Below are 164353 nucleotides of genomic sequence, written 5' to 3' on the forward strand. Positions count from 1 at the left end.
CTCCCGCGTTGCTGAGCCGGTGCAGTGTGCGCAATATTCATCGCGCAGACCATCTGCTCCGCCGCCGCAAGTTCTGCAGGAGACCGATTACGGGCGGCCATCCCCGGTCTGCTCCTTCCGCCCGTGTCCTCATCACTTTCCAAAATGCGAGACCTTGCGATGGCATGCGAGGAGATGCGATTATCGTCATTGAGACTTCACCTCCCCGATCGCGGCACGAACAGGCCACTCGCATGGGGCAAAAGTTCAGTCGCGTGGGAATTCAGCGCGTCTTTCGATGAAGGCGTTTCGTGCAGAGCGGATGCCGAGCTCCGTTCGCGCGACCAGCGATAAAATCGCGGAACGAACAGCTTGGCTTGCTTCCAATTTGTGCCGTGACCAGGGACCGAAGTATCGCGCCAGCGCTGTATCATGCCGGTCAATGGCTCGAGTTTGTTCAGGTAGGCCAGGGTTTCTTCAGGCAGCGCGCGCCCCGTCGTCAGATGCTTCGCGTAGCGCTGGGGGCCTGCGTTGTAGGCAGCGAGAAATCCGTCCGAGCCGAACCGGTCCAGCATCTCTCGCAGGTAGGCGGCCCCCGCGAAAATGTTGTCATGGGGGTCGAAGGGGTCGATGCCTAGATTGTAGCGGGCGCTCAGGTCGACCCACGTCCCTGGCATGATTTGCATCAAGCCCAGGGCACCTCGAGATGACACGGCGTGCGCTTTGCCACTGCTTTCGACCTGGATCACGGCACAAACCAATTGCACGGGAACTGCAAACCGGCGGGACGCCTCGGCAATGAAGGCCGCATATGGGACGAATTTGCCAAGGCACGTTGAGGGCGGAGCAGGCGCCTGCAATTCGGATTGGGCTCGACAGCTCCACGGCAATTCGACAGCTGCCAAAGCTGCCAGGAATGCCACGATGATACGGAAGGACGGACGGCATGCCCGCATCGCCTCGAGCGCAGCCTGGGAGAAGTCAACGTGCGGCCTTTGCAGCTGATCATCATCGGCGCGCCCGCATCTGCTGACGAGCTTGGCCGGGAAGGAGCAAGGGGATTGCGGTCCGCGGAAGCATGATGAAGCTGCAAGTCGATGAAGCAAGGCAAGCATGGTCATTCGTCCTTTGTCCACACTGGCAAGGCCTGGCCGATGACGGCGGAGGCCGCGATCGGCCCGAAATAGCGGCCGTCAAAAGAATCGGCCGATTCCCAGTTCATCAGAAAGATCTGGTCGGCCGTCAGGACGTGGCATCCTTGCCATGCGGGCAAAGGCCGCCCACGGCCATCGCGCTCGCGGGCCTCGCCCATCTCGATGCCGTCGACGAGGATAGTGAGTTCTCGTCTGCAGACGGTGTGCCCAGGGAGCGCCAACACCCGCTTGAGCATGGGAATGCCGAGCGGCAGATAGCCGTTCAAATCAAGGAACGACGCAAGCGGCTCAGGCGGGCGAACGGCTACGAGCGAGGTGACACGGAGACGCTCTACCGGCTGCAAGCGGTAAAGACCGATCGGCACGCTATGCGAAGCGTTCCAAATATACCATGGCGCTGTGCACCGGTCGGCGGAGAGCGCAAGAGCCGTGCCACCGCACATGGCAAGAAGTGTTATGAGCCGGCCCATCAGAGTGTCGCCCTTTGGCGCCGGAGCCACGCCTGGTGACGCGCACGGGTGTAGCTTCGCGGAGTTTCATTCACGGAAAGGCGATTGTGCGCGTGGTGCCAGTAGTCGGGCGCCGCCTCGGCAGGATCGATGCCCAGTGCTTCCACCGCGCCGATCAGCTGCAGGACACGTTCGACCTTCGGCCAACCTGACAATCTCAGCAGGCTCTCGCCGCCCGGACTGATCCAAGGCACGGTCGAGTAGCGTTGCCCCGGCGCGCACGCGCGCAGAATATCGATGCGTGACAGTACAGTTCCGAAGTCATTGGAGCTCCAGCGTACGAACGCAAAAATGCTGCCAGGCGCAAATGAAAGAACACGCCGGTGATGGTCGATGATCGTTTCCGATGTAGACCGGCCGAACCGAATGCGGTTTTCGATGCGTTTCTCGAGCCACAGGAGCTCAACGGTCGTGAGATCATTCATATTGAAATTCCATATCGCAAGACGGCAGGCGCGGTGCTGAGACGATGGCGATCTGAAGTCCAGGACGAGGAGGCGTGATAGGCAAACGACAGGCGGGGCGAAGCACGACTGCTCCGCGCTCACGGCCGCGTCAGAACGCCAAGCGCGCCTTGGGAGGAGATAACGCTCCTGCAGGTCCAGGACTGCGAAGATCCATTTCCAGGAAGCAAGACGCAGCTCAGCCGCTGTCGTGCGGAGGTTGGCGCAGGCGGTAGGCTGACCGGACAGCCACGAACTCTGCCGCGACGTGGACTGGGGGTCCGTTAGAAGGAATCCGAAGGATTCCTGGTTAGGAAAGTTAGAGGAAGCGGAAGCTCGTCTGTGGCAAGGGCTTTTCCGCGATAGCGGTCCCTGATGGCACGCGTTTTCGGTCCCCGATGGCACGGTGGCGCTGGTCCCTGATAGCACGGCGGGATTCACAGGTTTTCCCCCGAGCCGGAGATAAGCCCGCGCTTGCGCAGCCGGTGGGTAAGCGGGTCGACCGGAGTGGGAGCGAAGTTCAGCCGTTCCGTCCCATTTGGGTCGTGCGAGATGACCAGTTCATATCCTGGCAATCTCTGCTGTCGAACGATCTGGCGCAGGTCGTATGCGAAGTGCTTGAGTGGCGATAGGCAGCCCGATTTGGCGTGGAGGTGCACAAGATCAAAGCTCCAGCCGCCCTTTTGGCGACCGCCGTGCTTGCGCACGAGGCGATAAAGCCAGCGCTCCAGTCCGCCAGTCAGATCGAAATATGCGCGGTCGATCGTCAGCACGAGCGCTTCGTTCAGAACACCCGTGTAGAACCAGTCTGGCAGGATCAGCTCGAGCCCGCGGGCGCGGCCGTGCATATCCGCCGTCTCTTTCCATTCGTTGATCCACGAGAACCGATGCTGCCGGCGCTCAGTCGGCTGGCGAATGGATGTCATCACAGTGGTCGATTGCAACCGGTCGAGCGCAGCCTTGAGGCGATCGTAGTCGCGCACGCTTGTGCCGCGTCCCACGAAGGTCAGGATCTCGTAAGGGGTGGCAGCCATCAACCGCGACGTCTTCAAACCCGCATCACGCGCCTGGATAATTTGCGAGGCGGCCCAGATCAGCACGTCCGCATCCCAGATGGTCGCCATGCCATGTTCCGGCACAGCTTCGACACGGATCTTGATTGTCCCGACCCCAAAATCGATGGGAACGGTCCGTTTCGACTTCGCCAGCGAAAAGAACGGATAAGCCATTAAGTCTTGCGCGTCGCGCGGCGCGAGATCACCGGGAAGAGCGCGAAACAGATCGAGCTGATCCCGTTCTGAGTTGCGCCGCGAGCGCGCAAAGGAGTTGCTGTCCGGCATGGGTCAGCGCCGCTCCTTGCCAGCGTAAGGGATGGGCGGGTGCCGCTTGGCGGGCAAGACCGTGCCAACCCCGGGATCGCTGGTCGACGTTTTGGCGCCGCGGTCCACCCATGCTTTCAGGTCTTCGAGCGCGTAGACGACGCGGCCGCCCAGCTTGCGGTAGGTCGGACCTGTGCCATAGGTGCGATGCTTTTCGAGGGTGCGGCCGGAGAGGCCAAGAAAGCGTGCCGCTTCTGGTGTGCGAAGATAGCGCTGCGGCGTGCCGGCGTTCGGGTCGGGCATCGGATCGCTCCCGTGATGTCATGGAGCGCGACGGAGTTTGATCGCGCGTCAAGGGACACCATGGAGGAGCGAACGCACGTGAGGGGATGCCGAACATTGTTAGGGCGATTTCGGCACCCCTCCTTTGCTTTCGCGCTGCGATCGGCAAAAGAGGAATGCAGGCTTGGTAGTCCAGCAATCGGCCGACGATTCTGCTGCGCAGCCAGGGACGTCTCAGTTGTTAGGCGTGGTGCGGGGGAGCTCGAAGCGCTCCGATGCGACGCAGGCGATCGGCGCGCATGAGGCGTAAGATCCAATCGCGGGCCGCCCGCCGGTGCAGTCAGCGGGAGGGCTAGAGGCGCCAAACCTGACCTGATTGCATCAGTTGTACGCTATGCAGATCTATCTCTGGCGGGATCTCGACCGAAACAATGAACGGTAGCCAGCGCGCACGATGAAGCGACCGGCTTTGACCAGGCGAATGGTACGGCTGCGCACGTCGTGGGTCTTCCAGCCGCGCTCGATGAGTCGCTTTTTGCCGAACATCACCTCCGCGATCGTTCGATAGGATGCGCCATCCTCATGCCCATCCCGCGCTCGCAGAGCCAGGCCGAGCCTTTTCCGCTGCTGGGCCGAAAGCCGGTGAAAGGCAGGTCCCGGCGGGCGGCCGTTCAACGTTCGCCATAAGCGATGCGCGGCGTGGGCGCGCGCGACGAATTCTCGTCAAGCGGCAATTCGGTGGCATATCCGGTGCCGAGGTGCGGGGCCTCACTGAGCCATAATCGATGCTGCGTGCCCTGGACCAGCAAGAGGGCATGCCAGCCGTCCGGTGCTTGCCTCATGGTGGCCGACGTGAGGTCAGCAAGCGGAAGTACTACGTCCGAACCTTGACGGCCGGACGCGCTCCGAACGACCGGCACCACCGTTGGCATCGCCTCGGGCGCCCAGAAGATGGTCTGCTCGTAGAAAGACCCTTGCGGGTCATGGGTGAAAGCAGCGCCAAATACGCGAATGCTTCCTATCCTGCGGATGGACATCCGCAAGCTTTTTGGAGCAAACACGCGTCGATTTCGGTTAGACCTGCGCCTGACCCAAGAGGCGGTGGCAGAGCGCATGGGTGTCGACCGCGCGTTCATCAATGGAGAGAGGGTTGCAAAACGTGACCCTGCTTACGATCTGGCAAGTCTCGCAGGCTCTGGAAGTTCGACCCGCCCAACTGGTCGAGGAGAAGGCGAGCAAAATTCGTGCGTGATTGTGCGCTCGACCGCATCTACTCCGGGCTGAACTCTCCAAGCGCGATTGACTCGATAGCCGGTCAATAAGGGCTGTGGGAGTGCCAAGTTGCCGTGGAAGCGATCACCAAGTGATGCTCAAGAAGATCCATGATGGTCGGAGAGAATTGACTTCTCAACTCGGATGGCCAAATCCTGCTATCTACCTGCGCCACCGCGCAACCAGATGACGGTAGCCGTGATCTGCCAGCCATCTAGCGCGCCTCAAATAGCTCTCGAATGCAGTTTGCGCCCGCATCGATTCTCGGTCCGGATCAAATGTGCAGCGCGATTCGGGCCACTTCCTTCCAGTCGGCGCCATCTGCCGCGGCGTCGAGAAGGCGCCAGTACGTCACCAGATGCTCCTCATCATAGGATGTGAGCGCTGGATCTGTGGGGGCGCAGGCGGCGACATGCGGCTCAAGGGGCGGTGTTTGCATGATAAATCTCGCAAGAATGACAATAGACGTGCGCAGGCACGGTTCCTCAGTTCAATGTGAAGAAGCAACTTGCGCCGATGGATATGCGCAAGTTGGTGGGTCGGAATTTTTTAAAACTGCGGAAGCAGAAAGGCTTCACGCAGGAGAAATTCTCAGAGGCGTCCGACTTCACGCAACAATATATCAGCGGATTGGAACAAGGTCGGCGCAATCCCACCGTGGTGACGCTGTTCGAACTCGCAACCACACTGGGTGTTAGCCACGTGAATCTTGTCTTGCCGGACCAGGAGTTCTCCAAGAGCTTCCTAAAGCACCGAAGAGGAAAAAAGATTGACCAGTAGAGCATCGTACCGCGGCGAGACGTTCCCCTGCGCCTGCAAGAAGCCTCGCACGAGCGGTTCGACGAGGTTTTTGTTCGAGCTCTGCTTGCCGGTTTTATGCGGTCGGACCTAAGGAGGGTGTAGCCTCCTGCCCTTACAATCCATCCGGCAATGCTCAAGCGTGAGTGAAGGGCTTCAAGATGATGGTCAAAACGGGACCGCGTAGACGCCGGACTTGCCATTCCGATTGTGCCTCCGCCCGATTAGACGCCCGATGCAAGGTCAGCAAAGCGTTAGCGCCGCAGCGGTGACTTATGAGGTTGAGGCGCTCGGTCCCCGGGCTCCGCAAAGCCCCTCGCTACCCCAAGAGCAAGCTGTCTACGATACCGGCATTGACCAGACCAAAATAGATATCGGTACCCACGAGAGGTGATGTGAGAACCGCTCCAATGGAACAGCAGCGTGATCATCTTGCCGCCTTAGGCTGGAAAAGAAGCCCCGCCCGATCAACTCAGGCGGGGCTTTGGACCGAGCCTCACTCCCCGTTCTTGCGCGGGCGCGACCAGAGGAGCGTGTAGCCCTCTCCGCCTTCGTCATCGAACAGGTTCGCGTAGATCGGCGCGTTGAACGACGGGTCGTCAAGCTTGAGCGAGAGGTAATCGCGGCCCTCCTCGGAGCGCTTGGACCAGGCTGCCCCGATCTCCGCCCGGCCCACATAGATGCGGTGGCTGGGAGCGTTATCGTTGGAGCGGTTGGTCTCGGCGACGATGCGGACGCCCCTGGCCTGCAAACTCAGGGTGACGATCTCGCCCTGGAAATCGTTGCCGACTTTCTTGAAAGAACCGATGTTAGCCATGTCACTTCTCCTGTTGTGTTTCGAGCCCGCGACCACCGCGGCCTCGATGGCGATCTAAAGGCCGAAGACGATCGGCGACGCACCCGCTAGCAGGCCGGAGCGCAGCGGAGGACGCCGTTGGAGCGACTTTCTTGTCTCGCGAGGAATGGGCGCAAGCCCAGGGGAAGAAAGTCGCATCAACGGCGTTGCGGCTCAGACGATCGAGGCGCAGCCGCTCTTGGGCCAGATCGAGCCATCAAGGAGGCCACGTGCGTCCGCGCGCTGAACCGCAATCCTAAGGAGATGAGTGGCAAATTTCGGTTGTTCTGAGCAAGAGGTCGGGACGGGCCGGCGCAGAAGGAGAAACAATCTGCCGCAAAGGGCGGTATCGTCTCCCGCAGGAATGATCGAGCGCGGCGCGCCCCACCCAGCTATGCGAGCCAGACAGAGATTGGTGGGCCTTGCATAAAGGCTTCGAAGGGAGACGCGGTTGCCTTTCGCTCGAGCTCGACGCCGTCTCGTTCAACCTGGTCTCTGTGCGAGCTTGCTCGACCTGATGACGACGAAGCCTCATCGCTCGAGCGTGGCGGCTGGAAGAATTGGTCGAGGTGTATTCTCCACCACCCCGGCCGAGTGAGACGGTGGGGGGCCTCGCGAAGCGGTCAAACGCGCCCATGCCGTGCCGCCGATGCAAAGCGCACCTACGCAAGCGAAGGCCTCCCGCCAGCTCGGCGAACGCACCCCGATCTGGGACAGGGCAAACACCACATGGTAGCCGGCGATTGCCGCGGGACCGCGAAGACGGTTGCGACCGGGACGCGCAAGGTCAACGACCGATTAGCCGCGAGAGTGAGCTGACCAGCGGCAAGCGTCAGCGCGCCAGAAGCAATTCCGATAAGCAGTGCGCCGAAGAGGCCCGCGCCATCGCGAAAATGCCGATATTCCGACACTGAGCGCGACGAAAAACGGCAAGGCATAGACCGCCAGCGCAAGGATCAGCCAGCAGAACAAACCGATGCCGAGCGTGTTGAGGGCAAGCCCAAGGGCGAGCATGGTGGTGGCTCCAATGCACAGAGGTATTGGTCGCGCCTCCACCACCACCGCGGCGCGGCTTCGGACCGAAAATCGGAAGTAGGCGGAGTTGCGGCGCGCAACTCCGTCTTCGTCGTCTTCCAGGCGAGTAGACGGCGCTCATGAGCCGCCGAACTTCCAAACGGGAATACCGAGCCGCTTCGCCTTGTCAGCGATATTGTCCTGAATTCCCGTGCCCGGAAAATGCATGACGCCGATCGGCAGGAGTTCGAGCATCGCGTCGTTGCGCTTGAATGGCGCCGCCTTGGCGTGTTTCGTCCAGTCCGGCTTGAAAGCGATCTGTGGGACCTTGCGATTGGTCGCCCATTTGGAGGCGATCAGTTCGGCGCCCTTGGGAGAGCCGCCATGCAGGAGGACCATGTCCGGGTGCTTGGCATGAACCTTGTCGAGGCGATCCCAGATGAGGTTGTGGTCATTGAAGTCGAGCCCGCCGGTGAGTGCGATTTTCGGCCCGGGTGGCAACAAGACCTCGGTTTCGGCGCGGCGTTTGGCGGCAATGAAGTCGCGGGAGTCGATCATCGCTGCGGTGAACGTGCGGTGGTTGACCAATGATCCCGATCGCGGGCGCCAGGATGCGCCGGTGTTGACCTCAAATTGTTCGATGGCCTGGTCACGGAAGAGTTCCAGGCAGTTGCGGCGTTCGATCAGCGTGACGCCTTCGGCGGTCAGGCGCTCGAGTTCGACCGATCGCACCTCGGACCCGTTCTGCTCGCGTTGGCTCTTGTGCTGCGCTTGTTCGTTGTTATCGAGCTGCCTTTCGACGCGCTCGACGGCACGATGGAACAGGTTGACGGTCGACCAGAGCAGATCGTCAAGGTCCGGCTCAAGCCGGGTGTCGCTCAAGGTCGCGACCAGGGCGTCGAAGATATCGGCGACGGCGCCGCCAACCATCTTGCCCTCTGGGAGCGGTCTTGGATCGGGCTGGTCGTCGAAGGGGTGATAGCCGAAGAGCTGGAGTTCGGTGATGACTTGGTCGGTCGGAGAAGAGTTGTGCAGCGGTTCGACGTCGTCATGGTCGGTCATGGGAAGAGGTCCTTTGCCGGATCGGCCGCGACTATCGCCGCCTTCGTGGCGATCCTCTGACGGCGGCCGAAGCGTGCCAGAACCCGAAAGGGCCGAAGCGGCAGCGGAGGATGGCGGAGGCCGGCTATTTTGCTTCGCGATGCAAAGCGCGCGGCGAACCCAATGATGTGTCTTCACATCACTGGCGCGCGGCGGAAAATAGCCGGCCGTAGCCATTGCCGGCGCGCTCCGCCTGCCGTCCGATCGCTCTCTAGAAGGCCGAGGTCGCGTCCTCTTCCGGTATTGGCCTCGCCTATGACTGGCCGATCGACGTCGATCAAGGACCGGAAGCTATTCCGCGGGTACAGTCGAGGGATGCAGGAAGCGAACGACGTCCTCTGGCACGAGCTGGAGCTGCAACGCTGCTTGGAGAGCATGGACACCGAAGACATGCAGATCTTCGTTGAAGTCGCCCAGCCGGGGCGACAGCGTGACCGCTTCAATGCCGGCGTCCGCTGCGCGCTGGCTGAGGGTCGCCTGCACCGCATCGCCAGCGGCATCGACATCGCGGGCGATGTAGAGCCGGCGCAGCCCGGTCGGAAGAACCATGGCGGAGAGATGATTGGCCGAGAGCGCAGCCAGCATTGGCATTATCGGCAACACGTAACGTAGCGACAGCATGGTTTCGATTCCCTCGCCGGCAGCGAGCACGTCGTCCAGCACGCCGAAGCGAACCGCGTTCCCCAGGAGATCGCCCATCGCGCGTCGCGGCGTATCGATCGGAGCTTTGCCCAGCCGAATGCGATCAAAGCCGTCAGGGTCGAGCCAGGTGCGATGCACGCCAGTGATCCTGCCTTCGAGATCCGTGACGCAGGCGATCATCGCCGGCCAGGTCTCGGCTGGCAGGTGTTCGTCGGGCCGATAATAGCAGCGCGGATGGAAACGCAGGCTGCCACCATGGTGCAGGTGGGCGATCCCGCGACGCTGCAAATATGTCTCGGCCAGCGTCCCCTCGATCGGTTGCGATCTCATAAAGAGCCGTCTTGCCGCGTCTTGCGATCCGGCCGGTCCTAACGGACGAACGGGTTTCGGGACGAGTTCCGGTTCAGTACGAGCCAGCCTCAGAAAGCGCCTCGCCTCCTCTGCGACCTCCCGGAAATCGCGCAAGCCGCAGGTTTCACGGATGACGTCGAGGAGATCGCCATGTTCCCCGGTTGCGGCGTCAGTCCATTTTCCGGCGGAGCCTTTCCGTGAGTCCTGGAGCCGCACGAACAGTGAGCGCCCTGGGGCGTTGTGGACATCGCCGACCAGCCAGTACCGCCCCTCCCTCTTTCCATTGGAGAGATAGTGTCGGCACACCGCCTCGGCCTCGCGCGCGAGGCGGCGTGCTAATTCGCAAGGCTTGCTGAACATCAGGCGGCCTCCCGCTCACTGATGCGCGTGATCGGATAGGGGTCGAGCACTTTCGACAGGACCTCCACACCGCTCGCAACCGTACGCACGAACAACCGCCCGCACGTTGAGACTCTGCAGGAGCGTACGCTGCGCGATACTTTCGGCGAGTTGCTCGATGGAAATGCCCGCCGTCACATGCCGGACGTTGGACTGGCTCAGCACCAGCTTGTTGAACGGAATATTACGCGAGGGCGACAAGGTGATCTTTTGGACAGCCTTCGTCATGCCGATTCTCCACGACGGGCGGCCGAGAGCCTCTCTCTCGACCTCCAACCCATCGCGGAAAACGACCCGCCCTCTCACTCTCGTTCCCGCGGTGACCGGGCGGAGCCTCACGCCGCTTCCTGGTCCGCTTTTTCCGCCTTCATGTCGGCAGCGGGTGCTGGCAAGAATCCAAGGAGATAGTCCGCGACCTTGCTGGCCTGTGAAGCGGCCCGCACAATTGCACGATTGTCCTCGCGCAACACATCGAGCCACGAGCCGATATAATCGGCGTGCCGCACCGTCGGTACGATACCGAGGGACGCGCAACCGAACGCAGAGGCAATTTCCGCGACCAACTCCTCAAAGGCATACTTCCTGGTACCAAAGCTGCCCGACAAGTCGCGGTTGAGACGTGACGGATGGCCGCTGGCATGCGCCAGCTCATGCAAGGCCGTTCGATGCCAGTTGATCGGCTCGAAATAGGCTTGCGGTGGCGGCACCTGCACATAATCTTCTGTCGGCGCATAAAAGGCGCGGTTGCCGCCGATGCGGAAGTCGATGCCAGTCGCCTTGATGAGCTTTTCGACCTTCGGCTCGATCAGGTCTGGCGGCGGAGGCGGCGCTGTTGTTGCGATGTCCGGAGGCAAGCCCTCGCATTGATCGATGTTGAAAAGTGTGAAGCGCTTGAGGAACGGAATGGTCTGCGCTTCCTCACCGTTCTCGCTCGCGCGGCGCTGTTCGTCGACCGGCACAAAGCGGTCGGCATAGACGACGGTCGTGCCGCGCTCGCCCTTGCGAACGTGACCACCGAGCGATAGCGCCTGGCGGAATGTGAGCCAGCTCTGACCTGTGAATGCGTGTTCAGTGGCAGCCCCCCAGAGAATTAGTATGTTAACGCCGCTGTATTGGCGGCCGGTCGCGGCGCTTTTCGGCATGGCCAAAGGCGCCGTCGCCGCCGCGGTGCCCCAGGGCTGCACCCACGGCACACGGCCGGCCTCCAGTTCGGCGATGATCTTGTTGGTGATGTCGTCATAAAGGCTCGTCCGGTCCTCACCGGTGCGCGCCCGATAATGATGTCTGGACATCGCGGATCTCCGCGACGGGCGCCGCGAGCCTCTCTCGCAGCCTGTAACCCGTCACGGCAAAACCGCGCGACACTCTTACTCTCAGCCTCTCATTCAGAATGCGACATTTGCGACCCGGTCCGCCTTCCGTCCCAAGTTTTCAGAACTAGATACTGAGATGCCTGGGGCCGCAGGCCCGACCGGGCGTGCGCCAAGAGCGCATCGCCTCGACGGGAAATGGCACCCGGAGAGCGTGAGCATAGCGACCCGAAGGGGCACGCGGGTCCGAGTGCAGCGACGAGACCGGTTCAATAGTGGCACCCGGGAACGGGGCAGTGATAGCGATCGCCGCAGGCGAGCCCCTTTCCCGAGTGCCCCCGGCGAGGAGCTCCGCGGCTCTTGCGCGAGGGATCGAAGCCGGACGGCCGAGACGCAACGCGGCTCGGTTCAACGAGAGCCCGATGCGGCGGAAGCCGCACGCGCACAAGCGGAAGAATTCCACCAGGGCTTAAGTCGGAGGACCTAGATTTCCTCGCGGCATTGGTTTGCGCCTCATAGATCCTGATCTGAAGCATGGGAAAACGCTTCTTTAGTTCTTCCACCTGCCCTGGCGCCGTCTGTGGTTGCAAATTCGGCGTTGAGCCGGCCGTCCACTTCAAGCGCGTAACCAGAGGCCGGCAATTCACCTGTCGCTGCAACCATTTCATTCCCATTTGCAGTGAGGTGATTGGGAATGATGGGTAGCGTGAGCCGCCTAAACGGCCCCAGAGCCACCTGCCCAAGTGCGGTGATCGGCCAACCCACGTTGTGGATTGGCGCCTTGCGAGGATCGCATCAAGGATGGGCATCGTCCGAACAGGCGGACGGCTTTCCACTTGCGCGGATGCATGCACGATAGAGCCACGGCTCGACGTAGCTGCCCTTCCAAAGTCCTCGGCCCGCGCGCTCAGCCTCGCGCTGAGCTTCGTGATACCTGCCCTTCGAGTATTGGGGCCAATCCAGCGCAAGACCGTTGCGTACAAGCCAACCACCGAGATCCTTGCCTGCGACCGAGCAGGTCGCGACGGTGCGGCCATACGGGTCGAGGCTGACTGGAACACAATTGACGGCACTGCGGCCAATGAAGGCGTCAAGGTCGTTCGCCGCCTGAGCACCACACCGATATTGTAAGCTGTCGTCGCCACGGCACAGCTGGCCGCTCTCCGGTGCATCGATGCCCCAGAGCCGGATGCGCACTCCATGTATTTCCAATGTGTCGCCGTCGATAACACTGGCCTGGCCGACAAAATCGTCGGCCAACGCTACGCTCGACAGAATGGCGATAATCAATGCGACAGAGGTTCGACGCATTCCAATGACCTTCTAGCTACCGCAAATCTCGCGGCTTGAATTGTGGCCAGTTCGCGAGTGGCTTCAGCGCTGGCAGGTTCGCAGGCCGCTCGGGATAGTGAAACTCCGCAAGGAGGCCGAGGACAAACCTGACCATCAGGCTGAGTGGAACTACATGTCTCCAGTTCCGCGCGAACAAGAACCGAAGCCGGTTGCACCTGCGGCTCCTGCGAGGCGATCTATTTTCGATGGCGTTGACCGCTAATCAGGCCGGGCTCATCGGTGCCGGCAAGAGGACCTCACCACCGATGTTCAAAACTTTTGGCTAAGCGAGCGATAGTAGCGGTACTGACCCGAGCCGGCTGGGTGCTCGAACTGAAAGCAGCTTGCGAAACTCTCAATCGCCTGCATCACCCCTTTCAAGGAAGGGGCAGTGAAGGCGTGGGTCTGACCAGTGGACCAGTGGGACAGGTAGTTGCTCACGATGGTCGCTACAGCGGTGCCGAGACCGGTGATCTGGGCAGGCTCCAACACCAGGCGGCGAGCAGCATCGTGGAGATCGACAGCTGCCTTGATGGCGTCGATCAAGTTCTTTGCCATATGTTTGTCGTCGTTAAAAGCAATGGCAATCGGTACGGGTACGCCGACCTTTGAGATGACTTCCTCGAGTTTGAACTCCAGATACTGCCTGATCCGCGGAGCAGCATCGTCCGTATTACCGGTGTCGAGAAAGGCGTGGGTTGCATCGCGGACTTTGTGGATCGCACCCGACTGCGGCAGGACGGCCGTCCGCGCGGTGCCCTGGATGCATTGATGCCACCACTCTCCCTCATTCGCGTTAGTGTTGAACAGCTTTTCGAGAACGGTGTCATGGCTCAGCAGAACTACCTGTGGACCGCTGGGGACGCCGGGGCGGGCAAATTGTCCTTTGATCACGTTCATCAAATGAAACTGGTGCCCGGAATCGAGGCTCGATGTTACATCATCGAGAATGAGAAACTTGGCCCCCGCCCCGTAGAGCGACGCTGCCGCCAAGTAGACGCTGATCGCAAATGCGTTGCGATAGCTCTCAGAGAGAACGGCTTGAGCTGAAATGTCTGGCAGGGTCCAGAATTGTGCGAGGGAGATAGAGAGATCCTCGCTACCGACACGCTTCTTCAGTGCTGGCACGACATCGGTGAACATGATCGCCGCGAAGATGGTCCGCGTGACCGGTTCTATGGCGATGAGCCGACGCGCGCTTGTAGCGGATTCAGAGCTGGCGAACGATGAGCTCGCGGCGTCGAGAAAGGTCTTTACCCGGGCGATACGCGCAAGCTCCGCGCCGACGGCGGAATACACCTTCATGGCGGCGCGCAAGTCCGACAGATTCGTCTGAAGACGACGTGCGGCTTCAGCCTTTTCGACAACGGCCGTGAGTTTGTCGGGCAAGCTCTTCTCCAGAGCCATCTTGCTATCCGTGAGCTCTGCGACCTTCGCGTCGGCACGATCGGTCAGCGTCTTCAGCCATTCAGTAACGGCACGTGCACGCGTGCCGTCGAGGGTTCCCTTGACGCCGATGTCCTTTGCCTCGGCAAGGTGGGCCACCTCTTCAGGTCGGCGACCTAACCGCTCCAGGTCTTCGAGTTGATTCCAGCCCCTTTCTGTCCACTCTTGAACCAGATTAGCCGAAGCCGCCTCAACCGCCTCGAAGTCGGCGAGTTTACGACGAACATGATTGAGAACCGAATTGGTGTCCAATCGGTCGCACGCCGGGCAGACGCACTTATCCGCCCAGGAGTCATCGGCAAGGATGGTTTCGCTGAGGCCGTAGAGCTGATGGAACAGATCCCCTTGGGTGACCTGCAGCGCAGTGTCGCGGGCGTCCGCTAGCTCGATCAGACGCCCAGCATCCTCTTCGCTTGGCGCGGTTTTCGCCGCGTCAATCCAACTCGTTTGATCGCGGAGGAATTTCGCGAGCTGTTCTCTTGCCTCACCACCCTCGGCGGTCTTTGCGGCATCGACGCAAGCCGACGGGTCGATCTCCTCGAACGTGCGACCCTCGCAAATCGGCCTAAGCAGCTCGACGCCATGAAGGGCGGAATGAGCCTTCGCGAGCATCGTCCTTTCGGCTTCCGCCGGATCATACTCGTCTGCGACCAGCGCCGTGTAGGCCTCCTTGATGTTGGCCCGGGCGCGCTGTGCGGTAACGGTCGCGCTGTTTTGAGTGGCCTCCTTGGCGGCCACGCCGAAGTGGTTGTTGAATGCCTTCGTGTTCGCAAGCGACGCAAGACCCTGTCGCAAGGCGGAGTAACGCTTCAGACCGAGCAGTCCGGCAAACGATCGACCGCGCTTCTGCGGTGAAAAGTCGATGAAGTCCTGAAAGGTCTTTCCGTCAAGGAGGACGAACTCGCGATTGATATCAGCGAGAATGGCGTCTCCATCTACGCCGTTGCTCGCCGAGACAGTCCGGGCGCCTGCGGCATCGCGCTGGACGGTTATGGTGACCTCCGCGCCACCGGCGGCCGGCTCCAAGGTCAGAGCGACGGTCCCGACGCCACCACTATGGAAGCGGTTAAGATAGTAGGATGGTCCCTTTTCGGCTGCCGGTAGATCCTCCAACTTCGGAATTCGACCGGTAATCGCATAAACGATGGCGTCGAAGATTGATGTCTTTCCGACCCCGTTGGGCGCGGAAATCGAGTTGACGCAATCCGGCTTGAGTTTGAGTACGAGCGGTGCGCCCTCGTTGTTGATGCCGCGAAACCCTTCGATGGAGACCCTTTGAAGATACCAACCGCTCATTGTGCGGCGCCATGGCTGGAGAAAGGTTGTTCGGGCTCGACGGGCGCGGTCGCCGCGTACAATGCGTCAAGCAGTTCGCCTTGATCGAATGGGATTTCTAGGCTGATCTTGGAGAGCGACGCAGACAAAACTCTTGCGATAGCATCATCGACTGTCTTGAGTTCGCTCGTGAATGCAGAAATATTTTGATCGACTGTTTGAGTGTCATCGATCTCAAACGCAGTTAGCCTGTCCTTAGCCATTGTAGCCCCCCGGCGTCTATCCACTTTGGATATCTACTCGATTCCGGCATTCAGCCGCGTGATAGGTCGGTTCTGAGGCGCGCTGCCGGCGCAGCGCCGCTACTCCACCCGATTATGATTGCTCGCGGTCAGTCCACCGAGCTCAGAATGCGCAGCATCTCACGGCGAAGGATGAGCGGCTGGCGCAAATTGCTCAATCGACATATCGTGCGTGACCGCCTCCGCCTACCGGATCTGTGCAGTGCAAAGCGCTCGCTATAGTTCGCAGGCGTCAACCTCCTCGTCCGAGAACTTCTCGGACTCCAGCTCCAGCCTGTTCTTCGCCCCTTCCAGCTCCCCGATTATGAGGACGTAGTCTTCGAACGTGCTCGACGGGCCGATGTGCGTCTCGATCAACTGCCGCAGCTCGCCCGCGAACTGATACTTGCTGACGGTCATTCGCTCGACCATGCTGCAATCCCCGCCGCGCTTAAGCCCATCAGAGACGCAACAATAAGCACTAGACTAAGGTAAAGCAGAAGCTGAAAGATCAAGTCACCGTCGCGGTCCAACATCATATCTCCCAGCGGCGTTGCCCCATGTTCTGGCTGTGGCACGCTGACTTTGCCAGATCTTGCGCCTTTGTTCCCCAGACATTGTACGCAACGAACAGTCTCGATCAAATGAGAGTGTTGTCTCGGCTTCACATTTGCGTCGTTTCAGCATTACATTGGAGCACTTCAGACAATCGATCAATCCAATAAGTCCCGTGATCGCGCCCAAATGCTGTTGGATCTCCGGCTTCTTCGGTGGATTTCAACGCCTCTGCTGTTGGAGACCTGCGGTCAGCACTGGTCCTGCTTCGTGATCGTGCCGGAAGCCCCGCGGCGGCAGCAAGATCAAAAATCTGATGCGGACTGACATCAGGAACTGCGAGCCATCAAGCCGGCTTGCGCCACCGACATGGTCCGTCACTCCCAAGCTTCATTGGTCAATTCCCGGGAAGTCACGGACTTCATTAACGCAAGCGTGCTTTGTACCGGAGACCGTCTTTCGGCCTTCTTTCTGAGATGATGAGAATCGCTACGGAGGAGGAGCGCGAGTCCGAACTCGAAAAGCGCGCCTTCAAGCCAGCGCATCGGCTGCATCGCTGATGCCAGCGTAGATTTCGTCGAGATCTGCCGCGGTGACGCAATAGGGCGGCATCACGTAGATGGTATTGCCGAGCGGGCGCAGCAGCAGATTTCGGTCGTTAAAGAAAGCCTGAAGCTTCGGACCGATGTCCGCCAAATAGCCGCCATCGCCCGTTTTCAAATCAAGCGCTGTGATGGTCCCGGAACGGCGAACGTTTTCAAAGCGCGCGTCGGCGCGGAATGGCTCAATTGCCCGTTCTTGCATGGCGGCGAGCGAAGCGGCGCGCTCGCGGGAGTCCCGATGCCACCAAAGATCCAAGTTCGCTTTTGCAGCGGCACAGGCTACCGGATTCGCCGTATATGAACTCGAATGATAGAACGTACGCATACGATCTTTCGAATAATGCGCGTCGAAAATGTGCGCACGGCAGAGCGTAACCGCGAGTGGGAGCGCCCCTCCCGTGAGACCTTTCGAATAGCAAGCGATATCGGGCGTGACATTGGCCTGCTCGCAAGCAAATAGCGATCCGGTGCGGCCCCAGCCGGTCATGACCTCGTCGGCAATGAACAGCACGTCCGACGCCTCACAGATCCGCTTCATCACTGTTAGCACCCAGGCTGGGTACATCAGCATCCCGCCCGCCCCCAATATCAGAGGTTCCACAATAAAGGCGGCTGGCATTTCGTTTCGGCATGCCGACTCGAGCGCAGCGAGTGTCGCCTGCTCACGACCTCTCGCGGGGAACGGGATCGAGGTAACATCGAACAGCAGCGGACCGTACGCCGCGTTGAACACGCCTCTGGCACCAACGGACATCGCCCCAACCGTATCGCCGTGGTAGGAATGTTGCATTACGACAATGCGTCTTCGCTGCTGACCGATATTATGCCAATACCCGAGTGCCATTTTCAAGGCGACTTCGACACTGGTAGAGCCACTGTCGGAGAAGAAGACATAGTCGAGACCACGGGGTGCGAGCTTCAACAGTTGCGCAGCAAGCTCCTCAGCCGCATCGTGGGTATAGCCGGCAAAGATGATCTGATTGAGCTTACCGGCTTGTTCCTGAATGGCGCTTACGATATGTGGATGGCAGTGACCGTGCGTTACCACCCACCAGGATGAGATTGCATCGATAATACGGCGTCCATCTGCTGTGTGCAGATAAGCACCATCAGCACGTACAACCGTTGTCATTTCGCCTTGAAGCGCGTGTTGCGTGAACGGATGCCAGATCGGCGACTTTGTCTTCGGCATCACGGATTGAAATCATCAGCACGGAATGAGGCTTGGAATGCGGCCTGCAGCGTGTCTGCCGTGAGGGGAGAAAGCCATGGCAATCGCCCTAGCCAGCGCACCCGCCCCATCTCGCGAATCGCAACCTGAGTCTCAGCATTTCTTTCGCCAATGAAGGCCATCCCAAGAATGCGGATCTCACGTTTTCGGAGAGCCTCTATCGACAGCAGCGAGTGATTGATGGTCCCCAGCGCTGTGCTTGCGCAAAGCACCACTGGAAGCTTCCATCGCTCGAAGACATCAATGTAGAGTGTGTCTCCGCTCAGCGGCACCATCAGGCCGCCCGCGCCCTCGATCACCAATGGCCGCTCCCCGGTATCGGGCACATCGAGCAAATCCGCCTCGATGCGAACTCCGTCAAGTTCGGCAGAATGATGGGGCGAAGCGGGGGTCTGAAGGCGGTAACGCTCCGGCAGGATGCGATCGGCTGAGAGGCCGCCAAGACAAGCGACGACCTCGGTATCGGTCTCTCCTTCGAGACCAGCCTGAATCGGCTTCCAATAGTCCGCTCCGAGGAGATTGGCGAGCCCCGCGGAAAACACCGTCTTTCCAATTCCGGTACCTGTGCCCGTCACGACGATTTTGACACTCATTGAAGCTCGCCTTTCGTCTCCTCGATCAAGGCATCGAGCATTGCACGCACGCCGTCCTCCCCCACGTTAAGCGTCAGTGAAATTCGCAACCGGGCCGTGCCCGCCGGCACGGTTGGCGGCCGGATTCCGCGGATATCGAACCCGCGCGCCTGCAATGCAGAGGCGAGCCGCATCGTGCGCGCATTGTCGCCTACGATGCATGGTACGATCTGCGAATCCGAAGGACTTTTCCAGCCGCGCTCTCTCATCTCCCGATGCGAGAACGCGACCAGCTTGGTGAGACGCTGCTGTCGCTCGGGTTCCTGCTGCAGGATCAGAATCGCCTCCCTCACGGCGACAGCCATCAGCGGCGATGGCGCGGTCGCGAAGATGAATGGACGGCAACGATTGACCATAAAGTCTCGCAGCACGCCGGACGCAGTGACGAGCGCGCCGGCCGCGCCCAGCGCCTTGCCGCAGGTATGAACGACCAGCAGATTTTCGCGTCCCTCATAGGGCGCGGTGAGTCCTCGTCCCTGCTCGCCGTAAACGCCTGTTGCGTGGGCCTCGTCTACCATCAGGAACGCATCATGCCGGTCGGCGAGCGCGACCATATCCGTGAGAGGCGCAAAGTCGCCGTCCATGCTGTAGAGACTTTCGACCACGATCCAGATCCGGCCCATTCCGCCACCGGCCCGCCAGTCACGAATCGCGCTTTCGACCGACTCCGGATCGTTATGCGAGCTTGTCCGAAAGTCGGCCCGGCCAGCTCGCGCGCCTTCATGAATACTCGCGTGCACCAGAGCATCAAGAACGAGAAAATCGCCTCGCTGCGGCAGCGTTGTCAGGACAGCGAAATTTGCGACATAACCGCCGCCAAAAAAAAGCGCTGTCTCCGCCCCAAAGAAACTTGCAGCGTCTGCTTCGAGACGTTCGTGCTCCTCGCAATTGCCGCGCAAAAGCCGCGACCCGCCGGCACCGATCGGTGTACCGGCCTCGATCGCGTCCAAGACAGCCTTTTTCATGCGCGGCGCGCTCGCCAGCGCGAGATAGTCGTTCGACGCGAAATCGATCCCCGCGCGCGGCTTGAGGCCGCGCAGCCGGTCGTCTTCTTTCAGGGCATGCAAGGCTGCGACATAATCGGCAACTTTGGTCGCATGGATTGGATTCATTCTTCACTCGGACAGTATGATTGGTGTCTCAAGGGTTCTGATGGCAGGGAAGAACTTCGGGCCCGCGGCTTCAGCCTGGCAAGATGCGATTGTCTCGGTCGACCAGCACAACGTGCGGCTTGAACGTTTTTGCGTCGGCTTCGTCAAAGGAGGCATATGCAACGATAATAACTTTGTCTCCGGTCTTGGCGAGACGGGCAGCCGCACCATTCAGACCTATGATACCTGACCCTGTAGGCGCTTCGATCACATAGGTGGCAAACCGCGCTCCAGTGTCGATGTTGTAGATTTCAACGCGTTCGTTGATCAAGAATCCCGCAGCATTCAGCAGCGCACGGTCAATCGAAATCGAACCTTCATAGTGCAGGTCGGCTTCGGTGACCGAGGCGCGATGGATTTTGCCTTTCATCAACGTAATCTGCATTTCTCGCCCAAGCTGGATTTGTGCGCGGCGCGCTGCTCTGATTGATTCAGGCCAGGCTGGACGCGATGCCGAGCCGGTCCAGCAAGTTCGTGTCGCGATCGCGCTGCGGGTTCTTCGTGGTCAAGAGCGTGTCGCCGATGAAGATTGAATTTGCGCCGGCAAAAAAGCACAGCGCCTGCAGTTCATCGGTCATATACTGCCGTCCAGCGGACAACCGGACGACGCTCTTCGGCATCATGATCCGAGCGGTCGCCACCAGGCGGACCAGCGCAAAGGGTTCGGGACGCTCCGCGGTGTCGTTCACGGGCACGCCCTCGACCTCGTTCCACATGTTGATTGGAACACTCTCTGGATGGCTGGGGAGATTGGCGAGCAGCACGAGCATGCCAAGGCGGTCCTCGACGCGCTCGCCCATGCCGACAATGCCGCCGCTGCACACCTTGATACCGGCCTCTCGAACATGTGCGAGTGTGTCGATGCGATCCTGCAAAGTACGGGTGCTGATGATCTTGCCGTAGAACTCCGGCGAGGTGTCGACGTTGTGATTGTAGAAGTCGAGTCCAGACTCAAAGAGCTGTATGGCCTGGTTCGGGGTCAGCATGCCGAGCGTGACGCAGGTTTCCATTCCAAGACCTTTGACCGCGCTAACCATATCGCAGACCTGATCGAGATCGCGGTCTTTTGGACTGCGCCAGGCCGCGGCCATGCAGAAGCGGCTCGCGCCGGAATCTTTGGCGCGCTGTGCGCTGGCGACCACATCGGCGCAATCCATCAGGCGGGTCGCTTTCAGACCGGTCTGGTAATGCGCGCTCTGGGAGCAGTAGCCGCAATCTTCCGGACAGCCGCCCGTCTTGATGCTGAGCAGGCTTGCGGTTTGGACGTGGTTTGGATCGAAGTTGTCGCGGTGAACGCTTTGCGCCCGAAACATCAGGTCGGCAAACGGCAGGCTGTAGAGCGCTTGGGCCTCGGCGCGCTCCCAGTTACTGCGGAGCTGTGCGCCGATTCTACTGTCGTTCCGTTCTACTCTCCCAGAGGCAATCATTAAGACTTGCGTTCCCATCAATGATTGATCATAGATAACACTGGCGATTATCTATGATCGTTGACCTTCGCTTGATGCTAATCCACACCGCCTGCGAACGCACCCGTTTTTTCGATAGATAATCTATGATGACCGACAGCGAGAGTACGACCGTTGCCTGGCGCATTGCCGAGTCAATCGGAGAGCGCATCATCAGCGGCGCCATCCAGCCAGATGCCCCGCTGCGGCAGGATCATGTCGCGCGGGAGTTCAACTCGAGCCACGTCCCGGTACGCGAGGCTTTTCGGCAATTGGAGGCGCAACATCTTGTCGTCGCTGTGCCCCGTCGCGGCGTTCGGGTTGCCCCGCTTGATACCAATTCAGTGAAAGAGATCGCCGAGATGCGTGCCGCGCTCGAAGTGGTCGCATTGCGCAATGCGGCGCCAAAGTTCACGTCCACCCATTTGGCACGAATTGAGCTTGCCCTGATTGAAGGAGACAATGCCCAGACGATTCAGGATTTTGAGATGGCCAACCGCGCCTTTCACCAGGCGCTGGTGGCGCCGTGCGCGATGCCGCGCCTGCTCGCCAGTCTCGACGGACTACAGCTTGCAAATTCGCGATTGGTGTTCGCGATGGCGCGCAATGCTGGGGGGCGACCGCGATCCAATCAGGATCACCGCCTGATTCTGCAGGCACTGCGAGCGCGCAACGTCGATCAAGCCTGCAACCTGCTCGCACGCCACATTCAGACGATTGAGCGCCTTGCCCTTCCCGTGTCCTGACCAGAATGAGATTGGCGGGCTCCGCTTCAGGCCGCAGGCCATCGCAAGAGTGTCAAACCCTGTCTGTTTGCCGCGCGAGGCGGCATGTGGCACTAGCGTTGCAGCAGGCTCGATTCCAAGATAGCTATGCGATCTGCTCGCGATTTTAACCTATGGCCATCCATGATCCGTCACATCGTCTTGTTTACCGCCAAAGATAAGGCCCATATCGACCAAATGATCGAAGGCCTCTCGCTTCTCACCAGGATCTCGCATGCCCGGCGGCTCGAGATTGCTCGCAATCGCAAGGCCGACCAGTTCGGCAACGATATCGACGTCGTAGTCTATGGTGAGTTCGACAACGAGACGGAACTCGCAGCCTACAAAGCGCATGAGCTCTACCAGGAATCGATCAGGCGAGCACGACCACTGCGCGAGCTGCGCCTCGCGGCCGACTATGACTTATCAACAGATGCGCGTTTCGTCTCAGCGGCAGGCGTAGTCCAACTTAGTCCGCGCATCGCATCCACCGACGGGGCTTAGCCTGACACTCAATCTCGAGAGCTTGCGGCGCTCCGACCAGCGTCGCTCTCGTTGTGGTCGGGATCATATTCGAAGCGTGTCTCACAGCACGCCAGTCGCCGGTGACTCATAGCCGATGCACGTCCGTGAACTACAGTGGATTGAGCCTATCACAGCGGTGCAATGTCTCGCGCATCGACCGCACCTCTCGTTTCTCGATAGCGCAGCAACGCATGAGTTGCTCGGGCGTTACTCATATGTGACCTGCGATCCATTCAGCACCTACATAGTCGCGGGGGGACGGGCGAGTTGCAACGGCGAAGATATCGATGGCGATCCATGGGGAGTTCTTCGCACTCTTCTCGCCAACTATCCGCAAGAGCATCGTCCCGATCTCCCGCCATTTCAGGCAGGCGCGGCTGGCTTCTTCGCTTACGATTTGAACAGGACGCTGGAGCGATTGCCGGCGCCGGCAATTCCCGGTCAGCGTTTACCCCATTCCATTCTGCATCTTTACGACGTGGTCGTCAGCTACGACCACCGGAACAACAGATGCTGGATCGTCTCGACCGGATGGCCGGAGCAGGATCCCGCACGTCGCGGCGAGCGCGCACGTCGTCGAGCCGATGAGTTCGCAGCCCTGCTTGCCAACCCAAAGTCGCCGCGGATCGTGCTCCCCGGCACAGCGGGCGCATGGAATTCAAACTTCAGCCGAGAAGCATACATTACGGCGGTACAGCGCGTCATCGACTTGATTCTGGCCGGAGACCTCTTCCAAGCCAACATTGCGCAGCGCTTCACGGCCAGGCTGTCGACTATATTCGATCCGCTCACCTTCTATCGTCAACTGCGGTCATTGAACCCGGCACCCTTTGGGGCCCTCCTACGGTACGGAAAGCTGACCATCGCATCGAGCTCACCTGAGCGATTCCTGAAGCTCGACGGAACAAAGGTCGAAACACGGCCGATCAAAGGCACGATCGCGCGTTCGGCTGATTTCAACGAAGACCAGCGCCGCGCTAACGTGCTCGTTGCGTCCGAAAAGGATCGTGCCGAGAACATTATGATCGTCGACCTCCTGCGCAACGATCTATCACGTGTTTGCACTCCACATTCAGTCGACGTTCCAGCCCTGTGCGATCTCGAGTCCTATGCCTCAGTGCATCACCTCGTCTCCGTCGTTACGGGTACACTCGCGGGAGACGAAGATGCGGTTACGCTACTGCGAGCTTGCTTTCCTGGTGGCTCCATTACGGGGGCGCCCAAGGTGCGAGCGATGCAGATAATTACGGAAATCGAGCGTGTGGCGCGAGAGGTCTATTGCGGGGCGATCGGTTTCATCGGCTTCAACGGGGAGATGGACACGAACATCGCGATCCGCACTATAACGATCGACGATGATATGGCTGTGTTTCATGCAGGTAGCGGTATAACGGCGATGTCGGACCCGGCGGCAGAATACGAGGAGACGCTTGCCAAGGCGCAGCGAATCTTTGACGCATTTCGTGCTGAAACATCCGGTGCGCTTTGATTGTCATCATCGACAACTACGACTCCTTCGTCTTCAACATTGCCCGCTATTTCCATAAGCTTGGTGAAGCAACGGAAGTATTCCGGAACGACGCGATGAGCGTGAGCGACCTTGTTGACCTCAAGCCGCGCGCAGTGGTCATCTCCCCCGGTCCGTGCACTCCAATTGAGGCCGGAGTATCTACGGCCGTCGTCCGCGAACTTTCGGGTCGCGTTCCAATTCTCGGCATCTGCCTCGGACACCAGTGTATTGGGAGCGTATTCGGCGGACGGGTGGCGCGTGCACGTCGCCCTATGCACGGTCGGTCCTCGTATGTAACGCATGACGGCCGAGGGCTATTCAGGGAGCTACCGTCGCCACTTTGCGTTGGTCGCTACCATTCTCTTGTTGTTGAGCTCGATGAGTCATGCGCACCGAATCTTACGGTGAGAGCGCGTTCCGACGAGGGCGAGATCATGGCCCTCGCACATCGCTATCAACCAACTTTTGGTGTGCAGTTCCACCCGGAATCGATACTTACCCAAGACGGGCACGTGGTGCTTAAAAACTTCTTGCGACTCGCAGAGACTTATCGCTCGCAGCAGGATAAGACAGCAACGTGAGGTACGTGGGTTGGAGTGGGGCTGCTATCTCGCGAAGCCAACTATTACCCGGCGGCCAGTGCGAGGGCGCTCCGCAGCCCGGAAGGTGGGTGCCGCGCTGCGGAGAACAGCGCGCTACTACGTTCGTTTCCGCCGGCCGGCGGGGGGCGCTCAGCGACTCATGGGGCTGGGCTTCGTGCCTCTGCGCTATTTACAACGTTGCGTAGAACAATTTCAGACAGCTGCACAACCAACTGTTTAAGACGCGTAATCTCTTGCTTGCAGCGTTCAAGCTCGCACTGTTCGTCGGTCATGAGCGACATTTCGCGGCGATCTCTATTTGCGGTAACATGATTCATCTAGATGCACCGGAGTTGACGCTGGTAGTCGAGCATGCCCCAAGAGATCGTATGCATTTTCGCAATGAGTGGCGAGCTCACGCCTAAATCCTGCGTTTGACTGCTATCTTCAGGGATTTCATCGCCTCCATCAGAAGCGGCGGGAGACCGATCGATCTGCAACCAACTTGTTCGGTAGTCGCGGTCTGACCGTGCCCCGCGGATTTAATCCAGTTTGAAGTTCGTACTGGCCCACGACACGGACTGGAGCATGAAGCGCAGCCGCTTTTCGGAATAGCGGATCATAGGGATCTGAAGGAGCATGAGACGGGCGTATCGGGGCAGAGCTCATAGGCAGCTTGGCGCCGCTACGGGGCAGATACGGTCGAGCAATACGTTGTCGATGAGGTGCGTCGAGCCGATGTAGGCTGCCGCGCACAAGGTGGCAGGCCGATGTAGCGGGCTCTCAACTGGCTCGAGCGTATCGGCGTCGAAAAGCTCGAGATATTGCAGGCGGTCGACGGTCTCCAGATATTGTTCGGCGATAACCAGCAGCTCTTTCCCGTCGCGCTCTCCTGCCTGAAACTCAGCGCGTGCCGCGAAGAGGCCACCTCTGATGGCGCCGGCGCGCCGACGTTCTTCCTGGATGAGATACCGGTTGCGACTGCTCATCGCGAGTCCCGTCGGTTTTGCGGATTGTGGGGACCGTGACGATCTCAATTGTGTTTCATTAGTTATTCGTCACCCGCCCTGATGCCGTAGTTGCTTTCCCGTCATGTTCCGAAACATTTCGACGTTGCGCAGCGTGTAGATCAGAATGGCATAGGATTCGTTTTTGGCCTTCTTCTGTTTGCTGCGTGTCGGCAGATTCATGCTCGTCTCCAGCGTCGAAGGCGGCGTTCAACATAGACGACAGGGTCGGCGGTGGACAACCGACGACCCGATCTGCCTTGTTCTGACCCATAGTTCCTCCGGGATCCTCTTTCACAACGGGATCCTCTTTCACAATTCAACCCTGAAGAGATCGTGCGCGACCCGCTCCGAGGCCGTACCTCGGATGCGTGTCTTGGCCTCCGCACTGCCGGCGCGCAGCTTGCCACCGACGGCGAGATCGGCAAGTCCGCGAACCGAGAAGGATGTCGCGCCACAGCGGCGGCCGAGCGACTTGATCGACGTCGTCGGCCACCGGATCCACCAATACTCGAGGCAGGCGGGCCTCCCGTCGATATCAGCTGCCACGTACACTTTGCCCGAGAGGTTCACCTCCCAATAGACGTCGACGCTCTGCGACGGTTCGACCCAGACCGTGACCACATCGCTTGCCCGCGATCCAGTCAGCGGCAACATCAAGAGCACGACCAGGCCAAGGATGCTTCGCTTCATAGATTCCACTCCTGTCTCAAGGCGATGCGAGGGGCTGATGGCCCCTCGAACGCGCGGTCGTTAGAGGTCCCGCGGAGGGCGCGGTCTGAAAATCAGCGACCGTCCTTCGGATTTGACATCGAAGAACCGGTCGGATCCCGCGCCGGTGAACACCCGGGATCGCCGGTCGAACGTTGTGACGTCGATGTGGACCGACCGCAGGTTGGGCGGCAGTTCGAAAGTTTCGTCGCGATTCCAGCTCAACTCGCCGGTCCGGGTCGGCCCGTCTTCCTCTCGGGTCTCCATCCTGTAGACAGGCAGGCTGATCGAGCAATCGACCCAGGCGTCGTGGGTGCCTAGCCAATTGTCGCGGTTATCGACCCGAGCGAACATTGTGAGCCCATTCTCGGTAATCGACGCGTCTTCAATACCTTCGCAGCGGCCGTGATCGCCACCGCCAGGCAGCAGATGGATGTCCTCGCGCCGCGTAAGGTCGAGACGCCAACCGAGGGCGGCATCGGGTGCTGCAACGGCCCGCGGGACCCGCGAATTCCGTCTGCGGAACTGGCCCAGATTGATGGTACGCGTGTCGGTCATCTCGTTCTTGAGGACGAGTTCGACCTCCGCATAAAAGTCGAATGCCTTCTCTGCGACGTCGCGACGGTCATGATTTCCTCGATGCCCAGAAATTCGAAGCCCAGCTGGCCCTCGGCGCCTACATTGAGCTTGTTCATCAGGCTCGCGGCTTCGTTCCAGATATCGACGAGAGTCTGCAGAGCGGCCGCGGCGCAATACAGATTGCAGTTTTCTTCGGCGGTCAGGGTCTCCTTCTCATGGGCCGTGAGCGCCTTCCCGAATGTAGACGAGGTACAAATCGCCAATCAGAGAAGCATTCGTCGTGAAGCGGAACTGGAGCTCTTCGGCCGCGTCGTTCTTGTCGAATGTGGAAGGATCGAACTCCGAAATGTTCGCGCGTGCTCGGTCCTCCTGCTCCCGAAGCTGCCGCATCAAGGGCATGATGCGACGCGGGTACGAATGAAGGGGCACTTCGTCGTGAAGGGTATAGGCCGTCACGAATGCATCCCATTCGAGCTTTGGTGAGAGCCGGATTCCCTCGCGGCGAAGACGCTCGATCTTGTCCTGAAAGTTCGTGATATCTCGACCCGAAGCTCGTGGAGCCGACTGTAGGGGATCCCGCTTGCCTGCCCGAAATAGCCTTCCGTGTCGGCGTACATCGTTCTACCTCCGTGTTCTGCCCGCCGCAGTTTGGCTGGGCTCGCGGAGGCCAATCGGGGTTTTCGCGCGAAAATCCCAAAGTGAGTGTTCCGGTGGGATCGACGGCCGGGAACCGACATGTGGGGGCTTCAGAGCCGGCTCACCATGGCGTTCGAGAAATGGAGCGTGATATATCATTCTTATCGAAACGATCCTTTGATTAGGATTATATATCATGTCGTATCCGAGCGAAGAGCTTGTCCGGACTGTCCAGGCGAAACGCACGCAAGAGCGCATAAGCCAGCGTGCGTTGGCGGTCCGATCGGGTCTGACCCAGGCGCACATCTCCCAGATAGAGACCGGCCGGGTCGAACCGGGCCTGTCCAGCTTCATCCAGATGGTCCGGGCACTCGACCTCGAGGTCGTACTCGTGCCCAAGAAGCTGCTTCCCGCGGTGGAGGGCATCCTGCGCTCAAACCTCAACGAATTCTCCCTTGAGGAAGGACCCTCAAACCTCTTCGTGAAGGCCGAACGCATCGTTTCCGGACAAAGGAAGCGCCACGGTAGCTCCGCTGCGCTCGACCGCATCGCCGAATACTTGCGCTTTCTGAAGCAGGTCCATCTTTCGAAAACTGACCTGAACCTTGTCCAAGACGTCGTCGATACGCTGCGAGGCTATCGCGCCGAACCTATCCCCAACCCAGTGCTGGAAAATTCGGCAGGCGTGTTGCAAGGTCTACGCAACCGGATCGCGCATCCCGTAGAAGCCCCCCGCCCGGCCTACGCTCTCGACGAAGAGGATGACGATGCCTGACGTATCGGTCCTGGACGTACGCCTGCACGACAACCCGATCGCGACCCTCACGCTCATACAGGGCGACCGGTCGCTGCTCGCCTTCAACCAGAGCTACATCGACGACGCCGCACGCCCAACATTGAGCCTGTCCTTCAAGGACACGTTCGGAAATCTGCTCACCTCATTCAAACCGTATCAGCAGGTCGTTCCGCCCTTCTTCTCCAATCTTCTGCCGGAGGGACCGCTGCGTCGCTACCTCGCGGAACGCGCGGGCGTGAAGGAAAAGCGCGAATTCTTTCTTCTCTGGATGCTGGGCCGGGACCTCCCGGGCGCCCTGTCAGTCCATCCGGCGGAAGGAGAAGCGTTGCCTTCCCAAGTCGAGGAGGATCTCACACCGGACGAGCGGCAGAACTTGCTGCGCTTCTCGCTCGCGGGCGTGCAGCTGAAGTTCTCCGCGCTCAAGAACGATCCTGCCGAGCTGACCATTCCCGTCCAGGGCGTCGGCGGTTCGTGGATAGTCAAGCTTCCGTCCCATCAGTACCCGGGCGTGCCGGAAAACGAATTCTCCATGATCACCCTGGCGAAGGAGATGGGCATGGAAGTGCCCGAGCTCCAACTGATCGACGTCGAGTCGATCAAGGGGCTTCCGGAAGGAATCGGCGAGCTGAAGGGACGTGCGCTCGCCGTCAAGCGGTTCGACCGCTCCGCCGACGGACCGGTCCACATGGAGGACTTCGCGCAGGTATTCGGCGTGTTTCCGGACGAGAAGTACGAGAAGGCCAACTACCGGAGCATCGCGCGCGTTCTCGGCATCGAGACCGGCGAAGCCGGCGTCGCCGAGTTTGTCCGACGCCTCGTGTTCAGCACCCTGATCGGCAACGCCGACATGCATCTGAAGAATTGGTCGTTGATCTACCCCGACCGCCGCACGCCCGTCCTGTCCCCCGCCTACGATTTGCTATCTACGATACCGTACATCGCGGACGACAAGATGGCGCTGAACTACTCGCGCACGAAGAAGATGACCGAATTCTCCAAGGACGAGCTCACGCATCTGGCGGCGAAGGCGAAGATCTCGGAAAAGCTGGCCGTCGACACGGCCGCGGAAATCGTCCAGCGCTTCAAGAAGATATGGTCGGAACGCAAGGGCGATCTCCCGCTGGAAAAGAAAGTCGTCGAAATCGTCGACGCACATGCCGCTTCGATCCCGATCTACAGCGAATTCTGAGCCGTGGCTTACTTAGCCGGATCGAAGGGCGGCAGCGCTGACATACAACCCCACGCTGGTCATCACTGTCTCTCCCGTTCAATCGGATGGGCCACGCCACGCCTTCCAGGATCGTTTTAGGCAAGCCATGCGCTTGCGGCCTCCTAGGCCGCTTGCGGCCTCCTAGGTGGCAAAGACCTTTACCCAACCCACATCGCCAGCGCGCTTATGACCATGCTCGTAAATCCAGACAGACTCTTGTCGTTGTTGAGCGCCGCCTCGTTGACCTTCTCACGGTCAAACCGATCCTCAGGCGGAAGGTCCATGACAGCGTGGTACGGTTCAGCCGGGGTCGTGCGCCGATCACCCGGAGGCTTTCCCGCCCATTCTCTCCATTGGTCGAACGCATCAGTCATCCCAAAATTTTCCTCAATCCCTTGAAGAACGGATGCCGCACTTTTCCTTCGGCGCTCTTGGTCCTGTACTCGATCTCCGCCAGCAATTGCGGTTCACCCCAAATGCCTCGATGCGCGATGCGCTTCGTGTAGGGTTGTGTCTTGCGCATCAGCGGGTTGAGTTTCTTCTGAAGCTCCTTCGCGTCGGCTGGCGAAAAGCCGTGATCAACTTTGCCCGCGTAGATCAGGTCCTCGCCCTTGCGGCGACCAAGGTAGAGGCCATCCCATTCTTGTGGTTAATCAGATAGCCCTCCCGCTTGAGCAGAGCATGCAGCCGCCGATAACCGAAGCGGCGATGCTCCTGGGCGATCGCCAGCATGCGCTGGCGAAGGCTGGTATCGTCAGCGCGGGTGGTTTGGTATCTCACGGTCATGCGGCAACAGCCGATGGCTTTACACGCCTGCCGTTGGCTCATCCCGAATGCCTCTCGCAGATGGACGACAGGTTCCGCTCCCCCGCGGGCGTTGCGCGCCGTTTACGGAGTCGAGATCAATCCACTAGCTGTCGCTACAATCCACCGGTTGCCCCAACGCGACGATCGAATCGATTCGCCCGATGCCGGGAACTGTATCGCCGCGCATTGCCATCCGAACCCCATCGGGCCCTCCGAGAACCGCCGTTCCGCCGCGAACGTCAAGAACGGTCCAACCCTCAATGGTTGCTGGTCTTGTCTCCGGGGCAGGCATGAGAGGTCCGCTGGGCGCTATCGAGCCGGTCGCCGTCATATCTGCTTCGATGGCCTGAGAAACGGTGCTCGATACGTCCACGGATTGATGAGCCCTGTCGGACCATGTGGCTGTAGGTTCGGCGGAAATGCTCGCTCCATCCGCGGAGAATTGACTTACGCCTGGCGGTGTTCGCAAAGCCAAAGTCGATACCGTCTTTCGCGGGCCTCCGGTCCTGCGGCCTGACTTCGTTTCGGCGCTTCGAGGCGAAGGCGTTTCTGTCTGAGTGGTTGAATTGAGCGACGCGAAAGTTATAGGACCGTACCGACCAAAACCGGCAGCCCATCCCAACGCAAAACCAGCGATCACCGCGCCTGCGACCAGCCAATTGGTGCGCTTTCGATCGCCGTCTGCTTTCAATAATGCAAGAACCTCTTCTCGGCTGGCACTCGAGAAATCCCGCGCGCTCAGCCTCACACGCGCCATTGGGTCTTCGCTCGCTTCAGCGACCCTCGCCTCGATCTCTTCCAAGGTATTCGCCTGGCGCAATCGCATGATCGCATCCCTTGTCGCTCCCCAATGATCATGCTGCAAACTGAATCAATCATTAACGGCGAATGAGCCGCCAGATCAATATTGATTAGAACCATTGCGCAGCGGGCGACTAGAGGTGGGGTCATGAATCGCACGGCGGCGATAAGTTCAGCTTTCTTAACAGGGGATCCAGCCCGTCCGAACGGCACCGCTTAGCCTCAGCCTGCTTTAGAGGCTGATCAGCCGCGCCCTTTCTTGGTCCTTTCGCGGCGTCGGCTCTTTTGTTTGCGGCCCTGGCGTTCAGGTCATGGGGATCGTGCCAATGACGAGGCGTAAAGTCGCGACGCGGTGGAAGAGCGACTTGCTTTGGTGCGGATGGCGGTAAATCAGCTTGCTCTTCTTCGCCAGGCTGGACGTACGTAACATCCGCGCGCTCACCGGCAGCTGGCATATCCAGTTTGATTGTGAATGGCAGGCGATCAGCCTTGTTACCGGCTACTATTGGCATGACCACATCGGCAGCGGGCGGCGGCCCGGATTTCTTCGCGGCTGCAGCAATAGCGCCCAGTCCAACTAGGCAAGCCACTCCAAGCACGACGATTCTAATCACGTGGCGGCTCCCGGTGCAGAGCGGCCCAACGGTCATGATCAGTTGGTCCAAAATGAGGCTGCTCGCTTGGTGTGGTTAACCCACGCAGCGTTAAGCTGAAACATGGGCTCCTGGCTTGGAGCAGTAGCTGAGTAAGCTTCGAGCGAGAAAAAGCAAAGGGCCGAGTTCTTCGATGTTTCGTCCGAGCGTTGGCAAGCCAAGGTCAGCGGAGCTGTCACTCTTGATCATAAATCTGCTAAGGCCTCCAATCGTTAGAATGCGGCAGCGGCAGGCTAACTTTCAGTTGACTTGCTTCACCGCTGGCACACGATGGTCGCTCACCAAAAGGAGGAGATCATGCTCAGTCGCTTGCTCGCTTCGGCTTTCGTCCTGGCAGGTGTGAACACAGCCATTGCCGATGATATGAAAATGCCGATTAACTCTGGTGAGCTTAAATGGGAGGCAGCACCACCCACCTTGCCGAAGGGGGCCGACATCGCGGTACTCTCGGGCGACCCGTCCAAAGAAGGGCTGTTCGTTCTCCGCCTAAGAATGCCAAGCGGTTATAAAATTCCCGCCCATAATCATCCAACAGATGAAGGCGCTACCGTCATATCGGGCAACTTTCACATCGGAATGGGCGACAAACTCGATGAGAAGAAAGCGATCGAGCTAACAGCGGGCGGATACGCCGAAGCGCCTGCCAAAATGAACCACTATGGTTGGACAAGTAGTCCTTCCGTTGTTCAAATTCATGGCCAAGGGCCACTCGGGATAACTTACGTCAATCCCGCAGACGATCCGAGTAAGAAGTAGCGAAGCAAACGAATCGTCTCTGTGTCGCAAGGCAAAAGAAAAGCCCGGACGGTGGTCCGGGCACATTTGTTAGTCGTTGTCGTGATGAATGACGGTTTTCTCTCGGCTGCCGTCCTCATTCTCTTTCTTAATGACCGTCGTCCTGTCACTTTCCGTGTGCTCAGGCTCCCTGATGACCGTTGTGCGGTCCCGATCAACGGGTCGGTGCTCGTGAGACTCTCCGACTGTGACGCCTCCGCCGACCGGACCGGCCTCAACGCCGACACCGACTTCATCCGCGATTGCGGGTGTCGCGATTGCACTCACGATCGCCGCAGCAAACAAGTACTTGCGCATCCTATTCTCCTTCACTTCGTGAGTTGGAGAATGTCTGCGTGCGACAGTTCGTTCCAGAACAAGGGGTGTCAAGCTGCTCATTGTTCACGCAAGTTCCCGTTGCGGGTGAGGCCTTGGATTGGGCGGAACGATTGAGGTTTATCAAACCGCAGGTCTCTTCCGAGCATTGGTTGCGCCGTCTCTCGGAGTGGCTGAGTGGCATCGGATCTGAAGTTCTGGATGGGCGGGCAGCATCGCGATGATGGCCGCCGACGCCCACTTTAGCAACGCATGGACGGATGCCAAACGGAAGCAGGCTCACGGGGCACGCGTTTCATCGCTAAGCGGATCGCCCAAAGGGCCTCCGGGTCGGGCCGAAGCTGCTGGCCGAGGTCGAGTACCGCGCGAAGTCGGCGGAGAAAAGTCCGGCCACCCGATCTTCAAGGCTTGCGGAAAGATTTGTGACGGGGGCCTATGATCGCGGCAGGAAGCAAGCCCGACGTTAGCGCTCGTTGCGCATGTAGGACTACGCTCGCAGATCTCCCGGTGGGCGGGATCATCATATAGATCGAGGCCTGCGGATGCCCTTGCTTGGCAAACGTATCGAAGCCGGCGCGCTGCTCCCGAATGGCCAGCATGGAGAAGAACACAAACGCCGCCCCAGCGACGGCGATCAACATCCACCAGCTGGGCTTCATGTGCGCCTCCGTCGGAGCTCGCAACACCGATACCGCACTGGCGATCAGCTTGCGATGCTCGTTACGCTCAGGCCTTTCGTAGGATCAGGTTCCCCCCAGAACCGGTTGCGACACCGCAAACGCAGGCCCCTCGGCTGCCCGTGGGCGGCGGTCCTGCGGTTCATGTTTCAATTTCACCTTTTGAAACAAGCGACCAGCGCGGCCGTTTACGGTGCGTAAGAAGAAGGTGGAGGACGGCTTCTTATGCAACAAGCACCGCTGCCGGTCTGCTGGCCCTCTCCGCTGCGAGTGCCTCGGCCGCCATCGCATGTCAGGGGGCTTTTGCTGCGCGTTCATTCCCGCTAATCCCTACTCCCCGTCCCCGACCATCGTCATCAATCCTGATTATTGCAGGCCGCCGACAGCAACCGTAGTCATTCACGAGCGCTGGCGTCCGGTCGAGCGCTTCACCCGGGAGTACGTCGTTCGAGACTATGGCGGCTTCGACGATCCAGAATGGTAGCCAAGTCGCACATGGAAATTCGATGGCCCCAGCACGCAAACACTGAGGCCGGTTTAATGATGGGCGACGGAACAGCTTCCGCATTCGCGGCCGATCCGAGTTCCCGGCTTGTGCCGCTCCCTCGGGCGGGAGCAAAACCTCCCCAACGGTTGGCGAACTCGGCTGCAGCACTGGTTTTCAATTCGGACCCGAATCTCGTTTCAGACCCACAATGAATCCATGGCGCCGCCAGAGTTGAGCCGCATGGCAGCCTAAGTGGCCGCGAAGGGTGGTCCCGGTGAGGGGCGCAACACCGGGAGTTTTCGATGTCCGGTTATTTGCGAGTTTGCTTCGCCGGTTTGGTTCTTGTTGGAGGTCTTGCGGCGACACCTGCGGTCTCCGACCCTTTTGCCGACTTGTTCAATGGCGCTCCGCGCGAGCCCGCAGCAACCTCTTTGGCGCAAGCGCAATGCTTGCCGCGACCCGGCAACACGACCGCGGACGGGGCGCATTGGGTCTATCGGTTCGACGGTCACCGTAAATGCTGGTTCCTGACCGAGGGTATGGCGAAGGTGAAGAAGACAGTTCGTCATCGCGGTGCCGAAGATCGCACCGCCAGTTTGGACGAGAACGGGAGTGCGCGGCCCAGGAAGAGCGCGGTGGTTAATGCGCGCGCGGAGTTGCTGCGCTCCGCACCGGCCGAGCCCTCCCAGCCGCCTGCAGCCGAAATCAAGGTGGCTGATGCCGCTTCCGTGCTCGATATGGGCACCACCATGACCTCAGCGGTACCCACCGATCTTCACAGCCGGCCGCCTACGCCTGAGCACTCCGTGCCCGGCCAAATTGACGTTGAGCAGCTCCTCGCGCCCGCCGGCTCACCTCCAGCTATGCCAATGGGCGCGCACCTTGCAGAGGCGCACGACGAGGCACGCAGCTGGACGGCAACTTGGTCAGGTGTGCTGCTGATGATGCTTGGTGGCTTCTCAATCCTAAGCTCGAACCGCACGCTTCGGCACGCAGTGAGATTACGCCAGTGAGGTAGCGCAATAGCCTAGGCACGTACGCGCGCCGCTGCGCGATCGATGAATTTCAAGTATAGCCGAATTGCCACACGTACAAAGGTTCCGCCCGCCCACACTTAGTTTGCCCGCCGCCTTAGACGAACATTCGATTACGATGACGGTCCCGTTGGGATCGGATTGCGGAATGCGGTACAAAGCATTCGTGGTGGACAGCAGCCGGCAAGTGATCTGCGTGGCGAAGCTCGACTGCATTGACGAGCAGGCGGCGCGGCGTCGAGCCGAGCAAATGCATGCCGAGCACGACGTTGAGCTTTGGCAAGGCGATCGATTTGTTGCTGTGTTCCGAGGTGCAACGACGAACGACAATGAGCGCGCGATCCTGAATAGACGGCCGGTCTCGCCGCCGAGTTGACATTCGAATATTGTGAGTCATGCCTGCCTGGCAGGCTGCCGACATGTCGCAGGGCCAAAGTCGCCGAGCATGCCCATAACACACCCCGCGTCTTCGGAACCGGGGTGCAGCTCGGGAATGGGTTTCGCGCTGAAAAACATTGAAGCGGTTGAACTTCGCGCAGCTGGATTGGTCGAGAAGTGGCTCCAGACTCAGATATTGGACGATACCAGCATGACTTGGTCTGGGCGAGCTTGAAGTCTCGCGCGAGAGCGCCGTCAGCCGCATGGCGGCAAGAGCGAGTTCCTGATGTACTCGGAGGAAGCGGACACCTTCTACGAAGAAGAGGTAATGCTGGGAGCGTTGGACGAGAGTCACATTATCCGCACCATCGAATATTGGGGTGTTGAGCGGCAGCGTCGTCCCGGGTCAGAACACAGAGCCGTAATTGTCGCAGAGTGAATCACGAGCCGTTTTTCAACGTGCTAGGGGTCCTCAATCGTTCAGTGCCGATGATCGCAGTGCAGCTCGGAGCTTTTAAGCTGGACGAAAGCAACGTGGTTCTTCATGGCGTCACTGTGTTGGATGTTACCGAATAGACGCCTGAAGTAAATACTTCGGAGGAGGCTGAACGAACGGATACGGAAGTATTGGGAGAAGAAGCGCGACTTTGCTTCATTGGCCGTCCTGGACAAGATTCCAACCGCCCTGAAGGCGGCTGGGCTCGAGGAACGCCTGTCATACAACAAGCATCACGTAGCACTTGGATAAACGGGTAATAACTTCTGTTGGTTTCACCCTCGCAGACGCGCGTGCCGTCCGCCATGAATATGCGACTACGCGTGTTTTCGAGGAGTAGCAGCCACATGAAGCAACATACCTTCGAAGCATTTTCCACCACCGCGATCTACTGGACACCGCTTGTGCTTATGGGCACCGCAATGCCGCCAAGAGATCCCGATGAAGACGAGGAGGACGAAGACGACGAAGAGGAAGACGACGAAGAGGAAGATGACGCTGACGAACCGCCGGTCGTGCGCGAGCCGGACGACGACTAGACTAGCGTGTTCGGCAGCCAGGGGTATAATATTTGTCATGGGCTGGCATGCGAATGACATAGCGCTCCTCAATAGGCTCTGGTCCGCAGGACAGAGCGCGGCGCAGATAGCGCGTCGTCTCGGGTGCAGTCGTAACGCGGTCTGCGGCATGCTGACCCGTCTGGGCCTGAAGCGCGGCCACAAGCCGCCCACAGCAACGCCCAAGATAAGGCCGTCCCCGAAGCTGAGGCCGACGTCGTCGGCAGCCTGCGCTCGTCCAGTCGCACGGAAGGTGTCGCGGAACACAGCGGAGAGGCAACAGCCCAAGGAATTCAGCAAGCAGCAGCTCTACTCCATGCTGGCTGAGGCCGTCAGAAACACTGACTAGGAGCTCACCACCAACGTCGTTGCGCTCCTCGCTTCAGCTATCGTACACGAACCGACGCACGCAAGTCCGTCCGACGAACTGCGTCCATAAAGACCATAGCCTTGTTGCAGCTGCACAGATCGGCAGCTAGTTGGCTTCTTGTTTCGCCATTCCGCTCAACGCCAGGTTTCTATTGTTCTGGAAGCTCAGGGTGCCAGATATTCGGACCTTGTGCTGAAGCAGTGCCTTCGCCGCCGCGATCTGCTCCCGAGTACGGCGGAGCATCTCTCGTGTCATTTGGCTTGCCTCGTTAACATGGCCTGTGCACTTCTATTGCGACTGTACCGAAAGACTGCCTCGATTTAGGAGCCGAGTTTAGTGGGTTGGATCGCGAATTTGCTCCGTCGGCCGGATGTCGGCCTGCGGCCTGGGAACGGCGCACAAGTAGACCTAGAACCGCTATCCGAGCACGGCGGCCGATGGCTGAAGTACAACCTGTTTCGCTTCCCGGGCGCGGTGTGGTCTGGCAAGCGCGGTTGCGTGGAGCTGGCCGAGGGCGACGTGATCGCACTGCATCTCGTGGTCGAGCGGTTGAAAGAGGCCGGGGTTCGAGTGAGGTTCTACGGGCGGCTTCGGCGCTGGGACGGCACGTCACCGGTCTGGACGTTGCTGGCACGCGGGAAGCAATGATCCGGCGACTGTCGCAGCGACACCGGCACCGCGCACGCTGCGGCCGGCCCCGCTCTTGGGCATTTTCTGCGTAATAAACAAGGCAGGTTTTAACTCGTCCTGCACTGCCCAATGCTGCTACCCTCAAACGTTTCCCAGTGTCACTTCATCTAGCTTGTTGTCGTCTACATGGGGCGCGAGGGCCCAGTCGCCTGCGGCCGCGCGCTACACCATCGGTTTCGGCGGCGAGCTTCATCGCCGGCACTGCCTCGCGCTCACGTCGTACTCGATGTCCATCGCACGCAATTATGGTCTCGGGTCGTAAACGATCACGCGTCGATGCAGAAATATGGAGCCCGGCCACGCACAGGTTTGACGCTGGTCTAAGGGTCGGGAAATCGCTCCTCTCTCATCGAGATAAGGTTACGCACTGAAGTCTTTTGGATATGTCTTGGGCAACTTGAAAACAAAGGTCTTGGCCTTGGGAAGAATATTGGTCGGTGTTGTCGAGGTCCGCAAAAGGGACAATCTCGACCAGGAATTGACAACGATCTCGTGGCGATCGCAGATCAGCGTGATTGTCCTGCCTGTCGCTGGAACGCGTAGATGGGATTCAGACCGCAATATGCGAGGGTGCCGGATGCGGTGGCCATGCATTGATCGTAGGTTGAGAACTGGCAGTTGCCAGGATATCCCCAGGTACGTCCCTGCAGGCAATAAACGTCCTGCCGAGCTGGGGGGATGTACGAACGAGCCCGCGGAGCGGCGGTCGAAGGTGATCCAAAGCAGACGAGCATGGGAAGTGCAAGCACAGCAATATAAAGAAGGTTGCGCATGATCTAGCCTCCGTGAAGTCTTGAGAGGATAGAGAGTGTAGAATTGACGCTTTGATCTTGGTCAATGGCAAAACGCTTAGTAGACGGTTTGACCGATCGGTTTCAAAGTAAGTCTAAGCGTCAGGCGCTCGGGTTTTGGAGCAGCTTTCCTGCGAGTTTTGCGGATGGAATGCATTTTTCAAGCGCGGTGGGGGTTCGTGCGTTTGAAAAACCTAGGAGAATAGGCAATCCGAGCTTGAGAACTCCGCGCACGGCAATATGCCGATTTGGGACAGCCGCAAACCCGCGCGCTTATCAAGCACAAATCGCCGCACTACTGTCACCTCAATTTGTGCCGCTGAGCGTGCAGGGAAGCTTCGGCGGGCTCAAGCTCGTCTAGGCTCTCGTGATCGGCCTGATCCGGCGCAGCTGGGAATTGGCATATTCCTCGCGCTCACGCGTGAAGTGCTCTTGGTGCGCTTTGAAGCTCTCGACCCGCTTCTTGATCTCTTCGCGTTCGCTGCCGTCATACTCTGACGCGCTGAGGTCACCCCGCTCGACGGCTTCCTTCGGCAGAGACCGGGGCAGCTGGATCTCTAGCTTCAGCGATTTGGTGAATGCCATCGTTTCAGCGACCAGTGCGTCAAGTTCGTTCTTCCAATCGTGCATTAACGCCCCCATGCGGCACTGCTGTGCTGGCCAGCTAATTCATAATAATCTGAGCTGCGGCTATAAGCACCGAAGCCGTCGCATGTAGGCCAGTCCCAAATCGTGTTATTGCTGAAAAAGGCCGCCGACAATATTGCCGGCGGCCTTCCCGGGTTCAAAATGCCTATCGTGAAAAAATGCGGTCCAGCCCCGGTGCGAGCGATCCTACACACAAAACGTCTCTCTTCATAGTTTTGCCGTTCAGAAACCTTAACGCGGGGCGATCCGGGTTTGCTCGAAAGGGGGGAGGCGTCCGGAAGAGATCACTGCCGCCTTGTTTCCAATTATGTGCAATCGGTCCGGACCTGTTTCGGCGTGGCTTGCATCAAAGCGCGTAATGGTGTTGCCTCGACGAGGTCAGCTATATCACGAGGACTGCAAGAGCCATGGTCTGGATGAATGGCGCTGTGAGCCCGGCCGTACATCGTGAACTGGACATTCGGGTTAGCGAGGGTTCTAAATGCCAGATTGTGTGATCGTTCGGGCCCATGGGAGGCAATTGGATGTCTTGCGCGAAGAGGCATCGCGCATTGCACGGGCTGCCAAAATCGACTGGTCGATTGAGCGCGCCGATGAGGGGGCACATTTTTGCTTCGAGAATGCCGAGGCGAAAAAGGCGTTCGTCACCAGCTGCAAGCGCTTTGATATGCCGCACCGAGACGCTTAGAAACCAAGTTCGCGTGCGATGAGTCAAGCCAGTCCAGAACTCTGCGCCGCACGCGTAGAGCTCGGGCCGCATACCGAATCTATCTTGAACGGGACTTCCAGAAAAGCGGCATGAGCCCAGGATCGACCATCGTATGGGCCGGGATGGCAAATCTGCTCATTGACTTTGACATGAGCCAGCCAGGTTCGCCCTTACTTGCTGCTGCAACGTCTCACGAAGCGGATGTGACCGTGTTGTCGCAAGAAGTTGTTGGACCCGAGCACCTGATAGATCGGCGCTGGTCGAACGCTGAGGCGGAATTGCAATGCGATGAGCCGATGGGCGCTTGATGATGACGGTGCCTGGACGTGCGTGGTACCCTCGCATTCAAGGCAACCATCAGCGATCCAACGAGCTTCCCTTCGTCGACTGAAGTCGTCCCCTGCCTCGGGTTGTCACCGCGCCAATATCCATGGCGGCTTTTAAACGAGCCCCGTCCAGCCGTCGCCTGAGCGCTGCAAATCGGCTAGACAGTTTGGTCAATTCCTCAACGCCAAGCTCACCGAACACAAATTGATCGAGTTCCTTCTGTTGTGCAGCGACGTTCGCGAGGCGCTTACAAGCCTTGTCGGTCAGTGACATGTGGACGACCCGACCATCCCTGATACAGGGCTTGCGCCGCAGAAATCCGGCCTTCTCCAGCGCCTTGGAATTTATTGTAATGAAGGACGGGTCAACTTTCAGCAATTTTGCCACCGTGCTGACTGCAACATCCCCCTCGCTCGTTAGGTCTGTCACTGCCATCAAGATTGTCAATTGTGGTCCAGTGATGCCGAGTGCCTTGGCCCGGACTTGAAGAAAATCCTCCAGACAGATGTTGAGGGATCGGACCTCCAACGTTAATCGCCGCACCAGCAGCTGAGTGTCAGCAGAGTCGTTCCCGACTTGCGTTGCTGGCTTGGTCAAATGCGGCGCCACCGGATGTTAGGTCCTATCCTCAGAGCTCGTTCGCACTGACAAGATTTCAACAGAGGATCTCTGCTCGTTGCAGCGATCCTGTGCAAGCATCACGCGCTCACCTGCGCCCACGATTTAAGAACGATTATTAGTGATTCGGATTACTGGCTTTTCGACGAGAATCTCGGGCCGCCGTTGGCGGACGCGCCTAACTGAGTTGCGAATGCTAGTAATCTCACCGAAATGCACGTTCAAAGGAAGATCTCGATCCGTAGTCTCGCGCAGCGGCGCGGCGTTTCGCCCGCTTCTATAGCGCCAATTCGAAGGTCTGTTGCCGGATCCCGGGCAACGGCTTCGAAATGGCTTCCATACTGAGCAGCTTTGGGGCGCAACCTCGCACAGGCGCTGCGGTGAAATTCATCGAAATTGATGGCCTGAACGCGGGATTCAATCGCATTGCGTTGTCGCGTCTCTGTCGTAGTTGCCGTCCACGAGCGCGTGTTACTCGACGGGTTATGCGACTTCACACTTTGCAGCCTGGTCGCCCCTTATAGGTTCAGTCGAGATCCAAAAATTCGACCGTGGAGCTCTTGGAGTAGTGTTAGTTGTCCTGGTCTAATTTACTCATTGAGCATATTTGAGCGCTGCTGAAATCGAACCCGGCCTCTCGGCCGGGTTTCTCAGGCTCCATATGTACTCAAATTGAGCCTATTTAACATTTGCGGGAGGCTTCAATGCCGATCTCTGGACTTTACGGCCCCGACGACTTTGCCAACCGACCGCAGCGCCAGACCACCGCTGCGCCGCGTCCCGTTCCAGTGGGCTCGAGGCCCGCACTGCCAATGCCTTCGCTGGAATGGACGCCGGAGGTCGAGCGCGCCACCGCGCCGCTTTACGAGCGCGTGAAACATGTGATCCCGCCGATCGAATGGCCGCTGATGGCGCCGACCATCAAGGCGATCAACGAGCTGAAGCAGGCGCGGGGCGCGGTGATCCTCGCGCACAATTACCAGGCGCCGGAGATCTTCCACTGCGTCGCCGACATCGGCGGCGATTCGCTTCAGCTCGCAGTCGAAGCCACCAAGGTGAAGGCCGACATCATCGTGCAGTGCGGCGTGCACTTCATGGCGGAGACGTCAAAGCTGCTCAATCCGGACAAGACGGTGCTGATCCCCGATACGCGCGCCGGCTGTTCGCTCGCGGCCAGCATCACCGGCGCCGACGTTCGCCTGCTTCGCGAAAAATTTCCCGGCGTGCCTGTCGTTGCCTATGTCAACACCTCCGCGGAGGTGAAGGCCGAGGTCGATATCTGCTGCACCTCGTCGAACGCGGTTCAGGTGGTCGAGAGCCTCGGCGCACCAAGCGTGATCTTCCTGCCCGACCGCTATCTCGCCACTTACGTGGCCTCGAAGACCGACGTGAAGATCATCGCATGGAAGGGCGCCTGCGAGGTGCACGAGCGCTTCACCGGGGCCGAGCTGCGCAGCTACCGCGAGGCCGATCCCTCCGTGCAGATCATCGCCCATCCCGAATGCCCACCTGACGTGCTGGCCGAGGCCGACTTCACGGGTTCGACCGCGCACATGATCAACTGGGTACGCGAGCGGCGGCCGCGGCGGCTGGTGATGATCACGGAATGCTCGATGGCCGACAATGTGCGGGCCGAGCTGCCTGACGTCGAAATGCTGCGCCCCTGCAACATCTGCCCGCACATGAAGCGCATCACGCTCGCCAACGTTCTGGAGAGCCTGCTGATGCTTCGTGAAGAGGTCACGATCGATCCCGCGCTTGCGCAACGCGCACGGCGCTCGGTCGAGCGGATGATTAATTTGAAGAACTAGCGACAGACACAGCGGCCGTGCCGGGACGACGGCGGAGTAAATGGAGACAGCCATGCACAACACCATCCACACCCTCACCCGCTCCGACGACGTCGTCATCGTCGGCGGCGGACTTGCCGGATTGTTCTGCGCGCTCAAACTCGCGCCGCGGCCCGTGACATTGATCTCGGCCGCGCCGCTCGGACTGGGCGCGTCGTCCGCATGGGCGCAAGGCGGCATCGCCGCGGCGGTGGCTGAAGGCGATACGCCGGAAGCGCACGCCGCGGACACGGTTGCCGTCGGCGGCGGCATCGTCGACCAGGCGGTCGCACTGGGCATCGCGCGCGAGGCCGCGCCGCGGATTCACGACCTGCTCGCCTATGGCGTGCCGTTCGACCGCGATCTCGAAGGCAGGCTCGCAGTCGGGCGCGAAGCCGCACACTCGGCGCGGCGTATCGTGCATGTGCGTGGCGATGGCGCGGGCGCCGCCATCATCGCGGCGCTGAGCGATGCGGTGCGGCGCACGCCCTCGATCCGAGTGATCGAAGGCCTCGTCGCCGAAGCGCTGTTGACCGAGGACGGCGCCGTCACCGGTCTTCAATTGCGCGAAGCGGGCAATTTCGCCGCACATCCGATCCTGCTCGCCGCGCGCACGGTGGTGCTCGCCACCGGTGGCATCGGCCATCTCTATGCCGTCACGACCAATCCGCGCGAGGCCAGCGGATCTGGTCTTGCGATCGCCGCACGCGCGGGCGCGGTCATTGCAGATCCCGAGTTCGTGCAGTTTCACCCGACCGCCATCATGGTCGGCCGCGATCCGGCGCCGCTCGCCACGGAAGCCTTGCGCGGCGAAGGCGCGACGCTGATCAACGGCCATGGCGAGCGTTTCATGGCGGCGCGCCATCCGCTCGCCGAGCTCGCACCGCGCGACATCGTGGCCCGCGGCGTGTTCGCGGAGATCGCGGCCGGGCGCGGCGCCTTCCTCGATGCGCGGCAGGCGCTGGGTGCATGTCTTGCCGACAAATTCCCGACCGTTCATGCAAGCTGTATCGCCGCCGGCATCGATCCCGCCACGCAGCCCATCCCGATCGCACCGGCCGCGCACTACCACATGGGCGGCATCGCGGTAGACGATCGTGGCCGCAGTTCGATCGACGGGCTCTGGGCCGGCGGCGAAGTGTCGTCCACCGGCGCGCATGGCGCAAACCGGCTTGCGTCGAATTCGCTGCTGGAGGCCGTGGTCTACGCCGCGCGCATCGCCGACGACATCGCCGGCCGCGCCATCCCCTCGCCCGCCCGGCTTCCCGATGCGCTGGTGCCGCCGCGCGGCGCCGCGTCAGATGCCGCGGCCGTGAAGCGGCTGCGGACGCTGATGAGCGCACATGTCGGTGTGATCCGCGATGGTGACGGGCTTGCGGAAGCGGTTCGCAGCTTCGCCGCGTTCGAACGCGAGGCCACAAGCATCGCGGTCCGCAACATGGCAACGGCCGCCCTGCTCGTGGCGGCGTCGGCCTGGAGCCGATGCGAGAGCCGCGGCGCGCATTTCCGCTCCGACCATTCCGCGGACGTTCCCGCACTCGCGCAACGCACCATGACTACGCTCACAGCAGTGCGCGAATTCGCGGACGGTCTGACCGAACGCCCGACACCGCGAGCCGCGCAACCCATGATCGCCTGACGGAGTCTGCCATGATCACCCCGACCTCTCTGCTCTATCCCGACGCCTTTCTCTCCCCGCTCGCGCTCGACGAGGCCGTGCTACGCGCGCTCGATGAGGATCTCGGCCGTGCCGGCGACATCACCTCGCTTGCGACGATCCCCGAAGCAACGAAGGCGCAAGCAATCCTGGTCGCACGGCAGTCCGGCGTGATCGCCGGCTTGCCGCTGGCGCTCGCCACCTTGCAAAAGCTTTCGCCCGACATCGAGATACGCGCGCATGTTCGTGACGCCGCGCGCGTCGCCCGCGGACAGCAGGTGCTGACGATCTCGGGGCCGGCACGTGCCATCCTTACGGCGGAGCGGACCGCGCTGAATTTCGTCGGCCGCCTGTCGGGCGTTGCAACACTCACCGCAGACTACGTTGCGCGCACCGAAGGCACCAGGATGCGGGTCTGCTGCACGCGAAAAACCACCCCTGGACTGCGCGCCTTGGAGAAATACGCGGTACGCTGCGGCGGCGGCTTCAATCACCGCTTCGGCCTCGACGACGCGATCCTGATCAAGGACAACCACATCGCGGTCGCCGGCGGCATCCGCCCCGTGCTGGAGCGCGCCCGCGCCCATGCCGGCCATCTCGTCAAGATCGAGATCGAGGTCGACACGCTCACGCAATTGCGCGAGGTGCTCGACACCGGCCTTGCCGACGCCGTGCTGCTCGACAACATGGACATTGCGACGCTGCGCGAAGCCGTCAGGCTCAACGAGGGACGCCTCAAACTGGAGGCATCCGGCGGTGTCACCCTGGATTCGATCGCAGCCATCGCGGCCACCGGCGTCGACTACGCCTCAGCCGGCGCACTGACGCATTCAGCGCCGAATTTCGACTGTGCGCTGGATATCGAGGCCTGAGGAGGTCTACTCCCTCTCCCCGTTCCTACGGGGCCGCAACGAGATTTGCTCGCGCCGAGAGGACTGGGGTGAGGGGCATCTCTCCACGTATTCGGCTGTCGAAAGACCTGTACCCCCTCGCCCGCATCGCAAGAGCGATCTTACGTCTCCCCGCAAGCGGGGAGACGTAAGAAAGGTTACCGCGGTTCGCTCACGCCATCTCGGCCGAGCTCTTCGCTTCCTCGGCGAGTTCGGGGGGAGAGTGCGGCGGTCTGCGCGGGATGCCCCAGTTTGGTTCCTCGCTGGCGTCGCCCCAGGCGCAAGGCCGGTAGAAGGTGTGGACGGCGCTCGTGTCATCTTCTTCATCTCGGCCAGCCAGGACGGACGCACCCACTAGGCGTGGTAGTGCGTCGACTTGCCGACCTCGGGCAGCCAGATCTGGTCACCAGCATCGCCTTCCAGAGTTTCTGGCGTGCTTCCGCCTGCTTCAGCGGTTCGAGCGGCTGAATCGTCAGCGAGCGCGCAGCGTCTCGGGCCTGGGACCGATTGGGGATTGCGAGCGGCGGCGCGCGAACGGCTGAGGCGCCAGCGGAGAGGCGGTGTGCTACTGCCGGTCTCTGGCGTTGATGCGAAGATGCAGAGACCAGTGCCGAAGGACGCGAACCGCGCGCCCTTCGGACGGGTATGCAAATACACAAGTCGCTACGCGCACGCTACGCTTACGCTAGAAAAATCGAACCGCAGTACATCCGTGCGATTCGAGTCTTCTCGTGAGTATCTAATTTAGGTTGCTGGGGCGTTAATCGGCGTTGCGCGTGCAGCGCACGCAAGCGAACACAGGTGGTTCCACGCAGTGACCGCGTGCACTGGTAAACGCCGCTCATGGTAACGATAAACATCCGGTCAACGTGAGTGGTCAGAAGCCCTGCACGCCCGTATCATAAGGGGACTCGCTGTGTTTCCCACTGTCTCACCATTGTGGTGCGGCCACTCCCTCGACCTCGCATCGGTGTTCGCCAGGAATTTATGAAGGGTACCCGGAAGCCCGATCGTGACCGGCAGGCCCTTCATGATCTCGAAGAAGCACCACGAAGTCGGCATGTGCCGCCGCGGGTCCGAAGCATCTATAGCTTGCCTGCTCGACCGTAAACTCGGTGTCCTGCATGTCGCGCTAGTGCTTCTCGAGCGGCGTGTGGATCCGCGTCAACTCTTTCAATAGCCTGCGGCAGCGGCGATCCATCGACGCGTTGTGGGATCCCGTTTTCCGTGCTGCCTCACTGATGTTCTGCGGCGCACGAACGCTCGCCCATTACGCTCTTTGCACGGAATTCACGTTGCTTGCGGCTCGCGCTCTACAGGATGCCCCACGCGCGATAGCGTCCCCGGCCAGTCGTCTCGCGAAGGTCGAGTTCGGCGACGAGGTTTTGGGCCGCACGGGCCGTGATCCCAAGCTCCGCCGCGATCATGCCGGCCGAGACGATCGGCCGGGTCAGCACGTAGTCGAGGAGCGCCGGCAGTTTCGAAGTGGCGCGCCGGCCGGCGAGTTTTCGGGCGAGGAGGTTTCTGGTCATCAGCCAGCGGTCGTGGTCCTTTAGGCCGGCCTCGGCGGCGGCCGTCATCGCCTCGAGCTGCACAACCAGCCGCGCTGCGACGTCGCGTGCCCGCCGACGCTCACGCGAGATGCTTTTCAGCCCTCCATGCAGGCACAACAGATAGCAGCGTGTCTTGCCGCGGTCGCGCAACACGCTAGCTGCGAGCAGGCACCCTAGCCAAGGCGTGTGCTCGAGCGGTTCAATCGCGTCCCAGGCATCCGCGGCGATTGCAGCCGCCAGAGTCGGCGGCAAATTGCGGGTCTCATCGACGACGGCGCGCCAGTCGTCGAGGCGGCCGTCCTCGTCCCAGTCCGGATCGTAGACGAGCGAGTCCCGCTCTGGCCACGACCGAAGCTCGTCGGCGAGTCTGCGCTCCGCCTTGGCGTTGGCGGCGTCGACCGCGGCGAAGGCTGCGGCCAGATGGAGATCGGTGTTCATGACGCCAAGCGGTCCGTCGAAACCCACCGCGTCCCGCTCTGCGTCCTCGTTGAGCCCGAGACGTTCCTCGACCTCCTCTCGCTCGCGCCGGCCCCGAAGGTCAGCCAGTCCGGAAACCGACAGCGCCCAATTGGGCTTCGCGTCGGCAATGCGCCGACGGGCACGCAGCACGGCGTGAGCCCGGGTCAGCTCGTGGGTGGGGGCGCGGACGTCCATGCCGGCGTCGTGGAGCACGAGGTCATCGAGGTGGACAAGTTCGCCGTCAAGCCACAGAGTGGCGCAAGCCTCGGCGAAGTGCATTCGGCTGATCGCACCGTCACGGATTGGGCTTTTGCCCAGTCGCTCGTCGAGGCGGGCGACAGCATCCTCGGCCGCGGCAAGCGGCCCCGCGAGCTGAGCCCAAGGCAGTGGATCGGCGATTTTGTAGCCGGAAGACAAGGCCTTGATAACCTTAAGAGGAAATGGCGAAACGGAACCTAACACACCTTTATGTTCCGTCATAGCGAGGCCTGTTCCCGCTCTCCTCTTGCTATCGATAAGCACGCCTTATCGATGGGGTGCCGCCGCAGTGCGATCAGCACGCGCAGCGCTGCAAATCACCAGCGCCAAGCTTCAGATCAACCACAAATCGCCACTCGTGCCAACCCTGCCCTGTTCCGGACCAGCCGCTCCGGTGACTGTCCCCTCCCCGGCAAAGCAGGCGCCCTCGAAAATCAGGCTGCGCGGAATGCAAGGTGAAGCGTAGGTAAAAACAGGTCCGGAAATTGACGCCCGCCGGACCGCCCTTGCCCAAAGCGAGAAAGGCGTCGAGCGAGCCGTGCGGTCTCAAGCTGCACCGGCACTGCGGCAATGAGGATCAGGCTACCTAATCTTCGAGCGCCTCCGCGGTGGCGCTGACCGAAAGATTTGTGCTGCCACGGCAACCGCCCTCCCCAGGGCCTGCGGCGACGTCAGACGCGTTCCGATTTCCTGCAGGCGAGCCAAAAGCTCGCGTGCCTCGTCTCAGTCGCTGATGAGCGCGATGAAGGGCGATGCGCCGATGAATCTCGTCATACGGGCCGTCGCGAAATCGTTTGGTGGGCTGTCCGCCGAGGAGTTGCCCCCTATGGCGCAGATCCGGGCAGAACTGGACGCCGCGGTCGAGGAAAAACGATGTCGGCTCGATCTCGAGCTCATGAGCGCGTGCCGATGCACTGTTCGGGTGAGGCGGACCTTTTTCCACCACCGTCAATTCCCGCGCCATCGCCTCGGTCTGTGAATTCTCGATATGCACGGCTATGGCATGCTCCTCTAGACGCAACCATCCCTAGGTGATTTCGATACAGGGAATACGGGAGCAGGCCGCGTTAGTAGGACCGCCAAGGTCGCTGGCCTTCCAGTGACGGGCGGCCTCAGGTCGACGTGCGGCTCTTTATGGTGCTGACTGGAACTTTATGGTTAACGGCTGATAAACGCCTCCCCTATTCCTCCGTCCTTTCCGCTCCCCTACCCTGCCCTTTCCGTCTCCGGACACGAGGCGCGCTTTGTTTCCATTGTTGCCGCCCTAGCTGACCTCGATCCGTCCCGGACGACCACAACCTCGTCGATGCCCTCGCCCGCGCTTGCGTGGTTTCAAGACAACCGATCCGAGACCCGCTCGGGTAAACCCTCGGCGCGGTGCGACCTGGATGCTGGAAGGCGCCAAGGAGGCGGAGCTGAGGAAGCCTCCGCCGACTACATCTGCATTCGCCCTCGGCTGCGAGCGGGAAATGGGCTGCACCGCCGTTGATCCGCATTGTGGCCCGTTCCGCGAAGATGAAGAGATGCCGTTCCTTCCGAACTGGATTGGCCGAGACCGGTTTCGGCGACACTGATCGCCCGACCGGCTCCGGTCTACCTCTTGCCCGTCGCGCCGCCATCCCTGCTGCTTTCTTAGTCCCGCCAGTCGCGTGGAGCGTGGGACCCAGCAACCCGGGATGGCACGGCGGGTGATCCGCATAGGACACCCGCGAGGGATAACAGGTCCTCAACCCCGTGCCTAAGCTCGAACGCCTGCCGCGCGAGGTCCACTGCTTCCGGGGTGTTGTGCCGCTTGGGAGCCGACCGTCCGCCAAAGCCCTTGATCGTCACGCTATGCGGGCTGACGTCGCGGTCGTGCTGTGCGAGCGCGACATGTTCGCAGCCGATGATCATGCGGCTTCGAGGGTGGAACGGCGGCTGGGAGCGCGCCGGCTTTAGCGGTGAAAGAGGGCACTTTCCCTCGCTGCAGCGCTGGCCGAGTCGGCTCGCCATTCCAAGCCGGCACGTGACGAATCGGTGCAAACGCAAGCGCCCGCATCTGGTGATCCGCTGGACGACTTGCTCGTGACGGGTCGCGGGACTCTCGACCTGCCATCCTTCCGACCTGCCATCCTTCGCGTCTGCACGGTCTCGGCGCGGGCGCCGCGCAGCGGATGTTGCGGTTGCGGCTGAGCGGAGCGCGCCAGGGCTCAACGCTGAATTTTGATCCGAATGGGGCGGTGATAGAGTTCGAGCGCGAGTCGATTGTGGGAACTGCGTCGGAGAAAGTTGACCGGGTCAACTTCTGTTTAGAGCGGCGCCTTCGCAGCAGCCGCGCAGGCTACGTGCCGAGAGTTGACCGCGGTCAACTTTAGACCACCCGTGGGCCGATTCGGACCGTTAAGGATTGGTTTACCCTTTAACTGTTGCGAGACCGGCCAGAATCGGGCGTAATAGCCACGCTTTGCGCATGCCGTGTACCCGAAATTCGTAACTACGCGAGAAAGCCGTGGCCCTGAACGACCAACAAGCGATGGCGTCAATCACGCCTGGCGCGCCGCAGGCGATCCACGACACGATCGCGGCAGACGCGCGGGAACTGTCGGCGAAGCTGCACGCCCACCGAACGAAGCTGTTCCCGCCGAAAGCACGCAAGCATCTGCGCCGCTTTACGTCTGGCGAAGTCGCTAAGCTCGTCGGCATTAATGACGGCTACCTCCGCCAATTGTCGCTGGAGGGCAGGGGCCCTCAGCCGGACACCAGCCCATCGGGTCGAAGGTCGTACACATTCGACGATATTCAAAGTCTTCGTGCTTATCTCGATGAATCCGGCAAGGGTGCGCGCCGATACCGACCGTATCGCGTCGCGGGCGAACAGTTGCAAGTCATTGGCGTCGTTAATTTCAAGGGAGGGTCGGGGAAGACCACCACGGCCGCGCATCTCGCCCAACATCTCACCTTGCAGGGCTATCGAGTGCTTGCGATCGATCTGGATCCGCAGGCCTCGCTCTCCGCGCTGCACGGCTACCAGCCAGAGTTTGACGTCGAGGAAAACGGAACTCTGTACGGCGCCATCCGCTACGACGACGGGCGTCGCGAACTGAATGAGATCATTCGGCAGACTTACTTTTCGGGGCTCGACATCGTTCCCGGCAACATCGAACTGATGGAATTCGAACATGAAACCCCGAAAGCGCTCGCTGCGCGCCAGTCGGGTGACCCGCTGTTCTTCGCCCGCGTTGCCCGTGCCCTCGCCACGGTTCAGGACCGCTACGATATTGTCGTGATCGATTGTCCGCCTCAACTCGGATTTCTCACGCTTTCTGCGCTCTGCGCAGCAACGGCAATTCTGATCCCTGTGCATCCGCAGATGCTCGATGTCATGTCGATGTGCCAATTTCTAATCATGACATCCGACCTCCTTGCCGTCGTGGCTAAAGCAGGCGGCAACATGAATTACGATTGGATGCGCTATCTCGTCACGCGTTATGAGCCCGGCGATGGACCGCAGGCCCAAATGGTCGGCTTTATGCGCTCGCTGTTTGGCGACCGCATGGTCACGAACATGATGCTGAAAAGTACGGCGATCTCGGACGCGGGCATCACGAAGCAAACGCTCTATGAGGTCAGCCGCGATCAGTTCACACGGGCTACCTACGACCGCGCCATGGAATCGCTGGACAGCGTCAATGGTGAAATCCAAAGCCTCATCCAGGCTGCGTGGGGGAGGGCCTAATGGGTCGAAAAAACCTGCTTGCGGACCTCATTGATGACAAGTTGACCGCGGTCAACGAACAACCGTCAGGTGAGCCCAGCGACAATCGCAGACCAACCCAGCCAACACTTGGGTCGCGCGGAGCGGTCGGCGCCATGAGCCGTTCACTCGAGATGCTGTCCGCGGAGCGCGATGCCGCCAAGGCCTTGACCGAGCAACTCACCACCGGTCAAACCGTCGTCGAGATCGCCCCAGATTTGATCGACGCCTCGATCGTTCCCGATCGTATGACGAGCGTGGACGAGAAGCACTCTGCCCTCGTTGAATCGATCCGCGCCAATGGGCAGTTGGTTCCCATCCTCCTTCGCCCGCATCCGTCCAGCCCGGGCCGGTTTCAGATTGCCTATGGCCATCGTCGCGTTCGTGCGCTCGCCGAACTTGGCCGCCCTGCGCGGGCCGTGGTCCGCGACCTTAGCGACGAAGACCTGGTGGTGGCACAAGGCAAGGAGAATGGTGAGCGGGAGGATCTGTCCTTTATTGAGCGGGCAACTTACGCCGCCGCGCTCGAGGATCGTGGATTCAAGCGCGAGATCATCATGGCGGCGCTCAGCGTCGACAAGACGGAGCTCTCCCGCCTCATCACGGTCGCGCGGGCCCTTCCCCGGAGCCTACTCGATGCAATCGGACCAGCGCCAAAAACCGGCCGCCGGCGCTGGATGGAGTTGGCGGAGCGGCTTGTAGGCCGCCACGACCAAAAGGTATTGGCCGACAGCGTTGCCAGCGATCGGTTTGTGCGCGCTACTTCCGATGAACGGTTCGCGATAACTATGGCCGCGCTGGCGCCCCGCAAGCCCAAAGTTGCACGGCCGACAACCTGGGCGGACGACGGAGGCAAAAAGATCGTGAAGATTGAACGTCGCGCAGATCGCATCACGCTAGCTGTAGATGAAAAGGCCGCGCCTGCGTTTGGAGACTTTGTTATTTCGCGGCTGCCGGAACTCTACCGGGCATTTCTCGATGGAGGCACCGATGAGTGACATCGGGCGTCTTGCCGCTTTGGATATGGCGCTGCCTGGACCTCACACGGTCGGGCGGCGCGATGCGTACCCGCGTTTCCGTCCTCTCACCGTAGGAGCATAGCGGAAAAGAAAAAAGGCCCCCGGAACGTCTCCGTCCGAAAGCCTTCTCTCGTCACGTTTGGCGACTGACAGAGAATCACTTTCACGAATCGCAGTCAAGCGTCTTTAGCGACGGCACCGTTTTGGTGAGCGGATTTTCTTTGCCCGCATGAGGCAAAGACATGCAGTCACACTCCCCAACGACGCCCTTTGGGCGGCGATCGCTGACGCTTGCCCATGTGGCAAGCCAGATGGTCGCAACCGAACGTCCGCCCGAAAAGATCGTCCATAAGTGGAAGATCTTCCACGCCATCTGCACGGCACGGCCGCGCCTTGGAGTGTCGGAGCGCTCGCTCTCGGTCTTGAACGCGCTCTTAACGTTCCATCCCGAGACCGCACTGACGGGGGCAGGCGATCTGATTGTCTTCCCGTCCAATCATCAACTCAGTCGGCGGGCGCACGGCATGCCAGCGTCAACGCTGCGACGTCACCTCTCCGTGCTGGTCGACGCGGGCCTGATCGTTCGGCGCGACAGTCCCAATGGCAAGCGGTATGCGCGGAAGGACAATGCCGGCGACATCGAGCTCGCGTTCGGCTTCGATCTGTCGCCGCTGGTCGTGCGCTCGGAGGAGTTCGAGAGCCTGGCGGCCGATATCGAAGCCGAGGCCCGCGCACTCAAGCTCGTACGAGAGCGCATCACCCTGTGCCGGCGCGACATCGCGAAGATGATTGCAACTGGCATCGAAGAAGCCGTTCCGACGCGAAGGGGAGGGCAGGGGCCTGCCGATTGGCAGGTTGTGCACGCTGCCTTCCGCGCGATCGTCGATCAGATTCCGCGCACGGCTACGCGCCAGGAGCTCGAGCCGATCGCCGACGAGTTGTCTCAGCTTGCCGATGACGTGCTCAATCTTCTGGAAGAACACATCAAATCCAAGAATCCGGGCGCCAATGAGTCCCACTCTGAGCGCCACATACAGACTTCAAATCCAGATACCCCAATTGATCTTGAACCTGTCTTCCGAGAAGGCAGGGCGGCGGGAGCTGAGCCCAAACCTCAACCGTCGCGAGTCGGGGAGGGGGCTTATCCGTTGGGAATGGTCCTGAGTGCGTGTCCCGACATCGTCGATTATGCGAAGGGTGGGGTTTCGAACTGGCGCGATTTCCTCGCTACCGCGGCCGTTGTGCGATCGATGCTGGGGATCAGTCCGAGCGCCTGGGAGGAGGCTCAAAAGGTTATGGGCGAGGTGCCCGCGGCCATCGTCGTCGCGTGTATCCTGCAGCGCGGGACGGCGATCAATTCCGCCGGCGGCTATCTGCGCGGTCTGACGCGAAAAGCCGAGGTCGGCGAGTTTTCGCTTGGCCCGATCCTGATGGCGCAGATCAATTCTCGCCGCCGAGACAAGCAGCGGGCGTGAGGCGATGAGGCGCCGCCCCCAAACCTTTACGTTTCTCGTGGATCGAAGAGGCCAGTCCAACCGGCTGCGGCGGTGTCGACGCAAAGCTGTTCGCAGAGATCGTCATGGCAAAACACCACCCGATCCTCACTCTGTTTTTCCAGCCTCGTCATGGAGGCGCCGCTGAGCAGCGGATGAACGCGGCGCGGTTCGCGCACGGGGGCCGATCCTTGGGGGCGCTAATCCCGTTGGATGGGAGATGGTCGAGCACGCCGTTCCGGGACAACAGACTTTCGCGTCTGGTGCAACTTAGACGGTCGCCTCCAACCGCAGCCGAGCAGCGACAGTCTTTTTGAGGAGCTTCTGGAGAGAGGCTAATGAAGAGACGAGATCGGTGCCGCGATCCATGGACCGTTCCGCTCGATGCGAGTGGGTGCGGTTTTCCTTCGACGGCCGGCAGTCAGGCCGGCAACGTTCTCAACCTCCTCCGGAGCACCAGTAGTATCGATCTACGTATAGCCTCGCAGAAGATCTCCAAGGCGAGGCAAGTACCTGCCTATCTTAAGCGGAACGATACGACGCCTCAAGGAACGCACTTTCTCTCCATCGGATAGGGCGGGATTGACCAGCAGCATCGTGCTTGGAATGACAGCCCTTTTTCAAATGGACATGTTCGAGGGAGGAGTGATCGATGCTGCGCCGCTGCACCAGGGCGCTGACCTCTTCCTGCCGCTGCTGGAGAAGTGGACAGCCATTGAAGACTATGAACCGGTCGACGGGCTAAACTTTGCCGAGGGATTGCGCGATTTGGATCCCAGGACGCGTTGTCGGCGATCGAGCGGAGATTGAAGCAGGTGCTTGGTTCGAATGATATCGATCTTCTAGATTCTGACACGGCAGCACACGTTGGGCATGCACGACGACGTTACGTGAAAGACAGCATCTTCTGCCGCTTTCATTTCTCGAGAGAGTGGTCGCCCGATGTTCCTACAACGGGGCATCCGGAGCCGTCTCTATGATAGCCGCGCACGGCACGCAAACCGCGCTAGATGTATTGCTGGAAATCCACACGGGCGCCACAACGCGGTACGTTCGATCTTGATCCGAAGACCCCTTGTGGTCTACTGTCCTTTGTCCTAGGACAGCGGACGAGAGCGAATCTGCATGAAAAGTCAAGACGTTGTTATATTGCTGAAGCTCGTGAGCCTTGAGCAGGCCAAAAATGAGGACGACGCGCATCTTGTGGAGGCTGCGCATAACGATGACCCGTACTCAGTACGCAGCCTGGAGTTAGCCCTTGGTATCAGCAAGACAGAGGTCAATGCGTCGATCAACCGGAGCGTTTCGTCGGGACTTGCGGTCAAAGATCGGGAAACCGGCCAGGCAAAGCCCAACCGCCGCAATCTCTATAATTTCGTGGTGCACGGATTGAAGTTCGTTTTCCCGGCTAAACCGGGTGCGATGACCCGGGGCATCCCCACCGCCTTTGCGGCCGCCCCGCTTAAAAATCTTCTGATCAGCGCAGGAGAGTACATTTACGTCTGGCCGTACGCCAAAGGCAAGGACATGGGGCAGGCGGTAGACCCGCTGTTTAAAAGCGTACCCCAGGCCATTCAAAAAGACGATCGCCTGTACGAGTATCTGGCCCTTATCGATGGTGTCAGGCTTGGACATCAAAGGGAGGCTGGGCTCGCGGCCGAGCGTTTATCGGAAAGGCTTCTCAGAAAATGACCACCGTTAAAGGCCAATTGCTTCATATGTTGCAAACGGTCGCGCAGTCTTTGGGAGATGAACTGCGCGAGCGGCTGGTGTTTGTTGGCGGTTGCACAACAGCCCTTTTCATTACGGACGAGATCGTGCTCGAAGGCGTTCGGGCAACCGATGACGTGGATCTGATCGTTGATCTCGTCGGGCATGCGCAATGGGCTCAACTGCAAGACCAGTTGCGTCAGAAGGGGTTCGTGGAATCTCCGGAAGACGAGGTCATTTGCCGCATGCGGCTCGGCGACCTCAAAGTCGATTTCATGCCGCATGATGAAAGCATTCTCGGCTTTAGCAATCGCTGGTACGCCAAAGGCATCGAGACGCCGGTCACGTGTCACCTGAACGAGACATTGAACATCAAGCGCCTCACGCCGGAACTGTTCGTGGCGACAAAGTTGGAAGCATATCTCGGCCGCGGCAACGACGATCTCCTAGGCAGCAGTGACATCGAGGACATCCTTCTCGTCGTTGATGGGCGAGAGGAACTCGTGGCTGAAATCCAAAACGCAGACGATGATGTTCGCTGCTACATTGCAGAGAAGTTCAAAGCGCTCTTAGGTCATGAGGATTTTGATCATTTTCTCGACGGCAATATCAAGGGACCTGAAGGCCGGGTCGATATTGTACGAGAGCGCTTTGTCGCCATAAGCCAGAGCGATGCTGGCGAGCGAGAGGGGAATGGAGATCAATCGGCGCAGTGAGCAATGAAAGAGGACGCGCGATAACCGGGATTGCGGGGGATTCGGAGTGCGCGCCGATGCCGTGTTATGTCTCCTTCTCGACGGATCAACCTCTGCCCCAACAAGCGGTGACCTTGCCCGCCAGATTATCCGCGATGTCGTAGACTGGTGCGTCGCCACAGACGAAGCCGCAATGGCAGAAAGCCTCAGCCGGCAATTGCGCCGCACTCATCGCAGTTTATCTCGGCTATTTCCGCGGGACAGCGTGAGCTACGTGCTCGCCCAACGTGGTGAACCAACGCCTGCGACTCGCCTCGGTTTCGCCCGCGCTGCTCGAGGTCTATGCCGACGAGGGCATGTCGCTCGAGCAGTTGATGGCCTTCGCCGTCACCGCGGATCACGGCCGCCAGGAGCAGGTCTGGCAGACCATCTCCGGCTCTTGGCAGAAAGAGCCTTATCTGATCCGCCGCATGTTGACGGAGAAGTCGGCGCGCGCCTCCGACCGTCGCGCCATGTTTGTTGGCCTAGATGCCTACGAGGCGGCCGGTGGCGTGGTGCTGCGCAACCCGTTCCAGTCCGACGACGGCGGCTGGCTCGAGGACGTCGCTCTGCTCGACGGTCTGGTCGCTGAGAAGCGAAAGGCAGAGGCGGAAACGATCGCCACCGAAGGCTGGAAGTGGATCGAGCTCCCAGGGTGCGAAGCTCATCGGCCAGTACGACAGCTCAGCGCTTCGTCGCTGGGTGGCATCCGACCGCTCGCCTGGACCTGCGCAGCAACACGCGCTTAGCCCTACGTATCTTGCGGCCGAGAAGTCGATTGGATGACTCCAGTTCTCATGTGATCCATCGTGAAATCCGAACCTGCCATCGGATTACTTGATCTCCGTCACCAAACGATTGCGTCCCAACGATACTGCGTCGGCCGCACAAATCTGACCTCCAGTGGATAGGGACAATGACACTCTCAGAAACGAACTTTCGCTTACTTCGAACAATCAAGAATGTTGTTTTGACTCTTGCGTCGGCGTCTCTCGCGTCGAGTGGGGCACAAGCTGCTGACCTGCCAGTCAAAGCCAGAGCAGTGGAGTACGTGAAGGTTTGCTCACTGTACGGCGCTGGCTTCTACTACATCCCTGGCTCGGACACTTGCATCAAGCTTGGCGGATATCTGCGCGCTGACGTTGTCGCGAATAGCAACAGCGATTTTGACCCGGCCGCCAATGGCGTAGCGGGAGCACGCAACCGTCTAGGCAACAGCTACACTTGGCGCGCTCGTGAAGGACTGAGCATCGACACGCGCACCGCGACTGAGTACGGCCTCGTTCGCACCTATTTCTCGGGCGTGTTCACCTGGACGTCGGGTGGCTATACCGGCGCCGGCACGAGCGCCGTCAATGGGGCGACCGCTTATACAACGTCGACGGCTTCACAGGTCGCTGGTGGTTCGCTCGGCGTCTACTCCGCCTTTATCCAGTTCGCAGGCTTTACGATGGGTAAGGCCGTCTCACAGTTCTCGGCGCCCTGGACCAACTATCCAGGCAACGAGTTCGATGATCTTCCGGGCGGCGGCGGATGGGTCACCGGCGTGAACCAGTTCACCTATACCGCTGACTTCGGACAAGGCATCACGGCCGCTTTCTCAGCCCAGGATCAGGTAGCCTACGGTACGACCAATATCTGGAATGTAAGTGGAGCAACGGCGGCCGCTCTCGCCACCGGTGCGTACGGTACTAACAACATCGGCGGTTCATCGTCTCCAGACCTTGTCGCGATGGTTCGTATTGACCAGGCGTGGGGTCTCTTCCAGGCGTCGTTCGCGGCGCACGACAACCATGCTGGGTACTACGGTGGCGACGAAGCGACCGGGCATCCGAACGACAAGTGGGGCTGGGCTGCTGCTTTGGCCTTGTCAATCAAGAACATCCCGACTGGAGCCGGCGACACGATCAACGTGTCAGGCGCTTATACCAACGGCGCGACCCGCTACAACTTCAACGATTTGATGCCAACCACCTACGCGATGTACGGCGGCACGGGGCTTGCAGGTGCTTATCAAAGCGTCGGCCTGGCGGGCTTGTCTGACTCCGTGTTCGTTGCCGGTGCGGGCCAGGAGCTAACCAGGACGTACGGCTTCCATGCTGGTTACACACACAACTGGGATCCTCATTGGAATAGTGCCATCTACGGCGGCTGGGGCGCCGTTCGGTATAACAGCGCAGCGAAGGGCTACATCTGCGGTGCATTCGTAGCCAACGTTGCGCTGTCGAGCGGCAATGCTGGCTGTAATCCTGATTTCAACTATGGGGTTGTCGGCGTCGTCACGCGCTGGACACCGGTCAAGAACCTGACCTTCACGGCAGATCTCGCCTACACCATGCTCGACCAAAAGTACGCGAGCGGAAGTACAGTGACACTGCCTGTGCAGTCTGCGGTCGCCAAGCCGGCGGCTCTTTACGAATTGAAAGATCAGAGCACGCTGATCCTGCTCTTGCGGGCTCAGCGGAACTGGTGAGGCTCTGTCTAAACCAGCGGAAGGAGAAAAGAGGGCTCAAAGAACGAGGTTAACCTCCAAGGAGGCCTCCGGCATGCCCGCCGGGGGCCTTCTGCAAATAGTATCTAAATCAGAGCTGAGCATACGGCGGCTTTCAAACGGCGTTGAAGGACCCTTTTTCTTGGTCCAGACGAAGGGCCGAGCGTCGTCGTTGTGGGCTTTGCTCTCACGTTCAAGAAAAGCGGGTGCTAGGTGAGATCTTCAGCAAGCTGGAATGCTGCTACGACAATCTTATGCCGTCTCCGCAAGGGCGGTCTTCTTACAAAGACGAACGAGCCACCGGCAAAAAGCGCGAGACATTTCGGGATTATCGCCTCGGTCGACAGCATAGGCGCGATACTGCATGCCGCTGGGAGTGCGCGATCGTGGAATCACATTGAGAGCTCCACCACGTACCAGGTCACTTACAATGATTTCGGGCGCGACGAGAAGACATTTGCCCGTCATCACCGCCGGCAGGGCCAGGTAATTGTGATCATATCGCGCTCCCGATTTTATATCTTTTGGGGTCAGGTTCATGGCCCGAAGCCATGTCGGCATTATGTCAGGCCGGGATGTGATGTTCAGGATGGGTACTGTGCGAACAACCGGGAGGCTCTTGCCATCGACGTGATTTGGTGAGCCCACACATACGAGTTGCTCGTTGTAGATTTCCCAATCATCTGCCGGCTCGATGACGGAAAGATCCCGTGTGATCAAAATGTCGTAATCGTCGGACGACGTCGGTTGCGAAAGTGAGCTAATCACATCCACAACTACGCCGCCCATTTCATTAGAAAAAGCTTGGAGATTTGGAATCAGAAAGGCGTAAGCGAAAGTCGAGAGTGACGTGCGGACTACAATCCGATTGGTGTCCCGACGATTCCGTCGGCGCATTCTCTTGGCGGTGAAGCAAACGGTATCTAGCGGTTCTGCAACCGTGTTCGCAAAAAGCCGCCCGAATTCCGTCAATTCGCTACGCCGGCCGCGACGCTGCATGAGGTCACTGCCCAGATACTCCTGCAGCACGGCGAGGTAGCGGCTGACCGAACTCTGGGTCATTCTCAAGGCGCTAGCCGCGCGGGTTACGCTTCCCTCGCGCGCAATTGTGACGAATACCCGGATCGCATTGAGTGGCACTTCATCCGTTTCGGTAGCCATTTTGTGCTCCGGAATTTCGGGCATGCCCGTCAGTTCTCGCAGGAGGGCATTGCCAGAAATCAATCGTCCATCACATTATTCGATGATCGTAGCCGGGTTACTAGATACCAACTGCAGGTCGCGCGCGAAAGCGATTTCGCTCAGACGCGGTGCAATCCGTGCGAACGAGCTCGCTTCTAGTTGCGCACATTATTTTCCAAAAGGCGCGACGAAATCGTGCCGTTAAATCGGCTGGCGTGATCGCTCTTTGCGCGGTCCCCCTTCTGGAGGAGAGGGGCGTTTACAGCAATTGTCGAACAGCAAAAGCTGCGCCCGAGCAGAGCTCAGACGCAATGACGCCCTCTTGGACAAGAGATCTAGCGAAGGAAGCGAGCTTCGGCCGCCTTGAAGCTATCCACGTTCTGGAGGTCGAAAATCTCCTCGACCGGCAGAATATCCTTGTGGACGTTCTGGACGCCGCCATCGGCAATGATTCGGCGGAAGGTCTCTCTCATCGCAGTTGCAGCAGCGCGGATACCGTAATTGCCGTAGATCATTACGCGGATATTCCCGAGTGCTTTGACCCGCTCGGCGTCGAGATCCGGGTAGGCGTTCGGCACGATCGCTAGCGGCACCGATCCGCCCCAGGCGCGCGAAAAGCTTTCGATCTCTGATGCATCCTTCTTTTTCGAATGGATCAGCACCATTTCGGCGCCGGCCTCTTCGTAAGCTTTTGCTCGGCGCAGAGCTTCCGTTTCGCCGAGACCCGCAATCAGGGCTTCGGTGCGGGCGATCACGAGAAAATTGGGGTCTCGTCTTGTCGCAACAGCGGCCTCGATCTTGCCCTGGAACTCCTCGATGCGGAGCAGTTCCTGGCGTCCGCCAGCCATAAGGCTCGTCACTTTCGGAAAGGTTTTGTCTTCGATCACCACAGCGCTGGCGCCAGCTCGCTCGTATTCGTGAACGGCGTGGATCACGTTGATTGCATTGCCATAACCGGTGTCAATGTCAGCGATGATCGGCAGCGTCGTGCGTCCAGCGATCGAGCGCAGCATGTCGAGATGCTGGGTCATCGAGATCAGACTCATATCGGGCAGACCGCAAAGCGCGGAGAGTTCGAAGCCCGATGCCCATAAAGCATCGAAGCCGGCCTCTTCGGCCAGCAGAGCCGAAAGTGGGCTATGGGCGGCCATGACATGGATGAGACTGGCTTCGTCCAGGCGAGTACGAAGGCGTTTGACGGAGGACATCGGAAAATCCTTCTTTCGCGGATACGGCTCGCCATCACTGGGCGGGGTCACCTCAGGCACTCTGATCGCGCAATTGGGCCGCGCCAGCGGTCATGATCTTGGCTTTTTGGGGGGACGGACGACATCTGAGTCGGTCTTAAACGAGAGACAAGAGTCAGCACCTGAGTGAAAAGCGGAAATCTTGCCGGTTTCTAATTGCTCTTAAGCGGGCCGACCAATGGTGTGATCGCATTCTTGCGATCTAACGATCAACCATCTCGATGATGGCGTCGTGTCTCGTTGCACCTCAGAGCTGGTCAAGAAGCTAGGGGGGACATCGTTTCCGCGCGACACTTGATCACTCGAGACCATGTTGGTTGCGCTAACAGTGAGAGCGCTGATGACGTTTTAGTTGGGCAGCGTCCTCAGCCCAACCGGGAGCGACCCAGTTCCGAGGAGGCACCGTTCTCTGCCCGGAAGCCTCATGTCATCTCATCTGCGCACGTGAACATCGACTTAGTCGATGAATGTCATCGCAGCGTAGCATTTCGCGGCTCTAACGTCGGACACGTTTGGCAAGCACGAGATCAGCGATCTTGGTTTTGGGCCTCTGCGAGGATCTGCTGATCGCCGCAAGGTCAAGGCTATGCGTTCCGTACTGATTGAAGCGAATTCCGGGAGACGGTGATGACCCGCAGCCATCTGACACGGCGAGAGGCTTTGACTGGTGCGGTCGCAGCAGGTTTGTTGCCGACCGCGAGCACCGCCTGGGCTGAGAGCGACGGCAAGAAACCAGCCCGGCGGCGATTAAGAGTTGGCATGTCGGGCTTTCCCCGCACGTTTGACCCGGTCATCGCAACCGACACCGCCATTCGGCGGATCATGCCGCAGCTGTTTGAGAGCCTCATTGGCTTTGACCACGCCAATGGGATGGCGCTGCGGCCGGCATTGGCCGAACGTTGGGAGCGAGTTGATGCGCAGTCGCTGCGGCTGTTCCTGCGCAAAGGCGTGGCGTTCCACGACGGAAGCCCGCTGACTGCCGAAGATGTCGCCTTTAGCCTGGGGCCCGACCACCTGTTGGGACCGGGCCGCAGCGGAATGTCCGATGCGCTGCAGTCGCTGGACCGGATCGACAAAGTGGATGTCGTCGATCCCTATACGGTCATTGTCCACGCCAAAGGGAACGACGCACTGCTTGAGCAGCGTCTGGCTTCCTGGGGAGCGGAGATCGTCTGTAAGCGCGCGTTCACCGCCGCGGGCTCGTGGGAGCGCTGGACGGCAGCTCCTGTAGGGAGCGGCCCGTACAAGCTCGTCAATCACAAGCTCGACATCCATGTCACATTGACTGCGCACGATGCATATTGGGGCGGACGGCCACCATTTGAGGGCGTCGAATATCGCATTATTCCCGAGCTTTCCGCGCGCGTGAACGGCCTTCTTGCCAACGAGCTCGACCTCATCACTGACATCCCACCCGATCAATTCGAGCGTATCGAGAAGCGGGCCGATCTCCAGGTCTCGGGCGGGCCAGTACAGAATATCCGCTCGCTCGTGCTCGATCAGAACGATCCAGTGCTGAAAGACGTGCGGATCCGCCGTGCGATGAGCCTTGCGCTCGATCGCAAGCTCTTGATCGAGAGCCTGTGGGCGAACCGTCTGCCGATTCCGAATGGCTATCAACTCGCGAGTTATGGCCAGGGCTACATCGAGGATTTCCCCGCGCTGCTTTATGATCCTGATAAGGCGAAGGAGCTGGTCGCTGCGGCGGGCTACAAAGGAGAGCCGATCATTTATCGGCTCCTCAACAACTACTACCCCAATCAGATCTCTGGCGCGCAAACCATGATCGAGATGTGGCGTGCAGTCGGCCTGAACGTCAAAATCGAGATGATGGAAAACTTTGCTCAAGTTCAGCGCCAGCCGGTGCGGGCGATCTTCGACACCTCCAACACGGCGTTGTTTCTGGATCATCTCGGCCATCCCTGGCGTGAATACGGCCCCAGCGGCGCCCTGCCGAAGTCGGTCGGGGTCTGGAAGAACGAGGAGTATTTCGCCTTGGGCGCGCAGCTCCAGGAGACCGCTGAGCCCGAGCAGCGCCGTCCAATCGTGCGCCGCATGCTCGAGATCATCAATGAGGTCGATCCGCCCTGTGTGATTTTGCATGTGTCCGGCCAGTTCTATGGCAAGCGGCGCGACGTACCCTGGTTGCCGGGGCTGACGCTCGATCTCAATTTCGGCCCATTCAACAGCGCCTTGATCCGGACCTGATTCAGGATGAATGACGCGTTCCTCCGCTTGCGCGCAGCTCCACCACGTGGGCTGCCCGGCTCCCGCAATTCCTACGACGCCGCCCGCGAGGAGCAGCCGCGACGACGCTGGCAGGACAGGGAGCTCAGATGACACGACTTCTTGAGATTACAGGGCTGCAGGTTGCTTTCGACCAGGTGCCGGTGCTGCGTGGAATAAATCTCAGCCTCCGCCGTGGCGAAGCGCTGGGCATGGTCGGCGAAAGTGGTTGCGGAAAGTCGGTGACTTGGCTTGCGGCGCTTGGTCTCTTGGGGTCGCGCGCCCGGACGGCAGGCAGCGTACGCTTTGCTGGCGAAGAGCTTCTCCATGCTCCCGCCCGTCATCTGGAACAGGTGCGTGGTCGCCGAATTGCAATGATCTTTCAGGATCCGACCAGCGCGCTCAATCCCGTGCGTACCGTGGGCGATCAGATCGGCGAAGCTCTGCAGCTCCATCGTGGGATGGACAGGCGCAGCGCGCTGAATGAAGCGCGTCGTCTGCTGGATCAGGTCGGCATTCCCGATGCGGCGCGACGGCTTGGCCGCTATCCGCACGAGTTTTCCGGTGGGCAGAATCAGCGGGTCATGATTGCCATGGCGCTTGCGGGACAGCCCGACATCCTCATCGCCGATGAACCCACCACCGCTTTGGACGTCACTATTCAGGCGCAGATCCTTGAGCTTCTGCAAGAGATTCAACGCGAAAGAGGCATGGCGCTGGTCCTGATCTCACATGATCTGGGCGTTGTCGCCGAGATCTGCGAGCGCGTGCTGGTGCTTTACGCCGGGCACATCATTGAAGAAGCACCCGCCGTGCGTCTGTTCGACCATCCCACTCATCCATATACACGCGGGCTTGTTGGGGCCCTCCCGAATCTGGACGGGCCTCGGCAGCGCCTCGCCGCCATTCCCGGTGTCGTTCCGAGCCCGGCGGACCTTCCGCCAGGATGTCCCTTCGCGCCACGCTGCGACCTGCGCACGGACCGGTGTGGCGAATGCACTGTCGAATTGACGTCTGTGGAGGATAATGCCGACCACAGAATTGCCTGCCTGCATGTCACCGGCCAGCGGTGCCAGGACGAGACCGTCGCCGCATGACGATGACGGTCGCACCGCTTCTCCAAGCCGATGGGCTTGTCCGACGATATTCCTTGCGCCAGGGCCTGTTTCGGGGTCACTCGACGGTCCACGCCGTCAATGGACTGTCGCTGTCTCTGGCCAGCGGTGAGACGCTCGGACTTGTTGGCGAATCGGGCTGCGGAAAATCCACCGCGGGCCGGCTTCTCATTGGCCTGGAACGACCGGATGCGGGCACCGTCAGCTTCGGCGGAGAAGAGTTGCCGCCGATGGGCGATATCCGTTGGCGGCATCTCAGGATGCGAATCCAAATGGTATTTCAGGACCCGCTGGGGGCGCTCGATCGCCGGCTAACGATCGGGGCGCAAATCGCAGAACCGCTCGAAATTCATCGGATCGGCAGCAAGTCCGAAAGAGCGGACCTGATCAATAGGCTCCTCGCTGACGTTGGCCTCAGAACCGATCACGGGGCGCGCTATCCTCATGAACTCTCAGGTGGCCAACGCCAGCGTGCGGTGTTGGCACGAGCACTCGCGACCGATCCGGACCTCATCGTGTGCGACGAGCCGGTGTCCGCGCTCGACGTCTCGATCCAGGCTCAAGTCGTCAATCTTCTGCGTGACCTGCAGGAGCGGCGGCACATGGCGATGATCTTCATCAGCCATGACCTGCGCGTCGTTCGGCAGATCAGTGATCGCATCGCCGTGATGTATCTCGGCTCGATCGTCGAAGAAGGCTCGCCCGATGCAGTTCTGCGCGCCCCCTTGCATCCGTATTCAAAAGCGCTGGTTTCTGCCGTACCCAGGCCTGGACGGCGTAGCGAGCGGACGATCCTGCAAGGTGATCCGCCCAATCCATCGGCGCGGCCCGCCGGCTGCGCCTTCCATCCACGTTGTCCGGCGGCTCTTCCGGCCTGCGCATGGATTGTGCCCGAGCTCACATCCGTAGGCGCAGGACGCAGGGTCGCTTGCCATTTGATCAACAGGGATGGTCTCCAAGTTGGGAGCGTCGCCTGATGACCCGCTTCATCATGACTCGGGTGGCTCGCGCCGTGCTCACCATAGCGATGGTAGTCACATTCGCCTTCGTGGTTCTGCGAGCCTCTGGCGATCCCGCTCGCGCGATGCTGTCGCCTGAAACGTCGGCCGATGCGGTCGAGGCCTTTCGCAAGGCTTGGGGGCTCGATGCACCACTCTGGGTCCAATACGTAAAATATCTTCTTGCGGTCGTCCACGGAGATCTCGGCCAATCCATGCGGGACGGGCGTACTGCCGCCACGGTTGTTGCCGAACGCATCCCGGTCACGCTGATGCTCACTGCTCCGGCACTCGCCCTCAATCTTCTCCTAGGCATTCCGGCCGGCATCTATGCAGCCCTCAAGCGCGACAGTTTCACTGACCGTCTGGTGATGATGGTGACGGTAGCGGGCTTCACCGTGCCTTCATTCGTGCTCGGGCTCGTACTCGTGCTCGCCTTTGCGGTCGAGCTTCCCTGGTTTCCTTCAGGTGGCGCGGGCAGCGTGCGCCATATGGTCCTGCCGGTGGTCACGCTTGGCCTTGGCGGCGCGGCCGTTCTGGCTCGTTTCACCCGCAGCGCCATGCTCGAGGTGCTCGGGCAAACCTATATCCGCACGGCGAGTGCCAAGGGTGTGCCATGGCGCAGAGTGGTGACGGGCCATGCCCTGCCCAATGCCGCCATACCAGTGTTGACCATTGTGGGTTTGATGGTGGGCAACTTAATCGCGGGGACGGTGCTCGTCGAAAGCGTCTTTTCCTGGCCCGGAATCGGTAGCCTGCTCGTCGTCTCCGTCGTAAGTCGCGACCTGGCTGTGGTCCAATGCATCTTGCTGCTGGTGGCAGCCGCCATGATCGCGACAAACCTCGCAGTCGATCTCCTTTACGGTATGCTCGATCCGCGTCTGCGCGATACGCGCTCTGCTGGAGGAGCGTAGATGGCGGAAATGTCTGCCGGACAGATGTCGTTTGCTCACGTTAAGAAGAAGAGAGTACTTCGTTGGCGCAATGTTGCTGTGCAAGGCGCCATCGCTTGGCTCGCGCTCATGCTCGTCATCGCGATCCTGGCAGATCGTCTCGCTCCCTATGATTATGCCGCACTTGATCTTCGGCATCGTCTCGCCGCGCCTATTGGCTTCGGGGGGCACGTATCGCATCTGTTCGGCACCGACGAGCTTGGCAGGGACCTGCTGGCGCGCTTACTTATATCGATCCGGATGAGCCTTTTCATTGCCTTTGGAGCCACGCTGATAGGCGCATGCCTGGGTACCACGCTCGGCTTTCTCGCCGCCCATTTCCGCGGCTGGGTCGAACAGGTCATCCTCGCATGTGTCGATTTCCAGGCCAGCATGCCGTTTCTCGTTCTAGCGCTCGCGGTACTTGCATTCGTGGGTAACTCTCTGCTGCTCTTCGTGGCCCTCCTTGGCCTTCATGGCTGGGAGCGCTACGCGCGCGTCACGCGCGCGCTCGCGATGAGCGCGAACACGCAAGGCTATGTGGTCGCCGTACGCCAGCTGGGTGCAGGACCTTGCCGCCTTTACCTGCGCCACATCCTACCGAACATCGCCTCAACCTTGATCGTCACCATGACTCTTGCCTTTCCGGATATTATTCTGCTCGAGAGTGGTCTGAGCTTCCTTGGTCTGGGCGTGCAGCCCCCGCTCACCTCCCTCGGCAATATGGTCGGCTATGGTCGTGACTATCTGACCCGCGCGCCCTGGATACTCGTCCCCTCTTCGCTGATCATCTCGCTCACCACACTGTCCATCTCGCTGGTGGGGGACTGGCTGCGCGACCGCATGGACAAGACATTATCGTGAAGGCCTCTGTAACTTCCCCTGCTACCCGCCGCGTCATCCTTGTCAGTTTCGATGGGCTCCGTCCCGATCTTATAAACGCTACAGCGACTCCTCATCTTCACAGGCTGCAGCGCCAGGGCGTGACCCTCGGCCGGAATGTCACCGTCTATCCGAGCGAAACGCGGGCGGCGATGCCTAGTCTTGTTACCGGCGCATCACCCGGGCGCCATGGCATGGTCGGGAACCAATACCTCGACCGCGCAGCGGTGCCGTCCCGCTACGTCGACACGGCCGATGACCAACTGGTCGAAACCCTGGATACGTTGAGCGGCGGGCGTCTCATGGGCGTGCCAACGCTCGGCGAGGTTCTTGCCGCCCACGGCAAGACGCTCGCGGTGCTCGCGTCGAATTCTGCCGGGACGACCCGCTTGTTCAACCACAAGGCGCGCACGCTCGGCCATCCCACAATCTCGGGGCACTTCGCGCGGCTCGCGACTTCCCGATCTCTTCTCGATGCGCTGAATGCTCGAATCGGTCCGCCCCCGGCGCCCCCGCCTGCAGGAACGCCCGACCTCGCAGCGCAGAGCTACCTGACGGCGGCTTTGCTGGAGATGGTCTGGCCACAGCTTCGGCCGGACGTCACCATTCTCTCCTTTGGCGAACCGGACAGCTCGTCTCATTACTGCGGCACGGCAGGGGTACGGACCTTGGAAGCGCTCGCCTGGGCCGACCAGCAATTCGGTCGCGTTCTGTACTGGTGGGAGGCTGAAGGCCGGCGGCAGGACGTCCACATCATTGCCGTCTCAGATCATGGACACGTGAGCGTCCATGCGAAGGCTGACGTTCACCAAGTGCTCAGAGATGCCGGATTCCGTTGCGGCTCGGCGCCTGGGCAAGACGTAGATGCGATTCTCGTTCCCGGGCAGGTGGGGGCCATTTATCTGGCAGACCCCTCGGAGCGGAACATCCGGCGAGCCGTCGCAGCAATGACCAAGGCGCCGTGGTGCGGACCCATCTTCACCGCTGGACGAAATGACATCGACGGCATCGCGCCGGGCAGTTTTGCGCGCCAACTTGTGATGGCGGATCATGCCCGATCCAGCGACATCCTGTTCTCCTATCGTGCCGATAGTGAAGTCGATCCATTCGGCCTCATCGGCCGAACCTGGAGCAACGACGCGCCGATCGGACTGGGAGTACACGGCGGCTTGCACCCTAAAGAGATGGCGGCGGTCGGCATTCTCGCCGGACCTGCCTTCCACTCGGGCAGCCTTTCAGAAGTTCCGTCGGGAATCTGCGACATCGCGCCGACCATTCTGCATCTCTTGGGAATTGTCGCCCCTAGCCAGATGGATGGGCGCGTCCTCAACGAGACGTTTGCGACATTGCCCCGGGCTGCACCCGCGTCGGTCGTAGAGACCGTCTACGAGGCAGGCTCCTCCACTTACCACCAGGTCTTGCGTCGCATACAGGTAGGAGCGGCAGCCTATATCGAAGGCGGCTTTGCAGAGAACGCCGCGTGAACCTGGGGGCTTTCGCATGCGGGAGCGGAGACCGGCAGCGAGCGCCGGGATGCTGTCCCGCAGCTCGTCCGGAAGCCGCGCCATCTCCAAGCAAGCGCGTCTGGCCAGAGCGCGAGGTAAGCGGGCCGAGGAGTATCATGAACTCCTCCGTAGCCGTTTGCCCGGAGCCGGTACGACAGTGCTCTCCGGGTCGATCTTGCCAACTACGAAGATGGCTGCCGAAACATCTGCTTTCAAGCGCTACGAAGAAGGCCTCCGCCTGGGGGTGGTTGAAAACAAGCAAGTCGACCTGGTGCCTTCGTTGTACGATCGACAGTTGGCAGATCTCATCGATCAATTGGATCGCGATGTTGCTTGCGCGGAAAAGAAACCGATAGCCAGGCGCTGGAGCAGTGGTTCGATGGAGGCGGGTAGCAAGTCGGATGGACGGCCACCGAATGGAGACAAAAGTTCCCAGTTTCAACAGTTCGGCTGCATCTGCGGTGGAACTGTTGAAACCGTCCCTCTGATGGGTGCCCGCATCATGCGCGCTCTCGATGGCTTCGGAATGTTAGGTTTCGGCATTCGGATTCTCGGAACAAACGCCATCTACGCTTATGAGGCCTCCTCCGGCGTCAGAGTCGATCCTGGGGGCTGGCCACGACGAAGGGCATCGATTTTCTGTTCGACGCGCGCGGCGGCCTTACGTTTGTGGCGGACGACGACGTTTCCGAGTCTTCGTTGCTGAAGATACTCCAACGTGTCGACACCAGCCTCGAGCGCGCCAAGCAGACGTTCCGCGCCGTAAACCGGGACGGCTATCTCGTCGATCTGATCAAACCTATGCAGAGCCCTCCTTGGAAGAAGGCCCCGGATAAAATCGGCTCGGACCCCGAAGACCTGACTGCCGTTCAAATCGAAGGACTCGATTGGCTGCAGAATTCGCCGGCTTTCGAGGCAACCGCGATCGACCAGAAGGGCGAACCGGTGCGCATCGTCGCTCCAGACCCGCGGGTTTGGGCCGCCCATAAGCTTTGGTTGTCCCGGCGTGCGGACAGGGAACCGCTCAAGCGACAACGAGATGCAGCACAGGCGGAAGCCGTCGGGGCTCTGGTCGCGAACTATCTCACTCACCTACCATTCGACGCAGGGCAGCTGAAGATGCTTCCCAAAGAAGTGGTAGACAGCGCGGAGCCGCTTTTCGCTAAGAAAGACACCGCGGCCCGCGCCTAACATTCAGGTTCGAAAGAGCGAGGCCGGCATATCCGGCCGCCGATAATCGGCGGCACCATGATGGTGATCAGCATGATGCTGCTGCTCATCGGCATGCCGACGATCATCGTGAGCGGCATCATCACCGGCATCATCATCACAGCACCAGCACCAGCATGGGCGCCTCCGCGGACTTGTGGGGCCACTTTGAAAACGACTCGGCTAGTCGGTCCGCGCTTGCGCAAAGTGGGAGTTTGCTTGCGTCATCTGGCCATTCGATTCGCACCAAGGATTCGAAGTCAAGCGCCTGGAGTCCCGTTTTCTGTTGAAGCGCTCGCTTTTTCGCGGCTTCGCCGTGATGGACGACATCAAACACGACATGGCGATCCTGGCGACCAGCGGCCGGGACCGGACCTGCGGCTCAGACGGTCGTTGCGCCAGTGCCTCCGCTGCCGCCGCTCGCGAAGGGCGCGAGCGAGTCCGAGCGAACGCGTCTTGACCCGCAGCCGTTCAATTATGCAGCGATGGCAGCCGCCGTCCACACCTTAGGCTTCGCCGGGTCCGGAGAAGATGGACGCCGGTGGCGTCGTCCGCGGCACCGGCAGCGGACGCTCGGCCGCTGCCGGGCGGGGTGGCTGACCGCTCTTCGCATCGTATCGCTTGGCGAGATCCAGCAGGCGTCGCCTGGTGAACGGATCGGCCTTCTCGGCGAGGATCCGGACCCGATGGGCGAGGCCCTGGTAGAATTCCTGCTCCATGACACAACCCCACGATATTAATCGGCGGAGTTGAGTATGCCGATGCCCTGGGAGTCAAGAACGGCGGGGGCTTGGTGCCACTCGGCGTGGTCCGGTGACAATTGCTCAGAAGAGGGCGGACCAGAGGTCCGGGAAGACCATGGCTGCTGAGAGGGATAGCAACAGCCCGGCGCCGCAGAAGATCGCGACCGCCTTGAGTTCTTCGATGTCCTTGTCCGTGCCGGTCGCGCCTGCCAGCGCCTTCGCCGCCCATTCCATGGTTCGGTCTCCTCTGAAAACCACCATACCAGCCGTAGCAGCTCTTCCGGCTGCCGCGTGTGAACTGGCTCTCACCGCCATCGCCTGATTGTTGCAAGCTCGGTCTCGCGCGGGGAGGGCTAACGGCGGCTCGCAGCCTCTTTCGGGCGTCGGAGATCGGCGTCGGCTGCATCCGAAAATTTTTCGGGCCGACCTTGAAACCAAAACCGGGTTTTCTAATTTCTCAGGCGCCACCGCAGGGTGGCTTCCGGGTGCCTTTTGGGGCCGGGATTCCCAGACGGGGACCGGTCGTGTCCGGCGATAGAAATACTCGCGCTCGGCCTTCTCGGGCTTGCTTCCCTCGATCGTGACGACGTTGTGCTCGGCCGTGACCGAGATCTCCTCGGGCGAGAAGCCGGCGACCGCGAGCGAGATCTGGTAGCGATCATCGCCGAGCCGTTCAATGTTGTACGGGGATAATTATCTTCAGCGGCGCGCTGGGCGGATTCCGCGAGATCGAAAAGACGATCGAAGCCGATGGTCGAACGCCAGAGCGGTGAAAAGTCGTAGCTGCGCATAGCCAGATCCTCCAAAGAGCAAAATGGTTACGAGGCAGGGCGCTGCGGGCCCCAGAGGGACTGAAGGCACCCGTCGGCATCGACGCCATCCTTGACGCTCTCTGCGAAGTGGACGGTGGCCCTCGCAATCCGCCCGGCGGCAAGCCGAAGCGCCGCTTCTCGGTGTCGCGGTTGGCGGCGCGACAGACGCAGTCATGCGGACCGTTCAATCGGCATGACAGAGCCTCGCCCAGGCCAAAAGCACGGCTGGGCGAGGCGGCTGCAGCAGGACGCGGACGCTTGGCGCAACGATAGAAGCAGGCCGGTCCAGCCCGCCACCTGCACGCGGGCGGGGTGCGGATCATCCCCTCGTCGTCAAGCGTGCTCGCGTCGGCAGCGCTGGCAGCGGGGATCTGGAGGCGCGGTGACGCCGGTCGCGTCAGGCGGACGCCGCTTTCCGGAGAGTGTCCCCCTCGCGACAGAGATCGTCGGCCTTCGCCCGCATTTTCGAGAGCAGCAGTTCGGCTGACGCTGTCGGCACGCCGGCCCGCTGAGCATCCCGATCTCCCGCTCCTGCGCGCGGAGTTGCCCGCGCATGCGGGTGATCTCGCCACGGAGCCAGTCGAGCTTCACAGCGCGCTCAGGTCGTCTGGCACGTCGTCACCGAACTTCCGGATCAGCGTGGCGGCCCTGAAGTCGCCGCTGGACGGATCTCCGGTCCGCGAGAACGCGACGGCGCCGGCGTGACCGGGCTTCCGGGATAGCGCCTCGGCCCGCATGACCGCGGCGTTGGCGCTGAAGCACTCCGTTGCCTCCCCGGCGGCCACGCCGTTGTCGGAGAAAACGAACGGTAGAGCGACATAGCAGGTCACGTTAGCCATCTGCCTCGTCCTTGCGTTCGCGCGGCCCTGGAAGTCGCCCCCGGACGTAGCCGGTCGACACCTTCGAGTGGAGTCGTCGAGCCGCACCTCCAGAAAAGCGTTAGCGACCAATAGGACCTTCACGGTTTTCCGGGCATCGCCACCGCAAGCCGCTATCGCCTGGTCGGCGGCGGCAACGAAATCGTCGACGGCGGGAATAGTCCGATCGGGAGCAGCTTTCATACTTTTATGTTCCCGTTTCGTTCATGCGAGTCAAGAGGCTCTTCCTCCGAATTCCCAGGGCGCGGCGGCCGTCGCCGGATGAATCTCGGGGATGAGCCTGCGAAGGAAGTCGCGAAGAAGCCCGCGGCCGGCACGGGACGGAAGTCGGCTTACGTTTTTCGAGTCCGTCCGTCGCGCCGTTGTTGCCGGATCGGATCGCGTAGCCGCTCCCGACCGAGGAGCCATTGGTCTTTTGCGGGGTTAGGTCGGAGTCGACTTCAAAAACATCGAAAGGGAACCGCATGGATCAGCCCCGCGACGTCGCCGTGATCGTCGGTAGCCTCAGGAAGGCTTCGATCAATCGCATGGTGGCCAATGCGCTCGCTGAACTGGCGCCAGCCGGACTGAAGCTGGGCATCGTCGAGATCGGCCAACTGCCGCTCTACAATCAGGACGGCGATGACGATCCGCCAGCGGAATGGACGGCGTTCCGCGAGCGTGTACGGGCGGCGGATTCCGTCCTTTTTGTCACCCCCGAGTACAATCGCTCGGTGCCTGCCGCGTTGAAGAACGCCCTGGATGTGGGATCGCGGCCCTACGGCAAGAGTGCCTGGAGCGGCAAGCCTGGCGCTGTCGTCAGCGCCTCGCCGGGCGGCATCGGCGGCTTCGGCGCCAACCATCATCTGAGACAGTCGTTGGTATTTCTCGACGTGCCCGCGATGCCGCAACCGGAAGCTTATATCGGCGGCGCCGACAGACTGTTCGACGCGGACGGAAAGCTGGTCAACGAGGAAACGCGGAAATTCCTTCAGGGCTTCATGCAGTCCTATGCCGCGTGGGTGTCCGCTAACACCTCCAAACAGGCTTAGGGGCCCTCTGCAAGCCAGCGCTATTCCGGCTCGATCTGCTTGCGCCGGATTGTGAAAAGGGAAAAGCTTCCTTTGCTTCAAGTCCTGCGATGGAGTGGCCCATGTCCGATCCCGCACTAGGCAACCTTGACGCAATGCTTCCCGACCTGGCCGAACTCTACAAGGATGTGCATTCGCATCCCGAGTTGTCGATGCAGGAGATCCGCACGGCGACGTTGGCGGCCGACCGACTTCGCGCCGCGGGTTTCGAAGTCACGGCGGGCGTCGGCAAAACCGGCGTGGTCGGCTTGCTACGGAACGGCGAGGGACCGACGGTCATGCTGCGCGCGGACATGGACGCACTGCCCGTCGAGGAAGCAACCGGGCTTGCCTACGCCAGCAAGATCACGGCCAAAGATCGCGACGGAAACACCGTCCCCGTCAGTCATATGTGCGGTCACGACATGCACGTAACCTGGCTTGTAGGCGCCACCCAATTGCTGGCCGAGGCCCGGACCACCTGGCGCGGGACGATCATGGCGGTCTTTCAGCCCGCCGAAGAGACGGCGGAAGGCGCGCAGGCCATGATCGACGACGGCCTGTTCAAGCGTTTCCCGAAACCAGATGTAATTCTTGGGCAGCATGTCATGGTTGGGCCGTCGGGCACCGTTGCCGGACGTGCAGGCGCGATCACCTCCGCCGCCGACAGCTTGCAAATTCGCCTGTTCGGTCGCGGCGCGCACGGGTCGATGCCGCAGGCGAGCATCGATCCGGTGGTGATGGCGGCGGCCACCGTGCTGCGGCTGCAGACCATCGTTTCGCGCGAGATCGCCGCTGCGGAAGCAGCAGTCGTGACTATCGGCGTCCTGCAGGCGGGGACGAAAGAAAACGTCATTCCGGACGAGGCCATCATCAAGCTGAACGTACGGACTTTCGATGCCGGAGTAAGGACGCGCGTCCTGGCTGCCATCGAGCGGATCGTCAATGCCGAGGCGGCGGCCTCCGGCGCCCCTCGCAAACCGGAGATCACCTCGCTGGACCACTATCCTCTCAACGTGAACGACCGGGATGCAAGCGAACGCGTGGTGGGCGCATTCCGGGGTCATTTCGGCACCGAACGGGTAAGGGCAACGGGACCCGCCCCTGCGAGCGAGGACTTCGGGTCGTTCGGGACCGAATGGCACGTGCCCTCGGTTTTCTGGTTTGTCGGCGGTACCGATCCGGAGACCTACGCCAAGGCGGAAGCGGCGAATAAGCTCACCGAGTTGCCAGTGAACCACAGTCCGAAATTCGCACCTGTTCTGCACCCCACCCTGCAAACCGGCGTGGAGGCGCTGGTGGTCGCGGCTCGCGCCTGGTTGCCGGCATAGTGCCGGAAAACGGCATCATGCAAGCGCTTCCGCTTGTGCTTGATCTGGCCGGCACCTTTGTCTTCGCGCTTAGCGGGGCGCTGGCGGGGGTCAAGCGAAAATTGGACTTGTTCGGCATTGTGGTACTGTCGTTCGCGGCGGCCAATTCGGGCGGCATCACCCGGGATCTCCTGATCGGCGTCGTTCCTCCCGGCGCTATCGCCGACTGGCGCTACCTCGGCGTATCGCTCTTCGCTGGTGTCATCACGTTCTTCTTCTCTTCCTTGATCGTGCGGATGTCGAACGCGGTCCTCATCTTCGACGCCGCAGGTCTTGCGCTTTTCGCCGTCACCGGCGCATCGAAGGCAATGGCCCACGGGCTGAACCCGCTCATGGCCATAGTGCTGGGCATGGTCACCGGGATCGGCGGCGGGATGGTGCGCGACGTGCTGCTCGCCGAGATTCCTACTGTGCTCCGTGCAGAGCTATATGCGGTCGCGGCGCTTGCGGCCGCGGCCATCGTGGTAGTTGGGCACATGTTGCAGTTGCCAGTCGCGCCGGTGACGGCGGTGGCGCTGATTTCATGCTTCTCGCTGCGCGTCATGGCAATGAAGCGTGGCTGGCGGCTTCCGGTTGCGAAGATCATGGACTAGTGCGACCCCGCTGGCCAAACGCGTTCGCAGGTTCGGAGAGGTGCTAGTCGGCGCTCGCCAGCCCGCTGTCGATCATCTTGCGCTGCGCACGGAACGGAGCGCGTTCCAGTCCGTTGCATCCTTAACTTTCACGATGGAGAACGCTCATGAGATTGATTTTGGCAGCGGCTTGCGCGGCCGCCATTTCGCTGGCTTTCGCACCCGGCGCGGACGCCAGGGGCTGCATCAAGGGGGCCATCGTCGGCGGCGTTGCCGGGCATATGGCGGGACACGGCAAGCTCGGCGCTGCGGCCGGCTGCGCCGTCGGTCATCACGAAGCAAACAAGGCCGACGCCAACAAGGCTAACGCACAGGCGCCTGCGGACCGGAAGTGATCCACCAGCGCCACCGCAAGCCAGGCTGGCATGTGTCGTCCGGATGCATTGTGATCGGCATTGTGCTGGCGGGCGTCACCAGCTCCGCGCGTGCCACTGAAATGAAGCCTTCCAAGATCGACGCGGCCGAGCCCTCGAAGAAGACCCTGTCCAACGAGAAGCCGACCCCGGCGGGGGTCCGGTTGAAAGTCCTGCTCGAGCGGGCGCACTTCTCGCCAGGCGAGATCGACGGAAGGTTCGGGGAGAACGCGAAGAAGGCACTGCGGGCCTTCGAAGAGGCGCAGCAATTGCCGGTCTCCGACGACCTCAACGCCGATGTTTGGGGAAAGCTTGCTGGGGACGGCCCCCGGTGACGATGAACTACACCATCGCGGAGGAGGACGTCGCAGGCCTTTCCTCAAGAAGCTACCTGCGAAGATGGAGGACATGAAGGACATTCCGAAGCTGTCCTACGGCAGCCCGCGCGAAGGTTTGGCCGGGAAGTTTCACATGAGCGAGGATCTGCTGTTCGCCCTGAATCCGGGAAGGCACTTCGACCGCGCCGGCGCGGCCATCGTCGTGATCGACTCCGGAGTCGAGCAGACCTCAGAGAAGGCGGCCAAGGTCGAAGTCAACAAGAGCCGGCAGACGGTCAAGCTGTTCGACAAGTCGAACGCGCTGATAGGATTCTACCCCGCGACGATCGGCAGTGAGGAGAAACCATCCCCCTCCGGCACCTTGAAGGTGACGGAGATCGATCGCAATCCGACCTACCGCTACAATCCGGCTTACCATTTCAAGGGCGTTCACTCCCGCAAGCCAATTGCGGCATGGCTGTCCTGACGCCGCAGATAACCCTGATAGCGCAGCTTTTCCGCATAGCTCAGCAATTCCGAGTTGATCGTCGTCGCTCCGATTGCGGTTCGGATCCTGTTCATGGAGCGGCGCACCGCATCAAGAAAGGCCGCGCTCGCATTCTCCATCAGATGCCAGCGGTCGGCGACTTGGATGGCGTTCGGCAGCGCCTTGGCTGCTGCCTCGCCGTATCCACCACCGCGATCTCGCGACAGAATGTTGATCGCTGGGTGCTTCGATAGCCACGCCCGAACGGTCGCAGTTTCCCGGTCGGGCAGCAGGGTAACGATCCGCCGACGCTCCAAATCGCACACGATCGTCCCGTATCGATGGTTTCTCCGGAACGCCCAGTCATCGATGCCCACAACGAGCAATGGATCTGTCGGCATTGCCGTCCGCCGGCGGACCACCCGTAGCAAGGTATCGTTGCTGACAGGCAGCATGAGCCGCTTGGCGAAACTTGCCGCCGGCCTGCCACCGAGCGCCAACCCCAAGTGATGGACGATGTATTCCAGCCGTGCCGTCCGGCGCCATCGAAGCGGGACGATGTCTTCTCCGAACCGCTCTGCGAAGATCCGCCGGCGGCAATGCGGCACCTCACATGTGAAGCGCCGCGTGAGCAATCGGAGGCGCACCTTTCTGCCCGCTGATGGCAAATCGGCCACGTGCCGGATGTAACGGCTATGGATTCGGCGCGATGCTGTCGCGCACAAAGGACACTGGGCCTCCGCAGCCTCTGACCGAACAGCTAGAATAACCGAATCCTCTGAATCACTTACGCCATCAAACACCAAACCGCTCGGTACTAGCGATGAAATTCGAAAGCCCGGCTCCACGGCGGCGTCCAGGAGCTCCTTCTTGACGGCCAGGAAATGCCGTCTCCTCTGCCTGGAGATCGCAAACAGGGACATCAGGCAGTCTAGGTCGACGATCATGCTGGCCGGCTCAACCTGCTTGCGGGCAAAAGCAGCGTCAGGATTATCGCGGTAGCGAAGCCATCGGCGGCGTTGACGCTTCAGGGCGCTGGCGGGGAAGGAGGGCGGACCTCTACGAGGTTTTCCCAGCCTTCGAGCGATTCATTGAGGCCATCACGGACCTTCTTCGCGCGGCCGACGGCATTTGGCTCCTTGAAGAGTAGGACTATCTTGTCGTTCTCAGAGCCGAGCTCGACTTCGATTCCCTGAATGGGTTCGCGCTCCCGATCGAGCGACTTGAAGACGGAGTATCGGTTCCATTCCTGCATGATGTCGACGAGGATGCCGAGATAAGCAATGGGATCGTCTGACAGCTTAAGTTTACCGGGCCATGCGGTGTCGAGCTCGCTCGCATCGGTCATCTGCTGGACATTGTGCAAAGCGGAAGCCGCCGTTCCCCAGACGATGCCTATCCACCAGAAGGTCGGGCTCCAGCCGGTAGCGAGCAAATTTTGGGCTAGGGCGGACGGCGCGATGGCCGACACCGCCGCAGCGCGGAGGCGATAATAGTAAGTCGACGCCTGGAGCTGGAGCAGACCACCGCAGACCCCGTGGTCGAGGATGCGGATCTTGGGTTTGGGCAGGCCGTAGTCGATCAGGCCGTTGAAGACCTTCCGCATTGATCGAAACCGGTCGGCCATGGCCGGATTGCCGAACTGTTCGTAGTGATGGGCCCAAAGATCAAAGCTATCGCCGGAAAAAGAGGGCAGATCGGGCCTTGCAATGGGATCGGGAAGATCATCGCGCACGGCTTGCAGGAGATCGTCGAGGCCGCCAACGGTCCTCAGCTCATCGGCGATATCGCCGAGCGTGCCCGTTCGCTCGTATGCCGGCGGAGATAGTGACGACCCAAGTTCAGCGAGAAGCTGCTCCCGTGCAGCGACCAAGTCGATCTTGTTTTCGATCCAGACGGCCCGGTTGAAGTAATGCCGCGCGACCCTAGCGCCAATCTCAGCCTGCTTGCTCGATTGGTCGAAGGACATGCGGGATAGGCTGCCCTCGAACATGTAACCGATGTCGTGAAGGATCGACACGTATTGCCAGACAAGGCCAAAGAAATCGGGATTGGTCCGAAATTGCCGTATGGGATGATTTCTTGCGGCTGGGATCCCGCGCTTTGCGAACTCGACGGTGAGGGCGTCGCGCACACTCTTGCTGTGAATAAAAAAGTACCAGCCCAGCAGATAATTATAGAGCGTATGGGAGGAGTGATCCCGCTGCTTCTCGTATTCGATCATGCCCGAGATTTCGCGGCGAAGCACAGCGTCGCGAAACTGAGTCGAGTCCTCAAGGCCGATCATGTTTAGGATGCTCTGAACCACGCGGTCGGATGTAGTCAGACGAACCTCATCCATCGTAGCGGTCAGAAACCGCTCAAGATGGCCATTGAATTCGGCGCCGCAAGCACGATGAGCCTTCTTGAAAGCAGGTTTCGACGCCAGGCCCGACAAGGCCTTTGGTACGACCTTCATTTTCATCTGGCGGCCCTTTCCGTGAGCGCGGGTAAACCAAGAAGAATGCGGGCAGGGCGTGGGACCACGATCAGCGGCGCGCCGGCCACACGCCAGCCGTTACCATGCCGACGCGGCAGGATTGTCGAATTCGCTGCGTTTCGACCGCGCCGTCCCAAAGAATCAATGACGTGGATGCCTGCCTGATCGACCCGCACGACAAGCACGCAATGGACGCCCGCCCAATCCCTTTCGGTATGCCGCATGTGGAAGGTCAGCGGTACGGGCCTGCGACCGGCGACTTCCAGCGCCAGGACCGGGGCTACCCGTTCGGGCGAGAATGAGGCAAACCGGCGCCAGTGTAGACCCCTCCCCGGAAACGATTGGTTGAGGACCTCCAAAAGGCGCGGGTGGTTGACGTACGGGAGCCGCCTTCGCATGGGATTGGGAAACAGGCCGATGACCTCTTGGCGCTCGCGCTGGATGCCGTAAAGCGAAAGAAGATTCCCGACCGCGCAGACCGCGCAGGTCGCTGAACCTGTCGACTGATAAAGCATCCAGCCGGTCTTTTCAGGCTAAGTGGGTTGGTCGCTGAAGCCGCCGATGCCGCCTTTACCCCGCCTGAATTTTGCAGTCTTTTTGGCGGCGCTCTTGGCCTTCTTCGCCTTCTTGACGCGCTTCACGCTCTTCTTCGCAGACTTCTTCTTGGTCATCTTCTTCGCCATCTGGAGCCCCTGACAGGATGTCGTAAGTTATGAAACTGTAGGGGAACTACATTGCAACCGCAAGATGGTGTCTCGATAACGACCTCGTGCCGCTGGCAGCCTCTGATCAGGCAACGAGCGATGTAGCATCCTGTTGCGTAGCGTGGCCTCCGCAATGCGGTGCACGTACCGGGCAGCGCGTCACGTCGGCAGCGAGCTTGGCCGTGTACAGCAAGCTGGTCGAGCGCGGTCGAGATGGTGGTACCAGCACGGGATGTATTGGTTATCTCGAAGAGGCTCATCGGCGCAAAGATTGAAAGTTCTTTTTATCGCAGAAGTTGATGGATACGATCCTGAAGAGTCCCATCGGGCGCCGGTCCAATCTGGCGAGTGGCGTCGTAAGGTTTAATCGCGGCTTCCTCGACCTTCTCCGCATCCGGTACCAGATGTTCCAGCGCGCGAAGGGCGTCGAGTCCGGGTTGAAGGGTGAAGCGACCTGCCGAACGAGCCTCGCGTTTGCCGGGTTGCCAGTTAGACCATCGGCAATGTCGCGGATATCCCGTCGCAGCGCAGCTAAGCTGTTATAGAATTGAACCAGACGCAGCGGGGCATCTTTGCCCAGTAACCCCAGCTCGCCCGAGGCGTTGGCAAATATCGTTGGCTCTGCCGGTGCAAAGCTCCGCAGTTCATTTTTTCCAAGGTAGTGCCTTGCGCATTCGCTGGCCAATACTGACGCCACTTGCTCTCCGAATCGAAGCAGCATCGTGCAACTAGATCAGCCAGCTCAGCGTGAAGCGCACGCGCAAGGTCAGGCGTAGTGGACCTCCGGAGGACGTCTCGTATTTCATAATCCTCCATCGGCACGGCATGGAGTTCAAAGCGCTGTAGTATTTTTTGTCCGGGGGTTGGTGAGGGCCGGTCAAGGTCGGCTCGACGGAAACGACAAATCCGTGGCCTTTGTCGCTCAACCGAATCCGCTGAACGCTAACGCGGTCAATGCGAGGCGGGATGTTGGAGTTCAGGATTTGGATAATCCACTCTCGCGTGATTTTGTCATCCACCACACCATCGTCGGCCTTGGTCGGCTTGTGGGTCTTCTTGTCCTCTTCAATTCCATAAACGATCTGCCCTCCGGCCGAGTTGGCCATAGCTGACACATCTTTGCACAGCTCATGTACGTCCTTACTGTCTCGCGATAGCGCGGGCGATGCCTTGTATTCGAGGGTAAGTGTTTCTTCGATCCGCGCATCAACCATCTTCTGGAAATCGGCGCGATCGTTGAATTCGAAATTAGCCATTGTCTGTCGCAAATTAGGCGAATCGTGAATACGCACGATGGCACAATGCAGGGTAGCATTGCGATGATTGGGACATCTGTCCCGGATATTCACAGGGCTGTTTAGCGCAGCTCAGGCAAACAGGTCCTTTCCAGCCTGAGTCATCCGCGTGGATGTCCCGCTCTCATGGACCGGCTCCAGCCAGCCATGATCGATCGCGTATTTGAGACCGGCACTGTATTCAGCCGCGGAGGCCTTGTCCTCGAACAGGAATGGGTTGTTCAACTTCTCAATATACATCCGGCCGTCCCGCACTGCCTCGACGGCGTTGGCTAGCTCCGGGTGCGCGCCTGATTTCCGCTCAAACCGGAAGCGAAGCTACAGAAGCTTCACCGTCACCTTCGCCTTCCCATGGTGATGCGTCGGCCCGTAGAACCAGTCATAGAACCAGGGCAGCGCGATCACGGCGTCGTTCACGTAGAGGAGAAGTTCGCCGCTGCGTTCAGTCTTGATGGTGTCGCGATAGGCTTGCGGATTGGTATTTGCCACAGGCACGGGATCGAGGAAGTACTCATCCACGCCTTTGTCGCCCACTCGGGCGATGAGCCTGTACCACGGGCGAAACAGGATGCGGCGCAGGAAGATGCTTGCATAGCCGCCCCAGCGTTTTGAGGCTTCGATCGTTGATGTCCTGTAGCCGACCGGCGTGGTCGGCCGCCCGTCCGATTCCCAAGGCTCGATCATCGTGACGGTGATCTCATAACGGAAGCCCGCCCGAACGGAGAGGCCGGTGGGAGAACAGATGGAAGCCGTGTCGAATTCCCTCGCTGTCGTCAGTTGATCGACCGGCGTGGTCGTCTTGCTCGGCGCGCAGAATGCGCCCATGGAATCCGCGGCATTGAACACGAAGTGGCTCAGGACCGTCGCGCCGTACCAAACCATGAGGAAGGCCAGCAGGAACGGTACGACGTGGCGCCGTCCCAGGTTCAGGATGAACTGATAGATCAGATGGGTCCGGAACGTGTAGATCGCGTCGTGAAGAGCACCTGACAGAGGAACAGGCGTGGGACGGCTCTGCCAGATGATCCGCATGCCGTCGCGGATGCGCGCGCTGAGCGAATTGCCGATGCCGATAAAGATGGCGATCGCCACGATGCCGCCCGCGAACCATTCGGGGTTCGCGGCGTACCAGTCCGTCCACCAATGAAAGGCGCGCGGCAGGAAGTCCTCTATCCGACGGACGACTTCCGACACCATCCGGATGCTGCTGTCGAACTCATGGGTCGGCTCGAGGCGATGGAAGAGCCAGAATGCAGCCAGATGCAGTGTCGCGGCGAGGGTCGCGAAGTAGGCGATGCGGCGCATCCAGACGAAGTTCCAGAGCTTTTCCTGCGCCGCGTATCGCGCCGCCGTGCCGGGCGGTGTTTCAAACGTGCCCTGACTGACCGGCGTCAGCCTGCCGTTACGGGAAACCACCAGGTAGTCCGGCGGCAGGCCGATCGGGGCGTATGCGTTGCAACCGCTGTCGATCCGTTCGAACACGGTCTCGTGGATCTTGGGGAGCGGCACGCTCACACCGACGTACGGATCGTTGCAGAGCTCGGCGACCTTACGCGGACCGTAACGATAATAGGACCCGAGACCGGCGCGGGAGTCGTAGAGCCGCCCGTCCTTGTCCTGGGACGAATTGATCCACCTGATCGAGTCGGGGTCCGCGAAAGGCGCCTGCTTGAAGATGAGGCCGCGTTTCACTGCCTCGTCGACCAGCCACGCCAGTGGCACGAACGCCACCGCGTCATCGGGATAACCGCCGCCGACATTGGCATGCATGCCGACGAACCAGACCTGGACCAGGCGCTCGTCATCGATCGTGGTCGGGGTGGGCGGTCTGTGCTCGCCTTGCTCGGTCCAGAGGACGGGGTGGAACGTGGTCCGCTCGTCATCCAGCGCGAGCGCGTGTCGCGCACAGTTGACGCGCGGGCTGAGGACACGATCGGGGAGCTCAAGGGGCCACACCCAGTTGCTGATCCCTCGCGTCATTTCATCGATGGGCAGTCCGTAAGCCGCGACCGTGTCCCAGACGCCGATGAACTCCAGAGTCGGGACCGGCTGCTTGATGATTGCCGCATAAGACTTGTTGCCCTGGAGGCGATCAAGGATTGGCACGAGGATGTAATCGCGAATCCCCCTGAACAGTTTCTCAATCCGCCAGATCGAGTGATAGCCGTTGGCGCGGTAGGCTCGGTAGGCCTTCACCGCGCCATCGTGCAGTTCGGACTCCGTGTCGGCCACCACCAGTCCCTGCTCGAGGATGAGCGCCGCCAGGACGCGGACCGTGAAGGCGCCACGGCTGAAGCCGAACAGGTAGATCCTGGAGTGGTTCGTGTGGTCGTAGTTGCGGCAGATGAACTTGTAGGCGTCGAGGATGTTGCGCTTGAGACCGAAGCCGAAAGCGCCGCCCAACACAGCAAGAGGGACGAACGACGACGTGCCGACGCCGTCATCGTATTTGGCGGCCTGGGTGTTGCCTTCCAGGTCGAGCGCCTGGAACATCCGCCAGACGTTCGTCCGCCAGACGCTGGAGGCGGCGTTGCCGGTGCCGTCGGACAGAATAATGATCTTGGGACTGGCCATCGCAATAGCCTCAATGAAAAGAACCGCATGAAAGTGAGCAGCCTAACAGGCTGAAGAACGATATCAACCTGTGATAGTGCCTTACCTGAGATTCGTGCGCTTGAGACCAGCGCCTACCGCTGGTCTTCGACCGGCTTCGGCTGGCGGATCACGAGGCGGCCGTTGAGCGGCATCGCGGTCAGGAGGATGTTGAAGCCCTTGCCGTCCTTGTGTTCCCACGCGGCGCCAATCTTGGTCCAGAAGGCGTTGTCGCCTTCACCGTCCACCACGGAGACCCCGTGAGGGCATTGGTTTTCCGCTTGCATTTCATGTTTGTCGCCTCCCGTTGGTTTTCCGGCCACGCCCTTCGCGGCCGGTCGGGAGCTTTCAGAGGCCGGCAGAAACGAGCGGGCGCGCAACGGTGGGTCCGGGCGAGAGCCCCCCGGGGAGATGGCTGGATGCCTTGCGCGTTCGCGCTGCGGGACTTACTCACGACAAGAGCGACCGTGAGGACGTGGGCGGCAACGGGAGAGGCATGAAGTGGCGATAACCGCTTCGTCGCGGTGTTGGTTGGTGGCGGCTTTGTCCCGGATACGGGCAATAGGCTACACGCGGCTTCGAAGCTGCTTGCAAGAGGCGTCCGAGTGGATTCCTCGGATGCATAACGAATCAATGCGTCGATCCGGGCTCGGCGATAGATCGTCGCCCCGATCTGCTCCGGATCCAGGGCCGGCTTCACGCCGGCGGCCTCGAGCTCCTTCTTCACGAACTCGCGCTCGAACCGCTTGACCTCCTCAGCGGTGACGATGACGGGTGGGGCACCGGTTGATCGGGTTGATCACGGTTTCGGTCCTGAGGTGCCCGCCGGCGATCAGCTTGCGGATGACCCGGTCGGTGGTCTGAGCCTTGACCTTGTGATGGCCGAAGCCGGCGCGGCGAGCGCCCGCCATGTAGCAGCGCACGACGCCTTCGCCCAGGCGAGGCTGGTAGGGCTGATCGACGACGCTGCCGTCAGCGCCATACCCGCGTGACTAGGCCGCGAGGAGCCAACTTGGGCTTTGCTCCTCTGTGCGCCGGCGACCTCGCATGATCCGCGCAATTGTCAGAGTAATCGCAAGGTACAGAAAAGTTTGCACGGTGCCCATAATGAAAAACATAGGATTGGCAAAGTCGGGATAGTTACGAATTGACCAAAGTATTGCCGCGGGCTGAAAGACAGACAGGAACGTGAAGACCATCAGAGTACCCCATTGCCAGGCTTTGATGGCCTTCGAGCGCGAACCTCGCAGAATGAAGCCTGCCTCCAACCAGAATAGTGTCGCAGTTCCAAAAAGTATGCCGCACATCTGAGCCTGATTCAGGATGTCTTGCATATCGATGGGATTGAAGAACAATTTGCCAACCGATTGTCCGAGCATAACGTTGCTTGCCAGTTGCAACTGGGCCGTTTGGCCGTACGGATGGAACGCGTCGCCCGCAACGTTGCCCGCCGCTACAAGAGAAATTTGAATAACGGTGGTCAGGAACCATTTCCAATGGGGGCGGCCGGCAATCTTCTGGGTCAGACCTGACCTCAGCAGGGTCGCAACGATAATCATGTAGCTCGTCGAAAAAGCGAAAAGCACAACCAGATAGATGATCGATGCAATCGGCTGCTCGAACAATAAGACCGACAGCGCCGCGCGCATGCCATCGCCCTGCTTTATCAGATCTCTATAGACAGGACTTAAAATCGCCAGGACGTCGGCGACGTTTGAGATCAGGTAGTTAGCCAGGCAGAAGACATATCCGAGAAACAGAAAGCGCAGAAAGCTCGGGTCAAGCACCTCCTGAGGGCGCAGCGTCGCGTTCATGCGTCGTGACACCAATGGATGAGCGCTGAACATCTCGTATAAGCGATCCCGTAATGAAGGTGCTGGCGGCGGTTTCCTTCCGCTGAGGGCTTCCATCAAGGCGTCCTCACCCACCCATCGCGCAGCTCGCGCGTCCGCCAGGATTTCGCGGGTACGAAGAAGCGACCGATATTCCAGAAACAACAGGAGAGTCCAAAAAGCAAAGACTGGGATGGTTATGACGAGCGCGCCGGTCGCCTGATCACTCCAGTAACGAGCCCACCTCAGGCCGTGCATGCTAAGGAACAGCTTGGGCGTCGCCCCCGGTACGCCCATTGGCGACGTGAAAAGGTCGTATTGCATCAACACGACTCGGGCGGGGTGGATCAAGAGCCAAAGGATGACGATCCCCATCAACACAAGATTGGCTTGAAGCAAGGAGCGTGAAATAAAGGCGTACTTGACGTCCCCATTCTTGAAGTGCGCAAGCTCGTGAGCAATCCGCGCCATAAAGTTGGACGGCCGTCGCAGACATAATAGCAGCACGCCCTGTCCCATCAGGATAGTTCGCGATCCGCGAAAGCCAAATGCGACCGCGTCAGTATTGTGAATGTCTCTGTCGTGAAGTAGGAGATCGATCTTTACGTCGGCTCGGTTGGACAAATCCTGGATGGCATCGCGAGCTCGACTGTGCATGCCGAGTTCTTGGTAAGCTCCGAAGACAATTCGTTGTCTGCGCGAGTGGTAGATGAAGAGAACGGTCGTAAGAACGCTCAGAATAGCGAGGCCGTAAACGCCATTACCTACGGAATACAGACCGGGCTGAAATTGAGCGACAAAAGGGGTCGTGAAGTAATCTAGGCCCGGCAAGAACTGGCCAGTCCAAAAAGCGATCATCATTGACGTTATGAGCAGGATAAGGAAGTAGACGTTCGTTCCACTTGGCAGATTATTTGGGTTGACCCTGCACGGCATAGCGGCCGGCTACGGTTGAAGACCATCACGCAATGTATTTGTCAGACGTGAGAGTGCAGCCTCGTCCAAATTAAGTGAGGCGGCATCGTTCCGGAGTTTAGCAACGAGTTCGTCGACTTTATCCGACGAAATTGTAACGGGTCGGGGCTTCTTGAAGCGGCGCACAAACCACTCGCCCAAATGCTTCTCCAGTGCCAGCCGAGCTTGTTCACTCAGATCTTTGATGAGTAGCCCAGAAGCGTCCTTCGCATTTTCCCAGAGGAAGGTAAGAAGCGGCTTGCACAGGACCAAGAGTGCAGCCGAGATTGATCCCAGATCCTCGCCGGTTGGTACCCCGAAGCCCAAAGCATGATCGCGCTTCTTTCCCGATGACTTCGGTGCGGCGGCAATAGCCTCAAAAAACTCCATCTCCTCGGGCGCTACCGCCTCGACAAGTGCTTGACCTAGCTGAAGCTCCAGAGCCGAATAATCCGCGCTCGAATATGCCATTATGTAATCCGCCAAGACCGAAGCCGAAAAAACGATGAGGTCGATTATGCACGAAAGGAGGACGACCGGAAGTTGAAACTACGAAAAAAGCCCGGGGCTGCCGCTGGCGATGTGCACCAAGGCGAGCGACGCCTTGGTTCGGGGATGTGGTCCTCCTCTTGACCCGGCAGGGCGACCATCATGTCGGACCGAAACGTGGTTCGCCACACTATACATGCACTAGAACTTCGTGGCCAGCACAAGCCGGTCGATGTTAGAGAGCACGGCGTCGAGCATGGCCTCGCGATGCGTGTGCGCCTCTCAATGTCGAGCCCTTTGGCCTAGATCATCAGTGCGCGTGAGCCGACCAAAAGATAGCCTGGGTCCGGGGCGTGCGCCGATGCAGGAGTGCCGGTGGTGCGTGGCGTGACGGGCGTTGATGTCGAACACCGGTCTCTGCGTTGGCGCGACGTGATTGGCTCTCCAAAGCGGCGATTACGTACGAGTTGCCAAAACACTTGTTTTCTCGTCTAGGATACAACGGCTGATTCGCGGATTTCGCACTCCGGCCAAGCATTCTCAATCCCAGTGAGCACGATCGCCGGGCGAGGCGCGTCCTCCGGCATCACCTCAAAACCTTCCGGTCACGACAGGGGGCCCAGCATGAACGGGGAGCAACAGTCGCACGACGCGCAGAAGACGCTCACCGATTTGAGGGACCATCTGGCGCGGCACGACAAGCCGATAGCATTCTTTTTTGGTGCGGGCACCTCGTGCTCGGTCAGGGTGCCGACCGGCGACGGCGCACCAGCGCAGCCGCTGATACCCGCGGTGCCCGGCCTCACGGCTGCATGCAAGAAGGATGGTGCCGACCTGGGCGAAAAATACGCAAAGGCGTGGGCCTTGATGGAGGCCCAGTGCGTCGAAGCCAAGCAGGACCCGCACGTTGAGAACATTCTTTCGCGCTTGAGGATGATGCTCAACGCGATCGGTAAGGACGATACGCTGTCCGGCCTGAAGACGGATGAGCTGGAGAAGCTCGAGGAATCAGTGCGAAAAACGATCGCGAGGCTCGTCACGCCCGATCTAAAGGGGCTTCCCACAGACTTTCCGCATCGGAAATTGGCGCGGTGGCTTGCGAAGACGTCTCGGAAAGCCTGTGTCGAGATTTTTACCGTGAATTACGACGTTCTCATCGAGCACGGCCTCGAGTCCGAGCGTGTTCCCGTCTTCGACGGTTTCGTCGGAAGTTATCAGCCCTTCTTTCTCGCAGACAGCTTGCGCCGAGCCGAAACGGCACCAGGACCACATTGGACCCGCCTGTGGAAGATGCACGGCTCGGTCACGTGGCGACGCATCGAGCAGGATGGGCGCATGCGCGTCGTCCGCGGCGATCCCGACCTCGCTGGCGAAATGATCCTGCCGTCATCCCAGAAATACGACGAATCGCGGCAGCAGCCGTATGCGGCTTTCGTGGACAGATTGACCCGCTTTCTCGAACAAGACGATGCGCTGCTGATCGTGGCTGGATTCAGCTTTGGCGACGAACACATCAACAACCTGATTTTCGGAGCCTTGGAAAATAGACCACGCACCCACGTCTATGCCTTGCAGTTCGAGGAGCTTTCGGAGGACAGCGTCCTGATCAAGCGCGCCTATCAGCGCTCGAACTTGATCGTGGTCGGTCCGAAAACCGGCGTGATCGGGGGACGCCGCGCGAACTGGTATCCCTCCGACACCCCCGCATTCATGGATGGCGTATTCGAACTCCAGGAGACTCCAACCGCCGCCGGAGTTCCGGAAACGTCCAAGACAGGGCTGATGAAAATAGGCGACTTCGCTCGCTTCTGTAACTTCCTCGATTCAATGGCGGGTTGACGACCTATGCCGCTCGGCGACCCCACGTACATCGGTCAGATCGCGTCCGTAACGGGCGCGATCATCCGTGTGCGCCTGCGCGAGGACATGCCGTCGACTCTCGTCATGATCGGCGGCGAGTCGTATCGCGTCGGGCAAATTGGCGGGTTTTTCAGGGTGCCCCTGGGGTACACAAACCTTTACGCCGTATGTACGCAGATCGGTGCCGATGCCGCCCCGCCAGGCAGTGCGGAGAAAGCGTTCGGTGCCGCGCTCGAAGATGACATGCAGCTTCATCTCTCCGGTTATCGCTGGATGACGATCGTGCTGTTCGGCGAGGCCCTCGGCGGCGAATTTGAACGTGGCGTGGGTCAATACCCGACTGTCGGAGATGAAGTGCACTTGGTGACCAACGATGACCTGAAGGTCATTTATGGCTGGGCTAAGGGCAAGAAAGGCACGATTTCGGTTGGGCGCATCGCTGCGGTGTCGGGAATATCGGCCGACATCAGCGTTGCCGGCCTTGTAAGCCGCCATAGCGCCATCGTCGGCTCAACCGGCGCCGGAAAATCCAATCTCGTCACCGTTCTCCTGGAGACTGTTTCTGACGGAAGTCTGCCGAATGCGCGCGCGATCGTCATCGATCCGCACGGCGAATATGCCACCGCGCTGGGCGATCGTGCGCGAGTGTTTCGCATTCGGCCGAATGAGGCGGCCGGTGAAAAGGCTCTTTGGGTGCCGTTCTGGGCACTTCCATTTGTCGAACTTCAGCAACTCACACTAGGCGGCCTTCAGCCCAACCACGAGGCCACGATTCGCGACGAGGTGCTGGATATGAAGGTGGCCGCGGCCGCGCATCTCGCGGTGCCGCCGCCGCCCGAAACACTGACGGCGGACACCCCGGTGCCGTTCAGCATCAAGAAGCTGTGGTACGAACTCGACAAGTTCGAAAGGATGACGTTCCCCGTCAGCGCGAACCAGACCGACGCCAACGTTCATCCTCCGGAGCAAGTCGGAGACGCGATGCTGCTCCGGTCGGACCGGTATCCGGCAGCCAGTCCATATAATCAGGCGCCTTACAAGAATCAGAAAAAACGCAACCTTGAGCGGCAGCTCGACCTCATGCGAAGTCGCCTCAAGGACGCCCGTTTTTCGTTCCTTTTCTCGCCCGGCGGAGGCTACGAGCCCGACTTGAATGGAGAGGTCGCGAACGACCTCAACACACTTGTCAGGGACTGGGTCGGACACGACAAGCCGATAACGATATTCGACGTCTCGGGACTGCCGTCGGAGGTTCTTCCAACCATCGTCGGCACAATGCTCCGGATCGTCTACGACATGCTGTTTTGGGCGCAGGACCTCCCTATCGGCGGGCGGCTGCAGCCGCTTCTTGTGGTGCTCGATGAGGCGCATCGCTTCGTTCCGGAAGGCGTTGACACGCCCGCCCATCGCACTTTGTCGATGATCGCAAAAGAAGGCCGGAAATACGGGACTGGCCTCATGCTGGTCACGCAGCGCCCATCCGAGATTGACAGCGCAATTCTAAGTCAGTGTGGCTCCATGATTGCGCTGCGGCTTACCAATTCGGCGGACCGCGCCAAGGTCTCAGCAGCGGTGCCTGACGACCTGGGCGGACTGGTGGACCAGTTGCCTTCGCTGCGGACGGGCGAGGGGGTCTTCCTGGGCGAGGTGATGCCGATCCCGTCGCGCGTCAGAGTGCGCAAGGCCAAGCAGAAACCCGTCGGCGACGATCCAAAGCTCCCCGACGTATGGCAAGTACCGGATCGTCCAAACGGCGACCTGTATACGCAGGCGCTCGCGAATTGGCGTGCTCAGTCAACATCTGTTGAAGTTGAGAATGACCAGGACGAAGATGGGGAGGGGCAGGCAAATGCCTGAAATGATTTTTATCGACTCCACTAACATCGAAGCATTCGGTTACGACGTTGAGACACAGGAACTTCACGTGCGGTTTCTAAAGTCCGGTGAGACGTACGTATATTACGCTGTCGAAGAGTGGAGATATCAAGAGTTGCAACACGCAGACTCAAAGGGCCAATACTTGAATGCCAATATTAAGCCCAATTATCAGTGCGCAAAACTTTGACGCTACGCGGACCGCCCCTTCGACCGAACTTTGGAGCGGCGGATTGGAGCGACGGGGTGACGTGACCCGGGCCGGAGGAGGTGCCCGCTGGCGACGATGGATGCCGACCCAAGAGCGGCAGCCCTTGGCCGGGGGCCAACCTCGGTTGCTGACCACCATCTGCCGACGCCGGCATCAGGTTTCGCTGGCGTCTGCTTAAGGTACGGTCGCTCAGAGAAGAGGAACCTTGATGGCGGATCTTGCCCGCCTACCGGCGGTCTGGCCGCCGGTGGAGCCGTCGCTCCCGCACCGTAAGTCAGTGCCGGTACCGCCGATCTCGCGAGTTGGAGAAAGGTCGCCAGACTGGGTTGAGCCCAGTGCGGGAATGGTCCGACGCGCGACCGTCCATCGACGATCAGGCGAGAGGACATTAAACCGCTCAGTGCCAAAGTCGGGTCCAGCCAGTGCCAAAATCCAGCGTGGAGCACAACGAGAAACGACAAGTCTGCGACGAGCGGGCCGTGCTTGGTTCGCATAAAGTCAATTACGCGAAGATCCGCTGCGGAAAATTGACCCCAATTTCGATGATTGTCGCGATGGGAGATGGCGCACCAATAAGCCGGGCCTGATCCAAGGAATTCCAGCATGGTTTCCGCGTAGCCTTCGATCATCAAGTGACCGCCTCTAGTCGGGCGGTCCGCGGGACGGGCCCAGAGCGACAAGTCGGAGAATTGCATCGTCTTCGCACGGAATAGGACCGTTTATGCTAACATTAAGGCATCGCCTCGATGTGCAAAGCGGAAAGCGCGCCTTACTGCGCTGAATGGACGGTTTTTCTATGAAAGAAGTCGAAGTCCGTATGACCGCAGAAGCGCGCAACGCAGTGCTTGAAAGCGGTGACTGGCTGACCGCGGCGCAGATCGCCCAGATTTCGGGTTTCAGCGCTACGAACCCAAGTGACCAGCCGACAAAATGGAAGGAAGACGGGCGGATCTTCGCCGTGCCCCATCGAGGTGTGGACTACTTCCCCGGCTACGCTTTGGACCCTTCAACCAACCATCGGCCAGTCGAGGCCCTCGCGGCAGTGCTCGCCGCATTTCGCGGACGAAAGGACGACTGGGGCCTCGCCTACTGGTTCGCGTCGATCAACAGTTACCTTGGCAGCAAGCGTCCGCAGGACCGGTTGATTAACGAGCCCGCGCGCGTGGTCGCTGCGGCGGAAGATGACGTCGCCGGCGTGCTGCACGGCTAATCCGCGCTCACTGACTGTGAAACGACGCCGGAAGCTGGCTCTGGCGCACGTTTGACGATGTTGTCGCGATCACGCAGACCCAAGCAATCGTGCTTCACCCAACGACACCGCGCCCAGACCGCCGTTGTCGCCGGCGGAAGAAGCTGCCTTTCGAGTCTTCAAGGAGGAGCGTGAATCCGGCAGCCGGCTGATCCGGAAAGGCGAGCCGGGATCGTCCAAAAAGCGATTCCGCAAGACCAAACCCGCCAAGCCGAAATCCGGGCGCTGAACTGGCGGCACCGGATTAGCGGGACGCGTTGGCTATTGCCTCAGTCGAAGCGCAGACCAGGGTTTACGGGAACTGAGCCTTTTAACCACCTGTGGCCACAAGCGTCGGATGAAGAACGAATTCGGCGTTGTCGTTGTCCCGGATGAGCGAGGCGAGATACTGCCGCTTGTAACCCACATCGAAAATGTATCTGGGCGAACCGTTGTCGAGCACGCCCAAGCTACCGTTCCAGAGCATAACGTCGATGAGCTTGTTCACGTCATCGGCGTTCGGGATTTTCCGGCCAGCGATGTATTTGATCTTCCCGCGAGTGAGCTCGTTCTTCTGCTGTACGATCTCGAACAGCAGGCTGGCCCCGTTCGCGACGAGGTCCGAAATCTCGCGGTCGAGGTCCTCGAGGACCTGCCAGCCCAGCTCAGTCAGGGCCTGGCAGTAGTCCTCCTCCTCGATTCGGTCACGACCGAAGGTCAATGCGCGACGGCGGGCGGTCTCGAAGAGCCTGATAAGGTACCGCGGCCGCATCAAGCTGCCGTCGATTAGGAAGTCCAGGACTGGCTTGCCCTTGACGATCGCGACCGAGGCCCTGGACCAAATGGTCGGCCAAGGTTCTGTAAGGTTCGCCGCGCTGGAGCGGAGCCTTTCCTCGAACAACGTCTTCATCAAGGCTCGATCGGTCCACTCCAGACTTTGAACCGCGAGCTTGCCGTAGTCCGCCATTCCGTGAACCAAGAACTCATAGACGTCGCTTCGAACGAAGATGGCCCAGTAGAAGTCCAGGTTCTTGCGATTGAACTTGCGCGCAATCTCCTGCATCGACTCGGCCAGCCCGATGACGATCAGCGCATCGTCATCTGTGAAGCCACCGGGCGTCCAGAAGCGATCGAGATTGTCGAACAGGAAGAACACGACGCCCTTCAGTTTTAGGTATCCGAGAACTTTCTCGCGCAAAGACCGCACGTCCTGACCGTAGATCGCTTCGAGCACCTTGCTCGAGTCGATCTGCTGGAGGTCGTCGTTGACGATGCCGCTGCTCCCGAAACGGTCGATCACGTTCTGGGAAAGCCGCTTGAGGCGCTCGGAGAAGTCGCCGACGCCGGTGTCGACGCGCGCGTCAAACAGATTTTTCAACTCGCTATAGCCGGCCAGCAGCCTCGGATCCCTAGAAGCCTTTACGTGATCCTTCTCGAGAAGCTTGTACGCGATCTCAAGCCAGAGGACGTATTCCCAGAATGCGGCAATAACCTCTTTCCTCGTCCCGCGGCTAAGTTTGTCGAGAATGAACTCCTTCATCTTCACAAGCTGATGCCCATCGGGAATCAGGTCGATGACGATATTCTCCTTCCTCGCTCTGGTGCGATCTCGGACCTGAAGGAACACGGCCGTCTTGCCGCTCCCTTTTCGGCCGACGAGGACGTTCGCTTCGCCTTTGAGCGTTCTGCGGTAGGCGTCGGTCTCGAGGAAATGGTCTGCAAGGGCCGTCGCCTCGTTTTCGGCGACTGGATCTCCGCAACTCAGACGTTTGAGCAATCCCCCGTTCTGGGGCTTCACAGACACGAACTCGTTCTGCGCATCGGCGACGCTCGTTCTGAACGAATTGATCAGGGTGTCAAGGTCATCAAGCTTCCACCACCGGTCCGCCTTATCCTGGAGATCGAGCGGCAGGGAGAGAGATTCATGCGCGATGAGAAGAGCGGGGGTCCCACGGCCTTGGGCGATGCCGTAGATGAAGGCGGCGCGCTGATTGTTGCGCATTGCCTCGTCTGAACTGCCGTCCATCCAGAACGCGATCACGCCGAAAGAGCTCGCGACCTGCTCATACGCCTCGCTGGCGTTTAGACGGCTGATCTCCGCCGAATTGAAGTTCCTGAACTTGATACGCGCGATTTTCTTGACGGCGCTCGTCGTGCGCAAAGTCCAGTCGGTCGGCGTCGGGGGCTGCAAGATGAAGAGCGGCTGATCCTTGTTTTTGGCCACGTCGCCCCATCGTGACGTCTCGTCAGCTTTGCTGAGGACCTTGGTGAGGGCTCGTTCGTAGTCGTAGCCGTCGTACCCAAGGGTATCGACAAGCCCGATGTCGCGGACGGCCTGAAAGTTCTCATGTGTGGAGCGGATCAGTCGGGTGGGCAACCTAAGGCCGATCGCAAACCCCAGCTCATAGGTGACGTTGTGATTGACCTTGGAGACGTCGGCCACGAACGAATCGGCGTCCTCGACCCAGCTTTCGACAGACCGGGCGATCGGAGAACCAGACGTGTCGAGATCGCACCAAGGGACGACCTTGCGGTCAGGAGTGCTCGCCGCCTCACAAGCCTTCTTGATGATATCAGCGTGGAATTCGTTGCCAGAGGCATACGCGACGAAGACTGTAGTCATGATTTTCACGTTTCGTTCGGTTATCGATTTCGCGGCGGGCCGGAGCCCGCCGCGAGCCTTCTGTTATTTCACCCGGAGCGAGTAGCGCCGGGGCGTTTCGTTTCCCTACCTACGGTAAGGGACATTTTATTAGGGGACACGTTTTCCCCGTGGCCGCAACCAACTCGGAATACGAAACAACGAGGGTCCACTATCGAGCCGAAGTCGCTGTCTTCTCCAAATCGGAATATCAGGAACAGCCGGTTGTACTTCCGCAGTTCTCACAACTCAAGCAACTGCCTCTGCAATCCACGGGAAAATTGGGTGTTGAGACGCACGGAAGCGCGCACCGGTCACCGGAGCCCAGACTTTCGGCGTCGGATTGGCCGGGCTCAACGAGGGGTGAAAGACAGACGGTGACGAAAGAACAAGGAGACAGTGATGGGTACCCTTAGATGGTGTGGACTCTAAGGATTCCCGAAGAAGCACCCTTGCAAGAGTCAAAGCGTGCGAATCCGAGTCAGTGCCGCCGCGAACCGATACTCCCTCTTCTCTCCTCTCTCCTCTCTCCTCTCTCTCTCTCTCTCTCTCTTGATCTTACTTACTGGTGGGCCCGGCAGGACTCGAACCTGCAACCAGACCGTTATGAGCGGCCGGCTCTAACCATTGAGCTACAGGCCCGTTCCCAATCGTCTTGGTGACGCGCAGGGAAGGGAGGCAATCGTCTAGTGAAAACTAGCTTGCCTTGCGTTCGGACTCGTCACCGCCTTCTAGCAAGGGAGGCGCCAAACTCGGTATCTCCGGCATCGACTTGCCGGCTATCGCTTGGAGGTCGCCCACCATCCCGACGGTCGAATCTATCACAGATACAATCTGTGTTTCGCGTTTAGCCCATTGGCGACCCATAAACTTGCGTTCCTTGTCGAGGTCGTCTCTCATGTCGTTGAATTTCTCGATGACTGCTTCGACACGTTGCCGGAATCTGGTGCCGGTCAAATAGTCGTAGACTTGCTCCATCTTCGTCCGCTGGCCTTGTTGCACGAGCCGTGCACCGCATACGTCGACTAGCGCTTGACGCAGCGCCACCGCAACGGGGAGGGCGCACCGAGGATGAGCGACCCACACGCCATCCATCAAATCGAATTGTTCGATGTGTTTGGGTAGCGCGTGCGAGATGATGAGCGATACGTCGGCGCCCGATCGCCGTTGGTCATCCCTGAGCTTCGCCAGCCAACCGTCGCTCCACGATTTGGTACGTTTCGTCTCCCATAGGATTATGCCTGCCGGCTGCCCGACGGCGCCGTTGACCTGCTGGATGACGTCGGCGCCAAGCTCGCCTTTGCCGACTGGTTCTATGATATCCGTCGGGAAACGGCTGCGCAAAAGCTCTTCGAGTTCCAATTCGAGGACTTCGCCCTGGGCCTGTTGCGAACCTTGCTCCGCCTTGCGCTTGAGTTCCTCGATCGTACGTGCCATCGACTCGATCGTTTGATCCTTTTCGGCAACGCGAAGCCTGGCAGCGTCGTCGGCTTCCTGCCTGGCCTTGGTCTGAACCGTTGCAACGGACGCTTGAACGCGCTTTTCGATGGTCAAGTCCAACTCCGCCGGCGGGTTTGCTCGAGGAGCGGCGCGGCAAGCGATTCCGTCAGTCGAATTTCGTGATTGCAGTTCGGACAATGTAAGGTAGGCTCGTATGCGCCATTCGTGGCCGCCGCTTTGAAGCTCATCGCGTTGATCTCATTCGTCGCTGAGTCGCGATTGAACCGTATTGGTGTGTCGGCGCCAGAGCGGAATGTGCGTGTCCACATGGGATTTCCACCTGTGGGCTTCAAAATCTGAAATCCGAACGCGCGGATCCGTCGAAATATTCCATAATCTATGTTATGCGAATGGAAAATGCCTTTGAAGTCAAACGGTTGCGCCTAGCAGCGAGTGTTGCCCTCTCAATATTCCTTGTTCCCCCGTCATCATCGTTGCAGGCGACGAGAAGCAGTAACCACCGGATCCGGTGTTGGAATTAGGTCGGTTCTAGCGGACTTCGCCTAGGCTTGGCGGCCGCTAACGTGAGCCCCGGCGCGACCAGCCGCGCCTACTGCGTGACAACGCGCACTGGTAACGAGCTGAGCGCACGCAATCCGCTGCTGTCCCGGTAGAGTGGCTCGCCTGCTATCTCAATCGATGCGACACGCCCAGCCAAAGCTGCCAGTACGGCTTCGCCTTCGAGCCGTGCGACCATCTGACCGACGCAGCCGTGGATGCCGGTACCGAACCCGATATGCCCGGCGACGCGCCGGGTGATGTCGAACTGATCGGCTCGCTCCCACCGCGCGTCGTCGCGATTTGCCGATGCAATCAGCAGCAACACCTTCTCGTTTTTGCCGATCGGCACGCCAGCGACTTCGGTTTCGCGCGCCGTGGTCCGGAATACATACGGCGCCGCCGAATCGTAGCGCAGGGTCTCGTCGAACGCCGCGCGCGCCAGCGACGGATTGGCGGCCAGGATGGCCCACTGCTGGGGATGACGGGCAAGGCTGTAGAGCGCCATGCCGATGGCACTGATGGTAGTATCCAGTCCGGCCGAGAGAAAGGATCGGACAAGCAGCGGCGCCTCTTCCTCTGTGATTTCGCCGGTATCCGCCGCCTCATAGACCTGCGCCCCGAAACTGCCGGGAGCCAACGCCTGCCGCAGGCATTTCGCGGCGACCCAGGGCAGCACCTTGGGCGCATGGGCCATCAGGCTTCGGAAGTAGTCGTTCTCCGGCCCCATGCCGGCAAACACCATCGCGCCATAGGTCAGGAAGTTTTCGCGGCCCTCATTGTCGATGCCGAGTGCGTCCGGGAACACGGTCAGCGGGAACACTTCTGCAAGATCGCGGATCGCATCGAACGACCCCTTTTCGACGAGGTCATCGACCAGCGCGACGGCCTTGGCCTTGAACGCATCTTCCAACTTCCGCATAGCGCCAGGCGACATGATCCGCGCCAGCACTTTACGGGTGCGCGTATGCAGCGGCGGATCCGCCTCAAGGACGATGCTCGGCGGGCGCCAGGGCTTTTCCTTGAAGTAGTTGGCTAGTCCGGCACCGCCGGCATTACTGAAGTTCACATGATCGGCGAAGATTGCCTTGACCTCGGCGAACCTGGGCACGGCGAAGATGCCGTACTTCTCAAGACGGATGATCGGCCCCGCGGCGCGAAGCTCGACATAGGCCTGGTATGGATCGGCGCGGGTATCCGCGCCGAACGGATCGAAGTCACTGCAGGCATGATCGAGCGCCAACATCCCCACTGCTTCCTCCTACTGTCTGTCGTTTCTAGTTAATTGACCATAGTCATTTATCTTAAGCGTGGCAAGCCGTGAATGAACGATCTTTCTTTGCTTGTGATTCCAGTGACGTAGCGGCAAGGAGAGACCGGCGGAGATTCGGAAAATGTCGATCAAGCGGTCAGGAAATCCCGAGAGCGCGCGGCGGTTTCAGCGCCGCGCGCGCCAGGAAGCCGACAAGCAGGCGTTGCAGGTACGCATCCTTGAAACTGCGCGCAGGGAATTCGCGACGGGCACCCTCGAAACTGTGTCAATCCAGAAGATTGCTGACGCGCTTGGCTACTCGAAGGGCACGGTCCTCAAGTACTTCCCGACCAAGATACTTCTGTTGCTGGCGGTCAAAGAACGGAATCTTGAGGAAATGGCGGATCGGCTCGAGCGCGTCCGCGCGCGACATTCCAACAGCGAGGCCCGGCTGCGGCGTGTCATGGAGACCTATATCGACTACTGGGTCGACAACCCCGATCACTTCCGCTCGCTCTATTCGATGGCTGGGACGGTCGAGGACAGACGCTTTCCTGATGGCGTCTATTTCGGGCAGACCGACATTGCGCGGCGGGGATTTGGGATTTTTGTGACCTCGACCGGCGAGTATCTCTCCGAGCTGGGTGTGGAGACAACGCCGATGCTAACGCAACGACTGGCAACGGCCCTGCTCTGCGCGGCGCATGGAGTGATTTCACTGCCGCTCGGAACGCCAACTATGAAATGGCCGGATATCCGTGGCAACGGCCGATTGGTACTCGGCAATCTCATTGACGCTTGGTCGGCGAAGATCGAAGCCGCGCGGCGGACGGACGCCTGGCCGAAAATTTCAATCATCAATTTCCTTTAGATCGGCCGCACGGAGCCAACAACTCGGTTTGTGAGACTCAACCCCGGCCATGTCTGTTCTATGCCAACCGCGGTCGCCGGCTTGGCCCCTGCTGTATGCCCTACGGCGCTCACCCTCGTCCTTCTTTATGTCCGCGTGACCTGCCTCGTCAGACGTCGACATCTCTCACTACCGTCTCCCTGAATCGGGCCGACCTGCAAAAGGTCAGCGCAGCGCACCGCTGGGCGCCGCCTCACAGCTTGGTCGCCATCGTCACCCGGACCGCCCCTGACGGAGCGATCACCGGCTCGCCTTCAGCGCCTGGGCAATCGACGAAATCATCGCCCTATCCGCTCCACGCCCGGCTCGGATCGTGATTCCGTCGACCTCAATCTCGATGATCCCGCTATCTGCCCGCGCGCCGCTTTGCGCTCCCGGTAAGCACTTAGGTCGGTACCCTGCGACCAGCACGGCCGGCACAACCTTTACTTGGGCAGCTTCGGAATGACCGCCTGCTGCTTCTCGCGACTGACGTCGCGAGCCAAACAACTGCTGTGGCGACAATCCGGCGTCTCCTGTGAAGACTTCAAGCCGCCGCACCGGCTCCGTGATGGCAGTATGGCACTGTGTCCATTCTAAGCCTAACGGTCGAAACCGAACCGCAGACTGGCAGATCACACCGTCATCCGGTAGGTGGCCGCTGAACTGCCCTTACGTTTGCACTGTCGGGCAGCGCTGCGCCGATCCCGGCAGGCTGATGCAAACCGAATGCAGTGGCACCGAGATTGTCGCCCGATAAGGCTCCGCAGCGATGTCGCAAGGTTCTATGACGCCGACAGAATGAGCGACTTGGAGTTCTGCCATGAACGAGCTTTCTCGGCCGCAAATCGTTGCGGGCGTCCGATCAAGTAGCCTTGCATCTCGTCGCAGCCCTCCTTAATGAGCAATGACATCTGGTCCTTTGTTTCGATCCCTTCCGCCAGGACCGGCACACCCAGCCCATGGGCGAGCCCGATGATCGCGCGAACGATGGCCAATGATCGCTCGCTCTGTCCCAACGAGGCGACGAAGGACCGGTCGACCTTGATCCTGTCGAGAGGAAATGCCTCAACATAGGACAGCGAGGAATACCCGGTCCCGAAGTCGTCGAGCGCGATCAGGATGCCCAGGCTCTTGAGCGATTGCATCGTCCTCTTGGCGCGCGAGACGTCCTCGATCAGGACGCCTTCGGTGATCTCGACCTCCAGGCGCGCAGGCGCGAGCCCGCTTTCACGCAGCGCCTTGCGGACCTGTGCATCGAGGTTTTCCCTGCGGAACTGCGCGGCCGAGACGTTGACCGCGATCCTGAAGGGCTGGTCCCACGATGCGGCCTCACGGCAGGCCTCCATCAGCACCCAGTCGTCGATCTGGGCAATCGAGCCACTCCGCTCGGCCACTGGGATGAATTCTCCGGGAGGGATGATTCCGCGATCGGGATGCCGCCAGCGAACGAGGGCCTCGTAGCCGGTAGTGTGCCCATCGCGGTGCTGCTGAGGCTGATAATCCAAATAGAGCTCCCCGCGTTCGACGGCGAACCGCAGGTCATGCTCGAGCGCGCGGCGCTCCCGGAGCTGCTGGTCCATCGCGCTCGTGAACAGCCGGATCGCGCCCCTGCCCTCGTGCTTGGCGCGATAGAGCGCTGCATCCGCGTTCGCGAGCAGAGAAACGATGTTATCCGCATCTCTGGGAAACAGCGCCGCGCCGACGCAGAGGTCCAGCTTCAGACCATGACCATCGACTACGATCGGATCCTCGAATGCAGCCCGCATCTTGGTCGCGAGGAGTTCCGCGCTTGCCGACATCGGCTCTTGTTCTGTAATGCCGATGAACTCGTCGCCGCCCACCCGCGCTACGTAGCAGCCTTGTGCGGCTTCCTGAAGGCGCCGTGAGGCTTCGCGCAGCACGGCATCTCCGACCGCATGCCCGAATAGATCGTTGATCTCCTTGAAGTGATCGAGGTCGATACACAGCACGGCGAAGCCGGATCCGGTGACCTCGGCCCGCTCGAGCGCAGCCGAGAGGTGCTGATTTAAGGCTGTCCGATTGGGCAGCTCGGTGAGAACATCATGGGAGGCCAGATAGCTGATCCTCTCCTGGGCGCGGTTGCGCTCGGTAATGTCGAACGCCACGCAAACATGGGCTAAACGTCCCTCGTACTGGAGCGGACGAGACTCGATCGCGACCTGTATGAGATCCCCGCCAGCGATTCTGTGCAGTTCAAAGTCCACAAGGTCATCGGATGGTCCGCACTCCAGCTGCTGCTCGGACATCAGAAGTAGATCCTCGCGCCGATAGCCGTAGTGCCGGCACATCGCTGCGTTCACCGCGAGTAATTGCCGCGTTGTTGTATCGACAACCCACATGGGCAGTGGATTCTCCTCGAAAAGGAGCCGGAACGAGGCCTCCCGACGCTTCAGGTCGGTGATATCGATCCGGACCCCGATGCTGCCTCCATCAGCCGTGCGTCGCTCCTCCACTCGGATCCAGCGATCGTCGGGCAGATGCTGCTCGTGCGAGTATCTTGGCAGAGCATGGCGTGCCAAGCGTTCGGTGAGCCATTCATCCTCCCGCCCAATTGCCTCGGGATATTGCCCCCGCGCCAGCCCAGCCCGCAGGATGCTTTCGAACGGTGTTCCCGTCGCCAGCGCTTCCTGGCTGGCCGCATAGAAATCCGCGTATTGGCTATTCCAAAGGACCAGTCGATCATCCTTGTCAAAGACGGCGAGGCCTTCAGGAACGACCTCAAGCGCCTCGGTGAGATGGGAGTGAGCGGCGCGGGCGGCAGCTTCGGCCTGTTCGGCCGCAGCCGTCGCTTCGGCAAGAGCCATCTCGGTTCGATGCCGCTCCGTGATATCCTCGTGCGTGGCAACCCAGCCTCTGCCCTCCATGGGGCGGTGCCGGATGCGCACAATCCGTCCATTCGTCAGCTCGACGGTCGTATCTGAGTTTTGGGCGATCACCGGGTCACTATTGCGCCAGACCAGATACTGCTCCTTCGAGATCTTCGGTGCGCTGCCGGCCGAGTACCTGAGGTCGACGATGTCATTCAGCTTCATCCCCGGCCGCACGGCTTCTGGATCCAGATCGTAAATCTCCAGATACCTCCGATTGCAGACGATCAGACGCTGATCATCGTCGAAGAAGCATAGGCCCTGGGACATGTTGTTAAGGGCCCGATCGAACCGTTCAGCCACGGCGGTCGCGGTCTGCTCCGCGGCTCTTGCGCGCTCCCCTTCCTGGATCAGGCTGCTATGAGCTTGGATCAGTTGGACAAACGAGCGAAAGTTGGTGTTGATCATCCGGCCGAGCAGCACGAGCAACAACAGCAAATTGATCCCGAGCGAGATCATGATCCCGTCACCCGAAACGAGCAGCACGGTCGCGATTGGGGTGCCGGCAATCAGCATGGTCAGCAGGGACGCCGCTGGAAAGCTGCCGAGGCAGTAGGCCGTGCCGATGCACCCCATGAAGACCAGCAACGCGATGGGCGCGCGCAGACCGGGATCTACGGTCGCGAACAGGGCCAGAATCCAGACAACAAAGCCCGCATTGAGTAGCCCCGCGACAACGCGAGTTCGCCTGAGCTCACGGTGCGCCTGCTCCGGCGTGACATCGACCGTTTTCAAGCGGAGCCACTGAACCAACCGGAGCAGGCACAGTGCAAGGAGAGCGGTTGGCAGGCCGAATCTGAGCCAGGCCGATACAGTTAGGGGGAGGACCAGGGCTACACTGATACTATCGACCAGCAGCACAGCGTAGAGAACTGGAACCTGCTTTCGCAAAATCCGGAATTGCTCGATGACCAGCGAACGACCGAGCGGATCCGTTGTATCGCCCACGGCGAACGCGGCACGTAGTCGCGCGAATAAATCCATCGAGATTGTCCTGCCCCCTTCAGAACTTAGGCGGGAGAGACGAACGACGGGTAAAGCCGTTTGGTATCCCGGGACTTAATGGCTTGCTGCAACTGCAAGCTCTTCAGCAGCAGCGAGGCTCAACCTAGCGCAGTTTCCCGTCGTCTCAAAAATCCAAGGTCGGTCCTGAGACCGGAAGCCGAGCAGTTCCTCAGGCCCTTACAGCGAGCGGGCCCCGGAAGCGTGGCACGGCCGCGGACGATGTATTGGAAATTGGGCTGAACGGTCCAGGCGTCCTTAATTTTAATTTAATAGAGCGCGGCCAGAAGTCGTTCGAAGCTTCGTACCCGGCCAATTTGGACCAACCCGGGCTCCCGATAGCCCAAATCGAGCGCCTGCGCCCGCTTTGAGACGAGAGCGTACCGGCTGCGATGCAACTTGTCGTCAGGACGGTTAGCGCGCAAACCGACGAGCTCGAGGCCCGGCGTAGAGATCGATAGCATTGCGGTCGGCGCCGCCGCCGGCAACCCTGGCGATCCCGCGGTCATGGTTTGCGGGGCGGATCGTTGACGTGAAAATCACCTCCGTAGCGTTCCGCTCCTGCGGATCGCCCGGACCGACGCCGCCTTGGGGCACCTCGAGATCGACATGCACTGACGAAGCGGCAACTCAACTCATCCTTGCACGCATCCTTCGGAACGCCGCGACGAACCATGTGCGCACCGCGAGGATTGCAGTCCAAAGCTTGGCAAACCACGGGATGGTGAGCAGTTTTGGCTTGACGATGACGAAGAGCCGTTCGACCACGACCAGACTGAGAAGATAGCACGTTGCGATCATCGCCGTCCCGGCGATCCAGTGACCTTCCCCGGCAACGGCGACCGCGACCAATTTCAACGGCTCTACGGTCGCCGTCGGCACCGCCAACAGAAATAGCGATTGGTAGGGTCCAAGATTTTCGACCCGTCGTTTAAGGCTCATGAGCAGCTCCTGATTCTTCAACTGCGCAGCGAGCGGCGACGTTCCATGCTCGGAACATTTGCCGGTCTTTCCCCTTCGGGGGCACAATGGCGATCGAGGAGTTCGGGCATGGAGAAAGATGTCGCGATGCCTGCTGGCGGCCACGATAGCAACGGGCGCATGCGCGGCGACCACGGTGCTGACGGTCGCGCCGACGGAAAGTTGGACGGTGACGTTGGGCCTCGGAGATGCCGATGAAGGAGTTCATGAAAGGTCGCTGGGTTCGCCCTGGACGGCAGCCGCTGGGACGGCATCTATGTCGGCCGGCAGAAGGGCGACGAGTTCATCTATGCCGGCGCGGTCGACCACGGCTTCGAATGCGATCACCGGCGTCAAGGAAGCCGCCGATCACGTCCTCGAGGTGGCAAAGACCGAGATGAAACAGCGCGCGGATGATCTTGGCGAAGGTACCTGACACCCAAGCAGCGGGCGAAGCTGATCGTGAACGGAAGGCGGCTTACAAAGCGATCCATTCGGAGACAAAGAGGGGTGGCGACCGCCGATCTAAATCCCAAGTTCGTGTTTGAAATCGAAAGGCTTTCGACGATACGCCGCAAAAAGCGAACGATCTCGGACAGCCCTCGCTCGCGGCGCGACCCGCGCCAAGGCACTCGGGCCTGACCTTGACCGCGTCGCCGGGACGTCGCCGGACAAGGGAGCCGAGCTCGACGCCCTCGCCGCCATGCAACCCGAGGCCCAGGCGCCAATATGCGCGTGGGCTGCCGCAGCCTTCTCGGCGAGGACACTGAAAGAGCGGCCCGGCGTTCGCCTCGCGCGCCGCTCCCGGGTCAGCCGCCGCCACGTCCTTTTCGAGGTGGGTCGCTTCGCGAAGCTCCGAATAGTTGACGCAGATGGCGAACGGAGGAGGCACCGAGGTTCTGGAAGCTCAGCAGATCGGCATCGGCCATGTTCCGGACCTCGCCGACAGTCTTGACGCCCTCGATCTCGAGCGCATTGCGAAGACGGGACGGCAAGTCAATTTGATCAAGAGGGGCTTCGTCTGAAAAGTGAATGGGCACAACGGGGTTTGGTGAAGAAGACGGCTAGTATGTGATTAGGCGCAAAACCTGACGACAGCCTTACCGCTGCGCCTCGGTCGCCATCCAGCATAGCCGCCTTCGGGCGCGCAGGTAATCCTAGTAGCGGATGGTTGGGTCCACGTTCCGGGCGGCCTTGAACGCGGCCTTGAAGTCGAATAGTTCGCCGCACGGCCTCCATCTTCTCGATGGCGGCGTGAAAGGCCGCCACCGCGGCGCGAGCGCCCTCTAGAGAGCCTGGCCACTATCTCCTCGAGCTTACGCGCGATGACAAGGGGCTTGCCTGGACGGAGTGCTTCCAATCGTACAGGTGATAGCTGAGGCGGAAGTGATCGCCGCGGATGCAGCAATAGACGATGCGGCCGGCTGGTCGTCGACGGTCGCATCGTCCGCCGCGCCGATGTGCCCGGCCTCCGTCGATCCAGATCGCCGCGACGTCGCCGGCGCGGAGGTAATTGTCAGCCAGGTCGTCGTCGTGGCGAGCCTTGCCAACGTCGCCCAACACGATCCGTGGTTTGCGTCGATCGCGTCAACCTGTCTCCGTTTTTACCGCCTGACACGGCGATCATGCATGGCCGCTGCCAGAATACCGACTGCCACGCCCATGATGATGATCCAGACAACAAGTCCCGCGTACCAAGGTAGCACGTTGGTCATCGTCACTCCTCCTGGTCTACGCCGACCGGCGCTCTCGTGGCGTCCGCCCCCTCCTCCCGGGAACGCCCCTTGCGATCATTGACGCGACGTTGCGGCGTATTGGAAAGCGGCGGGGGACCCCTCGACGGCGCGTCATCGATCAAGTCATCAAGTGTCGGCTCGTGCTCGGCTGGTGGACGCTCCAGCGCGGCGAGAAAGGCCCTGCCCGCGTCGGTTATGCGCCACTCGCCAGGCTCGCGCACAATCGGCTTCTTGCCGAAGATGTCCACGCTGCCGCCGGCACGGGTCTCCATGCGCTTCATCCGCGCCGTCCATTCCGGCCCGCTGGTCATGAGCACGGCAAGATAGCGCTTCAGCTCTTCGAGCGTCGCCCGGCCGCTGGGATGGCCGTCCAGAACCTTGAGGATAGTGAGCTGAAAACTCAACGCCACACTCCGCAACGAAATCATTAAAATATGTGATGAGCCTACATCGGACCATGCGGCTGTCCAGAACGAATTGGGAAGAGAACCCGCATTCTGGGCTTTCCTCCCGCTCAGCACCGACCTTGCAAATGCCAAGACCGAAGCATTAGGCCTGCCCCGCCAAGCTCGCCGGCCGCGGGCTCGGCCCAAAGGGCCGCTCGGCGTCCTCCGCTTACCGGGCGGCCCGGGGCCGAAAGGGTCTTGGCGACCGTTCCCGCAGGCCTCATCGGGCAACCGGATGCGGCTCACAGCTTCATTCGGCTGTCCAACACCGAGACCTATCTGAGGCTGAAGAAATGAACGCGTCGGGCACGCCGCCGCCTGCCGCCGGCGACCGTCGATCGCCTGCTCATCGAGGTGAAGATCGCGGCGAGCGTCAGGGCCGAGCCGATCCCGGAACGAACGACCGTCAGCAGGATTGCCTTTCTCGCAGTAGGAGTTGCGTCATGCGTCATGCGCCGTCCATCGTGCCGCTGGATCGGCTCGACCGGGACATCTACCTCGTCCTGGAGGATTTCGGTGCCCGGGCCGGCTGCTCATGGCGCGAGACCGACGAGCAGGACACCGACTTCGAGACGATCATCCGCGACCTCATCACGGGCCAGTACGCCTATCCGGTCCGGATCGTGGCTTTCAACGCCGTTGATGGCTGGTCGCGCGACGCCACCAGCGAGGTCGCAGATGAGCTTGGTGAGCGCGCCGCGGGCAACGCCGAGATCACGCCAGCCCTGCGCGCCTTCATCGAAGCGAATGCTACCCGGCCGTTTGCTGTCCAACTAGCACTTCCACTGCGCGGAGCTGTGTGAGCATGGCGCCCCTGACCGCCGCCTCGAGCAGAGCTATGACGACGCCATGAACGCGCTGGCCAACTACCTGACACGCGAGGACGACGCGCAGACCACGGTCGATTGGCTGCTCCGCATCCTGGATCGCGACGGCCTCCGCGACGCTATCACCGAGGTCTTGGTTGACGCGAGGGTGCATCCGCGGCCGAGAGCTGACGTGCCGGAATAGACGGTCTGGCCAGGGCAACCGTCAGAAGCCGTGCATTAGCAGGTCAGCTCGTGACGCGATCGCTGCCCGATGTCCGAGAACGGGGAACAGGCGACCTCCCGTATGAAGTTGAGCTACTCGGCCGTTGGCTGCGAAGCCCAATCGACCGAATGCCGCCCTGGCCGCTGCGGCAGGATAGGGACGAGCAGACAATTGCAGCGAGAATGACCACAGAAGCTAAAGGGCGACTCAGGGAGAGCCCGCCATTGACTGGCTTGCGCGCGCGACATTCCAACAGCGAGGCCCAGCTGCGGCGTGTCATGGAGACCTATATCGAACTGGGTCGACAACCCCGATCACTTCCGCTCGCTCTATTCGATGCGAGGGCCGCTGAGAGTTCGATAGCCCGTAACTGATTGCCTGCTAAGAGCTGCACTCTGCTTTGCAGTTGGAGCGCAAGGCCGCCAAAATGAGCAGGTCAACCGAGGTGTTTCGATCGGAGATCGTTGCGGCATCGACGATCGGCGTCGCCGCGATGGTCTTTTTTTGGGATCTCTGGCTATGAGGCCTGCTCCGCCTTGACGGCGGCAACGGCCAGCATCGCGTCGCCGATCATGTTGCCCTGTGCCTTCAGGGCATTGCCGGCGCCGACGATATCCCGGACCTCTTTGTTCTGGCTCAGCTTCGACTTGCCGACCAGGCGTGTGATCTCGATCTCGATGCCGACGATCATCTTGAGCATCGTGTCGATGTAGTCCTTGGGGCTGTCGGTCATCTTCCAAGGATTGACCTGTTTCGCCTCATGAATGCGCGTCAGGCGCGCGACCATGCCGCGGACGTAACGCTCATCATCGCGGATCGTGACACGTCCGTACACATGCGCAACCATGTAGTTCCACGACGGGACCTGCTTCTTGAACTCGACCTTGCTCGGATACCAGTTCGGCGCGATGTAGGCATCCGCGGCGCGGAAGACGATCAGAACCTCATCACCGGTGGCGAGATCCTGCCAAACAGGGTTCGCACGAGCTACATGCGAATGAAGCACGCCCTGCTGACCTTCGTGCGCATGCAGTTCAAACGGAATATGATTCGCGTCGAGTCCACTCTTCCCGTTCGTAAAGAGGATGCCGAGCGGATTATTTTCAATGAGATCGTGAAGCACCTCGGCGCGAGCCTCAACGAAGTGCGGAGGGACGTACATGACAACTCCTTGGCTATTGCAGGACGCTGTGCACCCTTGGGTCGCGCAGCATCAACAGGTTTGGTTCAGACCTCGGTCATCTCGAATTCACTCTTGCCAGCACCACAGTCGGGGCAGATCCAATCTGCGGGGAGGTCCTCCCAGCGGGTGCCGGGCGGAATGCCCTCGTCAGGCCATCCGTCTCGCTCGTTGTAAATGAGCCCGCACAGCGCACACATCCAGGTCTTGTAGACGGGCGCATCGCCTGCGATTTCCGTGTTCACGTGAGCAGTTTCGTTGCTCATGACAACTTCCCCTATTCCTGTGGCAGGGTTCACGAGTTCGATTTAGGGCAAGGCTGGCCTATCCAACAGTGCCAGATAACTGCAGTTTACCGGACCAGTTTCTTGCCTGCGATACTACCTTTCCCTTTGTTTCGCCGATCGTGATCATCACCTGCACCTTGCGTTTGCTGGCGTGCCGATGCTGCGCCATCGCGCGGGTGGCGCGTTCGTCGAGATACGACTCATCTTGGGGCTCTTGTTGCCTGGAGTGCCTGTCGTCTTTATTGGCCCGCGAAGCGACCTGCTCTTGAACGAATGAAGCTCACTCGGCAGGCCGGCCGGTCGAGACGGCGTTCCCCTCCGCATTGTCGAGCGCCGCAAGAGCCTTCGGCTTGCGCAAACGCACATAGACTTGCGCCGCCAGAAGCGTCACGCAAAGTAAAAGAAAGAACGCGCTGATCGGCCGCTCGACGAAAATCATGGCATCACCGCGCGAGACCAGCAGCGAACGGCGGAAGTTCTCCTCAAGTCGTGGCCCCAGCACGAAGCCGAGGAGGATCGAGGCCGGGTGGAAATCGAGCAGCAGGAGTAGATAGCCGATCAATCCAACGACGACGGTCTCGCCGACCTGGAACATGTCGTTGTTGGTCGAGTAGACGCCGATCGCGACGAAGAACAGCGCGCTTGGATAGAGATATTTATACGGAATCATGAGGAGCTTCACCCACAGCCCGATCAGCGGGACGTTGAGCAAGACCAGCATGACGTTGCCGATCCAGAAGCTCGCGATCAGGCCCCAAAAGATGTCGGGGTGCTCTTTGATCAGTTGGGGACCGGGTACGATGCCCTGAATCATCAGCGCACCCAGGATCAGCGCCATGACTGCGTCCCCGGGAATACCAAGGCTCATTGTCGGAATGAAGTCGCCCTGTACCGACGAATGCGTCGACGCCTCTGGACAGGCGACGCCTTCGATCATGCCGGTGCCGAACTTCTCCGGCGTGTTGGAAATCTTTTTCTCGGCTGCGTAGGAGATAAAGGAAGCGATCGTTGGTCCCGTTCCCGGAATGAGCGAGCAAAGGCTCCCGATGACGGTGCCGCGCAACATCGCAGGGATGGAACGGCGCAGTTCGTCGCGTGATGGGCGCAGATCGCGCAAACCGACTTTCGAATAGCGCGTGTTCACCTCGGAGTATTGGTTCACGCTCTTCATGAACTCGGCGATACCAAATAGGCCGAGAGCGAGTCCGACGAGTTCGATGCCGTCGAGGAGATTCGGGATGCCGAAGGTGAAGCGCTCCGAGCCGGTCTCGACATCCGTTCCCACGATTCCTAGAAACAGGCCGAGCAACGTCATGGCGATGCCTTTGAGAGGCGAGCCTTTCGCCAGCGTCGAACCGGCGAGCAGGCCCAGAAGCATCAGCGAGCATATTTCAGTTGGACCGAACTCCAGCGCGACCTTCACCAGCACCGGAGCCAGAAAGATCATTTCCAGGATGCCCCAGGAAGCGCCGACGAACGACGATAGGACCGTGATGCCGAGCGCCGCACCGCCGCGGCCCTGCTTCGTCAGCGGAAAGCCGTCGAGGCACGTCACCGCGTGCGGCGGATGGCACGGCAAGTTGAGCAGAATCGAGCAAATCGCGCCGCCGTATTGCGCCCCGTAGAACACTCCTGACAGCATCAGGATAGCGCCGACCGGCTTGATGCCGAACGTCAGCGGCAGCAGCACCGAGATGGTGGCGAGTGGCCCCATTCCCGGCAGGACGCCCACCATGTTACCTACGAGGACGCCGACAAAACACCACATGAAATTCTGCGGCTCGAAAGCGACACCAAAGCCGTACCAGAGATCGGAAAGCGCGCTCGCGAACATCTAAAACCCCCAACGGTACAGCGGGAAAGGAACCTTCAGCACGTAGGAAAAGAGGAGGCAGCCGACGACCGCGACGACCGCGGCCAGGACGGCTGATCCTTTCAGCGTGGCGGTCCTGTCGCCGAGCGCGGAGACGAAGACGCACATGAAGGTGGCCGCGGCCATTCCGAAATAGAGGCCGAAGAGGACGAACATCAGAGGACCCGCGAGGATGCAGGCCCAGCCACGCCATTCCATCGCCGCGGGCAAGACGCGCTCTCCCTCTTCGAGAGGCGTCGCCAATCCGGTGACGAAGATCAGGGCTCCGACGAGAACCATCATGAGGCCGAGCATCAACGGAAACATGCCCGGTCCCACGTGCGCGAAGGTCCCGAGCGAATATGTTGCTGAGTTGACGCCGATCCCGGCGCCCAGCAGCACCATGAGCAGCCCGGCGTAGAAGTCCTTCTTCCGCAGCATCATCGGCATATCGGCACCTCTAGTTGGTTTTGGTCGCTATCACGACGAGCGCCGAGGCTGGTTCGGAAGACACCTGCGTCAGTTTGTGCGGAATCGTGGAGTCGAACTGGACGCAATCGCCCGGCTTCAATGTCTCCTTGCGCTTTCCGATGACGAGCTCGATCCGGCCGGAGAGAATGAACAGGATTTCCTCACCTTCGTGGTGACTCATGATGCGACCGCGTTTCGCCGTCTTGGTCGGTCGCACGATAAAGGCGCGCATGGTGCGGTCGGGAGCCAGACCGGCGACTAGCGACAGGTGCGTGTCGACGTCGCCGGCCTTCCCGTTCTTCGCGCGGACAATCGTGATCGGGTCGTGGTCGTCCGGCTGGCCGTAGAAGCGGTCTAAGGTCGTTCCGAGAGCCGCGGCGATCTTAAGGGCGGAGCCTATCGACGGAGAGGAGAGCCCGCGTTCCAGCTTGGAAAGATAGCTGCGGGTCAAACCGGAATCGGCGGCAAGCTGCTCCAGCGTCATGCCGCTCTGCACGCGAAGGAATTTGAGGTTGAGTGTCATTGCGCTCGGCTCTTTCCCAAGTTATTGCCCGCATCGATCTCGCACCAAACCACCGATATTTCAAACCTTAGAACGGGTGCCGACTGATCACAGATCCAGCACTAGCCGTTGTCCGGCGCAATCGCCTACGCAGACGATGAGCTCATTCTGCCGCTCAGCAGGCGAAAGCACGCGATCGCGATGGATGGGGGGGCCCTCGGTCCAGCGCGTGCGGCAGGCGCCACAGATGCCGCCGCCGCAGGACACGGGGACCTCGACGCCGAGGGCATCGAGCGTTCCGAGAAGACCAACATCTGGCGTGACAGTTGCAAGCTTCTGGCTCACCGACAGATACAGCTCGTAGGGAGGCACGTCGCTTCGGGCGATGGCCTTGGGCGGGGTGAACATTTCGATGTGTTTGCGCTCTTCCGGCCAGGCCGAGACGGCATCTTCGAAAGCCTTCAGCATCGCTGCGGGTCCGCAGCAGGCCGCTAGGCCACATCTGGCAAATTCCCCGACAATTTCGGCGATGACGGGCTTGGCCTGCGCGGTCGTATTGTAGAGGCGGACACGGCCTGCTCCGATTGCCGGCGCGATCATGTCGGTCAGGACCGGTCGTCCGCGGCTGGTCCAGTGCAGCACGTAGTTCGAGCGCCCTCGTCGTTCGAGATGCCGAATTGCGGAGATGAACGGGGTTACGCCGATGCCTCCCGCGAGGAATACGTTCGTTCCCTCCTGGTCCAGTGCGATCCCGCCGCGCGGCAGCGAGACCGAAATCGGCTGTCCCGCCTCCACGCGATCGTGCAGGAAGTTCGAGCCGCCGCGTCCTTCGCGTTCGCGCTTCACCGCGATCACGTAGCGCCGATCATCGTCCGGTTCATTGCAGAGCGAATAGGTCCGGACGAGACCCTGGTCCAGGTGAACGTCGATATGGGCCCCGGCCCGAAAGGGTGGCAGCTCCCAATCGTCCTGGTCGACCAGCGTGAAGCGCTTGGTGTCGTTGCCGAGATCCTCGACCTTCGAGACGACGGTGGAGACCGTCTTGATCGCCTTCGCCATCTAGATCGGCCTCACGGCGTCGCCTACACGTAGCGTGCCCCCTGCGATGATCTTGCAGTTCAGCCCCGACCGGTTGATCAACGGATCGAAGACGGACTTGCCGAGTATCTCCTCGATGTGCCGGCACGGCGTTGAAAGGCGGGTCGCCTCGACAATCGCTTCTCCGAGCCGGAAGCGACGGCCGACGAGATGATTCAGCGGGACGCCTTCGACGGTCACGTTCCGGCGATGTTCCTCGGGCAGCAACTCAATCTTGTGGTCGCGTTGCAGGGCCTCGAGCGTCTCCATCTCGAACAGGGTGACCTGCCGCCCCTCCTCCGGCTTGTGGGAGTAGAATCCTGTTTCGTGGCCGGCGAAATATCGATCGCCCTCGATACCGCGTCCAGCGACGAGCTCGAGCGAGGGAAACGAGCGCATCGGCAAAAAGGCACGCGGGGTCTTGTGCAAAAAGCGGACGACGCCCTGCCAGGACATGGTGACCTCGGGCTCATCGATTGCGGTCGCGTCCATCATGTTCTCTCCATGGGCCTTAATCCGAACTGGTCTCAACGTGATGCGGCGAGTGATTTGTCAAGGGTCTGGCGCACGTCTGATCGCACCTCGATGACGACCGGTCCCTTGGTCGTCATCGCCTCCGCGACGGTCCCCGGGGCACGTTCCGCATCCTCGATGACGAAGCCGGTCGCGCCGAAGGCGCGCGCCAAAGCGGCAAAGTCGGGATTCGAAAGATCCGTGCCGTACGGACGATCGGGATAGGCACGCTCCTGGTGCGACCGGATGGTCCCGTAGGACTGGTTATTGGATACGACGATCGTGAGGTTCGCGCCTCTGGCGACGGCCGTCGCAAGCTCATTGCCCGTCATCAGGAAGCCGCCGTCTCCGCAGAAGGCAACCACCTGCCGCTCCGGAAAGCGAAGGCTGGCAGCGAGCCCGGACGGGACACCACTGCCCATCGCCCCGCAAGCCGAGCCGAGCAGCCGGGCGGTCGGCTCGAGGCTGAAGATGCGATGGACCCATCCGGCGAAATTGCCTGAATCCGTCGTGACGATGCCATCGGGCCTGAAGTGCGCGGCGATCGCCGCCACCGCGTGACCGAAGACGTCCGCCGATGGTACGCCGAACTGAGGCCAACCATGCGTGGCCGTCCGCGCCGCGGCAGCCGCGGAGGACCACTCGGCGCAGGCCCGCGCCGTCGCGGGAGCTGCGAGCATGGCCGACACGAATGCATGCGATCCAGAGACGACCGCGACGTCGGTTCGGACGCGCTTTCCGATCGCATCGGGATCTGGATAGACATGGACCAATGGCTGGCGAGGCTCGGCGTGTCTCGGAAACGCAAAGCCGAGCGAGGACAGATCGCCCAGACGTGTTCCGACGGCAACGACGAGGTCGGCGCGTTCGAGCAGTTTCACATGAGGCTGAGACGTGAAGAACCCGAACTGACCCGCCCATAGCGGGTGAGAGTTCGGGAACTGGTCCTGCATTTTGTTCATAGTGACGACCGGCACGTTCCATTTCTCGGAAAACGCGATCATATCTTGGCGGAACGATGCCGTCCGGCATTCGCCGCCGACCAGCAGGATCGGCCGCTCCGCGGCCCTCAACAACGCCCTTGCCTGTTCAATGGCCGCAGCACCGGGCTCTGGACGCACAGCTCCGTTGGCTGTGGCCACAAATCCCTTGGCCGGGTCTTCAAGGAGATCTTCCGGCAGTTCGATGGCGACGGGACCTGGCGTTCCCGCATGGGCCACGGCGAACGCGCGGGCCATCATCTCTGGAACGAGATCCGCCGAGTTCAGACGCACCGACCACTTCAGCACGCCATCGAAAGATCGGCCACAGTCGATCTCCTGCACCGCGTCCCTTGCGAGGTTCGGACGATCGACCTGACCGACCAGCATCACCAGCGGAATCGCCTCCTGCGCGGCCACATGCAACCCGAGCGCTGCGTTGAAGGCGCCCGGACCACGGCTCGTCATCACGACGCCTGCGCGCCCTGTGAGTTTGGCGTCAGCGACCGCCGCGAGGCTCGCGCTTCCTTCGTGCCGGCAAGTCACCAGATCGAAATCGTTACGGTCGCGCAGCGCGTCCAGCAGCGCCAGAAAGCTTTCTCCCGGGACGCCGAAGGCCCTGTCCACCCCGTGCGCGACGAGACAGTCCGCGACGAGTTCCGCGACGCGGTAGGTCATGCGACGCTCCCGTCCTGCCTGATGGTCAGGGGATCGCCCATGACGCGCAGTGGCGCCTCCGTCCGATCTCGCAGCGCCTCGATCGCGAGGCCGTCAAGTAGGGCCCGAACGGCCAGGCCATCCTCGGTTACGTCGATGATACAGAGGTTGGTGAAGATGCGGGTCACCACTCCGCGCGCCGTGAGCGGATACCCACATCGCTCCACGATGCGGGAGCGGCCATCCTTGGTGGTGTGGTCCATCATTACCCAGATCGACTTGGCGCCGACCGCCAGATCGATGGCTCCGCCGATGCCGGGCGGAGACCCGTTGTCACCCGTCGTCCAGTTGGCGAGATCACCGTCCTTGGACACCTGAAAGGCGCCGAGCACGGCCACGTCGAGATGACCGCCTCGCATCATCGCGAACGAGAGGCTGGAGTCGAAGTAGGAACCGCCGGTCCGGATCGAGATGGGCATCTTCCCTGCATTGATGAGATCCCAGTCCTCTTCGCCCGCAGCCGGCTTCGGACCCACGTTGAGGACTCCGTTCTCGCTGTGAAGGATCACGCCAGACCTCTCCGGCAGGTAGTCAGCGACGTGCGTCGGGGCGCCGATACCGAGATTGACGAATCCTTCCTGCGGCAGATGAAGTGCGACCATGCGCGCCAGCGCATCGCGTGCAAGCGGTGTCATCGGGAGCTCCTTGCGAAAACGCGATCGACGAAGATGCATGGAGTGACTATGGCTTCCGGATCCAAATCGCCGACGTTGACCACGCGGTCGACTTCCACGGCGACCGTCCGGCCGGCGGTCGCCATCACCGCGCAGTGATTGCGCGCGGTCTTGTTATAGGTGACGTTGCCGAGCGTGTCGGCGAGATGACCTTTGACGAAAGCGAAATCTGCATGAAGCGGTAACTCAAGAATAAATTCGCGTCCGTCGACGACGATCCTCTCCTTGCCGTCAGCGAATACCGTTCCGACGCCGACGGGAGAAAGGAAGCCGCCGAGACCGGCGCCGCCCGCCCGGATGCGCTCCACCAACGTGCCCTGCGGAACGAGTTCGAGCTCGACCGTGCCGGCACGATATTGCTCGGCGAACTGCTTGGCGCTGCGCGGATAGGAGCAGACGATCTTGCGAACGATCCTGGCTTCGAACCACAGCGACAGATCGTCTTCCGTGGAGCCGGCGTTGTTCGATATCAGCGTCAGGTCGCGGACGCCCCGGTCGAGCACCGCCTTGACCACTCCGAGCGGAAGCCCCGCTCCGCCGAACCCGCCCATCATGACGGCGTCGCCGTCCTTGATGCCTTCCACGGCCGCCGCCGCGTCTTCAACCACTACGTTGCGCATCGTAAATCCGCCGTCTCTGCTACGGGATTGATTTGAGGTACGTCGTTGACAGGCCACGGCCGACCCGGTCGAGCAGCATCTGGTTGGTGCCGTCGGCGTAGGCCGCCATCCGGACCTCGGCGAAATGCATGTTCAGGCGGTGGGCTGCGCCGGCGCCCGTCGCGCCGACGATCCGGACGCACTGATCGATGCCCCAAAGCGCGGTGTCGACAGCGAACTTCTTGGCTTGCGCAGCGAGCGCGACCGGATTTCCCCCGGTCTGTATCTGCTCGGCGGCGCGGAAGACGAGCGCGTTGGCGGCCTCAAGCCGGACCGACACCTCCGCCAGCTCCCAGCGCAGGCCCTGATGTCCGGTCAGCGGCTTTCCGAAGGCCTGCCGGCCTTCGCAGTAGTCCACCGCCTCGCACAGCGCCGCATGCAGAGTTGCGACGCACATGGCGGCCACGTGAACGCGGGCCGCGTTGACCGATGCCATCGATGCCTTGAGCGCGGCGCCGGGCGCTGCGATCAGACACCAATCGGGAATGAAGTGGGCGTCGAAGGCCACTTCGGCCAGACGGAAGGAACGCGCTCCGGGAACGACGATCTCGGTCCGCTTCACCGTCTCGGCTTGGCCGAAAGGCACGTAAAAGCTGGCGATCTCACCGGTCCCCGCAGCGTCTCCGACGCGGGCCAGGACGATCAGACCACCGACCAGCAGGCCGTCGGTCATCCACGCCTTGGTGCCGCTCAGAGCCCAGCCGCCGTTGACTGGAACCGCGGTGGTGGTCAGGGCGGAGACATCGCTGCCACCAGCTGGCTCCGTCATGGCGGTTGTCAGAAGAAGCTCGCCGCGCAACGCGGGCTGCAGCAGGCGCTCGATCTGGATCGACGTACCGGTTTGTGATAGGCGCGTGGCTCCGCCTTGATGGTGGTTCAGGCAGAACGCTGCCGCAAACCCGTGGTGCGCCATTTCCTGCGCAACGCGGACTTTGCACAAATAAGATGCTTCCAAGCCACCGTGAGCGCGCTTGGCCTGGAGGCCCAGCATGCCGAGAGCGGCCCACTCGGCGATCCACCTCTGCGGGAACGCGTCACCTGACACGTGCGCGGCGAAGACGCTCTCGGAGAAGGCACCGGCGCAGAACGCCCGCGCCTTCGCCACGTGATCACGCTCTTCGGCGGAGAGATGAACGTCATACTGGTAATAGAAGTCCACAGGAGATCCTTCGGCGAGCTACTTCTGAAGAGGCGCCCCAATGTCCTTGGCCCACTTATTCCAGTAGGCCTCTTCCTGTCCGACCTCGGCCGTGAAGGTCGAGACCGTTGAACCTGTGATCAGCGTGGCGCCGATCGTTTCCAGTTGCTTGAGGAATTCCGGGTCGCTCGAAGCCTTGTCAAGTGCGGCGCCAACCTTGGCGACGACGTCCGCGGGAAGGTTCGGCGGACCCGCGACCCCGAACCACGGCGAGACATCGAGAGGCTTGCCAGCGGCCTGCTCGATCGTCGGCAGATCCGGGAAGGCCGGCGACCGGTCGGCCGACGTCACCGCGAGCGCCTTCAGGGATCCGGCCTTGACCTGCTGGCCGATCGTGGCTTCGGTGAAGAAGCCCACCTGCAGGATGCCCGACATGCAATCGACGATCGGTTGATTGCCGCCCGAATAGTTGATGAACGTCATCTTCGTATCATAGGCCATGTCGAACAGCGTGCCGCCGACATGGGACGTCGCCCCGAACGTGCCGCCGAAGTTTACTTCTCCAGGGTGCGCTTTCAGATAGGCCACGAGTTCCGGAACAGTGGACACTGGAAGCTTCGGGTTCACCACGAGCAGGTTCCGCTGTTTCGCAACCTTGCGGATATAGGTGAAGCCCTTCTGCTGATCGTAGCGCACCGACGAATACAGTGCCTTTGCGCGAGTATTGGAGGACTCCACCGCGACGAGAAGCGTGTAGCCGTCAGGGTTTGCGCGGGAGACGTTGGACGCGGCGATCATGCCCCCGGCGCCGCCGTTGTTCTCGACGATGACGTTTTGGTTCAACTCCTTCGCCAGCAGACGACCGATCACCCGGCCGATGATGTCCGTAGGCCCTCCGGGGGGAAATCCGACGACCAGCTTAATCGTGGTTGAGGGATAAGCATCGGCGGCCTCGATCGGTCCAGCAAGGAAGCCGAGACAAAGAACGGCGGCGCCGGCGCCAATCGACGCAGTTTTTCGGAGTGATCGAAACATGCAGCACCTCCCTCGAAGGACGACCCACCTTCAAGCCAAGGACACTTTGTGTCAAGTGTGAAACGATCGTGATCCGACCAGGAGGCGCACATTGACCGGGCAAACGTTGCGAAAAAAGCGTGCATCATGCCTGTTACGCCACATCTAAGCCGAATGTGCCGCCCGGCAGCCCAACCTTCCAGGGTTGCCAAACCCCGTCGTTGTGTTCTAGACGATCGGTCTACAGAGAACACAAATGACGAAATCTACGGACAACCACCGCGAGCTCAATGGGCAGGGCCGAAACCAAGTCGGCTATGCGCCGACCCGCGACGTTCTGATCCGTTGCGGAATGGAGGTGATGACCCAACAAGGTTTTGCAGCTACGGGCCTGGACGCGCTGCTGCGCCGCGCCACCGTGCCAAAGGGTTCGTTCTACCACTACTTCGAAAGCAAGGCCGACTACGGCCGCGAAATCATGAAAGCCTACGACTCCTTCTTCCGGCACAAGCTGGACCGCGCCCTGGACGACGGAACGCTTGCGCCGTTGGCGCGGATGCGAGCTTTCGTCGAAGGCGCCAAAGCGGGCATGGCGAAATACAGCTATACGCGCGGCTGCCTCGTCGGAAACCTCAGCCAAGAGGTCGAAGCGCTGCCCGACGATTACAGGTCGGCCTTGGACGAGATCGTCAAAGGATGGCAGCGGAAGGTGGCGCATTGCCTGGAACGCGCATACGAGGCTGGCGAGATCGGCAGCGCGGACTGCGATGCCCTGGCTGAGTTTTTCTGGATCGGCTGGGAGGGAGCGGTGATGCGTGCGCGCCTCGTCAAGAACGGCCTCCCGCTCGATACCTTCATCGCCGGTTTCGTCGCCGGCCTGCCGCGTCCGGACGAGCCGAAGGCCAGGTCCAGAAGAAAATCGTGAAGAGGAGTTCGAGTTGTTCAAAGCCGTGTTGATCGAGAAGGACGAGCGGGGATATCGCGCCGACGTCGCTGAATTACCGGACAGCCGCCTCCCCGACGGTGAGGTGACGGTCGAAGTCGAGTTCAGCACGCTGAACTACAAGGATGGCCTCGCGATTACCGGCAAGGGCCCGATCGTGAGATCCTTCCCGCTGGTGCCCGGGATCGACTTCGCTGGCGTGGTGTCGTCGAGCTCCGACCCGACCTACACGCCGGGGGACCGCGTAGTTCTCAACGGCTGGGGTGTCGGCGAACAACATTGGGGCGGCCTGGCGCAGCGAGCAAAGGTCAAGGCCGGCTGGTTGATCAAGCTGCCGCCCTCGATGCCGTCCCGCCGCGCGATGATCATCGGTACCGCGGGCTATACCGCAATGCTGTCGGTCGTAGCCCTCGAGAAGTATGGCATCCGTCCTGGCGCAGGCGACGTGCTGGTGACCGGCGCCGGCGGAGGCGTCGGCAGCATGGCCATCATGCTTCTCCACAAGCTCGGTTTCCGCGTCGTGGCTTCGACCGGCCGACCGGACGAGGAGCCCTATCTCAAGAGCCTGGGCGCTGCCGAGATCATCGACCGGTCACAATTGTCGCAGCCCAGCAAGCCGCTGCAGAAGGAGCGATGGATCGCCGCGATCGACTCGGTAGGCAGCCATACGCTCGCCAATGTTTGCGCCGGAATCAAACCGGACGGAGCGGTCGCCGCGTGCGGCATGGCGCAAGGATTGGATTTTCCCGCAAGCGTCGCCCCCTTCATCCTGCGAGGAGTGGCGCTGTTCGGCATCAACAGCGTGACCCGCCCGAAGGCAGAACGCGTTGAAGCCTGGGATCGTCTCGCTTCCCTGCTAACCGAAGCCGATCTGGAGAAGACGGCGGTCGAGATCGGTCTGAACGAGGTCGTCGCCGCGGCTGGCGGGCTGATGAGTGGCCAAGTGCGCGGGCGCACGGTCGTCAACGTCAATAGATGACATCGTCCGAAAAGTAGAGCGATGCGACCGTGGCGGTCCGCCTCGGGGCAAATCTGAAAGCAATGACCGCTCGTCCAAAAATGGGAAGATCCCCAAATATGGCTGCTTCGGAACGAATTGGAACGGATGAACCTGGGTTCGGGTTCTCGACGCGAGCGATCCACCATGGGTATGACCCTGCCCATCACTCTCGCGCGGTATCCCATCCCATTCATATGACCTCGACCTTCGCCTTCGACAGCGTCGCCGAATTAGATGCGGTGGCCGCATTGGGGGGCAAACTGTATGGGCGGGAGTTCAATCCGACGACCGCATTGCTGGAATCCCGTTTGGCAAACTTGGAGGGTGCCGAAGACGCCGTCGTACTGGCCTCGGGAATGGCCGCGTTCGGTGCCTTGGTACTTTCGCTCCTATCCCAAGATGACGAACTCATCGTCCATCGGACCTTATATTCGAATACGACGATCATGACGGAACAGGGCTTGCCGCGCTTCGGCATAAAGACCATCCCTGTCGATCTCAATGACCCCGCCAATCTGGATACTGTTCTCACATCTCGCAGTAGAGCCGTCTACTTTGAGACGCCGGTCAATCCCACAGGAGACGTGCTCGACATCGAAGCCATTGCGCAACGTGCTCGGCGGGCGGGCATCTTGGTCATCGTCGACGGCACATTTGCATCTCCCGCGCTGCAGAGGCCTCTCCAATGGGCGGACATCGTGCTCCACTCCCTTACCAAATATATCAGCGGGCATGGAGACGTTCTTGGAGGGGCTCTGCTGGGACGGACCGAGTTGATCGAAAAAATACGTGATCGCGGCTTGCGCTACATCACCGGTGCCGTCATGTCGCCGATGGTTTCTTCTCTGATTTTGCGCGGGATCAAGACGCTTCCTCTCCGAATGGACCGCCACGGGTCCAACGCACTTGCGATTGCGCGCATGCTCGATGCCCACTCGGCGGTAGAGTGGGTGAATTATCCATTTCTGCCGTCCCATCCGCGGCATGCAGTCGCAAAGAGACAAATGTCAGCGGGCTCTGGAATGCTGTCCTTTGGTCTACGCGGGGGTTTTGATGCCGCCCGCTGTTTTCTCGACCACCTCAAGCTCATTACGCTTGCCGTCAGTCTCGGAGATGCTGAAACGCTCATCATGCATCCCGCGAGCCTGGTTCATGCCCGGCGCGCCGTTCGTCCCGAAGCGCGCCTGCAAAGGGGAGTCGGAGATGACCTGATTCGCCTCTCGGTTGGTTTGGAAGACGAGGCAGATTTGCTCGGCGACCTTGAGCAGTCCCTGAATCGTCTTTAGGTCGCCCGCAACGAACGTACGTCAAGGAGAGGCCTAAGATGATTGCGCCGCCGCCAGGACTCGAGCCCGCCATGGACTTTGCTCGAATTACTCTCAGCCCTCAGAAAGAGGTCGTCCGAAAGTTCTACAAGGACATGTGGGACAATGCGGACGTTGCTCTAATCCCCGAAATATTTCAACCTGGGTTCACCTTCCGGGGCTCCCTTGGTCCTGTCCTCGTCGGCTTCGATCAGTTCGCGGACTACGTCAGATGGGTGACAGACTCCCTTGAAAACTACACGTCTGATATCCTCGATCTCCTGGAGGAGGGCAATGCGGTGTCGGGGAAGCTGCGTTTCCACGGCATCCATCGGAAGCCAATGTTCGGCCATGCGGCCACCGGACGCCACGTGTGGTGGTACGGTGCGCCGATCTTCACGTTTCGAGGCGACAAGGTGAGCGATCTGTGGGTCTTGGGCGACATCCACGGACTGATCGGTCGTCTCGCGCCGGATCCAACTAGCAAGCCGGAATTCACAACGGATAAGTAGCCCTGGTCCATGATCGCTCGCGCCAAGCGGGGACTCGAGAATCCTGCGGACCGTGCCGCGGCCCCTCTAATTCCCGTACCTTTCTAGCTTACGGAGGTACGATGTTTGAGCTTCAAACGTTCGCGCTGTTCTTGGCCGCCGCTACGGTCGTGGCGGTCACGCCGGGGCCGGGCATTTTCTACATCGTAGCCCGCACGCTGGCGGGCGGCCGGACCGAGGGATTAGCATCCAGCGTCGGCTTGGGTGTCGGTGGCTTCGTACACGTGCTCGCCGGCGCAATCGGCATCTCAGCCCTGGTGATGGCGAGCGCGGAAGCGTTCACCGCGCTGAAGATCGCCGGCGCGTTCTATCTCATCTGGCTCGGCATCAAGACTTGGAGGCAAGCGCGAGTCCCCGCGCCCGCCGAAGTCCAGACGACCGGCGCAGGCCGTGCATTGCGGGAAGGCATCGTCGTGGAGGCGCTGAATCCAAAGACGGCCGCGTTCTTCCTTGCCTTTATTCCGCAGTTCGTCGACACGAGCGCGAACGTGGCTCTGCAGTTCGTTGTGCTCGGCACGATTTCCGTCGCCTTGAACACTGGCGTAGACCTGATCGTAACCCGTTGGGCGGCCAAAGCGAGGGATGGACTCGCCGGGCGACCCACGCTTATCGCGCGGACGAGACAGATCTCTGGAGCGGTGATGTGCGGACTCGGGGCCACGCTTCTTATCGCGCGTCGCGCAAGCTAGGCTAACGCTTTGTCGCAGTGTCGATCTGACAGTCGTCTTCCCATCAGAACAAGCAAAACACAGGCGCCCGACCCAATCGACCATGGGCGAATGTGGGTAAACTACAGCCAAATGCGCAAGTATGCTCATCCTGCTGTCACACTCAACCTTGTCCGCCGGCGCGGTCGTCGATGTAGCGCCGAAGCGCTGCGGCGGCGTTCAACATGTGCGCGCGCATTCTGCGAGAGGCCGTATCGCCATCGCCCTCCGCAATCGCCTGCATGATGGAATCATGCTCGTCGCAGGACTTGCGGATGCGGTCGCCCTGCCGCAATTGCGTGCGGCGGAAGGCGCTGAGACGCGCACGGACCTCCTGCGCCTGCTCGGCCATGAACGCGTTGTGCGTTGCGCTATAGATGCCTTCGTGGAACAGCCGATTGAACGCGTCGTAGGCATCGACGTCGTTGGCATCGACCATTGCCAGCGAGCTGTCGTGGAGCTCGATTAGATCGCTGCGCTCCAGCGGCGTCATGCGATAGGTCGCGAGCCTGACACACATCGCCTCCACCTCTGCGCTGGTCTCGAACATGTCCATAATGCGTTCGGGTGTCATCCGTGCCACGACGAGCCCGCGACGGCCCCGCACCTCGACGAGCCCGCTGACGACGAGCTGCCGGAGCGCTTCTCGCACCGGCGTGCGGGAAGCCCCAAAGCGATCGGCAAGCTGCTGCTCTTCCAGCGCCGAACCGGCAACCAGCGCACCGGAGGCAATCTCGTCGGTGAGCGCATTGCGGATGCGATCGGAGAGAAGGCCGCCATCTTCTTCTGCCTCAGCCGCAACTTTGAACAGACCTGCCATTCAGCTTCCTATGATTGCGCGCACCGTAAAGTAGAGAATGGATGGTGCGACGAGGCACCCCAAGCCGGTATGAAATGTCGCCGTCAACGCACCGTAAGGCACCAGACGCCGGTCGGTCGCCGCAAGCCCTCCGGACACGCCGCTGACCGTTCCCATCAAGCCGCCAAACACCATTGCGCTGCGCGGATTATTCAGACCGATCATCTTCGCGACGAAGGGCGTACCGATCATCACGATCACTGCCTTGAATACACCCGTCGCAATCGAGAGCGCAATAACCGGTGAAGATGCTCCGATCGCCGCCCCCGTGACCGGCCCGACGATGTAGGTCACCGCGCCGGCGCCGATCGTCGTCATCGAGACGGCATCGGTGTAGCCAAAGGCGGCTGCGACAATTACGCCGAGGATGAAGGGAACAACCGTTCCCAGCCCAAGCGCGATGGCGCCGATCGCGCCGGCCTTGCGCGCATGAACGACGTCGACCTCGAAGGCCGTGGCGACGATGGCGAAATCCCGCAGCATTGCGCCGCCCATCAAGCCAATCCCCGCCAGCGCCGGCAGGTCGGCCACACCCTTTTCGCCACCGGTGGCCAGCCCTCCGAAAAAGGCCAGGGCAAGGCCGAGCATGATAGCGATCGCGGAGGCGTGGATCCGCCCAAAGGTGAGGTATTTCGAGATCGCTCCCGAGATCCACATCAGGATCCCGACGGCCGCGAAAGCGGTGATCAGCGCATTGGCGGCGAGAACGTGAGATATCATGTTCATCCGATCCTCCCGGATTTGAAGTGAGGCACAGGCCCGGCGAGTGCCTCGGCCTCTCGCGCTTCGATCTCGTCCATGGTCTCGACACGGCCGCTGAGCCGGCCGATCAGGGCCACCATCGCGAAACACACCGCGACCGAGCCGATTCCCGCAATGAGGACGACCGGTCCGCCTTTGACCGCAGCGACCACGTTCTGCTGCGCCGCCATGGCGACCACGATCGGGATGTAGAAGCTGCCCCAGAACTCGACGCCGGTCTTGAGCCCGTGACTGAGCTGGCCATGCCGCATCAGCCAGAGCCGGGCGGCAATCAGGAACATCATCGCGATGCCGACGCCGCCGACATTGGCTTTCACGCCGAGGGCACGCCAAGCAGGTCCCCCAACTGGCCGCCGAGAAGGGTGCAGATCGCAAGCAGTGCAACGCCGGAAATGGTCACGGGCGCCTCCGCTTGCTGAGCGAGGAACCAAACCCTGGATATGGCCGCCTTGTATGCAATCGCATCCTAGTTTTCCTCCTGTGTATGCGAACTTCCATCGCTTATGGCGTGGTGCATACACTAATTGACAATGAAAGACAATACGCATACATTAAGGATCGTCGAAGCCAATTCGGCATGCCAAGGAGCCACGATGAGCGATTGGGGTATGCAAAAGGCCGCCCTCGGAGAGCGCCTGACGGCCGGTCGACGGCACGCCAAGGGCAAGATCGTCCCGCTCCCAAACCTGCCCGCGTTTCTCAAGGCGGTGATCAGGTCGGGCGACCGGGTGTGCCTGGAGGGCGACAATCAGAAGCAGGCCGACCTCCTCGCTTCCGCGCTCGCGAACCTCGACCCTGCGGAGGTTCACGACTTGCACATGGTGCAGTCCGGCGTGGTGCTGCCTGCGCATCTCGATGTCTTCGAGAAGGGCATCGCGCGGCGGCTCGACTTTTCCTATTCCGGTCCGCAAGCGGCGCGCATCGCCAAGATGCTGTTCGGCCGCAAGATCGAGCTCGGCGCCGTCCATACCTATCTCGAGCTGTTCGCCCGCTATTTCATCGATCTCACGCCGAACGTCGCGCTGATCGCCGCGGTGAGCGCCGACAAGGACGGCAACCTCTATACGGGACCGAATACCGAAGATACGCCCACGGTGGTGGAAGCGACGAGCTACAAGAACGGTCTCGTCGTGGCGCAGGTCACCGAGATCGTCGACAAGGTGCCGCGGGTCGACATTCCCGGCGACCTCGTGCATTTCGTGGTCGAGGCCGGCCGGCCCTTCTACGTCGAGCCGCTCTTCACCCGCGATCCCGCCGCCATTACCGAGACCCAGATCCTGACGGCGATGCTCGCCATCAAGGGCATCTACGCGCCCTACGGCGTGCGCCGGCTCAATCACGGCATCGGCTTCAATACCGCCGCGATCGAGCTGCTGCTGCCGACCTATGGCGAAAAGCTCGGCCTCAAGGGCAAGGTCTGCACCCACTTCGCGCTCAATCCACACCCCACAATGATTCCGGCAATTGAATCCGGCTGGGTTGAGCAGATCCACTGCTTCGGATCGGAAGTGGGCATGGAGGACTATGTCGCCGCCCGTCCGGACATCTTCTTTACCGGGCCGGACGGCTCGCTGCGATCCAACCGCGCCTTCTGCCAGACGGCGGGCCTTTATGCCTGCGACATGTTTATCGGCTCGACGCTCCAGATCGACCTCGAGGGCCACAGTTCGACGGTGACGACCAGCCGCATCGCCGGATTCGGCGGTGCGCCCAACATGGGATCCGATCCACGTGGCCGTCGCCACCCGAGCGAACCCTGGCTTAAGGCCGGCGCCGAAGCCGATCCGGACTCCCCGGCTGCACTGCGCCGCGGTCGAAAGCTCGTGGTGCAGATCGGCGAGACCTTTGGCGACCGCAACGCCCCGCTGTTCGTCGAGCGGCTCGACGCGCTCGAGCTGGCGCGCGCGCTCAACCTCGATCTCGCGCCGGTGATGGTCTATTCCGACGACGTCACGCACATCGTCACCGAAGAGGGTATCGCCAACCTCCTGATGTGCCGGACCAAGGACGAACGCGAGCAGGCGATCCGCGGTGTTGCCGGATACACGGACATCGGTCGAGCCCGCGATCCAAAACTGGTCGAGCAGCTCAGGCAGCGCGGTGTGATCCGGCGCCCCGAGGATCTCGGCATCGATCCGCTCGACGCCGATCGGCGTCTGCTGGCGGCCCGCTCGATCAAGGATCTCATGCTGGCCTCCGGCGGCCTCTACCATCCGCCCAGCCGCTTCCGCAATTGGTGAGGAGTTTTGCATGGAAAAGCTCAGCTTCAGACTGTCTTCCCCGAACAGCGCCGGCGGCACCCGCACGCAGGCGATCGTCGGGGTCGTCGCCTCCGGCAATCTCGAAGTCCTGCTGCAACGGGCCTCACCGCCGGATGTCTGCACCATCGAGATCGCGACGGCGGCCCACGGCTTCGGCATGGTGTGGGACGCTGTGGTCCGCGACTTCGTCGCCCGCCGCTCTGCCGGCGGCTTGCGCATCTCCATCAATGACGGCGGAGCCCGACCCGACACGGTCGCGTTGCGCCTCGCGCAAGGCGTCCGCAAGATCGAGGAGCCGGAACAATGACAGCCGTCACAGCCAACACCGTTTCGCTGAGCTGGTACGAGGCGAGCGCCCGGCAACGCGTCGACGCGCTCCTCGATGCCGGCAGCTTTTCCGAATTCATCGGCCCCGAGCTGCGGGAGACCAGTCCGCATCTTTCCATCTTCGACCTGCCGGAGCAGTTCGACGACGGCATCGTCGTCGGGCGCGGCCGCCTGGAGGGATCACCCGTGCTCATTGCCGCACAGGAGGGACGCTTCATGGGTGGCGCCTTCGGTGAAGTCCATGGCGCCAAGCTCACCGGACTGTTGCGCGTGGCGTGCGTGCTTCATCAGGATGTGCTGATCCTGTTCGACACCGGCGGCGTGCGCCTTCAGGAGGCCAATGCCGGCGAGCTTGCGATCGCCGAAATCATGCGCGCGGTGATCGAAGCGCGGCGCGCGGGCATCAGCGTGATCGGGCTGATCGGTGGACGCGCGGGATGCTATGGCGGCGGCAGCCTGATCGCCGGCACCTGCTCGCGCCTGATCGCGTCGGAGCAGGGGCGGATCAGTGTCAGCGGTCCCGAGGTGATCGAGACCAACAGAGGCATCGAGGAATTCGACTCGCGCGACCGCGCGCTGGTCTGGCGCACGATGGGCGGCAAGCACCGCTACCTCATCGGCGGCGCCGACATGTTCGTCGACGACGAGGTGCAGGCGTTCCGTCAGGCTGCGATCGACGCGCTCAGGGGCAAGCGCGGATGCGACAAGGCGATTCTCGAAGCCGAGCAGAAGCGCCTCGAGCGGCGATTGCAACGTTTCGGCGAGGCCAAGGACGCCGTCGAGATCTGGCAGACGCTCGGGCTCGATGCGCCGACCGAGATCCCCGCACTTCCAACGGACGCGTTCCTTCGCGCGGCAGGCAAGAGGGAGAACGCCGATGACGCGCGATGAGATTCTGACCAGCCTATTCCCGAACGGCAGCGACATCGACGTCACCGGCGCAACACTTTCCGGAAAGGCGACGCTGCCTGATGGCAAGCCGATCCACGTGCTCGGCATCACCCAAGGACAGAACCTTGGCGTGGACGAAGCGATCGTGCTCGCAGGGCACGTGATCGAGATCATCAAATCGGAAGACGCTTCTCCGATCCTGGTCCTGGTGGATTCCGCCAGCCAGCGCATGAGCCGGCGCGACGAGCTGCTCGGCCTCAGCGAGTACCTGTCCCATCTCGCCAAGGCCCTGCTGCTGGCGGAAGCGCAAGGACACCGCACGATTGGCCTGCTCTACGGCGGCAGCGCGGCCGGCGCGTTCATCGCCACGGCGCTGGCCACCGGCACGCTGGTGGCGCTTCCGGGCGCGCACCCCGCAGTGATGGACGTGCCGTCGATGGCGCGGGTCACCAAGCTTTCGATCGACGTCTTGAAAGCGAAGGCGGAAGCCACGCCGGTGTTCGCGCCTGGCCTTGAGAACATGGTGCAGACCGGCGGCATTCACACCGTCTGGGACGAAAATGCGCCTTTGGCGCCGCAGCTTGCGGCCACGTTGCAGCGGCCTCAAGGGCAGGACGATCGCGGCCGGCTCGGCGCCGAGCGCGGCGGACGGCGGAAAGCAGCCGAGCTTGCCGAGCGCGTTGCTGTCGCAGCGGCCTCACATTCAGGGGCGCGGCATGGTTGAGCCTCTCGCGCGCCACACCATGGTGAAGGCCTCGGTATCCGGATGGACCACCGTGATGAGCCGTTATCCCGAACTCGCCGGCGAGCCGATCGTCGCCGGCTGGGCGCGCGCCGGCCATCCCCTCATCGTTCGCCGGCCAGCTTGCAGCGACGTCGCCGGCATGATTCCGCTCGGTCTGCCACTGCCGCCCAGCCACGGCAAACGGCGCATTGCAATCTCGCTCGCCGCCGCCGATATCGCCGCATCCGCCCCGCCTCCCTTGTTGGCCGATGCCGCCGCAGCCGCACCTGCGGCTTGGCGCGAGACGATCGACCTGCTCCTCCAGCTCCTGCCGGAGACCCGCACCTTCGGGAGCCTGGCTTGGCAGCATCTCACGGGCCTGCGCTATCTTTCGGATGGATCGGACCTCGATCTGCTGTGGCCTCTCTCGTCGCCCGATAAGACGGGAGTTCTGTTGTCCGATATCGCGCGTGTCGCAAAGCAGGCGCCGATGCGGCTGGACGGTGAGGTCACAGGTCCTGGCGGCGGGGTTCAATGGCGCGAACTGACCGGCACTGACGAATGCGAAGTGCTTGTGAAGGGCCCGGCAGGAATGATCACCACGATGCGCTCGGCTTTCCTCGCAGGTCATGTGTCGTGACCATTGCGCTTAGATGGCAATCCCAGCCGGGCGGCGCGCTTCATGCCGAGCAGCTCGGTCATGTTGCTTCGCTTTGCCTAAAGCTGGAAGTAAAGACCTACCCGAAGCCCGGGCTTGTCAGCCATGTCGACAACGGTGCGCATCGCGACATGGACGCCGGGCTGTTGTGCCTGAGCGCTGACACCTTGATGCCTTTCTTCGGCGATCTCGCCCTCGCGGGCGCCGCAGGCGCGGGCATGAACCGGCTGCGCGCCATCGGGGTTGCCGCGGAGCGCGCGATGCTAGCTGCGACCTGCGGCGTCAACACGCACCGAGGCGCGATCTTCGGTCTGGGTCTGCTCTGCGCCGCGGCCGGCTATCGGAATGCCGTCGGCATTCGCAAGTCCCTCGGCCGGTTGGTTTCGGAGCGTTGGGGCGAGGACATCCTGTCCGGCCCCGTATCGCTGCGCAGCCACGGCGCTGTGGCCGCGCGGCGCTACGGCGCCGGGGGCGCCAGGGGGGAAGCCGCCGACGGTTTCCCGTCGGTCTACGACATCGCCCTACCCGCGCTGCAGGCAGCGCGCGAGCTTGCGCCTCATGACGAGGAAGTCGCTCGCGTTCAGACGTGCATGAGCTTGATTACTAGCGTCACCGACACCAACCTCCTGCATCGAGGCGGGCCCGAGGGACTGTGCTTCGCGCAAGCCAGCGCGTCAGCCTTCCTTGCCGCCGGCGGTGTTGGATCGCCGGAATGGCGCAGGCGTGCCGCCGACATTCACCAAGCGTTCGTGACACGCAATCTCAGTCCCGGTGGCTCCGCAGACCTGCTGGCGATGGCCCTTTTCGTCGATCGGATAGATCCCGGATGTTAGCACTGCTCTGCGGCGGACAAGGTACGCTGTCGGACAAGATTTTTGATCTTGTCGCGGAGCAGCCTGCCGCGGCATCAATCTTCGCCGCGGCGGCGCCTTGTCTCGGTGAGGATCCGCGGGAATTCGTTCGGACGCGCCCCGCCGAGCAATTGTCTGAGAATCGTGCCAGCCAGATCCTGACCGTCACATCGGCTCTCGCGACCCACGCCTGCATCGCAGACCTATTGACCGAAGAGACCGCTGTCGCCGGGTATAGCGTCGGCGAGATGGCGGCCTGGAGCATCGCGGGAATCTGGGCTGCCGACGAAGCGTTGCGGCTCACCGATATTCGCGCCCGGATGATGCAAAGCGCGGCGGGGCCTGATGGCCGCCTGGGTTACGTCCGCGGGCTCGACCGGGCCGCGCTCGAACCGCTGCTTGCAAAACATCGCTGCGAGATCGCGATCAAAAATCCCGACCTTCTTTTTGTGATCGGAGGCACGGAGGAGGATGTCAGCGCGCTCTGCGACGAGGCCGCCAGGGAAGGCGCGCGCACCGGGCTTCTCGCCGTCAAGATCGCGTCGCATACGACGAGGCTGGCGCAGGCCTGCAAACCTCTGCAACAGGCGCTCGATGCCAGCCGACACGCGGTCATCGCAGCCCAGCGCATCCTGCTTGCCGGCGGTGAAGGCGAACGCATCTTCTCGTTCGCCGGTGCGAGCGCGAAACTGGCTCGCCAGGTCGCCCATCCGATCGACTGGGCGGCGACCCTGGACGCGCTGGCGGAACTGGGCGTCACCAGGGTGCTGGACCTCGGTCCGGGACATGCGCTGGCGGAGATGGTGCGCGCCTCTCAGCCATCGATACGCTGCTACGCGGCCGACGGATTTCGTACCCTGGGAGGCCTACGCAACTGGATTGCCGCCGCGTAGCGGGAGGTATCGGCGTGGCGTTTCCAGCCGCGGTCCACCTCCATTCGTGTTAATCATCCAATCGCATAGACGAGCGACATGGTGACGTGCTCCACAGGCAGTGAAGCGTCAACGGTTCTCAGCAATCCTTTGGCCGCGTAGTATTGGGTCAAGGGTTTGGTCTGATTCGCGTAAGCTGTCAGGCGGACGCTGAGCGCTTCCTGATTGTCGTCCAGCCGCACTGCTTCGCCGCTTTCGCGGGCTTGTATAGCCCGCCCCAAAATCCGATCTAGCAAACGCCATTCGTCGATCTTGAGCTCAAGCACACGATTAAGCTCGTGCTTGTCGAGCACATCATCGAGGCTCTCCGCCTGGGCCACCGTGCGCGGAAATCCGTCCAGGATGAATCCTCGCGCCGCATCCGGCTGCGCGATGCGCTCGGCTATCAGTCCGACTACCAAATCATCCGGCACGAGCTCGCCGCACTGCATAATCTCTGCCGCCTGCCGCCCGATTGTGGTGCTCTCCGACACTGCTGCGCGCAGCATGTCTCCCGTCGATAGTTGAGGGATCGCAAAGATCTGCGACAGCTTACACGCCTGCGTTCCCTTCCCAGCGCCAGGCGGCCCCAGAAGTACAAATCTCATCTCCTTCCTCCATCAAACCGAGTACGCACGTGCGAGCACTCGATGGTCATGGGTCGCTCAGCCGCTTCTTGTTCTGCCGGTTCTTGACGAGGTCGTCGACCACGGCGGGATCGGCGAGCGTCGAGGTGTCCCCCAAGCTCCCCGGCTCGTCCTCGGCGATCTTGCGCAGGATGCGTCGCATGATCTTGCCGGAACGGGTTTTGGGCAGGCCGGGCGAGAACTGGATCTGGTCGGGCGAGGCGATCGGGCCGATCTCCTTGCGCACCCAGCCGACGAGCTCCTTGCGCAAATCGTCAGTCGGCTCGACGCCGGCCATCAGGGTCACATAGGCATAGATGCCCTGGCCCTTGATGTCGTGCGGGAAACCGACCACGGCGGCCTCCGACACCTTCTCGTGCGCGACCAGCGCGCTCTCGACCTCAGCCGTGCCCATGCGATGGCCGGAGACGTTGATGACGTCGTCGACGCGGCCGGTGATCCAGTAATAGCCGTCGGCATCGCGCCGGCAGCCGTCGCCCGTGAAATACTTGCCCTTGTAGGTCGAGAAGTAGGTCTGCTCGAAGCGGGCGTGATCGCCATACACCGTGCGCATCTGGCCCGGCCAGGACTTGGCGATGCAGAGGTTGCCGGTGGTCTCGCCGTCCAGCACCTGGCCGTCGGCGTCCACGATCTCCGGCACCACGCCGAAGAACGGCTGCGTCGCCGATCCCGGCTTGAGCTTGGTCGCGCCCGGCAGCGGCGTGATCAAAATGCCGCCGGTCTCGGTCTGCCACCACGTATCGACGATCGGGCAGCGGTCGTCGCCGACGACGCGGTGATACCACTCCCAGGCTTCCGGATTGATCGGCTCGCCGACCGAGCCGAGCAGGCGCAGGCTGGCGCGCGAGGTCTTCTTCACGGGCGCGTCGCCGCTCTGCATCAGCGCGCGGATCGCGGTTGGCGCGGTGTAGAAGATGTTGACCTTGTGCTTGTCGATGACGTTCCAGAATCGCGAATTATCCGGGTAATTCGGCACGCCTTCGAACATCAGCGTGGTCGCCCCGTTGGCGAGCGGTCCGTACAGAATGTAGCTGTGGCCGGTGACCCAGCCGACGTCGGCGGTGCACCAGTAGATGTCGCCGTCGTGATAGTCGAAGACGTATTGATGCGTCATCGCGGCGAACACGAGGTAGCCGGCGGAGGTGTGCAGCACGCCCTTGGGTTGGCCAGTCGAGCCCGAGGTGTAGAGGATGAACAGCGGATCCTCGGCGTGCATGTGCTCGACCGGGCACTCGGTCGTCACCATCTTGGCGGCGTCGTGATACCAGAGGTCGCGCGAGGGATTCATTTCGACCGCGCCGCCGGTGCGCTTGACCACGACGACCCAGTCGACGCCGTCTGCCTTGGCGAGCGCCGCGTCGACATTGGCCTTCAGCGGCACCTTCTTGCCGCCGCGCAGGCCCTCATCCGCGGTGATGATCACCTTGGACTGGCAGTCGTTGATGCGCTGGGCGAGACTGTCGGGCGAGAAGCCGGCGAACACCACGGAGTGAATCGCGCCGATCCGCGCGCAGGCCAGCATCGCGTAGGCCGCCTCCGGAATCATCGGCAGGTAGATGGTGACACGGTCGCCCTTCTTGACGTTGCGGGTGCGCAGGATGTTGGCCATCCGGCAGACCTCGTCGTGCAGCTCCTTGTAGGTGATGTGCCGGGATTGTGCGGGATCGTCGCCTTCCCAGATGATCGCGGTCTGGTTGGCACGATTGTGGAGATGCCGGTCGATGCAATTATGGGCGACGTTGAGGACGCCGTCCTCGAACCATTTGATAGAGATGTTGCCGGGCGCGAAGGAGACGTTCTCGATCTTGGTCGGCGCGTGCATCCAGTCGATGCGCTTGGCCTGCTCCGCCCAGAAACCGTTCGGGTCCGAGATCGAGCGGGCGTACATGTCCTTGTACTTGGCCTGGTCGACCCAGGCGCGCTTGGCCCATTCGGCCGATACCGGATATACCTTCTCCACGTCCGCTCCGCTCATCGAACATCCTCCGTTCCTAATATGTTGCACTCTCATCATCTTGAGGGTGCGACTGCAAATTTCTCACGCCGGCAATACAAAAAGGGGCCGCCGCGGTAAGCCAGCAGCGGCCCATCCCAGTCTAGGGAGGTTCAGCAGACGAGCCGGTCTGCCAGCGGATCTGCACCCCTTGTCGGAACCCTATTACCACCAACCTAGGGTTTGAGAACCGACGAACGCGACATGTGATCTCGCCGGCTCCCAACCTGCTTGTCCGATCAGGTATTGATGTCCCGACCACGGGTTTCCGGCAGCAAGAGAGCCCCGATGATCGCTGTCGAAGCTGCGAATGCTATCGTGTACCAGAGCCCACCAAAAATATTGCCGGTTGCGATAACAACTGCGGTCGCGACGAACGGCGCAAATCCTCCGATCCAGCCATTACCGAACTGGAGGGCGACAGATACCCCGCTGTATCGGATACGAACCGGGAAGAGCTCGACCAAGAGAGCACCAAGCGGCCCGTAGACCATCGTCGCCAGGAACACGAGGGCGAAGAGCACTGCGATGACCATGGGACCGTTGGGCTCCACTGGCGTCTTCAATGCCGGCAGACCCCTCTCGGTTAGCACCTTGAGGACTTTGCCTTCATCGAAAGGCATGGCGGCATCATCGCCGATCTGGACGGTAAGAGTTGCAGCATCTGCTTTCACTACATAGGGAACGGCGCGCGCGGTCAGGAACGACTTCACACGGCTGCACTCTTTCGTCGCCTGAGGACTGAAGAGCTGCCCGAACAACGATTGATCCTCGCTACAGTCATTTGCGTGAATCACCACCGAAGTTCTTGCCCGGAAGTCTGCAAGCGCTGGATTGCCGTAGGTTGCCAGCCCCTGGAAGAGCGGGTTGAACAACAAAGCCGACAAGGCACATCCTGCAATGATGAGCGGCTTACGTCCAACCTTGTCGGATAACCAGCCAAAGAACACAAAGAACGGTGTTCCCAGCACCAGCGCGACCAACAGATAGAAGTTAGCCTGTTCGAGACTCATCTTCAGCACTGTTGTCATGAAGAAGAGACTGTAGAAATGGCCCGTATACCAGATCACGGCCTGACCAGCTACGACACCGAAGATTGCGACAAGTACCAGTCGCAGATTGCGGCGGTCACAGAACGTATCGATGATCGGATTTTTCGATCCTTTGCCCTCAGCCTTCATTTGCTGGAACACCGGCGATTCGTGCATCTTGAGGCGGATGTACAAGGAGAGGACCAGAAGAGCGATCGATCCGACGAACGGTAAACGCCAGCCCCAACTCGCGAAGCTCTCCGCTGACATCGAGGAGCGACAGAGAAGGACCACGGCCAGTGAAAGAAATAATCCCAGTGTGGCCGTGATCTGGATCCAGCTAGTTGTAAAACCTCTCCGGTCCGGATCGGAGTGCTCCGCAACATAAGTCACGGCCCCCCCGAATTCTCCGCCGACGGCCAGCCCTTGCAGCAGCCGCAAGCCGACCAGGATGGTTGGAGCCCACCAGCCAAAGGTTTCAAAGGTAGGCAGCAGCCCGACCGCCGCGGTGGCGAGGCCCATCACCAGCATGGTTGCGAGAAACGTCTTCTTGCGTCCGACGAGATCGCCGAGCCGTCCGAAGACGACCGCGCCAAACGGACGAAGAACGAAGCCCGCCCCAAATGTCGCCAGCGCAGCGAGCAAGGCCGCCGTCTCGTTTCCTTTCGGGAAGAACAGGGTACTAAAGAAGGCGGCCAATGAACCGTAGACGAAGAAGTCATACCATTCGAATACGGTGCCGAGGGCTGCCGCGAAGATGACACGCTTGGTGTCGCGATCGAGATGGCGAGAAGCAAGGTTGGTTTCTGATTCCATGGCGTGAACTGACATCTTGCCCTCCCGCGTCAAACGTTCTGGTGCACGTGAGAAGTCGCGCTTGCATCAATGCGCGGCGGCGGCAGCCCCTGCCGCATCAGAAAATCGCCTAACAAGCGATTGAATGTATCCGGTAGTTCAAGCATTGGGAAATGCCCGGCCCACGGTATGTTGAAGAGTTGGCTATTCGGAATGCCTCTCGCCAAGACCTGCGACTCGCTTGGCGGCGTGATGATATCCTCGTCGCCGACCACGACCATCGTCGGCACGCGGATATCTCCCAGCCGCGCGCGACTGTCCGACGCATTGAGCGATGCGATCGCCTGGCGCGCCACAAAGGCAGGCGTCTGCGCAACCTCATCCTTGGCAAAATCGATGAGTGCGGTGCTTGCACGAGAACCGAAGGATCGTTCGATGACTTTTTGGCTCGCAGCGACAACGCCTAGATCTTCAATGGCCTTGAGCACGTTGTCGACGTTGACGTCGGCGCCTAACCCGTGCGGCGTGGCTCCCACCAGTACAAGCGCACGCACGCGCTCGGGATAAGAGAGCGCGAAATTCTGGACGACCGTACCGCCCATTGAGAGGCCGATGAGCACGGTAGAGTCGATGCCAAGTGTGTCATACACTTTCAGCACGTCTTCGACGAAAGCACCGATCGTATACTCCCGGTCCGCGGGACGCGGCGAACGACCGTGACCGGGCAGATTGATGCGAACCATCTGGTGACGGGCTGAAAAAGCCTCGACCTGCTCGCGCCAGAACTCGGCCGTGGTTGTAAAGCCGTGCACGAATACCAGCGGCGTTCCCTCTCCAGACACCTGCACGACGGTGTCCCCGATTGTGATCGTTCTAATGGACGTCATTGCGCTCTTCCCTTGTTTGGTTTCCCAAACAAAGGTTCGCAAACCCTGTGCCATTTCACTTTTTCGCTGCTCGGCACCGCTTAACCCTATGGCAAACCGAGCCAAATTTTGGTGGCCAGAAAAGATCGTCGTGGTTTGACGCCAATAGGCGGCGGGGTTAGTGTATCAGTTACGTTACATAATTGTCGCATCTAAGTGACGTTTGAAGAGCTGGAACTTCACCATGGTCCTTTCCCAGTGGATTGCCGGATCGTCGGAAGAGGCAGGTTTCCTGAGGCTTGTCCTCGATCACGTTTCCGACTGCCTCGTCGCGGTCGACACGTCCGGCACGGTTGTCTTGATCAATCAGCCGTATTGCAGACTCCTTGGGGGTACGGCGGACGACTTCGTCGGGCGACACATCACCGATGTGGTGGGGCCACAGACCAAGCTTCATCTCGTAGCCCGCGGGGAAGGAAGCCATGTTGGCTATCCGTTGAAGGTGCGCGGTCACCAACTCATCACGCGACAGGTTCCCGTGCTCCAGGACGGCCAGATCATCGGTGCGGTTGGTCTTGCCTTGTTTTCGGATCTCGGCACTCTGAAGCGAACCTTTCGACGGGCTACACAAGCCGAGCTGGAAATGCCCCAGGGCAACAAGCCCTGGCGCTCGCGATTCGGCATGAGCGACATCGTTGGCCAAGGCGAGCTCATGGATGCCTACCGCAATTCGCTCGAGGTCGTAGCCGCACACGATCTTCCTGTATTGATCTCGGGTGAAACCGGCTCCGGCAAAGAATTGGCCGCCCACGCCATCCATGCGAGTTCAAGCAGATCCGAGGGTCCCTTCGTTTGGATCAATTGTGCTTCGATTCCTGGCGAACTGATTGAAGCTGAGTTGTTCGGTTATGAAGGCGGCGCATTCACCGGCGCGCGCAGTCGTGGAAAGCTCGGTAAATTCGAGCTGGCTTCCGGCGGTACTCTATTTCTGGACGAAATCGGGGATATGCCGCTGCACCTACAGGGCAGCCTGTTGCGCGTTCTCCAGACCAACGAAATCGTGCGCGTCGGCGGAACGACGCCAGTCGCAGTCAAGGCCCGGGTGGTTTGCGCGACCAATCACTCACTTCCAGAACTAGCTCTCGCAGGCCGTTTTAGACAAGACCTCTACTACCGTCTAAGTGTACTGCCGATCGACGTGCCTCCCGTTCGCGATCGCGATGATATCGAATTTCTCGCCGGAGAGCTGCTGAAGCGGATTGCAGCGCGCTTGGGTGCGGTGCCGAGAGATCTGAGCCGGAAAGAACTTAATTCACTTGCTGCGCATAAATGGCCCGGCAACGTCCGCGAATTGGAGAATGTGCTCACCCGATTCATCGTTACCGGTCGCCTAGCGACATTCACAGCAACTCCATGCCGAGAGCAGGAAGCAGCGCCCGCGTCGCAACCGCTCAAGCAGCGCATTCAATCGCAGAGGGCCACCGAGATTCGAGCGGCCCTGGAGCAATCTGACGGCAACAAGCGCCGCGCGGCCGAGCTATTGGGCGTCAGCCGCGGGCATCTCTATCGGCTCATGAAAGAGGCAGGCACTGTAGCCGCCCCAATGAGCCGTCCGCAATCCGTCATTCGCTAAGCCTAAAGGTGTCCTGCGACTGAATGCGCCAAACCAGTTGACCTCGCGCGGAGAAGCCACGAACCAACTTTCGGCTGGGTTTCCCGAGCTTTCGCGCGGTGCTATTCCGTTGGGGCGAAACGCGCCAACATAGCAGGTCTTCGAAACCACTGCGTGCGGCTCCTCCGAATTTCGCGATCGCATTATTCGAACCTGGAATATCGGGCTACATTCACGATTAGGTTAATTGCCCGCTGTCGTAGACTTGGAGCGTCGCGACATCCAAGCGCCGGTGGGAAGCCAAGGCATCCACCGTCAGCTTACCCGCGACGATTAACTGCATCGGCCGCCGCTCAATCAACCCTGCCTTGCCGAGTAGCCGTCGCAAATAAATCGCCTGAAGGACAAGCTTATGACGTTGATCGACAAGGCCCTGCTTTACAGTTGTCTCTGCCACGTCCCTGCAAGTAACGGTTATGAGCTGTACCGCACGCTCTATCGTTAGGAGCAATTCGATGGCCGCGGGTCCAAAATGATTACGAAAATCATCGAGAGTGAGTTCGCCGTCCCAGGCCGGTGGCGCGCGTAACGAAATGAAGTCCAAACTGTGATCCATTGGCAATCCTCATGTTGGAGGGCCGGATTGACGCGCCACCTCGGTCATTAAGCCCATGTGCCCTTGTCGTCAGGCGGACGGCTACCTTCGTAAGGAGCGTCTTGAAAGCTGCTTACGTCATTGCTGGACCGATGGTACGAATGATGTTGTTCCCATACGGCGGCCGATCGGAATGTCGTCGACCTGCGTCGCTGACTGGAGGTGCGGAGCTTTGACCTGACGTTGCGTTACAGCCCGCTCGCCCATTCGGTATTCCGATCAGCGATTTTTGCATCGATTATCGACCCTTGTTCGCTCTCCGGTGTAGAAGCAGGACCCGGACGCCGCCGAGTCGACGATCCACGAAGACTTCATTTGGACGGTGTTCGTCGTGGTCGCCGACAGTGCGACGTCGAAGCATTACCATTGTCGAAGCGTTGCTTTATGAATCCTATGCGGCTCTGACACTTGCTACAAAACGGCTCACTTCGTCCTGGAGCACCCGCAGCTTGCCCGTTAGGCGCGCACTCGATCCGAGGACGGTGCTCGCCACCTGTCCGGTTTCAGACGTGGCGGTGTTGACATCAGAGATGTTCTGCGACACCCGGTTCGTGCCGGACGCGGCATCCCGCACGCTTTGCGCGATGGCTTGCGTCGCGACACCTTGCTCCTCAACTGCCGAGGCGATCGAAGACGATATCTCGTTGACCTCGGTTATGGTCGCAAGAATGCTCTGGATGTTGCCGACGACCGATGACGTCTCGGCCTGTATCGACGAAATCTGTGCTCCGATTTCGTCGGTGGCCTTGGCAGTCTGCGTCGCGAGCGATTTCACTTCGGCGGCAACGACTGCAAAGCCCCTCCCCGCTTCGCCGGCACGCGCCGCCTCGATCGTCGCGTTCAGCGCAAGCAGGTTGGTCTGCGCGGCAACCTGGTTGATGAGTCCGACGACCTCACCGATCTTGGAGGCCGCCATTGCGAGCCCTTGAACGGTCGCGTTCGCCCGCTGCCCGTCAGTGGCAGCCTTGTCAGCAACCTGAGCCGCCTGTGTTACGCGATGGCTGATCTCGGTGATTGAGGCTGACAGTTGACTGGCGGCCGAGGCGACCATTTGCACGTTCTCGGAGGCCTCGTGACAAGCATCAGCGACCGAGTGTGCCCGTCCATTGGCATGATCGGCGCTCGCCGACATGCTCTCGGCGGCCTTCTGCATTTCGCTCGCTTCGTCAAAAACCTCGCGCACGACGGTTTCGACGCTTGCCTGGAACTTGCCGGCGAGCTCGACCATCGTCCTGCGCTTGTCTTCATCCGCCTTTTGTTTGAGCTCCTGTTGTTCAGTATGCATTTGACGGACGGCGGCCGCGTTTTCTTTGAAGACACGCAGAGCCCGGGCGAGACTTCCGACCTCGTCGCGACGAGTCGTGTACGGGACTTCGAAATCGTCCTCACCCGAAGCGAGCTTCTCGGTAAGAGAGGTGATCGTGAGGAGCGACCGCGTTACGCTACGACTGATCGCCAGAGAAATAGCGAGCACCAGAACGACGACACCAAGGCAAATCCACGCGAAGGTCCATGCCGTCTGCCGAAAGATCGCATCGATATCGTCGAGGTAGATACCGGTGCCGATGATCCAGCCCCAGGGCGAAAATCCTTTGACGTAAGACAATTTTGAGACCGGCTGATCGGAGCCCATTTTGGGCCAGAGGTACCCATAGAAGCCGCCCCCCTGTTTCTGTACGATGTCGACAAAGCCCCGGAAAAGATAGTTGCCGGCCGGATCCTTGAAATCGCCGACCGGCTTACCATCGAGCTCAGGCTTGGCCGGGCTCATGATCATGTGCGGGACCATGTCGTTGATCCAGAAGAACTCGACCTTGTCGTATCGCAGCCCCTTGATCTCAGCGAGCGCGGCTGCCTGCGCCTGCTCCCGGCCAAGCTTCCCATCAGTTTCGAGCTTATAGTAGTGCACCAGGATGCCGTGCCCGACATCGACCATCTGCTGAATCTTGGCCTGTCGATCGGTCATCATCTGGCTGCGGATGTTGTAGAGCGCGATGGGCACCAGGGCGATCATTCCCGTGAGCGCGACAGCAATGATGACAAGAAACTTGGCTCTCAGACCTCGAAAAGACATGGGGCTCTCACGACCGGAAAAATGATCGCCAAACTACGCAGCCCCTCTTACCGGTGGCTTAAGTACCCGACCATTGCTCCAGCCGATGCATGCTTTTGAGCCTGTTTGGCAGGATTTGTACGCTGGACGCGCTTGCGCCCGCGACGTCTCTCTTTCCCAGACTAGCCTCCGCCATCACGCCAATTCTTTAGGCTTCGTCTGAAGCAGAATTGGGCAACTCGCGGCGGGCTGCATTGCTTTGAACCTGTTTGGCAGGAATCCCGCGTCAGCGAACGTTGTGACTCGCCAAAGCCAAATCTAGCGTCACGCAATTGCAGGGAGAGCGAGCTATGCCGATAGGAACGTCGCAGAAAATTCCAGTCACCGTTCTCACTGGCTTTCTGGGATCGGGAAAAACAACGTTGCTCAACCACTTGCTTGAGAGCGATGTGCTGGCGGAGTCCGCCGTCATCGTTAATGAATTCGGAGCGATCAGCATCGATGCCGAATTGGTCGTCGGCGTCGACGAGGAGATCCTGCAGATCAACAACGGATGCATCTGCTGCACTGTGCGGAAGGACCTCGTTTCGACTATAACCACTCTGCTCTCCGGCAAAAAGCCGATTCGCCGGATCCTCATCGAAACGACCGGGCTTGCCGATCCCGCACCCGTCATTCAAAGCTTCATCGTAGATGAAGTCCTGTCGGAAGCCACCACGCTCGATGCGGTCGTCACGGTGATCGATGCCGTCCATATTGACCGTTGGCTTGCCGACCAAAGCTCGGGCGAAAACGTCGCCGCGGAGCAAATCGCGTTCGCCGACGTCGCGGTGATCAGCAAGCGCGATCTGGTCGACGATGCCGCGTTCGCTGCATGCGAAGCAACCGTTAGAGGCATCAATCCGATGTCGCGCATCATTCCTGCCGTCAACGGCCGTGCCGAAATCGCCTCGATCATCGACGTCAAGGCCTTCGACTTGAGGAACTGCCTGGCGATTGAACCGCTGCTGCTCTCCGAACTCGAGCACGAGCACGATCTCTCCGTTGTCAGCGTCGAGGTTCGCGAAGACCGCCCGCTGGACGGTCCGCGCTTCTTCCGCTGGCTCAACGCCTTTGTTCAACAGAACGGCAAAACGCTGCTGCGCTCGAAGGGCATTCTCTCTTTGGAAGGGGAAGCGCGCCGCTGGGTGTTTCACGGTGTCCACATGACGCTTGAAGGTAGGCCAGGCCGGCCTTGGGCAAGGAATGAATCTCGCTCCAGCGCGATCGTGTTCATCGGAAGAGAGCTCGATCCGGCTCGAATTCGCAACGACATCGCCGAGCTGGTCTACTCCGGCAGAAGTCTGGTCGCTTAGCACCCACCCAATCAAGTTCCAACGGGAGAAGAATAGGATGACGCCCCTACTCGCCTTGACCATAAGCATCGCCATGCTCGGTGGTGTTGACACCTACTTGACTGCGACTTTCCTGCCCATTCCGGTCTGGGTCACATTCATCGCCTGGGCCTCGTTCTTCGCCTGCGGAGGCGGGTCGGCCGGCTTTATCAAATCGGTCGCGTCGAACTGGACTGGGGTTTTCATATCCAGCTCTTGCCTGCTCGCCATTGCGGCGGCTCCGGGATCGGCTGCCTTTGCCGCAGTGAGCGTAGGTCTGGGCAGTGGCGCGATGATTCTCGCCTCCTCCCATCGGGCATTGGGATTTCCGCCCGCCATCGTCTTCGGCTTTGCCTCGACCGTCGGAACGGTCGCCGCGACGGGACGTCCGATTACGGATGCGAGTATCACCAACCCCGCGTTGATTGCGGCATTTTCCATACTGGTCGGAGCCACGTTCGGCTTCGTTTCCGAGAAATTCGCCGACGTTCTGGCCACGCGCCGGGCTACGGCCTAATCAAGCGAGAGGAAAGCACTTATGAAATTGCAGCACTATCTCGGCGGCCTTGAAGGGCTCGATCCGATATCACTCGAAACGCGCGTCTTCGTGGAGGCCTGGGAGGAGAGGATTTTCGGTATTCACACCGCGATGATGGCGTTGAGTCCCCAACTCGGCCTCCCTGCGACGCCGAGCAAGTTCGGAACCGTCTGGACTTGGGCGGATCTCCGCAAGGGCGCCGAATCGATGAACCCGTTCGACTATTTTAAGTTTCGATACTACGAAAAATGGCTCGGCGGCATCTCCGCTTACTTCGTAGCCAACGGCTATATCACCCAGGCGGAGCTGGACGCTCGCACCAAGGATTTCCTGACCTCGTCGCCGGCAGTGCCCAAGGGCGGCGACGCTGCGGTGGACGCTCGCGTGCGGACATATCTGCTGGTCGGCGACGATCCGAAACGGGATCGGTCCGCTCCACCACGATTTGCGCCGGGCGACGTAGTTCGGGTCGCCAATCCGAACTCTGTCGATCATACCCGCGTGCCGGGCCATCTGCGGAGCAAGCAAGGCGTCATCGATAGCGTTTATCCCGACGCCTACACCTATCTTTGCGATACCGGCCCCGACGGCATTGGCGAGGCGATGCCGGTGTACTGCGTCAAGTTCGATCCAGAGGTCCTATGGCCCGGTAACACCGAGAAGCACTTCACTTTCTACGCAGATCTCTTCGAGGCTTACCTCGAGCCTGCGAACGCATCCTGAGGAGAGCCCACAATGCAACGCTTTGAATATCCCACGGACCGTGAGACTGCGAATGCCGCGCGTGCGCGCGCACTCGAATCCCTTCTGATCGAGAAAGGCGTGATCACCAGCGAGACCGTCGACAAGATCATGTCGATCTTTGCAACTGAAATGGGCCCCTTCAATGGAGCCAAGCTTGTCGCCAAGGCCTGGGTCGACCCGGCGTTCAAGACGCTTCTGACCGAGGATACGATGGCCGCGGTTGAGAAGATGAACTTCGTCACCAAGGGCGCCGGCGCCGAAGGTGAGCATATGCGCGCGGCGATCAACACGCCGGAGGTGCACAATCTCATCATCTGCACGCTCTGCTCATGCTATCCTTGGCCAGTTTTGGGCTTGCCGCCCTATTGGTACAAGGACCCTTCGTTCCGCGCACGCGCCGCGCGCGAACCGCGGAAGGTGCTGAGCGAATTCGGCCTGGATATTGATCCCGGCAAGGAGATCAAGACCTGGGACAGCAGCGCACAAATCCGCTGGTTCGTCGTTCCCGAGAGGCCTGCCGGCACCGATAGCTTCAGCGAGGAGCAGTTGGCTGCTCTCGTCACGCCGGAGTCGATGATGGGCGTCAGCATTGTAAAACCGCCGGCTCCTTGAAGAGTTTCAAGATGCAGACAAATTTCGAGCATTTCGCTTTGGGAAGCATGTTGGGGAAACCTGACATGCCGCCCAAGGACAATGGCAGCCTCTGCTTCGGCGCAGAATGGCAGCGCCAGGCATTCGGCATGGCGCTGGCCCTTTCCAAACAGGGTGTATTTGAATGGGATGACTTCCGGTCGGAGATGATAGCAAGCATCGCCGCATGGGAAGCTGTCCACGAAAGCACCGACCCCAGTTGGGACTACTATGAGATCTGGCTCACCGTATTAGAACGGATGGTGCAGCGGTCTGGCCTCATTGGCGATCCAAACGAGGCATCTCCCTAGACTTGTCCGATTCCGTTCGTCGCCAGGATCGCGCCAGCGGGCCTTACACTTGGCAGGTGCGCGTCGGCGCCGTCGGAAGAGAAGCAGCGAATTGCGGATCTCACACAAGTCGACCCGCCGCTTCTCCTTGGCGCAGGATTGATATCCCCAAGCTCCGTTGAGTATGCTCCCGCGTGCGGGTCCCGCGAGAGTGTCGTCGTGTGCCGGCCCGTGAATAATGCGTCACCGATCGGAACAACGCGACAAATCATATCTGCGGAATTGGACCAGCACCCGTGCAAAGAGTCCGAATACCGCGCAAGTATGGCCGAAATTGACGCACCCGAGGTGACTGGTCGGAACGACAATTGCATGAATTTTGAGCCCACTGAGGATCAATGATGCGCATCGCCCTACTCGCCCCGCCTGGTGTTCAGTCGCTCGACATTGTCGGCCCCGCCGAAGTGTTCTGGGAAGCGGCAAGACGGCTGGGAGACCCTGGCGCTTACACCGTTCAAGTCATAGCCGGCTCGGCCGACCCCGTCCTTGGCACTGGTGGCCTGCGCTTCCTGGCTGACCGACATATCTTTCAAGCGGATGAATCGATCGACACGCTTCTGGTCGGCGGCGATCCGTCGTTCGAGACGATTGACCCTTCTATTGTGCAATGGCTGCGCCGGCGCGCAGGTACGGTCCGCCGGCTCGGCTCCGTCTGTACCGGCGTCTTCCTGCTCGCTGCGGCTGGCTTACTCGACGGAAAACGGGTGACGACGCATTGGGAATGCGCAAATCGCCTGCGGAACGAGTATCCCGATCTCAATATCGATTCGGACCAGATCTTCATCAGGGACGGCAATCTCTGCACCACCGCCGGCGTCACCGCCGGCATGGACCTGGCACTTGCGCTCGTCGAAGAGGATTATGGTCGAGACCTGGCACTCATCGTCGCGCGCTACATGGTGATGTTCCTGAAACGCCCGGGCGGACAATCGCAATTCAGCGCCCACCTCGCCGCACAGATGTCCGGCAAGACCAAGATTCAACAAGTGCAGCAATACGTCCTCGACAATCTCGCAGCGCCGCTCTCGGTCGACAGCCTGGCCGAACAGGCGGGTATGAGCGTGCGGAATTTCGCACGCGTGTTTCGCCAGGAAATGAACATGACGCCTACCGAGTTTGTTGACGCGGCAAGGCTGGATGCTGCGCGCCTGCTTCTCGAAGACGGCGGAAAATCGCTGCAGCAGATCGCCGCACGCTGCGGCTTTGGAAATGCCGACGGCATGCGGCGAGCCTTCGTCCGGAACCTCGGCGTAGGTCCGGGCGAATACCGCCTTCGTTTTCGAAGTGCGTGGGCAGGTACAAGTCACGCCCCGCAACGCCACACACAGCCCAGCCGTTCATAACTGCTAGAACGCTTGGCGACGGAACATCGACCGTCCGCATGCGTCATCGCGACCTGCCGCTGCATTGTCGCAGCCGCGCGGCGCCGTTCCACTTTTTGCGATCGATGTCTTCGACGATTACAGACCCAGCGCTGGCCGGCGATCAAAATGGCCGATGTCGACGTAACTTTGGCCGCTGCCTTCCGCACGGGCATTCTATAGTTACGACACTGAACACTTTGTTGGATCAATGACAGGCAAGCCTGACGGTCGGCACTGAAGCCGACTGCGGGCAACGGATCGTCATGGCCGCAGCAGGCCCGCGAGCGTCGAAAGTCGAGGCATCTATCGATGGCGAACGTCGAGACATCATCTTCTGACTCGCCACGCGAACACAATGAGGAAGTCAAGCCAACTCTGCGGGTCGGCATTATCGTCATCAATGGATCAAGCGCGATCGACTTCATGGGACCAAGCGATGCGTTCCATGAAGCCAACAAATCGAACGCGTCGTCGATCCGCTACCAGGTCGACCTCATCGGCCTGCCGCCCGGTCCCATCATTGGCTCGTCCGGCATTCGCACGCTGCCGGACAGGATTATCGGACCGGACCTGGAAGCGGCCTACGACACGATCCTCATTGCAGGCACTCAAGAATTTCAACCGTTCGAGGGCGATCAGCTTCTGATCGACTGGCTCATACGAAACGCCCCATCAGTTCGGCGCGTTTGCGCAACCTGCGCCGGAACGTTCATCCTGGCATCAGCCGGTCTCCTCAACGGGCGGCGCATCGCCACGCGCCATGACCACGCGAAGCAGTTTGCGCAAATGTATCCGCAGGCTCGCGTAGAGCCAGATCGGCTCTTCGTTCGCGACGGCGCCTACTATACCGCGGTCGGCGGAATGGCCGGCATCGACCTGTGCCTCTATCTCATCGAGAACGATTGCGGCCGGCTGACATTCCTCGATGTCGCCCGGATGCTGGTCGTTTTCCTGAGGCGCCCTGGCAATCTACCCCAGGTCAGTGAATTCCTGAAAGCACAGTCGATCCACAACACCCAGATCAGTCAGGTGATGGACTGGGCGCTGGACAATCTCACCGCCGATTTGTCCGTCGAGGCGCTCGCCAAACGCGCAGCCATGAGTTCGCGAAACTTCAGTCGCGCATTCACGGATGAAATGATGACCACGCCCGCGCGCTTTGTCGAAAACATCAGGGTCGAAGCCGCGCGGATCTTGCTGGAAACCACCCCATTATCCATTCAACAAATCGCCCATCGGGTCGGGTTCGGCAATCCTGCAAACATGCGGCGCGCGTTTGTTCGCGCTTTCCAGGCTCCACCCGCGGAGTATCGGCACAGCGTTGAACGCCCAGAACAGCGGTCTGTGCGGTCGATCTTGTTGAAGGCCTGAGAGATAGGGCAATGACAAACAAAATCAACGTCACCGGAGTGGTTCAGACGCGATGGCGAATTCCCAGCATGTTCCACAGAAAGCAAGTATACTGGCGACGTTTTCTCTCTTGATCGCCGCCAACGTGGCGCTCTGGATATGGACCCTGCAGGCCCTTAAAGGCCGCCCCGAACTGCTTGGCACGGCGTTGCTCGCCTACGTCTTCGGCCTGCGCCACGCATTCGATCCCGACCACATCGCGGCGATTGACAATGTCGTGCGCAAATTGATGCAGGATCAAAGGCCATCGATGTTGGTCGGATTTTATTTTGCGCTCGGCCATTCGAGCATCGTGATGTTGGCCTCGATCGCGATTTCCGGGACGGCCGTATCGCTGGATATCAGCGCCCTCGGAGACTTCAACCTGATCCGGACACTGGTGTCCGCCTTCTTCCTGCTGGCGATCGGCCTGGCCAACTACTTCATTCTGAAATCGATATGGGCGACCTTCATCCGCGTGAATCGCGGTGAGAACGTCGCCAGCGAGCAGTTCGACCCACTGATGGCGGCGCAAGGCCCACTCAACCGGCTGTTTCGCCCGCTGTTCAATATCGTGACCCGCTCCTGGCACATGTTTCCAGTGGGGTTCATGTTCGGTCTTGGCTTCGATACCGCCACCGAAATCGGTCTATTCGGAATATCTGCGACGCAGGCCGCGCAAGGCACGTCGTTCTGGACGATCCTTCTGTTCCCTCTGCTCTTCGCCGCGGGAATGACGCTGATGGACACGGCCGACAGCGTCTTGATGACCAGCGCCTACGGATGGGCGTTTGTGAAGCCGATCCGCAAGCTTTGGTACAATCTGACCCTGACGACCGTATCTGTGATCGTCGCGATCTTCATCGGCGGCCTCGAAGTGCTGGGCCTGGTCAGCGACAAGCTAGGCCTCGACGATGGCGCCTGGAGCATCGTCCGGAGCTTGAACGCTCATACGGACAATCTCGGCTATGTCGTTGTCGCGATCTTCATCCTGAGCTGGATCTGTTCGGCGCTCCTGTACCACTTCGGGCGCTTCGACGATCTCCACGCCAATCAGGCAGCACCATGACAGCCCAGTACCTCTACGGATGGGCTGCATGCTGCCCATCCGACACTTTTTAGCCTTAGCTTGGGGGACAGTCTTTGAGTAACGAGATCAAGGTATGGATCACACGTCGGTCCGGCATCAGCAGCTCGTGTTGTCGTATGGGCGCGACGCTGGTCGCAGCGTTTTGCTTCGAGACCATCGCGCCATCGGCCGGTCAGACAGCGCCCCAAACGGAAAGCGCATCCGGCACTCTGCCCCCGGTATTAGTCTCGCCGCCACCCAAGAAAAAACTCTCGCGCGACGATCAAAATGCCACCCAAGGCGGTAACGCGCGTCGGCGGACTGCTATCGTCCATACGCCGCGCCCTGATCATTCGTATGAGCCCAAGGCCTCAGACGGTTCTTCTCCCACGCCCCTTAACAGCAATGCGGTTGCGAGCAGCGCCAGCAGGCTCGGCCTTGCCGTCCGCGACACGCCCGCAACGGTCGAGGTCGTTGGCGACAGGACGATCCAGGAACGGGGCTACCGGACAGTCTCGGACGTTGCCCAGGGTGCGGTAGGCGTCACGTCAGGTGACAATCCGGCCGAACCTTCGGCTTTTTCGATGCGCGGCTACACGAACAGCCAGATCAACATCCTCTACAATGGCATCAAGATCGGCCCGCAAAACATGACGTCGCGCGTCATGGATACGGCCAATCTCGGAGCGGTCGAATTCCTGAAAGGACCAGCTTCACTGATGTCCGGAGAGGGAGCGAGCGGCGGCGCGATCAACTTCGTCACCAAGCAACCGCACACGGGAGCGATCCGGAACGAGGCCGATTTCTCTTATGACTCGCTGAACTCGTTCCGTAGTCACTACGGCTCCGGCGGCAGCACGAATGTAGACGGCCTCGATTATCGGTTCGACATCAGCCGCTCGTCACTCAACGGCTTTGCAGACGATACCACCACCAAGACGCTCGACGGGTCGGGCCAGCTCAACTACCGCGTCAGCGACAATCTCAAGCTCTGGGGGGCCATCGAGTACCGAGAGGATCGCTCAAAGGCCTATTGGGGCGCGCCGCTGGTTCCGGTCGCCTATAGCGGCTCCCATGCAACGACCGACATCGCCTCCGGCAGTTACGTCTCGAACTACAATGGAACCAATCTCGGTCCGGTGACCATCGACAATCGTACCTTCGATACCAACTACAACGTCCTCGATAACCGCAATCTGGCGCAGGAAGTCTGGTTGCGCGGCGGCTTCGAGCTCAAGCTCGCGCCCGGCCTCACCCTCAAGAGTCAGGCTTACGCCTATGGCGCTGAACGCTCGTGGTTCAACAACGAAGTCGAGGCATTCAATGCTAGTTCGAATCTAGTCGATCGCGAGCGCTTCTACGTTGCACACAGCCAGCGGCTTGCGGGCAACATCACGGATCTGACCTGGGATGCAAACATCGCCGGCTTCGATAATCGCCTGGTGATGACGTTAGCCGCAAGCGACCTCAATTTCGTCCGGCCCGGAGCGGGCAACTTCCCGCACGATCTGGTGTCTCTGGTCGATCCCGTACGCGGCTACTATGGTCTGCTCACGACACAGCAGCAGACTGCACGGATCGACAACGAAGCGCTGTCCTTCGAGGACCGGCTGAAGCTAACGGACAGCTTTGCCCTTGTCGGTGGCCTGCGCGTCGAGCATATCGGCCTCGATCGCAATTCGACCGACGTGAATGGCCAGGAAAAGGCGAACTTCCCGTTCTCAAAGTCCTGGTCGCCGGTAACGGGTCGCATCGGCTACACCTGGGAGGCTGTTCCGGGCCTGACCTTCTTCAGTCAGTACGCGACCGGCGCTGACGTCTCGGCGAACAACATCTTCCTGCTGGCGCCGACCCAGCCGCTCGATCTGACGACCTCGCGGACGTATGAGACCGGCGTGAAACATCTCTTCTGGGACGGTAAGGCCGAGTGGTCGTTCTCCGCTTACGATATCCTGCGCAAGAATGTGTATGCCGCGGGCGGCGGCATGCAGCTCAACATCGCTGGCCGTCAGGAGTCAAAAGGCGTGGAACTCGCGGCCGCCATCCGCCCGATTGAGGCGTTGCGGCTGTGGGCCAACATCGCCTATGTCGATGCGCGATACGCGGACTACAACTTTGCGGGTGGTTCGTTCTCGGGTAACATGCCTCCGAACGTGCCGCGTATCGTTGCCAATGCGGGAGCGTCGTACCGCTTCTTCACGCCGTGGCCTGTCGAGCTCGGCATCATCGGCCGTCATGTCGGCGACCGATACAACACCGATGCAAACACGGTGACCTTGAACGCCTACACGGTGGCCGACGTCTACGCTTTCGTCGACATTCCAAAGACGGTGTTCAACGCCGTCGACCAGACCCGGCTGTCCTTCCGGGTCCGCAACATTGCCGACAAACGCTATGCGATCTGGGGCGACCCGTTCTATCCGGACCAGGTCCTGCTGGGCGCGCCGCGCACCTACGAGGTCTCGACAGCGTTCAAATGGTGAGGCGCTGAACGCATGATGGATGCGCTCGTCCTGCTGCACCGCTGGCTCGGCATCGCATTCTGCCTCTTGTTCGCGATGTGGTTCGCGACGGGGATCGTCATGCACTTCGTTCCCTTTCCGTCGCTAACGGAAACGGAGCGCTTTACGGGCCTCGCGCCCGTAGATCGCACGCAAGTCGCTGTCCTGGTCAGCGACGCCGTGGCCGTCAGCGGCATGGCAGACGTCAGACGTGTCCGCCTGATACAGCGCAGCGATGGGCCGATTTACATCGTGTCGGGGCCTTCGCGGCTACGGGCGATCCAAGCCTCCGATGGAACCGACGCAACGGTGATATCAGACGTTCTAGCGCTCGCCGTAGCGCAGGACTATGCCCGCAATCGCGGGAAACAGGCGCCGCGCGCGGTCGTCGTCGCGCGCTCCGATTACGATCAGTGGAGCGTGCCCAATGGCTTTGACCGCCATCGCCCGCTGTTTCGCGTTGCCCTTGGCGACGCCGCGGGGACTGAGATCTATGTTTCGTCCAGCACGGGCGAAGTGGTGCTGGATACGACGCGGAGCGAGCGCTGGTGGAATTTGGCAGGCAGCGTATTGCACTGGATCTATCCAACAGCGCTTCGCATCAACTGGTCGCTGTGGGACAAGATCGTGTGGACGCTGTCACTGCTCGGGTTGATCGCGGCTTTGTCTGGGGCCTGGGTTGGCATCGTGCGCACGAGAGCGCGACAGGGAATGGCTATCTCCCCGTATCGCGGCTGGCATGCGATTCATCACGTCGCCGGCCTGCTATCGATGATGTTCATTCTCACCTGGATATTCAGTGGCTGGCTTTCCATGGATCACGGTCGGCTGTTCTCTGGTGGCCAGATGACCAAGGATGAGACCGATATTGCGACGGCAGCTCTGCCATGGGATGCTTTCGCGCCGGCTCGATGGGAGCCGATCTCGTCGTCGACGAAGGAGGTGGAATGGTTCGGCTTTAACGGTCATCCTTATCGACGAGATCGGATCGACCTCGATCGGCAGATCATGGTCGAGATCGACGCGGACTCAGGCGATCGAACGGGTTTCTTGGATTTGCGTGAGATCGAACTGCTCCTGGCACGTCTTTCTGCCAACTGCGATGTCCCTTCGCCTCTCGGCGAATATGACGCTTATGCCGCGACCTCCGCAATGCCGGGCGCTCCCGTCTATCGTTGCAAATGCCGCGATGTATGGTTCGATATCGATAGCGCAACGGGCGTCGTGCTGCAACGATTGGATCGGTCTCGACGCTCCTATCGTTGGCTCTACAGCGGGCTGCACACGCTGGATTTCCCGATCCTATTGGCGCATCCATCCCTCCGAAGCGGTCTCATTGTTGGCCTGTGCTCATTCGGCTTGCTTTTCTCGCTAACCGGCATCGTTTTGGGTTCGCGTCGATTGCGCCAAGTCGTCTAGAATTACGGGTTTGAGCTGGTTCGATGAGCATTCTGCTACTGCCTAACCAAAGGAAAGTCGTGGCCAACCAAACCCAATTCGGCCAACGCCGGATTCGTGCCCTTGCTTGACAAGGTTGCCGACGTCGCCGGGTCCAATCGCAAGCCCGATCACGTCCGCTTTCGAACCTTGGGCCTGAAGCAGGAATGACGAGAAGTCCGGCGTCGCAAGCGGTGTGTAGACTGATCCCCGCACCTGACCGCCCCCGTCTCGACACCGGCCGTCGTATCCTTCACAAGTGAGCGACCAAAAGCGTAGTCGGCCGCAATGAGGAACGAGGATTTCTTGCCGGTGCGAGCCACCGCCTCCGCCGTTGCCTTGCCGGCCGCTTAGGTGTCCATTGCCCAATAGGCCGCGTAGGGGCAAAGCCCTCCGGTCAGCTCGGTCGACAGGGCTCCGGTCACGATCAGGAGCTTTTCTGCTGGCGCGAGATTTCCTGGACCGCCAGTGCAACCGCGCTGTTCGGAATATCGATGATCAGGTCGACCCCATCGCGCTCGTACCATTGACGCGCGATGGCGGCACCTATATCGGCCTTGTTCTGATGATCGGCGTAGATGACTTCGACCTTTTGACCAAAAAAGCGGCCCGAAATCCGCGACGGCCATTTCGACCGCCTCAAGCGTCTTTGTTCCGCCGGCATCGGAGTAGACGGAGGATCCGTCATTCATGACTCCGATCTTGACCGGGAACTCAGTGCCAGCCGAGGATCGAATTGGTGCAAGCGAACACGTCGTCACATCATGAGCGCAGCAATTGCGCCGGTCAGCCCTGATTTCCAATGCACCGTTGCCCTCTTGGATATGCGTTGGTTTGCTCTCCGCGCTTGTGGCGCCGGTCGTCTCGTCCAGAGACGGCGACTGCGGCTTTCCGAAGTGATCGGCTATCTCTCGAGGAGCAGCTTTCTCGCCTCGCTTGGCGAAGCCGGTCTCGATCCCTGTCGCGTCACAATCTGGGCCGCCTCCTCGACGAGTTCGGCGTTGCTTGAAGCGAGCTTTCCCTTGGCAATGTAGAGATTGTCTTCCAGACCGACCTGCACGTGACCACCGAGTTCGCACGCCGCGGCCGCGATCTTGAACTGGTCGTGCGCGATGCCAAAGGCGCTCCACAGCGCGCCCGGCGGCAACAGGCTACGCATCAATTGCAGCACATCGGCCTGGGCGGGAGCGCCCCAGGCAATGCCGAGACAAAACTGGAAGAATGCCGGCGCCTTAAGCACGCCGACCTCCAGCAGGTGCTTGGCCAGCCGGATGTGCCCGAGGTCGAAGACCTCGATCTCCGGCTTGATCCCGGCATCCGTTATCGTTCGCCCCATGAACTCGAGATCGTTGACGAGGTTGACCATCGCGATCCGCCCGAAATTGAGCGTCGCAACGTCCAGGCTGCAGATTTCCGGCTTGAGCTTGAGGATGTGGTCGAGCCGCTGCTGCGGCGTCATCGGCGGATTTACCCCAGCGGCCGCCTGGAGCAGCAAACCATCGGGAGCGTAGAGCGAGCCCGGTCCGCTGGTCAGGTTGATGACGACGTCCGTCGCGGACGACCTGATGCGCTCCACGACCTCTGCGTACAGATCGAACTCAACCGACGGCGCGCCGGTCGCGGGCTCGCGCACGTGAATGTGCACGACGGCGGCGCCAGCCTTTGCGGCATCGATCGCCTGATCGGCGATCTGCTTTGGCGTGGCCGGCACCGCCGGGCTCTTGCCCACGGTGTCGCCCGCCCCGGTCAACGCGCAGGTGATGGTGGTCGGATGCGCCATGGCCTCGCTCCGCCTCGGTGCTATTCGCGCGCGGCATCGATCAGCACGAACGCAACCCTGCAGATCTGATCGGAGCGATTCGACCATGCATGGTTGGTGCCGCGCTGAATCAACACGTCGCCGGCCCGCATGAGCGTCTCTCCTTCGTCGAGCATCGCCCAGATCCTCCTTCCAGGACGATCGCGTAGTCCAGCGTATGCGTCTTGTGAAAGAAGAAGTGCCGCGCCTTGGTGTCGAAGGCTTCGGGACTGCCGATTCCGCGCCTGAACTCCTCGAGCTTCTCGCGGGAGTAGAGGCGATCCGGCGGGAATTCGGCGATGCGCAGCACGTTGCCGCTTGCGGTCCGCAGGTGCAGTCTCCTTCTGCCGCACGATATCTGCAGGCGTCTTGTCTGCGACCCAAATGACGGTCCCGGCCAGACCGGGCGTCCCCGGCACGACGCTAACGTTGGGGGCCGCGTCATCCGAGACAATGACGGAGCGGCCATCAGCGCGGTGTCCGGTCACGATGCGTCGAACGGGTCTGGCCATGATCGATTCCCGAATTGGATTGAATGATGGGGCGCGCAACGGCGTGCCCCCGACTGTTCGATGCTGCTCACCAGAACTTGTTGCGCTTCTCCGGCCACCAGCGCTTCTCTTCCGGAACGATCTTGGAACGGAGCGTGCCGATACGGGAGACTTCGAGCTCTAGGACGTCGCCGGCCTCGAGTTTGCGGCCGATCTCCAGGCCGGAGCCGTTGCCGACCGTACCCGAGCCAAACAAATCTCCCGGCTGCACATATTCCGAGATCGACATGTAGGCCAGCAACTCGCCGGGAGACCAGACGGTTTCCTTGCTGTTGCCGCGCGAGCATTCCTTGCCGTTGATGCGAACCGCCATCTCGAGATCGTCGAGACGGCCCATCTCGTCCATCGTCACGGTCCAACGCCCGATGCCGAAGGCGAAATCCTTGCCCTTTCCGGGACCCATGCCGATCTTTCCCGCCATAGAGGCCACCGAACCAATTTGGTGGCGCTGCTGCAGTCATCGGCGAGAAGTTGTCCAGTAACATTCTGCGTGAGGCAATGCGCCCCCGATCGGCGTCCAAAGGGGTGGGATTCTACTTCACGCCGGGTCATTCGAGTATCGTCATGCTGACGTCAATTGCGATTTCCGGGGCCGCGTTGTCGATGGACATCAAGCTTTCGAGGACTTCAACCTGATCCGTAATCTCGTGTCGGCCCTCTTGCTATTGACGATCGGGCCGGCCAACTACTTCCTCTAAATCGAAGCGGTCGATACCAAGCCGTCCGGTTCTACGCGAAGGGCCCGCAAGGAGAGCTCGATTGCTTGTGGGGGCGCCATGCGCAAAGCATCTCGCGACAAGGTAAGTGCCGGTCCCTTAAAAAGACGACGGCCGACGGCGTCTGCCGACGCAATCCCACGGGCCTCCCATCCGCCCTGCCTCTGATAGCGGCGCATTGGCGCACCTCATCCGACGTCCGAGTTGGGGCCAGAGGACTAAACCGCTCGCGCGGTAGAACGCCGCGGATGGCGACACGGTGAAGCAATCGGCGGCAGCTCATGGCGACGAGCGGTGCTATTCCCCTTGGCGATGATTGGATAATCGAGAGCCTGCTGACCTGAGAGTTCGCGGCGCAGCACGCCAATTACTCAAGAGCCGACTCGCTCGCGGCATTCTCGACCGTGATTGTGTGCGCCATCGCGCTCGTTGGACCCAGTCCAGGAATCTCGACGCAAGCAGAGTTACAAATGCGATGATGCTCTTGACGAGCAATTCGAAAGAGTTTCGGCTCGGCAGCTCAGAAGGCTTTGCAGGTCGATAGAGATCAGTTTGCCTCTTGAGATTCGAATATCAGGGAACTCACGTCTAGATTGTGTGGTGTGGTATTTTTACTACGGCCAAGTCCTTGAAAGTACGGGTGCCGCCAAACATTAAATCCCCCTAACGACGCCATTGATCGTCTGAAGGTTGCTTGATGCGACTTAGATCCATCACGAGGCAACGTCCCACGTCCCCCAGCGCGGTTTCCTCCTTTGGAGGCTTTCGGACGCCGGCCCTCGGAGCCCGCGGCACCCTCACTCACTGGGCCGGCATCCGAAACCCTTCACGAAGCGGACGTCATTGAAAATCAGCGTCTTGCTCACGACATGCCAACCGGCGCACCTGAGAAGTTCGGCCCCTACGCCTGGTCGCCCCCCGCAACTGGCAAGACCGATCCAGTTATATAGCTCGCCTCATCCGAAGCCAGAAATAGGATCGGTGCGGCTTGCTCATCGATCGTGCCGTACCGCTTGAAGAAGCTCGATTCCTTCACTTGTTCGACGACCTCGGCCATCCATCGCTTTTCGTCCAGCGTGTCACCTTCCGCGTTGCGTGCCACGCGGCGCGGCGGCGCCTCGGTGCCGCCGGGCGCGGTCGCGATGACGCGGATGTTGCGCGAGGCGTATTCCATCGCCAGGCTCTGGGTGACGGCGTTGATGCCGCCCTTCGCCGCCGAGTAAGGCACGCGATGAATTCCCCGGGTCGCGTTCGACGAGACGTTGACGATCGTTCCACGGCCGCGCTCAAGGAGGTGCGGAAGCACCGCACGGCAGCACCACAATGTCGGCATCAGCGAACGCCGAATCTCGGCCTCGATCTGTCGCGGTTCGAACCGGTCGTACGGCCGCATCCGGATCGCGCCGCCGACGTTGTTGATCAGGATGTCGATGGCGCCGAAGCGGCTGGCCGCCTCGGTCATCGCGCCCAGCGCCCCATCGTAGGTTTCGAGATCGCAGACGAAGCCGCGCCCTCGGGCGCCCGCTTCCGCCGCGACGTCTTTCACAAAGTCCGCGCGATCGACGAACAGGACCTTGCCACCCTCGGCGGCGGCGCGCAACGCCACGGTCCGGCCAATGCCCTGCGCGGCGCCGGTCACGACCAGTGTCTTGCCGGCGAAGCGGTTTGCGAAGATCATGCTGCCACCGCTTCGGTCGCCGAGAACTTCTCATAGAAGAAGTGCGAGGGGCTGACGCCCTTCTCCGTGAAGAAGACCCGCACCGCCTCGACCATCGGCGGAGGACCGCACAGATAGACATCGCAATCGCCCGCGTTGAGATGTTCGTCGGCCAGATGCGCGGTGACATAACCCTTGAGCGGATGCGAACTGTCTCGGTTGGCGACGCAGGTTGCCCATGTCAGGGTCGGAAGCTTCCTGGCGAGCGCCTCGATCCGCTCGATCTCAACCAGGTCGCCGTCGTTGGTGACGCCGTAGATCAGGTGCACCGGCTGATTGGTGCCCCGGTCCGCAAGGACTTCCAGCATCGACAGGATCGGCGCCAGTCCCGTGCCGCCGGCGAGCATGACGACCGGGCGATCCACCGCCCGCAGGAAGAAGCTTCCCTGCGGACCGACGAACGTCATCCGGGCACCGGTCTTAGCGTCCCTGGCGAGCCAGCTGCTCATCAGACCGCCCGGCACGTTGCGGATGAGGAAGCTGGCTTCGGTCGCTCCGACCTTCGAACTGAAGGAGTAGGAGCGGTGCACGCTGGTGCCCGGCACCGAGAGATTCACGTATTGGCCCGGAAGGAATCCGAGCGCGTCGGGCTTGTCGAGCTTGAGCTTGAGGATGATGGTGCTGTCCGAGATGAGTTCGACCGAACTCACCTCTCCGCCATGCTCGGCTGGCTTGACCTTGCAGGCTCCGGACGGCACTGGAACGGCGATGACGCAATCCGAAGACGCCACCATCTGGCAGGTCAGCACCATTCCCTCTTCGGCTTCCGCTTCGCTCAGGGCATCTTCGAGATACTCGTCGCCGAGATCGTATTCGCCCTGCTCGCAGCGGCATTTGCACGTGCCGCAGACGCCGTCCGAGCAGTCCATTGGCAGATTGATCTTGTTGCGATAGGCCGCATCGAGGACTTTCTCGCCCTCGTTGCAGTCGATGAAGCGGGTAGCTCCGTCTTCGAAATTGAGTGCCACGCGATAGGTCATGTCTAGCCTCCGGTCGTCCAGACGAGCCGCATCAGATGTGATAGATGTCGATCACCTGGTGGATGTAGTCGCTCTTGAGGACGACCTTCTTCGCCACGATCCGTGGGTCTTCGCCGTTCGTATCCAGCGTGTAGAACGCGGTGCCGAAAAAGCTGTCCGTTTTCTTGTAGCGGTGACTCAGCGTGTGCCAGTTGAAGCGCAGGTCGACCTCGCCGTCGCGCTCCTCCACGATCTCTATGTTGGAGATGTTGTGGCTGGTCCGCGGCTCCGGCGTGCTCGCGCCGGAGCGCTCGGTCTTGATCCGAAAGACGCGGTCCTCCAGTCCGTCGCGATTAGGATAGTAGATCAGCGAGATATCTTTCTGAGGGTCCTCGACCAATTGGTCGTCGTCGTCCCAGGACGGCATCCAGAAGTCGACGTCGGGCGAATAGAGCTTGATCCATTCGTCCCACTGCCGGTCGTCCAGAAGGCGCGCCTCGCGATAGAGAAACGACCTGATCTGTTCGAGATCGAGCTTCACCGAAGGCGAAAGGGCGGCTGCCGCGGCGGTCATGCTGCTTCTCCCTGCATCGGGACGACGGGGGATGCGTTGCCGCCATTCCGGAGGATCGCCTTGCGAAGTGAATTCGCCCAGAAGTCGTGCTGGCGCACGAACAGGCCTTCGTCCTCGCTGCGTTCGCCGCTCAGAAGCGGCTTCAAGCCGATCGCCTTGGCGTTTTCGTCCGGACCATCAATCCAGTGCACGGCACCCCGGCTGAGATCGTTCCAGAGGTCTCCAGCGCCGACATAGGCCGTCTGGCAGGCCCGAAATTCTTCAAGATCGTCAGGCGTGCCCATCCCCGAGACGTTGAAGAAGTCCTCGTACTGCCGGATCCGGATCGCCCGTTCCTGCGCGTCCTCGCCCTTCGGCGCGAAGCAGTAAATCGTAACCTCGGTCTCATCGACGCTGATGGGGCGCACGACGCGAATCTGCGTCGAGAACTGGTCCATCAGGTAGACGTTCGGGTAGATCCCGAGATTGCGGGTCTGGCTCACGATGAAGCCGGCGCGGTCCTTGCCCAAGCGGGTTTCAAGTTCGTCCTTGTGGTTGAACACAGGACGGACCTCAGGATTGAGAAGGTTGGTCCACAGCAGGATGTGGCCGTTCTCAAAGCCGTAGACGCCGCCTACGCTCTTGGACCAACCGTTCGCGTCGACCGTCTTGGTCCCCTCGTTCTCGTAGTTGCGGCGGCCCATGGTCGCTGAATAGTTCCAGTGGACCGAGCTGACGTGATAGCCGTCGGCGCCGTTCTCCATCTGGAGCTTCCAGTTGCCGTCGTAGATGTAGGAGGAGTTGCCGCGCAGCACCTCGATGCCGTCGGATGCTCCGTCGACGATCTGGTCGATTACGGCTTTTGCGCCACCGAGATGATCCTCGAGCGACGGGACGTCCGCGTTCAGGCTGCCGAACAGGAAACCCCGATAACTTTCGAACCGCGGCACCCTCGCCAAGTCGTGCGAGCCCTGGGTGTTGAACGAGGCCGGATAGTCGCCGGTCTTGCCGTCCTTCACCTTCAGCAGCTTGCCTGTGTTGCTGAAGGTCCAACCGTGAAAGGGGCATGTGAAACTGCCCTTGTTGCCATGCTTGCGCCGGCACAGCATCGCGCCGCGGTGGGCGCAGGCGTTGATCATGGCGTGGAGCTCGCCGGCCTTGTCTCGGGTGATCATGATCGGCTTGCGGCCGATCCAGGTGCCGAAATAGTCATTATTGTCGGGGATCTGGCTTTCGTGGGCCAGGAACACCCAGTTGCCCTCGAAGATGTGTTTCATTTCGAGTTCGTACATTTCGGCATCGGTGAAGATATCGCGACGGCACCTGAACAGTCCGCGCTCCTTGTCCTCGACCACCGCGCCGTCGATGCGCTCCAGAATCGTCCTCATCGTTCCTCTCCTCTTGGTTTTCGCTTTCGTTTTCGCGTCGGTCTTTTTGGCCGAGGACTATGCCGCCTCGGCGCGCTGTCGGGACGAGAAGTGCTCGTCGGCGCCGTCAGAGGCGCGCTGGAGCTGGAAATCGAAATTGATGTAGGCGCTGTCACCTTGGCGTTGCGGCATCGGCAGCAGACCGTCGCGGGTGGCAAAGGCGAAGTCGTCGGCGGCATGCGGATCGTCGCCGAAATTGATCTGTGTCGTCAGCTTGCGATAGCCGGGCGCCTCGATGAAGAAATGGACGTGCGCGGGACGGTGACCGTGGCGGCCGATCGCCTTCATCAACGTATCCGTGGCGCCGCCTTCGGGCACGGAGTACCCGTTCGGCATCTTGGAGTGGAACGAATATTTCCCGTCCGGACCGAGCTTGATGCGAGCGCGATTGTTGAAGGGGGTCTGTTCACGCGTCGGGTCGAAGTGTGAGTACCAGCCCTGCGAGTTGGCGTGCCAGACGTGCACCACCGCATCCTTGACCGGCTCACCGTCCGGACCGGTGACGCGGCCTCTCATGTAAAGGCTGCCGGTCTCGTCGGCGTCCTTGGTCAGATTGACGTCGCCTTCCTCGAGCGGCGCTCCCGCCACATAGAGAGGCCCCTCGATCGTGCGCGGCGTGCCGCCCGTGAGTCCGGCTTCCGCATCTTTCGCGTCCATGAAGAGGTCGAGGAAGTGCTCCAGGCCAGACCCCGGCACCAGCAGGCCGTATTCCGACGCGCCCTTTTGCATGAAGTTCACCGCGCCCCAGAACTCGTCCTCACTGATGTCGTGGCGGACGATGATCTCGGCGCTGGCCTCGACGATGTCGCGGACGATCGCCTTCAGGCGGGCATCGCCGCCCCGTTGATTGAGACCGGCGGCCTTGTCGAGCAGGGCCTGGACTTCCGGGGTCTTCACAAAGCTCGCATCCATGTCGTTTCTCCCTTGGTTTTAAGGTCCGCTGCGCGGACATTCGTGGTTCGAAGCGATTAGCGGTCGTCCTCATGCAGCGAGGACGGGTGCCGGCAGAGCGGCGTCACCTCCATTTCCATGAAGCGGTAGAGCGGCAGGCTCGTCAGGATGTCGTGAAGCTCGGAATGGCTTTCGACGTCGAAGATGCTGACGTTGGCGTAGTGACCGACTACGCGCCAGATATGCCGCCACTTGCCGGCGCGCTGCAGTTCCTGGAAGCGCTCCTTCTCGCGCGCCTTCAGGCGCTCGGCTTCCTGCTTGTCGAAATCTGATGGGATCTGAACATTCATCCGGACCATGGTCAGCATGGCTCAAGCTCCCTTTGTCGCAACGACATGCAGGGTCGGCGCCGTACGGTCGCGGCGGAAACGGGCGATCTTGTCCTCGTCGAGCGCGATGCCGAGACCGGGCCCGGTCGGTACAGCCAAGGTGAAATCGGCGTAGTCGAGCGGCTCGGCGAGGATATCTTCCGTGAGCAACAGCGGGCCGAATAGTTCGGTGCCCCATGCGAGCTTCGGAAAGGTCGCGAAGAGGTGGGCGGAGGCTGCCGTGCCGACACCGGCCTCGAGCATGGTGCCGCCATAGAGGCTGATACCGGAAGCTTCAGCGATCACAGCGACGTCGCGCCCGGCATGTAGGCCGCCGGATTGTGCGATCTTTACCGCGAACACGCGGGCCCCCGCGTTCGCGGCGACGCGAAAGGCATCCCGTGGCCCGTGCAGCGCCTCGTCCGCCATCAGGGGGATGCCGTGGCGTGCGGACAGACGCGCCATGGCCGCGAGCGCGTCGCGCGCGACCGGCTGTTCGACCAAGTCGCAACCGGCGTCCTCCAGCATCCTCATGCCGAGGTCGGCCTGAGCCTCGTCCCATCCCTGATTGACGTCCACGCGGACGCTGCCGCGGCTTCCGACGGCCTTCTTGATCGCCGCCACGTGCGCCACATCATCAGCCACGCTGCGCTTGCCGATTTTCAGCTTGAAGATCGAGTGCCGCCTGGCCTCGATCATCGCCTCGGCTTCCTCGATGTCGCGCCCGGTATCGCCGCTCGCGAGCGTCCAGGCGACCGGCAAGCGATCGCGCACGCGGCCGCCGCCGATCAGTTCGGAGACGGGAACGCCAAGCCGCTTGCCGGCGGCGTCAAGCAGCGCCGTCTCGACCGCGCATTTGGCGATGTGGTTGCCGACGACGCTTCTGACGACTTTCGCCATCGTCTCGGCAACGCGGGAGACGTCGCAGGTCTTCAGGATCGGAGTGATGTAGGTGTCAATCGCGAGCTTGATGCCCTCGGGGCTTTCGTCACCGTAACTGAGGCCGCCGATGGTGGTGCCCTCGCCGATTCCGACAACGCCGTCGGCACAGGTGATCCGTACGAGCACGATCGCCTGGCTGCGCATCGTGGCCATGGCCAGCACGTGAGGCCGGATGGTGGGCAAATCGACGATAAAGGTATCGATATGAGAGGACTTCATAATCACCGGCGCTTCCTGGATTTCTTAATTCTTGGCTAAAAAAAATAAGGGCAGCGCGTAAGCGCTGCAAAGACCGATTGGGTTTACAAATTATACCTTAAGGGTATAGTGAGACATGGATCTCAGGCAGCTGCGCTATTTCGTGACGGTCGCCAACGAGCGCAATTTCTCGCGCGCAGCGGACCGGCTGCACATCGCGCAGCCACCGCTGAGCCGGCAGATCCAGCAGCTTGAGGGCGAAGTCGGGGCCGTACTGATCGACCGCTCGTCGCGGCCGCTCCGGCTCACCGAGCCGGGCCGACTTTTCTACGAACAGTCGATCCAGGTGCTCGCGCGCGTCGAGGAGATGCGCACGATGATGAAGCGCACGCTCAAGATCGAGAAAAGGCGGTTCGTGATCGGATTCGTAGGCTCGGTGCTCTACGGACATCTGCCCGAGCTCATCCGCGAATTCAGGCGCGCAGCGCCGGAGGTCGAGCTCCATCTGGTGGAACTCGTCACGCTGGAGCAGATCGCCGCCCTGAAGGAGGGCCGCATCGACGTCGGCTTCGGGCGCGTGCGTTTCGACGATACCGAGGTCCGTCGCATCATCCTGCGCGAAGAACAGCTGGTGGCCGCGCTGCCGATGGATCATCCCCTGGAAAAGCAGAGCGGTCCCGTGTCACTCGAGCAGCTCGCGTTAGAACCGCTCATCCTCTATCCCCGCGCCCCCCGCCCCGGCTACGCCGACCAGGTCATCGCCCTTTTCCACGATCGCGGGCTCGAACCCCGTGTGGCACACGAAGCGCGCGAACTTCAGATCGCGGTCGGGCTCGTCGCGGCGGAGGAAGGCGCCTGCATCGTCCCGGTTTCGGTGCAGAAATCGCGCGTCGAAGGCGTCCGTTACAAACACCTGGTCGAACGGGCCACTTCACCCATCATTATGAGCCACCGCCAAGGCGACAAGATGCCAGAACTCGGGGTGATGGCCGAGGTCATCGCCCGGATGTACCAGGTTTGGGGCTATGACGTTCCGGACGCGCTGTTGCGTTTCGAAATCGGCCCGTGATCGACTGGCTGATAAGTTTGCCCTTACGAGCCTCCCGCCGGCGAATTCTGCGGGTAGATGTCCCTTAAGGGTCATTCGCACCCTCCCGACCATCCAGTTGGACTAATAGCGTGTTCCGGATTAGGAACGAACTGGAGCGAGCTCGGCCATGGGTTTGACCAAAGTCTTGCGGCGAAGCCGATGTCGCGATTTGGCGCCGCGGGTGCATAAGCTTCAATCAAAATGCGGCTCACTCCAACCGACTACGACAAGATTGCGTCGCGCTACCCAGCATCAACGAGCGGCCGTGGAACGCCCTTTACGAACGCCCGACGACACTGGCCCTTTTACCTGAGGTTTGCGGCAAGGACGTTCTCGACGCTGGCAGCGGGGCCGATTGGTTTGTCCGGAGTGGAGCCCGAGTTGCCGCCGCGTGCGTGTGATGAGGCGACGTAAGCAATGTGCGGGATCTTTTGTGCAGCGAAACGTTCGGCCTGGTGCTTCCTCGCTTGTGCTCAACTACCTTGCGGACCTGACGCAGACATTTCAGGAATGGTCTCGCTTGCCCAGGCCTGATGGCGTGCTCGTTTTCTCAGCTCATTACCTGGCTATCTCTGTTCGAGCTTGATTGAAGAGGAGTGGGGCTGGCTCGGCGAGAAGATACTTGCCGATTCGGTGGAGCGTTAGGTGCCAAGAGGTGGCACCGCGTTCCCCGGCCGACCGAGCGACCGCTGCCGGCGCCGCGGAGCCATCATCGATCTTAACCGGACCGGGCAATGCCCAAGTCCGAGCTGGCATCAGCAAAGTCAGGAACCGCATGAATGTGCGGGTGACTGTTAGTCAGACTTGCCGAGAGCTTTCAAGATAAAGCGGATCTGGTTCCGCAGGCCTGCTTCTGTAACTTCGCCGTGTTTAACGCCGTAATCGATCAGAATCGGATGGAAGAACGGCACGAACGCAGAGTTGACCGCTCGCGCTGCGTCGGCGGCATCCTCAACCTCGAACTCTCCGGTTACGATGCCCTCGCGTATGATCGATTCGAAGATCGCGGCCATCTGCTCGGTATGGGCCTTGATGACCGGCCAATTCTCCTCAGTCGCGACGACAATCAGGTCATGCATGTGCTTTTCCCTGAGCAGCGTCATCCTGTTGTGGTGGTGAATAGCCGTAAGCGCTTAGCCGCAACCCTATTGAGGCTGGCTTGACGTTTTGCGGAATCGCCACGGCATGAGGTCTTCGATGCGGCTATGGGGATGGCCGTCGATGATCGTCTCGAGTGTTTCGGCGATGTAGGCGGCCGGGTTGACGTCGTTGAGCTTGCAGGTGGCGACGATCGAGGCGAGCAAGGCCCAGTTTTCGGCTCCGA

At 60.8% G+C, this 164353-nt stretch carries 162 protein-coding genes, 1 tRNA gene and 10 pseudogenes; 74 read left to right on the forward strand and 99 right to left on the reverse strand.

Annotated elements, in window-relative coordinates; all coding sequences use genetic code 11:
• Positions 1-197 precede the first annotated feature (197 nt).
• The 8 genes from IVA75_RS06705 to IVA75_RS40325 all read right to left on the reverse strand — a co-directional run bounded on the left by IVA75_RS06705 (position 198) and on the right by IVA75_RS40325 (position 5397).
• Positions 198-1100 carry a lytic transglycosylase domain-containing protein gene (locus IVA75_RS06705; RefSeq protein ID WP_247282171.1) on the reverse strand — a complete coding sequence of 301 codons (903 nt, stop codon included), beginning with the start codon at positions 1098-1100 and terminating at the stop codon, positions 198-200.
• On the reverse strand, positions 1097-1603 hold the full coding sequence (locus tag IVA75_RS06710) for a S26 family signal peptidase (protein ID WP_247282172.1): 507 nt from the start codon (positions 1601-1603) through the stop codon (positions 1097-1099). The genes IVA75_RS06705 and IVA75_RS06710 overlap by 4 nt, the downstream gene beginning before the upstream one ends.
• Positions 1603-2067, reverse strand: a complete 465-nt coding sequence (locus tag IVA75_RS06715) for a DUF2840 domain-containing protein (protein ID WP_247282173.1) — start codon at positions 2065-2067, stop codon at positions 1603-1605. Before IVA75_RS06715 ends, IVA75_RS06710 begins: the two co-directional genes overlap by 1 nt.
• Before the next feature lie 455 nt (positions 2068-2522).
• Positions 2523-3425: a replication initiator protein A gene (locus IVA75_RS06720; protein ID WP_247282174.1), complete on the reverse strand. Its 903-nt coding sequence runs from the start codon at positions 3423-3425 to the stop codon at positions 2523-2525.
• Between the two features lie 3 nt (positions 3426-3428).
• The gene (locus IVA75_RS06725; protein WP_247282175.1) at positions 3429-3707 is read right to left on the reverse strand and encodes a helix-turn-helix domain-containing protein; all 279 of its coding nucleotides are present in this window, start codon (positions 3705-3707) and stop codon (positions 3429-3431) included.
• Between the two features lie 381 nt (positions 3708-4088).
• Positions 4089-4361 carry a DUF2285 domain-containing protein gene (locus tag IVA75_RS06730; RefSeq protein WP_247282176.1) on the reverse strand — a complete coding sequence of 91 codons (273 nt, stop codon included), beginning with the start codon at positions 4359-4361 and terminating at the stop codon, positions 4089-4091.
• The gene (locus tag IVA75_RS06735; protein ID WP_247282177.1) at positions 4358-4723 is read right to left on the reverse strand and encodes a hypothetical protein; all 366 of its coding nucleotides are present in this window, start codon (positions 4721-4723) and stop codon (positions 4358-4360) included. Before IVA75_RS06735 ends, IVA75_RS06730 begins: the two co-directional genes overlap by 4 nt.
• Before the next feature lie 509 nt (positions 4724-5232).
• The gene (locus IVA75_RS40325) at positions 5233-5397 is read right to left on the reverse strand and encodes a hypothetical protein (protein ID WP_346015294.1); all 165 of its coding nucleotides are present in this window, start codon (positions 5395-5397) and stop codon (positions 5233-5235) included.
• A gap of 77 nt (positions 5398-5474) precedes the next feature.
• Between IVA75_RS40325 and IVA75_RS06745 the strand changes: the two genes are divergently transcribed.
• Positions 5475-5738: a helix-turn-helix transcriptional regulator gene (locus IVA75_RS06745; protein WP_247282301.1), complete on the forward strand. Its 264-nt coding sequence runs from the start codon at positions 5475-5477 to the stop codon at positions 5736-5738.
• Between the two features lie 514 nt (positions 5739-6252).
• On the opposite strand, the gene IVA75_RS06750 is transcribed toward IVA75_RS06745, so the two are convergent.
• The 14 genes and pseudogenes from IVA75_RS06750 to bioB form a co-directional block, all read right to left on the reverse strand.
• Entirely contained in the window at positions 6253-6573 is a 321-nt protein-coding gene (locus IVA75_RS06750) for a DUF736 domain-containing protein (RefSeq protein ID WP_018458991.1), read from the reverse strand.
• A 1170-nt stretch (positions 6574-7743) separates the two neighbouring features.
• Positions 7744-8667, reverse strand: coding sequence for a DUF2493 domain-containing protein (locus IVA75_RS06760; RefSeq protein ID WP_247282302.1), 924 nt, complete (start codon positions 8665-8667; stop codon positions 7744-7746).
• Between the two features lie 330 nt (positions 8668-8997).
• Positions 8998-10059, reverse strand: a complete 1062-nt coding sequence (locus IVA75_RS06765) for a toprim domain-containing protein (protein ID WP_247282178.1) — start codon at positions 10057-10059, stop codon at positions 8998-9000.
• 90 nt (positions 10060-10149) lie between these two features.
• Positions 10150-10326, reverse strand: a pseudogene (locus IVA75_RS06770) (DNA-binding protein); the annotation flags it as partial.
• 107 nt (positions 10327-10433) lie between these two features.
• Entirely contained in the window at positions 10434-11390 is a 957-nt protein-coding gene (locus IVA75_RS06775) for a zincin-like metallopeptidase domain-containing protein (protein WP_247282179.1), read from the reverse strand.
• 813 nt (positions 11391-12203) lie between these two features.
• Positions 12204-12719: a thermonuclease family protein gene (locus IVA75_RS06780; protein ID WP_247282180.1), complete on the reverse strand. Its 516-nt coding sequence runs from the start codon at positions 12717-12719 to the stop codon at positions 12204-12206.
• Positions 12720-13010: 291 nt separating this feature from the next.
• On the reverse strand, positions 13011-15482 hold the full coding sequence (locus IVA75_RS06785; protein WP_247282181.1) for an AAA family ATPase: 2472 nt from the start codon (positions 15480-15482) through the stop codon (positions 13011-13013).
• The gene (locus IVA75_RS06790; protein WP_247282182.1) at positions 15479-15724 is read right to left on the reverse strand and encodes a hypothetical protein; all 246 of its coding nucleotides are present in this window, start codon (positions 15722-15724) and stop codon (positions 15479-15481) included. The genes IVA75_RS06785 and IVA75_RS06790 overlap by 4 nt, the downstream gene beginning before the upstream one ends.
• Positions 15725-15979: 255 nt before the next feature.
• Entirely contained in the window at positions 15980-16174 is a 195-nt protein-coding gene (locus IVA75_RS06795; protein WP_247282183.1) for a hypothetical protein, read from the reverse strand.
• A gap of 654 nt (positions 16175-16828) precedes the next feature.
• Positions 16829-18091 carry an adenosylmethionine--8-amino-7-oxononanoate transaminase gene (locus IVA75_RS06800; RefSeq protein WP_247282184.1) on the reverse strand — a complete coding sequence of 421 codons (1263 nt, stop codon included), beginning with the start codon at positions 18089-18091 and terminating at the stop codon, positions 16829-16831.
• Complete coding sequence (gene bioD / locus IVA75_RS06805) at positions 18091-18723, reverse strand: dethiobiotin synthase (RefSeq protein ID WP_247282185.1); 633 nt, start codon at positions 18721-18723, stop codon at positions 18091-18093. The genes IVA75_RS06800 and bioD overlap by 1 nt, the downstream gene beginning before the upstream one ends.
• On the reverse strand, positions 18720-19874 hold the full coding sequence (locus tag IVA75_RS06810; protein WP_247282186.1) for an 8-amino-7-oxononanoate synthase: 1155 nt from the start codon (positions 19872-19874) through the stop codon (positions 18720-18722). The genes bioD and IVA75_RS06810 overlap by 4 nt, the downstream gene beginning before the upstream one ends.
• A gap of 70 nt (positions 19875-19944) precedes the next feature.
• Complete coding sequence (panD, locus tag IVA75_RS06815; protein WP_247282187.1) at positions 19945-20298, reverse strand: aspartate 1-decarboxylase; 354 nt, start codon at positions 20296-20298, stop codon at positions 19945-19947.
• A 46-nt stretch (positions 20299-20344) separates the two neighbouring features.
• A complete protein-coding gene (bioB, locus tag IVA75_RS06820) occupies positions 20345-21340 on the reverse strand; it encodes a biotin synthase BioB (RefSeq protein WP_247282303.1) in 996 nt (331 codons plus the stop codon).
• Between the two features lie 125 nt (positions 21341-21465).
• Here bioB and IVA75_RS06825 point away from each other — a divergent pair, with 125 nt between their 5' ends.
• From IVA75_RS06825 to IVA75_RS06840, 4 genes are all read left to right on the forward strand, one after another.
• Complete coding sequence (locus IVA75_RS06825) at positions 21466-22104, forward strand: GntR family transcriptional regulator (protein ID WP_247282188.1); 639 nt, start codon at positions 21466-21468, stop codon at positions 22102-22104.
• A 162-nt stretch (positions 22105-22266) separates the two neighbouring features.
• Positions 22267-22626: a Dabb family protein gene (locus tag IVA75_RS06830; protein WP_247282189.1), complete on the forward strand. Its 360-nt coding sequence runs from the start codon at positions 22267-22269 to the stop codon at positions 22624-22626.
• 115 nt (positions 22627-22741) lie between these two features.
• Positions 22742-24136, forward strand: a complete 1395-nt coding sequence (gene pabB, locus IVA75_RS06835; RefSeq protein ID WP_247282190.1) for an aminodeoxychorismate synthase component I — start codon at positions 22742-22744, stop codon at positions 24134-24136.
• On the forward strand, positions 24133-24738 hold the full coding sequence (locus IVA75_RS06840) for an aminodeoxychorismate/anthranilate synthase component II (RefSeq protein ID WP_247282191.1): 606 nt from the start codon (positions 24133-24135) through the stop codon (positions 24736-24738). Before pabB ends, IVA75_RS06840 begins: the two co-directional genes overlap by 4 nt.
• A 665-nt stretch (positions 24739-25403) precedes the next feature.
• On the opposite strand, the pseudogene IVA75_RS06845 reads toward IVA75_RS06840, so the two are convergent.
• The 5 genes and pseudogenes from IVA75_RS06845 to IVA75_RS06860 form a co-directional block, all read right to left on the reverse strand.
• A pseudogene (locus IVA75_RS06845) lies at positions 25404-25776 on the reverse strand (pantoate--beta-alanine ligase); the annotation flags it as partial.
• Between the two features lie 20 nt (positions 25777-25796).
• Positions 25797-25928 (reverse strand): hypothetical protein, encoded by a 132-nt coding sequence (locus tag IVA75_RS40105; RefSeq protein WP_256465066.1) that lies wholly within the window; start codon positions 25926-25928, stop codon positions 25797-25799.
• Positions 25929-26057: 129 nt separating this feature from the next.
• Complete coding sequence (locus tag IVA75_RS06850; protein WP_247282192.1) at positions 26058-26438, reverse strand: hypothetical protein; 381 nt, start codon at positions 26436-26438, stop codon at positions 26058-26060.
• 60 nt (positions 26439-26498) lie between these two features.
• Positions 26499-27014 (reverse strand): hypothetical protein, encoded by a 516-nt coding sequence (locus IVA75_RS06855; RefSeq protein ID WP_247282193.1) that lies wholly within the window; start codon positions 27012-27014, stop codon positions 26499-26501.
• Positions 27015-27248: 234 nt separating this feature from the next.
• Complete coding sequence (locus tag IVA75_RS06860; RefSeq protein WP_247282194.1) at positions 27249-27491, reverse strand: hypothetical protein; 243 nt, start codon at positions 27489-27491, stop codon at positions 27249-27251.
• A gap of 376 nt (positions 27492-27867) precedes the next feature.
• On the opposite strand from IVA75_RS06860, the gene IVA75_RS06865 reads away from it, so the two are divergent.
• Positions 27868-28446: a helix-turn-helix transcriptional regulator gene (locus tag IVA75_RS06865; RefSeq protein ID WP_018457436.1), complete on the forward strand. Its 579-nt coding sequence runs from the start codon at positions 27868-27870 to the stop codon at positions 28444-28446.
• Entirely contained in the window at positions 28439-29656 is a 1218-nt protein-coding gene (locus tag IVA75_RS06870) for a type II toxin-antitoxin system HipA family toxin (protein WP_247282195.1), read from the forward strand. Before IVA75_RS06865 ends, IVA75_RS06870 begins: the two co-directional genes overlap by 8 nt.
• 179 nt (positions 29657-29835) lie before the next feature.
• Here IVA75_RS06870 and IVA75_RS06875 read toward each other — a convergent pair whose 3' ends face one another.
• From IVA75_RS06875 to IVA75_RS06885, 3 genes and pseudogenes are all read right to left on the reverse strand, one after another.
• Positions 29836-30051, reverse strand: coding sequence for a hypothetical protein (locus IVA75_RS06875; RefSeq protein ID WP_018457438.1), 216 nt, complete (start codon positions 30049-30051; stop codon positions 29836-29838).
• A pseudogene (locus IVA75_RS06880) lies at positions 30048-30320 on the reverse strand (DNA ligase); the annotation flags it as partial. The gene IVA75_RS06875 and the pseudogene IVA75_RS06880, both read right to left, overlap by 4 nt.
• Positions 30320-30532, reverse strand: a pseudogene (locus IVA75_RS06885) (IS3 family transposase); the annotation flags it as partial. The pseudogenes IVA75_RS06880 and IVA75_RS06885, both read right to left, overlap by 1 nt.
• Positions 30533-31680: 1148 nt before the next feature.
• Between IVA75_RS06885 and IVA75_RS06890 the strand changes: the two are divergent.
• Together IVA75_RS06890 and IVA75_RS06895 are read left to right on the forward strand one after the other, a co-directional pair.
• Complete coding sequence (locus tag IVA75_RS06890; RefSeq protein WP_039800088.1) at positions 31681-31866, forward strand: hypothetical protein; 186 nt, start codon at positions 31681-31683, stop codon at positions 31864-31866.
• 369 nt (positions 31867-32235) lie between these two features.
• The gene (locus IVA75_RS06895; protein WP_051113032.1) at positions 32236-32694 is read left to right on the forward strand and encodes a cupin domain-containing protein; all 459 of its coding nucleotides are present in this window, start codon (positions 32236-32238) and stop codon (positions 32692-32694) included.
• 69 nt (positions 32695-32763) lie between these two features.
• Here the strand turns inward: IVA75_RS06895 and IVA75_RS06900 are convergent, their stop codons facing one another.
• Positions 32764-33030 carry a hypothetical protein gene (locus tag IVA75_RS06900; protein WP_247282196.1) on the reverse strand — a complete coding sequence of 89 codons (267 nt, stop codon included), beginning with the start codon at positions 33028-33030 and terminating at the stop codon, positions 32764-32766.
• A 419-nt stretch (positions 33031-33449) separates the two neighbouring features.
• Positions 33450-33707 carry a hypothetical protein gene (locus tag IVA75_RS06905; RefSeq protein ID WP_247282197.1) on the reverse strand — a complete coding sequence of 86 codons (258 nt, stop codon included), beginning with the start codon at positions 33705-33707 and terminating at the stop codon, positions 33450-33452.
• 807 nt (positions 33708-34514) lie between these two features.
• Between IVA75_RS06905 and IVA75_RS06910 the strand changes: the two genes are divergently transcribed.
• The 5 genes from IVA75_RS06910 to IVA75_RS06930 all read left to right on the forward strand — a co-directional run bounded on the left by IVA75_RS06910 (position 34515) and on the right by IVA75_RS06930 (position 37695).
• Positions 34515-35225 (forward strand): hypothetical protein, encoded by a 711-nt coding sequence (locus IVA75_RS06910; protein WP_247282198.1) that lies wholly within the window; start codon positions 34515-34517, stop codon positions 35223-35225.
• 169 nt (positions 35226-35394) lie between these two features.
• A complete protein-coding gene (locus tag IVA75_RS06915; RefSeq protein WP_247282199.1) occupies positions 35395-35622 on the forward strand; it encodes a hypothetical protein in 228 nt (75 codons plus the stop codon).
• An 845-nt stretch (positions 35623-36467) separates the two neighbouring features.
• Complete coding sequence (locus tag IVA75_RS06920; RefSeq protein WP_247282200.1) at positions 36468-36659, forward strand: hypothetical protein; 192 nt, start codon at positions 36468-36470, stop codon at positions 36657-36659.
• A 37-nt stretch (positions 36660-36696) separates the two neighbouring features.
• Positions 36697-37026 (forward strand): GcrA family cell cycle regulator, encoded by a 330-nt coding sequence (locus IVA75_RS06925; protein WP_247282304.1) that lies wholly within the window; start codon positions 36697-36699, stop codon positions 37024-37026.
• Between the two features lie 357 nt (positions 37027-37383).
• Entirely contained in the window at positions 37384-37695 is a 312-nt protein-coding gene (locus IVA75_RS06930; protein ID WP_247282201.1) for a hypothetical protein, read from the forward strand.
• A 548-nt stretch (positions 37696-38243) separates the two neighbouring features.
• Here IVA75_RS06930 and IVA75_RS06935 read toward each other — a convergent pair.
• Both IVA75_RS06935 and IVA75_RS06940 read right to left on the reverse strand, forming a co-directional pair.
• Complete coding sequence (locus IVA75_RS06935; protein ID WP_083926480.1) at positions 38244-38510, reverse strand: DUF3551 domain-containing protein; 267 nt, start codon at positions 38508-38510, stop codon at positions 38244-38246.
• Positions 38511-38885: 375 nt separating this feature from the next.
• Positions 38886-39158 (reverse strand): hypothetical protein, encoded by a 273-nt coding sequence (locus IVA75_RS06940; RefSeq protein WP_247282202.1) that lies wholly within the window; start codon positions 39156-39158, stop codon positions 38886-38888.
• Between the two features lie 547 nt (positions 39159-39705).
• On the opposite strand from IVA75_RS06940, the gene IVA75_RS06945 reads away from it, so the two are divergent.
• Complete coding sequence (locus IVA75_RS06945) at positions 39706-39864, forward strand: hypothetical protein (protein ID WP_247358823.1); 159 nt, start codon at positions 39706-39708, stop codon at positions 39862-39864.
• A gap of 110 nt (positions 39865-39974) precedes the next feature.
• Positions 39975-40193, forward strand: coding sequence for a hypothetical protein (locus tag IVA75_RS06950; RefSeq protein ID WP_247282203.1), 219 nt, complete (start codon positions 39975-39977; stop codon positions 40191-40193).
• A gap of 49 nt (positions 40194-40242) precedes the next feature.
• Here the strand turns inward: IVA75_RS06950 and IVA75_RS06955 are convergent, their stop codons facing one another.
• The gene (locus IVA75_RS06955) at positions 40243-40809 is read right to left on the reverse strand and encodes a MarR family transcriptional regulator (RefSeq protein ID WP_018460476.1); all 567 of its coding nucleotides are present in this window, start codon (positions 40807-40809) and stop codon (positions 40243-40245) included.
• A gap of 725 nt (positions 40810-41534) precedes the next feature.
• On the opposite strand from IVA75_RS06955, the gene nadA reads away from it, so the two are divergent.
• From nadA to nadC, 3 genes are read left to right on the forward strand one after another with little or no spacing between them, the layout of a single operon-like run.
• Positions 41535-42641 carry a quinolinate synthase NadA gene (gene nadA, locus IVA75_RS06960; protein ID WP_247282204.1) on the forward strand — a complete coding sequence of 369 codons (1107 nt, stop codon included), beginning with the start codon at positions 41535-41537 and terminating at the stop codon, positions 42639-42641.
• A gap of 52 nt (positions 42642-42693) precedes the next feature.
• Complete coding sequence (locus tag IVA75_RS06965; RefSeq protein ID WP_247282205.1) at positions 42694-44298, forward strand: L-aspartate oxidase; 1605 nt, start codon at positions 42694-42696, stop codon at positions 44296-44298.
• Between the two features lie 11 nt (positions 44299-44309).
• Complete coding sequence (gene nadC / locus IVA75_RS06970; RefSeq protein ID WP_247282206.1) at positions 44310-45188, forward strand: carboxylating nicotinate-nucleotide diphosphorylase; 879 nt, start codon at positions 44310-44312, stop codon at positions 45186-45188.
• A gap of 190 nt (positions 45189-45378) precedes the next feature.
• Here nadC and IVA75_RS06975 read toward each other — a convergent pair.
• The 3 genes and pseudogenes from IVA75_RS06975 to IVA75_RS06985 all read right to left on the reverse strand — a co-directional run.
• A pseudogene (locus IVA75_RS06975) lies at positions 45379-45608 on the reverse strand (cell wall hydrolase); the annotation flags it as partial.
• Positions 45609-46519: 911 nt separating this feature from the next.
• The gene (locus IVA75_RS06980) at positions 46520-47698 is read right to left on the reverse strand and encodes an RHE_PE00001 family protein (RefSeq protein WP_247282305.1); all 1179 of its coding nucleotides are present in this window, start codon (positions 47696-47698) and stop codon (positions 46520-46522) included.
• Positions 47699-48062: 364 nt separating this feature from the next.
• The gene (locus IVA75_RS06985; protein ID WP_247282207.1) at positions 48063-48470 is read right to left on the reverse strand and encodes a hypothetical protein; all 408 of its coding nucleotides are present in this window, start codon (positions 48468-48470) and stop codon (positions 48063-48065) included.
• 1518 nt (positions 48471-49988) lie between these two features.
• On the opposite strand from IVA75_RS06985, the gene repA reads away from it, so the two are divergent.
• From repA to repC, 3 genes are all read left to right on the forward strand, one after another.
• Positions 49989-51191 (forward strand): plasmid partitioning protein RepA, encoded by a 1203-nt coding sequence (gene repA / locus IVA75_RS06990; protein WP_247282306.1) that lies wholly within the window; start codon positions 49989-49991, stop codon positions 51189-51191.
• On the forward strand, positions 51191-52207 hold the full coding sequence (gene repB, locus IVA75_RS06995; RefSeq protein ID WP_247282208.1) for a plasmid partitioning protein RepB: 1017 nt from the start codon (positions 51191-51193) through the stop codon (positions 52205-52207). Before repA ends, repB begins: the two co-directional genes overlap by 1 nt.
• Positions 52208-52470: 263 nt before the next feature.
• Positions 52471-53703, forward strand: coding sequence for a plasmid replication protein RepC (gene repC, locus IVA75_RS07000; RefSeq protein WP_247282209.1), 1233 nt, complete (start codon positions 52471-52473; stop codon positions 53701-53703).
• 26 nt (positions 53704-53729) lie between these two features.
• Here repC and IVA75_RS07005 read toward each other — a convergent pair whose 3' ends face one another.
• On the reverse strand, positions 53730-53900 hold the full coding sequence (locus tag IVA75_RS07005) for a hypothetical protein (RefSeq protein WP_247282210.1): 171 nt from the start codon (positions 53898-53900) through the stop codon (positions 53730-53732).
• Positions 53901-54303: 403 nt separating this feature from the next.
• Between IVA75_RS07005 and IVA75_RS07010 the strand changes: the two genes are divergently transcribed.
• The 5 genes and pseudogenes from IVA75_RS07010 (at position 54304) to IVA75_RS07030 (ending at position 58638) form a co-directional block, all read left to right on the forward strand.
• On the forward strand, positions 54304-54531 hold the full coding sequence (locus tag IVA75_RS07010) for a hypothetical protein (protein WP_247282211.1): 228 nt from the start codon (positions 54304-54306) through the stop codon (positions 54529-54531).
• 315 nt (positions 54532-54846) lie between these two features.
• Positions 54847-55413: a hypothetical protein gene (locus tag IVA75_RS07015; protein ID WP_247282212.1), complete on the forward strand. Its 567-nt coding sequence runs from the start codon at positions 54847-54849 to the stop codon at positions 55411-55413.
• A complete protein-coding gene (locus tag IVA75_RS07020; RefSeq protein WP_247282213.1) occupies positions 55410-56147 on the forward strand; it encodes a hypothetical protein in 738 nt (245 codons plus the stop codon). Before IVA75_RS07015 ends, IVA75_RS07020 begins: the two co-directional genes overlap by 4 nt.
• Before the next feature lie 266 nt (positions 56148-56413).
• Positions 56414-56815 (forward strand): annotated as a pseudogene (locus IVA75_RS07025) (DNA-binding protein); the annotation flags it as partial.
• Positions 56816-57081: 266 nt separating this feature from the next.
• Entirely contained in the window at positions 57082-58638 is a 1557-nt protein-coding gene (locus IVA75_RS07030) for a porin (RefSeq protein ID WP_247282214.1), read from the forward strand.
• A 270-nt stretch (positions 58639-58908) separates the two neighbouring features.
• Here the strand turns inward: IVA75_RS07030 and IVA75_RS07035 are convergent, their stop codons facing one another.
• Positions 58909-59817 (reverse strand): LysR family transcriptional regulator, encoded by a 909-nt coding sequence (locus tag IVA75_RS07035; RefSeq protein ID WP_247282215.1) that lies wholly within the window; start codon positions 59815-59817, stop codon positions 58909-58911.
• Positions 59818-60173: 356 nt separating this feature from the next.
• Positions 60174-61046: an isocitrate lyase/phosphoenolpyruvate mutase family protein gene (locus IVA75_RS07040; protein ID WP_247282216.1), complete on the reverse strand. Its 873-nt coding sequence runs from the start codon at positions 61044-61046 to the stop codon at positions 60174-60176.
• A gap of 666 nt (positions 61047-61712) precedes the next feature.
• Here IVA75_RS07040 and IVA75_RS07045 point away from each other — a divergent pair.
• The 8 genes from IVA75_RS07045 to IVA75_RS07080 all read left to right on the forward strand — a co-directional run bounded on the left by IVA75_RS07045 (position 61713) and on the right by IVA75_RS07080 (position 69934).
• Entirely contained in the window at positions 61713-63293 is a 1581-nt protein-coding gene (locus IVA75_RS07045; protein ID WP_247282217.1) for an ABC transporter substrate-binding protein, read from the forward strand.
• 128 nt (positions 63294-63421) lie between these two features.
• Positions 63422-64408 (forward strand): ABC transporter ATP-binding protein, encoded by a 987-nt coding sequence (locus IVA75_RS07050; protein ID WP_247282218.1) that lies wholly within the window; start codon positions 63422-63424, stop codon positions 64406-64408.
• Positions 64405-65403: an oligopeptide/dipeptide ABC transporter ATP-binding protein gene (locus IVA75_RS07055; protein WP_276577084.1), complete on the forward strand. Its 999-nt coding sequence runs from the start codon at positions 64405-64407 to the stop codon at positions 65401-65403. The genes IVA75_RS07050 and IVA75_RS07055 overlap by 4 nt, the downstream gene beginning before the upstream one ends.
• Complete coding sequence (locus IVA75_RS07060) at positions 65403-66338, forward strand: ABC transporter permease (protein ID WP_247282219.1); 936 nt, start codon at positions 65403-65405, stop codon at positions 66336-66338. Before IVA75_RS07055 ends, IVA75_RS07060 begins: the two co-directional genes overlap by 1 nt.
• 24 nt (positions 66339-66362) lie before the next feature.
• The gene (locus tag IVA75_RS07065) at positions 66363-67220 is read left to right on the forward strand and encodes an ABC transporter permease (protein WP_247282308.1); all 858 of its coding nucleotides are present in this window, start codon (positions 66363-66365) and stop codon (positions 67218-67220) included.
• Positions 67217-68722: an alkaline phosphatase family protein gene (locus IVA75_RS07070; protein ID WP_247282220.1), complete on the forward strand. Its 1506-nt coding sequence runs from the start codon at positions 67217-67219 to the stop codon at positions 68720-68722. Before IVA75_RS07065 ends, IVA75_RS07070 begins: the two co-directional genes overlap by 4 nt.
• A 49-nt stretch (positions 68723-68771) precedes the next feature.
• Positions 68772-69449 (forward strand): nucleotidyltransferase domain-containing protein, encoded by a 678-nt coding sequence (locus IVA75_RS07075; protein ID WP_247282221.1) that lies wholly within the window; start codon positions 68772-68774, stop codon positions 69447-69449.
• Positions 69413-69934, forward strand: coding sequence for a GSU2403 family nucleotidyltransferase fold protein (locus tag IVA75_RS07080; RefSeq protein WP_247282222.1), 522 nt, complete (start codon positions 69413-69415; stop codon positions 69932-69934). The genes IVA75_RS07075 and IVA75_RS07080 overlap by 37 nt, the downstream gene beginning before the upstream one ends.
• Here IVA75_RS07080 and IVA75_RS07085 read toward each other — a convergent pair.
• The 5 genes and pseudogenes from IVA75_RS07085 to IVA75_RS07105 form a co-directional block, all read right to left on the reverse strand.
• Positions 69931-70071, reverse strand: a complete 141-nt coding sequence (locus IVA75_RS07085) for a hypothetical protein (RefSeq protein WP_247282223.1) — start codon at positions 70069-70071, stop codon at positions 69931-69933. The two genes, IVA75_RS07080 and IVA75_RS07085, sit on opposite strands and share 4 nt — an antisense overlap.
• A 387-nt stretch (positions 70072-70458) precedes the next feature.
• Positions 70459-70671: a hypothetical protein gene (locus IVA75_RS07090; protein WP_247282224.1), complete on the reverse strand. Its 213-nt coding sequence runs from the start codon at positions 70669-70671 to the stop codon at positions 70459-70461.
• A 105-nt stretch (positions 70672-70776) separates the two neighbouring features.
• Entirely contained in the window at positions 70777-70929 is a 153-nt protein-coding gene (locus tag IVA75_RS07095; RefSeq protein WP_018456572.1) for a hypothetical protein, read from the reverse strand.
• 297 nt (positions 70930-71226) lie between these two features.
• Positions 71227-71486: pseudogene (locus IVA75_RS07100) on the reverse strand (Hsp20 family protein); the annotation flags it as partial.
• Positions 71487-72094: 608 nt separating this feature from the next.
• A complete protein-coding gene (locus IVA75_RS07105; protein ID WP_247282225.1) occupies positions 72095-72346 on the reverse strand; it encodes a hypothetical protein in 252 nt (83 codons plus the stop codon).
• Between the two features lie 503 nt (positions 72347-72849).
• On the opposite strand from IVA75_RS07105, the gene IVA75_RS07115 reads away from it, so the two are divergent.
• The 6 genes from IVA75_RS07115 (at position 72850) to IVA75_RS07140 (ending at position 76593) form a co-directional block, all read left to right on the forward strand.
• Positions 72850-73416, forward strand: coding sequence for an NAD(P)H-dependent oxidoreductase (locus tag IVA75_RS07115; protein ID WP_247282226.1), 567 nt, complete (start codon positions 72850-72852; stop codon positions 73414-73416).
• Positions 73417-73517: 101 nt separating this feature from the next.
• Positions 73518-74765: a M20 family metallopeptidase gene (locus IVA75_RS07120; protein ID WP_247282227.1), complete on the forward strand. Its 1248-nt coding sequence runs from the start codon at positions 73518-73520 to the stop codon at positions 74763-74765.
• A gap of 17 nt (positions 74766-74782) precedes the next feature.
• Positions 74783-75397, forward strand: a complete 615-nt coding sequence (locus IVA75_RS07125) for a trimeric intracellular cation channel family protein (protein WP_247282228.1) — start codon at positions 74783-74785, stop codon at positions 75395-75397.
• 146 nt (positions 75398-75543) lie between these two features.
• Positions 75544-75771 carry a hypothetical protein gene (locus tag IVA75_RS07130; RefSeq protein ID WP_247282229.1) on the forward strand — a complete coding sequence of 76 codons (228 nt, stop codon included), beginning with the start codon at positions 75544-75546 and terminating at the stop codon, positions 75769-75771.
• Positions 75768-76124 (forward strand): peptidoglycan-binding domain-containing protein, encoded by a 357-nt coding sequence (locus IVA75_RS07135; RefSeq protein WP_247282230.1) that lies wholly within the window; start codon positions 75768-75770, stop codon positions 76122-76124. Before IVA75_RS07130 ends, IVA75_RS07135 begins: the two co-directional genes overlap by 4 nt.
• Before the next feature lie 136 nt (positions 76125-76260).
• Positions 76261-76593, forward strand: coding sequence for a L,D-transpeptidase (locus tag IVA75_RS07140; protein ID WP_247282309.1), 333 nt, complete (start codon positions 76261-76263; stop codon positions 76591-76593).
• On the opposite strand, the pseudogene IVA75_RS07145 reads toward IVA75_RS07140, so the two are convergent.
• The 12 genes and pseudogenes from IVA75_RS07145 to IVA75_RS07200 form a co-directional block, all read right to left on the reverse strand.
• A pseudogene (locus tag IVA75_RS07145) lies at positions 76572-77441 on the reverse strand (ISL3 family transposase); the annotation flags it as partial. The gene IVA75_RS07140 and the pseudogene IVA75_RS07145 sit on opposite strands and share 22 nt — an antisense overlap.
• 179 nt (positions 77442-77620) lie before the next feature.
• Positions 77621-79057 (reverse strand): hypothetical protein, encoded by a 1437-nt coding sequence (locus IVA75_RS07150; protein WP_247282231.1) that lies wholly within the window; start codon positions 79055-79057, stop codon positions 77621-77623.
• Complete coding sequence (locus tag IVA75_RS07155) at positions 79054-79587, reverse strand: hypothetical protein (protein WP_247282232.1); 534 nt, start codon at positions 79585-79587, stop codon at positions 79054-79056. Before IVA75_RS07155 ends, IVA75_RS07150 begins: the two co-directional genes overlap by 4 nt.
• A gap of 18 nt (positions 79588-79605) precedes the next feature.
• Complete coding sequence (locus tag IVA75_RS07160; RefSeq protein WP_247282233.1) at positions 79606-79755, reverse strand: hypothetical protein; 150 nt, start codon at positions 79753-79755, stop codon at positions 79606-79608.
• Positions 79756-80032: 277 nt separating this feature from the next.
• Complete coding sequence (locus tag IVA75_RS07165; protein ID WP_247282234.1) at positions 80033-80473, reverse strand: hypothetical protein; 441 nt, start codon at positions 80471-80473, stop codon at positions 80033-80035.
• A gap of 31 nt (positions 80474-80504) precedes the next feature.
• Entirely contained in the window at positions 80505-81032 is a 528-nt protein-coding gene (locus tag IVA75_RS07170; RefSeq protein ID WP_247282235.1) for an ATP-binding protein, read from the reverse strand.
• Between the two features lie 111 nt (positions 81033-81143).
• Complete coding sequence (locus tag IVA75_RS07175) at positions 81144-81311, reverse strand: hypothetical protein (RefSeq protein ID WP_247282236.1); 168 nt, start codon at positions 81309-81311, stop codon at positions 81144-81146.
• A 78-nt stretch (positions 81312-81389) separates the two neighbouring features.
• Positions 81390-83645 (reverse strand): DUF2235 domain-containing protein, encoded by a 2256-nt coding sequence (locus tag IVA75_RS07180; protein ID WP_247282237.1) that lies wholly within the window; start codon positions 83643-83645, stop codon positions 81390-81392.
• A 113-nt stretch (positions 83646-83758) separates the two neighbouring features.
• A complete protein-coding gene (locus IVA75_RS07185; protein WP_346658407.1) occupies positions 83759-83914 on the reverse strand; it encodes a hypothetical protein in 156 nt (51 codons plus the stop codon).
• Between the two features lie 504 nt (positions 83915-84418).
• Complete coding sequence (locus tag IVA75_RS07190; RefSeq protein WP_247282238.1) at positions 84419-84586, reverse strand: hypothetical protein; 168 nt, start codon at positions 84584-84586, stop codon at positions 84419-84421.
• Between the two features lie 69 nt (positions 84587-84655).
• Positions 84656-86356, reverse strand: a complete 1701-nt coding sequence (locus IVA75_RS07195) for a M48 family metalloprotease (RefSeq protein ID WP_247282239.1) — start codon at positions 86354-86356, stop codon at positions 84656-84658.
• 84 nt (positions 86357-86440) lie between these two features.
• Complete coding sequence (locus IVA75_RS07200; RefSeq protein ID WP_247282240.1) at positions 86441-86920, reverse strand: hypothetical protein; 480 nt, start codon at positions 86918-86920, stop codon at positions 86441-86443.
• A 642-nt stretch (positions 86921-87562) separates the two neighbouring features.
• Here IVA75_RS07200 and IVA75_RS07205 point away from each other — a divergent pair.
• The 3 genes from IVA75_RS07205 to IVA75_RS07215 all read left to right on the forward strand — a co-directional run bounded on the left by IVA75_RS07205 (position 87563) and on the right by IVA75_RS07215 (position 92094).
• The gene (locus tag IVA75_RS07205; RefSeq protein ID WP_247282241.1) at positions 87563-88777 is read left to right on the forward strand and encodes an SIR2 family protein; all 1215 of its coding nucleotides are present in this window, start codon (positions 87563-87565) and stop codon (positions 88775-88777) included.
• Between the two features lie 6 nt (positions 88778-88783).
• Positions 88784-90655: an ATP-binding protein gene (locus tag IVA75_RS07210; protein WP_247282242.1), complete on the forward strand. Its 1872-nt coding sequence runs from the start codon at positions 88784-88786 to the stop codon at positions 90653-90655.
• A gap of 1025 nt (positions 90656-91680) precedes the next feature.
• Positions 91681-92094: a hypothetical protein gene (locus IVA75_RS07215; RefSeq protein ID WP_247282243.1), complete on the forward strand. Its 414-nt coding sequence runs from the start codon at positions 91681-91683 to the stop codon at positions 92092-92094.
• A gap of 349 nt (positions 92095-92443) precedes the next feature.
• Here IVA75_RS07215 and IVA75_RS07220 read toward each other — a convergent pair whose 3' ends face one another.
• From IVA75_RS07220 to IVA75_RS07235, 4 genes are all read right to left on the reverse strand, one after another.
• On the reverse strand, positions 92444-94735 hold the full coding sequence (locus IVA75_RS07220) for a hypothetical protein (protein ID WP_247282244.1): 2292 nt from the start codon (positions 94733-94735) through the stop codon (positions 92444-92446).
• A gap of 584 nt (positions 94736-95319) precedes the next feature.
• Positions 95320-95395, reverse strand: a tRNA-Ile gene (locus IVA75_RS07225).
• Between the two features lie 54 nt (positions 95396-95449).
• The gene (locus tag IVA75_RS07230) at positions 95450-96307 is read right to left on the reverse strand and encodes a DUF2130 domain-containing protein (RefSeq protein WP_346658408.1); all 858 of its coding nucleotides are present in this window, start codon (positions 96305-96307) and stop codon (positions 95450-95452) included.
• Between the two features lie 496 nt (positions 96308-96803).
• On the reverse strand, positions 96804-97997 hold the full coding sequence (locus IVA75_RS07235; protein WP_247282245.1) for a cytochrome P450: 1194 nt from the start codon (positions 97995-97997) through the stop codon (positions 96804-96806).
• A 148-nt stretch (positions 97998-98145) separates the two neighbouring features.
• Between IVA75_RS07235 and IVA75_RS07240 the strand changes: the two genes are divergently transcribed.
• Positions 98146-98874 (forward strand): TetR/AcrR family transcriptional regulator, encoded by a 729-nt coding sequence (locus tag IVA75_RS07240; protein WP_247282246.1) that lies wholly within the window; start codon positions 98146-98148, stop codon positions 98872-98874.
• 803 nt (positions 98875-99677) lie between these two features.
• Here IVA75_RS07240 and IVA75_RS07245 read toward each other — a convergent pair.
• Together IVA75_RS07245 and IVA75_RS07250 are read right to left on the reverse strand one after the other, a co-directional pair.
• Positions 99678-102767: an EAL domain-containing protein gene (locus IVA75_RS07245; protein WP_247282247.1), complete on the reverse strand. Its 3090-nt coding sequence runs from the start codon at positions 102765-102767 to the stop codon at positions 99678-99680.
• Positions 102768-103415: 648 nt separating this feature from the next.
• On the reverse strand, positions 103416-103748 hold the full coding sequence (locus tag IVA75_RS07250) for a hypothetical protein (RefSeq protein ID WP_247282248.1): 333 nt from the start codon (positions 103746-103748) through the stop codon (positions 103416-103418).
• Between the two features lie 231 nt (positions 103749-103979).
• Here IVA75_RS07250 and IVA75_RS07255 point away from each other — a divergent pair.
• The 3 genes and pseudogenes from IVA75_RS07255 to IVA75_RS07260 form a co-directional block, all read left to right on the forward strand.
• Positions 103980-104084, forward strand: a pseudogene (locus tag IVA75_RS07255) (DNA ligase); the annotation flags it as partial.
• On the forward strand, positions 104056-104181 hold the full coding sequence (locus IVA75_RS40110; RefSeq protein WP_256464742.1) for a hypothetical protein: 126 nt from the start codon (positions 104056-104058) through the stop codon (positions 104179-104181). The pseudogene IVA75_RS07255 and the gene IVA75_RS40110, both read left to right, overlap by 29 nt.
• A gap of 436 nt (positions 104182-104617) precedes the next feature.
• Entirely contained in the window at positions 104618-104770 is a 153-nt protein-coding gene (locus IVA75_RS07260; protein ID WP_247282249.1) for a hypothetical protein, read from the forward strand.
• Positions 104771-105462: 692 nt separating this feature from the next.
• Here the strand turns inward: IVA75_RS07260 and IVA75_RS07265 are convergent.
• Positions 105463-105885 carry a hypothetical protein gene (locus IVA75_RS07265; RefSeq protein WP_247282250.1) on the reverse strand — a complete coding sequence of 141 codons (423 nt, stop codon included), beginning with the start codon at positions 105883-105885 and terminating at the stop codon, positions 105463-105465.
• Between the two features lie 485 nt (positions 105886-106370).
• On the opposite strand from IVA75_RS07265, the gene IVA75_RS07270 reads away from it, so the two are divergent.
• On the forward strand, positions 106371-106730 hold the full coding sequence (locus IVA75_RS07270) for a hypothetical protein (protein ID WP_018456539.1): 360 nt from the start codon (positions 106371-106373) through the stop codon (positions 106728-106730).
• Positions 106731-106776: 46 nt separating this feature from the next.
• Positions 106777-106938, forward strand: a complete 162-nt coding sequence (locus tag IVA75_RS07275) for a hypothetical protein (protein WP_018456538.1) — start codon at positions 106777-106779, stop codon at positions 106936-106938.
• Between the two features lie 538 nt (positions 106939-107476).
• On the opposite strand, the gene IVA75_RS07280 is transcribed toward IVA75_RS07275, so the two are convergent.
• From IVA75_RS07280 to IVA75_RS07335, 12 genes are all read right to left on the reverse strand, one after another.
• Positions 107477-108121 carry an FMN-binding negative transcriptional regulator gene (locus IVA75_RS07280; RefSeq protein WP_247282251.1) on the reverse strand — a complete coding sequence of 215 codons (645 nt, stop codon included), beginning with the start codon at positions 108119-108121 and terminating at the stop codon, positions 107477-107479.
• A gap of 65 nt (positions 108122-108186) precedes the next feature.
• A complete protein-coding gene (locus IVA75_RS07285) occupies positions 108187-108339 on the reverse strand; it encodes a rubredoxin (protein ID WP_247282311.1) in 153 nt (50 codons plus the stop codon).
• A 367-nt stretch (positions 108340-108706) separates the two neighbouring features.
• Positions 108707-110260 carry a tripartite tricarboxylate transporter permease gene (locus IVA75_RS07290; RefSeq protein WP_247282252.1) on the reverse strand — a complete coding sequence of 518 codons (1554 nt, stop codon included), beginning with the start codon at positions 110258-110260 and terminating at the stop codon, positions 108707-108709.
• Complete coding sequence (locus tag IVA75_RS07295; RefSeq protein WP_018456533.1) at positions 110261-110728, reverse strand: tripartite tricarboxylate transporter TctB family protein; 468 nt, start codon at positions 110726-110728, stop codon at positions 110261-110263.
• 10 nt (positions 110729-110738) lie between these two features.
• Positions 110739-111272, reverse strand: a complete 534-nt coding sequence (locus tag IVA75_RS07300; protein ID WP_247385366.1) for a helix-turn-helix domain-containing protein — start codon at positions 111270-111272, stop codon at positions 110739-110741.
• An 87-nt stretch (positions 111273-111359) separates the two neighbouring features.
• Complete coding sequence (locus IVA75_RS07305; protein WP_247282254.1) at positions 111360-112310, reverse strand: PDR/VanB family oxidoreductase; 951 nt, start codon at positions 112308-112310, stop codon at positions 111360-111362.
• Positions 112311-112823 carry an MOSC domain-containing protein gene (locus IVA75_RS07310; protein ID WP_247282255.1) on the reverse strand — a complete coding sequence of 171 codons (513 nt, stop codon included), beginning with the start codon at positions 112821-112823 and terminating at the stop codon, positions 112311-112313.
• Between the two features lie 32 nt (positions 112824-112855).
• The gene (locus IVA75_RS07315) at positions 112856-114499 is read right to left on the reverse strand and encodes a thiamine pyrophosphate-dependent enzyme (RefSeq protein ID WP_247282256.1); all 1644 of its coding nucleotides are present in this window, start codon (positions 114497-114499) and stop codon (positions 112856-112858) included.
• Positions 114496-115173 (reverse strand): 3-oxoacid CoA-transferase subunit B, encoded by a 678-nt coding sequence (locus IVA75_RS07320; RefSeq protein ID WP_247282257.1) that lies wholly within the window; start codon positions 115171-115173, stop codon positions 114496-114498. Before IVA75_RS07320 ends, IVA75_RS07315 begins: the two co-directional genes overlap by 4 nt.
• Positions 115170-115832 (reverse strand): 3-oxoacid CoA-transferase subunit A, encoded by a 663-nt coding sequence (locus tag IVA75_RS07325; RefSeq protein WP_247282258.1) that lies wholly within the window; start codon positions 115830-115832, stop codon positions 115170-115172. Before IVA75_RS07325 ends, IVA75_RS07320 begins: the two co-directional genes overlap by 4 nt.
• Before the next feature lie 19 nt (positions 115833-115851).
• The gene (locus IVA75_RS07330; RefSeq protein ID WP_247282259.1) at positions 115852-117030 is read right to left on the reverse strand and encodes an acyl-CoA dehydrogenase family protein; all 1179 of its coding nucleotides are present in this window, start codon (positions 117028-117030) and stop codon (positions 115852-115854) included.
• Positions 117031-117048: 18 nt separating this feature from the next.
• Entirely contained in the window at positions 117049-118044 is a 996-nt protein-coding gene (locus tag IVA75_RS07335) for a tripartite tricarboxylate transporter substrate binding protein (RefSeq protein WP_247282260.1), read from the reverse strand.
• A gap of 235 nt (positions 118045-118279) precedes the next feature.
• Here IVA75_RS07335 and IVA75_RS07340 point away from each other — a divergent pair, with 235 nt between their 5' ends.
• The 5 genes from IVA75_RS07340 to IVA75_RS07360 all read left to right on the forward strand — a co-directional run bounded on the left by IVA75_RS07340 (position 118280) and on the right by IVA75_RS07360 (position 122510).
• Positions 118280-118948 carry a TetR/AcrR family transcriptional regulator gene (locus IVA75_RS07340; protein ID WP_247358851.1) on the forward strand — a complete coding sequence of 223 codons (669 nt, stop codon included), beginning with the start codon at positions 118280-118282 and terminating at the stop codon, positions 118946-118948.
• A gap of 13 nt (positions 118949-118961) precedes the next feature.
• On the forward strand, positions 118962-119945 hold the full coding sequence (locus tag IVA75_RS07345; RefSeq protein ID WP_247282262.1) for an MDR family oxidoreductase: 984 nt from the start codon (positions 118962-118964) through the stop codon (positions 119943-119945).
• A 98-nt stretch (positions 119946-120043) separates the two neighbouring features.
• Complete coding sequence (locus tag IVA75_RS07350) at positions 120044-121252, forward strand: PLP-dependent aspartate aminotransferase family protein (protein WP_247282312.1); 1209 nt, start codon at positions 120044-120046, stop codon at positions 121250-121252.
• A gap of 38 nt (positions 121253-121290) precedes the next feature.
• On the forward strand, positions 121291-121782 hold the full coding sequence (locus IVA75_RS07355) for an ester cyclase (protein WP_247282263.1): 492 nt from the start codon (positions 121291-121293) through the stop codon (positions 121780-121782).
• A gap of 101 nt (positions 121783-121883) precedes the next feature.
• The gene (locus IVA75_RS07360; protein WP_247282264.1) at positions 121884-122510 is read left to right on the forward strand and encodes a LysE family translocator; all 627 of its coding nucleotides are present in this window, start codon (positions 121884-121886) and stop codon (positions 122508-122510) included.
• A 142-nt stretch (positions 122511-122652) separates the two neighbouring features.
• Here the strand turns inward: IVA75_RS07360 and IVA75_RS07365 are convergent, their stop codons facing one another.
• The 3 genes and pseudogenes from IVA75_RS07365 to madL all read right to left on the reverse strand — a co-directional run bounded on the left by IVA75_RS07365 (position 122653) and on the right by madL (position 124549).
• Positions 122653-123348 carry a GntR family transcriptional regulator gene (locus tag IVA75_RS07365; protein ID WP_247282265.1) on the reverse strand — a complete coding sequence of 232 codons (696 nt, stop codon included), beginning with the start codon at positions 123346-123348 and terminating at the stop codon, positions 122653-122655.
• A complete protein-coding gene (gene madM, locus IVA75_RS07370) occupies positions 123349-124113 on the reverse strand; it encodes a malonate transporter subunit MadM (RefSeq protein ID WP_247282266.1) in 765 nt (254 codons plus the stop codon).
• Positions 124110-124549, reverse strand: a pseudogene (gene madL / locus IVA75_RS07375) (malonate transporter subunit MadL). Before madL ends, madM begins: the two are co-directional and overlap by 4 nt.
• Before the next feature lie 193 nt (positions 124550-124742).
• Here madL and mdcA point away from each other — a divergent pair.
• The 7 genes from mdcA to IVA75_RS07410 are packed head-to-tail and all read left to right on the forward strand — an operon-like array spanning position 124743 to position 130754.
• Positions 124743-126389 (forward strand): malonate decarboxylase subunit alpha, encoded by a 1647-nt coding sequence (gene mdcA / locus IVA75_RS07380; RefSeq protein WP_247282267.1) that lies wholly within the window; start codon positions 124743-124745, stop codon positions 126387-126389.
• Positions 126390-126399: 10 nt separating this feature from the next.
• Positions 126400-126717, forward strand: a complete 318-nt coding sequence (gene mdcC, locus IVA75_RS07385) for a malonate decarboxylase acyl carrier protein (RefSeq protein WP_247282268.1) — start codon at positions 126400-126402, stop codon at positions 126715-126717.
• On the forward strand, positions 126714-127628 hold the full coding sequence (locus IVA75_RS07390; protein ID WP_247282269.1) for a biotin-independent malonate decarboxylase subunit beta: 915 nt from the start codon (positions 126714-126716) through the stop codon (positions 127626-127628). Before mdcC ends, IVA75_RS07390 begins: the two co-directional genes overlap by 4 nt.
• A complete protein-coding gene (gene mdcE / locus IVA75_RS07395) occupies positions 127615-128352 on the forward strand; it encodes a biotin-independent malonate decarboxylase subunit gamma (RefSeq protein WP_247282270.1) in 738 nt (245 codons plus the stop codon). The genes IVA75_RS07390 and mdcE overlap by 14 nt, the downstream gene beginning before the upstream one ends.
• A complete protein-coding gene (gene mdcG / locus IVA75_RS07400) occupies positions 128345-128992 on the forward strand; it encodes a malonate decarboxylase holo-[acyl-carrier-protein] synthase (RefSeq protein WP_247282271.1) in 648 nt (215 codons plus the stop codon). Before mdcE ends, mdcG begins: the two co-directional genes overlap by 8 nt.
• The gene (gene mdcB / locus IVA75_RS07405) at positions 128989-129843 is read left to right on the forward strand and encodes a triphosphoribosyl-dephospho-CoA synthase MdcB (protein ID WP_247282272.1); all 855 of its coding nucleotides are present in this window, start codon (positions 128989-128991) and stop codon (positions 129841-129843) included. The genes mdcG and mdcB overlap by 4 nt, the downstream gene beginning before the upstream one ends.
• The gene (locus IVA75_RS07410; RefSeq protein WP_256465070.1) at positions 129837-130754 is read left to right on the forward strand and encodes an acyltransferase domain-containing protein; all 918 of its coding nucleotides are present in this window, start codon (positions 129837-129839) and stop codon (positions 130752-130754) included. The genes mdcB and IVA75_RS07410 overlap by 7 nt, the downstream gene beginning before the upstream one ends.
• Positions 130755-130807: 53 nt before the next feature.
• On the opposite strand, the gene IVA75_RS07415 is transcribed toward IVA75_RS07410, so the two are convergent.
• The 4 genes from IVA75_RS07415 to IVA75_RS07430 form a co-directional block, all read right to left on the reverse strand.
• Positions 130808-131380, reverse strand: coding sequence for an adenylate kinase (locus IVA75_RS07415; protein ID WP_247282274.1), 573 nt, complete (start codon positions 131378-131380; stop codon positions 130808-130810).
• Positions 131381-131426: 46 nt separating this feature from the next.
• Positions 131427-133394 (reverse strand): acetate--CoA ligase, encoded by a 1968-nt coding sequence (acs, locus tag IVA75_RS07420; protein WP_247282275.1) that lies wholly within the window; start codon positions 133392-133394, stop codon positions 131427-131429.
• Between the two features lie 257 nt (positions 133395-133651).
• Positions 133652-135274 carry an MFS transporter gene (locus IVA75_RS07425; RefSeq protein WP_247282276.1) on the reverse strand — a complete coding sequence of 541 codons (1623 nt, stop codon included), beginning with the start codon at positions 135272-135274 and terminating at the stop codon, positions 133652-133654.
• 14 nt (positions 135275-135288) lie between these two features.
• On the reverse strand, positions 135289-136179 hold the full coding sequence (locus IVA75_RS07430; protein WP_247282277.1) for an alpha/beta fold hydrolase: 891 nt from the start codon (positions 136177-136179) through the stop codon (positions 135289-135291).
• Positions 136180-136348: 169 nt separating this feature from the next.
• On the opposite strand from IVA75_RS07430, the gene IVA75_RS07435 reads away from it, so the two are divergent.
• Positions 136349-137737, forward strand: a complete 1389-nt coding sequence (locus IVA75_RS07435) for a sigma 54-interacting transcriptional regulator (RefSeq protein ID WP_247282278.1) — start codon at positions 136349-136351, stop codon at positions 137735-137737.
• 217 nt (positions 137738-137954) lie between these two features.
• Here the strand turns inward: IVA75_RS07435 and IVA75_RS07440 are convergent, their stop codons facing one another.
• Positions 137955-138332, reverse strand: coding sequence for a hypothetical protein (locus tag IVA75_RS07440; protein WP_247282279.1), 378 nt, complete (start codon positions 138330-138332; stop codon positions 137955-137957).
• A gap of 430 nt (positions 138333-138762) precedes the next feature.
• Positions 138763-140445: a cache domain-containing protein gene (locus IVA75_RS07445; protein WP_247282280.1), complete on the reverse strand. Its 1683-nt coding sequence runs from the start codon at positions 140443-140445 to the stop codon at positions 138763-138765.
• Positions 140446-140774: 329 nt separating this feature from the next.
• Here IVA75_RS07445 and IVA75_RS07450 point away from each other — a divergent pair, with 329 nt between their 5' ends.
• The 10 genes from IVA75_RS07450 to IVA75_RS07495 all read left to right on the forward strand — a co-directional run bounded on the left by IVA75_RS07450 (position 140775) and on the right by IVA75_RS07495 (position 151801).
• Entirely contained in the window at positions 140775-141779 is a 1005-nt protein-coding gene (locus tag IVA75_RS07450; RefSeq protein ID WP_247282281.1) for a GTP-binding protein, read from the forward strand.
• A gap of 37 nt (positions 141780-141816) precedes the next feature.
• On the forward strand, positions 141817-142314 hold the full coding sequence (locus tag IVA75_RS07455) for a DUF1097 domain-containing protein (protein ID WP_247282282.1): 498 nt from the start codon (positions 141817-141819) through the stop codon (positions 142312-142314).
• Positions 142315-142335: 21 nt separating this feature from the next.
• Positions 142336-143058 carry a nitrile hydratase subunit beta gene (nthB, locus tag IVA75_RS07460; protein ID WP_247282283.1) on the forward strand — a complete coding sequence of 241 codons (723 nt, stop codon included), beginning with the start codon at positions 142336-142338 and terminating at the stop codon, positions 143056-143058.
• A 12-nt stretch (positions 143059-143070) separates the two neighbouring features.
• A complete protein-coding gene (gene nthA / locus IVA75_RS07465; protein WP_247282284.1) occupies positions 143071-143691 on the forward strand; it encodes a nitrile hydratase subunit alpha in 621 nt (206 codons plus the stop codon).
• An 11-nt stretch (positions 143692-143702) separates the two neighbouring features.
• The gene (locus tag IVA75_RS07470; RefSeq protein WP_247282285.1) at positions 143703-144020 is read left to right on the forward strand and encodes a nitrile hydratase accessory protein; all 318 of its coding nucleotides are present in this window, start codon (positions 143703-143705) and stop codon (positions 144018-144020) included.
• Positions 144021-144400: 380 nt separating this feature from the next.
• A complete protein-coding gene (locus tag IVA75_RS07475) occupies positions 144401-145402 on the forward strand; it encodes a GlxA family transcriptional regulator (RefSeq protein WP_247282313.1) in 1002 nt (333 codons plus the stop codon).
• A gap of 330 nt (positions 145403-145732) precedes the next feature.
• Positions 145733-146794: a helix-turn-helix domain-containing protein gene (locus IVA75_RS07480; RefSeq protein ID WP_247282286.1), complete on the forward strand. Its 1062-nt coding sequence runs from the start codon at positions 145733-145735 to the stop codon at positions 146792-146794.
• 52 nt (positions 146795-146846) lie between these two features.
• The gene (locus IVA75_RS07485; protein WP_247282287.1) at positions 146847-147881 is read left to right on the forward strand and encodes a HoxN/HupN/NixA family nickel/cobalt transporter; all 1035 of its coding nucleotides are present in this window, start codon (positions 146847-146849) and stop codon (positions 147879-147881) included.
• A gap of 176 nt (positions 147882-148057) precedes the next feature.
• On the forward strand, positions 148058-150364 hold the full coding sequence (locus IVA75_RS07490) for a TonB-dependent receptor (protein WP_247358876.1): 2307 nt from the start codon (positions 148058-148060) through the stop codon (positions 150362-150364).
• Between the two features lie 12 nt (positions 150365-150376).
• Entirely contained in the window at positions 150377-151801 is a 1425-nt protein-coding gene (locus tag IVA75_RS07495) for a PepSY domain-containing protein (RefSeq protein WP_247282289.1), read from the forward strand.
• 445 nt (positions 151802-152246) lie between these two features.
• On the opposite strand, the gene IVA75_RS07500 is transcribed toward IVA75_RS07495, so the two are convergent.
• The 11 genes from IVA75_RS07500 to IVA75_RS07545 all read right to left on the reverse strand — a co-directional run bounded on the left by IVA75_RS07500 (position 152247) and on the right by IVA75_RS07545 (position 161960).
• Positions 152247-152507, reverse strand: a complete 261-nt coding sequence (locus IVA75_RS07500) for an ABC transporter substrate-binding protein (RefSeq protein ID WP_247282290.1) — start codon at positions 152505-152507, stop codon at positions 152247-152249.
• 216 nt (positions 152508-152723) lie between these two features.
• A complete protein-coding gene (locus tag IVA75_RS07505) occupies positions 152724-153599 on the reverse strand; it encodes a 3-keto-5-aminohexanoate cleavage protein (protein ID WP_247282291.1) in 876 nt (291 codons plus the stop codon).
• Positions 153600-153619: 20 nt separating this feature from the next.
• The gene (locus IVA75_RS40115) at positions 153620-153754 is read right to left on the reverse strand and encodes a hypothetical protein (protein ID WP_256465068.1); all 135 of its coding nucleotides are present in this window, start codon (positions 153752-153754) and stop codon (positions 153620-153622) included.
• 442 nt (positions 153755-154196) lie between these two features.
• Entirely contained in the window at positions 154197-154571 is a 375-nt protein-coding gene (locus IVA75_RS07510; protein ID WP_247282292.1) for a fumarylacetoacetate hydrolase family protein, read from the reverse strand.
• A 1214-nt stretch (positions 154572-155785) separates the two neighbouring features.
• The gene (gene benD / locus IVA75_RS07515) at positions 155786-156562 is read right to left on the reverse strand and encodes a benzoate diol dehydrogenase BenD (protein WP_247282293.1); all 777 of its coding nucleotides are present in this window, start codon (positions 156560-156562) and stop codon (positions 155786-155788) included.
• Positions 156559-157581: a benzoate 1,2-dioxygenase electron transfer component BenC gene (gene benC / locus IVA75_RS07520; protein ID WP_247282294.1), complete on the reverse strand. Its 1023-nt coding sequence runs from the start codon at positions 157579-157581 to the stop codon at positions 156559-156561. The genes benD and benC overlap by 4 nt, the downstream gene beginning before the upstream one ends.
• Positions 157582-157612: 31 nt before the next feature.
• Positions 157613-158134: a benzoate 1,2-dioxygenase small subunit gene (gene benB, locus IVA75_RS07525; protein WP_247282295.1), complete on the reverse strand. Its 522-nt coding sequence runs from the start codon at positions 158132-158134 to the stop codon at positions 157613-157615.
• Complete coding sequence (locus IVA75_RS07530) at positions 158131-159501, reverse strand: Rieske 2Fe-2S domain-containing protein (RefSeq protein ID WP_247282296.1); 1371 nt, start codon at positions 159499-159501, stop codon at positions 158131-158133. Before IVA75_RS07530 ends, benB begins: the two co-directional genes overlap by 4 nt.
• A gap of 57 nt (positions 159502-159558) precedes the next feature.
• The gene (locus tag IVA75_RS07535) at positions 159559-160452 is read right to left on the reverse strand and encodes a dioxygenase (RefSeq protein ID WP_247282297.1); all 894 of its coding nucleotides are present in this window, start codon (positions 160450-160452) and stop codon (positions 159559-159561) included.
• A gap of 56 nt (positions 160453-160508) precedes the next feature.
• Entirely contained in the window at positions 160509-160799 is a 291-nt protein-coding gene (gene catC / locus IVA75_RS07540; RefSeq protein WP_247282298.1) for a muconolactone Delta-isomerase, read from the reverse strand.
• Positions 160800-160802: 3 nt separating this feature from the next.
• Complete coding sequence (locus IVA75_RS07545) at positions 160803-161960, reverse strand: muconate/chloromuconate family cycloisomerase (protein ID WP_247282314.1); 1158 nt, start codon at positions 161958-161960, stop codon at positions 160803-160805.
• A gap of 115 nt (positions 161961-162075) precedes the next feature.
• On the opposite strand from IVA75_RS07545, the gene IVA75_RS07550 reads away from it, so the two are divergent.
• Entirely contained in the window at positions 162076-163008 is a 933-nt protein-coding gene (locus IVA75_RS07550; RefSeq protein ID WP_247282299.1) for a LysR family transcriptional regulator, read from the forward strand.
• An 815-nt stretch (positions 163009-163823) separates the two neighbouring features.
• Here the strand turns inward: IVA75_RS07550 and IVA75_RS07555 are convergent.
• On the reverse strand, positions 163824-164150 hold the full coding sequence (locus tag IVA75_RS07555) for a hypothetical protein (RefSeq protein ID WP_346658411.1): 327 nt from the start codon (positions 164148-164150) through the stop codon (positions 163824-163826).
• 24 nt (positions 164151-164174) lie between these two features.
• Positions 164175-164353, reverse strand: a 179-nt coding sequence (locus IVA75_RS07560) for a transposase domain-containing protein (RefSeq protein WP_247282315.1), incomplete at its 5' end; no start/stop codon positions are given.

This window comes from Bradyrhizobium sp. 134 (assembly GCF_023074155.1).
Taxonomy (GTDB): domain Bacteria; phylum Pseudomonadota; class Alphaproteobacteria; order Rhizobiales; family Xanthobacteraceae; genus Bradyrhizobium.

What these genes read in the sequence shown, in the direction of transcription:
- IVA75_RS07430 (WP_247282277.1), bottom strand. Translation starts at nt 136,179, where the DNA reads ATGGCACAGGGTTTGCGAACCTTTGTTTGGGAAACCAAACAAGGGAAG.
- IVA75_RS07235 (WP_247282245.1), bottom strand. Translation starts at nt 97,997, where the DNA reads ATGTTGGCGCTCGATCATGCCTGCAGTGACTTCGATCCGTTCGGCGCG.
- IVA75_RS07535 (WP_247282297.1), bottom strand. Translation starts at nt 160,452, where the DNA reads ATGGATGCGAGCTTTGTGAAGACCCCGGAAGTCCAGGCCCTGCTCGAC.
- IVA75_RS07095 (WP_018456572.1), bottom strand. Translation starts at nt 70,929, where the DNA reads ATGGAATGGGCGGCGAAGGCGCTGGCAGGCGCGACCGGCACGGACAAG.
- benC (WP_247282294.1), bottom strand. Translation starts at nt 157,581, where the DNA reads ATGACCTATCGCGTGGCACTCAATTTCGAAGACGGAGCTACCCGCTTC.
- IVA75_RS07450 (WP_247282281.1), top strand. Translation starts at nt 140,775, where the DNA reads ATGCCGATAGGAACGTCGCAGAAAATTCCAGTCACCGTTCTCACTGGC.
- IVA75_RS07155 (WP_247282232.1), bottom strand. Translation starts at nt 79,587, where the DNA reads ATGCTTTATCAGTCGACAGGTTCAGCGACCTGCGCGGTCTGCGCGGTC.
- IVA75_RS06750 (WP_018458991.1), bottom strand. Translation starts at nt 6,573, where the DNA reads ATGGCTAACATCGGTTCTTTCAAGAAAGTCGGCAACGATTTCCAGGGC.
- IVA75_RS07160 (WP_247282233.1), bottom strand. Translation starts at nt 79,755, where the DNA reads ATGGCGAAGAAGATGACCAAGAAGAAGTCTGCGAAGAAGAGCGTGAAG.
- IVA75_RS07220 (WP_247282244.1), bottom strand. Translation starts at nt 94,735, where the DNA reads ATGACTACAGTCTTCGTCGCGTATGCCTCTGGCAACGAATTCCACGCT.
- IVA75_RS07295 (WP_018456533.1), bottom strand. Translation starts at nt 110,728, where the DNA reads ATGCCGATGATGCTGCGGAAGAAGGACTTCTACGCCGGGCTGCTCATG.
- IVA75_RS07505 (WP_247282291.1), bottom strand. Translation starts at nt 153,599, where the DNA reads ATGGCGCATCCGACCACCATCACCTGCGCGTTGACCGGGGCGGGCGAC.
- mdcA (WP_247282267.1), top strand. Translation starts at nt 124,743, where the DNA reads ATGAGCGATTGGGGTATGCAAAAGGCCGCCCTCGGAGAGCGCCTGACG.
- IVA75_RS07270 (WP_018456539.1), top strand. Translation starts at nt 106,371, where the DNA reads ATGCGTCATGCGCCGTCCATCGTGCCGCTGGATCGGCTCGACCGGGAC.
- bioD (WP_247282185.1), bottom strand. Translation starts at nt 18,723, where the DNA reads ATGAGTGTCAAAATCGTCGTGACGGGCACAGGTACCGGAATTGGAAAG.
- IVA75_RS06775 (WP_247282179.1), bottom strand. Translation starts at nt 11,390, where the DNA reads ATGTCCAGACATCATTATCGGGCGCGCACCGGTGAGGACCGGACGAGC.
- pabB (WP_247282190.1), top strand. Translation starts at nt 22,742, where the DNA reads ATGCACGTCCGTGAACTACAGTGGATTGAGCCTATCACAGCGGTGCAA.
- IVA75_RS07280 (WP_247282251.1), bottom strand. Translation starts at nt 108,121, where the DNA reads ATGTACGTCCCTCCGCACTTCGTTGAGGCTCGCGCCGAGGTGCTTCAC.
- IVA75_RS06745 (WP_247282301.1), top strand. Translation starts at nt 5,475, where the DNA reads ATGGATATGCGCAAGTTGGTGGGTCGGAATTTTTTAAAACTGCGGAAG.
- IVA75_RS07545 (WP_247282314.1), bottom strand. Translation starts at nt 161,960, where the DNA reads ATGAAGTCCTCTCATATCGATACCTTTATCGTCGATTTGCCCACCATC.
- IVA75_RS07170 (WP_247282235.1), bottom strand. Translation starts at nt 81,032, where the DNA reads ATGGCTAATTTCGAATTCAACGATCGCGCCGATTTCCAGAAGATGGTT.
- IVA75_RS06900 (WP_247282196.1), bottom strand. Translation starts at nt 33,030, where the DNA reads ATGCGCAAGTACTTGTTTGCTGCGGCGATCGTGAGTGCAATCGCGACA.
- repB (WP_247282208.1), top strand. Translation starts at nt 51,191, where the DNA reads ATGGGTCGAAAAAACCTGCTTGCGGACCTCATTGATGACAAGTTGACC.
- IVA75_RS07480 (WP_247282286.1), top strand. Translation starts at nt 145,733, where the DNA reads ATGGCGAACGTCGAGACATCATCTTCTGACTCGCCACGCGAACACAAT.
- IVA75_RS07055 (WP_276577084.1), top strand. Translation starts at nt 64,405, where the DNA reads ATGACGATGACGGTCGCACCGCTTCTCCAAGCCGATGGGCTTGTCCGA.
- IVA75_RS07415 (WP_247282274.1), bottom strand. Translation starts at nt 131,380, where the DNA reads ATGAGATTTGTACTTCTGGGGCCGCCTGGCGCTGGGAAGGGAACGCAG.
- IVA75_RS07260 (WP_247282249.1), top strand. Translation starts at nt 104,618, where the DNA reads ATGGCGAACGGAGGAGGCACCGAGGTTCTGGAAGCTCAGCAGATCGGC.
- IVA75_RS07015 (WP_247282212.1), top strand. Translation starts at nt 54,847, where the DNA reads ATGAAAAGTCAAGACGTTGTTATATTGCTGAAGCTCGTGAGCCTTGAG.
- IVA75_RS07205 (WP_247282241.1), top strand. Translation starts at nt 87,563, where the DNA reads ATGAACGGGGAGCAACAGTCGCACGACGCGCAGAAGACGCTCACCGAT.
- IVA75_RS06895 (WP_051113032.1), top strand. Translation starts at nt 32,236, where the DNA reads ATGCTCAGTCGCTTGCTCGCTTCGGCTTTCGTCCTGGCAGGTGTGAAC.
- IVA75_RS07470 (WP_247282285.1), top strand. Translation starts at nt 143,703, where the DNA reads ATGCAGACAAATTTCGAGCATTTCGCTTTGGGAAGCATGTTGGGGAAA.
- IVA75_RS07310 (WP_247282255.1), bottom strand. Translation starts at nt 112,823, where the DNA reads ATGATGGACGCGACCGCAATCGATGAGCCCGAGGTCACCATGTCCTGG.
- IVA75_RS06940 (WP_247282202.1), bottom strand. Translation starts at nt 39,158, where the DNA reads ATGCACGATTGGAAGAACGAACTTGACGCACTGGTCGCTGAAACGATG.
- IVA75_RS07335 (WP_247282260.1), bottom strand. Translation starts at nt 118,044, where the DNA reads ATGTTTCGATCACTCCGAAAAACTGCGTCGATTGGCGCCGGCGCCGCC.
- IVA75_RS07340 (WP_247358851.1), top strand. Translation starts at nt 118,280, where the DNA reads ATGACGAAATCTACGGACAACCACCGCGAGCTCAATGGGCAGGGCCGA.
- IVA75_RS06980 (WP_247282305.1), bottom strand. Translation starts at nt 47,698, where the DNA reads ATGACGGAACATAAAGGTGTGTTAGGTTCCGTTTCGCCATTTCCTCTT.
- mdcG (WP_247282271.1), top strand. Translation starts at nt 128,345, where the DNA reads ATGGTTGAGCCTCTCGCGCGCCACACCATGGTGAAGGCCTCGGTATCC.
- IVA75_RS06720 (WP_247282174.1), bottom strand. Translation starts at nt 3,425, where the DNA reads ATGCCGGACAGCAACTCCTTTGCGCGCTCGCGGCGCAACTCAGAACGG.
- IVA75_RS07065 (WP_247282308.1), top strand. Translation starts at nt 66,363, where the DNA reads ATGTCGTTTGCTCACGTTAAGAAGAAGAGAGTACTTCGTTGGCGCAAT.
- IVA75_RS07195 (WP_247282239.1), bottom strand. Translation starts at nt 86,356, where the DNA reads ATGATGATCGCTTTTTGGACTGGCCAGTTCTTGCCGGGCCTAGATTAC.
- IVA75_RS06705 (WP_247282171.1), bottom strand. Translation starts at nt 1,100, where the DNA reads ATGACCATGCTTGCCTTGCTTCATCGACTTGCAGCTTCATCATGCTTC.
- IVA75_RS07495 (WP_247282289.1), top strand. Translation starts at nt 150,377, where the DNA reads ATGATGGATGCGCTCGTCCTGCTGCACCGCTGGCTCGGCATCGCATTC.
- IVA75_RS07510 (WP_247282292.1), bottom strand. Translation starts at nt 154,571, where the DNA reads ATGGGTCCCGGAAAGGGCAAGGATTTCGCCTTCGGCATCGGGCGTTGG.
- IVA75_RS07440 (WP_247282279.1), bottom strand. Translation starts at nt 138,332, where the DNA reads ATGGATCACAGTTTGGACTTCATTTCGTTACGCGCGCCACCGGCCTGG.
- IVA75_RS07425 (WP_247282276.1), bottom strand. Translation starts at nt 135,274, where the DNA reads ATGTCAGTTCACGCCATGGAATCAGAAACCAACCTTGCTTCTCGCCAT.
- IVA75_RS07320 (WP_247282257.1), bottom strand. Translation starts at nt 115,173, where the DNA reads ATGACACCGCTTGCACGCGATGCGCTGGCGCGCATGGTCGCACTTCAT.
- IVA75_RS07300 (WP_247385366.1), bottom strand. Translation starts at nt 111,272, where the DNA reads ATGACACTCAACCTCAAATTCCTTCGCGTGCAGAGCGGCATGACGCTG.
- IVA75_RS07500 (WP_247282290.1), bottom strand. Translation starts at nt 152,507, where the DNA reads ATGACGGATCCTCCGTCTACTCCGATGCCGGCGGAACAAAGACGCTTG.
- IVA75_RS40105 (WP_256465066.1), bottom strand. Translation starts at nt 25,928, where the DNA reads ATGAATCTGCCGACACGCAGCAAACAGAAGAAGGCCAAAAACGAATCC.
- IVA75_RS06785 (WP_247282181.1), bottom strand. Translation starts at nt 15,482, where the DNA reads ATGAGCGGTTGGTATCTTCAAAGGGTCTCCATCGAAGGGTTTCGCGGC.
- IVA75_RS07180 (WP_247282237.1), bottom strand. Translation starts at nt 83,645, where the DNA reads ATGGCCAGTCCCAAGATCATTATTCTGTCCGACGGCACCGGCAACGCC.
- IVA75_RS07365 (WP_247282265.1), bottom strand. Translation starts at nt 123,348, where the DNA reads ATGGCAGGTCTGTTCAAAGTTGCGGCTGAGGCAGAAGAAGATGGCGGC.
- IVA75_RS07445 (WP_247282280.1), bottom strand. Translation starts at nt 140,445, where the DNA reads ATGTCTTTTCGAGGTCTGAGAGCCAAGTTTCTTGTCATCATTGCTGTC.
- IVA75_RS07105 (WP_247282225.1), bottom strand. Translation starts at nt 72,346, where the DNA reads ATGGCTAACGTGACCTGCTATGTCGCTCTACCGTTCGTTTTCTCCGAC.
- IVA75_RS07315 (WP_247282256.1), bottom strand. Translation starts at nt 114,499, where the DNA reads ATGACCTACCGCGTCGCGGAACTCGTCGCGGACTGTCTCGTCGCGCAC.
- IVA75_RS07290 (WP_247282252.1), bottom strand. Translation starts at nt 110,260, where the DNA reads ATGTTCGCGAGCGCGCTTTCCGATCTCTGGTACGGCTTTGGTGTCGCT.
- repC (WP_247282209.1), top strand. Translation starts at nt 52,471, where the DNA reads ATGCAGTCACACTCCCCAACGACGCCCTTTGGGCGGCGATCGCTGACG.
- IVA75_RS06830 (WP_247282189.1), top strand. Translation starts at nt 22,267, where the DNA reads ATGATCCGTCACATCGTCTTGTTTACCGCCAAAGATAAGGCCCATATC.
- IVA75_RS06870 (WP_247282195.1), top strand. Translation starts at nt 28,439, where the DNA reads ATGCCTGACGTATCGGTCCTGGACGTACGCCTGCACGACAACCCGATC.
- nthB (WP_247282283.1), top strand. Translation starts at nt 142,336, where the DNA reads ATGAAATTGCAGCACTATCTCGGCGGCCTTGAAGGGCTCGATCCGATA.
- IVA75_RS07085 (WP_247282223.1), bottom strand. Translation starts at nt 70,071, where the DNA reads ATGATGATGCCGGTGATGATGCCGCTCACGATGATCGTCGGCATGCCG.
- IVA75_RS07075 (WP_247282221.1), top strand. Translation starts at nt 68,772, where the DNA reads ATGCTGTCCCGCAGCTCGTCCGGAAGCCGCGCCATCTCCAAGCAAGCG.
- IVA75_RS06735 (WP_247282177.1), bottom strand. Translation starts at nt 4,723, where the DNA reads ATGTCCATCCGCAGGATAGGAAGCATTCGCGTATTTGGCGCTGCTTTC.
- IVA75_RS07285 (WP_247282311.1), bottom strand. Translation starts at nt 108,339, where the DNA reads ATGTGTGCGCTGTGCGGGCTCATTTACAACGAGCGAGACGGATGGCCT.
- IVA75_RS07175 (WP_247282236.1), bottom strand. Translation starts at nt 81,311, where the DNA reads ATGTATATTGAGAAGTTGAACAACCCATTCCTGTTCGAGGACAAGGCC.
- IVA75_RS07060 (WP_247282219.1), top strand. Translation starts at nt 65,403, where the DNA reads ATGACCCGCTTCATCATGACTCGGGTGGCTCGCGCCGTGCTCACCATA.
- IVA75_RS07475 (WP_247282313.1), top strand. Translation starts at nt 144,401, where the DNA reads ATGCGCATCGCCCTACTCGCCCCGCCTGGTGTTCAGTCGCTCGACATT.
- mdcE (WP_247282270.1), top strand. Translation starts at nt 127,615, where the DNA reads ATGACGCGCGATGAGATTCTGACCAGCCTATTCCCGAACGGCAGCGAC.
- acs (WP_247282275.1), bottom strand. Translation starts at nt 133,394, where the DNA reads ATGAGCGGAGCGGACGTGGAGAAGGTATATCCGGTATCGGCCGAATGG.
- IVA75_RS06810 (WP_247282186.1), bottom strand. Translation starts at nt 19,874, where the DNA reads ATGAATCCAATCCATGCGACCAAAGTTGCCGATTATGTCGCAGCCTTG.
- IVA75_RS06825 (WP_247282188.1), top strand. Translation starts at nt 21,466, where the DNA reads ATGATGACCGACAGCGAGAGTACGACCGTTGCCTGGCGCATTGCCGAG.
- IVA75_RS06910 (WP_247282198.1), top strand. Translation starts at nt 34,515, where the DNA reads ATGTCCGGTTATTTGCGAGTTTGCTTCGCCGGTTTGGTTCTTGTTGGA.
- nthA (WP_247282284.1), top strand. Translation starts at nt 143,071, where the DNA reads ATGCAACGCTTTGAATATCCCACGGACCGTGAGACTGCGAATGCCGCG.
- benD (WP_247282293.1), bottom strand. Translation starts at nt 156,562, where the DNA reads ATGATCTTCGCAAACCGCTTCGCCGGCAAGACACTGGTCGTGACCGGC.
- IVA75_RS06765 (WP_247282178.1), bottom strand. Translation starts at nt 10,059, where the DNA reads ATGTTCAGCAAGCCTTGCGAATTAGCACGCCGCCTCGCGCGCGAGGCC.
- IVA75_RS06865 (WP_018457436.1), top strand. Translation starts at nt 27,868, where the DNA reads ATGTCGTATCCGAGCGAAGAGCTTGTCCGGACTGTCCAGGCGAAACGC.
- IVA75_RS06725 (WP_247282175.1), bottom strand. Translation starts at nt 3,707, where the DNA reads ATGCCCGACCCGAACGCCGGCACGCCGCAGCGCTATCTTCGCACACCA.
- IVA75_RS07325 (WP_247282258.1), bottom strand. Translation starts at nt 115,832, where the DNA reads ATGCGCAACGTAGTGGTTGAAGACGCGGCGGCGGCCGTGGAAGGCATC.
- IVA75_RS07150 (WP_247282231.1), bottom strand. Translation starts at nt 79,057, where the DNA reads ATGAAAATGAAGGTCGTACCAAAGGCCTTGTCGGGCCTGGCGTCGAAA.
- IVA75_RS06855 (WP_247282193.1), bottom strand. Translation starts at nt 27,014, where the DNA reads ATGACCGACACGCGTACCATCAATCTGGGCCAGTTCCGCAGACGGAAT.
- IVA75_RS07140 (WP_247282309.1), top strand. Translation starts at nt 76,261, where the DNA reads ATGAGCGAGGATCTGCTGTTCGCCCTGAATCCGGGAAGGCACTTCGAC.
- IVA75_RS07240 (WP_247282246.1), top strand. Translation starts at nt 98,146, where the DNA reads ATGTCGATCAAGCGGTCAGGAAATCCCGAGAGCGCGCGGCGGTTTCAG.
- IVA75_RS06710 (WP_247282172.1), bottom strand. Translation starts at nt 1,603, where the DNA reads ATGGGCCGGCTCATAACACTTCTTGCCATGTGCGGTGGCACGGCTCTT.
- IVA75_RS07045 (WP_247282217.1), top strand. Translation starts at nt 61,713, where the DNA reads ATGACCCGCAGCCATCTGACACGGCGAGAGGCTTTGACTGGTGCGGTC.
- IVA75_RS07210 (WP_247282242.1), top strand. Translation starts at nt 88,784, where the DNA reads ATGCCGCTCGGCGACCCCACGTACATCGGTCAGATCGCGTCCGTAACG.
- IVA75_RS06950 (WP_247282203.1), top strand. Translation starts at nt 39,975, where the DNA reads ATGAGCCCAGGATCGACCATCGTATGGGCCGGGATGGCAAATCTGCTC.
- IVA75_RS06795 (WP_247282183.1), bottom strand. Translation starts at nt 16,174, where the DNA reads ATGGTCGAGCGAATGACCGTCAGCAAGTATCAGTTCGCGGGCGAGCTG.
- IVA75_RS07090 (WP_247282224.1), bottom strand. Translation starts at nt 70,671, where the DNA reads ATGGAGCAGGAATTCTACCAGGGCCTCGCCCATCGGGTCCGGATCCTC.
- IVA75_RS06790 (WP_247282182.1), bottom strand. Translation starts at nt 15,724, where the DNA reads ATGGCTAAGGACAGGCTAACTGCGTTTGAGATCGATGACACTCAAACA.
- IVA75_RS40115 (WP_256465068.1), bottom strand. Translation starts at nt 153,754, where the DNA reads ATGCTCGACGAAGGAGAGACGCTCATGCGGGCCGGCGACGTGTTGATT.
- catC (WP_247282298.1), bottom strand. Translation starts at nt 160,799, where the DNA reads ATGCTGACCATGGTCCGGATGAATGTTCAGATCCCATCAGATTTCGAC.
- IVA75_RS07550 (WP_247282299.1), top strand. Translation starts at nt 162,076, where the DNA reads ATGGATCTCAGGCAGCTGCGCTATTTCGTGACGGTCGCCAACGAGCGC.
- IVA75_RS07115 (WP_247282226.1), top strand. Translation starts at nt 72,850, where the DNA reads ATGGATCAGCCCCGCGACGTCGCCGTGATCGTCGGTAGCCTCAGGAAG.
- IVA75_RS07360 (WP_247282264.1), top strand. Translation starts at nt 121,884, where the DNA reads ATGTTTGAGCTTCAAACGTTCGCGCTGTTCTTGGCCGCCGCTACGGTC.
- IVA75_RS06935 (WP_083926480.1), bottom strand. Translation starts at nt 38,510, where the DNA reads ATGCGCAACCTTCTTTATATTGCTGTGCTTGCACTTCCCATGCTCGTC.
- nadA (WP_247282204.1), top strand. Translation starts at nt 41,535, where the DNA reads ATGCCGATCTCTGGACTTTACGGCCCCGACGACTTTGCCAACCGACCG.
- IVA75_RS07485 (WP_247282287.1), top strand. Translation starts at nt 146,847, where the DNA reads ATGGCGAATTCCCAGCATGTTCCACAGAAAGCAAGTATACTGGCGACG.
- IVA75_RS07215 (WP_247282243.1), top strand. Translation starts at nt 91,681, where the DNA reads ATGAAAGAAGTCGAAGTCCGTATGACCGCAGAAGCGCGCAACGCAGTG.
- nadC (WP_247282206.1), top strand. Translation starts at nt 44,310, where the DNA reads ATGATCACCCCGACCTCTCTGCTCTATCCCGACGCCTTTCTCTCCCCG.
- IVA75_RS07020 (WP_247282213.1), top strand. Translation starts at nt 55,410, where the DNA reads ATGACCACCGTTAAAGGCCAATTGCTTCATATGTTGCAAACGGTCGCG.
- IVA75_RS07455 (WP_247282282.1), top strand. Translation starts at nt 141,817, where the DNA reads ATGACGCCCCTACTCGCCTTGACCATAAGCATCGCCATGCTCGGTGGT.
- IVA75_RS06875 (WP_018457438.1), bottom strand. Translation starts at nt 30,051, where the DNA reads ATGACTGATGCGTTCGACCAATGGAGAGAATGGGCGGGAAAGCCTCCG.
- IVA75_RS06715 (WP_247282173.1), bottom strand. Translation starts at nt 2,067, where the DNA reads ATGAATGATCTCACGACCGTTGAGCTCCTGTGGCTCGAGAAACGCATC.
- IVA75_RS07035 (WP_247282215.1), bottom strand. Translation starts at nt 59,817, where the DNA reads ATGGCTACCGAAACGGATGAAGTGCCACTCAATGCGATCCGGGTATTC.
- IVA75_RS07050 (WP_247282218.1), top strand. Translation starts at nt 63,422, where the DNA reads ATGACACGACTTCTTGAGATTACAGGGCTGCAGGTTGCTTTCGACCAG.
- repA (WP_247282306.1), top strand. Translation starts at nt 49,989, where the DNA reads ATGGCGTCAATCACGCCTGGCGCGCCGCAGGCGATCCACGACACGATC.
- IVA75_RS07040 (WP_247282216.1), bottom strand. Translation starts at nt 61,046, where the DNA reads ATGTCCTCCGTCAAACGCCTTCGTACTCGCCTGGACGAAGCCAGTCTC.
- IVA75_RS07030 (WP_247282214.1), top strand. Translation starts at nt 57,082, where the DNA reads ATGACACTCTCAGAAACGAACTTTCGCTTACTTCGAACAATCAAGAAT.
- mdcC (WP_247282268.1), top strand. Translation starts at nt 126,400, where the DNA reads ATGGAAAAGCTCAGCTTCAGACTGTCTTCCCCGAACAGCGCCGGCGGC.
- panD (WP_247282187.1), bottom strand. Translation starts at nt 20,298, where the DNA reads ATGCAGATTACGTTGATGAAAGGCAAAATCCATCGCGCCTCGGTCACC.
- IVA75_RS07390 (WP_247282269.1), top strand. Translation starts at nt 126,714, where the DNA reads ATGACAGCCGTCACAGCCAACACCGTTTCGCTGAGCTGGTACGAGGCG.
- IVA75_RS07435 (WP_247282278.1), top strand. Translation starts at nt 136,349, where the DNA reads ATGGTCCTTTCCCAGTGGATTGCCGGATCGTCGGAAGAGGCAGGTTTC.
- IVA75_RS06915 (WP_247282199.1), top strand. Translation starts at nt 35,395, where the DNA reads ATGCGGTACAAAGCATTCGTGGTGGACAGCAGCCGGCAAGTGATCTGC.
- IVA75_RS07120 (WP_247282227.1), top strand. Translation starts at nt 73,518, where the DNA reads ATGTCCGATCCCGCACTAGGCAACCTTGACGCAATGCTTCCCGACCTG.
- IVA75_RS06850 (WP_247282192.1), bottom strand. Translation starts at nt 26,438, where the DNA reads ATGAAGCGAAGCATCCTTGGCCTGGTCGTGCTCTTGATGTTGCCGCTG.
- madM (WP_247282266.1), bottom strand. Translation starts at nt 124,113, where the DNA reads ATGAACATGATATCTCACGTTCTCGCCGCCAATGCGCTGATCACCGCT.
- IVA75_RS06760 (WP_247282302.1), bottom strand. Translation starts at nt 8,667, where the DNA reads ATGACCGACCATGACGACGTCGAACCGCTGCACAACTCTTCTCCGACC.
- IVA75_RS07530 (WP_247282296.1), bottom strand. Translation starts at nt 159,501, where the DNA reads ATGAGGACGATTCTGGAGCGCATCGACGGCGCGGTGGTCGAGGACAAG.
- IVA75_RS07350 (WP_247282312.1), top strand. Translation starts at nt 120,044, where the DNA reads ATGGCTGCTTCGGAACGAATTGGAACGGATGAACCTGGGTTCGGGTTC.
- IVA75_RS40325 (WP_346015294.1), bottom strand. Translation starts at nt 5,397, where the DNA reads ATGCAAACACCGCCCCTTGAGCCGCATGTCGCCGCCTGCGCCCCCACA.
- benB (WP_247282295.1), bottom strand. Translation starts at nt 158,134, where the DNA reads ATGACCGCCGCGGCAGCCGCCCTTTCGCCTTCGGTGAAGCTCGATCTC.
- IVA75_RS07245 (WP_247282247.1), bottom strand. Translation starts at nt 102,767, where the DNA reads ATGGATTTATTCGCGCGACTACGTGCCGCGTTCGCCGTGGGCGATACA.
- IVA75_RS07305 (WP_247282254.1), bottom strand. Translation starts at nt 112,310, where the DNA reads ATGGCGAAGGCGATCAAGACGGTCTCCACCGTCGTCTCGAAGGTCGAG.
- IVA75_RS06920 (WP_247282200.1), top strand. Translation starts at nt 36,468, where the DNA reads ATGAAGCAACATACCTTCGAAGCATTTTCCACCACCGCGATCTACTGG.
- IVA75_RS06965 (WP_247282205.1), top strand. Translation starts at nt 42,694, where the DNA reads ATGCACAACACCATCCACACCCTCACCCGCTCCGACGACGTCGTCATC.
- IVA75_RS06780 (WP_247282180.1), bottom strand. Translation starts at nt 12,719, where the DNA reads ATGCGTCGAACCTCTGTCGCATTGATTATCGCCATTCTGTCGAGCGTA.
- IVA75_RS06800 (WP_247282184.1), bottom strand. Translation starts at nt 18,091, where the DNA reads ATGCCGAAGACAAAGTCGCCGATCTGGCATCCGTTCACGCAACACGCG.
- bioB (WP_247282303.1), bottom strand. Translation starts at nt 21,340, where the DNA reads ATGATTGCCTCTGGGAGAGTAGAACGGAACGACAGTAGAATCGGCGCA.
- IVA75_RS07130 (WP_247282229.1), top strand. Translation starts at nt 75,544, where the DNA reads ATGAGATTGATTTTGGCAGCGGCTTGCGCGGCCGCCATTTCGCTGGCT.
- IVA75_RS07355 (WP_247282263.1), top strand. Translation starts at nt 121,291, where the DNA reads ATGATTGCGCCGCCGCCAGGACTCGAGCCCGCCATGGACTTTGCTCGA.
- IVA75_RS40110 (WP_256464742.1), top strand. Translation starts at nt 104,056, where the DNA reads ATGCCGGCGCGGTCGACCACGGCTTCGAATGCGATCACCGGCGTCAAG.
- IVA75_RS07125 (WP_247282228.1), top strand. Translation starts at nt 74,783, where the DNA reads ATGCAAGCGCTTCCGCTTGTGCTTGATCTGGCCGGCACCTTTGTCTTC.
- IVA75_RS07275 (WP_018456538.1), top strand. Translation starts at nt 106,777, where the DNA reads ATGAACGCGCTGGCCAACTACCTGACACGCGAGGACGACGCGCAGACC.
- IVA75_RS07410 (WP_256465070.1), top strand. Translation starts at nt 129,837, where the DNA reads ATGTTAGCACTGCTCTGCGGCGGACAAGGTACGCTGTCGGACAAGATT.
- IVA75_RS07200 (WP_247282240.1), bottom strand. Translation starts at nt 86,920, where the DNA reads ATGGCATATTCGAGCGCGGATTATTCGGCTCTGGAGCTTCAGCTAGGT.
- IVA75_RS06905 (WP_247282197.1), bottom strand. Translation starts at nt 33,707, where the DNA reads ATGAAGCCCAGCTGGTGGATGTTGATCGCCGTCGCTGGGGCGGCGTTT.
- IVA75_RS06925 (WP_247282304.1), top strand. Translation starts at nt 36,697, where the DNA reads ATGGGCTGGCATGCGAATGACATAGCGCTCCTCAATAGGCTCTGGTCC.